The sequence below is a fragment of the Metabacillus sp. Hm71 genome (assembly GCF_051842955.2).
Classification (GTDB): domain Bacteria; phylum Bacillota; class Bacilli; order Bacillales; family Bacillaceae; genus Metabacillus.
Genome location: NZ_CM200278.1, coordinates 127,844 through 358,529, shown reverse-complemented (window position 1 = coordinate 358,529; position 230,686 = coordinate 127,844). Strand labels below are relative to the sequence as shown.

At 38.8% G+C, this 230,686-nt stretch carries 199 protein-coding genes, 23 tRNA genes, 10 rRNA genes, 8 pseudogenes and 2 riboswitches (2 of these 242 cut by a window edge); of the genes and pseudogenes, 38 read left to right on the top strand and 202 right to left on the bottom strand.

What is annotated here, in order from left to right; genetic code table 11:
• The 22 genes and pseudogenes from ACSVDH_RS01870 to ACSVDH_RS01765 form a co-directional block, all read right to left on the bottom strand.
• Positions 1 to 1,302, bottom strand: a 16S ribosomal RNA gene (locus tag ACSVDH_RS01870); it reaches 249 nt to the left of the window's first position.
• A 329-nt stretch (positions 1,303 to 1,631) separates the two neighbouring features.
• Complete coding sequence (locus tag ACSVDH_RS01865) at positions 1,632 to 2,651, bottom strand: glycosyltransferase family 2 protein (RefSeq protein ID WP_439253839.1); 1,020 nt, start codon at positions 2,649 to 2,651, stop codon at positions 1,632 to 1,634.
• Positions 2,652 to 2,667: 16 nt separating this feature from the next.
• Positions 2,668 to 4,323 carry a DUF6044 family protein gene (locus ACSVDH_RS01860; RefSeq protein ID WP_439253840.1) on the bottom strand — a complete coding sequence of 552 codons (1,656 nt, stop codon included), beginning with the start codon at positions 4,321 to 4,323 and terminating at the stop codon, positions 2,668 to 2,670.
• A gap of 1,073 nt (positions 4,324 to 5,396) precedes the next feature.
• Positions 5,397 to 5,512: ribosomal RNA gene (rrf, locus tag ACSVDH_RS01855) — 5S ribosomal RNA — on the bottom strand.
• Between the two features lie 206 nt (positions 5,513 to 5,718).
• A 23S ribosomal RNA gene (locus ACSVDH_RS01850) occupies positions 5,719 to 8,650 on the bottom strand.
• Positions 8,651 to 8,884: 234 nt separating this feature from the next.
• A 16S ribosomal RNA gene (locus tag ACSVDH_RS01845) occupies positions 8,885 to 10,435 on the bottom strand.
• Together the 16S, 23S and 5S rRNA genes form the textbook arrangement of a ribosomal RNA operon.
• Positions 10,436 to 10,964: 529 nt before the next feature.
• Entirely contained in the window at positions 10,965 to 12,287 is a 1,323-nt protein-coding gene (locus ACSVDH_RS01840) for an NCS2 family permease (RefSeq protein WP_299095022.1), read from the bottom strand.
• Between the two features lie 146 nt (positions 12,288 to 12,433).
• Positions 12,434 to 12,535: riboswitch (purine riboswitch) on the bottom strand.
• 82 nt (positions 12,536 to 12,617) lie between these two features.
• The gene (gene guaA, locus ACSVDH_RS01835; RefSeq protein ID WP_439253348.1) at positions 12,618 to 14,165 is read right to left on the bottom strand and encodes a glutamine-hydrolyzing GMP synthase; all 1,548 of its coding nucleotides are present in this window, start codon (positions 14,163 to 14,165) and stop codon (positions 12,618 to 12,620) included.
• Positions 14,166 to 14,371: 206 nt separating this feature from the next.
• A riboswitch (purine riboswitch) is annotated at positions 14,372 to 14,474 on the bottom strand.
• Positions 14,475 to 14,503: 29 nt separating this feature from the next.
• Positions 14,504 to 16,720, bottom strand: a complete 2,217-nt coding sequence (locus tag ACSVDH_RS01830; RefSeq protein ID WP_439253347.1) for a DUF4129 domain-containing transglutaminase family protein — start codon at positions 16,718 to 16,720, stop codon at positions 14,504 to 14,506.
• Positions 16,717 to 17,937 (bottom strand): DUF58 domain-containing protein, encoded by a 1,221-nt coding sequence (locus ACSVDH_RS01825; RefSeq protein ID WP_439253346.1) that lies wholly within the window; start codon positions 17,935 to 17,937, stop codon positions 16,717 to 16,719. Before ACSVDH_RS01825 ends, ACSVDH_RS01830 begins: the two co-directional genes overlap by 4 nt.
• Positions 17,937 to 18,899 carry an AAA family ATPase gene (locus ACSVDH_RS01820; RefSeq protein WP_299095030.1) on the bottom strand — a complete coding sequence of 321 codons (963 nt, stop codon included), beginning with the start codon at positions 18,897 to 18,899 and terminating at the stop codon, positions 17,937 to 17,939. Before ACSVDH_RS01820 ends, ACSVDH_RS01825 begins: the two co-directional genes overlap by 1 nt.
• A 372-nt stretch (positions 18,900 to 19,271) precedes the next feature.
• Positions 19,272 to 19,934 (bottom strand): annotated as a pseudogene (locus ACSVDH_RS01815) (ankyrin repeat domain-containing protein).
• Positions 19,935 to 20,019: 85 nt separating this feature from the next.
• The gene (locus ACSVDH_RS01810) at positions 20,020 to 20,709 is read right to left on the bottom strand and encodes a response regulator transcription factor (RefSeq protein WP_439253345.1); all 690 of its coding nucleotides are present in this window, start codon (positions 20,707 to 20,709) and stop codon (positions 20,020 to 20,022) included.
• A gap of 10 nt (positions 20,710 to 20,719) precedes the next feature.
• Positions 20,720 to 22,180, bottom strand: a complete 1,461-nt coding sequence (locus ACSVDH_RS01805; RefSeq protein ID WP_439253344.1) for a sensor histidine kinase — start codon at positions 22,178 to 22,180, stop codon at positions 20,720 to 20,722.
• A gap of 124 nt (positions 22,181 to 22,304) precedes the next feature.
• Positions 22,305 to 23,279: a DUF4822 domain-containing protein gene (locus tag ACSVDH_RS01800; protein ID WP_439253343.1), complete on the bottom strand. Its 975-nt coding sequence runs from the start codon at positions 23,277 to 23,279 to the stop codon at positions 22,305 to 22,307.
• A gap of 249 nt (positions 23,280 to 23,528) precedes the next feature.
• The gene (locus tag ACSVDH_RS01795) at positions 23,529 to 23,711 is read right to left on the bottom strand and encodes a hypothetical protein (protein ID WP_439253342.1); all 183 of its coding nucleotides are present in this window, start codon (positions 23,709 to 23,711) and stop codon (positions 23,529 to 23,531) included.
• Positions 23,712 to 23,819: 108 nt separating this feature from the next.
• Complete coding sequence (locus ACSVDH_RS01790) at positions 23,820 to 24,053, bottom strand: hypothetical protein (protein WP_439253341.1); 234 nt, start codon at positions 24,051 to 24,053, stop codon at positions 23,820 to 23,822.
• A gap of 318 nt (positions 24,054 to 24,371) precedes the next feature.
• The gene (locus ACSVDH_RS01785) at positions 24,372 to 25,808 is read right to left on the bottom strand and encodes a sugar porter family MFS transporter (RefSeq protein WP_439253339.1); all 1,437 of its coding nucleotides are present in this window, start codon (positions 25,806 to 25,808) and stop codon (positions 24,372 to 24,374) included.
• A gap of 404 nt (positions 25,809 to 26,212) precedes the next feature.
• Positions 26,213 to 27,418: a Gfo/Idh/MocA family protein gene (locus ACSVDH_RS01780; RefSeq protein WP_439253338.1), complete on the bottom strand. Its 1,206-nt coding sequence runs from the start codon at positions 27,416 to 27,418 to the stop codon at positions 26,213 to 26,215.
• Positions 27,419 to 27,496: 78 nt separating this feature from the next.
• Entirely contained in the window at positions 27,497 to 28,438 is a 942-nt protein-coding gene (locus ACSVDH_RS01775) for a sugar phosphate isomerase/epimerase family protein (protein WP_439253337.1), read from the bottom strand.
• A 301-nt stretch (positions 28,439 to 28,739) separates the two neighbouring features.
• On the bottom strand, positions 28,740 to 29,648 hold the full coding sequence (locus ACSVDH_RS01770; RefSeq protein ID WP_439253336.1) for an AraC family transcriptional regulator: 909 nt from the start codon (positions 29,646 to 29,648) through the stop codon (positions 28,740 to 28,742).
• A 46-nt stretch (positions 29,649 to 29,694) separates the two neighbouring features.
• On the bottom strand, positions 29,695 to 30,246 hold the full coding sequence (locus ACSVDH_RS01765) for a PadR family transcriptional regulator (RefSeq protein WP_439253335.1): 552 nt from the start codon (positions 30,244 to 30,246) through the stop codon (positions 29,695 to 29,697).
• A 241-nt stretch (positions 30,247 to 30,487) separates the two neighbouring features.
• On the opposite strand from ACSVDH_RS01765, the gene ACSVDH_RS01760 reads away from it, so the two are divergent.
• Positions 30,488 to 31,717, top strand: a complete 1,230-nt coding sequence (locus ACSVDH_RS01760; protein ID WP_439253334.1) for a cytochrome P450 — start codon at positions 30,488 to 30,490, stop codon at positions 31,715 to 31,717.
• 90 nt (positions 31,718 to 31,807) lie between these two features.
• Here ACSVDH_RS01760 and ACSVDH_RS01755 read toward each other — a convergent pair whose 3' ends face one another.
• The gene (locus tag ACSVDH_RS01755) at positions 31,808 to 33,826 is read right to left on the bottom strand and encodes a beta-galactosidase (RefSeq protein ID WP_439253332.1); all 2,019 of its coding nucleotides are present in this window, start codon (positions 33,824 to 33,826) and stop codon (positions 31,808 to 31,810) included.
• Positions 33,827 to 33,963: 137 nt separating this feature from the next.
• Here ACSVDH_RS01755 and ACSVDH_RS01750 point away from each other — a divergent pair, with 137 nt between their 5' ends.
• From ACSVDH_RS01750 to ACSVDH_RS01740, 3 genes are all read left to right on the top strand, one after another.
• The gene (locus ACSVDH_RS01750) at positions 33,964 to 34,803 is read left to right on the top strand and encodes an AraC family transcriptional regulator (RefSeq protein ID WP_439253331.1); all 840 of its coding nucleotides are present in this window, start codon (positions 33,964 to 33,966) and stop codon (positions 34,801 to 34,803) included.
• Between the two features lie 177 nt (positions 34,804 to 34,980).
• Positions 34,981 to 35,373: a hypothetical protein gene (locus tag ACSVDH_RS01745; protein ID WP_439253330.1), complete on the top strand. Its 393-nt coding sequence runs from the start codon at positions 34,981 to 34,983 to the stop codon at positions 35,371 to 35,373.
• 508 nt (positions 35,374 to 35,881) lie between these two features.
• Positions 35,882 to 37,063 (top strand): DUF4317 domain-containing protein, encoded by a 1,182-nt coding sequence (locus ACSVDH_RS01740; RefSeq protein ID WP_439253329.1) that lies wholly within the window; start codon positions 35,882 to 35,884, stop codon positions 37,061 to 37,063.
• 52 nt (positions 37,064 to 37,115) lie between these two features.
• Here the strand turns inward: ACSVDH_RS01740 and tnpA are convergent.
• Positions 37,116 to 37,367: pseudogene (gene tnpA / locus ACSVDH_RS01735) on the bottom strand (IS200/IS605 family transposase); the annotation flags it as partial.
• Positions 37,368 to 37,762: 395 nt separating this feature from the next.
• Between tnpA and ACSVDH_RS01730 the strand changes: the two are divergent.
• Complete coding sequence (locus tag ACSVDH_RS01730) at positions 37,763 to 38,083, top strand: ArsR/SmtB family transcription factor (RefSeq protein ID WP_439253328.1); 321 nt, start codon at positions 37,763 to 37,765, stop codon at positions 38,081 to 38,083.
• Between the two features lie 12 nt (positions 38,084 to 38,095).
• Positions 38,096 to 40,684: a heavy metal translocating P-type ATPase gene (locus tag ACSVDH_RS01725; protein WP_439253327.1), complete on the top strand. Its 2,589-nt coding sequence runs from the start codon at positions 38,096 to 38,098 to the stop codon at positions 40,682 to 40,684.
• Positions 40,685 to 40,849: 165 nt separating this feature from the next.
• Here ACSVDH_RS01725 and ACSVDH_RS01720 read toward each other — a convergent pair whose 3' ends face one another.
• Both ACSVDH_RS01720 and azlC read right to left on the bottom strand, forming a co-directional pair.
• Positions 40,850 to 41,182 (bottom strand): branched-chain amino acid transport AzlD family protein, encoded by a 333-nt coding sequence (locus ACSVDH_RS01720; protein ID WP_439253325.1) that lies wholly within the window; start codon positions 41,180 to 41,182, stop codon positions 40,850 to 40,852.
• Entirely contained in the window at positions 41,179 to 41,892 is a 714-nt protein-coding gene (azlC, locus tag ACSVDH_RS01715) for an azaleucine resistance protein AzlC (RefSeq protein ID WP_299094245.1), read from the bottom strand. The genes ACSVDH_RS01720 and azlC overlap by 4 nt, the downstream gene beginning before the upstream one ends.
• 258 nt (positions 41,893 to 42,150) lie before the next feature.
• Between azlC and ACSVDH_RS01710 the strand changes: the two genes are divergently transcribed.
• Complete coding sequence (locus ACSVDH_RS01710) at positions 42,151 to 43,542, top strand: aminotransferase-like domain-containing protein (RefSeq protein ID WP_439253323.1); 1,392 nt, start codon at positions 42,151 to 42,153, stop codon at positions 43,540 to 43,542.
• A gap of 220 nt (positions 43,543 to 43,762) precedes the next feature.
• Here ACSVDH_RS01710 and alsE read toward each other — a convergent pair whose 3' ends face one another.
• The 7 genes and pseudogenes from alsE to ACSVDH_RS01675 all read right to left on the bottom strand — a co-directional run bounded on the left by alsE (position 43,763) and on the right by ACSVDH_RS01675 (position 48,455).
• Positions 43,763 to 44,452: a D-allulose 6-phosphate 3-epimerase gene (gene alsE / locus ACSVDH_RS01705; RefSeq protein WP_299094243.1), complete on the bottom strand. Its 690-nt coding sequence runs from the start codon at positions 44,450 to 44,452 to the stop codon at positions 43,763 to 43,765.
• Positions 44,453 to 44,464: 12 nt separating this feature from the next.
• Positions 44,465 to 44,542: pseudogene (locus tag ACSVDH_RS01700) on the bottom strand (fructose-6-phosphate aldolase); the annotation flags it as partial.
• 64 nt (positions 44,543 to 44,606) lie between these two features.
• Positions 44,607 to 45,698: a PTS fructose transporter subunit IIC gene (locus ACSVDH_RS01695; RefSeq protein WP_439253321.1), complete on the bottom strand. Its 1,092-nt coding sequence runs from the start codon at positions 45,696 to 45,698 to the stop codon at positions 44,607 to 44,609.
• Positions 45,699 to 45,728: 30 nt separating this feature from the next.
• On the bottom strand, positions 45,729 to 46,181 hold the full coding sequence (locus ACSVDH_RS01690; RefSeq protein ID WP_439253320.1) for a PTS sugar transporter subunit IIA: 453 nt from the start codon (positions 46,179 to 46,181) through the stop codon (positions 45,729 to 45,731).
• A gap of 21 nt (positions 46,182 to 46,202) precedes the next feature.
• Complete coding sequence (locus ACSVDH_RS01685) at positions 46,203 to 46,520, bottom strand: PTS fructose transporter subunit IIB (protein WP_299095630.1); 318 nt, start codon at positions 46,518 to 46,520, stop codon at positions 46,203 to 46,205.
• An 11-nt stretch (positions 46,521 to 46,531) separates the two neighbouring features.
• The gene (locus ACSVDH_RS01680) at positions 46,532 to 46,969 is read right to left on the bottom strand and encodes a PTS sugar transporter subunit IIA (protein WP_439253318.1); all 438 of its coding nucleotides are present in this window, start codon (positions 46,967 to 46,969) and stop codon (positions 46,532 to 46,534) included.
• A complete protein-coding gene (locus ACSVDH_RS01675; RefSeq protein WP_439253317.1) occupies positions 46,959 to 48,455 on the bottom strand; it encodes a BglG family transcription antiterminator in 1,497 nt (498 codons plus the stop codon). Before ACSVDH_RS01675 ends, ACSVDH_RS01680 begins: the two co-directional genes overlap by 11 nt.
• Before the next feature lie 323 nt (positions 48,456 to 48,778).
• On the opposite strand from ACSVDH_RS01675, the gene ACSVDH_RS01670 reads away from it, so the two are divergent.
• On the top strand, positions 48,779 to 49,033 hold the full coding sequence (locus ACSVDH_RS01670; RefSeq protein WP_439253316.1) for a tyrosine-type recombinase/integrase: 255 nt from the start codon (positions 48,779 to 48,781) through the stop codon (positions 49,031 to 49,033).
• A 299-nt stretch (positions 49,034 to 49,332) separates the two neighbouring features.
• Here the strand turns inward: ACSVDH_RS01670 and ACSVDH_RS01665 are convergent, their stop codons facing one another.
• From ACSVDH_RS01665 to ACSVDH_RS01655, 3 genes and pseudogenes are all read right to left on the bottom strand, one after another.
• Positions 49,333 to 49,878, bottom strand: a complete 546-nt coding sequence (locus ACSVDH_RS01665; protein ID WP_439253315.1) for a DUF1697 domain-containing protein — start codon at positions 49,876 to 49,878, stop codon at positions 49,333 to 49,335.
• Between the two features lie 230 nt (positions 49,879 to 50,108).
• Positions 50,109 to 50,444, bottom strand: a pseudogene (locus ACSVDH_RS01660) (aldo/keto reductase); the annotation flags it as partial.
• 81 nt (positions 50,445 to 50,525) lie between these two features.
• Positions 50,526 to 50,990, bottom strand: a pseudogene (locus ACSVDH_RS01655) (TetR/AcrR family transcriptional regulator).
• 380 nt (positions 50,991 to 51,370) lie between these two features.
• Between ACSVDH_RS01655 and ACSVDH_RS01650 the strand changes: the two are divergent.
• Positions 51,371 to 51,576: pseudogene (locus ACSVDH_RS01650) on the top strand (aldo/keto reductase); the annotation flags it as partial.
• A gap of 136 nt (positions 51,577 to 51,712) precedes the next feature.
• On the opposite strand, the gene ACSVDH_RS01645 reads toward ACSVDH_RS01650, so the two are convergent.
• The 15 genes from ACSVDH_RS01645 to ACSVDH_RS01575 all read right to left on the bottom strand — a co-directional run bounded on the left by ACSVDH_RS01645 (position 51,713) and on the right by ACSVDH_RS01575 (position 69,701).
• Positions 51,713 to 52,747, bottom strand: a complete 1,035-nt coding sequence (locus ACSVDH_RS01645; protein ID WP_439253314.1) for a LacI family DNA-binding transcriptional regulator — start codon at positions 52,745 to 52,747, stop codon at positions 51,713 to 51,715.
• Between the two features lie 209 nt (positions 52,748 to 52,956).
• Positions 52,957 to 54,192 carry an MFS transporter gene (locus ACSVDH_RS01640; RefSeq protein ID WP_439253313.1) on the bottom strand — a complete coding sequence of 412 codons (1,236 nt, stop codon included), beginning with the start codon at positions 54,190 to 54,192 and terminating at the stop codon, positions 52,957 to 52,959.
• A gap of 442 nt (positions 54,193 to 54,634) precedes the next feature.
• Complete coding sequence (gene hisD, locus ACSVDH_RS01635; protein ID WP_439253312.1) at positions 54,635 to 55,888, bottom strand: histidinol dehydrogenase; 1,254 nt, start codon at positions 55,886 to 55,888, stop codon at positions 54,635 to 54,637.
• Positions 55,889 to 55,950: 62 nt separating this feature from the next.
• The gene (locus tag ACSVDH_RS01630; RefSeq protein ID WP_439253311.1) at positions 55,951 to 57,210 is read right to left on the bottom strand and encodes an ester cyclase; all 1,260 of its coding nucleotides are present in this window, start codon (positions 57,208 to 57,210) and stop codon (positions 55,951 to 55,953) included.
• A 283-nt stretch (positions 57,211 to 57,493) separates the two neighbouring features.
• Entirely contained in the window at positions 57,494 to 58,375 is an 882-nt protein-coding gene (locus ACSVDH_RS01625) for a carbohydrate ABC transporter permease (RefSeq protein ID WP_439253310.1), read from the bottom strand.
• On the bottom strand, positions 58,372 to 59,250 hold the full coding sequence (locus ACSVDH_RS01620) for a carbohydrate ABC transporter permease (RefSeq protein ID WP_439253309.1): 879 nt from the start codon (positions 59,248 to 59,250) through the stop codon (positions 58,372 to 58,374). Before ACSVDH_RS01620 ends, ACSVDH_RS01625 begins: the two co-directional genes overlap by 4 nt.
• 177 nt (positions 59,251 to 59,427) lie before the next feature.
• Positions 59,428 to 60,774 carry an ABC transporter substrate-binding protein gene (locus tag ACSVDH_RS01615; RefSeq protein WP_439253308.1) on the bottom strand — a complete coding sequence of 449 codons (1,347 nt, stop codon included), beginning with the start codon at positions 60,772 to 60,774 and terminating at the stop codon, positions 59,428 to 59,430.
• Between the two features lie 499 nt (positions 60,775 to 61,273).
• Positions 61,274 to 62,647, bottom strand: a complete 1,374-nt coding sequence (locus ACSVDH_RS01610; RefSeq protein WP_439253306.1) for an amidase — start codon at positions 62,645 to 62,647, stop codon at positions 61,274 to 61,276.
• Between the two features lie 77 nt (positions 62,648 to 62,724).
• Positions 62,725 to 63,768, bottom strand: coding sequence for a LacI family DNA-binding transcriptional regulator (locus ACSVDH_RS01605; protein ID WP_439253305.1), 1,044 nt, complete (start codon positions 63,766 to 63,768; stop codon positions 62,725 to 62,727).
• A 257-nt stretch (positions 63,769 to 64,025) separates the two neighbouring features.
• Complete coding sequence (locus ACSVDH_RS01600) at positions 64,026 to 64,799, bottom strand: HpcH/HpaI aldolase family protein (RefSeq protein ID WP_439253304.1); 774 nt, start codon at positions 64,797 to 64,799, stop codon at positions 64,026 to 64,028.
• A gap of 33 nt (positions 64,800 to 64,832) precedes the next feature.
• Positions 64,833 to 65,534: an alpha/beta fold hydrolase gene (locus ACSVDH_RS01595; RefSeq protein ID WP_439253303.1), complete on the bottom strand. Its 702-nt coding sequence runs from the start codon at positions 65,532 to 65,534 to the stop codon at positions 64,833 to 64,835.
• A 2-nt stretch (positions 65,535 to 65,536) separates the two neighbouring features.
• Positions 65,537 to 66,160, bottom strand: coding sequence for a cupin domain-containing protein (locus ACSVDH_RS01590; RefSeq protein WP_439253301.1), 624 nt, complete (start codon positions 66,158 to 66,160; stop codon positions 65,537 to 65,539).
• 104 nt (positions 66,161 to 66,264) lie between these two features.
• On the bottom strand, positions 66,265 to 67,698 hold the full coding sequence (locus ACSVDH_RS01585; protein ID WP_439253350.1) for an aldehyde dehydrogenase family protein: 1,434 nt from the start codon (positions 67,696 to 67,698) through the stop codon (positions 66,265 to 66,267).
• Between the two features lie 4 nt (positions 67,699 to 67,702).
• The gene (locus ACSVDH_RS01580) at positions 67,703 to 68,896 is read right to left on the bottom strand and encodes an iron-containing alcohol dehydrogenase (protein ID WP_439253300.1); all 1,194 of its coding nucleotides are present in this window, start codon (positions 68,894 to 68,896) and stop codon (positions 67,703 to 67,705) included.
• Positions 68,897 to 68,930: 34 nt separating this feature from the next.
• A complete protein-coding gene (locus ACSVDH_RS01575) occupies positions 68,931 to 69,701 on the bottom strand; it encodes an SDR family NAD(P)-dependent oxidoreductase (protein ID WP_439253299.1) in 771 nt (256 codons plus the stop codon).
• Positions 69,702 to 70,022: 321 nt separating this feature from the next.
• Between ACSVDH_RS01575 and ACSVDH_RS01570 the strand changes: the two genes are divergently transcribed.
• Complete coding sequence (locus ACSVDH_RS01570) at positions 70,023 to 70,205, top strand: hypothetical protein (protein ID WP_518617455.1); 183 nt, start codon at positions 70,023 to 70,025, stop codon at positions 70,203 to 70,205.
• 239 nt (positions 70,206 to 70,444) lie between these two features.
• Here the strand turns inward: ACSVDH_RS01570 and groL are convergent, their stop codons facing one another.
• Both groL and groES read right to left on the bottom strand, forming a co-directional pair.
• Complete coding sequence (gene groL, locus ACSVDH_RS01565; RefSeq protein WP_439253297.1) at positions 70,445 to 72,076, bottom strand: chaperonin GroEL; 1,632 nt, start codon at positions 72,074 to 72,076, stop codon at positions 70,445 to 70,447.
• A gap of 58 nt (positions 72,077 to 72,134) precedes the next feature.
• Positions 72,135 to 72,419, bottom strand: coding sequence for a co-chaperone GroES (groES, locus tag ACSVDH_RS01560; RefSeq protein ID WP_439253349.1), 285 nt, complete (start codon positions 72,417 to 72,419; stop codon positions 72,135 to 72,137).
• Between the two features lie 419 nt (positions 72,420 to 72,838).
• On the opposite strand from groES, the gene ACSVDH_RS01555 reads away from it, so the two are divergent.
• Both ACSVDH_RS01555 and ACSVDH_RS01550 read left to right on the top strand, forming a co-directional pair.
• On the top strand, positions 72,839 to 73,573 hold the full coding sequence (locus ACSVDH_RS01555; protein WP_439253295.1) for a CPBP family intramembrane glutamic endopeptidase: 735 nt from the start codon (positions 72,839 to 72,841) through the stop codon (positions 73,571 to 73,573).
• Positions 73,570 to 73,773 carry a YdiK family protein gene (locus ACSVDH_RS01550; RefSeq protein ID WP_299094353.1) on the top strand — a complete coding sequence of 68 codons (204 nt, stop codon included), beginning with the start codon at positions 73,570 to 73,572 and terminating at the stop codon, positions 73,771 to 73,773. The genes ACSVDH_RS01555 and ACSVDH_RS01550 overlap by 4 nt, the downstream gene beginning before the upstream one ends.
• Positions 73,774 to 73,779: 6 nt before the next feature.
• On the opposite strand, the gene tatC is transcribed toward ACSVDH_RS01550, so the two are convergent.
• From tatC to moaC, 4 genes are all read right to left on the bottom strand, one after another.
• A complete protein-coding gene (tatC, locus tag ACSVDH_RS01545; protein WP_439253294.1) occupies positions 73,780 to 74,550 on the bottom strand; it encodes a twin-arginine translocase subunit TatC in 771 nt (256 codons plus the stop codon).
• A 6-nt stretch (positions 74,551 to 74,556) separates the two neighbouring features.
• Positions 74,557 to 74,769, bottom strand: coding sequence for a twin-arginine translocase TatA/TatE family subunit (tatA, locus tag ACSVDH_RS01540; protein ID WP_299094351.1), 213 nt, complete (start codon positions 74,767 to 74,769; stop codon positions 74,557 to 74,559).
• A gap of 23 nt (positions 74,770 to 74,792) precedes the next feature.
• Complete coding sequence (locus ACSVDH_RS01535; RefSeq protein ID WP_299094350.1) at positions 74,793 to 75,437, bottom strand: redox-sensing transcriptional repressor Rex; 645 nt, start codon at positions 75,435 to 75,437, stop codon at positions 74,793 to 74,795.
• A gap of 218 nt (positions 75,438 to 75,655) precedes the next feature.
• Positions 75,656 to 76,144 carry a cyclic pyranopterin monophosphate synthase MoaC gene (gene moaC, locus ACSVDH_RS01530; RefSeq protein ID WP_299094349.1) on the bottom strand — a complete coding sequence of 163 codons (489 nt, stop codon included), beginning with the start codon at positions 76,142 to 76,144 and terminating at the stop codon, positions 75,656 to 75,658.
• A 231-nt stretch (positions 76,145 to 76,375) separates the two neighbouring features.
• Here moaC and ACSVDH_RS01525 point away from each other — a divergent pair, with 231 nt between their 5' ends.
• On the top strand, positions 76,376 to 78,313 hold the full coding sequence (locus tag ACSVDH_RS01525; RefSeq protein ID WP_439253292.1) for an ABC-F family ATP-binding cassette domain-containing protein: 1,938 nt from the start codon (positions 76,376 to 76,378) through the stop codon (positions 78,311 to 78,313).
• Between the two features lie 327 nt (positions 78,314 to 78,640).
• Here ACSVDH_RS01525 and tsaD read toward each other — a convergent pair whose 3' ends face one another.
• From tsaD to ACSVDH_RS01415, 22 genes are all read right to left on the bottom strand, one after another.
• Entirely contained in the window at positions 78,641 to 79,663 is a 1,023-nt protein-coding gene (gene tsaD, locus ACSVDH_RS01520; RefSeq protein ID WP_439253290.1) for a tRNA (adenosine(37)-N6)-threonylcarbamoyltransferase complex transferase subunit TsaD, read from the bottom strand.
• Complete coding sequence (gene rimI / locus ACSVDH_RS01515) at positions 79,660 to 80,112, bottom strand: ribosomal protein S18-alanine N-acetyltransferase (RefSeq protein ID WP_439253288.1); 453 nt, start codon at positions 80,110 to 80,112, stop codon at positions 79,660 to 79,662. Before rimI ends, tsaD begins: the two co-directional genes overlap by 4 nt.
• 13 nt (positions 80,113 to 80,125) lie before the next feature.
• On the bottom strand, positions 80,126 to 80,815 hold the full coding sequence (gene tsaB, locus ACSVDH_RS01510; protein ID WP_439253287.1) for a tRNA (adenosine(37)-N6)-threonylcarbamoyltransferase complex dimerization subunit type 1 TsaB: 690 nt from the start codon (positions 80,813 to 80,815) through the stop codon (positions 80,126 to 80,128).
• Entirely contained in the window at positions 80,796 to 81,269 is a 474-nt protein-coding gene (gene tsaE, locus ACSVDH_RS01505; RefSeq protein WP_439253286.1) for a tRNA (adenosine(37)-N6)-threonylcarbamoyltransferase complex ATPase subunit type 1 TsaE, read from the bottom strand. Before tsaE ends, tsaB begins: the two co-directional genes overlap by 20 nt.
• A 15-nt stretch (positions 81,270 to 81,284) precedes the next feature.
• Positions 81,285 to 82,268, bottom strand: coding sequence for a thiamine-phosphate kinase (gene thiL, locus ACSVDH_RS01500; RefSeq protein WP_439253285.1), 984 nt, complete (start codon positions 82,266 to 82,268; stop codon positions 81,285 to 81,287).
• 249 nt (positions 82,269 to 82,517) lie between these two features.
• Positions 82,518 to 82,594 (bottom strand) — tRNA-Asp (locus tag ACSVDH_RS01495).
• 5 nt (positions 82,595 to 82,599) lie between these two features.
• Positions 82,600 to 82,676 (bottom strand) — tRNA-Met (locus tag ACSVDH_RS01490).
• Between the two features lie 30 nt (positions 82,677 to 82,706).
• A 5S ribosomal RNA gene (rrf, locus tag ACSVDH_RS01485) occupies positions 82,707 to 82,822 on the bottom strand.
• 279 nt (positions 82,823 to 83,101) lie between these two features.
• Positions 83,102 to 86,033: ribosomal RNA gene (locus tag ACSVDH_RS01480) — 23S ribosomal RNA — on the bottom strand.
• Positions 86,034 to 86,267: 234 nt separating this feature from the next.
• Positions 86,268 to 87,818: ribosomal RNA gene (locus tag ACSVDH_RS01475) — 16S ribosomal RNA — on the bottom strand.
• Positions 87,819 to 87,922: 104 nt separating this feature from the next.
• Positions 87,923 to 87,996: transfer RNA gene (locus ACSVDH_RS01470), tRNA-Gly, on the bottom strand.
• A gap of 13 nt (positions 87,997 to 88,009) precedes the next feature.
• Positions 88,010 to 88,086: transfer RNA gene (locus ACSVDH_RS01465), tRNA-Pro, on the bottom strand.
• A gap of 5 nt (positions 88,087 to 88,091) precedes the next feature.
• Positions 88,092 to 88,168, bottom strand: a tRNA-Arg gene (locus ACSVDH_RS01460).
• Positions 88,169 to 88,265: 97 nt separating this feature from the next.
• Positions 88,266 to 88,351 (bottom strand) — tRNA-Leu (locus ACSVDH_RS01455).
• A gap of 12 nt (positions 88,352 to 88,363) precedes the next feature.
• Positions 88,364 to 88,449 (bottom strand) — tRNA-Leu (locus ACSVDH_RS01450).
• 13 nt (positions 88,450 to 88,462) lie between these two features.
• A tRNA-Lys gene (locus ACSVDH_RS01445) sits at positions 88,463 to 88,538 on the bottom strand.
• A gap of 155 nt (positions 88,539 to 88,693) precedes the next feature.
• Positions 88,694 to 88,768, bottom strand: a tRNA-Gln gene (locus tag ACSVDH_RS01440).
• Positions 88,769 to 88,880: 112 nt separating this feature from the next.
• Positions 88,881 to 88,957 (bottom strand) — tRNA-Asp (locus ACSVDH_RS01435).
• Positions 88,958 to 89,043: 86 nt separating this feature from the next.
• Positions 89,044 to 89,115 (bottom strand) — tRNA-Glu (locus ACSVDH_RS01430).
• A 10-nt stretch (positions 89,116 to 89,125) separates the two neighbouring features.
• A tRNA-Ser gene (locus ACSVDH_RS01425) sits at positions 89,126 to 89,216 on the bottom strand.
• 3 nt (positions 89,217 to 89,219) lie between these two features.
• A tRNA-Asn gene (locus ACSVDH_RS01420) sits at positions 89,220 to 89,294 on the bottom strand.
• A gap of 151 nt (positions 89,295 to 89,445) precedes the next feature.
• Positions 89,446 to 89,904, bottom strand: a complete 459-nt coding sequence (locus ACSVDH_RS01415; protein WP_439253445.1) for a SprT family protein — start codon at positions 89,902 to 89,904, stop codon at positions 89,446 to 89,448.
• Positions 89,905 to 90,000: 96 nt separating this feature from the next.
• Between ACSVDH_RS01415 and cmpA the strand changes: the two genes are divergently transcribed.
• Entirely contained in the window at positions 90,001 to 90,114 is a 114-nt protein-coding gene (cmpA, locus tag ACSVDH_RS01410; protein WP_156177859.1) for a cortex morphogenetic protein CmpA, read from the top strand.
• Positions 90,115 to 90,130: 16 nt separating this feature from the next.
• On the opposite strand, the gene ACSVDH_RS01405 is transcribed toward cmpA, so the two are convergent.
• From ACSVDH_RS01405 to acpS, 14 genes are all read right to left on the bottom strand, one after another.
• Positions 90,131 to 92,293, bottom strand: coding sequence for a Tex family protein (locus ACSVDH_RS01405; protein WP_439253447.1), 2,163 nt, complete (start codon positions 92,291 to 92,293; stop codon positions 90,131 to 90,133).
• A 153-nt stretch (positions 92,294 to 92,446) separates the two neighbouring features.
• Positions 92,447 to 93,046 carry a PP2C family serine/threonine-protein phosphatase gene (locus ACSVDH_RS01400; protein ID WP_299094585.1) on the bottom strand — a complete coding sequence of 200 codons (600 nt, stop codon included), beginning with the start codon at positions 93,044 to 93,046 and terminating at the stop codon, positions 92,447 to 92,449.
• Positions 93,043 to 93,834 (bottom strand): RNA polymerase sigma factor SigB, encoded by a 792-nt coding sequence (gene sigB / locus ACSVDH_RS01395; protein WP_439253449.1) that lies wholly within the window; start codon positions 93,832 to 93,834, stop codon positions 93,043 to 93,045. Before sigB ends, ACSVDH_RS01400 begins: the two co-directional genes overlap by 4 nt.
• The gene (rsbW, locus tag ACSVDH_RS01390) at positions 93,800 to 94,282 is read right to left on the bottom strand and encodes an anti-sigma B factor RsbW (RefSeq protein WP_299094590.1); all 483 of its coding nucleotides are present in this window, start codon (positions 94,280 to 94,282) and stop codon (positions 93,800 to 93,802) included. Before rsbW ends, sigB begins: the two co-directional genes overlap by 35 nt.
• Entirely contained in the window at positions 94,279 to 94,611 is a 333-nt protein-coding gene (locus ACSVDH_RS01385) for an anti-sigma factor antagonist (protein WP_439253451.1), read from the bottom strand. Before ACSVDH_RS01385 ends, rsbW begins: the two co-directional genes overlap by 4 nt.
• A 54-nt stretch (positions 94,612 to 94,665) precedes the next feature.
• Positions 94,666 to 95,673, bottom strand: coding sequence for a PP2C family protein-serine/threonine phosphatase (locus ACSVDH_RS01380; protein WP_439253453.1), 1,008 nt, complete (start codon positions 95,671 to 95,673; stop codon positions 94,666 to 94,668).
• Between the two features lie 10 nt (positions 95,674 to 95,683).
• On the bottom strand, positions 95,684 to 96,085 hold the full coding sequence (locus ACSVDH_RS01375) for an anti-sigma regulatory factor (protein WP_439253455.1): 402 nt from the start codon (positions 96,083 to 96,085) through the stop codon (positions 95,684 to 95,686).
• Positions 96,086 to 96,088: 3 nt separating this feature from the next.
• A complete protein-coding gene (rsbS, locus tag ACSVDH_RS01370; protein WP_299094598.1) occupies positions 96,089 to 96,451 on the bottom strand; it encodes an RsbT antagonist protein RsbS in 363 nt (120 codons plus the stop codon).
• A 4-nt stretch (positions 96,452 to 96,455) separates the two neighbouring features.
• A complete protein-coding gene (gene rsbRA / locus ACSVDH_RS01365) occupies positions 96,456 to 97,286 on the bottom strand; it encodes an RsbT co-antagonist protein RsbRA (RefSeq protein WP_439253456.1) in 831 nt (276 codons plus the stop codon).
• A 192-nt stretch (positions 97,287 to 97,478) separates the two neighbouring features.
• Entirely contained in the window at positions 97,479 to 97,829 is a 351-nt protein-coding gene (ndoA, locus tag ACSVDH_RS01360) for a type II toxin-antitoxin system endoribonuclease NdoA (protein WP_026562078.1), read from the bottom strand.
• A 4-nt stretch (positions 97,830 to 97,833) separates the two neighbouring features.
• Positions 97,834 to 98,115 carry a CopG family ribbon-helix-helix protein gene (locus tag ACSVDH_RS01355; protein WP_026562079.1) on the bottom strand — a complete coding sequence of 94 codons (282 nt, stop codon included), beginning with the start codon at positions 98,113 to 98,115 and terminating at the stop codon, positions 97,834 to 97,836.
• A gap of 258 nt (positions 98,116 to 98,373) precedes the next feature.
• Positions 98,374 to 99,531: an alanine racemase gene (gene alr / locus ACSVDH_RS01350; protein WP_439253458.1), complete on the bottom strand. Its 1,158-nt coding sequence runs from the start codon at positions 99,529 to 99,531 to the stop codon at positions 98,374 to 98,376.
• A gap of 267 nt (positions 99,532 to 99,798) precedes the next feature.
• Positions 99,799 to 100,818 (bottom strand): LolA family protein, encoded by a 1,020-nt coding sequence (locus ACSVDH_RS01345; RefSeq protein WP_439253459.1) that lies wholly within the window; start codon positions 100,816 to 100,818, stop codon positions 99,799 to 99,801.
• 338 nt (positions 100,819 to 101,156) lie between these two features.
• A complete protein-coding gene (gene acpS, locus ACSVDH_RS01340) occupies positions 101,157 to 101,519 on the bottom strand; it encodes a holo-ACP synthase (RefSeq protein WP_299094619.1) in 363 nt (120 codons plus the stop codon).
• 181 nt (positions 101,520 to 101,700) lie between these two features.
• On the opposite strand from acpS, the pseudogene ACSVDH_RS01335 reads away from it, so the two are divergent.
• Positions 101,701 to 102,285, top strand: a pseudogene (locus tag ACSVDH_RS01335) (rhomboid family intramembrane serine protease); the annotation flags it as partial.
• A gap of 404 nt (positions 102,286 to 102,689) precedes the next feature.
• Here the strand turns inward: ACSVDH_RS01335 and ACSVDH_RS01330 are convergent.
• The 7 genes from ACSVDH_RS01330 to ACSVDH_RS01300 form a co-directional block, all read right to left on the bottom strand.
• Positions 102,690 to 104,120 carry a PH domain-containing protein gene (locus tag ACSVDH_RS01330; protein WP_439253460.1) on the bottom strand — a complete coding sequence of 477 codons (1,431 nt, stop codon included), beginning with the start codon at positions 104,118 to 104,120 and terminating at the stop codon, positions 102,690 to 102,692.
• The gene (locus tag ACSVDH_RS01325; RefSeq protein WP_439253461.1) at positions 104,110 to 104,589 is read right to left on the bottom strand and encodes a PH domain-containing protein; all 480 of its coding nucleotides are present in this window, start codon (positions 104,587 to 104,589) and stop codon (positions 104,110 to 104,112) included. Before ACSVDH_RS01325 ends, ACSVDH_RS01330 begins: the two co-directional genes overlap by 11 nt.
• Before the next feature lie 312 nt (positions 104,590 to 104,901).
• On the bottom strand, positions 104,902 to 106,389 hold the full coding sequence (gene cshA, locus ACSVDH_RS01320) for a degradosome RNA helicase CshA (protein WP_439253463.1): 1,488 nt from the start codon (positions 106,387 to 106,389) through the stop codon (positions 104,902 to 104,904).
• 346 nt (positions 106,390 to 106,735) lie between these two features.
• Positions 106,736 to 107,458 (bottom strand): alpha/beta hydrolase, encoded by a 723-nt coding sequence (locus ACSVDH_RS01315; protein ID WP_439253464.1) that lies wholly within the window; start codon positions 107,456 to 107,458, stop codon positions 106,736 to 106,738.
• 204 nt (positions 107,459 to 107,662) lie between these two features.
• Positions 107,663 to 109,027, bottom strand: a complete 1,365-nt coding sequence (locus ACSVDH_RS01310) for a UDP-N-acetylmuramoyl-tripeptide--D-alanyl-D-alanine ligase (RefSeq protein ID WP_439253465.1) — start codon at positions 109,025 to 109,027, stop codon at positions 107,663 to 107,665.
• A gap of 107 nt (positions 109,028 to 109,134) precedes the next feature.
• Positions 109,135 to 110,217 carry a D-alanine--D-alanine ligase gene (locus ACSVDH_RS01305; RefSeq protein ID WP_299092631.1) on the bottom strand — a complete coding sequence of 361 codons (1,083 nt, stop codon included), beginning with the start codon at positions 110,215 to 110,217 and terminating at the stop codon, positions 109,135 to 109,137.
• A gap of 197 nt (positions 110,218 to 110,414) precedes the next feature.
• Positions 110,415 to 111,137, bottom strand: coding sequence for a hypothetical protein (locus ACSVDH_RS01300; RefSeq protein ID WP_439253467.1), 723 nt, complete (start codon positions 111,135 to 111,137; stop codon positions 110,415 to 110,417).
• A 215-nt stretch (positions 111,138 to 111,352) separates the two neighbouring features.
• Between ACSVDH_RS01300 and ACSVDH_RS01295 the strand changes: the two genes are divergently transcribed.
• Entirely contained in the window at positions 111,353 to 111,874 is a 522-nt protein-coding gene (locus ACSVDH_RS01295) for an RNA polymerase sigma factor (protein ID WP_439253468.1), read from the top strand.
• Positions 111,874 to 112,740, top strand: coding sequence for a hypothetical protein (locus tag ACSVDH_RS01290; protein WP_439253469.1), 867 nt, complete (start codon positions 111,874 to 111,876; stop codon positions 112,738 to 112,740). Before ACSVDH_RS01295 ends, ACSVDH_RS01290 begins: the two co-directional genes overlap by 1 nt.
• Before the next feature lie 121 nt (positions 112,741 to 112,861).
• Here the strand turns inward: ACSVDH_RS01290 and ACSVDH_RS01285 are convergent, their stop codons facing one another.
• Positions 112,862 to 113,416 (bottom strand): peptidoglycan-binding domain-containing protein, encoded by a 555-nt coding sequence (locus tag ACSVDH_RS01285; RefSeq protein ID WP_439253470.1) that lies wholly within the window; start codon positions 113,414 to 113,416, stop codon positions 112,862 to 112,864.
• A 183-nt stretch (positions 113,417 to 113,599) separates the two neighbouring features.
• Between ACSVDH_RS01285 and ACSVDH_RS01280 the strand changes: the two genes are divergently transcribed.
• Together ACSVDH_RS01280 and ACSVDH_RS01275 are read left to right on the top strand one after the other, a co-directional pair.
• Positions 113,600 to 114,181: an LOG family protein gene (locus ACSVDH_RS01280; RefSeq protein WP_439253471.1), complete on the top strand. Its 582-nt coding sequence runs from the start codon at positions 113,600 to 113,602 to the stop codon at positions 114,179 to 114,181.
• A 144-nt stretch (positions 114,182 to 114,325) separates the two neighbouring features.
• Positions 114,326 to 114,787, top strand: a complete 462-nt coding sequence (locus ACSVDH_RS01275; RefSeq protein WP_439253472.1) for a divergent PAP2 family protein — start codon at positions 114,326 to 114,328, stop codon at positions 114,785 to 114,787.
• Positions 114,788 to 114,854: 67 nt separating this feature from the next.
• Here ACSVDH_RS01275 and ACSVDH_RS01270 read toward each other — a convergent pair whose 3' ends face one another.
• Positions 114,855 to 115,481 (bottom strand): LysE family transporter, encoded by a 627-nt coding sequence (locus ACSVDH_RS01270; RefSeq protein ID WP_439253474.1) that lies wholly within the window; start codon positions 115,479 to 115,481, stop codon positions 114,855 to 114,857.
• A 187-nt stretch (positions 115,482 to 115,668) separates the two neighbouring features.
• Positions 115,669 to 116,190, bottom strand: coding sequence for a YfiT family bacillithiol transferase (locus ACSVDH_RS01265; protein ID WP_439253475.1), 522 nt, complete (start codon positions 116,188 to 116,190; stop codon positions 115,669 to 115,671).
• Positions 116,191 to 116,378: 188 nt separating this feature from the next.
• On the opposite strand from ACSVDH_RS01265, the gene ACSVDH_RS01260 reads away from it, so the two are divergent.
• Positions 116,379 to 117,362: a DMT family transporter gene (locus ACSVDH_RS01260; RefSeq protein WP_439253476.1), complete on the top strand. Its 984-nt coding sequence runs from the start codon at positions 116,379 to 116,381 to the stop codon at positions 117,360 to 117,362.
• 229 nt (positions 117,363 to 117,591) lie between these two features.
• Here ACSVDH_RS01260 and ACSVDH_RS01255 read toward each other — a convergent pair whose 3' ends face one another.
• The 4 genes from ACSVDH_RS01255 to ACSVDH_RS01240 all read right to left on the bottom strand — a co-directional run bounded on the left by ACSVDH_RS01255 (position 117,592) and on the right by ACSVDH_RS01240 (position 124,187).
• Positions 117,592 to 119,262 (bottom strand): ABC transporter substrate-binding protein, encoded by a 1,671-nt coding sequence (locus ACSVDH_RS01255; RefSeq protein ID WP_439253477.1) that lies wholly within the window; start codon positions 119,260 to 119,262, stop codon positions 117,592 to 117,594.
• A gap of 430 nt (positions 119,263 to 119,692) precedes the next feature.
• A complete protein-coding gene (locus ACSVDH_RS01250; RefSeq protein ID WP_439253478.1) occupies positions 119,693 to 121,219 on the bottom strand; it encodes a response regulator transcription factor in 1,527 nt (508 codons plus the stop codon).
• Positions 121,212 to 123,014: a sensor histidine kinase gene (locus ACSVDH_RS01245; RefSeq protein ID WP_439253479.1), complete on the bottom strand. Its 1,803-nt coding sequence runs from the start codon at positions 123,012 to 123,014 to the stop codon at positions 121,212 to 121,214. Before ACSVDH_RS01245 ends, ACSVDH_RS01250 begins: the two co-directional genes overlap by 8 nt.
• A 276-nt stretch (positions 123,015 to 123,290) precedes the next feature.
• On the bottom strand, positions 123,291 to 124,187 hold the full coding sequence (locus tag ACSVDH_RS01240) for an AraC family transcriptional regulator (protein ID WP_439253480.1): 897 nt from the start codon (positions 124,185 to 124,187) through the stop codon (positions 123,291 to 123,293).
• A 152-nt stretch (positions 124,188 to 124,339) separates the two neighbouring features.
• Between ACSVDH_RS01240 and yicI the strand changes: the two genes are divergently transcribed.
• Positions 124,340 to 126,652, top strand: a complete 2,313-nt coding sequence (gene yicI, locus ACSVDH_RS01235; protein ID WP_439253481.1) for an alpha-xylosidase — start codon at positions 124,340 to 124,342, stop codon at positions 126,650 to 126,652.
• A 68-nt stretch (positions 126,653 to 126,720) separates the two neighbouring features.
• Here yicI and ACSVDH_RS01230 read toward each other — a convergent pair whose 3' ends face one another.
• Positions 126,721 to 127,476, bottom strand: coding sequence for a ThuA domain-containing protein (locus ACSVDH_RS01230; protein ID WP_439253482.1), 756 nt, complete (start codon positions 127,474 to 127,476; stop codon positions 126,721 to 126,723).
• Positions 127,477 to 127,612: 136 nt separating this feature from the next.
• On the opposite strand from ACSVDH_RS01230, the gene ACSVDH_RS01225 reads away from it, so the two are divergent.
• Positions 127,613 to 129,256, top strand: a complete 1,644-nt coding sequence (locus ACSVDH_RS01225) for a GMC oxidoreductase (protein WP_439253483.1) — start codon at positions 127,613 to 127,615, stop codon at positions 129,254 to 129,256.
• A gap of 100 nt (positions 129,257 to 129,356) precedes the next feature.
• On the opposite strand, the gene ACSVDH_RS01220 is transcribed toward ACSVDH_RS01225, so the two are convergent.
• The 5 genes from ACSVDH_RS01220 to ACSVDH_RS01200 form a co-directional block, all read right to left on the bottom strand.
• The gene (locus ACSVDH_RS01220; RefSeq protein ID WP_439253484.1) at positions 129,357 to 131,015 is read right to left on the bottom strand and encodes an ABC transporter substrate-binding protein; all 1,659 of its coding nucleotides are present in this window, start codon (positions 131,013 to 131,015) and stop codon (positions 129,357 to 129,359) included.
• A gap of 432 nt (positions 131,016 to 131,447) precedes the next feature.
• Positions 131,448 to 134,246, bottom strand: a complete 2,799-nt coding sequence (locus tag ACSVDH_RS01215) for a glycoside hydrolase family 3 protein (protein ID WP_439253485.1) — start codon at positions 134,244 to 134,246, stop codon at positions 131,448 to 131,450.
• Positions 134,247 to 134,723: 477 nt separating this feature from the next.
• Positions 134,724 to 135,509, bottom strand: a complete 786-nt coding sequence (locus tag ACSVDH_RS01210; RefSeq protein ID WP_439253487.1) for an alpha/beta hydrolase — start codon at positions 135,507 to 135,509, stop codon at positions 134,724 to 134,726.
• 167 nt (positions 135,510 to 135,676) lie between these two features.
• Positions 135,677 to 136,768, bottom strand: a complete 1,092-nt coding sequence (gene ribD / locus ACSVDH_RS01205; protein WP_439253488.1) for a bifunctional diaminohydroxyphosphoribosylaminopyrimidine deaminase/5-amino-6-(5-phosphoribosylamino)uracil reductase RibD — start codon at positions 136,766 to 136,768, stop codon at positions 135,677 to 135,679.
• Positions 136,761 to 137,528, bottom strand: a complete 768-nt coding sequence (locus tag ACSVDH_RS01200; RefSeq protein WP_439253489.1) for a GTP cyclohydrolase II — start codon at positions 137,526 to 137,528, stop codon at positions 136,761 to 136,763. Before ACSVDH_RS01200 ends, ribD begins: the two co-directional genes overlap by 8 nt.
• Positions 137,529 to 137,759: 231 nt before the next feature.
• Between ACSVDH_RS01200 and ACSVDH_RS01195 the strand changes: the two genes are divergently transcribed.
• Positions 137,760 to 138,080, top strand: coding sequence for a thioredoxin family protein (locus ACSVDH_RS01195; protein WP_439253490.1), 321 nt, complete (start codon positions 137,760 to 137,762; stop codon positions 138,078 to 138,080).
• Positions 138,081 to 138,216: 136 nt separating this feature from the next.
• Here ACSVDH_RS01195 and glpK read toward each other — a convergent pair whose 3' ends face one another.
• Positions 138,217 to 139,722: a glycerol kinase GlpK gene (gene glpK, locus ACSVDH_RS01190; RefSeq protein WP_439253491.1), complete on the bottom strand. Its 1,506-nt coding sequence runs from the start codon at positions 139,720 to 139,722 to the stop codon at positions 138,217 to 138,219.
• 380 nt (positions 139,723 to 140,102) lie between these two features.
• On the bottom strand, positions 140,103 to 140,699 hold the full coding sequence (locus ACSVDH_RS01185) for an AAA family ATPase (protein WP_439253492.1): 597 nt from the start codon (positions 140,697 to 140,699) through the stop codon (positions 140,103 to 140,105).
• Positions 140,700 to 140,812: 113 nt separating this feature from the next.
• Between ACSVDH_RS01185 and brfA the strand changes: the two genes are divergently transcribed.
• Positions 140,813 to 141,103 carry a ribosome rescue factor BrfA gene (gene brfA, locus ACSVDH_RS01180; RefSeq protein ID WP_439253493.1) on the top strand — a complete coding sequence of 97 codons (291 nt, stop codon included), beginning with the start codon at positions 140,813 to 140,815 and terminating at the stop codon, positions 141,101 to 141,103.
• Here brfA and ACSVDH_RS01175 read toward each other — a convergent pair.
• From ACSVDH_RS01175 to ACSVDH_RS01160, 4 genes are all read right to left on the bottom strand, one after another.
• Positions 141,048 to 142,316 (bottom strand): MFS transporter, encoded by a 1,269-nt coding sequence (locus ACSVDH_RS01175; protein ID WP_439253499.1) that lies wholly within the window; start codon positions 142,314 to 142,316, stop codon positions 141,048 to 141,050. The genes brfA and ACSVDH_RS01175 overlap by 56 nt on opposite strands.
• Before the next feature lie 925 nt (positions 142,317 to 143,241).
• Positions 143,242 to 144,960, bottom strand: a complete 1,719-nt coding sequence (locus tag ACSVDH_RS01170; protein ID WP_439253495.1) for an NAD-dependent malic enzyme — start codon at positions 144,958 to 144,960, stop codon at positions 143,242 to 143,244.
• A gap of 83 nt (positions 144,961 to 145,043) precedes the next feature.
• Entirely contained in the window at positions 145,044 to 146,483 is a 1,440-nt protein-coding gene (gene aspA, locus ACSVDH_RS01165; RefSeq protein ID WP_439253496.1) for an aspartate ammonia-lyase, read from the bottom strand.
• A gap of 54 nt (positions 146,484 to 146,537) precedes the next feature.
• The gene (locus ACSVDH_RS01160; protein WP_439253497.1) at positions 146,538 to 147,809 is read right to left on the bottom strand and encodes a cation:dicarboxylate symporter family transporter; all 1,272 of its coding nucleotides are present in this window, start codon (positions 147,807 to 147,809) and stop codon (positions 146,538 to 146,540) included.
• Positions 147,810 to 148,020: 211 nt separating this feature from the next.
• On the opposite strand from ACSVDH_RS01160, the gene ACSVDH_RS01155 reads away from it, so the two are divergent.
• Positions 148,021 to 149,295: an ATP-binding protein gene (locus ACSVDH_RS01155; RefSeq protein ID WP_518617454.1), complete on the top strand. Its 1,275-nt coding sequence runs from the start codon at positions 148,021 to 148,023 to the stop codon at positions 149,293 to 149,295.
• Complete coding sequence (locus ACSVDH_RS01150; protein WP_439253778.1) at positions 149,292 to 150,215, top strand: response regulator; 924 nt, start codon at positions 149,292 to 149,294, stop codon at positions 150,213 to 150,215. The genes ACSVDH_RS01155 and ACSVDH_RS01150 overlap by 4 nt, the downstream gene beginning before the upstream one ends.
• 16 nt (positions 150,216 to 150,231) lie before the next feature.
• On the opposite strand, the gene ACSVDH_RS01145 is transcribed toward ACSVDH_RS01150, so the two are convergent.
• Positions 150,232 to 151,137: an AraC family transcriptional regulator gene (locus ACSVDH_RS01145; RefSeq protein WP_439253777.1), complete on the bottom strand. Its 906-nt coding sequence runs from the start codon at positions 151,135 to 151,137 to the stop codon at positions 150,232 to 150,234.
• 179 nt (positions 151,138 to 151,316) lie between these two features.
• Here ACSVDH_RS01145 and ACSVDH_RS01140 point away from each other — a divergent pair, with 179 nt between their 5' ends.
• The gene (locus tag ACSVDH_RS01140; RefSeq protein ID WP_439253775.1) at positions 151,317 to 152,642 is read left to right on the top strand and encodes an alpha-glucosidase/alpha-galactosidase; all 1,326 of its coding nucleotides are present in this window, start codon (positions 151,317 to 151,319) and stop codon (positions 152,640 to 152,642) included.
• A gap of 131 nt (positions 152,643 to 152,773) precedes the next feature.
• Here the strand turns inward: ACSVDH_RS01140 and ACSVDH_RS01135 are convergent, their stop codons facing one another.
• Complete coding sequence (locus ACSVDH_RS01135) at positions 152,774 to 152,920, bottom strand: hypothetical protein (RefSeq protein ID WP_439253774.1); 147 nt, start codon at positions 152,918 to 152,920, stop codon at positions 152,774 to 152,776.
• Positions 152,921 to 152,993: 73 nt separating this feature from the next.
• Positions 152,994 to 154,121 (bottom strand): 2-methylaconitate cis-trans isomerase PrpF family protein, encoded by a 1,128-nt coding sequence (locus ACSVDH_RS01130; RefSeq protein ID WP_439253773.1) that lies wholly within the window; start codon positions 154,119 to 154,121, stop codon positions 152,994 to 152,996.
• Between the two features lie 147 nt (positions 154,122 to 154,268).
• Between ACSVDH_RS01130 and ACSVDH_RS01125 the strand changes: the two genes are divergently transcribed.
• Both ACSVDH_RS01125 and ACSVDH_RS01120 read left to right on the top strand, forming a co-directional pair.
• Entirely contained in the window at positions 154,269 to 155,132 is an 864-nt protein-coding gene (locus ACSVDH_RS01125) for a LysR family transcriptional regulator (protein ID WP_439253772.1), read from the top strand.
• A 399-nt stretch (positions 155,133 to 155,531) separates the two neighbouring features.
• A complete protein-coding gene (locus ACSVDH_RS01120; protein ID WP_439253781.1) occupies positions 155,532 to 156,842 on the top strand; it encodes a CitMHS family transporter in 1,311 nt (436 codons plus the stop codon).
• A 292-nt stretch (positions 156,843 to 157,134) separates the two neighbouring features.
• On the opposite strand, the gene yyaC is transcribed toward ACSVDH_RS01120, so the two are convergent.
• Together yyaC and ACSVDH_RS01110 are read right to left on the bottom strand one after the other, a co-directional pair.
• Positions 157,135 to 157,743: a spore protease YyaC gene (yyaC, locus tag ACSVDH_RS01115; RefSeq protein WP_439253771.1), complete on the bottom strand. Its 609-nt coding sequence runs from the start codon at positions 157,741 to 157,743 to the stop codon at positions 157,135 to 157,137.
• A gap of 92 nt (positions 157,744 to 157,835) precedes the next feature.
• The gene (locus tag ACSVDH_RS01110) at positions 157,836 to 158,972 is read right to left on the bottom strand and encodes an AbrB family protein (protein ID WP_439253770.1); all 1,137 of its coding nucleotides are present in this window, start codon (positions 158,970 to 158,972) and stop codon (positions 157,836 to 157,838) included.
• 155 nt (positions 158,973 to 159,127) lie between these two features.
• Here ACSVDH_RS01110 and ACSVDH_RS01105 point away from each other — a divergent pair, with 155 nt between their 5' ends.
• On the top strand, positions 159,128 to 159,991 hold the full coding sequence (locus tag ACSVDH_RS01105; RefSeq protein ID WP_439253769.1) for a LysR family transcriptional regulator: 864 nt from the start codon (positions 159,128 to 159,130) through the stop codon (positions 159,989 to 159,991).
• 286 nt (positions 159,992 to 160,277) lie between these two features.
• On the opposite strand, the gene tcuA is transcribed toward ACSVDH_RS01105, so the two are convergent.
• Both tcuA and ACSVDH_RS01095 read right to left on the bottom strand, forming a co-directional pair.
• Positions 160,278 to 161,789 (bottom strand): FAD-dependent tricarballylate dehydrogenase TcuA, encoded by a 1,512-nt coding sequence (tcuA, locus tag ACSVDH_RS01100; RefSeq protein WP_439253768.1) that lies wholly within the window; start codon positions 161,787 to 161,789, stop codon positions 160,278 to 160,280.
• A gap of 131 nt (positions 161,790 to 161,920) precedes the next feature.
• Positions 161,921 to 162,808: a helix-turn-helix transcriptional regulator gene (locus ACSVDH_RS01095; RefSeq protein ID WP_439253767.1), complete on the bottom strand. Its 888-nt coding sequence runs from the start codon at positions 162,806 to 162,808 to the stop codon at positions 161,921 to 161,923.
• A gap of 400 nt (positions 162,809 to 163,208) precedes the next feature.
• Here ACSVDH_RS01095 and ACSVDH_RS01090 point away from each other — a divergent pair, with 400 nt between their 5' ends.
• On the top strand, positions 163,209 to 164,693 hold the full coding sequence (locus tag ACSVDH_RS01090; protein ID WP_439253766.1) for an aldehyde dehydrogenase family protein: 1,485 nt from the start codon (positions 163,209 to 163,211) through the stop codon (positions 164,691 to 164,693).
• A 332-nt stretch (positions 164,694 to 165,025) separates the two neighbouring features.
• On the opposite strand, the gene ACSVDH_RS01085 is transcribed toward ACSVDH_RS01090, so the two are convergent.
• Both ACSVDH_RS01085 and ACSVDH_RS01080 read right to left on the bottom strand, forming a co-directional pair.
• Positions 165,026 to 165,196: a hypothetical protein gene (locus tag ACSVDH_RS01085; protein ID WP_439253764.1), complete on the bottom strand. Its 171-nt coding sequence runs from the start codon at positions 165,194 to 165,196 to the stop codon at positions 165,026 to 165,028.
• A gap of 227 nt (positions 165,197 to 165,423) precedes the next feature.
• Positions 165,424 to 165,834 (bottom strand): Lrp/AsnC family transcriptional regulator, encoded by a 411-nt coding sequence (locus ACSVDH_RS01080; protein WP_299095550.1) that lies wholly within the window; start codon positions 165,832 to 165,834, stop codon positions 165,424 to 165,426.
• A 106-nt stretch (positions 165,835 to 165,940) separates the two neighbouring features.
• On the opposite strand from ACSVDH_RS01080, the gene ACSVDH_RS01075 reads away from it, so the two are divergent.
• Positions 165,941 to 166,360, top strand: a complete 420-nt coding sequence (locus tag ACSVDH_RS01075) for a carboxymuconolactone decarboxylase family protein (protein ID WP_299095553.1) — start codon at positions 165,941 to 165,943, stop codon at positions 166,358 to 166,360.
• A gap of 233 nt (positions 166,361 to 166,593) precedes the next feature.
• Here ACSVDH_RS01075 and glmS read toward each other — a convergent pair whose 3' ends face one another.
• The 20 genes from glmS to ACSVDH_RS00975 form a co-directional block, all read right to left on the bottom strand.
• Positions 166,594 to 168,399 (bottom strand): glutamine--fructose-6-phosphate transaminase (isomerizing), encoded by a 1,806-nt coding sequence (gene glmS / locus ACSVDH_RS01070; RefSeq protein WP_439253780.1) that lies wholly within the window; start codon positions 168,397 to 168,399, stop codon positions 166,594 to 166,596.
• Between the two features lie 455 nt (positions 168,400 to 168,854).
• Positions 168,855 to 170,201 (bottom strand): phosphoglucosamine mutase, encoded by a 1,347-nt coding sequence (gene glmM, locus ACSVDH_RS01065; RefSeq protein ID WP_439253762.1) that lies wholly within the window; start codon positions 170,199 to 170,201, stop codon positions 168,855 to 168,857.
• Between the two features lie 27 nt (positions 170,202 to 170,228).
• Complete coding sequence (locus ACSVDH_RS01060; protein WP_439253761.1) at positions 170,229 to 171,476, bottom strand: CdaR family protein; 1,248 nt, start codon at positions 171,474 to 171,476, stop codon at positions 170,229 to 170,231.
• Positions 171,469 to 172,290 (bottom strand): diadenylate cyclase CdaA, encoded by an 822-nt coding sequence (cdaA, locus tag ACSVDH_RS01055; protein WP_299095313.1) that lies wholly within the window; start codon positions 172,288 to 172,290, stop codon positions 171,469 to 171,471. Before cdaA ends, ACSVDH_RS01060 begins: the two co-directional genes overlap by 8 nt.
• Before the next feature lie 180 nt (positions 172,291 to 172,470).
• The gene (locus ACSVDH_RS01050) at positions 172,471 to 173,082 is read right to left on the bottom strand and encodes a zf-HC2 domain-containing protein (protein ID WP_439253759.1); all 612 of its coding nucleotides are present in this window, start codon (positions 173,080 to 173,082) and stop codon (positions 172,471 to 172,473) included.
• Between the two features lie 13 nt (positions 173,083 to 173,095).
• Positions 173,096 to 173,659, bottom strand: coding sequence for an RNA polymerase sigma factor SigW (sigW, locus tag ACSVDH_RS01045; RefSeq protein ID WP_299095305.1), 564 nt, complete (start codon positions 173,657 to 173,659; stop codon positions 173,096 to 173,098).
• A gap of 285 nt (positions 173,660 to 173,944) precedes the next feature.
• A tRNA-Ala gene (locus tag ACSVDH_RS01040) sits at positions 173,945 to 174,020 on the bottom strand.
• Positions 174,021 to 174,035: 15 nt separating this feature from the next.
• Positions 174,036 to 174,110, bottom strand: a tRNA-Gly gene (locus tag ACSVDH_RS01035).
• A gap of 6 nt (positions 174,111 to 174,116) precedes the next feature.
• Positions 174,117 to 174,189: transfer RNA gene (locus ACSVDH_RS01030), tRNA-Lys, on the bottom strand.
• A 3-nt stretch (positions 174,190 to 174,192) separates the two neighbouring features.
• Positions 174,193 to 174,267 (bottom strand) — tRNA-Gln (locus ACSVDH_RS01025).
• A 151-nt stretch (positions 174,268 to 174,418) separates the two neighbouring features.
• A tRNA-Tyr gene (locus ACSVDH_RS01020) sits at positions 174,419 to 174,502 on the bottom strand.
• 15 nt (positions 174,503 to 174,517) lie between these two features.
• Positions 174,518 to 174,590 (bottom strand) — tRNA-Thr (locus tag ACSVDH_RS01015).
• 4 nt (positions 174,591 to 174,594) lie between these two features.
• Positions 174,595 to 174,670: transfer RNA gene (locus ACSVDH_RS01010), tRNA-Val, on the bottom strand.
• A 21-nt stretch (positions 174,671 to 174,691) separates the two neighbouring features.
• Positions 174,692 to 174,766, bottom strand: a tRNA-Glu gene (locus tag ACSVDH_RS01005).
• Between the two features lie 29 nt (positions 174,767 to 174,795).
• A tRNA-Thr gene (locus tag ACSVDH_RS01000) sits at positions 174,796 to 174,868 on the bottom strand.
• Positions 174,869 to 174,870: 2 nt separating this feature from the next.
• Positions 174,871 to 174,945: transfer RNA gene (locus tag ACSVDH_RS00995), tRNA-Asn, on the bottom strand.
• A gap of 10 nt (positions 174,946 to 174,955) precedes the next feature.
• A 5S ribosomal RNA gene (gene rrf, locus ACSVDH_RS00990) occupies positions 174,956 to 175,071 on the bottom strand.
• 219 nt (positions 175,072 to 175,290) lie between these two features.
• Positions 175,291 to 178,222, bottom strand: a 23S ribosomal RNA gene (locus ACSVDH_RS00985).
• Between the two features lie 234 nt (positions 178,223 to 178,456).
• Positions 178,457 to 180,007, bottom strand: a 16S ribosomal RNA gene (locus ACSVDH_RS00980).
• Positions 180,008 to 180,285: 278 nt separating this feature from the next.
• On the bottom strand, positions 180,286 to 180,492 hold the full coding sequence (locus ACSVDH_RS00975; RefSeq protein WP_439253757.1) for a hypothetical protein: 207 nt from the start codon (positions 180,490 to 180,492) through the stop codon (positions 180,286 to 180,288).
• An 88-nt stretch (positions 180,493 to 180,580) separates the two neighbouring features.
• On the opposite strand from ACSVDH_RS00975, the gene pdaB reads away from it, so the two are divergent.
• The gene (gene pdaB / locus ACSVDH_RS00970) at positions 180,581 to 181,345 is read left to right on the top strand and encodes a polysaccharide deacetylase family sporulation protein PdaB (RefSeq protein WP_439253755.1); all 765 of its coding nucleotides are present in this window, start codon (positions 180,581 to 180,583) and stop codon (positions 181,343 to 181,345) included.
• 24 nt (positions 181,346 to 181,369) lie between these two features.
• On the opposite strand, the gene ACSVDH_RS00965 is transcribed toward pdaB, so the two are convergent.
• Positions 181,370 to 181,975 carry a KinB-signaling pathway activation protein gene (locus tag ACSVDH_RS00965; RefSeq protein ID WP_439253754.1) on the bottom strand — a complete coding sequence of 202 codons (606 nt, stop codon included), beginning with the start codon at positions 181,973 to 181,975 and terminating at the stop codon, positions 181,370 to 181,372.
• Positions 181,976 to 182,122: 147 nt separating this feature from the next.
• Between ACSVDH_RS00965 and gerD the strand changes: the two genes are divergently transcribed.
• Positions 182,123 to 182,761 carry a spore germination lipoprotein GerD gene (gene gerD, locus ACSVDH_RS00960; RefSeq protein ID WP_439253752.1) on the top strand — a complete coding sequence of 213 codons (639 nt, stop codon included), beginning with the start codon at positions 182,123 to 182,125 and terminating at the stop codon, positions 182,759 to 182,761.
• 59 nt (positions 182,762 to 182,820) lie between these two features.
• Here the strand turns inward: gerD and salA are convergent, their stop codons facing one another.
• From salA to ACSVDH_RS00945, 3 genes are all read right to left on the bottom strand, one after another.
• Positions 182,821 to 183,882, bottom strand: coding sequence for an iron-sulfur carrier protein/transcriptional regulator SalA (gene salA / locus ACSVDH_RS00955; protein WP_439253751.1), 1,062 nt, complete (start codon positions 183,880 to 183,882; stop codon positions 182,821 to 182,823).
• Positions 183,883 to 183,961: 79 nt separating this feature from the next.
• On the bottom strand, positions 183,962 to 184,675 hold the full coding sequence (gene cwlD / locus ACSVDH_RS00950; RefSeq protein ID WP_439253750.1) for an N-acetylmuramoyl-L-alanine amidase CwlD: 714 nt from the start codon (positions 184,673 to 184,675) through the stop codon (positions 183,962 to 183,964).
• Between the two features lie 81 nt (positions 184,676 to 184,756).
• Complete coding sequence (locus ACSVDH_RS00945; protein WP_299094757.1) at positions 184,757 to 185,194, bottom strand: DUF2521 family protein; 438 nt, start codon at positions 185,192 to 185,194, stop codon at positions 184,757 to 184,759.
• A 148-nt stretch (positions 185,195 to 185,342) separates the two neighbouring features.
• Here ACSVDH_RS00945 and ACSVDH_RS00940 point away from each other — a divergent pair, with 148 nt between their 5' ends.
• Entirely contained in the window at positions 185,343 to 186,755 is a 1,413-nt protein-coding gene (locus tag ACSVDH_RS00940; protein WP_439253749.1) for a glycoside hydrolase family 18 protein, read from the top strand.
• A gap of 271 nt (positions 186,756 to 187,026) precedes the next feature.
• On the top strand, positions 187,027 to 187,755 hold the full coding sequence (locus ACSVDH_RS00935) for a YybI family spore inner coat protein (RefSeq protein ID WP_439253758.1): 729 nt from the start codon (positions 187,027 to 187,029) through the stop codon (positions 187,753 to 187,755).
• A 54-nt stretch (positions 187,756 to 187,809) separates the two neighbouring features.
• Here the strand turns inward: ACSVDH_RS00935 and ACSVDH_RS00930 are convergent, their stop codons facing one another.
• The 3 genes from ACSVDH_RS00930 to ACSVDH_RS00920 all read right to left on the bottom strand — a co-directional run bounded on the left by ACSVDH_RS00930 (position 187,810) and on the right by ACSVDH_RS00920 (position 192,646).
• On the bottom strand, positions 187,810 to 190,365 hold the full coding sequence (locus ACSVDH_RS00930) for a LamG-like jellyroll fold domain-containing protein (RefSeq protein ID WP_439253747.1): 2,556 nt from the start codon (positions 190,363 to 190,365) through the stop codon (positions 187,810 to 187,812).
• Positions 190,366 to 190,989: 624 nt separating this feature from the next.
• Positions 190,990 to 191,805: a glycerophosphodiester phosphodiesterase gene (locus ACSVDH_RS00925; RefSeq protein WP_439253746.1), complete on the bottom strand. Its 816-nt coding sequence runs from the start codon at positions 191,803 to 191,805 to the stop codon at positions 190,990 to 190,992.
• Positions 191,806 to 191,935: 130 nt separating this feature from the next.
• Positions 191,936 to 192,646 carry a hypothetical protein gene (locus ACSVDH_RS00920; protein ID WP_299094748.1) on the bottom strand — a complete coding sequence of 237 codons (711 nt, stop codon included), beginning with the start codon at positions 192,644 to 192,646 and terminating at the stop codon, positions 191,936 to 191,938.
• A 495-nt stretch (positions 192,647 to 193,141) separates the two neighbouring features.
• On the opposite strand from ACSVDH_RS00920, the gene ACSVDH_RS00915 reads away from it, so the two are divergent.
• Positions 193,142 to 193,642: a CBO0543 family protein gene (locus tag ACSVDH_RS00915; protein WP_439253745.1), complete on the top strand. Its 501-nt coding sequence runs from the start codon at positions 193,142 to 193,144 to the stop codon at positions 193,640 to 193,642.
• Between the two features lie 275 nt (positions 193,643 to 193,917).
• Here the strand turns inward: ACSVDH_RS00915 and cdiI are convergent, their stop codons facing one another.
• The gene (gene cdiI / locus ACSVDH_RS00910; RefSeq protein ID WP_299095574.1) at positions 193,918 to 194,280 is read right to left on the bottom strand and encodes a ribonuclease toxin immunity protein CdiI; all 363 of its coding nucleotides are present in this window, start codon (positions 194,278 to 194,280) and stop codon (positions 193,918 to 193,920) included.
• A 6-nt stretch (positions 194,281 to 194,286) separates the two neighbouring features.
• Complete coding sequence (locus ACSVDH_RS00905; RefSeq protein WP_439253744.1) at positions 194,287 to 196,449, bottom strand: PrsW family glutamic-type intramembrane protease; 2,163 nt, start codon at positions 196,447 to 196,449, stop codon at positions 194,287 to 194,289.
• 291 nt (positions 196,450 to 196,740) lie between these two features.
• Between ACSVDH_RS00905 and ACSVDH_RS00900 the strand changes: the two genes are divergently transcribed.
• A complete protein-coding gene (locus ACSVDH_RS00900) occupies positions 196,741 to 197,358 on the top strand; it encodes a cell wall hydrolase (RefSeq protein WP_439253743.1) in 618 nt (205 codons plus the stop codon).
• 386 nt (positions 197,359 to 197,744) lie between these two features.
• Here the strand turns inward: ACSVDH_RS00900 and rpsI are convergent, their stop codons facing one another.
• From rpsI to ACSVDH_RS00675, 45 genes and pseudogenes are all read right to left on the bottom strand, one after another.
• Positions 197,745 to 198,137 carry a 30S ribosomal protein S9 gene (rpsI, locus tag ACSVDH_RS00895; protein ID WP_299092069.1) on the bottom strand — a complete coding sequence of 131 codons (393 nt, stop codon included), beginning with the start codon at positions 198,135 to 198,137 and terminating at the stop codon, positions 197,745 to 197,747.
• A 20-nt stretch (positions 198,138 to 198,157) separates the two neighbouring features.
• A complete protein-coding gene (gene rplM / locus ACSVDH_RS00890; protein ID WP_439253742.1) occupies positions 198,158 to 198,595 on the bottom strand; it encodes a 50S ribosomal protein L13 in 438 nt (145 codons plus the stop codon).
• A gap of 143 nt (positions 198,596 to 198,738) precedes the next feature.
• Positions 198,739 to 199,479: a tRNA pseudouridine(38-40) synthase TruA gene (gene truA, locus ACSVDH_RS00885; RefSeq protein WP_439253741.1), complete on the bottom strand. Its 741-nt coding sequence runs from the start codon at positions 199,477 to 199,479 to the stop codon at positions 198,739 to 198,741.
• Between the two features lie 9 nt (positions 199,480 to 199,488).
• A complete protein-coding gene (locus ACSVDH_RS00880; protein WP_439253739.1) occupies positions 199,489 to 200,283 on the bottom strand; it encodes an energy-coupling factor transporter transmembrane component T family protein in 795 nt (264 codons plus the stop codon).
• Positions 200,280 to 201,149, bottom strand: coding sequence for an energy-coupling factor ABC transporter ATP-binding protein (locus tag ACSVDH_RS00875; protein WP_439253738.1), 870 nt, complete (start codon positions 201,147 to 201,149; stop codon positions 200,280 to 200,282). The genes ACSVDH_RS00880 and ACSVDH_RS00875 overlap by 4 nt, the downstream gene beginning before the upstream one ends.
• A complete protein-coding gene (locus tag ACSVDH_RS00870) occupies positions 201,125 to 201,964 on the bottom strand; it encodes an energy-coupling factor ABC transporter ATP-binding protein (protein WP_439253737.1) in 840 nt (279 codons plus the stop codon). Before ACSVDH_RS00870 ends, ACSVDH_RS00875 begins: the two co-directional genes overlap by 25 nt.
• A 125-nt stretch (positions 201,965 to 202,089) precedes the next feature.
• Entirely contained in the window at positions 202,090 to 202,485 is a 396-nt protein-coding gene (gene rplQ / locus ACSVDH_RS00865) for a 50S ribosomal protein L17 (protein WP_299092078.1), read from the bottom strand.
• 95 nt (positions 202,486 to 202,580) lie between these two features.
• Positions 202,581 to 203,525 (bottom strand): DNA-directed RNA polymerase subunit alpha, encoded by a 945-nt coding sequence (locus ACSVDH_RS00860; RefSeq protein WP_299092079.1) that lies wholly within the window; start codon positions 203,523 to 203,525, stop codon positions 202,581 to 202,583.
• A gap of 180 nt (positions 203,526 to 203,705) precedes the next feature.
• Positions 203,706 to 204,095, bottom strand: a complete 390-nt coding sequence (rpsK, locus tag ACSVDH_RS00855) for a 30S ribosomal protein S11 (protein ID WP_046586377.1) — start codon at positions 204,093 to 204,095, stop codon at positions 203,706 to 203,708.
• A 22-nt stretch (positions 204,096 to 204,117) separates the two neighbouring features.
• Complete coding sequence (rpsM, locus tag ACSVDH_RS00850; RefSeq protein ID WP_026561242.1) at positions 204,118 to 204,483, bottom strand: 30S ribosomal protein S13; 366 nt, start codon at positions 204,481 to 204,483, stop codon at positions 204,118 to 204,120.
• A 22-nt stretch (positions 204,484 to 204,505) separates the two neighbouring features.
• Positions 204,506 to 204,619 (bottom strand): 50S ribosomal protein L36, encoded by a 114-nt coding sequence (gene rpmJ, locus ACSVDH_RS00845; protein ID WP_003156543.1) that lies wholly within the window; start codon positions 204,617 to 204,619, stop codon positions 204,506 to 204,508.
• Between the two features lie 35 nt (positions 204,620 to 204,654).
• A complete protein-coding gene (gene infA / locus ACSVDH_RS00840; RefSeq protein ID WP_003348578.1) occupies positions 204,655 to 204,873 on the bottom strand; it encodes a translation initiation factor IF-1 in 219 nt (72 codons plus the stop codon).
• A pseudogene (locus tag ACSVDH_RS00835) lies at positions 204,851 to 205,122 on the bottom strand (KOW domain-containing RNA-binding protein). Before ACSVDH_RS00835 ends, infA begins: the two are co-directional and overlap by 23 nt.
• Before the next feature lie 44 nt (positions 205,123 to 205,166).
• Positions 205,167 to 205,913 carry a type I methionyl aminopeptidase gene (gene map / locus ACSVDH_RS00830; protein WP_299092084.1) on the bottom strand — a complete coding sequence of 249 codons (747 nt, stop codon included), beginning with the start codon at positions 205,911 to 205,913 and terminating at the stop codon, positions 205,167 to 205,169.
• A complete protein-coding gene (locus ACSVDH_RS00825; protein WP_299092085.1) occupies positions 205,900 to 206,562 on the bottom strand; it encodes an adenylate kinase in 663 nt (220 codons plus the stop codon). The genes map and ACSVDH_RS00825 overlap by 14 nt, the downstream gene beginning before the upstream one ends.
• Positions 206,563 to 206,619: 57 nt before the next feature.
• On the bottom strand, positions 206,620 to 207,912 hold the full coding sequence (gene secY, locus ACSVDH_RS00820; RefSeq protein WP_299092086.1) for a preprotein translocase subunit SecY: 1,293 nt from the start codon (positions 207,910 to 207,912) through the stop codon (positions 206,620 to 206,622).
• Positions 207,912 to 208,352 (bottom strand): 50S ribosomal protein L15, encoded by a 441-nt coding sequence (gene rplO / locus ACSVDH_RS00815; protein ID WP_439253613.1) that lies wholly within the window; start codon positions 208,350 to 208,352, stop codon positions 207,912 to 207,914. Before rplO ends, secY begins: the two co-directional genes overlap by 1 nt.
• Before the next feature lie 31 nt (positions 208,353 to 208,383).
• A complete protein-coding gene (gene rpmD, locus ACSVDH_RS00810; protein ID WP_299092088.1) occupies positions 208,384 to 208,566 on the bottom strand; it encodes a 50S ribosomal protein L30 in 183 nt (60 codons plus the stop codon).
• A gap of 13 nt (positions 208,567 to 208,579) precedes the next feature.
• Complete coding sequence (rpsE, locus tag ACSVDH_RS00805) at positions 208,580 to 209,080, bottom strand: 30S ribosomal protein S5 (protein ID WP_299092089.1); 501 nt, start codon at positions 209,078 to 209,080, stop codon at positions 208,580 to 208,582.
• A 23-nt stretch (positions 209,081 to 209,103) separates the two neighbouring features.
• Complete coding sequence (rplR, locus tag ACSVDH_RS00800) at positions 209,104 to 209,466, bottom strand: 50S ribosomal protein L18 (RefSeq protein ID WP_299092090.1); 363 nt, start codon at positions 209,464 to 209,466, stop codon at positions 209,104 to 209,106.
• A 33-nt stretch (positions 209,467 to 209,499) separates the two neighbouring features.
• Positions 209,500 to 210,039, bottom strand: a complete 540-nt coding sequence (gene rplF / locus ACSVDH_RS00795; protein WP_299092092.1) for a 50S ribosomal protein L6 — start codon at positions 210,037 to 210,039, stop codon at positions 209,500 to 209,502.
• A 29-nt stretch (positions 210,040 to 210,068) separates the two neighbouring features.
• Positions 210,069 to 210,467 carry a 30S ribosomal protein S8 gene (gene rpsH / locus ACSVDH_RS00790; protein WP_095301368.1) on the bottom strand — a complete coding sequence of 133 codons (399 nt, stop codon included), beginning with the start codon at positions 210,465 to 210,467 and terminating at the stop codon, positions 210,069 to 210,071.
• 30 nt (positions 210,468 to 210,497) lie between these two features.
• Complete coding sequence (gene rpsN / locus ACSVDH_RS00785; RefSeq protein WP_010285078.1) at positions 210,498 to 210,683, bottom strand: 30S ribosomal protein S14; 186 nt, start codon at positions 210,681 to 210,683, stop codon at positions 210,498 to 210,500.
• A gap of 24 nt (positions 210,684 to 210,707) precedes the next feature.
• On the bottom strand, positions 210,708 to 211,247 hold the full coding sequence (gene rplE / locus ACSVDH_RS00780; protein ID WP_299092097.1) for a 50S ribosomal protein L5: 540 nt from the start codon (positions 211,245 to 211,247) through the stop codon (positions 210,708 to 210,710).
• 25 nt (positions 211,248 to 211,272) lie between these two features.
• Positions 211,273 to 211,584, bottom strand: a complete 312-nt coding sequence (gene rplX, locus ACSVDH_RS00775) for a 50S ribosomal protein L24 (protein ID WP_299092098.1) — start codon at positions 211,582 to 211,584, stop codon at positions 211,273 to 211,275.
• Between the two features lie 36 nt (positions 211,585 to 211,620).
• Entirely contained in the window at positions 211,621 to 211,989 is a 369-nt protein-coding gene (gene rplN / locus ACSVDH_RS00770) for a 50S ribosomal protein L14 (protein ID WP_299092100.1), read from the bottom strand.
• Positions 211,990 to 212,028: 39 nt separating this feature from the next.
• The gene (rpsQ, locus tag ACSVDH_RS00765; RefSeq protein ID WP_299092102.1) at positions 212,029 to 212,292 is read right to left on the bottom strand and encodes a 30S ribosomal protein S17; all 264 of its coding nucleotides are present in this window, start codon (positions 212,290 to 212,292) and stop codon (positions 212,029 to 212,031) included.
• 20 nt (positions 212,293 to 212,312) lie between these two features.
• Positions 212,313 to 212,516 (bottom strand): 50S ribosomal protein L29, encoded by a 204-nt coding sequence (rpmC, locus tag ACSVDH_RS00760; protein ID WP_299092104.1) that lies wholly within the window; start codon positions 212,514 to 212,516, stop codon positions 212,313 to 212,315.
• Entirely contained in the window at positions 212,506 to 212,940 is a 435-nt protein-coding gene (rplP, locus tag ACSVDH_RS00755) for a 50S ribosomal protein L16 (protein WP_026561227.1), read from the bottom strand. Before rplP ends, rpmC begins: the two co-directional genes overlap by 11 nt.
• Before the next feature lies 1 nt (position 212,941).
• Complete coding sequence (gene rpsC, locus ACSVDH_RS00750; protein ID WP_299092108.1) at positions 212,942 to 213,598, bottom strand: 30S ribosomal protein S3; 657 nt, start codon at positions 213,596 to 213,598, stop codon at positions 212,942 to 212,944.
• Positions 213,599 to 213,601: 3 nt separating this feature from the next.
• On the bottom strand, positions 213,602 to 213,946 hold the full coding sequence (gene rplV, locus ACSVDH_RS00745) for a 50S ribosomal protein L22 (RefSeq protein ID WP_072581456.1): 345 nt from the start codon (positions 213,944 to 213,946) through the stop codon (positions 213,602 to 213,604).
• A gap of 18 nt (positions 213,947 to 213,964) precedes the next feature.
• Complete coding sequence (gene rpsS / locus ACSVDH_RS00740; RefSeq protein WP_299092114.1) at positions 213,965 to 214,243, bottom strand: 30S ribosomal protein S19; 279 nt, start codon at positions 214,241 to 214,243, stop codon at positions 213,965 to 213,967.
• A gap of 57 nt (positions 214,244 to 214,300) precedes the next feature.
• On the bottom strand, positions 214,301 to 215,131 hold the full coding sequence (gene rplB / locus ACSVDH_RS00735) for a 50S ribosomal protein L2 (RefSeq protein ID WP_299092116.1): 831 nt from the start codon (positions 215,129 to 215,131) through the stop codon (positions 214,301 to 214,303).
• A 28-nt stretch (positions 215,132 to 215,159) separates the two neighbouring features.
• Entirely contained in the window at positions 215,160 to 215,447 is a 288-nt protein-coding gene (rplW, locus tag ACSVDH_RS00730) for a 50S ribosomal protein L23 (RefSeq protein ID WP_299092118.1), read from the bottom strand.
• Positions 215,447 to 216,070 (bottom strand): 50S ribosomal protein L4, encoded by a 624-nt coding sequence (gene rplD / locus ACSVDH_RS00725; protein ID WP_439253611.1) that lies wholly within the window; start codon positions 216,068 to 216,070, stop codon positions 215,447 to 215,449. Before rplD ends, rplW begins: the two co-directional genes overlap by 1 nt.
• A 27-nt stretch (positions 216,071 to 216,097) precedes the next feature.
• Positions 216,098 to 216,727: a 50S ribosomal protein L3 gene (gene rplC / locus ACSVDH_RS00720; protein WP_299092120.1), complete on the bottom strand. Its 630-nt coding sequence runs from the start codon at positions 216,725 to 216,727 to the stop codon at positions 216,098 to 216,100.
• A 40-nt stretch (positions 216,728 to 216,767) separates the two neighbouring features.
• A complete protein-coding gene (gene rpsJ / locus ACSVDH_RS00715; RefSeq protein WP_066330427.1) occupies positions 216,768 to 217,076 on the bottom strand; it encodes a 30S ribosomal protein S10 in 309 nt (102 codons plus the stop codon).
• Between the two features lie 568 nt (positions 217,077 to 217,644).
• Positions 217,645 to 218,835: an elongation factor Tu gene (gene tuf, locus ACSVDH_RS00710; RefSeq protein ID WP_299092123.1), complete on the bottom strand. Its 1,191-nt coding sequence runs from the start codon at positions 218,833 to 218,835 to the stop codon at positions 217,645 to 217,647.
• 114 nt (positions 218,836 to 218,949) lie between these two features.
• Entirely contained in the window at positions 218,950 to 221,028 is a 2,079-nt protein-coding gene (gene fusA, locus ACSVDH_RS00705) for an elongation factor G (RefSeq protein ID WP_299092124.1), read from the bottom strand.
• Positions 221,029 to 221,080: 52 nt separating this feature from the next.
• Entirely contained in the window at positions 221,081 to 221,551 is a 471-nt protein-coding gene (gene rpsG / locus ACSVDH_RS00700; RefSeq protein ID WP_299092125.1) for a 30S ribosomal protein S7, read from the bottom strand.
• Between the two features lie 47 nt (positions 221,552 to 221,598).
• The gene (gene rpsL / locus ACSVDH_RS00695; RefSeq protein ID WP_299092127.1) at positions 221,599 to 222,021 is read right to left on the bottom strand and encodes a 30S ribosomal protein S12; all 423 of its coding nucleotides are present in this window, start codon (positions 222,019 to 222,021) and stop codon (positions 221,599 to 221,601) included.
• A gap of 106 nt (positions 222,022 to 222,127) precedes the next feature.
• Entirely contained in the window at positions 222,128 to 222,376 is a 249-nt protein-coding gene (locus ACSVDH_RS00690) for a 50S ribosomal protein L7ae-like protein (protein ID WP_439253610.1), read from the bottom strand.
• Positions 222,377 to 222,565: 189 nt separating this feature from the next.
• Positions 222,566 to 226,165: a DNA-directed RNA polymerase subunit beta' gene (gene rpoC / locus ACSVDH_RS00685; protein ID WP_439253609.1), complete on the bottom strand. Its 3,600-nt coding sequence runs from the start codon at positions 226,163 to 226,165 to the stop codon at positions 222,566 to 222,568.
• Positions 226,166 to 226,353: 188 nt separating this feature from the next.
• Positions 226,354 to 229,932, bottom strand: a complete 3,579-nt coding sequence (rpoB, locus tag ACSVDH_RS00680; RefSeq protein WP_439253607.1) for a DNA-directed RNA polymerase subunit beta — start codon at positions 229,930 to 229,932, stop codon at positions 226,354 to 226,356.
• Between the two features lie 357 nt (positions 229,933 to 230,289).
• Positions 230,290 to 230,686 carry the 3' portion of a class I SAM-dependent methyltransferase gene (locus ACSVDH_RS00675; RefSeq protein WP_299092134.1) on the bottom strand. It continues 206 nt past the right edge of the window, so 397 of the gene's 603 nt are visible here — the last part of the coding sequence; its start codon lies off the right edge, out of view; its stop codon occupies positions 230,290 to 230,292.

Below are 230,686 nucleotides of genomic sequence, written 5' to 3'. Positions count from 1 at the left end.
TGGTTTTATGGGATTGGCTTGACCTCGCGGTCTTGCAGCCCTTTGTACCATCCATTGTAGCACGTGTGTAGCCCAGGTCATAAGGGGCATGATGATTTGACGTCATCCCCACCTTCCTCCGGTTTGTCACCGGCAGTCACCTTAGAGTGCCCAACTGAATGCTGGCAACTAAGATCAAGGGTTGCGCTCGTTGCGGGACTTAACCCAACATCTCACGACACGAGCTGACGACAACCATGCACCACCTGTCACTTCGTCCCCCGAAGGGGAACCTTCTATCTCTAGAAGTAGCGAAGGATGTCAAGACCTGGTAAGGTTCTTCGCGTTGCTTCGAATTAAACCACATGCTCCACCGCTTGTGCGGGCCCCCGTCAATTCCTTTGAGTTTCAGTCTTGCGACCGTACTCCCCAGGCGGAGTGCTTAATGCGTTTGCTGCAGCACTAAAGGGCGGAAACCCTCTAACACTTAGCACTCATCGTTTACGGCGTGGACTACCAGGGTATCTAATCCTGTTCGCTCCCCACGCTTTCGCGCCTCAGCGTCAGTTACAGACCAGAGAGTCGCCTTCGCCACTGGTGTTCCTCCACATCTCTACGCATTTCACCGCTACACGTGGAATTCCACTCTCCTCTTCTGCACTCAAGTTCCCCAGTTTCCAATGACCCTCCACGGTTGAGCCGTGGGCTTTCACATCAGACTTAAGAAACCGCCTGCGCGCGCTTTACGCCCAATAATTCCGGACAACGCTTGCCACCTACGTATTACCGCGGCTGCTGGCACGTAGTTAGCCGTGGCTTTCTGGTTAGGTACCGTCAAGGTACCGCCCTATTTGAACGGTACTTGTTCTTCCCTAACAACAGAGCTTTACGACCCGAAGGCCTTCTTCGCTCACGCGGCGTTGCTCCGTCAGACTTTCGTCCATTGCGGAAGATTCCCTACTGCTGCCTCCCGTAGGAGTCTGGGCCGTGTCTCAGTCCCAGTGTGGCCGATCACCCTCTCAGGTCGGCTACGCATCGTTGCCTTGGTGAGCCGTTACCTCACCAACTAGCTAATGCGCCGCGGGTCCATCTGTAAGTGGTAGCAAAAGCCACCTTTCAACTTCGAACCATGCGGTTCGAAATGTTATCCGGTATTAGCTCCGGTTTCCCGGAGTTATCCCAATCTTACAGGCAGGTTACCCACGTGTTACTCACCCGTCCGCCGCTAATCATCGGGAGCAAGCTCCCTCAGATTCGCTCGACTTGCATGTATTAGGCACGCCGCCAGCGTTCGTCCTGAGCCAGGATCAAACTCTCCAATAAAGAGTTGATATAGCTCATAATAATGTACTATTTTAGTACGTTGTTAATCGAAATTAACGTTGGCACGCTTGGTTTTGTTTAGTTTTCAAAGATCATTGTCTCTTGCCCAGCCCCTCATAAGGCCGGAATTTAATAATACTATTTTCTCAATAACATGTCAACAACTTTTTTACAATAAATTATTTCAACTTTAAAAACGACAGATACTAATCTTAACAATAATAAAATAAATTGTCAAACGTTATTGCATAAGTGTTATTGACTGTTAACTATCATAACAATTAATTCATCATTTTACAACTGGTATTTTATAGAAGAAGTTTTAAATGCTAATGCAACTCTCTATTACCTTGAACATCTGAAATAGTTTGCATGTCCCTTTCAATCAACTGTTGGGTAAGACTATACGTATTAATATCTACAGAATATTTGGGGCGACGCTTTGATTCTTTATATATTTTGCCTATATACTCTCCGATCAGGCCGATTGCAATTAATTGTAATCCGCCAATTAACCAGATTGATGTGATTAATGAGGTCCATCCTGTTTCCGTTTCTCCAATAAACTTTAATGTAATAAAATAAGAGCCAAATAATAAACTTGTAAAAAATGATAAGAATCCAAGCAATAAGACAAAACGAATTGGAGTAACCGAAAATGAGGTAATACCTTCAAATGCAAAGGACATCATTTTTTTCAAAGGATATTTTGAATCTCCAGCAAAGCGCTCTTTACGGTCATAATATACTGACGTTGAAGCAAATCCTATTAATGGTACGATTCCTCTTAAAAACAAATTCACTTCTTCAAACCGTTCCAATTCCTCAATTGCTCTCTTGCTCATTAAACGGTAATCAGCATGGTTATAGATTAGATTAACACCCATTTTTTGCATTAGTTTATAAAAAGATTCCGCTGTGGTCCTTTTGAATAGACCATCAGTATCCCGCTTTTTCCGAACCCCATAAACAATATCAAATCCTTCTTTGTACTTTAAAATAAACTCTCTGATACTATTTACATCATCTTGAAGATCAGCATCTATAGAAACTACACAATCAGATGTGTTTTTTGCAGTTACCAGTCCAGCAAATAGGGCATTTTGATGTCCGACATTTCTTGCCAGCTTAAGTCCATGTACTTTCTGATTGTTTAAACTTTCTTTATAAATAATTGACCAAGTTCTATCTTTGCTTCCATCATCAACAAATAAGATTTTACTCTGGGCAGAAATCAACTTTTCATCAATTAAATAGTCTATTTTCTCATTAAGCTGATGTATTGTCTCTGTTAAAACATCCTCTTCGTTATAACACGGAACTACAATTGTAAGAATAGGTTCAACCATTACATAACCTCCAGGATCACAAGACTTTATATAAATAGATTTTCCATACCGATAAATCGGATTGAAACGTTCGTTCTAATAGGAGCTGATTTTCCTTTGCATTTTCGATTGGAACTGCTGAAAAAATGTATATACCGCCCAACTCTTTGAAGGTATCCATATTCAACTCTAGATTTTTTAACGTTTTTTTGGAATTTTTCTTAAACATATAATGCTTTCCCAACTCATCAGTAAAAATATAACAACGTCCTCCCCACTCATCAAAGTAAGTTCTAATCGTTTTGTTTTTAAATAGCTCTTTTTCAATAATTTTTCTAAACTTATACTTGTATGTGAGAGGGTAAAAATTGTTATATGTATCAAGGGTGTAAAATCCATTATATTGAGCAATAGCAGGATGGATCCCAATACTGGCAACACGATAATCCTCTATAGACAAACCAATATATGACTTAATATCCTCAAAAAGCTCTACTGAATAAAATTCAGCTACAGAAGGTTTCTTTCGATAGATGACCTCATCATTAAAACAAAATAATAAAAGAATCTGAGCAATTAATAGACTAATCGCATAATGTTTCCATCCTTTTCGATGATCCCATATAATTTTTAATCCTAATGCAAAACCAACATAAATAACTAACGGACGAAGAAAATGAAACCTTGCAAAATTAAACGTATCCAAAAAATGAAATTTCTGAGTTAGTGGAAGCCAACCTTTATAAAACCAAAATGCATACCACGCAGACAATATAAAGTTAAAAACTAAAAGGAAAGTAAATGCTTTTTCCTGTTTCCATAATTTTTTTGTTATGACCAGATAAAGTCCCAATAAAAGCACCGTCATAATAAAAAGACTGTGAACTGTCATCACATGGTTATGACCTAAAATGAAATTTTTAAATGTTAAACGAATGACCCTCCATAAAGGAAGTCTCGCATGGAAGTATTCATCTCTACTATTAGGTTCATCATCAAACAAAAAAGAATAAAATAATCGATACTCAACAACTACATATAACAGTGACATATAGATAAGAGCTAATAAAAAGTGCCAGTTCCGCTTCCCTCTTAAAAAGTCAACTAACCAAAATACCCCTATAGCAAATAAGAAAAAGAAAAAGCCCAATACAATACTCGAATAAAAAGGCAGTAATGTTAAAACAAGATATTGTTTCCACGTTCTTTGTCCATTTCTAATATGTAAGAATGCCCATAGAGCTAATGGCATCCCTAAAGTACTCAGCATTCCGGATGGCCAAAATGGTGTCAAAGAAAAAGCTAATGCAACTCCAACATTGATGACAATATAATCTTTATTTTGTATAAAATGATCCCTAAGTAGAATGTACATGCCAATAAAGGCAAAAACTCTAGTAATTGTTTGACTTAATGCATAAGCAAACATAGTTGGAAAAATAGCATATAACCAAACAATCAGGCTAAATTCTGTCCCGTATGCATTTCTGGGCAGCCCATTAATTATTTGAGGAACTGTTGAATCAACAGGGGCAAGTAATTTCCCACTTTCACTTAGCACCTTATACCAAGCTATATTTGAATCAAGATTATCATGGACTCTAATGTGAGCATTTTCCCCTAAAATATAAAGTGGTGATAAGTATATACCGATCATGATAAATGCTAAAATAAATAACTTCTTTTCAGTCATAACATATCTAAAAGACACTATTTACACCTCAAAATAAAGAGCATTACATGTAATTTACTATTAACATTTGCATAAACAGGAGAAAAATACCTGAAAGTTCGTTTATTCTAGAAATAAAAAAAGCGCAAGGCGCCTGCCTATCGGCGACAAGCATAAGGTGAACAGGAAGAGAAGGTGTTCTTTACCTTCAATTCCTGTTCACCTTATGACCTCGAGCCGATGGCGCTTGGAGCTAGATTCAGAAACGCAAGCTATGTTAAGAAAATATATAAATTCTGGTATTATAAAAAAGACCAGTATCTTTCTACTGATCTTTTTTGTCCTTTTCCAGATATTATCCATGCTAGTAGTGTTCACTTTGATTTCTGCTTTTTCTAAATAAACCTTACGGTTTTTATTACTCTAAATATCAAAAAAGACCAGTATCTCTACTGTTCTTTTTTCCTCTTACCTGGCAACGTCCTACTCTCACAGGGGGAAACCCCCAACTACCATCGGCGCCGAGAGCTTAACTTCCGTGTTCGGATTCGGCTTGCGATAAGCGGCGAATCTCTTCGTCAGCTTGTTCGTTCAGATCCTCATGTGCCCGAAGAACGCACATTCCGGTCTTCTCTCTCTGCACTTCCTCGACCTTCTTGCTTCTCCCAAGCCTCAGGCTAGAAGGGTTACTTTGATTTCTGCTTTTTCTAATAAATCTTACGGTTTTTATTACTCTAAATATCAAAAAAGACCAGTATCTCTACTGATCTTTTCATCTTCTTACCTGGCAACGTCCTACCCTCACAGGGGGAGACCCCCAACTACCATCGGCGCCGAGAGCTTAACTTCCGTGTTCGGATTCGGCTTGCGATAAGCGGCGAATCTCTTCGTCAGCTTGTTCGTTCAGATCCTCATGTGCCCGAAGAACGCACATTCCGGTCTTCTCTCTCTGCACTTCCTCGACCTTCTTGCTTCTCCCAAGCCTCAGGCTAGAAGGGTTACTTTGATTTCTGCTTTTTCTAATAAACCTTACGGTTTTTATTACTCTAAATATCAAAAAAGACCAGTATCTCTACTGATCTTTTCATCTTCTTACCTGGCAACGTCCTACTCTCACAGGGGGAGACCCCCAACTACCATCGGCGCTGAAGAGCTTAACTTCCGTGTTCGGCATGGGAACGGGTGTGACCTCTTCGCCATCGTCACCAGATAAATATGAAGTTTGAAGGCATGTTCCTTCAAAACTAGATAACGATTATACAATTCATTTACTGAGTTTACGCTTTTCTACGTTGTCCAGCTCCAGAAGCCAAATCCTACGGTAATTTCACTCTCTCGGGCGAAGTCAAAGTACGACTTCTGCTCGATCGCTCCAATTCCCTATGGATTTGAACGGGCTTCTTCCGCTTTTCTAAATAGGTTAAGTCCTCGATCGATTAGTATCAGTCAGCTCCACACGTCACCGCGCTTCCACCTCTGACCTATCAACCTGATCATCTTTCAGGGATCTTACGTTACAAAGTAACAGGGAAATCTCATCTTGAGGGGGGCTTCATGCTTAGATGCTTTCAGCACTTATCCCTTCCGCACATAGCTACCCAGCTATGCCTTTGGCAAGACAACTGGTACACCAGCGGTGCGTCCATCCCGGTCCTCTCGTACTAAGGACAGCTCCTCTCAAATTTCCTGCGCCCACGACGGATAGGGACCGAACTGTCTCACGACGTTCTGAACCCAGCTCGCGTACCGCTTTAATGGGCGAACAGCCCAACCCTTGGGACCGACTACAGCCCCAGGATGCGATGAGCCGACATCGAGGTGCCAAACCTCCCCGTCGATGTGGACTCTTGGGGGAGATAAGCCTGTTATCCCCGGGGTAGCTTTTATCCGTTGAGCGATGGCCCTTCCATGCGGAACCACCGGATCACTAAGCCCGACTTTCGTCCCTGCTCGACTTGTAGGTCTCGCAGTCAAGCTCCCTTGTGCCTTTACACTCTGCGAATGATTTCCAACCATTCTGAGGGAACCTTTGGGCGCCTCCGTTACATTTTAGGAGGCGACCGCCCCAGTCAAACTGCCCACCTGACACTGTCTCCCGGCCCGATAAGGGCCGCGGGTTAGAATTTCAATACAGCCAGGGTAGTATCCCACCGACGCCTCCACCGAAGCTGGCGCTCCGGCTTCTCAGGCTCCTACCTATCCTGTACAAGCTGTACCAAAATTCAATATCAGGCTACAGTAAAGCTCCACGGGGTCTTTCCGTCCTGTCGCGGGTAACCTGCATCTTCACAGGTACTATAATTTCACCGAGTCTCTCGTTGAGACAGTGCCCAGATCGTTACGCCTTTCGTGCGGGTCGGAACTTACCCGACAAGGAATTTCGCTACCTTAGGACCGTTATAGTTACGGCCGCCGTTTACTGGGGCTTCAGTTCAAAGCTTCGCTTGCGCTAACCTCTCCCCTTAACCTTCCAGCACCGGGCAGGCGTCAGCCCCTATACTTCGCCTTGCGGCTTCGCAGAGACCTGTGTTTTTGCTAAACAGTCGCCTGGGCCTATTCACTGCGGCTTTTCCGGGCTATTCACCCTAAAAAGCACCCCTTCTCCCGAAGTTACGGGGTCATTTTGCCGAGTTCCTTAACGAGAGTTCTCTCGCTCACCTTAGGATTCTCTCCTCGCCTACCTGTGTCGGTTTGCGGTACGGGCACCTCACACCTCGCTAGAGGCTTTTCTTGGCAGTGTGGAATCAGGAACTTCGGTACTATAGTTCCCTCGCCATCACAGCTCAGCTTATGTGACAACGGGATTTGCCTCGTTGTCAGCCTAACTGCTTGGACGCGCTAATCCAACAGCGCGCTTACCCTATCCTTCTGCGTCCCCCCATTGCTCAAACGGTGAGGAGGTGGTACAGGAATTTCAACCTGTTGGCCATCGCCTACGCCTTTCGGCCTCGGCTTAGGTCCCGACTAACCCTGAGCGGACGAGCCTTCCTCAGGAAACCTTAGGCATTCGGTGGAGGGGATTCTCACCCCTCTTTCGCTACTCATACCGGCATTCTCACTTCTAAGCGCTCCACTAGTCCTTACGGTCTAGCTTCACAGCCCTTAGAACGCTCTCCTACCACTGTTCTAAAAGAACAGTCCACAGCTTCGGTGATACGTTTAGCCCCGGTACATTTTCGGCGCAGAGTCACTCGACCAGTGAGCTATTACGCACTCTTTAAATGGTGGCTGCTTCTAAGCCAACATCCTGGTTGTCTAAGCAACTCCACATCCTTTTCCACTTAACGTATACTTTGGGACCTTAGCTGGTGGTCTGGGCTGTTTCCCTCTTGACTACGGATCTTATCACTCGCAGTCTGACTCCTGAACATAAGTCTTTGGCATTCGGAGTTTGACTGAATTCGGTAACCCGATGGGGGCCCCTAGTCCAATCAGTGCTCTACCTCCAAGACTCTTAATTCAAGGCTAGCCCTAAAGCTATTTCGGAGAGAACCAGCTATCTCCAAGTTCGATTGGAATTTCTCCGCTACCCACACCTCATCCCCGCACTTTTCAACGTGCGTGGGTTCGGGCCTCCATTCAGTGTTACCTGAACTTCACCCTGGACATGGGTAGATCACCTGGTTTCGGGTCTACGACCACGTACTCATTCGCCCTATTTAAGACTCGCTTTCGCTGCGGCTCCGTCTCTTCAACTTAACCTTGCACGGGATCGTAACTCGCCGGTTCATTCTACAAAAGGCACGCCATTACCCATTAACGGGCTTTGACTACTTGTAGGCACACGGTTTCAGGATCTCTTTCACTCCCCTTCCGGGGTGCTTTTCACCTTTCCCTCACGGTACTGGTTCACTATCGGTCACTAGGGAGTATTTAGCCTTGGGAGATGGTCCTCCCTGCTTCCGACGGGATTTCACGTGTCCCGCCGTACTCAGGATCCACTCTGGAGGGAACGAAGTTTCAACTACAGGGTTGTTACCTTCTATGACGGGCCTTTCCAGACCGCTTCATTTACCCCGTTCCTTTGTAACTCCTAATAGAGTGTCCTACAACCCCAAGAGGCAAGCCTCTTGGTTTGGGCTTCTTCCGTTTCGCTCGCCGCTACTCAGGAAATCGCGTTTGCTTTCTCTTCCTCCGGGTACTTAGATGTTTCAGTTCCCCGGGTCTGCCTTCATTACCCTATGGATTCAGGTAAAGATACTGTTCCATTACGAACAGCGGGTTTCCCCATTCGGAAATCTCCGGATCAAAGCTTACTTACAGCTCCCCGAAGCATATCGGTGTTAGTACCGTCCTTCATCGGCTCCTAGTGCCAAGGCATCCACCGTGCGCCCTTAACAACTTAACCTTTGACATCGAAGATGTCATTTACTAATTATTAAGAGAATCACTAAAAATAAGCGTTTAAACTCAGTGAATTACTTGAATTGTTATCGTTATCTAGTTTTCAAGGAACATAAAGCACAGGATGCACAAATGCTATAAGCATTTAAACTCCTATGTCTTTTTCTTACATATAATGAAAGATCGTAAATGATCTCTCAAAACTAAACAAAAACCAAGCGAGCCTCATTTTCCTTAGAAAGGAGGTGATCCAGCCGCACCTTCCGATACGGCTACCTTGTTACGACTTCACCCCAATCATCTGTCCCACCTTAGGCGGCTGGCTCCTTGCGGTTACCCCACCGACTTCGGGTGTTACAAACTCTCGTGGTGTGACGGGCGGTGTGTACAAGGCCCGGGAACGTATTCACCGCGGCATGCTGATCCGCGATTACTAGCGATTCCGGCTTCATGCAGGCGAGTTGCAGCCTGCAATCCGAACTGAGAATGGTTTTATGGGATTGGCTTGACCTCGCGGTCTTGCAGCCCTTTGTACCATCCATTGTAGCACGTGTGTAGCCCAGGTCATAAGGGGCATGATGATTTGACGTCATCCCCACCTTCCTCCGGTTTGTCACCGGCAGTCACCTTAGAGTGCCCAACTGAATGCTGGCAACTAAGATCAAGGGTTGCGCTCGTTGCGGGACTTAACCCAACATCTCACGACACGAGCTGACGACAACCATGCACCACCTGTCACTTCGTCCCCCGAAGGGGAACCTTCTATCTCTAGAAGTAGCGAAGGATGTCAAGACCTGGTAAGGTTCTTCGCGTTGCTTCGAATTAAACCACATGCTCCACCGCTTGTGCGGGCCCCCGTCAATTCCTTTGAGTTTCAGTCTTGCGACCGTACTCCCCAGGCGGAGTGCTTAATGCGTTTGCTGCAGCACTAAAGGGCGGAAACCCTCTAACACTTAGCACTCATCGTTTACGGCGTGGACTACCAGGGTATCTAATCCTGTTCGCTCCCCACGCTTTCGCGCCTCAGCGTCAGTTACAGACCAGAGAGTCGCCTTCGCCACTGGTGTTCCTCCACATCTCTACGCATTTCACCGCTACACGTGGAATTCCACTCTCCTCTTCTGCACTCAAGTTCCCCAGTTTCCAATGACCCTCCACGGTTGAGCCGTGGGCTTTCACATCAGACTTAAGAAACCGCCTGCGCGCGCTTTACGCCCAATAATTCCGGACAACGCTTGCCACCTACGTATTACCGCGGCTGCTGGCACGTAGTTAGCCGTGGCTTTCTGGTTAGGTACCGTCAAGGTACCGCCCTATTTGAACGGTACTTGTTCTTCCCTAACAACAGAGCTTTACGACCCGAAGGCCTTCTTCGCTCACGCGGCGTTGCTCCGTCAGACTTTCGTCCATTGCGGAAGATTCCCTACTGCTGCCTCCCGTAGGAGTCTGGGCCGTGTCTCAGTCCCAGTGTGGCCGATCACCCTCTCAGGTCGGCTACGCATCGTTGCCTTGGTGAGCCGTTACCTCACCAACTAGCTAATGCGCCGCGGGTCCATCTGTAAGTGGTAGCAAAAGCCACCTTTCAATTTCGAACCATGCGGTTCGAAATATTATCCGGTATTAGCTCCGGTTTCCCGGAGTTATCCCAATCTTACAGGCAGGTTACCCACGTGTTACTCACCCGTCCGCCGCTAATCATCGGGAGCAAGCTCCCTCAGATTCGCTCGACTTGCATGTATTAGGCACGCCGCCAGCGTTCGTCCTGAGCCAGGATCAAACTCTCCAATAAAGAGTTGATATAGCTCATAAAAAATGTACTAGTTAGTACGTTGTTTGTTAATCGAAATTAACGTTGGCACGCTTGGTTTTGTTTAGTTTTCAAAGATCATGTTCAGTTGCATCTCTCAGAAGCAACCTCTTTATAATAACAAACCTCATTAATCGAGTCAAGTTATTTTTTGTTTTTTTATTTCATTTATTACTGCATTGTTTCAGCAGCAACGTTTTATACTATATCACGCCCTTTACCTGTTAGCAAGTGTTTTTTATAAGAAAAGCGCAAGCGCCTTGATCAGCCTAGGGCAAATAAGACGCTCATGAATAGAAGGCGTTCTTTGCCTTCTATTCATGAGCGTCTAGACCCTAGAGGGGCTAGGCGCTAGAGCTAGACACTAAAACTAAGTACAAAATTTTATACTTTCTTACCTTATAAAAAAATAGAAGCTCCTTTTTCATCTATCATTTTTGAAAAAGGAGCTTCTATCATTTATCAAAAAAATGATATTCCCCAATACCTCTATTATTCTTTACTTATTACCTTAAGCGATAAAAATAAAATATAGAACAAATACCACAAACAAAAAGTACATAATAGGATGAATTTCTTTACCCTTTCCTTTTAAAAGCATTGTTATCGGATAGAAAACAAACCCACAAGCAATGCCAGTAGCGATACTATAAGAAAGAGGCATCATGATAATGGTAAAGAATGCTGGAACTGCAATCTCCAAACGATTCCAATCAATATCTTTTAATGTAGAAACCATTAAAATACCTACTATAATTAGTGCAGGTGCTGTTACTGAAGGAGTGATAACTCCTAATAATGGTGAAAAGAAAAGCGCTAGTAAAAATAAAACAGCCGTTACCACAGAAGCAAAGCCAGATCTTGCACCTGCCGCTACACCTGCAGATGACTCTACATACGCGGTCGTTGTTGAAGTACCTAGAATAGAACCAATAGTTGTTGCCGTCGCATCAGCAAATAACGCCCTTCCTGCACGAGGCAATTTATTATCCTTCATTAATCCAGCTTGGTTTGCAACTGCTACAAGTGTTCCAGCAGTATCGAAAAAGTCAACAAATAGGAAAGTTAAAATAACCACCAACATCTGAAGAGTAAAAATTTGATCAAAATTTATAAAAGCTTGGCCAAATGTTGGCGCAATACTCGGTACGGCACCTACTATTTGCTTAGGAACATCAATTAACCCAAAGATCATTCCTGCAATTGCCGTAAGAAGCATCCCATAGAAGATTGCTGCTTTTACTCCGCGAATCATTAGGATAATCGTAATGATTACTCCGAAAATGGCTAATAATGTTGTTCCTTCGTGGAAATCACCTAAACCAACTAATGTTGCATCGTTATTTACAATAATTCCAGCATTTTGAAACCCAATAAACGTGATAAACAAGCCAATACCTGCTCCCACTGCATATTTAAGTTCAGCTGGAATAGAATTTATGATTGTTTCTCTAAGTCCTGTAAAAGTCAATATAATAAAAATCAATCCAGATACAAGCACACCAGAAAGCGCCGTTTGCCACGGTATACCGTATGTAAGTACAACTGTAAAAGCAAAAAATGCATTTAATCCCATTCCTGGAGCCAATGCTATTGGATACTTCCCTACAACGCCCATAATCAGCGAACCGATAGCAGCTGCTATAGCTGTTGCAACAAAGACTGCTCCTTGATCCATTCTCATGGCATCCGGAAGGTCAGGTACAGCTTGTAAGGAAAGTGTAGTAGGATTAACAAATAAAATATAGGCCATAGAAAGAAACGTAGTTAACCCACCGATCATTTCACGACGGTAATTTGTTCCCAATTCGTCAAATTGAAAATACTTTCTCATAATGTTAATATCCTCCTTTTTTTGTAGCTTGCGCTAATGCAGACAAAATAAACGAGTCTAGGCAAAACAAACTCTTATAAACGCACAGAAAAAGCGCTCCATGCCTTGGAGCGCTTAACTTACAAAATAGTTAATTAAGAGAGTTTTCACCTATATTAACACTTCGTAGTCAAGCTATTTACGGCAGCTTGGTAGAGACTTTTGGGCCATATCCCCAATATTATACGACGCATTTCGACTTATTTAATTCTATTTTATTCTATCAGCATCACATCTCTTCGTCAATAAAAAACGAACATTATTTTAAATAATGTTCGTTTTGTTCGTGTTTTATTCCCACTCAATCGTTGCAGGTGGCTTGCTTGTAATATCATACACAACACGATTTATATGTTTTACTTCATTAACAATTCTTGTAGAAATAACTTCTAATACATCCCACGGAATTCTCGCCCAATCAGAAGTCATGCCATCAATCGATGTTACAGCACGGATACCGATTGTATAATCATATGTTCTTGCATCTCCCATTACCCCAACGCTGCGAATGTCAGGAAGTACCGTGAAGTATTGCCAAATATCACGATCCAGACCGGCCTTTTTAATTTCCTCACGTAAAATATAATCAGATTCACGAACAATCTCCAGTTTTTCCTCTGAAATTTCACCAAGTACCCGAATTCCAAGACCTGGACCAGGGAATGGTTGTCTCCACACAATTTCATCTGGAATTCCCAATTCTGTTCCTAATGCACGAACCTCATCTTTAAATAAAGTGTTTAATGGCTCAATTAATTCGAACTCCATATCCTCTGGAAGACCGCCAACATTGTGGTGGGATTTAATTGTTTGAGCTGTTGCAGTACCGCTCTCAATAATGTCTGTATAAAGCGTTCCTTGTGCTAGAAAATCAATGCCTTCCAGCTTAGCAGATTCATCATCAAACACATAAATAAATTCATTACCGATGATTTTACGTTTTTGCTCAGGATCTGAAACACCTTTTAATTTATTTAAGAAACGATCCTTCGCATCAACCTTAATGACGTTCATATTGAAGCCTTCGCTAAATGTCTTCATAACACTTTCAGCTTCATTTTTGCGCAGTAGTCCATGATCGACAAAAATACATGTCAATTGATCGCCAATGGCTTTATGAATTAAGACCGCAACAACGGAAGAGTCAACACCGCCGCTTAATGCACAAAGCACCTTTTTATCGCCGACTTTTTCCTTAATTTTAGCTGATTCCATTTCAATGAAATTCTCCATTGACCAATTACCAGCACATTCACAAATTGAAAATACAAAGTTTTTCAACAAATCATTTCCATATTCACTGTGGCGTACTTCTGGATGGAATTGTACACCATAAAATTTACGTTCTTCATTACTCATTGCTGCGTATGGACATGATGTACTTGTTGCAGCAACTTCAAACCCTTGTGGAATCTCTTTAACTAAGTCGCCATGACTCATCCAGACAACTTGCTGCTCAGGCAGATCAGCAAATAACGCAGATTTTGCTTTAAGATCAATTGTCGCTTTACCATATTCTCGATGATTCGCTGGTTCAACCTTTCCGCCAAGAGTATGTGTCATAAGCTGCATTCCGTAGCAAATACCTAAAACAGGGATACCTAAATCAAAAATTGCTTCATCACATTTGAATGCATTTTCTCCATAAACACTATTCGGACCGCCAGATAAAATGACTCCTTTAGGATTCATTTGTTTAATCTCTTCCGCCGTTAATGTATGTGGATGCAATTCACTATAAACACCAAATTCACGAATGCGTCGAGTAATTAATTGATTGTACTGACTACCAAAGTCTAAAACAACTACCATTTCTTGAATGTTTGCCAATGTCGTCACCTCATACGTATTATCACTGCAAAATAATGCATTTATTCAAAGCTACTTTAGCGTAGGAACAAAAACTCGGGAGGCGCCTTTATTAGCCTAGGGTAAATAAGACATCCCAAGCTACCCCTCCTAGCGTTGCAACAACCGAAACTACACTAAAAAAAACTAGACTCCTGTCCTTCAAATAAAAAGAAGGCAGAATTCTAGTTATACGTACAAACTTATTCTGCCTTCATAGTCAGGTAATTTCGGCTACCCGGTAGAGACTCTCGGGACCATCCCACCCGAGGATATATGAAGGAATAACTATTAATTTTTTCTATTCTATCAATCTTCTTATGCAATGGTCAAGATGATGTCTTTTTTATTAAATTTTCCCACAATTCTGCAGACCTCATCCATTCCTCTTTTGCATTATCACGGCGGTACAATGCCCGTTCATAGTTTTTCGTTAACACAGTCATATGCTCCATTTGGAAGTAATCGTCAATAGACTGAGCATATTCCCGTAAGGTTTGGCTATCCTTCCTTTTCATACCGAAGCGATCAAATTGCTTTAACAAGGAATCATAAGCCAGGAAGAATACTTGATCATCGGTGCGTTTTCTGTATTTGCGAATGATTAGCAATGGCAGCCATTTCATTCTTGTTTTATAAATGGCCAGTCCGATTAAAAGCATAACGGCTATTGTAATATATACAGCAGTACTATCCAAGCGAATGTTTAAAAAGTTTCTGCCGGCTTGTTCATTTTCAGACTCTGAATTCATTTCTTGTTTTTCTTGCTCAGGTTTTTCAGGTGTTTGCGGCTGTTCTTGTTCTTCTTGAACAGTTGGTTCCTCTTGTTCAATTTCCTGCTCTTGTTCCTCTACTGCCTTATAATCAAATGTCAGATCATATGGATTAACAAAGCCTTTAGTCGGTTCAAATGGAACCCAGCCAACACCATCAAAATAAACCTCTACCCAAGAGTGGGCATTGTTATTTGTAACCCGATATTCTTTCTCGGTATTCGTTACATTTTTAACAAATTCTCCTTCAGTGTAACCCTTTACCCATCTAGCAGGAATATCAATTGAACGTAAAAGGACAATCATAGACGTTGAGAAATTATCACAATACCCTCTTAGAGTATCAAAAAGGAATTGATCAACATAATCCTGATTTCCCTCAGGAATGGCAACATCTTCTTTATCATATGAAAATTCATCTGATCCCAGGTAACTCTCAATTGCTTTTACTTTATCAAATTGATTATCTTCATTTGCAGTAATCCTGATAGCAAGCTCTCTTACTCGGCTAGGCAGAGAATCTGGCAGCTGGGTATACCTTTCAATAAAGCCTTCCGGGACACTTGCAAAACTTTGTTCCTTTCTCATTTCATTGAGCGGATAAGAAGGAAGATCATAGCTAATCTCATACGACATAAACTCCTGCCTTGAGCCCTCATTCTCCCTAAACGGAGTAATCAGCTCCGTATTTTGATTGAAATAAAAAGATAATTGATTCTCTGTTTCAATCGCTGATAATCCCAAAGGATACATCACATGAAGGTGGCGATAGCTATTATTTATCATGATCGTCGACTTCAAGCTTTTCGTCTCTACACGTTCATCCGTCCAGTTTAATTCGTTAAAATTCGTTATTTCCTCTAGCTCAGCCTCAGGATCGGATGCTTCCCAACCTTTCCCTGTATAGACATCCTTTGTTTCAATCCGCCAATATTGTGTATCAGATGAAACATGTATAAATACCTCCGTATCATCCTCAACAAATCCGCCGCCCAACTGCTCATCATTTTGGCTATAGCCAATTCTCTGCATCCCGCCTTCCCCACCTTCCCGGCCAATTGCGGTAATATAAGGAACCGGATCTGGCCATTGAGGTGAAGCCTTTGGTGCAAAAATGGCGAGAACAATTGAGAGTGAGATAAACGCAAATAACGGCAAAATCCATCGAAAAGAGGTTAACCGCTTCATGTTTAAGTTTTCGACCTTTTTTAATCGATCAAGATAAAGCATACCAAGCATAAAAAATCCGATTATTACAGTCCTAACGATGGCTAGTGATGCGTCATACGGGGTAAAAGTATCTAACACGGTTATATAAATAAGTGTCAATACAAAAAATAACAAGATCCTCTTTTGATAAAGAATCCAATAATGAATTAAATAAACAAGTAACCATAAAAGAATAAAAAACAACAACGTCCTAAACGATGAAGTCATGTTTACCCAATCTGCATTTGGCATTAAGCGAAAATTAAACATAAGATCCTGGAATAGATCTTTCAACCAAAGGAAGCTAAAAAAAACTCCATCAAAAAAGAGTCCGTGCAGCATAAATAAAATGATTATGATCTTAACCGGGAAGGTCATATACCAGCGAACTCTTAAGAAAGCTAACAAAAAGCTTATTCCAATAAAGAAAACGAATATAAATGTATTTGCCGTATCGGTAAATGCTTGAAGAGGTCTTAACCATTCCCACAGCAACATAAACGTAAACAAAAAATAAACAAAGGCAAATGTTGTTTTGCTATCAGGCGAGATTTGAATTTTCATGATCCGCTCACCTCTTTGAACTCTTTATCCGATTTTTGAATGCTTAGTACTTTAATGACAATATCAAGCTTTTTTAATCTTTCAATAAGTACCGTTTCTTCTTTCGTGATTCTATCATGATTATTCTTTATCACAAACAGCATGAAGGTTTGTTGCTGTCTTAAAAGAGATTCCAGCTTCCGAACCAAATCCACTGATAGATGACTAGTAACAATCATGCTTGTGATATGCTTCAAATCAGCACCTACCAAGTCTTTGCTTATTATCGACGATATAGGCTCTTGACTATCACAGTCAACCTTCGCAAGGTGATAATAGAGACTTCGAACATGCTGCTCATCAGACTGAAGGGAAAAGATCTGTTTGCTGCTTCCAATTGAGACAAGTCCAACACGGGCGCCGCTCTTGATAATCGCCTGTATTAAAGAAGCCGTATACGTAACCATTGCTTCAAACATCGGGGACTTGACCCGATCCAATAAGATGACGACATCATGACTTTGCATTTGCTCAAATTCCTTTGTCATTATGGAGTCGCTTCTAGCTGTAGCCTTCCAATCAATCCAAGCAAATTTATCACCTGGCTGATACTCCCTCACACCAACGGCCATTGTTGAATCCTGCCAATACTTTGCTAAACTTGATGAAGAACCTTGCTCAAATTGTTTCCGTCTTGGATGATAGACTAAATCAACAACTAAAGGATAAACGAGAAAATAATTTTCAACTTCAAAGAATGTTTCTTTTTCAATTAAACCAAAGAGGTCTCCCGTTTTCAGACGAATTGACGTAAAGTGATGTTCACCTCTCGGCATTTGATTTAAAACATAGCTAAAGGAAAGTGTTTTTTTAAACCATGGGAAAAAGAGTTTCTTTGGTTCCTCTATCTTTTCGCTTGCATGAAGCCGTTCAGAAAGAACATCCTCTACTAAGAGATAACATAAAGGAAATGGGAATTTTCGTTTAATCGTTACTGTTGCAACAAGTTTTTGACCTACAGTAAATTGCTCTTGGTTGACCGTTCTAGTAATCTTAAATGAACGAATCGGATAGATCACTAGCATAAGTGAGTAAATAGCAAAAGGAAAAAAGCTATAAAAGAGAAACCAGCTGACAAAGCCGCCTTGAAACATGGCATAACTGAATGACGCTAACGTGAGTATTAAGAGGAAAACCAGCTTCCAACCTACATGAAATCTCTTAAAAAGGTTCTTCATTAACGACTTAGCGACCTTTGCACAGGCACAGGTGTCCTATCTATGATTTCACCAACAAGTTGTTCAGCGCTTTTCCCCTCAAACTTTGCTTCAGACCGTAAGATTAATCGATGTGGAAGTGCATATAAGGCTAAATATTGAATATCATCAGGAATAATATAGTCGCGGCCGGTAATAAAGGCATAGGCTTGAGCCGCTTTCATTAAGGCAATCGAAGCACGCGGACTGGCACCTAAATAAATAGAAGGATGCCTCCTCGTTTTGCTTGTGATATCAATAATGTAGTGTTTAATCGTTTCATCTACATAAACGTTTTGGATTTCGTATTGAAGTTCAACTAACTCCTCTTTCGTGATGACACTGTCAATTTTATGAATCGGCCTTTCTTTTTCTGCAAGGGATAGCACCTCATATTCCTCAGCCTTTGATGGATAACCCATTCTTAGCTTGAATAAAAAGCGATCAAGCTGTGCCTCAGGCAATGGATAGGTACCCTCGTAATCTACTGGATTTTGGGTGGCCATCACAAAGAAAGGCTTAGAAAGTACCCGAGTTACACCATCTACTGTAATGCTCCCCTCTTCCATCCCTTCCAGCAATGCTGATTGTGTTTTTGGAGACGTCCGATTGATTTCATCTGCAAGGATCACATTCCCAAAAATCGGTCCCTCGCGAAATTCAAATCTCAGCTCCTTAGGATTGTATATAGAAACACCTGTTACATCAGAAGGTAGTAAATCAGGTGTAAACTGAATTCGTTTAAATTCGACCCCGACTGATTTTGCCAGAGCACGTACCATCATCGTTTTCCCAACACCCGGGACATCTTCCAGTAAAACATGACCATTTGCTAATAGCGCAACAAGACTTAAGATGCTTACATCTCTTTTCCCTACAATAACATGTTCAATATTTTTAATAACTCGACCGAGTTTTGGATGCATTTCTTCAGTATGGGACATGATTTTCCTCCTAGAATGAGTTTCGACCTTACTTCCTATTATAGTATTCTAAAAAACTTATCAAAACCCTTTTGCATTTACATTTTTTGTTACTTTTCAATGGTATTGTCGATTTTTTGTCATCGAAAATGAGCATAGAAAGGGTACTGCAAACATTATCCGGAAATTTTGTATACTAAGAGGATTTTCAAACTAAAAAAGCCTATTCCCTAAATATCGCTATAAGGAAATGGACTTGCTTCAAATTTTTATTTAAATACCCCTCTGGAAATATAGAAAGTGGTAATTGCTATTGAAATAAATAAGTTTCATAACTAATTCCTAGAAAAAAAGTTCTCAGGTGCTTTTTGAGTCTTGATAACCCTTTTTGTATCATTTCGCCCCAGCACTAGTAAGTATATCTTTTATTTCTGTAAACCCTCTTGATTTTGCATGTTGAAGGGGTGTTATACCCTCTCCGTCAGGAATATTTACATCAGCACCATGTTGAATTAACAGTTTAATCGTTTCCTGTTGCTTTTTCCCGCCATCACTTAGAATGATAGATTCCAATAAAGCAGTCCAACCGAGATTGTTAACATGATTCACGTCAATATCGGTATTCTCTAGAAGCTCTTTGACAACATTGACGTAGCCATGCTCGGATGCCGGGATTAATGCAGTGCCTCCGTATCTGTTTAACAGCTTGGGATTTGCACCATCTTCAATTGTTAGCTTCAAAATTTCCAAATACCCTTCTGCTCCTGCATAAAGGAAAGGATTATTTTTCATGTTATCCTGAATATTGATGTCCGCTCGCTCCATTTTCGATTAGGAATTTGACTGTTTCTGGTTGATTACTGTAAGTCGCAAGCATCGATGCAGTTCTGCCTTCAATGACCAACAACATTGATGTCTATTCCTTCGTCTATGATTTTTTTAAATTTCAGTGATATTCCCATTTTCAGCAGCAATAAATAGTTTTTCCCTCATTTGCTCCTCCTTTGATTCTGCTATTTGATCTACTTTCATTTCATTAACGTTTTGACATCCCATTAAAAATATTGCCGTTAGTTATAAAAAAGAGTAATAGTTTCCTCAATAAAACATTTGTCTCCTCTCCTATTAGCATATTTTAGATTTATACTGAAAATCGATAACCTGCTCCCCATACGGTTTCAATAAATTGCGGATTTGCTGGATCAATTTCGATTTTCCCGCGAATTTTTCGGATATGGACCGTTACAGTTGTGATATCTCCCGCTAAGTCCTGTCCCCATATTATGTCAAATAGCTCCTCCTTACTAAAAACACGATTAGGATGCTTGGCAAGAAAAGTTAGCAGCTCGAACTCTTTCGCAGTTAGATTCACTTCTTTATCATTTACGTAAACCCTGCGTGATGTTTCTGCTATCGTTAATCCTCTGATACTTATTTCTTTTTTATCTACTTGCTTATTTCCACTCAATCGCTCGTAACGAGCTAAATGTGCTTTAACCCTTGCAACAAGCTCACTTGGACTAAAAGGCTTAATGACATAGTCATCTGCTCCAAGTCCAAGACCTCTGATCTTGTCGATATCCTCTTTCTTCGCTGATACGATTAAAATCGGAATGTCTTTTACAGCACGAACCTGGCGACAAATCTCAAATCCATCCACGTGAGGTAACATTAGGTCAACTATTATCAAATCGTATTCAATGGTAAGAGCTTGTTCAAGACCCTCTTTTCCTGATTCAACTAATTCGACGTCAAAGCCGTTTATAACAAGATAGTCCCTTTGTAGTTCACCAATACTGGGATCATCCTCAATAATTAAAATCTTTTTCAATATATACACCTCACTTTTTTGCATATCTTAACGTGAAGAATATACTCGTTCCTTTCCCTATTTCACTCGCTGCCCAAATTTCTCCACCATGCTCACTAATAATTTGTTTGGCAATAGCCAGCCCTAGACCACTCCCGCCTGTTACGGTATTTCTAGCACTATCTGCGCGATAAAAGCGATCAAATATATACGGGAGAGATGCCGGGTCAATTCCATCACCATTATCGTTTATTTCAATCTCGATATTATGTCCTCTCTCGACTACAGAAAATCGAATAATCTTTTCGTCCTTCTTCATATGCTTTAAGGAATTTTGAATAATATTAACTAGTACCCGCTTTAATTTTTCGCGATCAACGATCACCAACTCATTGGTATCAACATCTACCTTACATTGTACTTTAATATCTTGTTCTTCAAAATCCCAGCTTAGCTCATCAATAAAATACTTAATGTAATGGACAATATCGATTGCCTCAAAGTTAAATTGTATTTTTTTTAAATCCAGCTTTGAAAAAAGAAATAAATCATCAATAAGAGAATCCATATCGGTTGCTCTTCGATAAATCGTTGAAAGATATTTATCCATTTTTTCGGGAGTGTCAGCCACTCCATCTCTAATCCCTTCTACATATCCTTTAATAGCTGTAATAGGAGTTCTTAAATCATGAGAAATATTAGAAATAAGTTCTTTTCGATTTTCTTCATATTTTAGCTGCAAATCGATTGATTCCTTTAACCTTTGACGCATTTCTTCATATGCCATGCTTAGTTGTCCAATTTCATCCTTTGTTCTTGCTTTCACTTTAAAATTTAAATTCCCATCCCTGATTTTTTCTGTCGCAAGTTTCAAGGAATGCAAGGGTTTGACAATACTTCTTGTAACTAAGTAATTAAGAATACCATTTGTTGCAATTAATAAAATAATCAACACTCCTATTAAAATAGGAAATAGATTCTTCGATAATGCTGCATATGGACTAACCTTTTTTATAACATAAATACTTCCTATTTCTTGGTCATCAAAATAAAAATCAAACTTCACATATGAGAAATAATATTTTCCATAGCTAACAGTATCCCTAACATGTATATTTGACGGCTCAAAAGATGGGAGGTCGTCTGCACTCTTGATAGAGATTAGAGCGTTAGTTTTATAAATAATTGAGTCCCCTTTTCGGATAACGAGGGCAGAAGGTACATTTTTTAACTTCTCATCAAATAATTTTAGTTTACGCTTATCTAATAATTGATCTTGCTGTTTTTTCGCTAAATATTTCAAATCTAAAAATACATTCTCTTCCTGAGCGGTAATGGGTTTGTGTGAATAATGATTTGCATATAAATGTTTGATACTGCTTATATCTCCTGTAATAGCTAAAATCATTAACAATCCACAAAGAATAAAAAGACCGATTGTAACAACCAACATAGCTGTATAGGATAACAACATTCTCAAACGAATTGACATCACAACACCTCCTATACAGAAAGCAAATTTTCCAGTACATCTTTGTATAGAACAGAACGAGGCTCATCATATACTAAAAAGGGAACGGAGACTCCGTTCCTCTTTGACTTTCTTCACAGTCCTATTATTTGGTAAATTTTAACTTAAAATCACCATTATAAGGTATATGTTCAACGGTTATGATGATTTCTTTTCCATCTTGATCTTTACCCTTTCTTTTATAGGTAAATTTATTTTCATTAAGCTCTGTAAGTTCAAGAACTGCACCATACTTCATTCCTTGTGAAACGTGAGCCCTTATTTTATTCCCATTAACAACATCGAAATATCCATAATCACCGCGGCTTTGACCTGTTTTGGCATCAAAAAATTCATACTTATTTGTTTTATCGTCATATTTTGCCAAACCTAAAAAATTCGAATTATAGCTCGATACATCGTTCCCATTTTCATCAAGCACGACTGTTCCTTGCCATAAGGTGCTAGATAAAATTTTGTCGCCATCAACATCTGTAACGATTTCTCCTGTGCTGGTTTCCAATGTTTTTTCAGGATCAGTAAAGGAAAGTTCTGTTTCATGATAAGGAATATGATCAACGTATACCTCTACATCGTTACCATTAGCATCTTTCCCCATTCTTTTATAGGTAAACATATTTACATTAAGCTCTGTTATTTCGACTATAGCCTGGTATCCTTTTGATTCTGATATTAATACGCGAATTTTCCCATCATTCGTAATAAAGAATGTTCCATAATCCCCACGGCTTTCTTTTGTCGTTTTATCAAAAAATTCATATCTCGCTGTTTCATCGTCATATTTCGCAAGACCAATAAAATTTGCATTTTCTTTGGTTAAATCATTATTATTTTTATCATAAACCTTTGTTCCTTGCCAATTTGTACTGCTAAGAATATTAGCCAATTCCTGCCCTTTCGTTAACTCACCCTCTTTCTTTTCTAACTCTAGAGTTTTATTTTTACTAATTTCCGTTTTTTTCCCGTTTGCATTAATTTCTTTTGCCTGTGATTCTGCTTGACAGGCTGAAATGATTAAAGCCATGCTAGCAATACATAATAACATGATTAGTTTTTTCATCGTATTTCCTCCATATTTTGCATTACTTCTACTGCTATCAATACTTTTAAAATGATCGTCGACGTAATTATATTGTAACTTTAAATGCTTAAATTCCTGTAAACAAACTCTTAACAAAGTCTTAAATGTTAATTAAATAAAAAATACACTTTATAGCGTGAATTTTCCCCTGTGCTGCAAATTTATACCTTCTTAACGTATAAAAAAGCCGCCTGAATGATGTTCCAGGCAGCGAATGTATTTATATGATTAAGGTTTCATTTCCCTCTCAGCGTCTTTTTTATTACGATAGTAAATAAAATCAATTTTTCTCATTGTACGTATCCCCTGATTTACAATAACGGCAGAATAAACAGTGGTTAGAAATAAGCCGAATATGGCAATCCAAAACAGGGTTGTGATTTTTATGTCTCTTTGACGATCAAATTGCACGAACATCCCCCTTCCTAACAACTCTCTATTTATATTTTGCCAGAAGAAAGGAATTATTCATGAAGACACCTTTTATTTTTCTTATATTAGGAAAAAATAATAATGCCCTTACGGTGTCAGAGGCAGATCCGGTGTCTGCACACCAGTAATAAGCGTACTCTGATGTTTCTCGACATTTTCAAAAATATATAATGGAACATTCGGATACCTACCGTAATCACTTTTTACCGTTTCAACCCATCTGAAAAATTTTGCTTTCCTAAAAGCATGGGCTTTGGGATTAGGAGTTGTACACGGATTTCCATATGGGATAACTAACGGAAGCAACAATGTCACAAACATAATGAAAAACACCTCTGGTTATGATTTGCCTTATAGATTGTAAAAAAGAGCCACAAGTTAAATATGGAATGCTCTTTTAGTGTATTTTATGAAAAAGTGTAAAGAAGGTACTTCAATCGTTTCTGTCAGATAGATGGTAAGAAAAGCGCAAGCGCCTTGATCAGCCTAGGGCAAATAAGCCACTCATGAATAGAAGGTGATCTTTGCCTTCAATTCATGAGTGGCTAGAACATAGAGGGGCTAGGCGCTGGAGCTAGACACAAAAACCAGGTAACACATTAAACAAACGTTTAAATAAGCATAGTGTCTATTGCGAAATCAAGATCTAATACTATTGTTCTTAAAAATATCCTCTATCTGCTCTAATGATAATCCTCTTGTCTCTGGTAAGTTTTTTGCTACAAAGATGACCCCAATAATCGCAAAGAAAGCGAATAAGAAAAATGTCCCTGAAATTCCGATCCCATCCATAAGAACAGGGAAGAATAATCCTACTAAAAAATTGCAAAGCCATAAAAACAAAACGGCCATTCCCATCCCAATGCCCTTTAAACGAACAGGGAAGATTTCAGCAAGGATGAGCCATACCATCGGACCAATCGCACCTTGGAAAAAGGCTAAATATAGGACAGTCATTAATAAAACGACATATGGCAATATTGGAGATCCTGCAAGCATCATTGCAGACGTACCAATTGAAATCAACGCAATTGTTACACCTACTAAGCCTGTAAGCAGCATTGTCCTTCTATTCACTTTATTTAAAAGAGACATCCCGACAATGACGGCAATTACGGCAATTAATCCGTTTGCTACGTTTGCGATTAATGCTGTTTTTGTTCCAAATCCAGAAGTTTCAAGTATTTGTGTACCATAGTACATAATTGAGTTTATTCCTACCAATTGCGATATTGACCCAATGACAATACCGAGAATGACTATACGTCGAATCCAAGGTATCCCTAAGTCTCTAAATTTCATTTTTTCTGTTTTCTGCTCTTCTGAAAGATGTGATTTTATTTCCTTCAATTCTTGTTGTGCAATACTTTCACTGCGAATCTGTTGCAGGATGTTCAATGCTTCAGCCATTTTTCCTTTTGATGCTAACCATCTAGGGCTTTCAGGTAAAATGAGGACACCAATCCAAAGCGCCACGGCTGGAAGTGTCGCAATGACTAACATATAACGCCATACATGTCCTGCATCACCAAAAACATTTCCAATAACTGCATTGAATATAAAAGCAAGAAACTGCCCAGTAACAATCATCAATTCATTTTGCGTAACCAATACACCACGCCTGTCTGAAGGAGCTATTTCAGCTAAATACGATGGAATAACGACAGAGGAACCGCCAACCGCTAGACCCAATAGAAAACGGAAAATAGCCATAATCGTTGTATTAGGAGCAATAACGCAGCCAGCTGCAGAAAAGAAAAATAACATCGCAAGATACAAAATAACCTTCCTGCGTCCTTTTGTATCCGATAACCGTCCGCCAAAGATGGAACCAAAAGCAGCACCTAATACTAAAGAACTTGCTACTAACCCCTCTGTGAAAGGATTTAAGTTTAATTGATCAGGTTGAGCCATAAATGGAAGTGCACCATTAATTACCCCTGTATCATATCCGAATAATAGTCCCCCAAAAGTTGATACAATTGTTACTAATTTCAAAAACTTTTGCGGGTTCTTTTTCTTGGCATGTTCTGGTTCAACTGGATTTTCAGAAACCTTTATATTTTCCATGTTCAATTTCCCCCTTTTCAAATGGTGTTTCTCAAATTTCTTAGACTTGTTGACTTAGAAGTGTTGGCCCTAAAGCTTCTTTCCCTAATAAAGATTGACGGAGAAGTGGTTTTTCACTAAATTTAAAGCGCTATCATATTTGCTTTTTTGATTTTTTCCGGAAATTACAGCTAAAACATTTAAGCAAACTGGTGGCTTTAATAGGAGTTAAGAGTCTTTTATAATTCCTAATTGTATTGGTATAAAACGTTTCACTCTGGATGTAATGACTTTTTAGAGGTAAAAACCGGGGATCAGTCTCAGCTAACTGCTCCCACGGTGTTTTATATAAAGTTTGTTAAAGTTATTGTTTTGAACTATTAAAGCTGCATCCCCATACTAGATGGCTACTATTTTGCCATTCTGCAACTTTACAGATTAACCGCAAGTTTTTTATGATGATCAAACTCTACCCAAACAGCTCCATTTTCAGCAGAACGAACACAATTTTCAATCCAGCGAATGCCATCAATGCCTGCATCAATGTCGGGATAAACAAGATTCTTTAATGTTTCCTCATCGTTTCGATTCTTCGCATCGATTGCAACGGCAAATTTAAGATAAATATTTGCCCATGACTCTGACAACCCTTCTTGATGTAATGCTCCTAAGCGCTCATCGGCATTGCAGGATTCGTCTAAGTAAGGCATTGCACGAATAAGCGTTTGAATCGGCTCTCCCTGAACTTCAAACCTGAGTTCATTTGGTTTGCTATCCCACCATTCTAAGCTTGCTTTAGATCCAACAATGCGAATTCGATGCCCGTCCATGCAGCCTGCATTGATCGAGGAAGTCCAAAGTCTTCCTACCGCTCCGTTTTCATATTTCATAAGGACAAAAGCATTGTCCTCTAAAGGGGCACGGCTTCCAACAAAGCTCTGCCGGTCACATAACAATTCTTTAATTTTCATATGCGGCATAATCAGCTGGGACATATAATACGTATGGGTGGACAGATCTCCTAAAACATAGCTTGGTCCCGCAACCTTAGGATCAACACGCCACTTTTGGGCATCATTTGTTTTATCTCCTTGATCAGTTGCATTAAAGCCATGAGTATACTGCAGTTCAACCACACGAATTTCACCGATTTTTCCTTGTTCAATCATGGCGCGCATTTGAAGGAGCATCTGATTTCCGGAGAAACCATACGTCACCCCAACAATTTTCCCTTTTTTCTCTGCAAGAGCTTTTATTTCTTCACCCTCCTCAGAGGTAAAAAACAATGGTTTTTCACAGATAACATGCAAACCGGCTTCTAATGCGGCCTTACATATTTCATAATGAGTCCCGTTAGGAGTGGCAATCGAGACAACCTCAACCCCATCCTCCCTTAACGCTTCTTCTGCAAACATCGTTTTATAATCAGGATAGCAGCGATTTTCAGCTACCCCAATATTCATTCCAAAATCCTTTCCTCTTTCAGGATCGATATCAAATGCTCCTGCTACTAATTGAAAAGCCGTATTATCTCTTAGTGCACCTGTACGGTGTTTATATCCAACCTGTCCAAGCCGGCCGCCCCCGACCATAGCCCAACGTAGTGGTCTTGCAATAATTTTTTCACCATTTAACATGTTCATCGCCTCTTTCTTGAATTATATTCTGAATTTTCAGATACTTAAGAGCGGAAATAGTCAACTTTACATATCAGATTAATAACTAAGTGTTTGTTGTAATGCATCAATAGATGTTCTTATTCCCGCCTCTACTGACATCGTCAAATCTTCCATTTCCAACGAAACTTCTTCATCATATCCCATCATCTTCACGACAGAGAAGAACTCTTTCCACCATTGCAAATCTTGTCCACAGCCTACTGCTACATAATTCCAGGCTCTATTCGCTACATCTGTCACTTCTTTTGTTTCCAATATTCCATTCACAGCGGATAGATGTCTCTCAAGTCGAACATCTTTACCATGAACATGATGAATCGCTCCTCCTAATTTTCTTGCAGCTAAAATTGGATCAGCTCCCATCCAAATCAGGTGGCTTGGATCTAAGTTTAAGCCAACGATTGGTCCAACCGCATTACGTAATCTAAATAGCGTTTCTGGATTATAAACTAATTGGGAGCTGAAATTTTCAAGGGCAATCTTTTCCACTCCACATGCTTCAGCTTTCCTCACTAAGTCTTTCCAATATGGAATCGCTACCTCATTCCACTGGTAATCAAAAATTTCTTTTAGAACCGGCGGCCAACTAACCGTATAAGTAATCCAGTTAGGTATTTTATCTTCAGGGCTTCCTGCAGGCAGCCCGCTCATCATAATGACTTTTTTTACCCCTAACAATTTAGCTAACTCCATTGTTTTCTCTGTTATTTCCCGATGCTGTTTACCAAGCTCACCTGGATCTAAAGGATTTCCCGAACAATTTAACGCACAAAGTTTTATATGGCGTTTATCTAAGCTAGTTAAAAAATCTCTTCTTTTTTGCTCACTTTCTAATAGCTCATCTAACCTTAAATGAGGTGCAGGAGACCAGCCCCCTGTAGTCATTTCAATTGTATCGATACCTAAATCCGCTACAAAATCCAACATCTCTTCAAATGGCAAATGGCCTAAGCTATCTGTTACATAAGATAGTTTCATCGATTGTTCCTCCTTGTCTTAGCAGTAACATTTCAACTTTTGATTTTACATTTAGAGACATCTTGAAATTTTCACCCCCCAAAAGAATACGCTTCCAATTAAAAGTGACGATTCCCCCTAAATGAAATCACCTTCTTGTTACTGTCATTTCCTTGTTTACGTAGTTAATTATATAAAACCCTTTCATAATAGTAATTAAATTTTGAAGACATGTTTTTATACTTTAAGGACATCTTTAAACGCAAAAAAGATCAGGCTCCTTGAACACAATCGTGTTGATTAGGGTTTCCTGATCCTTATCTCAGCTATCAGAATATGTCGTTGTATTTTTGTCTACATACATAGACCGAAACCGCCCAGGTGATGATTGCATCATAGAAGTAAAAACACGGGTAAAATATTGAACATTCATAAATCCCGTTTCCTCAGCAATTTCTTTTATCGATAAATTCGTTTTTTTGAGCAATTTTATTGCCTTTTTGATCCGTTCGTCTTGCACATATTTAGAGAAACTTACTCCTAATTCAGATACAAAAATCCGCGACAAATGCCTGCCGGATATATGCAAGTGCCTTGCGACTTCTGTTAGTTTTAACGAATTTGATAAATTGTCATTTATATACAATTGCGCTTGAGTCAGGAGTGCAGAAAACTGTTCAGGAACATGTTTTTGATGACTCTTATTCAAGGCAGGGACAAAATCTTGAAGGATTGAAAAAATAAGGGAATAGGCAATAGTCGAAAGCATATCTTCAAAAAACTCATTTTTAGGCTTTGTTGCTTGGATAAGAAGCGATTTCCATAATAATGCTGTTTCCATGTCATGCGTATCATGTAAGATGATTTCATTGCATTGCTTTGCATTCTCCATAATTCTAATCCAGTTCTCACTTGACTCTGATTCGATTAGTTGAAAGGCAACATATAAGAGAGATAACCCTTCCTCGCTTTTTATTTGATGGATAACCCCTGGTCTTGATAAAAAGAGTGTGTTTTTCTGAAGCATGTAGGAACAATCACCATCTATATAAGTCCCTTCTCCCTCAACTACATAACATACTTCAAAAAAGGAATGTTTATGTAATAGATTGTCATAATGCTTTGGCATGACTCCCCAATAATGAACTTGAAACGAAGCGCCATTTTGATTGATACGATGTACATAATCATTCAAAGAAGTTTTTCCTGGTAGATATTTCGTTAAATCCAACAAAATCACTCCCTTTCAACCACGTGCATCGCACTCGTTTTCTCTTTCAGTCTTCAATCCGCTGCAAAAAGCTTAAGAGCTTTTCCATCCAGCGAATATTCTCGTCTGATTGGCTAAAGGCATGTTCACTAATAAATTGTACGGCTTTCTGCTGTTTTTCATCCAGTAATTCAAGTTGTCTTTTGAATTCTTCCTTATTTTTAGCCTCTCTATATTTGGCCCAACGTTTCTTTTCTTGTTTTATCGCATCCTCCAGGAAAAAAGCTGCTTTAACTGGATCAATATATTTCAACAGATAGATCGATATATAAAGATCTTCTATCTTTGAAGCCTTTTTGAAATTGTTGTAGACCTCTTGTTCAAGAAATTGTCTTCCAGCCCTAGTAATCGCGTACATCGTTTTGTTTGGGCGATTCTCTTTCTGAATGGTTTCGACAGGCTCAATAAGACCTTTTTTCTGTAATGCTTCAAAATTATAGTAAAATTTCCCTTCACTCATTTTGTCTATAGGAAGTGAATCTAATAATCGTTTCTTTAATTTATAAGGGTGGCTATTTTCTTCAGCTAAACTCCCGAGTATAAATAACGAAAGAGACAAGAGGACTCCTCCTTTCTAAAAATCAGTTATTTAAACCCTTAAATTTTATCATATTAAGTCTCACAACATGACATCGATCTCTGCAAATGTAAACAAAATGTAGGCTTCATGTCCTATACCACTATGTTGGTTTTAGACTTAGACTAAAAAATCTATATTACTTTTTACTCTTTATAAATTACTCTGATTAGAGTAAGGTAAAACTGAAGGTTAGAATACCGAAGGAGGAATATGCAGAATCATGATTAAAGAAGTCATTCCTGTTAACGAAATCACCAATTTCCAATCACGTTCAGAAGAATTTTTCCCTATTGAATGGTATAAAGAAATGCTGCATCATCACCCTGTTTATTATCATGAAAAAACAGATACTTGGAATGTGTTTAAATATGAGGATGTTAAACAGGTGTTAAGCAATTATGAAGTCTTTTCAAGTGAAGGGTCTAGAACAACGATTTTTGTTGGCGCTAATCACAAACAAGAAGGACATTCTCCTATAAACCTTACAAATTTGGACCCTCCTCAACATAGGAAAAGTCGCTCTTTGTTAGCAGCAGCCTTCACTCCCCGCAGTTTAAAAAACTGGGAACCGCGTATTCAACAAATTGCATTCGAACTTGTAGAAGACATCCAGGAAAACTCTACCGTAAATATTGTAGAAGCCTTGGCAGCTCCTTTGCCTAGTCTAGTGATCGCTGATTTATTTGGAGTACCCATACAAGACAGGGATCAGTTCAAAAAATGGGTGGATATCCTTTTCCAACCTTATGACAAAGAAAGACTGGAGGACATTGAACGTCAAAAACAGCTTGCTGCAAAGGAATATTTCCAATATCTCTACCCTATTGTGCTTCAAAAACGTTTAAATCTATCTGATGATATTATTTCCGACTTAATCAGAGCTGAGGTAGATGGTGAACGATTTACAGATGATGAGATTGTGCAGGTGACAATGCTGCTTTTAGGTGCAGGTGTCGAAACAACCAGCCATGCAATCGCCAATACATTCTATTCATTGCTTTATGATGATGAGTCTATATACGGAGAACTAAGAAATAATCTGGAACTCGTGCCAAACGCAGTCGAAGAAATGCTTCGATATCGTTTCCATATGTCAAGAAGAGATCGTACGGTTAAACAAGACAATGATTTATTAGGCATTGAGTTGAAAAAGGGAGCTGTCGTCATTGCGTGGATGAGTGCATGTAATATGGATGGAACGATGTTTGATGATCCTTTCTCTTTAGACATCCATCGTTCAAACAATAAAAAGCATCTGACATTCGGAAATGGTCCGCATTTCTGTTTAGGTGCACCACTTGCACGATTAGAAATGAACATTGCACTGGAAGCATTCTTAAAAAGGTTTTCCCGCATCGAACCAGTTGAAGGTTTTGAATTAGAAAACCATTTAACTGCTTCAGCTACTGGACAGTCTTTAACTGACCTGCCGATGAAGGTTTATAAATAAGATGAATAGAGAAGGACAAAATGGTCACAACGATATGCCGTGACCATTTTGTCCTTTATTTAAAGCCTAAGAGACTAGCTAAAGCCTATTCTATTGTTTTACAATCATGACTCCATAAGCTTCTAATGACGTTTTCCCGTTTAATTCTTTGCCTGTTAACAGGTCTGTGCCTTCACTGATCTCGACTTCTACTGTTGATGCATTGTGGTTCATGACAAACAAGTAAGAGAAGCCATCCTTTCTTCTCTCTGTCACTTCCACCCCTTTTGGAACATCAAGTACCGGTTTAATTTTCTTTTCCTCACAAACCGTTTTGACAAAGTCTGTTAAAAACGCTGTGTCAGGGCATGTTCCTACGTAATACGCTTTTCCTTTCCCATAGGAATTACATGTAATCACCGGGGTACCGGCATAAAAATCAGAGCCATATTCAGCCAGCACTTCTGCACCCTCGGAATGGATAATATCAAACAACAATCTGCACTCATAGCTGCCGGTTAGATTGCCTGTTTCTTTTTTGACAACAATTTGATTCTTTTCTTCAGGCGGCAGGGCATCGATTTCCTCAACCCAAATACCAAGAAGATCCCGCAATTCTCCTGGATAACCGCCAACGGTGACAAGATCATGCTCATTCACGATTCCGCTAAAGAACGTTGTCACAAACGTTCCTCCATTTTGCACAAATTCTTTAATCCTTTTGGCATACCCTGATTTCACCATATATAACACTGGGGCAAACACGATTTCATACTTGCATAAATCCTCATCAACACCAATCATGTCAACCGCGATATTATCTCCAAATAAGGCGGCGTAGTATTTGTGAACTTCATTGACATAATCCAATGCCTTTGATGGACCGCTTGATAATTCCGTTGCCCAGCGGTTTTCCCAGTCAAACACGATCGCTACTTTAGCTTGTACCCGTGAATCAAGCAAAGTATCGGAAAGGTTCGCCAGCTCCTTGCCGAGTGCGGCTGTTTCCCTAAACACTCTTGTATGCTCATGGCCAACATGTTCGATCACGGCTCCATGGTATTTTTCACAGGCACCTACTGATCTTCTTAATTGGAAAAACATGACCGTATCCGCACCACGAGCCACTGCTTGATAGCTCCATAAGCGCATCACACCGGGGCGTTTCAACGAATTATATGGCTGCCAATTTTGCTGGCTCGGCGTCTGCTCCATTAGCATAAAGGGCTGGCCGCTTTTCAAGCCCCTCATAAGATCATGCCTCATCGCCGTAAAGCTCTCAGGCGTGTCATACGCAGGATAGTTATCCCATGAAACAACATCCATTTCTTTGCCCCATTTAAAATAATCGAGCTCTTTATAAGTACCCATTAAATTCGTTGTTATTGGGATATCAGGCGTATGCTTTTTCAAGACATCCCGCTCAAGCTTAAAGCATTCTAGTAAGCTATCAGACTGAAAAATTCGATAATCTAACGAGATTCCTTGAAAACTAGTCGAATCCCCATTCCACTCTTCACTTAATGTATTTGGAGGAACAATTTCATCCCACTCATAAAACGTATGGCCCCAAAAGCACGTGTTCCATGCTTTATTCAAGCTCTCTAAGCTTCCGTATTTCTCTTGAAGCCATTTTCTAAAACTCTCAGCACAGTTCTCACAATAACAGTATCCGCCATATTCATTGGACACATGCCAAATTAATACTCCTGGATGATCCTTATACCTTTCACCTAATCGGTCTGCCATCCGTTCCGCATACTTTCGATAAGTTGGGCTGTTCGGACAGGAATTATGTCTCCCGCCAAACTTACGCTTTCTGCCTTGGTAATCAACTCTCAGTACGTCTGGATATTTTTTGGCCATCCAAGCGGGATGTGCTGCAGTGCTAGTTGCCAGACAAGTATAAATTCCATTTTGATATAAACGGTTAATTTGCTCATCCAGCCATGTAAGATCGTATGTTTCTTCATCAGGCTGATTTAATGCCCAAGAAAAAACATTTAATGTTGCCACATCAATCCCTGCAAGTTTAAACATTCGGACATCCTCATCCCAGTCCTCTTTTTCCCACTGCTCTGGATTATAATCTCCGCCATACCAAATTGTTGGAAGTTTTTCGTTAATCATATCCCATCACCTTTTTCCTTTATATCATTATAATCCCATTGTATACGATTACAAAGTGTGATTATATATAATATAATGGAAACCGATATAAGAAAAAGGAACTCTTTGAATGAAGATTCCTGGAAGGAAGCGAATCAATGAAAAAGCATTTTCTTATCCCGTTAAATGAAAGCAAACTGCCGCTTTTAGCTGAAACAATCGGTTTCAATCCTGCCCAAGAAAATATCACACGCCCAACTGGTTATCCTTATTACCATTGGATTCAAACTGTGAGCGGACAAGGTTCTATCATGTTTCAAAATAAACAGATCAACCTCACGGCCAATAACGGAGTCCTCCTCCTGCCGAACATGGCACATTCATATAAAAATGAACAAAGTGATTCCACTCCATGGAAAACTCTCTATCTAACATTTGGCGGGCTGATGGTAAAAGAGATGTTAATTACACTTGGTCTCTATCAATCGGCTGTTTTTCACTGGGAACAGGAAGCACCGATTTCCACCTTCATTACGAACGTGTTAAAACAAAATGGCGAGGCAACAGATAGCTTTAGTATAAGTGCCTCCTCTAATGTCTATGAATTTCTTCTGCTTTTAAAAAAGTATGGGAAAACCAATAAAAGCAGCTTTAAAGAAACCAATCACTTAGTGACGTTATATTCACTTATTGACTGGATGAAATCCCAACTTTCCAATCCAGATATCGGTCTTGATGAAATGGCTCTCTTTATCCATACATCAAAGCGCCATTTGAATTCATTGTTTCAAAAAAATTTTCATATAACTCCCTATGCCTATTTTGTCAATTTACGAATCCAGCAAGCTAAAAAACTCCTTTTAGAAAACAATTCCGTAACGATCGGCGAAATTGCTCTGCAAGTAGGCTTTCGTTCCACAAGCCATTTTGTCGCGACTTTCAGAAAAATGGTCGGGATTCCTCCTGAAAAGTACCGCCGCCTGAATGGAATATTTTAACAAGAAAAGCTCGTAGCCCATTGAACAATTTACAAGTCTATAAACGATTGGAAGATAACTGTTGTTATGATGACTATTATCATTTAAGGCAAAATGTGTCGTTGACTATGAATATTGTCCATTCTATCAATTGCTCTCTTGAATATAGTGATAGTAAAAAGCAAGGGGGTGAACAGGATGTTTTTTTTGAAAAAAAACAACTCAGAAAATGAAAATGCGAAAGCAAAAGCAGATAGCAAGACAAATGTCGAGAATGATTTAGATAATGAATTAGATAACGATAATGATATTGACGTAAAGGATAAAAACGTTAATAATGCAAAAATCATAAAAAGCGGTAATTCGAAATTGGATCTTAACATTAAAGTAGATAGTGACTCGCGTGCAAGAGTAAAAGCCAAAGCAGATTCAGATCAGGAACAGGACCAAGATCAGGAGCAGGATCAGAATCAGGGAAATCAGGGGATCTTAGGAAATCAGGAAGAGAATTTAGGCCAGCAAAATCAGGGCAGAAACCGTGGTCAAAATCATGGTCAGAAACATGGCAAAGGTAAATTTCGCTGGTTTTAAAAGATAAATAAACTAAGGAATTAAAACTTCTTTTGTTATAAAGGATATTAGCTTTTCGCTAATATCCTTTAAATTAAAATCACTTCATAAGGATAAGAAAAGCGCAAGGCGCTTAGCATTCGGCGACAAGCATAAGGCGAATAGAAATAGAAGGTGTTTTTTACGTTCAATTCCTATTTGACTAGACCCTAGAGCCGATGGCGCCTGGAGCTAGACACTAAAACTAAGTACAAAATTTTATGCTTTCTTAAACATTGAAAAAACGACACCCCAGGTTTATTTACACCTAACAAAAGAAAGAATAATATCTTTCTCTAATCTCTCATAACGCGGCTTATTGCCTTGTCAACTTTTTATTTTATGAACATGTTACATATTCCCGATACACTTAAGTTACTTAATACCTGTAAAACAATTATGTTAAAATAAAGGAATGACTAAAAGTTAAAGAAATACATTATTAGTCTCGTAAAAATGCCATCCAAGTAGTTTAGGAGTGTAATAAATCATGAACAAAAAAGATATTGCACAAATTCGAAAACAATTCAAAATAAATAATGATTTACTCAAAATCACTGACATTTTTAATGTCTATATTATGAAAGAATCTAGTGAGATTTATCATCACCAAAGCCAGCCTTTTGAAATGCTTGACCAGGATCAACAAGAATTATTTATGAATAACTTCAAAAAATTACTTGCCGGCCAATTGGATGAGAAGCTTTTTGAATTAAAGTTTCAACGCGATGTTGCAGGTAGCAGCCAGCTTATTTTGCATCAGGGATTACTTAGCAGTGATGTGGAAGGCTGGAAAGAGCAAATGCTTCAAATTGTAGGTAAAATGCTTAAAGACCGACAATATGAGATGGATATTGTTGTCACATTCATTCGCGGAGAGTATTTAAAGCCAACGAAACGCAAAAATGACGAGGCTGAGGAAAGTGAACGAGATACTGTTTACTCCCATCCCTATATTTTATGTAGTATTAATAATACACAAGAGCCAAAAAAAGAACTGCTTTTTGACTATGTTGAGAAAGAGTTCAAGTATAATTTTGTTGTTGACCCTATCATTAACCTCAATGCTCCAATCGCGGGGTTTCTATTTCCTTGTTTTACGGACAATGCAGCAGATGTTAACCACATTCTCTATTCATCAGGTAAGGTGCATGAGCCTGATCATCAATTTATAGAGGAAGTGTTAAATGGCGAAGAAACGATGACCGCCAAAGATGATAAAATCGTTTTTGAGGAAATTATTAAAGATGTAACAGGAGATCAATTAAATACATCTACTCTCTCCAATGTGTATGAAGAAATTAATCGTATTATCGAAGAAAATGAAGAGGAGGAACAACCAACATTAGACTCCAAGGACGTTGAACGTGTTTTAAAGGTGAGCGGCCTTGAAGAGATAAGTACAGAAAAGATAGAATCAGCCTTCCAAAAAATAATTGATGATGACAAATATGAAATAAAAGCAAGCAGCGTCTTACCAAAATTCACGTCAAAATCGATTAAAATTAACACGAAAATAGCAAACATTTCGATTAGTCCACAGGATTTAAGGTACGTTAAACAAGTTCAATTAAGCGGTAAACGTTACCTAATGATTGAAGTGGAAGAAGATACTGTCATCGAAGGTTTTACGATGATTCCAGAAGCCTTTGGTGTGAACAGAGAGGAATAATTTAAGAAATTTTTACCTACTTTAATGTTTCGATTAACGTTATATAAATATCTTTTAAATATCCTACAAATGAAGAAACGCTTATCTTTGGCGGAATACTTACTAACATATGTACGTAATCTTTACATGCTGTTGCTTCATTTATCTCAATACCTTTTCTTTCACATAAGGTTCGGAGTATTTCTCCGATATCTTTTTTGATTTTTCCATATATGACTTTTCTTCTTTACTTTGGGGCAAATACGATGTGATCCTTACAATTCCAAGTTATGTGTGCTAAACTATTAGTATCTTTATTAGACATAAGAACTCCTCCGTATGCTGATATGTTGGTTGGCGAACCAAAAATATTTTAGCACCACGGGGGAGTTTTTTTAATAGCACACTGTAAGCTTTTTGGAACCCTAGGCCAAGCCTAGGGTTTCTTGACTATAATAAAACAAGCTTCATAACTTGTTAGTATGCTCTACCTATTACAATGTGGAGAAAAAAAACGATGTAAGAACTTTATGAACCTACATTTTCAAAAACCATTGGACCATTATCATGTAGACAATCGTTCCCCATGTTGTTGAAAGGAGCATGTTTTTATCCTATTTATACTCCTAAAACCTTTATTTTTTGACACACATATTAGAAATTGCTAATATGATAACAACAAAAAATATTAGTACTTTCTAATATGTAAGGAGGAAATTTATGAGAAATGCTGATATTGATATGAAAGTTAAACTGATTCATGGGTTTTCTAATAAAACAAGGATTCAAATTCTCGAAAGTATTAAAGAGAAAGAAAAAACTGTTTCCCAAATTGTTGAAGAAATCAATGGGAATCAATCAAATATCTCTCAACACCTTGCATGCTTAAAGGGGTGTGGAATTATTGTGGGAAGAAATGAAGGTAAATACTGCTATTACAGATTACGAAATCAAAATATACGGGATTTATTAGCAATGTTTGATGCCGTTCTTGAAGATGTTCAAAATGAAATAGATTGTTGTGAACGTCACATCGATTAGGAGTTGAGGTCAATGGCAGACAAATGCTGTAGTTCAAAAGAAAAAGAACAAATTCCTGTTCAAGATCATAAAAGCTGTTGTAGTAGGAAGGTAGGAAAAACGGAATGGAAAGATGTTAAAGAAACTGAAGGTTGTTGTAGTACTAAATCTTCAATGGTTCCATTAGATAATAAGTCTACGATATCCTCTTGTTGTAGAAGCAAAAGTGAAGAAAATAATACAAGTACGGATAAATCAAGCTGCTGTAGTAGTGAAGTTGAAACAATACCACTGAAAAATATCCCATCTCCTATAGGAGAAAAGGCAGAATATCGAATCCAAGGAATGGATTGTCCTTCTTGTGCTTTAACTATTGAAAAAGGCTTGAATGGATTAACAGGTATTCAAGATGTAAAAGTAAATTACAATACCGCCAAACTTCAAGTAGTAGGTAAGGATATTTCTTCATTAGACCAAATAGAGAGGGTCGTTCAAAACCTTGGTTATGAAATTGAACCGCTTAAACAAAATAAACATATAAAAACATACACGATCGAAGGAATGGACTGTGGAAGTTGTGCTAAAAGCATTGAAAATCATCTTAGTTCCCATCCATCAGTTAAAAACATTAGTGTTAATTTTTCTACTGGAAAAATGAAAATCGAACATTCCAATAGTGTTGAAGATATTATATCTGAAGTTTCTAAAATCGGTTATAAAGCTTCATTACATTCAAAAAAACAGTCGATACAGTCTCACAAAAGTAAAAACGAAAATGGCTTAATTATTGTTTCGGGTGTGTTAATTGCATTTGGCTTTATCGGTTCTTTTACTGGAATTTCTCCCTTTATGTCCACTTTACTATATTCGATAACAATGGTGATAAGTGGTTATAAGCCTGTAAAAAGTGCTTACTATGCTATCAAAAGTCGTTCACTAGATATGAATGTTTTAATGTCTGCTGCAGCTATTGGTGCTGCATTAATAGGGGAATGGCTTGAAGGAGCTACCGTTGTTTGGTTATTTGCCTTGGGTAATTTATTACAAAATAAGTCCATTGAGAAAACAAGGGATTCTATTCGTAATCTAATGGATTTAGCACCTCAAGAAGCTTGGGTAAAAGTTGATTCGGGGATTATTAAGAGACCAGTTGAAGAAATTTCTGTTGGTGATACCATCATTATTAAAGCAGGAGATAAAATACCATTAGACGGTGAAATCACTCAAGGAGAATCAAGCGTCAATCAAGCACCTATTACTGGAGAATCCATACCTGTGGATAAGGAAATCGGTGATACAGTTTATGCAGGTACAATAAATGAAAGTGGTTCGCTTGAGATAAGGGTTACGAAATTAGTTCAAAATACAACATTATCCAAAATCATTCACTTAGTTGAAGAAGCACAAGAACAAAAAGCACCAACAGAAGCATTCGTTGATAAATTTGCTAGTATTTATACACCAATTGTATTTATTTTAGCCTTAATACTAATGATTCTGCCTCCCTTAATTGGGTTTGGTACTTGGGGAGAGTGGTTTTATAAGGGTCTAGAACTACTTGTAGTAGCTTGTCCCTGTGCTTTAGTTATTTCGACTCCTGTTGCAATAGTATCTGCCATAGGAAATGCTGCGAAAAATGGTGTTTTAATTAAAGGTGGAACGTTCTTAGAAACAGCAGGTGCCATTACTGCCTTAGCATTCGATAAAACAGGTACTTTGACTGAAGGAAAGCCAAAGGTATCAGAAATCACCCCATTAAATGGAACAGAAGAAGAATTACTTTCGATAGCATTAACGTTAGAAGATTACTCAACACATCCTATTGCTAAATCAATTGTTGGATACGCTAACGAAAAAGGAATTCAACCTAAAAATGGTGAGTTATTTAAAAGTATTATAGGAAAAGGTGTTCAAGCAACAATTCAAGGAAATATTTTTTACGCAGGTAATCTTAAGCTATTCGAAGAAATGAATGCCTCTTTAGCGGAAGTGAAAAACCATGTTCAAGAATTACAGAACAAGGGTAAAACAGTAGTTATAATCGGGACACAAAATCAAATTTACGGCATTATTGCTGTTTCGGATACAATACGGGTAAATTCAGCATCAGCTTTAAAAGCCTTAAAGCAAAGTGGAGTTAGTCAAACTATCATGTTGACCGGAGATAATGAAGGTACAGCCAAAATGATTGCTTCAGAAGCAAATGTTAAGCGTTATTACGCAGAGTTATTGCCAGAGGATAAAGTAGATTCCATAAAGAAATTGCAAAATGAAGGTCATAAGGTGGCAATGGTTGGAGACGGTATTAATGATGCTCCTGCACTGGCAACAGCAGATTTAGGAATTGCTATGGGTGGTGTTGGAACAGACACTGCAATGGAGACAGCAGATATTGTTTTAATGGCTGATAATCTTGATAAACTGCCTTATACAATGAAATTAAGCAGAAAAGCATTAACAATTATTAAACAAAATATTTGGTTTTCGATTATCATAAAAATCATTGCACTAGTTTTAATCTTCCCTAACTGGCTTACACTTTGGATGGCTGTATTAAGTGATACAGGTGCAGCATTAATTGTTATCTTAAATGCCATTAGGTTATTAAAGTATAAAGAATAGTTACTGATAAATGGAAGGAGGTAAGCAAGCGTATTGGCTTACCTCCTTGTTGTCACATCATTATTAAAATCACCGTTTTATTCATAAAATTGATGCTCATCAATTTTCTTCTTCATTAATACCTCTTCCCCTTTGATTTATTCATACATTGGCATTGTAATGTAATTAAAAAACCAATTGCACTAAAATCATGTAGACAATCGTTCCCCCTGCTATAGAGAGAAGCATGTTTTTCTTCCAAAAATGAAGCATTGCAACTACAGCCACTGCAATAAATTCTGGTATACCATGACTTCCAGATAGTAAACTCACATCCTTAAAACAATAAATGACCAAAAGTCCAATCACCGCTGATGGCAGTACTTTACCGAGATACTGGACATAATTCGGTGTAGGTTTACCTGATGGGAAAATCATGAATGGAAGAAACCTTGTAAGCATTGTCCCTAATACAACCATAGCAATCGTAATAATTTGCTGCGTTATATTCATTGTCATATGGCGCTAACCTCAACTTTCTCCAATGGCTTTCTTAATAAGGTTAGTAACCCCAAAATTGCAATCATAGCAGGGATAATGAAATTGTTTCCGCCAAAAATCATAAGACTGACAATAGAAAGTCCAAGACCTGCAAGAGCACTATGATGCTTTTTCTCTTTCATCCACTGTTCAATAAAAATAACAACAAAGAGCGCAGTCATAACAAAATCAAGCCCTTCTGTGTTGAACTTAACAAGGGAGCCAAAAATCCCGCCAATTGCTGATCCAATGACCCAATAGGAATGATTAAGCAGTGTCACAAAGAACATAAACCAGCCCTTATCCACATTTTGCGGAATATTAACGGTACAGTTGATGGAAAAAGACTCATCGCAAAGTCCAAATATCAGATACAACTTTTTCTTCCCAACCCCCTTATACTTATCCAGCATAGATATACCGTAAAACAAATGCCGTGCATTCACCATTAAAGTTAGAAATAGAGCGTTTATCGGATTAAAAGCAACAAGCAATAAATTGGCTGCCACAAACTCCATTGATCCTGCAAATATTAATAGACTCATCAGTATTGGGTAAATTGCACCAAAACCTAAGGAATTCATAAAGATCCCATAAGCAATTCCCAAGAAGACAAATCCTGCCAAAATCGGCATTGTATATGGAAAGGCCGAACGAAATGCAATCCATATTTGATTTTTGTTTTTCATATGATTCACATCCTGATGTTTTACTTTATATTATTTTTAACACACAAAATCCATACAATAAACAATATAATTGTATGGATTACAATTATTTCTTTTTAATAAAATACCCCCACAATGTTGAAATGGGGCTGATTGATGTGTTTTTTTCTTTAATAACACGGACTCTATTAAATATATTCTTTCAAATCATACAATTTTCGATTAGAATACATACAATAAGGGACATGATTATATGGAATACAAGATTTGAGGTGAAGTATGCCAGTAAATTCATTTGATCATTATCCAATGTCATGGAAACCTGACAAGAAAGCATTAAAACGTCCTTTTTATCAATCTCTTGCCTCATTACTTGAAAAGGATATAATAAATGGATTTTTAGCCCCTAGAACAAAGTTACCTCCGCAAAGAGAATTAGCGGATTTTCTAGACTTAAATTTTACTACTATTACCCGTGCCTACAAAATATGTGAGGTAAAGGGATTAATTTATGCGATTACGGGAAGTGGAACCTTTGTATCTCCAAATGCCGCCCGTTCTATCACCATTTCCACGGATAAAACGGCAAACCTCATTGAACTTGGATTTGCGGCATCTTTTGAGCAAACCAATACACTTGTAAAAGATAGCATTCAAAAGGTTGTGGACAAACGATATTTGGAACAGCTGCTAAATTACAATGATCCGACTGGTATTCCGCATCAAAAAACAGCTGCTCTTAACTGGATGGAATCTTTCGGGATTCACACAGACCAAGAGCATTTAGCCATTGTTTCTGGTGCCCAAAATGCGTTGGCTATTGCCATGGCTGCTTTGTTTGAGCCTGGTAATAGAATTGCAACTGATTTATACACATATTCAAATTTTATTGAGTTGGCAAAAACGTTCCATATTCAGTTAGTCCCCATTCTCGGAGATCAGTATGGGATGTTGCCGGACGAACTTGAAAAGCAGTGTTGTCAAATAAATATTCACGGCATTTTCCTTATGCCCTCTTGTAACAATCCAACCACAGTTATGATTTCAGATTTTCGAAAGCAAGAATTAGCTGAGGTTATTCGTAAGCATCGTTTAATTTTGATTGAGGATGATATACATGCATTCCTGACGGCAGGTATGATCTCTGATTACAAGCAGCCAATGTTCAATTTACTTCCAGAACAGAGCGTTTATATTTGTGGCACCTCTAAATCAATATGTTCTGGATTAAGAGTTGCCTATATGGTCTATGGGGATGCATTACGCGAGAAAATTTTGCAGGCTATTTTTAATATCAATGTAAAAACCTCTTCTTTTGATGCAGAGGTGATCACTGAGCTTATCTTATCAGGGAAGGCTCATGAAATTGTTTCTAAAAAGAAACAGCTTGCACAATCTGCAAATGATATTTATTCAGATTTTTTCCCTTTAAGCAAGAATGTTGGACATCCTCTTAGTTTTTATCGTTGGCTTCCAATACAAGGGATGATCGATTCATTACAGTTAGAAATGGATTTAAAAAGGCAAGGTGTTCGGGTTTTTCATTCCGATCGTTTTCTAAGCGGACAGACTACCCCTGATAAATATTTGCGTATTGCACTTGCTTCTACAAACTCATTAGATGAGTTAAAAATAGGATTAAACATAGTAAAACAGTATCTTGGCTATTGATTAAAAAACCAGATAAAGAACGAAAAGATGCTCTCAAAAAGGGAAACAACCAAAAAACGCTAAGGAAGCCTTTTTGCTTTTAGTCTTGTTCTTGAAACGTCTGTCATCCTTAATACGCAAATGTTAACAACATAAAAACCACTCCCATTTTTTATAGGAAGTGGTTTTTACTATCGATATAAGTTTTTCACATGACGACTTCACTACTCAAGTGAAATTTTTATGATATTACTTTCCCAGTCATGTCCTCATAATCTTTACACATGATTTCCCATGATTTTTCGATATCTTCATCTAATCCAAATAAACCGCTACGACCTACGATATAAATATCAGGACCGGCTGCATCAATTCTTTTAAATGTTTTCCGACTAGATGATCCATCCATTTCAATGACATATTGGTATCCTTTTTCTTCTCGTAATCCTCTTAATGCTACTATTTTATCTAGGGTGCTTTCGATAAAACGTTGCCCAGCAAACCCTGGATCCACTGTCATAATTGTAATTTTATCTACTAATTCAATATAAGGAAAAATCGTTTCAATAGGCGTTTCTGGATTTAATACTACCCCTGCTTTTAATCCAGCATCATGTATTTGATCAATTAATCGAAAAGCCAACCCATCAAGTACTTCTGCATGCATGCAAATCCATTCGCACTTTATATCAACTAATTGTTGAACCCAGAAACTTGGATTCGTTACCATAAGATGGGCGGACAGAGGTAAATCACTTATTTTTCGCACTTCTTGGATAAACCATGGGGATAATGTAATATTGGGAACATAATGCCCATCCATAATATCAATATGATAAGAATCTACATGATTGTTTAAAAAAGTGATTTGTTCTTTAAACTTATCTAAGTCCATTGTCATCAATGATGGCGAAAATTCTACTTTTTTCATACTCTATAAATCCTCCACAAAATCTCGATTTTCTTTAGAAATAATGGTAGGGTTTATCTTCACCCCATCCACTAGCCCTAAAGTATCTATACGTTTAACACTTTCAACATTTGCTGTCTCTTAATAAACCTTATTTAATGCACTAACATTTTTATTAAAAAATTTGAATATCATCTAAATCAATATCCTCTTCTTCAATTTCTACTTGCTCGTCTTCTTTCACATTTTTCTTAATCAAAGCCAAGGCCAACCCTGTTACAAGAACATTCACTAAAATGGCTACAGCTCCTGTCCATGGCTGCGACATAGTAGGTAACATCAATACGCCGCCAAATGGTACAGTTGCATCTGCTCCTAACACCATCGTTGTTGCTCCACCAGCCGCTCCACCAATAGCTACTGCCGTTACACAACGAACAATATCATTCATAACAATCGGAATGACACCTTCAACAATATTAATAACACCCATTGGAACTGCCGATTTCAAAGTCTCAATTTCTGATCGTGTATAGATATTTTTCCTAAACATTTTTGCAATAAAGTAAGCTAACCCAAATCCAATTGGTGTTGCTGTATTTACTAATTGTAAGGCTGTAATGGGTCCATTAATTCCTTCTGCCTGCATTGTCAATACGAAGGCAAATACAGTCTTGTTAATTGGGCCACCAAAGTCAACTCCACTCAATAAGCCTACAACTCCACCAAATACTAACAATGAAGAAGTCCCTAAACTATTTAATGCATTTGTTAATAATGATGTAAAAGCAGCGATAGGGATACCAATAATGTAAACCATGATGAGCCCGCCAATAATGGAGGTGAAAAATGGAACAATTAAAGTTGGCATTAATCCCCTAGCCCAGTTAGGAACTTTAAGATGTTTAATAATAGCTACGGCAAGATAGCCCGATAAAAATCCTCCTAAAATCCCACCAATGAATCCAGCACCAATTGCATTAGCAGTTAAACCAATAATAAAACCTGGAGCGATCCCTGGTTTTCCTGCAATTGAATAAGAAATCCCTGTAGCAATAACGACAGGTAGTAAACCTAAACCAGCACCGCCCATTGTTGCTAAAGCATCCCATATGGAAAACTCACCTTGTACTAATGTACCTTGACTAGCACCTCCAAAACCCATACCAATTGCGATTAAAAAACCTGCTCCACAAACAATTGGAATCAAATATGAAATTGCCGTCAATAAATGACCTTTAAGATTTAATTTTTTTATTCTATTCATTTTTACCCCCCCTATTACTCTACAACTCTTTTAATTACATAAAGCATTTTTCACATCTGCAGCATCTTTCGACTGTAGTATTTTCTCAACGACTTCATCGTTCCCTAATTTCCTTGCAAATAGTGATAATAATTTTAGATGTTGTTGTGCTCCATCATTTTCTTTTCCAACAGCAAAAAGAATGATTCCCTTTACACCTTTCCCGTCGAGTGTCTCCCATGGGATTTCTTCCTGCGTAATCCCAATCGCTACTCCTATTTTTTTTACAGAATGACTATTACCATGTGGAATCGCAATATAATTTCCGATTCCAGTTTGTCCCACTGCTTCCCTGGCATAAATATCTTTTAAAAACGCTTTAATATCTGTAATGTATTCATTTTGCAGCAACACTTCTGCTAATTCTTGAATGGCTTCTTCTTTACTTTTAGCACTCATGTTGGTTTTGATTGTGTTTAAATCTACAATATCTTTGACTTCCATCATTTTCCTCTCCTTGCTAAATTATTTCTTTTGACTTACAACCTCTGCCGCTTTTTCAATTAATTTATTTGGTGATTTAACAGCTATTTCTGTCGTAACTTGGATGATTCTCTTCCCTTCAAAACGTTCTCTTCCAGCGATTTTAACATCTGCAGCTAAGATAACGATGTCTGCTTCATCGATCTGTTTTTGAGTCAGTTCATTCTCTGTTCCAATCGTTCCTTGTGTTTCAATATGAATTTCATGGCCTGCTTTCTTTCCGGCATTCTCTAATTTCTCCTGTGCGATATATGTGTGCGCGATCCCAACTGTACATGCTGCAACTCCTACTATTTTCATCATTATTCCTCCTAATTTTTTAAAATTTCTTTAATAAAATTTTCTTTTTCACGACTATTCAATAATCGGTTTATATACTCTTCATCTGCTAAAGCTCGGGTGAATAAGGATATTTTCTTTTTCATTTGAACGCTTTCATTTTCCTTTAATAAAATAACAATCAATAAACAAATATCCTTTGTCTGGCAATCCCATGATCGGATTGGATTTGCTAAACGGATAAATAGAATTTGACTCTTCTTTATTTGATTGCTTTCGATATGAGGCAACATCACATGTTCAGCGATTAATGTGCTGCCTACTTTTTCTCTTTCATTTAATTGTTTGATGACTTCCTCTTTTTGCGAAGGATTATCCTGACATACGATTTCAGAAATAAAAGAGTGTACTTCTTCTTTTGTTTTTAACTCACAATTAAAATAAACTTGATAGATTGAATTAATCTCCATGATAAATTTCCTCTATCTTCCCCTGAAGTCTCTTCTGGTCATCAATTGTAAACATCGCACTCACTAATAAATAAGGAATGGGTACTTCTTCCTTAATATGAACAGTACTCAGGATCAATTCAGCATCTGAGTATTTCTCTTTTATCATTTGTGTATTTCGTGATGCTACTACATCAACAATTTCTAACTCGGGAAATTTCTTTGAAACTTTTGCTTTTAAAAGTTCTGAAGTTCCAATTCCTGTCGTACACATGATTAGTGTTTTTATTGGGCGTTGATGTTGGCCCGTTTCAATAGCTTTTGCAAAATAGAGGGTGATAAACCCATTCTCATCGTCATTAATGGCTGGTAAGTTGAATTTTTTACTTACCAATTCAGATACGTTTGTTACGCCCAAAAATACTTCTTCATACGTTACCTTAATCTGACTTAACAAGCTGTTTTTAATTCGAATTTTATGCTCTAATCGATTAAGCATCGGTTTAATATGGTTGGCTAAATCAATAAAAATAGACTGACTGTCTATATCAATTCCTAAGCTAGTACTCATTCCTTCAATATATGCTTTCGTTACTTGGATAACTTCTGATGAAAAAGTGGAAGTTTTAGCAAGAGATCCCTGCATTCTTGATGACACTAAATACTGATAAAGAAAATAAATCTCAATATCTGGCAAAGAACTGTTCAAATATTTTTCAATATTATGGACAATAACTTTCGCAACCGGATACAAAATATCTCTTTTCATGTTTTCCATTTCTTCATTAGAAATCTTATCAGTAAACAGTCTGGTAGGAACTTTTCTTGAGCGACTTAGTAGTATATATAAATGCGAGAAAATGTTTACATTATATGGATAGGGAATCGTTATATCTAAATCTTCTTCGATCTTTCTTAATTGATCCAGTATAAACAAAACATCGTACTGATTGAAATTAAGTTGTTGATTCCTTTTTAAATCATCAATATCAATCATATTAAAGATTTCAATAATATCTTTAATGGCCTTCCGAATATTAGCTTCTTCCCCTAGTATGGCTAGTGTTCTGTTTTTTCGCTCTAGAACTAAATTGTACTTCTTAAGCTCTTCGCTCATTATTTGTTCGTCATTAAAAGTAACGGAGTCTCCTACATAATAGCGACTAAATAAGTGGTAAACATTTATAGGTTTAGGCGAAGACAACAATAATTCTTCCATAATTCGTTTACGTCTCTCGTTAGGAGAAAATTGTATTTCTTTGTATTTAAAATTGCTTTTTTGATAATTAATAAATTTTTCGTAATCTAGTTTATACCCTCTCCCTCTTTCAGATATAATTAAAGGGCCGTCCTCGTCCTCGTACTCATTGTTAATTTTATTTATTAAACGATATACTGTTTTTTGAGAAACATTTAGTACTTCTAGGAGATCCTTCGAAGTAACATAACCTTGATTTTTCGAAAGAAAGAGTAACAGATCTTGTTCATGGTTACTTTTTGAGCTCATCTCCTTGCCTCCCTGATATTATATTAACTGATAATATAATAAACGGTTCGCTAGAAAATGACCGTTGCAACGGTCACTTTTTTTGACATTCTATAAGTTTTTTCTAAGGTTACATCTATTAAAACGTTAATAGAGGCAAGAAACAGTTTTCTTGCCTCTCTAAAAGTGCGTAAGAGCCATAATTAACTTAACATTTATATCAGATAGGAAAATCACGGCTAAAACGATAGCTAAAAAAACAAATCATCATCTATTAAAATATCCCGAGGAATCAAAAGAAATACGCTGGCTATCCAACTTATCCAAAGAAATTTGAAAACAGAATGACCCGCATTTTAATAATGACTGATTTAAATCATGAACTGCAGCCTCACTCACTCCGCCACAGTCATACATCTATATTGGCCGAACTTGGATTTGATTTAATAGAAATTATGGACTGCTTAGGTCATACCAAAAAGGAAACAACTGTGAATGTGTATCTCCATGTAACAAAAGGAAAGAAAAAGAGACCGCCAACAAGTTCAGTGAACTTATTAGAGGTCTCCGTTAAACAAATGTTAAATTTTAAGTTTTAAGGACTAACAGAAACTTAGAGCTTAAGGGGCTGGGGGGCTTATTACATCGTGCCGCCCATCTTTTACTTAATTTCCTCACATTTTCACAAACTTTCATACCTGAGATTTTCTAACGAAATTATATATAGTAAAAAAGGGGTTACTTTCGTAAATCTTCATATCCAAATGTGATTTTTGTGATTTTTGTGTGATTTTTTAAAAAATCACATGTTTGAGGTGGGTAATCTGCTGGATCGCACCACCAGTCTCTTTTAAGACATTCAGCAGCAAAGGCATTATTGAATAAATGTATAGTCCAACTAACTGCTTTGAGCTTGCATCAGTTCATATATCTTACGAGCGGTGTTGACATTTCTTACCGTAACTCTTTTGTATATCTTTGATCCAACGATCCTTGACTTCCCACTTTTGGTTATATTTTTCTTTTCAACCGACCATAGGATCGCACCGGGGACATATTTAACCGTGTCTATATCTGGTTTAATGACCAGATTCTCAAGTACAGATTCATCATCAATTTCATCCCATAAAAACAGGACATCACTTGTCATGTCTTTGTCATTTTTCCATGTGTCAGGAATAGCATGAATGATTCCTCTGACATCATCGACACTACGAACTACTACTTTAATTTTTAATCCGAAATCATTATGTATCGCTTCTTCCAAAATATGTGATAGTTCAGTTTTTGTTAGGCCTTTGTATGAAAAAATAATATTCCCTGTATTGATGTATGTCACCACATCATTCATCCCGACTTGTTCAAACGTTTGTTTAAGGAACTTCATGTCAATTTTATTTTTTCCACCCACATTAATTCCCCGAAGAAGAGCGATATAAACCATAACCATCCTCCTTTCAAATTTTCCATATAAATCCATTATATTCTTATTGACTATCTTTGTCATACTCACCTGCATTTATAGGATGATTTTCCACCCTATTTAACGTAAGGAAAGAATTCGCTCCTGAAATCTTTTCTCATCATTGTTTTTCCTTTTTATCGATAATGCCTTCAAAATGGAAAAAACGAATCTCCTAAATGGAAAAACGGATTTTTAGATGTTGAAAAACATTAAATATCAAATTTAACATGACCGAGCCATCTTACAAATTCGGGGTCTCTATGTGAAAAGAATACGCTCTTTTTCGTATCTAATGTAGCAATCGTCTACATATCTTCTTGACTTAATTCAAATTCAAAGATATTAAAGTTTTCAATAATTCTCTCTTTATGAACTGACTTTGCAATCACAACGATTTCCCTTTGTGTCAACCAACGTAAAATCACCTGGGCAACGGATTTATTATACTTTTTGGCTATTGATACTAATACTTTATTTTGGAACATATTGTTTCTTCCTTCAGCAAACGGACCCCAGGACATGATCTGAACTTTGTTCTCTTTCATAAGGTACAATAAATAACCTATTGTAAAGTAGAGCCCATAGTTAAGCACCATTTAGGGAGTCTCTTTTCCTTCTTCGCTAAATTAAGGTAGTTTTTCAATGGAATCTAGCAATATTCCCGCTTGTTCCTTCATGACTTGAGGGGGGCAAGGCATTTCATTTTTAAACCACCATTCCACTGCCCTAACGTAAGCCGTTCCAAAAAATTGAAGAATAACCTCTTCATTTAAACCACGATACTTTCCTTATGTTATATTCCATCCATTCTTTATATCCTCGATGACAAACTCAAGAAATCGGCTAGAGAAGAAAGGAGCTCCTTTACTGGCTATCATCGCCGAAAAAAATGAATAATTCCTTTCAAAGTATTCGAACCAGTTCAAACTTCCATCTAATTTATCCGTTTCAGATACTGATTCACACATTTCCCGCAGTTCGTTAATATGTTCTTCAATTAGTTTATCAAGCAGATCAAATTTATCCATGTAATGAAGATAGATGGTTCTCCGATTTACATTTGCCCTATCAGCAATATCCTGTATTGTAATCTAATCAAAATTCTTTTTAGACATCAGTTCAATAAAAGGTTTAGTATCTATTTTATTGAGAGGCTATGTGTATAGTTCCAAAACTACAAAACAACATGCTACTTAAAGTATCTTTGGCTTTGATTTAAATTAAAGATATGGAGACCATTACTACGTTAGATACGAAAGAGGAAGCGTGTCCTTTTCACACAGAGACCCTGACTTCGCGAAATGGCAAGGTAACGTTAAATTTGATAGCTAAAAAACTAGTCTTTGTTTCAAGAAGGAGGAGAGTAATAGGCTGAATAACATCGTTTTAAAAAATTCCTTTTTTTAAAAGAATCTTGCTTGAGCTTTTTTAGGAACAACATATAATCCCTTAGAAAGAAGGGGTATTAAGGATGAAATATACAAAACTAGGCAATACTGATTTGGATGTATCTAGGCTTTGTCTAGGATGCATGGGATTCGGTGATGAGTTGGGCTTACCCATGGGTACTTAATGAGGAAAGCTCTCGATTATAAAAAGGTTCTGGAATTAGGTATTAATTTTTTTGATACAGCGAATGTATATTCGCTTGGAACAAGTGAAAAAATTCTAGGAAAATGATCTTCAAATTTTGGGGCTGATGTCAAAATGGGAAAAGTGGTAAATATCTTATCTATTTTGCCTTCAGCCTCTATTTACCTTTCATCTATAGATCTTATAAAGCGTTTTAGTATCTTTTTTCATTATTTTGTTTTTACTCGTTTTTAATTTTTATAGGACCTGTTGTTTTCCGTATCTTTAATATTGGATCGATTGTTAGTTGAATGCGTTGTTCGTCAATCTGTTCTTCAATCATCATTAAAAGTTTATTAAGAGCTAAGGTAGCCATTTCAACCATGTTCTGAGAAACGGTGGACAAATTAATTAGGTGGTTGGATGACAATGAAATATCGTCAAAACCAATAACAGAAATATCCTCTGGTACTTTCAAACCTCTCTTTAAAATCGTATCCATAACAGTTAGAGCAATCTGATCAGAGCCAGCAAAAATAGCTGTTGGACGATTCCTCTTATCAAGAAGCTTCTCAACAAAAGAAACAATATCGGAGAGATTAAGGTTTTCTTGATAAATATTACTTTCATCATAAGGGATTTTATAGTCGCTCAGTGCCTTTTTATAACCAGTATGTCGATTGGATAAATTTAAAAAGGATTGTGGACCAGAAATATAAGAAATTTTTGTATGTCCGAGTTGAATTAGATGTTCCATTGCCATATATGCACCCTTTTCATTATCCACAACAACAAAATTTGATTGCTCCTGATCGTCAATCAAGGCATTATATAAAACTGTGGGAAAACCAGAACGATATAGTTCAGGTATTTTTTTATTAGTACGTTCTGTGGTAGCAATTAAAATGCCATCTACACGCTTTCCAATCATTGTCTGTATTGCTTTATCCAAATTTGTATCCCTATAATCGGTATATCCAATAATAATGTCATATGCTAGTTCATTTGCCTTTTTCATAATGATTTTAGACGATTCAGCATAAAATGGATTCGTAATATCCCCAATTATCAAACCGATCGTTCTTGTTTTTTTCTCTGCAAGACTTCTGGCAATTTCATCGCGTGTAAAATTCAACTCTTCTATAGCTTGAAGTACTTTTCTTCTGGTGGTTTCCTTTATATGTGGATAATTATTAAGCACCCTTGACACGGTTGATTGAGATACACCTGCTTTTTTTGCTACATCATATGCATTTGCATTTGTTCTCTTTTTCATATCTAACCTCACTGTAATATTTTATATATGAATGCGAATTCAATAAATAATATACCAGTCTATTAGAAAAACTGCAAAATTTAGAAATGCTCCCAAAGATATACTTTTAGAAAAAAATAAAGGTGTATCTTCCTTTTTTAAGACATTTAACAAGTAGAAATGAAAAAAACTACCCTGTGAGTTGCTATGGTAGTTCTTTTCCCCTCATTCTATTTATTAACTTTCAACATTTTCCTTTTTGTTAGCATTTCTTTATAATAGCTTGCATCATTAGGAAAATCTTCTTTTAGAGGTTTAACAGACATTTTAATAAGTATAGCAGACATAATTGATAAAACTCCGATCATTAGGAAACCTGTAGTCATTGAAAATGCCTTAATTACAATTCCGATCAAGACTGGTCCAAAGAACATTCCAGCAGAATATATACTTTGGAACAATCCTATTCTCGTTGATTGTTTAATCTCAGAAATATTTTCAACAGCCAAGGAGGTGATAACTGTAAAGTTTAAACCGAATCCGAAACCTGCTATTGCTTGCAAAAGAAAAAGGATCGTTAAACCTTCAGCATACGGAATCAAGATGACAATAATCCCTTGTAAAAGTGCTCCCAAAATTGCTGTATTCACCATTCCAATTTTTTTGTAAAAAAGACTTCCACATAATGCGGCTGCTATACCATATAAGATCAGGTGTGTATTTGCTAACATACCGATCGTTAATGGATTTGCGCCCAAATCTGCTGCAACTAGAGGAGTAAATGTATCCCTTGTCCCAATTATAACCATCATTGAAATTGTTGCTAATATAGAAATAGTCCATATTTTTTTATCTGTCATTTGCTCCACAAGTATTTTCTTGTCGTATTTTACTTTTGCATCTTTAATACTCAGATCTTTAGTAAAAAATGTTAAAACAAATGCAATAAGAGCTGCGAATACAGCTACTAAAAAGCTATAGCGATAACCATAACTATTGGCTATTAATCCACCAATTGTTGTACCAAGAATTGATCCAAATGGCGATGCAACAGATAATATGGCGACAGCTTTGGCAGCTTCTCTAACACCAAAATAGGAGGCAAACATGACATTATAAATAACCCATGTTGAACCAGTTAGCCCGTCTGAAATTTTCCCAAGATACAATGTTGTTGCAGTCGGTAACAGAAAGGCTAACGTCCACATGACAATAGTAATTAGCAACCCAAATTGGATAAACAATCTTCGTTTATGCAACATATCTGAAAATACACCCAATGGAAGTCGAGTAAACAAGGCAACAATTCCTGAAATTCCAATGATGCTGCCAATTACAACTGAATCAAACCCAAGATCTTTAGCATAAGAGGAGATAAATGGATCAAATGCAGTAATTGTGACAAAGAACAACAAGCTAATGATAAAAAATAATATAATCTCTTTTCGATTAGAAGTTTGGCTCACATAACCACCCCTTACATTTTCGCCCCAACTTTAACAGTTACTAAGACGATGTTTGGACGTTTACTAGATGAAAACACTCTCATTTTAATTCTAAATGATTTTTTTCGTTATAAAAGGGGTTGCCATCATTTACTACTAGCTCCTATGATTGGTAACCCAAATGTTCCTTTTTCTTCATGTATGTCTTGTAGTTTCCCACTTACATTACATTGGTTATGAGATATACCTTGACTAATTCTTATTTACAACTAAAAGCAGCGATTTCATTGCTGTTTTTGGTTTTATTTTCTATTGCTGAAAATAAAACCAATAACAAATAGCAAAAACCAATATTTTTTAACATAACGGTGTTTTAAACACATGTGAAACACCAACTATTTTATGCAACTACTTTTACTGAATCCGCATTCAAAAAAGGTTATATAAAAAACAGTTTAATCCTTTAGTTTAATCTAACCGTTGCAGATAGTTTATGACCTTCCAGTCCTTCTATTTCCGACTGGTCTTCAGCATGCGATGCTAAAAATTGAACACCTTTACCTGTAATCTCCTGATGGGTTAAGACTTTTACATAACTGCCGACCCACAATCCTCCCGTATACCTTGCAGCCTTTTGTGTTGGGAGCGTATGATTCGTTCCTGAAACCTTGTCAGAAAAGACAACAGAACTGTCTTCATTAATGAATAATGAACCATAATTGTAGAGTTTATCAAGTAACTCTCTGCTATTTTTAACATGTAAATGAAGATGTTCAATTGCATAATCGTTGCAAATATCCAGTCCTTCTTGTAACGATTCGGTATAAATGACTTCTCCCCAATTTTTCCAAGATTCGTGTGCAGGTGAAGACGGTGAAAAAGTTTCTAATAAACTTTCTACTTCTTGTATCGTTTCCTCGGCAATCTTGCGGGATGTTGTAGCAAGAATGGCTCGTGCGAATGGATCATGTTCTGCTTGAGCAAGTAAATCAGCGGCTATTTTCCTTGGTGATGCAGTGTCATCCGCAAAGACCATGACTTCACTTGGCCCAGCAATAAGGTCAATACCAACTTTTCCAAATACTTGACGTTTTGCTTCTGCTACAAAGCGATTCCCTGGCCCTGATATCACATCTACCTCAGGAACAGATTCAGTACCATATGCCATTGCTGCAATTGCTTGCGCGCCGCCAATTGCAAAAATGTCTGTGGCACCAGAACGAATTAATCCATATAAAACTGCCGGATGAATACCGCCTTTATAATTAGCTGGGCTGCAGGCAACAATTTGCTTTGCCCCTGCCACTTTAGCTGGAGCCACAACCATTGGTCCTGATGACAACAATGGAAACCTTCCTCCAGGTACATAAGCTCCAACCCGTTCAATTGGAACGATTCTGTGTCCCATACGAATTCCTTCTCCAAACTCTTTTTCAAACGGGGTTAGACACTCCAACTGCGCTTGTGCAAACGCTGATACTCGATCTACAACTCGATCGATCAGCACTTTTACCTCTTCAGGCAAGTTTTTCATACAATCTTCAATTTCTTCTTCACTCACTCGTACAGGACGATCAGAATTGCCGAATTTTTTTTCGTATTCCTGTACTGCTGCATCTCCATCTGCTCTAATATTAGCGATAATTGACTTTACAGTTTGTTCTACCTCATTTGAAATTGTCTGTTCTAATACTTCTGCTTCTTTTATATATTCCATATTATTTCCTCCTATTATTTTTAATAGAAAGACGGCTGGATACAGCCGCCTGCGAACTTGAATCATGAAACTCCGGTGAAATTCCCGTCCTCATTTTTAGAAATTCCATCTTGCTCATGTTCATCCTCATCCGGCAAATAAATTTGGCGCAACACTTCCATGCCATCAAACAACAGCCATTCCTCAGCAATTTTTTCATTACGAACTTTGTAATGATTAATTCCGCTGATATCAATTGGCTTTCCGCTAGGGACACCAAAGTAACCTGATCCCTCGTGCATTCCTTGAATTCTCCATCGAACTGCTACATCCCAGTCACTGTTGGATCCTCTTTTATTGCATGTAATACGTTCAATAATAACTTTTGCATTAGGAACCGAAGCAAAAAGACTTATGAACATTCCCTGAATTTCACTTACTCCAATAACATCCTTATTACATACATAATGAACAACAGCATTTTCCTCATAATACTCTCTAACAAAGTTAAAGGAGCGTCGTGCCCAAATTCTATTGAAAACCAGCTGCATAAACTCTCCTATTTCAAACTCATCAGAAGATGGTTCGAAGATTTTAGGAGGAAGTCCAGTTTCTGCTGTCTCACTAAAACCAAATGAAATAGAAGGTGAAAGTTTTTTCGTGCTTTTCGCAATTTTCTTAGCAATCTCGACAGGATCTAATCCCAATTGCTGTACAAGGTGATAAGTATCCATCACAAGCCATTCTTCATAAATTTTATTGTTTAATATCATACAATCCGCGCTTGTTCTGAAAACTACCTTTTTTCCAGTAGCAGGACCGTATAATAGACTGTCCCCAAGATTTGTTGCGACAGATCGGCCGCGGTGGGATGTGAAAAAGCCCTTTTCATCATCGCCCGACCAAATGACACTCCATCCTAGTCCTTTGCGGTCAGGAAAAGCATGTAATGTTTGTAGAGTACCAGAAATTACTTCATTAATCCCATGGCTATTAATCAGCCCTTTATGAATCGAAACACTTGTACTATACGTGTCGTATATTAGTCCAATGTCTTTTTCCTTCCAAATTTGCCTTGTAATCTTCACAATGTAATCAACAATATTGTTATATTCAGGATTAAAACCTCTCATGCTTTGCTTCTTTTGATCAATTTCTTCTATATTAATGTAATCATAATCATCTTTTGTATCGAGCATATTGACGTCGTCTGCATCAGCGTAAAAGATAAAACTCGGTGAATTTTCCGCAGTTTTATTTCGTTTTGAGGGATTTGTTTTTTTTACTTCTGTCTTTTGTTCACTTGAGGTTGTTTTATTAGATTCAGTCTTTGTATCAATCATCTTAACCATCCTTTTCATATAGATTTAATGATTTTTAAGGATAAAAGCTAATTAGCTATCTCTAATCCTAATGTTACTAGAAGTGTTTCTAATCATTAATTCTGGTTCCATGGTGTAACATCTCATTCCTTTTTTCAATCAGCAGCACTAGCTTTTCATGGGCTAGGGTTGCCATCCTCTCTTTAAGCTGTGAAACAGTTGTCAGTTCTATGAATTGATTTGACGCAATATCATTAACTGTTACTCACATCGATCTTGAGCCCTTCCGTCTTAAAAAATTCGTTTACTTTACACCTCCAGATGTCATGCCAAGAATGAACTGTTTACGCACAAGCATCATAAAGATAACGGTTGGAAGAACAAAGATCATTCCAGCTGCAGCCATTTGATTCCATAACACTCCTTCTTCACCGTTAAAGAACGATAAGGCAACAGGGAGAGTAACAGCATTTTGTTGGGTTAACACAAGAGAAAACATGAATTCATTCCAGGTAATAACGAAACAAAAGACTGTAGCTGTGATGATACCAGGTTTTGCAAGCGGTAAAAGAATATGCCATAGTACTTGGAAACGATTGGCACCGTCAATTGTAGCAGCTTCTTCCATATCAATCGGAATTCGATCAATGAATCCTTTTGTTAACCAAATTGCGTAAGGAATTGTATGGCCAAGGTTAACAATAATTAAAGCCAGAGTTGTATCTAGCATTCCCCAGTTACGAAACATGATAAAGAACGGAATAACATTTACAATCAGCGGTATGAACTGAGTAGACAAAATAGCAAACAAAAATAGTTGTTTACCGGGCATTTGAAAACGCGAAAGGCTATATGATGCTAAAATACTAACTGGAATCGTAATTAGTAGTGTCACTACTACAACTACTAGACTATTTGAATAGTATTTCCCTAAGTTAAATGCTGATCCAAAAACAGTTCTAAAATTATCAAAAGTTGCTTGAAAAAAGATGCTGGTGGTATATACTTCACCTTCTGGTTTAAAGGCTGTTAATACAATCCAGAATATAGGAAGAAATAAAAAGATAACGACAAGAATGACACAAAGAAATTCTAAAATGGACATAAACTTTAATGGCTTCGCTTTTTTCTTTTCTGTTAATGTCGTTTTCAATGTTGTTTTTAAGGGTGCTTCCTTACTTATCAATTCCAGTCATCTCCTTTCACCAATCTTCTCATATAAATAATGACAAACACGATTGTTATGAGAGCTAAAATATAGCCTAGTGCTGAGGAATATCCCATATCAAAATAGCGGAATCCAGTTTTATAAATAAAATAATTTAGTACTTCCGTTGAACCTCCGGGACCTCCATGAGTGAGTGTGACAACTGGATCAAATGCTTTAAGTGCAAACATTGTCATTAAAATAGAAGCAATTAAAATAATAGGTTTGAGCATCGGCAGGGTTATTTGGAATAGTGTTTGAAAACGATTCGCACCATCCATTTGCGCTGCTTCAAACACTTCTCTCGGCATCCCCATAAGTCCGCTTATAAACATCAGACTCATAAAAGGTAGCCATATCCAAACCACAACAGAAACTAATGCGATCATAGACGTAGTATTTGTTCCAAGCCAAATAACATTTGAAAGTGGCGGGATTAAGACATCAATGATTTTATCAAACAAACCGTAATCAGAATTTAGCATAAACCTCCAAGAAAACCCCACAAGTGCAGGACTCATAGCAAATGGAATTATAAGGACTGCACGCAGGTAAGAAAGATATTTTTTATCCTTACTTAATAAAAGTGCTGCAATAATACTTAATGTTAAAGTGAAAACAACCGTACTAGTTGCAAAAATAAGGGTAACTGACACACTGTTCCAAAATTGTGAGTCTGATAAGGCTCTTATATAATTTTTAAATCCAATAAAAGACCCCATTTCAGTAGATACTTTCAAATCCCATTCATGTAAACTGATCCAAAATGATCTCATTAAGGGGTAAAAAGTAGTAGCGGCAATTAGAATTAATGCCGGTGCTAATAACAAATATTTAAATAGCCTGGTATTCACTTTAGCTCCCCTCCTATACGATAAGGAACAAACTAAGATCTGTGCGACAGATGAGAAGATGTTTAACATTAGTTTGATAGTCGACATGATCTATTTAGTCTGTTTTTTTTTTGATATTGTTCTACTTCCTAAAGAAAAAGACTAAGCCTCTTCTTTAGGAAGTATCGTCTAATTTCCTTACTGGTAATAACCAGACTCTTCTAAAAGCTTTTCAACTTGTTTAGCCGCTTTATCTAACTCTTGTTCGACTGGCTCACCAGTCGCCATCTTTGAGATCGCTTTACTAATAATATCTGATACACGAGGCCACTCTTTTATTTTCGGAAACGTTCTTGCATTTTCGAAGTTGTCAGCGGCTACGCTATAGAAACCGTTTGTTAATTCATTAACTTCTGCATTTCTTAAATTTTCCGTTTGAGTAAGAACAGTAGACATTTCTGTTGTAGGACTTTCTTCTTTCAACGTTTTAAGAACGATGTCAAGTTCTTCCTCAGGCTCTGCAATCCATTTTAATACTTCCCATGCGGCTTCTTTATTTTTGGACCCTTTCATCATAGCGAGAGGGAATGTAGATACAATTGCTTGACTTGATTTACCTTCCCAGGCAGGTACAGAAGCGAATCCAACATTTCCAGCTACATCTTCTGCAGAAGCTTCTTTATCATTAAACTCTGAATATACCCACCACCATCCGAGCCACATTGCTGCTTTGCCTTGCTTAAAGAAAGTTCTGGAATCCTGTTCTCCAAAAGTGACAGAAGCAGGCGGTGCTACTTTATCGGTTACAAGAAGATCCAAATATCGTTTCGTTGCTTCAATACCTTCCGGACTATTGAAAACCGGTTTGAATTCATCATCTAAAATCTCGCCGCCGTTGCTCCACAAGTAGGAAGACCACATGAATAAATTCTGTCCATTGTTTCCCGCACCGTAATAAGGAACGGCACCGTAAAGATCTGTTTTCTCCGATATTGTTTTACTAACAGTCTCAAATTCTTCCCACGTTTTCGGAACAGCTAGACCTAACTGATCGAAAATATCTTTCCGATAGAAAAGCATTTGCACATGTGCTCGTACAGGAAGGCTATACAGTTTATCATCAAATGTTGACAGGTTGAGTGAAGCTTCTGGCCAGCGATCTAAATTGAAATTATCACGTTTTACATATTCATCAAGCGGCTCTAAAAATTGTGTAATAGAAGAACCCATTGAATCAAGATATACGACTAAATCATAAGCACCGCCTTGTGCAATCCCGTCTGAAGTAATATCTTCTAGTAAATTTTCATATGGTGTTTCAATAAATTCAATTTTAATTCCTGTTTCTTCTGTAAAGGCTTTACTTCTTGCTTTCCAAGCATTGAATTGCCCAACACCTCCAGCAGACAATAGCACTTTTACTGTTTTTCCTTCCAAACTCTCTGGTTCTGAGCTGCTTTTTTTCGAATTAGAACTGCTGCACCCTGCAACTAGCAGCGACAACATCAAGACTAGAATTGTAGCCAAACGGAATGTTTTTCTCATTATCATTTTCCTCTCTTTTGTGGAGTTGGTTAACAATAAGTAATCATTGGTCCTAACTATTGCATAAGGTAATATGATTACGCTTACAAATTAAAAATGACATCTTGAATGCGGATTCAAATATAGTGAAAAAAATTTTCTTTATCTGAAGAACTAGGATGTTATAAAATTAAATCCTCATATTGAATCCGCATTCATAAAATACTATATACTCCTTAGAAAATTAAATTCAAAGGTTGGATCTTATTTTATATGAATAATCCTAAGTTTGACTACATTTGTGATAAGACTTTGAATGCGGATTCAATAGTGAGTGTGATTGAGTACAACTGTTAAACTATGAGAAATAAAAGATTAAGATTTTAGCTAAATACTCGAAATGAAAACGCATTCCTTATATTGATAATCTTAACCTCGAAATTTGTCTATGTCAACACTGATTATCTATAATTCTCAATTTTTATTATTTTTTAAATTATCAGTCCCTTATTCCCTTTTTTTAGATTTGTCCTAGACATAGGGCGTCTCTTTTTAAATAAAAATCGGCTAGAGCAACCTGTTCATAAGAATTGGCTGCACGAAACAAAAGGTCTTCCCTGTAATGCCCTGCAATGAACTGCAATCCTACTGGAATCCCCTCTTTTGTGGTGCCTGCAGGTACTGATAACGCCGGATGGCCGGTGATATTAAACAGGCTCGTATAACGAATCATGCAGTCACCTAGCGGCTCTGCCATACCATTTATCGTTACCTCATTTGTCTGCACATCTGAAGTTGTTATAGGGGTTGTAGGAGTGATCATCACATCTACTGCAGCAAAAATATCAGATAGCTTTCGGATCAATTCCTCCCGGATTTTCAAAGCTGATATATATTCAAACGCTGTTATGCCTCTACTCTTAGTAAACGTATTTTGGGCACCTTCACTATATAAGTGAAGAGAATGTTCAATGCGGTCTTTATGAACGTACCCTACCTCAGATGTACCAAGTATCCTTGCTAGATTAATAATGTCTGTTAAAAAGGAAGTATCGACTTCTATTATAATAGCACCAAGATCAGATAACTGCTGGATAGCATTCTCAAATAGTCTCTTCACTTCACTATCCATGTTTTCATTTAAGTAATGCTTTGGCAAACCTATTTTCATCCCTGCTATATCACCTGAACAAGCTGTTGTGTATGGTTTATTCGTAAGTGCTTCCATAATGATTGCTGCATCCTCAACATTTCTTGTAATAGGCCCTGCATGATCTAACGACCAAGATAACGGAGTCATCCCTTTCATGCTAATTAAATGATAAGTTGGTTTTAAGCCGACAACTCCACAGCATGAAGCAGGCACACGAATTGACCCGGCAGTATCTGTACCGATAGAGCATAGAGAAAAATTAGCTGCAACAGCTGCTGCTGATCCGCCACTTGATCCACCTGCTGTCTTATTTTCATTCCAAGGATTAATGATATCACCAAAAAAAGGATTCTCAGATGTAATCCCAAACGCATATTCATACATATTGTTTTTACCAAGAAGTATACTACCAGATTGCTCTAAAGTCGTGACAACTTCTGCATTTTTATTAGGAATGCGGTCCTTATCAATTATTGACCCGCTTGTTGTCAAGATATCTTTCGTATCGATCGAATCTTTATAAGAGATCGGTACACCAAGCAGCCCTTCTAGATTACCAGAAGTCATTTTTTTTTCTGCCTGTTCAGCCTGATCGAAAGCTGTTTCTTCTGTTATTGTAATATAAGAGTTTATAAACGGATCTAACTTTTTTATTCGGTCTATATACCATTTCGTTATTTCAATTGGTGAATAAAGTTTATTTTTATAACCATTCATTAACTCCTTTATTGTCAATATCACTTCATATTCTCCTCCTTCCTTTCATTCATTTTCGTTTTAGATCTATTTTAAGCTTAGGATTTTTTAGTTTCTTTTATCTATTTAGAGGTGTTAATAACATGTAAAGCGGCGGGGCCTGTCGTTTTACGAATAATGAGTTCTGGTTCTATTTCAATTTGGATAGGAGTGTCTATAGTTTCCTTTCCCTCAATAATTAACAGCAAATGTTCTAAGGCAAGGAATGCCATGGTATCGATACTTTGTGATACAGTTGTGAGACTAATCATGTGATTGGAAGCTAGATTGATATTATCAAATCCAATGATTGATAAATCTTTTGGCACTTCAAGGTTTAGCTTCGTAACTGCATCAATAATGGCCAATGCCATTTGATCAGAGTTCACAAAAATACTGGTTGGCCTGTTTGTACTAGAGAAAAGCTTATCCACAAAATGAATAATCTCATGATAAGAAAGTGCTCCCTGATATACTAAATTTTCATTATATTGTATTCCGTATTTTTTTAATGCTTTTTTATAGCCAATATGCTGACGATCTAAATTCAGAAACGTTTCAGGGCCGGATATATAAGCTATTTCTCGATGTCCCAGCTCAATAAGGTGCTCAGTTGCCATATATGCACCCTTCTCATTATTTAATATAATATAGTTAGCTTGCTCATAATTATCAACAGTACTATTGTATAAAACAGTCGGAAAACCAGATTGAAAAAGCTCCTTAACTCTCTTATTTGATCGATTTACAGTCCCAATAAGAATGCCATCTACACGTTTGCCGATCATTGTTTGAATGGTTTTATCCAAATTTTCACTTCTATAATTGGTATAGCCGATAATGACATCATATTCTTGTTCTTTCGCTTTCCTCATAATGATGTCTGATGACTCTGCATAAAACGGATTGGTAATATCGCCGACAATTAAACCAATTGTTCTTGTCTTTTTCTCGGCTAAGCTTCTGGCTATTTCATCACGTGTGAAATTTAATTCTTTTATAGCTGTTAAAACTTTTCTTCTCGTTTCTTCCTTTATATATGGATAATGATTTAACACCCTTGAAACAGTTGATTGAGATACTTTCGCTTTTCGTGCAACGTCATAAGCATTTATTCTACTATTCATGCTATACCTCACAAGTAAATTCATTACGCATTCAACCTAAAGAATGATCATCTCAAAAAATGGCGGGTCATATAGCTAAATATATTATTATAAATCTATTGACTAGCCAATTTTTGACAACATCCTTTGATGGTTTTACAGAATAAACCTATACTTAGATTTCCTCGAAAAGGGGACTTTGTTTTTTCGTTGAACAGATTTTGATCCTTCTGTATTCTCTTTCACTTCAGATAATTTGACGCCATAATCAACTTCTTTTATTTATAAGGTTGAAAAGGTCTGCTCGCAGAGACAACCTCATTTAATGCAGACGTAATGACATTATTTAACACGATACAAACCAATTGAGCCCCTTTTTCAAAAGCATTTACAGCTGTACCGCCGTTACCAGCAACAGTACCAATAGGTACATTTAAAATTTCCCCTTTCTTATACAGATCATTGATGACCTTTTGCACTTCAGGATGATTTGCACCTTCTAATTGATACCCCATGCTCACAGATAAGTCTGTTGAACCTATAAATGCTAAATCAATCCCATCAACAGAAACGATTTCTTCAAAGTTGTTAACAGCTTCAGGAGTTTCAATGTGAACAATAATCATGATATTTTCATTGCATTCATCTAAATAAGACTTTCCACTATCTTTGCCATAGCGGGCCGGCCTAATCGAATAGGAAACACCTCTATTGCCATGTGGAGAAAATTTTGCCCGTTTTACTACTTCAAGAGCATCTTCCTTCGTATTCACCATTGGTACTTGGATCGCGTTCGCACCACGATCAAGCGCCTTTTGTATACTGGATGGGTCATATGAGACTCTAACAATTGATGCAAGACCAACTGAGTCTGCTGTACGAATCATATTTTCAAGCTCTGAAGAACTAAAAGCCCCATGTTCATCATCAATCAACACATAATCAAATCCCGCATAGCCAAGCATTTCAACTAAAGGTGGTGAATAAATCCCTAAAAATGCACCGAGAACTTGTTCACCACGTTTTAATTTATCTTTAACAGAGTTCTTCAATGTTCACACTCTCTTTCTATTATTCTATTGGAGTTAAAAATTTAACCATTTCCTTAACAGAATACTCACAATTTCCGGCTGCTCTAATGTGCTTAGATGACCGCATTTATCTATGATTTCAAGACAGGAAGTTGCAATGTTTTCTGCGATAAATTCTGACATCTGAATTGGACAGACCCTATCTTCTTTTCCTACAATGACCATTGTCGGACATTTAATTGTAGCAAGAATGGGACGTTGATCTAAACGCCCCATTACTGCTTTTAACTGATTGATATACGCATCTTTACCGATTTTTTTAGCCATATCGAGAATCGTTTCAACTAATGAGTCATCTTTTCTTCGGTCTGGATGGATTAATACTGGTATAAGGTGATCAATTGTAATAGTAAGAAATTGACCGTTATTTGCCATATCGATGAACTTCTCCCAACCAGAAATTTGTTCACTCTTTGGAGGGGTAGGATTTGTATCAAGTAAAGCAAGCTTTTTAACCCGTTCTGGTGCTAGACGCATAATCTCAAGGGAGATAATGCCGCCAAGCGACAAACCAGCAAGTGCAAATTTATCTGGCGCTTCCTCTAATATTGATTTTGCCAATCCAGTTATTGAATCCTGCCTCGTCACATCACAGACTTTCACTTCAGCAAGGTCCGACAAGCTTTCGATTTGGTGCTTCCATAGTCGTTCATCACAGAGCGTACCGGGTACTAGAAGAAGCGGTGTTTTAGACATTCTTATTTTTCACCCATTTTTAATTTGGTTGCAATTTCTTTTTCTAGTTCGGCAAAATTATCAGGTTTAATCATTTTTCCTAATTCATTTGCATGGAAACCGTATTTTGCAGCTTCTTGTATCACTTTTGGTGACCAATAAGGGTCTTTTCCATCAAAAACCTTATGTTGTTCAAGAACAGCAAAGATCCAAGAATCTTCATCACTGATGTTTTCAAACCCCCTCCACAATCCAGGTGGTAATGAAATTAAATCCCATTGATTAATGATTGTTTCACCTTCGATTTCATCCGGCCCATTTCCCCAGTAAAAACGCCATTTCCCTGTTAATGGAAGAAATGATTCAATATAATCATGTGTATGATAAGCGGGACCGTTTCCTTTAGGTGCTTTTACCATCCCGATCTGAAAACCATGCGGCTCAGTAATTTCAGGTGTAAAATTATCATTTTCACTTGCTGTATCACCTATTAGGGTATAATTAATGCGTTGATGCCCTGGAATGACACTATCGATAAACGTTATAGGTATTCCTCGTGGTATCATTTCATCAAAACGAACAATCCAATTCTTTTCCATTTCTTCATTTGTTACAATTTTTTTTACTTTAGGTTCTTGTACAGTCATAATAAAATTCCCCTTCCAATTTATGTTATTAATCGAACTTCATTTATCTATTAAAAGTAAGGAAATAAAAATAAGTTTCGGTTTCCTTACTTAAAATACACACTTTAAAGAGTAAAGACGGCTAGCTTTAATTCTGTCATCTCTTCAACTGAATACTTAACACCTTCTCGACCTGTGCCGCTGTTTTTCACTCCGCCATAAGGCATTTGGTCAACTCTGAACGATGGGATATCATTAACAATTACCCCGCCTACTTCAAGACGTTCAACAGCATCAAATGCTTTCTGGACACAAGTTGTATAAACACCTGCTTGAAGGCCGTATTCAGAATCATTTACAAGGTCTAATGCTTCATCCCAAGTTTGATATGAATTAATGGAAACAATTGGTGCAAAAGCCTCTTGGCAGCTTATTGCTTGTGTTGGCTCTGCATTTTTGATAATCGTTGGCATCAGAACCGCACCATCACGTGAACCGCCACAGACGATTTCAGTTCCTGCTTTTCTTGCCTCGTCAATCCACTTTTCGACACGTTCGGCTTCTTTTTGATTAATTAATGCTGATAGATCAGTGCTTTCAGCTTCCGGGTCTCCAATCTTAAGCTGCTTCGTTTTTTCTACAAACTTTTGAAGGAACTCGTCAAATATGTTTTCATTTACATATATACGTTGAACTGAAATACAGACTTGTCCTGCAAATGCAAACGATCCTTCAACACATCGAGATACAACTGCATCTATGTCATTTACACTATCTACAATGACGGCAGAATTGGAACCTAGCTCTAATGTTACTTTTTTCAAACCAGATTTCGCTTTAATTCCTAAGCCAACCTCAACACTGCCTGTAAACGTAACCATTTTAATCCGCGGGTCAGTGATCAAAATATCACCGATAACACTTCCTTTACCTATAACAACGTTTAATGCGCCTTTAGGCAATCCTGCTTCCTCAAAAATTTCCGCTGTAATCAATGCGCTAAGCGGCGTTTGGGAGGCTGGCTTTAAAATAACTGAATTTCCTGCAGCTATGGCTGGACCAAGTTTATGGGCAACTAAATTAAACGGAAAATTAAACGGTGTTATTGCTGCAATGATACCGAGCGGTTCACGCTTCGTAAATGCAAAACGGCCTTTTCCATTTTTTGCAGCATCCATCGGAATTGTTTCACCGTGTATACGCTTTGCTTCTTCTGCTGCAAATTTATAGGTTTCAATTGTCCGTGCAATTTCTCCCCGTGCTGCTTTTAATGGCTTAGCGTTTTCCTTTGCAAGAATTAACGCACACTCCTCAAGTCTTTTCTCAAAAAGCTCTGCAACACGTTCTAGGATTTTTGAACGTTCGAGTGCTGTTAATTTCTTCATTTCTTTAGCAGCTTGTTCAGCATATTCTATCCCTTTAAGTACTGCTTCCTTTTCAGCTAACGGAACTTGAGCAATTACTTTCCCTGAATATGGTGATTTTAAATCATAATAAGCATTTGCTTCTTGCCACTCACCGCCAATGAACAACTTCTTTTTATCTGCACTTGTGGATATCAAATTAGCTCCCTCCCTTTCCTTTAAATGCGCTTTGATAGATTTTAAGAATCTTTTGTTCATTTAACTTATAAGGAGTATTTGATAGCAAGCGATCAATTTTTGCTGCTTGCTCTGCTAACATCGGTAATGATTCTTCATCTATGCCCAGTTGAGATAAAGATGTTGGTAAATCAAGATCCTCTAAAAGCTGATACAAATAATGAACAACTGCGTTTAATGTTTCATGTGGACGTGATTTGAAATCTCCTAGCTGTAAAAAGGCAGCGACATCGATCATTTCTTCTGTACATGTTTTCCCAATTACTTCGAACACAAATGGCATTAAAAGGGCATTAGCAACACCATGCTCGATATGATATTTGCCGCCAAGTGGATATGCGAGCGCATGGACCGCTCCAACCCCGGCATTTGCAAGTGCAACACCTGCTAGAGAGCTTACCCAGCTCATTCCGACACGTGCCTCAAGATCACGGCCGTTATGAACAGCTCTTGTAATGTTTGAAGTGAATAATTTCATTGCTTGTTCTGAGTAAACCTTCGTAAGTGGCGTAGCCTTAATTGCAATATAAGATTCAATTGCATGAGTAAAAGCGTCTACACCCGATGCAGCGGTAACCCGCGGCGGACAGGAAATTGTCAATTCTGGGTCAATGATTGCCACATCAGGTAGGAAAACTGGGCTTACAATTCCTCGTTTTACTTGCTGTTCTTCATCACCAAAAATAGCATTCATTGTTACTTCTGAACCTGTTCCAGATGTTGTTGGTAAAAGTATGCATTTTACCTCACGCGATTCAATCGTCTTAGCTCCGCTTAAATATGGTGATAAATCATCTTTTCCACATAAAGCAGCTGTTGCTTTTGCTACATCTAACGCACTTCCTCCGCCAATGCCGATGATTAAGTCGCATTCCTCGGCATTGAGCGTTTGAACAGCTTCTTGTAAAAGTTGAAAAGTAGGCTCTCCAGCAATCTTTGTAAAGGTTACTGTTGGTATAGAAAGTGGTTCAATAAGATCTATAACTTTTTGGACGACTCCAACTTGCTCTAATCCTTTGTCACTCACTAAAGCAATTTTTTTAACACCTAGTGCTTTAATTTCAGGTAGTAATGATGTAAACGTACCAATGCCAAATCGAAACACAGTTGGCATCCTGAAATCATGAAAAACAGAGTTTAAATGATTAATAGACATATTTTCTCCTCCATTGAATGCGCATTCAAAATTATTACCAAACAGTCCAACCACCATCGATTATTAGTGTTTGACCTGTCATCATATCGGAACAATTTGATGATAAATATAAAACCCCACCATATAAATCCTCTGTTTTAGCAAGCCTGCCAAGTGGAATTCTATTTAATACATCTTTTTTAAAGACATCATCTTCAAACATTTCATTTGTCATTGGTGTCTCGATAAATGTTGGTGCAACTGCGTTAACATTAATATGATGTGGCGCCCATTCGATTGCAAGCGCTTTCGTCAACTGTGTGAGACCGCCTTTACTAGATGAATATGCTGCACGTTTATAATACCCAACAAATGCCATTTGCGATGATATATTAATAATTTTTCCTTTTTTCTGTTTAATCATATATTTTCCCGCTGCTTGACTGGTAAAAAACACACTTTTCAAATTAATATCTAATACTTTATCCCAATCTTGCTGTGTTAAATCTTCTGCTGGCTTTGGAATGTTCGTTCCAGCATTATTAATTAAAATATCAATCTTTCCGAAGTGATTATGCACTTCCCCCATCATTTTTGGAATATCATCTAACATTGTTAGATCAAAACATACAGGTAAAACCTTTACTCCAGTTTGATTTTTAATTTCATGTGCTGCTTCTTCAAGTTGATCTTTACTTCTAGCAACTAAAGCAATGTTTGCCCCTGCTTGTGCGAGGAGTTTTGCTAAATCTTTTCCAATCCCTTTACTTGCTCCTGTAATTATGGCAACCTGACCATTTAAATTGAATAATTGATTGATATCCACCGAATCAGCTACCTTTACAGTTTTTAGTTGACAGCATTATGAATGCCACCTGCCCAAATTATTAATTTTAGAATACTTGCATTTTTTTTAGATATGAATGCGCATTCAAATATTCCTTATATAAAATATAAATAACTATCTAAGTTTTGTAAATAGGAAATTAGATATTTATCTAAATAATTTAAAACTTTTTACAGGATTATCTATAAAACATATCCTAAATAAATTTCAGCAGGAATAAAGCCGATTATCCTTCACTAAAGAATTATCAGCTTTATGTATTTTTCTATTATTTATGATTTTGTAGTTATATTAGCGGAAATGGCAAATAATATCAGTCAATCTTGGATTACCTCTGCGGCTCCAGAGGCACCAGATTTTGCCAATGAATTATTTTTAACTTCTGGTCAATTAGGGGTAACAATCGGTATAACCGTTAGTGGGATAGTTATAACAAGTCTGGGAATAAACTATTTGGTTTTTGTAGGGATATTAGCGTCTTGATTTAGCTTATAAAATTCATTACACATATAATTCTAAAAAGCTGCAGCTGCGCTCATATGACAGTTAATATGGAAGAAAAGGCCCCCCACCAGTTTAGTAAACTGATGAAAGACCTTCTCTGATAAGATGGTTTTTTGTGAAAAAAGTGAGCTTTTTTGCTTACTATGAGCAAAAGTATGAGCAGCATTTATCTTTATTCCACTTAAAAACCCCTATATTTCAAGGCATCATGATGTTTATTACATCATACCGCCCATTCCACCCATGCCGCCCATGTCAGGCATTCCGCCGCCAGCGTTTTCTTCTGGCTTGTCAGCGATAACAGCTTCAGTTGTTAAGAACATAGCTGCTACAGATGCTGCGTTTTGTAGTGCAGAACGAGTAACTTTTGTTGGGTCAACGATACCAGCTTCGATCATGTTTACCCATTGGCCGTTAGCAGCGTTGAAGCCGACGCCAACTTGTTCGTTTTTCAAGCGCTCAACGATAACAGAACCTTCAAGGCCTGCGTTGTGTGCGATTTGACGAACTGGCTCTTCAAGTGCACGTAGAATGATGTTAACACCTGTTTGAGTGTCGCCTTCTTCTTGAATTGAAGCTACTTTGTTGTATACGTTAACTAGTGCAGTACCACCACCAGCTACGATACCTTCCTCAACTGCTGCACGAGTAGAGTTAAGAGCATCTTCAATACGAAGTTTACGTTCTTTTAGTTCTGTTTCAGTTGCAGCACCAACTTTGATAACTGCTACACCGCCAGCTAATTTAGCTAAACGCTCTTGTAATTTTTCTTTATCAAATTCAGAAGTTGTTTCTTCTAATTGAGCACGGATTTGGCCAACACGTGCTGAAATTTGATCAGATGCACCAGCACCTTCAACAATTGTAGTATTTTCTTTTGTTACAACAATTTTTGAAGCACGGCCTAATTGATCAATTGAAGCAGATTTAAGGTCTAAGCCTAGTTCTTCAGTGATAACTTGACCGCCAGTTAAGATCGCAATATCTTCTAACATTGCTTTACGGCGATCACCGAAGCCAGGTGCTTTAACTGCTACTGCATTGAATGTTCCGCGAAGTTTGTTCACTACTAATGTAGCTAATGCTTCACCTTCTACATCCTCAGCAATCAATAATAGCGGCTTGCCTTGTTGAACAACTTGCTCTAATACAGGTAAGATTTCTTGAATGCTAGTGATTTTTTTGTCAGTGATTAAGACATATGGATTTTCAAGAACTGCTTCCATTTTGTCAGAATCCGTTACCATGTATGGTGATGCATAACCACGGTCAAACTGCATACCTTCAACTACTTCTAGTTCAGTTGAGAAGCCTTTAGATTCTTCGATTGTGATAACACCGTCGTTACCAACGCGTTCCATTGCTTCAGCAATTAATTGACCTACTTCTTCGTCAGCTGAAGAAATTGCAGCAACTTGTGCAATAGACTCTTTGCCTTCGATTGGTTTTGAGATTGCTTGAAGTTCCTCTAATGCAACCGCAACAGCTTTTTCGATTCCTTTACGAACAACCATTGGGTTTGCACCAGCAGTTACGTTCTTTAATCCTTCACGAATCATCGCTTGAGCTAATACAGTTGCAGTAGTTGTACCGTCACCAGCAACATCATTTGTTTTGCTTGCAACTTCTGCAACAAGCTTAGCACCCATGTTTTCGAATGCATCTTCTAATTCGATTTCTTTTGCAATGGTAACACCGTCATTTGTAATTAAAGGAGAACCGTATTTCTTTTCTAATACAACGTTACGTCCTTTAGGTCCTAATGTTACCTTTACAGCATCTGCTAATGCGTCAACACCACGCAGCATTGCACGACGAGCTTCTTCGCTAAATCTAATATCTTTTGCCATTTTCACAAGACCTCCTCAAATTTTTAAATGTTCTATGATATGTGGGTGTTATTAATCATTAACCAATAACAGCTAAAATGTCGCTTTCACGTAAAATTAAGTATTCAGTACCTTCATATTTCACTTCAGTACCTGCATATTTTGAGAAGATAATACGATCGCCTTCTGCTACTTCAAGTGCTACTTTTTCTCCGCTATCTAATACACGACCTGTACCAACAGCAACTACTTTACCTTCTTGCGGTTTTTCTTTCGCACTATCTGGAAGGACGATACCGCTAGCAGTTTTTTCTTCAGATTCTACTAACTCGATAATAACGCGATCACCTAATGGCTTTAACAAGTGAAACAACCTCCTCAAATTCTTTTAAAAATGATTATTTTTCCTTTTTATTAGCACTCGGTTCACTTGAGTGCTAACACAATTAATATATTATATAAGATCTCTTTCAATTTCAAGTATGAAGTTAAAAATTTTTTTAAAAAAACTCACCTATTAAATTTGACCATAAAACGAAATGTTCATACATCTTTTCGTTCATTCAGCATAGTTATCATACATATGATCGCAAGAAGGTATGTTACAATATAATGGGACTTAATAACGTTTAAACCGCTATGACCTTATGTCAAAGTCGGATCTTACCGGTTAAATATCCTTACTACTCTTCTTAGCTTTTCCTATTCTTATAGTAGTGGTTTACTGCCCATTAAGATCAGGATAAGTTTGATCCATTTTAAGACATAATAAAGGAGGCTTCTATGAAAAAGCATTATTGGTTTATTTTATTAACATATATACTCATGCAGCTTTCAGGTGCTATTGGGATCGGCATCTTACAACTCTTACATATAGGTGATACACAAATTGAACAGTTTGCTTATTGGACCATTTTCAGCTTTACGGCTGCATTTATCATTATTCTGCTTTTATTAAGAAAAGAACGGAAAGATGAGAACTTGCTTCGCGGAGAACCATCCTCTGTAGCAGCTTCAGTAGGCTGGGCGATCGGAGGCTTCTTTTTAGCGATCATTGCACAAAGTATTGCAGCAAATATCGAAATAAATCTATTTGATGTTGATCCTGGGTCGGAAAACACACAAATGATTGTTCGTGTCATTGAGTCAGCACCTTTTGTCATCCTTGTTACATCCATTATAGGCCCAATTTTAGAGGAAATCATTTTTAGGAAGATTATCTTTGGCGTGTTATATAAACGGACAAATTTTATTATTGCAGCTTTGATTAGCTCCATTATTTTCTCCCTCTTACATGGCGAACCGGAGCACTTGCTTTTATATGCGTCAATGGGCTTTACCTTTGCTTTCTTATATGTAAAAACAAAACGGATCATTGTCCCTATTTTTGCCCATGTTGCCATGAATACGATGGTTGTCATTGTTCAAACTGTATTCCGAGAGGATATAGAGAACATGATGAAGCAAATGGAGGAACTTCAGAACGTTCAAGCGATTATTGGAGGCTTTTTAACATGAGAACAAACCCGATTTCTATGGGGATCTTTTATTTAACCATGGGACTGCTGTTTACGTATTTAGCAATAAGTAGCGCAGAAAACGGAATTTTTTCCTTCCCAACGATCCTATTAATGCTAATCGCAACCTTTGATATTGGTGTTGCGATTAGAATGTTTATCTTTACTAGTAAAATGAAAAAAATGAGCAAAAAAAAATGAGACGAATTATTCAGTCTCATTTTTTGCGTTCTCCTCTTCAAACCTGACCATTTGCACTTTTCTATACGTAATTCGGGAAATCCAAATACTGATTTCATACAAAATAAACAGCGGTATGGAAACCATTAAATGAGACATAAGCTCCGGGGGTGTGATAAGTGCGGCAATGACAAGCAGAACAAAGTAAGCATATTTTCGAAATTTCGATAAAAACATCGGCGTGACAATTCCCAATCTTGTTAAAAACATAATAACAACAGGCAATTGAAACAAAAGGCCAAACGGAATCGTTAGCTGTAATAAAAAGGTAAAATACTCATGAATTCCGATCACCTGATTAATTTCTAAATCCTGCGAGATTCCTTCCATAAAATCAACGACAAACGGAAACAAGACAAAATAGGAAAAAGAAATTCCCGCTAAAAATAATCCAAGTGACATCGGAATATAGCTTAATGTGACACGTCTCTCCTTCTCATATAACCCCGGGCTTATAAACGACCAAAGCTGATACAAAATAACCGGTGAAGTAAGCACAAACGCTATAATAAACGCAAATTTCATATAGACCATCAAAGGGTCTGTTAAATTAAAAGAATTCAAAGTTAAATTCTTTGCTTCATCTGTATGCTGTAAGTAAACAATAATCGGTCTTGAAAGAAAAAATCCTCCAACAATCGCTATGAAAAAGAAAACGACAACAATAACAAGTCGTTTTCTAAGCTCTGTAATATGTTCAATGACCGACATTTCATTTTGTTTCATATCGGTTTTCATCCTATCTTACTTAACTTCGTCCGTTTTTTCTTTCTTCTTTACATCATCTTCCTCATCATCTGCCAAGCCCTTTGTTGCATTTTTAAATTCACGTAATGAACTGCCGACCGCTTTACCGAGATCAGGTAATTTTTTCGGTCCAAAAATAAGTAATGCAAAAAATGCAATTAGCAATAGGCTCCCAATTCCAATGGAGTTAACGAATCCAACTGTTAGCATCGATCTCTACCTCCTTGTAATGATTATTTATCTTCATTTGGATAATGTTTTAAAAAATAAACAAGCGACTGAAGCTCAACCGCTAAATCAATATGATGAATGCGTATCGTATCCGGAACATTTAATCTAGCAGGGGTAAAATTTAAGATTCCTTTAATCCCTTTGACAATCAGCCTATCTGTAATGGACTGGGCAACGGTTGCTGGTACGGTTAAAATCGCAACAGTGACATCCTCAGGCAAATTTTCTTCAAGACTGTCTAAATGATAAACAGGAACTCCGCCAATTTCCGTCCCAATTTTCTCATCATCCACATCAAATGCAAGAGAAATAACGGTGTTATTATTTTTTGTAAAATTGTAATGTAAAAAGGCTGTGCCTAAGTTTCCAACACCTATGAGACAAACCTTTGTCATTTCATCTTGGTCCAATGTTTTTCTAAAAAAAGATAACAAATAATTTACATTATAACCATACCCTTTTTTTCCTAGTGCCCCGAAATAGGAAAAATCCCTTCGAATCGTGGCAGAATCAACCTTTACAGCATCACTCAGCTCAGCAGATGAAACACGCTGCTTGCCTGATGAGTGTAAATTCTTTAAAAAACGATAGTATAAAGGCAAACGCTTAGCAGTTGCCTGCGGAATTTTAGATTGTTCGATATTCACTCTTTATCCCTCACATTCATACAAAACCCCTATGACGCACAAATGCGTCACCATCAATAAAATGAAGGAAAAATGCCGTTTACCTATAAACGCGATCTTATTAGGGGTGAAACCAGCAAGCTCAAAACATGATGATTGAAACTAGCCTTATACTATAAATTTCCTTTTAACAGAAACTGTACATAACCAATTAGCATTATTTTATTGACCTATTATGATCAAATCTCTTTTCTGAAAAAATCTCCGGTTTTGCCGCCTGTTTTTTCTACTAAATAGGTTGGACCGATAACCATGCCTTTATCCACAGCTTTACACATATCGTAAACAGTAAGTGCTGTAATGCTGGCAGAGGTTAACGCTTCCATCTCAACACCTGTACTCCCTTTTGTTTTAACGGTGGATGTAATCATCAATTCATAAGTATGTTCATTAACATTCCATTGAAATGCAATGTCTACACCTTTTATTGGAATCGGGTGGCACATAGGGATTATAGATGACGTTTGCTTAGCAGCCATAATACCTGCTACTTGTGCAACGGAAAGAACATCACCTTTTCCGATTTCATGATTCGTAATCTTTTGATAAATTTCTTCAGTCAATTTTATGCTCGTCTTAGCTTGTGCAGTTCTGACTGTTGTTTCCTTTGCAGAGATATCAACCATTCTGGCTCTGCCTTGTTCATTAAAATGGGTAAATTCTGACATATACTTTATCCCCTTATATCTAGACTATACACTATTTTTACTAATCTGTCTGTTTTGTATTTGTGACAATTAGCACCAATGCCTCTGTCATTTTAACATGAGTTGCCTTCTATAAACATAATCCGGGAAGGATTTTTTCTTCAGATCGGTGAGTTTTATCCAATATGACATCTTTGTTGCCCAGAAGCCCTTATTTAAGCTACACTTAAAGCATTAGCAGAGGTGAAAACAATGATATTGTTACAAATAAATCAACTTAGTAAATATTTTGGCGCAGATCCTATTTTATCGAATATTAAACTTGAGATACAAACGAGAGATAAGATTGCGATTGTCGGCCGTAATGGTGCTGGAAAATCAACTCTTTTAAAAATAATCGCTGGAAAATTGTCTCATGATACAGGAGATATCATCAAACCGAAGGATGTCACAATCGGCTACCTTGCTCAAGATACCGGATTAGAATCTCAATTATCCATATGGGATGAAATGAATCTTGTCTTTAAAGAGCTTCAAGATATGGAAAAAGAAATGAGAACAGTTGAGCAAAGGATGGCTACTGTTGATCCTCAGACAGATTCGCAAAGGTTTGAACAGTTATTAAAAGAATATGACAGCTTACAGGTAAAATTTAAAGAGAATGGTGGTTATCAATATGAAGCAGATATTCGCGCCGTTCTGCACGGTCTCGGATTTAGCGGATTTGATCCTGCCACCAAAATATCTTCATTGAGCGGCGGTCAAAAAACCCGGTTAGCACTAGGGAAATTATTATTAACCAGCCCTGATCTTTTAATTTTGGACGAACCAACAAATCATTTGGACATCGAAACCTTAACATGGCTTGAACAATATTTACAAAACTATCCAGGCGCCATTTTAATCGTTTCCCATGATCGGTATTTTTTAGACAAAATTGTATCACAGGTTTATGAGATCAGTCGTCATACAAGTACGAAATATATTGGTAATTATAGCAATTATTTAAAGCAAAAGGCCGAAAACTATGAAAAAGACCTTAAAACCTATGAAAGGCAACAAGAGGAAGTTGCAAAGCTAAAAGACTTTATTCAACGAAACATTGCACGGGCTTCGACAACAAAGCTTGCACAAAGCAGACGGAAAAAATTGGACAAAATGAACTTGATGGATCGCCCACTTGCGAACGAAAAGTCTGCCAACTTTCAATTTGATATCGACAGGCAAAGTGGAAATGATGTTTTAAAAGCATCGAATATTTCTGTGTCCTATGATTCGGTTCATCCAGTTATCTCAGACATTTCCTTCTCGATTTCTCGTGGTGACAGCATTGCTTTAGTCGGACCTAACGGAATTGGCAAATCTACTCTATTAAAGTCCATTGTCGAGAAATTAAATCCGGTAACTGGGTCATTTACGCTTGGCTCCCATGTACAAATTGGTTATTATGACCAGCAGCAGGCTGATTTAACCTCAAACAAGCGTGTTTTGGACGAGCTTTGGGATGATTATCCACAGAAGACAGAGAAGGAAATCCGCACCGTTCTAGGAAACTTCCTCTTTTCAGGTGATGATGTCTTAAAGCCGGTTTCAACTCTAAGCGGTGGGGAAAAAGCTCGACTCGCACTTTCCAAGCTTATGCTGCAAAATGCAAATTTCCTCATCCTTGATGAACCGACAAACCATCTTGATCTAGATAGCAAAGAAATTCTTGAAAATGCTTTAATTGATTATCCAGGTACCATTCTCTTTGTTTCACATGATCGCTATTTTATTAACAGAATCGCTACCAAAATATTTGAACTTTCAAGTAATCATTTAAAGGAATATTTAGGGGATTATGACTATTTCCTAACTAAGAAAGAGGAGCAGCTAGAGCTGGAGCGCTTGGAACAAACGCAAAACGATAAACCTGCCGTGCAAAGTGGCGCTAAACCTCATAATGAGGCGAAATTAACCTATCAACAAGAGAAAGAGCTAAAAAAGCAGGAAAGACAGAAGCAGCGAAGAATTGAAGAGATTGAGGAAGAAATCAGTATATTAGAAGAACAGATTGAAAAAAATGAAGCACTACTTTGTGACCCAGAGATTTATCAAGATCATGAAGAAGTACAAAAAATTAATTCGGAAAATGAACTCCTCCAAGCGAAATTAGAAAATTTAATGAATGAGTGGGAAAATTTACATTAAAACAGCAAGATTAGTCTTGCTGTTTTTAATTTATTCTACAAATTTACTTCCACCATTCGACAATCCACAGTGTTCTTTAAAGTTTTTTTGTTTTTTATCCACATAATAATTCCTTTATTTCCAACATATCAACAGACTTATGCACATTATCCACATTTTTAAACTTATTTACCCTAGTTATCCACACCCTGCAAAGGCTTGATTTGACAGGATTTTTTACTATTTTACACAATTCTACAATTATCGTGTATATCCTGTGGATAATCATGTATATAAAATTATCAAAGTAATATATATAATAAAAATAAAAGCTCTCGTATTGAGAGCTTAATAAGAGGTTAATTCAAGTCCGGGATTAGCATTTAATGCAAAGTCGCTTCTTTTCCCTTTTTCATATAAAATGCTGCCTGCAGCGGCGATCATTGCGGCATTATCTGTGCATAAGGATAAAGGCGGGATGATTAATTGCAGCCCTTCTCTTGTGGAAAACTCCTTTTCTAAGGCAGTTCGCAGTCCTTTATTTGCAGCAACACCTCCAGCTAGGAGCAGCTGCTTCACTTTATACTTATCCACAGCTTGGGATGTTTTTGTTACTAATACATCAATGACACTTGCTTGAAAACTTGCAGCGATATCTTTAGCCTCTAACTCGATCCCCTTCTGCTTCGCATTATGAAGCGTATTAATCACTGCTGACTTTAGACCGCTGAAGCTAAAGTCAAACGAACCTTCCTCCAACCATGCTCTTGGTAAATCAATAGTTGGCTCTCCCTCATGTGCTAAACGATCAATATGGGGGCCTCCAGGGTATGGAAGTCCTAATGTTCTGGCTACCTTGTCATACGCTTCACCAGCAGCGTCATCTAATGTTTCACCGATCACTTCAAAACTGCCATGCTCTTTCATATACACCAGCTCGGTATGACCTCCAGATACAACTAAAGCAAGCAACGGAAATTCAAGCTCAGCAATGAGGCGGTTCGCATAAATGTGACCTGCAATATGATGAACACCGATCAATGGGAGGTCATGAGCAAACGCCAACGCTTTTGCAGCATTGACTCCAGTTAATAATGCCCCAACAAGCCCGGGTCCTTCGGTTACCGCAATAGCAGAAAGATCCTCAAAGCCAAGCTTTGCTTGATTCATAGCCTCCTCAAAAACAATCGTTAATTGCTCAACATGATGCCTTGAGGCAATTTCTGGAACGACTCCACCAAAACGCTTATGGCTTTCGATTTGGGAAGCAACGACGTTCGCTACAATTTCACGGCCGTTTTTAACAATGGCAGCTGCCGTTTCATCGCAGCTCGTTTCGATCCCTAAAATATACTGATCTGTTTGATTCATTCTAAATTCACCCACATTACTAAAGCATCTTCTTGATTATCTGTATAATACCTTTTTCTTATACCACCTGATTCAAAACCGACCTTTTTATATAAGGCTTGTGCGATATGATTCGATACCCGTACCTCTAGTGACAAACGTTTTGCATTCATTTCTTTGCTAAGCTGAATCGCAAATTTTATGAGGGCTTCACCAATTTTTTTGCCGCGATAATCAGGGTGAACGGCTATATTAGTAATTTGTGCATCATCCATAATCACCCATAAGCCGCAGTATCCAACTACTTGGCCTTCATATTCCACAACTAAATATTTCGCAAATAAATTTTGCTCGAGCTCATAATATAAAGATTCCTTAGACCACGGTGAGGTAAATGAATTCAGCTCGATTTGATAAACCTGTTCAATATCTTCTATTTGCATCCTTCTAATCGCAAACCTATTATCCACATTGTCCACCATCTTACTTTTGCTGTTCTAACCATTTTGCCTCAGCTTCAGCTAATCGAATATAATTTGGAACAAGGGAATGAACATCTGTTGCTTCCTTCTTTAAGCCAATAAACCCCAGCTCGCTTGGTCTGGGGTTGTTGATTGACACTTGTCCCAATTGGCCACGTTCACCAAGCATATCTACAATGGTCTCTTTATGAAGAGCTACGTCATTTCCTAAAAATAATACTTGTTCCTTTTTACTTTTCAGCATGTTTAACCAATCAACCAATAATAGATTTTGGTCACTTTCTATTGTTGCTAACCCCTGTTGAGTATATTGATACAATCCGGTGTAAACCTGTCCTCTTCTTGCATCAAATAAAGGAGAAATGAACCCATTAAAAAATCTCCCATTTGCAGCTAACACCTCAAGACTGGAAACCCCTGCTATTGGAATTTTGAGAGACCATGCCATCGTTTTAGCAATCGATACACCGATACGAACACCAGTATATGATCCTGGACCAGTAGCAACAACCAGTTTATCTAGCTCTTTTGGACGTACATCACAGTCACTTAATAAACGTTCAATTGCAGGCATGGCACGAACAGAATGATTCTTTTTTAAGTTCGTAATATACTCTCCGATTACTTTATCTTCTTCAATTAATGCTATTCCAAGCACGTTATTCGTCGTATCAATGGCTAATGCTTTCATCACGTAACTCCTTACATAGATTAACATAATGAGAACCGAACGGTGTCATGATGATTTTTCTCGTTGTATCATTTATATAATTGATTTTGATATCGAGCCGCTCATTAGGCAGTTGGTCTTCAATTAAATGTGCCCATTCTACCACCGTAACGCCTTCACCATGAAAATACTCGTCAAAGCCTAAATCCTCATCAGCATCCTCTAAACGGTACACATCCATATGATATAAAGGCAATCTTCCATCCGAATACTCTTTAATAATCGTAAACGTAGGACTGTTTACATTTCGCTTTATTCCTAATCCTGCTGCTAATGCCTTTGTAAATGTCGTTTTTCCTGCCCCTAAATCACCCTCAAGTGTGATGACATCCCGTTTATTCAGCTTTTCAGATAGCCTTTTTGCAAGGATTGATGTCTCATCTGCACTATGTGTCATAAATTCGAATTCTTCCACGTTCTCTCACCTTACTTATTTTTTGAAGTGGTTATAACCTGACTTCTCAAGTTTCATAATATGATCATTTTTCCTTTTTAATAAAACGTCAGAATATGTTGTTGAAACCACGCCAATTTTCGTCATTTTGATCCCTTCCAGATTACAGGCTCTTTTTAACTCATCCCATGACTCTTGTGAGGTTGTCCCAACTAACTCGAAATCCTCGCCGCCGAATAAAACCCAGTTATTGATGTCAGTGGTTTTTTTCACAAAAAGCAATTCTTCACTAATAGGTAAATCAACTTCATTTATCATGATCCCGACTTGGCTTGCCTCAGCGATTTCATGAAGCTCACTCGCTAATCCATCACTTATATCATTTAAAGATGCTCTATGTAATGTTGAAATGAGTCTGCCAGCACGAATTTGCGGAGTTGGTCTTTTATGTCGATGAATTAAGTATTTTTCAAACATCTCATTTTCCAATGTTAGTTGGTTTAACAAAACGGCCAAACCTGCTGCAGAGTCACCAATCGTACCTGTAACAAAAACAATGTCCCCATCTCTTGCCTGTTTCCGAAGAGTCTGGACATGAGATTCTGCTTCCCCAATGACGGTGACGGTTATTACCAGCTTGTCATGAGTGGAAACCGTATCACCACCGAGCAAATCCATTTGATAAGCCTCAGCAAGCTCTTCCATTCCCTTAAAAATGCCTAATAGCTCCTCTTCCCGCCAACTTGAGGGTATAGAAATCGAAACGAGGTAATAGCGAGGAATAGCGCCCATTGCAGCAAGGTCACTAAGATTAACAGCTAAAGCTTTATAACCAATTTCAGTTGGTGTGGATAAAGACTTTAAGAAGTGAACCCCTTCTACCATGGTGTCAACACATACAACTTGATTCATATTGACAGATGGTTCATAAACAGCCGCATCATCACCAATTCCCACTTTTACATGTTTTTGAAAGAGTTGTTTTGGCTTCAATTTATTTATAAAATCAAATTCATCCATTTCTTTCTCCAGTTCAATTGTTTATAGCGTAGATTATGAAAAAACCTTAGGAATCGTCTCCTAAGGAAGCATCATATTTTCATTTAGCGAATAGTAGTAGTTTATCCAAGTTTTACACATTCTATCGTATCATAATTAGCTTTATATTGGCATTATAAATTTTTGACGAGTAATTGCTTGTCATTTTAATAGAAAGTAAAAAAGGTATAAAAAAAACGAAACATCAACGTTTCGTTAAAAATCGAAATATGGCGGTCCGGACGGGACTCGAACCCGCGACCTCCTGCGTGACAGGCAGGCATTCTAACCAACTGAACTACCGGACCATTTTTGGTTGCGGAGGCAGGATTTGAACCTGCGACCTTCGGGTTATGAGCCCGACGAGCTACCAGACTGCTCCACCCCGCGACGATAATAATACTTAAAAATAAAACTATTACCTGGCAACGTCCTACTCTCACAGGGGGAGACCCCCAACTACCATCGGCGCTGAAGAGCTTAACTTCCGTGTTCGGCATGGGAACGGGTGTGGCCTCTTCGCCATCGTCACCAGATAAATGGTTTACGGCTTCCGATGAACTTCACATTTCTGCGTCATCTCTATCGTCAACATCCTCACTCTACATTAAGGTTCTTAGGCTAAATACTCGCACGTCCTGTGCGAAACGCCTAAGTCATCACTTCCTGTGAAAGTCCGGTGTCTCCTCAATCGATTCCTTGAACTGTTCGTTCCTCGAAACCCTCTAACTTTGTATAAAGTTATTAGGAATACTATATTCCTTCAAAACTAGATAACGATGTATAATTCAATTCACTTTGTTTAACGCATTAAATAGGTTAAGTCCTCGATCGATTAGTATCAGTCAGCTCCACACGTCACCGCGCTTCCACCTCTGACCTATCAACCTGATCATCTTTCAGGGATCTTACGTTACAAAGTAACAGGGAAATCTCATCTTGAGGGGGGCTTCATGCTTAGATGCTTTCAGCACTTATCCCTTCCGCACATAGCTACCCAGCTATGCCTTTGGCAAGACAACTGGTACACCAGCGGTGCGTCCATCCCGGTCCTCTCGTACTAAGGACAGCTCCTCTCAAATTTCCTGCGCCCACGACGGATAGGGACCGAACTGTCTCACGACGTTCTGAACCCAGCTCGCGTACCGCTTTAATGGGCGAACAGCCCAACCCTTGGGACCGACTACAGCCCCAGGATGCGATGAGCCGACATCGAGGTGCCAAACCTCCCCGTCGATGTGGACTCTTGGGGGAGATAAGCCTGTTATCCCCGGGGTAGCTTTTATCCGTTGAGCGATGGCCCTTCCATGCGGAACCACCGGATCACTAAGCCCGACTTTCGTCCCTGCTCGACTTGTAGGTCTCGCAGTCAAGCTCCCTTGTGCCTTTACACTCTGCGAATGATTTCCAACCATTCTGAGGGAACCTTTGGGCGCCTCCGTTACATTTTAGGAGGCGACCGCCCCAGTCAAACTGCCCACCTGACACTGTCTCCCGGCCCGATAAGGGCCGCGGGTTAGAATTTCAATACAGCCAGGGTAGTATCCCACCGACGCCTCCACCGAAGCTGGCGCTCCGGCTTCTCAGGCTCCTACCTATCCTGTACAAGCTGTACCAAAATTCAATATCAGGCTACAGTAAAGCTCCACGGGGTCTTTCCGTCCTGTCGCGGGTAACCTGCATCTTCACAGGTACTATAATTTCACCGAGTCTCTCGTTGAGACAGTGCCCAGATCGTTACGCCTTTCGTGCGGGTCGGAACTTACCCGACAAGGAATTTCGCTACCTTAGGACCGTTATAGTTACGGCCGCCGTTTACTGGGGCTTCAGTTCAAAGCTTCGCTTGCGCTAACCTCTCCCCTTAACCTTCCAGCACCGGGCAGGCGTCAGCCCCTATACTTCGCCTTGCGGCTTCGCAGAGACCTGTGTTTTTGCTAAACAGTCGCCTGGGCCTATTCACTGCGGCTTTTCCGGGCTATTCACCCTAAAAAGCACCCCTTCTCCCGAAGTTACGGGGTCATTTTGCCGAGTTCCTTAACGAGAGTTCTCTCGCTCACCTTAGGATTCTCTCCTCGCCTACCTGTGTCGGTTTGCGGTACGGGCACCTCACACCTCGCTAGAGGCTTTTCTTGGCAGTGTGGAATCAGGAACTTCGGTACTATAGTTCCCTCGCCATCACAGCTCAGCTTATGTGACAACGGGATTTGCCTCGTTGTCAGCCTAACTGCTTGGACGCGCTAATCCAACAGCGCGCTTACCCTATCCTTCTGCGTCCCCCCATTGCTCAAACGGTGAGGAGGTGGTACAGGAATTTCAACCTGTTGGCCATCGCCTACGCCTTTCGGCCTCGGCTTAGGTCCCGACTAACCCTGAGCGGACGAGCCTTCCTCAGGAAACCTTAGGCATTCGGTGGAGGGGATTCTCACCCCTCTTTCGCTACTCATACCGGCATTCTCACTTCTAAGCGCTCCACTAGTCCTTACGGTCTAGCTTCACAGCCCTTAGAACGCTCTCCTACCACTGTTCTAAAAGAACAGTCCACAGCTTCGGTGATACGTTTAGCCCCGGTACATTTTCGGCGCAGAGTCACTCGACCAGTGAGCTATTACGCACTCTTTAAATGGTGGCTGCTTCTAAGCCAACATCCTGGTTGTCTAAGCAACTCCACATCCTTTTCCACTTAACGTATACTTTGGGACCTTAGCTGGTGGTCTGGGCTGTTTCCCTCTTGACTACGGATCTTATCACTCGCAGTCTGACTCCTGAACATAAGTCTTTGGCATTCGGAGTTTGACTGAATTCGGTAACCCGATGGGGGCCCCTAGTCCAATCAGTGCTCTACCTCCAAGACTCTTAATTCAAGGCTAGCCCTAAAGCTATTTCGGAGAGAACCAGCTATCTCCAAGTTCGATTGGAATTTCTCCGCTACCCACACCTCATCCCCGCACTTTTCAACGTGCGTGGGTTCGGGCCTCCATTCAGTGTTACCTGAACTTCACCCTGGACATGGGTAGATCACCTGGTTTCGGGTCTACGACCACGTACTCATTCGCCCTATTTAAGACTCGCTTTCGCTGCGGCTCCGTCTCTTCAACTTAACCTTGCACGGGATCGTAACTCGCCGGTTCATTCTACAAAAGGCACGCCATTACCCATTAACGGGCTTTGACTACTTGTAGGCACACGGTTTCAGGATCTCTTTCACTCCCCTTCCGGGGTGCTTTTCACCTTTCCCTCACGGTACTGGTTCACTATCGGTCACTAGGGAGTATTTAGCCTTGGGAGATGGTCCTCCCTGCTTCCGACGGGATTTCACGTGTCCCGCCGTACTCAGGATCCACTCTGGAGGGAACGAAGTTTCAACTACAGGGTTGTTACCTTCTATGACGGGCCTTTCCAGACCGCTTCATTTACCCCGTTCCTTTGTAACTCCTAATAGAGTGTCCTACAACCCCAAGAGGCAAGCCTCTTGGTTTGGGCTTCTTCCGTTTCGCTCGCCGCTACTCAGGAAATCGCGTTTGCTTTCTCTTCCTCCGGGTACTTAGATGTTTCAGTTCCCCGGGTCTGCCTTCATTACCCTATGGATTCAGGTAAAGATACTGTTCCATTACGAACAGCGGGTTTCCCCATTCGGAAATCTCCGGATCAAAGCTTACTTACAGCTCCCCGAAGCATATCGGTGTTAGTACCGTCCTTCATCGGCTCCTAGTGCCAAGGCATCCACCGTGCGCCCTTAACAACTTAACCTTTGACATCGAAGATGTCATTTACTAATTATTAAGAGAATCACTAAAAATAAGCGTTTAAACTCAGTGAATTACTTGAATTGTTATCGTTATCTAGTTTTCAAGGAACATAAAGCACAGGATGCACAAATGCTATAAGCATTTAAACTCCTATGTCTTTTTCTTACATATAATGAAAGATCGTAAATGATCTCTCAAAACTAAACAAAAACCAAGCGAGCCTCATTTTCCTTAGAAAGGAGGTGATCCAGCCGCACCTTCCGATACGGCTACCTTGTTACGACTTCACCCCAATCATCTGTCCCACCTTAGGCGGCTGGCTCCTTGCGGTTACCCCACCGACTTCGGGTGTTACAAACTCTCGTGGTGTGACGGGCGGTGTGTACAAGGCCCGGGAACGTATTCACCGCGGCATGCTGATCCGCGATTACTAGCGATTCCGGCTTCATGCAGGCGAGTTGCAGCCTGCAATCCGAACTGAGAATGGTTTTATGGGATTGGCTTGACCTCGCGGTCTTGCAGCCCTTTGTACCATCCATTGTAGCACGTGTGTAGCCCAGGTCATAAGGGGCATGATGATTTGACGTCATCCCCACCTTCCTCCGGTTTGTCACCGGCAGTCACCTTAGAGTGCCCAACTGAATGCTGGCAACTAAGATCAAGGGTTGCGCTCGTTGCGGGACTTAACCCAACATCTCACGACACGAGCTGACGACAACCATGCACCACCTGTCACTTCGTCCCCCGAAGGGGAACCTTCTATCTCTAGAAGTAGCGAAGGATGTCAAGACCTGGTAAGGTTCTTCGCGTTGCTTCGAATTAAACCACATGCTCCACCGCTTGTGCGGGCCCCCGTCAATTCCTTTGAGTTTCAGTCTTGCGACCGTACTCCCCAGGCGGAGTGCTTAATGCGTTTGCTGCAGCACTAAAGGGCGGAAACCCTCTAACACTTAGCACTCATCGTTTACGGCGTGGACTACCAGGGTATCTAATCCTGTTCGCTCCCCACGCTTTCGCGCCTCAGCGTCAGTTACAGACCAGAGAGTCGCCTTCGCCACTGGTGTTCCTCCACATCTCTACGCATTTCACCGCTACACGTGGAATTCCACTCTCCTCTTCTGCACTCAAGTTCCCCAGTTTCCAATGACCCTCCACGGTTGAGCCGTGGGCTTTCACATCAGACTTAAGAAACCGCCTGCGCGCGCTTTACGCCCAATAATTCCGGACAACGCTTGCCACCTACGTATTACCGCGGCTGCTGGCACGTAGTTAGCCGTGGCTTTCTGGTTAGGTACCGTCAAGGTACCGCCCTATTTGAACGGTACTTGTTCTTCCCTAACAACAGAGCTTTACGACCCGAAGGCCTTCTTCGCTCACGCGGCGTTGCTCCGTCAGACTTTCGTCCATTGCGGAAGATTCCCTACTGCTGCCTCCCGTAGGAGTCTGGGCCGTGTCTCAGTCCCAGTGTGGCCGATCACCCTCTCAGGTCGGCTACGCATCGTTGCCTTGGTGAGCCGTTACCTCACCAACTAGCTAATGCGCCGCGGGTCCATCTGTAAGTGGTAGCAAAAGCCACCTTTCAACTTCGAACCATGCGGTTCGAAATGTTATCCGGTATTAGCTCCGGTTTCCCGGAGTTATCCCAATCTTACAGGCAGGTTACCCACGTGTTACTCACCCGTCCGCCGCTAATCATCGGGAGCAAGCTCCCTCAGATTCGCTCGACTTGCATGTATTAGGCACGCCGCCAGCGTTCGTCCTGAGCCAGGATCAAACTCTCCAATAAAGAGTTGATATAGCTCATAAAAAATGTACTATTTTAGTACGTTGTTTGTTAATCGAAATTAACGTTGGCACGCTTGGTTTTGTTTAGTTTTCAAAGATCATTTTTGGAGCGGGTGAAGGGAATCGAACCCTCATCATCAGCTTGGAAGGCTGAGGTTTTACCACTAAACTACACCCGCAAAGTGACTCCACTGGTCGGGAAGACAGGATTCGAACCTGCGACCCCTTGGTCCCAAACCAAGTGCTCTACCAAGCTGAGCTACTTCCCGTAATATGGCGCGCCCGAGAGGAGTCGAACCCCTAACCTTTTGATCCGTAGTCAAACGCTCTATCCAATTGAGCTACGGGCGCATATTTGTTCAAGAATCTTTCAGAAGCGACTTAAACATTATATCAAATATCAATATTTAAGTCAATAACTTTTTCAAAAAGTTTACTTAGTATTAATTGGTGCGGCCGAGAGGACTTGAACCTCCACGGGGTCGCCCCCACTAGGCCCTCAACCTAGCGCGTCTGCCATTCCGCCACGACCGCGAATGAATACAATGGTGCGGGTGAAGGGACTTGAACCCCCACGTCACAAGGACACTAGATCCTAAGTCTAGCGCGTCTGCCAATTCCGCCACACCCGCATGGTGTGTTAAATGGTGAGCCATGAAGGACTCGAACCTTCGACCCTCTGATTAAAAGTCAGATGCTCTACCAACTGAGCTAATGGCTCTTAGTTTCAAAACACTCTTAGTATTGACGCCCAAATTTCAGAAAGCTTATTCAAGAAGCGGCTCAATTTGTGCGCTGATGTTAATGCTTCGCAGCTTATTCATACGTTCTCTACCAACTGTGCTAATGGCTCATTTTATAATGAGTATTAAAAAATGGCTGGGCTAGCTGGATTCGAACCAACGCATGACGGAGTCAAAGTCCGTTGCCTTACCGCTTGGCTATAGCCCAATGAAATAATGTTTTTTAAAACAATTTATTAAAATAACAACAAGAATTTAATGATAACACTTCATCAAGAATAAATCAAGTTGTATTTTTTACCATGCACTCATTTAACAAATGGCGGTCCGGACGGGACTCGAACCCGCGACCTCCTGCGTGACAGGCAGGCATTCTAACCAACTGAACTACCGGACCAATTATTATATCAGGGAAATAAATAGGAGGTGAGCTTTGCGAATTAACGCAATTAGACCCACATCCTATTCTTCCACATATGGCTATGACCCGTACGGGATTCGAACCCGTGTTACCGCCGTGAAAGGGCGGTGTCTTAACCGCTTGACCAACGGGCCATATAAAATATGGCGGAGAAGGAGGGATTTGAACCCTCGCGCCGCTTACGCGACCTACACCCTTAGCAGGGGCGCCTCTTCAGCCTCTTGAGTACTTCCCCATATGGCTCCGCAGGCAGGATTCGAACCTGCGACCGATCGGTTAACAGCCGATAGCTCTACCACTGAGCTACTGCGGAATATTTTGCAACAGACTTCTTTTATTATATTGAGTAAGGATTGTCCTGTCAATACTCCTTTTCAATATTAACTAAATGAAGTTCTTTTATGATTATTTTTTTGCGCCATCAGCGACGGCTTTTATAATTTATCATAGTACCCTTCATTCCGTCAACCCTTTTTATACAGAGAGATTTTTCCACCGCATTTCCCACATACTAGACGAGTTGTATCAACTCTTCGCTTACGATTATAGATTTGATGACAGTTCTTGCATATATATTGCAGGAGAACACTATTCCCCTTTTTTTCTTGTTTTAAAGGTGTACAATACCTCGGCGCACCTACTTCTTTTAGTAATTCTTTAAAGTCTTTATCACCATGCTTATAGCCTCTTCCTTCTAAATGCAAATGATAGTGGCAGAGCTCATGTTTAATGATGCCAATTACCTCATCAAGACCGTACTCTTGATAATACTTTGGATTAACGTCGATATTATGGCTTCTTAATAAATACCTTCCTCCAGTCGTTCTCAGCCTTTTGTTAAAGGTTGCCTTGTGGTTGAATTTTTTTCGAAAATAGGTCAAAGAAATATCCTCAACGATTTTCTGAAGCTGTGTATCATCCACGATCATTTCCCCCAATTAAATGGTACATCGTACTAGCACTCTGCATACATTATAAACACCCATACTCCATTATAATGGTTAAGGAGGTATGCGCAAATGCCATCATGGTTACAAAATCAAATGCAACGTGCTTTTTATGAAAAAAATCGCTACCAAATCAAATTACTTAATCAGTGCTGGTTTTTCTATAGAGAAAAACACTGCTCATAAAAAGCAGTGTTTCTTTTTAATTATGCACCATAGTTAGGGCTACTCTTCCTTTTTTATGATCAACATCATCCACCCAAACCGTTACAACATCTCCAACCGATACAATATCAAGCGGATGCTTCACAAAGGATTTACTTAATTTCGAAATATGAACAAGGCCATCTTGCTTAACACCAATATCAACGAATGCCCCGAAATCGACGACATTACGTACAGTCCCTTGCAATTCCATACCTTGCTGTAAGTCTTCTAATTTTAATACATCTTTTTTCAATAATGGTTTTGAAACTTCGTCGCGCGGGTCTCTTTCCGGACGAATTAATGCATCACATATATCTTTAAGTGTTAACTCACCAATTCCAAGGACCTCTGCTGTTTCTTTTAGATTTATATTCATGATCTTTTCTTTTAACTCTTCACTTCCTAAATCAGAAACAGAAGCATTTAATTGATCCAAAAGCTTTTGTACCTCTGTATATCTTTCAGGATGAATTCCGGTCCGATCTAAAGGCTGCTCACCTTCTATAATTCTTAAGAAACCGATACATTGCTCAAATGTTTTCGCTCCCAAGCGAGGAATATCCTTTAACTGCTTGCGGTTTGAAAATCTCCCAAGCTCTTCTCTCTTCTTTACAATATTGTTCGCAACAGCCTTACTTAAGCCGGCAACATATTGTAACAGTGAAGATGAAGCGGTATTAACATTGACTCCTACCTGGTTTACAACTGTTTCAACAACAAAGGTTAACGACTCATTTAGCTTTTTTTGTGAAACATCATGTTGATATTGACCAACACCAACTGATTTAGGATCAATTTTCACTAACTCAGCCAATGGGTCTTGCAGTCTTCTTGCAATTGAAACAGCACTTCTCTCCTCAACCTGCAAATCAGGGAATTCCTCTCTTGCCAAATCGGAAGCAGAATACACACTAGCACCAGCTTCATTAACAATTAAGTAAGACACTTCATCATCGATTTCTTTTAAAACATCTGCGATAAATTGTTCTGTTTCCCTTGATGCCGTTCCGTTTCCAATCGCTACGATTTCAATATTGTAGGTTTTTAAAACATCTTTTACAGTCGCAACCGCTTGCTCCTTCTTATTAACTGGCGGATGGGGATAAACGACTCCTATATGTAGCATTTTTCCAGTTTGATCGACGACAGCTAGTTTACAGCCTGTTCTATACGCAGGGTCTACTCCTAATACCATTCTTCCTTTTAAAGGCGGCTGCAAAAGCAGGTTCCGGAGGTTTTCTGAGAAAATATGAATGGCTCGATCCTCTGCTTTTTCTGATAATTCTTTTCTAATTTCCCTTTCGATGGATGGTTGGATTAATCTTTTATAGGCATCATCGATTGTCTCTACCATAATTTCCTGTACAATCGTTGCTTTACCCTTTAACTCTTGTTTTTGAATATAGTTAATAATTTCTTCATATGGCGGAATAATCGCGATACGAATGATATCTTCCTTTTCACCGCGATTTATCGCAAGCACACGGTGAGGAACAATTTTTTGAATAGGTTCTTCGTAGTCGTAGTACATTTCATACACATTTTTTTCATCTTTTTCTTCATCTTTTACAACGGAAGAAATCGCACCTTTTCTAAACGTTATATCACGGATCCATTGACGGTACTTTGGTTCGTCAGATAGCTGCTCCGCAATGATATCCTTGGCACCACTAATAGCTTCCTCAATCGAGTGAACCCCTTTTTCTTCACTTAAAAACTCGTTTGCCTTTTTTGCCATATCTCCTTGACTTGGCAATTCGAGAATCCATTGTGCAAGGGGCTCAAGTCCTTTCTCCTTCGCTACCGTTGCCTTTGTTCTCCGTTTTTGTTTATAAGGTCGATATAAATCTTCAACCTGCTGCAGCTTCATTGACTTTTTAATTTCACCAGCAAGCTGTTCCGTTAATTTCCCTTGTTCGTCGATAAGGCGCAGCACTTCTTCTTTGCGATTTTCAAGGTTTTGTATGTATGTCCACTTTTCGGAGATGTCACGAATTTGCACCTCATCAAGCGCACCTGTTTGTTCCTTACGGTAACGCGCAATAAAAGGTACGGTATTCCCTTCTTCCAGCAGTCCTATCACATTAGCTACTTGCTTCAATTGGATCGAAAGCTCTTTACTAATGTGCTGCATAATTTGATCTTGTTTTTCTATCATCATAGCCTCCAAATAAATAGTCTATCTTCCATACATCGTTGATTGAATTAACAATCACATATGTAACCAGTTTACCAGATATAAATACTTGAATAAAATAGGACAAAAGATAATCCTTATACATAAAATTAGCCGCTCAACTATTCTAAGTAATTAAAATAGCTGACCGACTATATAGGTTAAGTCATCATTTCTTGTTTTTGTATAAGCCTCCAAAGATTGCGATAGATCTTCTACCGACCGTCCATTATAAAGTAGTGCTTTAGCACCTGGAAGCACGAGCCCATCTGTATGAATAATAAATTTTGATCCTTTTTCGTACGAATATGTTTGAGTACGGTATTTTTGTGGCCTCCCGGATAAATAGCCTAAAATCGGCAATGGATAAATAAAGGTGCCAGATGGTGAACAAAGGATAAAGCGGATATTCCCCACTGAACTATATGTGAATTGATTTTCCTTAAAATCAATTTTTAATATCGAGACTGTTGCACCTCGCTTATCCCTCAGCTCTTGATTACAAAGATCGATTAATACGTCAACATCTTCATTATGTTTTTTTTCGACCAGCGCGCTTATTGCAGATGATGAGTCATTTGCACGTTCTCCGCTCCCTAAACCATCAGCTAGTGCACAAATAAAATAATCCTCGGTAGCTTTTATAAAAAAGCTATCTCCACAGCAGGTTTTTCCCTCTTTGGGTAATTGATAAACTAATGTATGTACAAAGCTGTTAGATTCTCGAACAATCATCTATTTATCTCCGAAGGCATGTCTTTTAATAAAGCTTCCTTTAATTTTTGAATCGCTCTTCTCTGTAATCGTGAAACATGCATTTGTGAAATTCCCAGCTGTTCCCCTGTTTCCTTTTGGCTCATATTCAAATTAAACGTACAATCAATGATTTCTTTTTCTCTATCTGTCAAAACATGTAATACACTTTGGATCATGAGCTTTTGATTTACTTTTTCATATCCCTGCTCCTTGGTACCTACTATATCTAGAATAGTAACCGTACTTCCCTCTGCGTCCGCTTCAATGGAATGATCCACAGAAAGTGCCTGATAACTTTTGCTCATTTCCATCGTTTCTAAAACTTCCTCTTCTGTTACGTCTAAATAATCTGCTATTTCTTGAACCTTTGGAGACCGCTGCATTTCATTAGTAAGTGTATCAACAGCCGTTTTAATCTTTGGTCCTAATTCTTTAATACGCCTCGGAACATGGACACTCCACGTTTTGTCCCTTAGAAAACGCTTTATTTCTCCAATAATGGTTGGGATAGCGAATGCTTCAAATGGCTTACCGACAGTAGGGTCATATCTTCTGATCGCCCCTAGCAAACCAATCATCCCAACCTGCCTAAGATCTTCATGGAAGCTCTTTCCCTTGGAGTATTTTTTAGCTAATGTTTCAACTAAGCCTGTAAAGTGTTCTACTAGAGCTAATTGTGCATCGTTGCTTTCCGTTTTCTGAAAGTCGACAATTAGCTCATTCACTTGTTCTTTAGTTAGCTTCATAGTTCGTAATGGTTGTGTCATGATCTATCCGCTCCCCGCTTAAGTACTTAGTCATGAAGACTGTTACACCTGAGTTAACAAGTACACGGACTTCATCCATGAGCGTTTCCATCAAATAGAGACCCAACCCTCCTTCAGAAAGCTGGTCAATCGGACTTGAAGCAGAATAAGGACCAAGTTCATTTTTTGTTTTTTCAAAGTCAAAGCTCTTGCCATTATCAGCTATCATGACATCAAGACGATCTTGATATAGGCCGAATCCAACGACGACCTCTCCGCCCTCTTGTTGTTTATAAGCATGCTGAACAGCATTTGTACAAGCCTCGCTAGTTGCAATCTTTAAATCTTCTATGTCATCATAGGAATATCCCATTCTACTAGCTATTCCAGAAAGAGTTAATCTGATAATTCCTACATACTCCGGTTTAGCTGGAACCTTCATTTCTATATAATCTACTAATTCCTTCATTGTACCCCACCCTCTGATTTTGAAGATATATCAATGATGTCATCTAGTCCCGTTATACTAAATAAGCGTTCTAAGCGATCCGACAGTTCTACAAGATTTAATTGACCATTATTCTTTCTTATTACTTTCAATAAACCAACAAAAACTCCTAAGCCAGTACTGTCCATATAGGATACCTGTTTTAAATTTACGATAAGGTTCGGATTGGGCATTTCAGCATGCGGCATCAAAGCTTCCCTTAATTTCGGAGCTGTGAATGCATCAATTTCCCCTGCTACTGAAACCATTTTTTTATCATCAAGATTCTCTACATCTATCTTAATATTCATTCCTCATCACCCCAAAGATCTAATTATGTAATTACATACCCGAATTTCAAACCATTAAACCATTCTTTTTAAAATAATTAATGTGAAATCATCTCTAAGTTGAAAATCCTGCATTTTTTCAAAATGGCGATAAATTTTTTCAACAATTTGTTGTGAAGGAAGATCCTTATATTTCCGGATCAAATCAGTAATAACAGACCTTTCAACAAACCCTTCATCGGTTCTCGACTCTGTTACACCGTCAGAAAGCAGGACAACCATATCGCCTGGTTTTACGTTTTTTTCGTATTGGTGGTACTTAACATGTTGATCCACACCTAAAACAAGCCCTTTGGTTAAGAGGTCCTCAAACATATCTGTAGAAGAATGATAATAGAAACCTGGTTCATGACCAGCGGAAGCATATGTAAAGATATGATCACAAGTATTATACATCCCATAAAACATGGTAATAAACATACTAGCATCTACATTCCGTTCAACCACTCGATTAAGGTTTTCTAAGATTTGATTAGGATTTTTACGTGATTCCGGAAAGCTATCCATTGCATATTTAATCATCGACATACATAAAGCAGCTGGTATCCCTTTCCCAATAACATCTGCCACTGCTATACTGATTCCTTTATCATCTTGGACAAAATGATGATAGTCTCCATTCATTTGCTTTGCTGGTACGCTAATCGCACCTATATCAAGTGAATCAATAACTGGAATAGATGTTTCCAGCAACGTTTGTTGAACGCTTGCAGCAATCTGAATTTCCGATTTTATTTCCATTTGCTGATCACGCAAGCTCTGATGCTCTTGATAGGCCATTCCATAGCCCATCATTACTTCCAATAGGAAATCAAGTGACGTTAGGATCTCACTTCTTATGTCTGGAAAAAGTTCCTGAAGAACCTTTCGGTGTATACTAATGATCTCTTCAGGTGGTATTTGATGTTCGATTGTTTTCCTGCTTAGTTTTTGACCTTGATATAATGCCGTTTCAGTTTGATCATGCAAGTAATTTCTTAAAAGCTCTCGATATTTTGTCTTTAAAAAATCACGATAATCCATTTATGTCCTCCTACCGAAGCCATTTCACCGCCTGTATATTCGTGCCTTCTCCAACAGAGGAAGTTATATCAAATTCATCCATTAAGCGTTTGACTCCCGGTAATCCAGCACCTAACCCTCCTGATGTTGAAAACCCATCTTCCATTACTTTTCGGATATCCGGTATTCCAGGCCCCTTATCAATGGCTATTATTTTTAAACCTTTTTTACCAAGGTCATGGATGCGCTCAATTCGCATTTCACCTTGTCCTGCATATAAATATATATTTCGAGCAAGCTCAGATATGGCAGTTGTAATTCTTGCTTGATCAACTGTACCAAATCCCAGCTCTTTTGCAACATTTCGACCTAGCTGCCGTGCTGCAACAATGTCCCATTCGGTGACTATTTTGACACAGGATTGGTTTTCCATCCTTTACTCCTCCAACTCCCGCTGTAATGTTTCTAGCCCTTTTTCTAAATCTAAAGCAGTCGCTACATCCTCCAAATGGATGCCTAGTTCAATTAATGTAATGGCCACCGCAGGCTGAATTCCTGTTAAGACAACTTTTGCTCCCATTAGCTTTGACATGCTGATAACGTCTCCAAGAACCTTGGCGATAAAAGAGTCAATAACATCAACTGAAGTTAGATCGATCACCACTCCATTTGCCCCTGTTTCATGGATCTTATTAAGAAGATCTTCTTGAAATTGCAGCGCTGTCTGATCATCTATCTCCCATTGAATGGAAACTAGTAAACAATTACGCAGCTTTAAAATCGGTATTCTAGCATTCATTTTGCTATTCCCCCAAAGATACAATTTGACGATTTGTCATTTCTAATGCAGATTCAATTCCCTTTTGTAAAGAATTTTTAGTAATAACCTGACTTAAATCAATTCCTAGATTTACGATCGTTTGAGCAATTTCTGGACGTATTCCAACAATTAAGCACTTTGCTCCTACAAGCCTAACAGCTTCCGATGCTTGAATAATATGATGAGCAACCATCGTATCCACAACTGGTACACCGGTAATATCAATTAATACAACCTCAGCGCGATGTTTAACAACCCCTTCAAGGAGGTTTTCCATGATCCGCTTTGCTCTTTCAGTATCAATCGTTCCTACTAAAGGCATGACCGTGATATTATCAAAAACGGGAATCAATGGCGCAGACAATTCCTGCAGGGCAATTTTTTGAAGCGAAACCGTTCTCTCCCAAGATGAAGCATAGTGGTGAAGGATATCATTATTAACAGGAGAAATCCACTTATCAAACGCCCAAACCAGATTCATTTTCTCCTCTACTGTTTTATCGACCGACATCATTTCAAAAAGGATTTTATTTAACTCCGCTAAACTGGTCGAGATATATTTCAATGACCATCCTAACTGAACAATCTTTTGAGAGAAATCATTGATTTTGCTCACAAATTCCTCATCTATATTTCTGAGATTGAGCAATACTATATTCATATATTCATTGCAAACATTTGAATAGACTTGATCAGAAATAACATTTGACACCTTCTGATCATCGAGTTCTTTCATTTTCTCTGTCCACTTATTTGACAATTCTTCACGATTTAATTGTATAAATTCCAAGAATGGATTAGATTGAACGTTCATTTTTTCAGTAAATCCTCCTTCTTTAATTACGAGACCTATCCTTATTTTATTATACCGATTTATAACATCAAAAAAAAGCAATACCCGATATTACCCTTTTAGATGTATTTAAGTCCTTAAAATAGCGAAAGAGGCTGCTCACATTGGCAGCCTCTTTCCATTTCATATTTAACATGTCTATTTTAAATTACACTAAAAATCAATAAGTCCTAAGCTTATTTGCAAGGCTTCATCTACCTTATCCATCATTTCATCATCAAGATGGGTAATTTTATCAGTAAGCCTTTGCTTATCAATCGTTCGAATCTGTTCAAGCAGGATAACCGAATCCCTTTCAAACCCGTAACGCTTTGCATCAATCTCAACATGAGTTGGCAATTTTGCTTTTTGAATTTGGGCCGTAATTGCCGCTATAATAACTGTAGGACTAAAGCGGTTCCCAATATCATTTTGGATAATCAATACAGGGCGTACGCCACCTTGCTCCGAGCCGACAACAGGTGAAAGATCAGCAAAATATACGTCGCCGCGTTTAACAATCAAATGATTAACCCCCGCTTACTAAGCGTTCAACGGTATGATCAGCCTCAGATTCTGCCAGAAATGCTTCAGATGCAATGTTTAAATTAATTTTGGCCATTTCCATGTAGCCGCGTCTCATCGATTCGCGAATTTGGCGCTTTTTTCGTTCACGAATATACATCTTCGTTGCTTGATAAATAAGCTCGTTTCTGTTCCCGTTCTCCTGTTTCACAAGTCCATCCAATTCTGATACTAATGCTTGAGGTAACTGAATTAAGATTTCTGTCGTTGCGCTGGATTCAGACACAAACATACACCTCCACCAAACTTACCATCCTAAATTCCATTCCAAACTTAATAATACCATTTACTGCCCGAGATGCAAAGTGTTTTATTAAGAAAAGCTCAATGCGCCTTGCTCAGCCAGCTGAAAAGATCCTTTGGTTATGATGGTATCAAACGAAACCAAAGGATAACAAAATTTACTTATTTAACTTATGCCATCCTCTATTATCGTCATGTACAGGTAATTTATTCACTTTTTATCATGATAACTTTAATTATTTTACATATTTGTTAAAAGAGGATTACTCACTTCAATTATACTCCTGTTTCTCAAAAACATACGGGGAACACGCGAAGTTACCGTACAGGTTACTTCATAATTTATTGTATCAAGCCGTTTTGCCACTTCATCAACCGGAATGTATTCATGATTTTGCCTGCCGATTAGGGTTACTTTTGTGCCTACAGGCAGCTCATATGGAAGCTTGACCATGCATTGATCCATACAAATTCTCCCTACTAATGGCGCTCGTTTCCCATCAACAAGTACGTCTGAATTTTTTAAACTTCTGATCCACCCATCCGCATAGCCAATGGGCAATGTTCCGATCCATTCATCTTCCTCTGCCTCATAAGTTGCTCCATAACTGACTTTTGTACCTTTAGGAATCTTTTTCACATGAACTAGTTTTGTGTGCAAGGAAAAAGCCTCTTGCAGGGGATATGGTAATTCAGCCTTTATTTCTACAGATGGCGATAAGCCGTACATGGAAATGCCCAGCCGAACTGCATTATATAATTTGGTTGGAAAACGAAGTCCTGTTGCACTATTGCCACAGTGGACAAGTAGTTTGTCATGTTCAACTCTTTCGATAAGCTCCTGAAATTTTTCGTACTGAAATTGAAAATAACGAAGATCACGTTCATCAGCCGTTGCAAAATGTGTATAAATACCTGTTATGGCAAATTGGGAAGAATCCTCGACAACTTTAAATAGAGAAGTAAGATCATTCACATTTGTCACACCTAAGCGACTCATTCCTGTATCAAGCTTTACATGAAGATGAAGGACATTCGTTCCGGCATATTGTTTTGCTTTCTCAAGCCAATCAATCGAGAAGACTGTTAACGTTATGTTGTTTTCAATTGCTAGTCCAACATTTTCAGCTCTTGTTGCTCCTAAAACTAATATTGGCACATCCAGACCTGAATTTCTTAAAGCTAATGCTTCATCTAAAAAGGCCACAGCAAGCATAGATGCTCCTGCCTCCAAAGCAGTTTTTGCAATCTGGACTGCTCCATGACCATAACCATTTGCTTTTACAACTGCAATAATTTCTACATTTTCTCCAATATGATGTTTCATTGATTTTACATTATGCATAATAGCATCTAAATCAACTTCCACCCATGTATCACGATAAAATTCCTGCTGCATCTTACTCCACTTCCTCATCCAAACATTCTACTAGAATGATTATCGCGACTATGGTACAGAAATGTCAAATGGTGAGACATAAAAACTTGGCTTTTCGCCAAATCCTAATGACAAAAGCCTTAGTTGTTCTTATACGATCATCCATAAAAACCTTATACTTTCTGGGTACAAAAAAGGAGACATTAAAAACGGGGTATAATCTTTGTAAAAAATAAATAAGGCTGTCTAACCAAAGGGTTAGACCCTTCCTGAGACAGCCTCACCTTTTTATTTTGCTGCTTGACCTTGAACAGACTTGGCAACCATAAGCATTTCTTCTTCCGTTAGATCTTCAGAAGCTAGCATATAGTCTACGCCATCATATGTCCAAGTAAGAGTTGATTCTGACATAGCCCCGATTGTAAATCCTAAATCTGCCGGATGACCATTCACATATGTTGAAGTAGATGCAGAAGCTGGAGCGGCAATCTCTGCACTTTCCTGAATAAGCGTAAACGATTTTTCTCCACCAAATGTCAGGATGACACGTTTTCCATTTTCAGTTTCCATTTCTGTCTTCTCTACTAATTCAACCCCTTTAGGCTGCTCAAGAGGATACTTAACTGCAAATGTCTCATTCTCACCTGAAGCCATTGTCGGAACCTCTATTTGTGCGCTTGACATGTTTTTCTCAACATCAAATGAATTTTCATCAAATGAAGCATTGAATTCAAAGTCAGAAAACTCTACTGTCACAAGCGGATTTCTGTCTGTATCCATCACCTTAACCATAGAAGGGGATAAGTCCTTTTTATTGAAGGTAATTTCTTGAGTTGGCAGCATTCTATTGTTTTGATAATTTGTTTTTGTTTCAAAAACATAATTATTTTCTGCTGCACTGAATTTAGCCTCTGGGTCGTTTACAATATCCTTTACCAATGATTCAAATAGGTAGGCTTGACTGCTATTTGTCGGCCATTCACTCTGGAAACGGAAGCTCTTGTTTAATGCCGGTGTTAATACAAACACTCCCTCATCATTGCGCAATATCATCTGGCTTTGCTCTTTCTTCGAATTTTTAAGATTCACTCTGTAATACGAAGGTCCCTTATGCCAGATTTCAATTTCGTACTCTTGTGGCTCGCTGCCGGTTTGAAGTGTCATCTTTCCTTTGGCTTTATAACCGGACATTTCTTCAATCTTCTTTTCTAACGCTTGAACGACATCTGTTTGTGATTTCTCACCGCATCCCGCAAGTACGAGTACTGTTAAAAGCCCTACTAACAGTAACACTAAGCTTTTTTTCAACATATTCAACCCCTTTGCCTCATATAACGTTAAAAAGGAAGAAATCGTTTGCTAGACCTCATCTTACTATAAGACTAGGCTCTAAAACTTATTGAATTTTAAGCCAAAGATCACAAGATGAACTCCAAAAACAACTTGTCTTCCCTATCGCATTACCAAATATATGAGACAAACTTTCCGAATATGCAGAAATAATTTAAAAGCGGAAGCGCCTCGAACAGCCTCGGGCAATAAGCCACTTAGGAATAGAAGGTGTTCTTTACCTTCAATTCCTAAGTGGCTAGGCGCTGCAGCTAGACACCAAAACTAATTTCAACCCCTTATTATGTATCCAACCTCTACCTTTCCAATAGAACCTGTGCTGCAGCATACTGGCGTGTATGGGTGATCGAAACATGAATGGTATCTGCTTGCGGTAGCTTTTTTAGTAGTTTAATAATCGGCTTCCCTCTTTCATCATTGATCACCTCAATATCTTGAAAGCTTATTTCTTCACCGATCCCTGTTCCTAATGCTTTTGAATAGGCCTCTTTTACGGCGAAGCGCCCAGCCAGAAATTCCACCTTACGTTCCTTTGAAAGAGTTGCATATGTTTCAATTTCATTTATGGTTAAAATTCGCTTAATAAAACCTGGCTGACGTTCAACTATCCTCCTGATCCGGTCGAGCTCAATGATATCTAAACCAATACCCGCTATCATCTGAAAACAACACCTTTCAAATGTCTATAATCGTACTATTTTTATGAACTTGTACATATTCGTGTAGTATAAATCAATTTCTACAGACTATTCATTATGATGCTATTTCATTGTATCTTATTGTCCTTTAAGAATAAAATGGAAGTCAGAACTATAAATATAGTAGAAAAGAGGCTAAACAATGTTTACCAGAACAGAAAACTTTCAAACCTTCCTTAAACTATATCCGGTTGTTTCGTTTCTTGTCGGCATTCACATCTTCTTTTGGTTGCTATTTCAATTACCAATTCCTACTCTGCAAATTTTGTTAAGCTTATTGGACGGATATAATGCCGGAATTGCAAATGGTGAGTATTGGCGCCTTGTTACACCAATCTTCCTTCATATTAGCTTTGGTCACCTTTTCTTCAATACAATTTCCCTCATCTTATTTGCTCCTGCATTAGAACAATTGCTGGGAAAAGGAAAATTCATCCCCTTCTATTTAGGCGCAGGAATGATTGCAAATATCGCTACCTTTCTGTTAGAGCCCCAGCAATATTCACATATCGGAGCTTCAGGTGCTATTTTCGGATTATTTGGCGCCTATCTATTTATGGTTTTCTTTCGAAAAGGAATGATAGATCAAGCGAACTCCCAAGTCATCATAAGTATTTTAGTCATCGGATTAATCATGACATTTTTTAATGCAAATATTAACATTGTTGCCCATATTTTTGGCTTTATCGGCGGTTTTGCCTTAGCTCCCTTGTTTATTAAAAAACGAGGGCAGTTCGTCCATCAAACCTTCTACAGTCCACGCAACGTAAAAAAAATCTCCCTTCGTAAAATAGGGATAAAACATATACTTTGGATGCTGTTCGGCTTTTTAATCGTGATTGGGATTCTTTTTCGGCTAACATAAGAAAAGCGAAAGCGTCTTGCTTAGCCTAGGGCAAATAAGATGATTTAGAATAGAAGACGTTTTTTGCCTTCAATTCTAAATTGGCTAGATCCTAGAGGGGCTGGTGCTGAACAGTCAAAAAACGCGACATCCTGTCGCACTGACTGCACTTGCACGTCATGTGCTTCAGAGCTAGACACAAAAACTATGTTAAAAATTTATACTTTCATATCTTTTAAAAAAGCTGTCTAATAAGAGGTTGAATCCTCTTAGACAGCTTTTTTGTTTTATTTCTTAGAATGAGAATACCAGTCAACCATTTTTTCAACATCACTTTGTTCTAAATCCTTAATCGAGAAGTTTTTTCCAATAATCCCTGATTTGATTGAAGCCTCAAACGTTTGTAAGGATTGTTTTTTTTGAAAATAAGACGTTTTGCTCTTTATCGACTGCAGCCGATTGCGCTTGATAAGAACAGTTGTTTTTGAGATAAAGCGAAAGCTTAATTGCATTTGGTTCCCATCTAAACTCCAGCTGGCATCTTTATATGAGCAATAGCCCCAAAAGATGAATAAGGGAATTAAAATCACTGAAAAAATCCCCCAAGGTGCCAGAAAATAAGAGAGCGGAATACAGATGATGGCAGCAGGGATGCCTTTTCTTATCATATACCGTTTTCTTGATCTTTTAGGCAATCGATGTTTGTGATTACTCTTTTCAAATGATGGAACAAATTGCTGCAAAAGCGGAAATACTTCTTTTTTAGGAACGACAGGAAATAGCATGGTAGATGCTCCCTCGTCACCGCCATTCCCACCTGCACTTTCAATATAGACAGTTGCATACCCTAATAACTGTCTAACCGGATTTTGGACAATTCTAATCGCCTGGATCCTTGAAATAGGGATGGAAACTTGCTGTTTCTCGAAAATTCCTCTAGAAATTTTTATGTCATCATCAGCCTTTAACACAGTAAAATAAGCATACTTTAGCAAGACACCAATAATACTTAACAACCACGCAATAAATAAGACAATAAAAACCAATCCCGCATAGAACGCAAAGCTTGCCTTTGTCAGAAATTCAAAACGATCGATAAGCTCCTCGTAAGGAATAAATTCTTCAAATTGTGAAACAAACGCTACAATAGCGGAGATAATGACGCCGATTCCACTAGAGGTTGAGGCTGCAATAAATAGGTCCTTAGACTGCATTTTAAACATAGGCAGCTCTGACTGGCCCTCATCTTGAACCTCAACATTCTTTAAACCATCCTGTTTATAATTTGAGATCACCTGTTGTATATGATCTGCTTCATGTTTTTTTATGGCAGTTAAAACCGCTTCTGCTTCCAATCCGCTGCCAGCTGTTTCAATTTGCACTTTTACGAGTCGAAAGAGCTGTTGAACAATGCCAGCACTAATATTGATTGATTGAATCCTTTCAATCGGAATGTAGCGTTTTTTCTTAATGAAAATTCCATGCTCAATTCTAAGTTCGCCATCTTCAAGCCAATAGGTAAACTTCCACCAATCCAAAATGCTTGTAACAATGATAATGATAAATAAGCAAGCACCGCCAATGCTTATATAAACATTAAAACCTTCATTATTGCCGAAAAAGAAGAAAACAATGACAGGAATAATATATGACTTAATAATCTTAATGAAGCTTAAAAGCATTCCTACCGGATGAATACGCTTTGGTTCAAACATCATCATCCGTCACCCTTGCCAGCTTGGAAATATGATCCCTAAGTAAATCAGCCTCTTGCAGATCTAAGGCTGGAATTTCATGTTTTGTTGCTGCAGTTGAAATTTCAATTGAAGCCAGTTTATATTTTCGAAGCAATGGTCCTTGATGTGTATCAACATGCTGCACTCTTACCATTGGTATAAGTACTCGTTTAATCACAAAAAGGCCAAACTGGAGGTCGATCTCATGCTCATGTACCTCATAACGCCATACACGGTGCCTGATTTTCGGAATAATGAAAATGGATAATAGTGAAGAAATTAGCCAAATGATAGCAGCACCTACTGTGATCCAGTAAGTGAAATGTAGAAAATACACCCCTACTCCCACGCCAACTACCACTAATAAAAAAATGATTGAGCTAATAAGAGCACTCAGTCGCCAAACAGTTAACGCCTTCAAGCTTATTTTATTTTTCGGTAAATCCCTCAACCTTCTCTCTCCTTCAGTTAGAAAATAATCCCATTTGATTATAGCATCAATTGAAAGGTTGCAGAGCTTGTTTTATCTCTATTTGAAAATTAATTTATTGTAAAGGATGCTTGATCCACCTATTCAAACTCTTTATATCTGAAAAAAAGCATTGTCCTTTTGTATTGCCTAAAATCATACAGTACAGCCTATCTAAACTGCCTTACTGATCGCCTCAATTGCGGCGCTATCCGCCTTTTCGAACCACTCTCCCCTTTTTCCAAGTACAAAAAAGGTCGAATCTATAAAAACATAGATCCGACCTTTTTCATTTTATTTTGAATTAGAGTAGCGGCGCTTCGCTGAGTTACTATAGCTGCCTTTGCCTCTGTCACGATCACCGTAAGAGCGGTTGTTGTTTTTCTTTTGTCCGCCGCTTCGGTTATAGTCGCCCCTTCTTTTGTTGTTAGAACGACCTTTGTTTTTAGAGGATTTAATAAATAACGGCGCTTCCTCTGTTAATTTTACTTCTACATCATTTGGCTCTTTCGTCATGAACTTAATAGCAGCAGCTACTACTAACTGTGCATCAAATTCTTCTAGAAGCTCCTCAGCAGTACGCTTGTAGAAAGAAAGGTTGTCATTTTCAACGATTGAACGAATTTTCTCAACTGTCATCTGTTGTTGACTTTCAATAGCCTCATCAACTGTTGGCGGCTTCATGCGGTCCATCTTGCGTTTTGTTGTACGCTCAATGTTTTTAACGATATCCATTTCTCTTGGTGTTACAAACGTCATCGCCATACCTGTTTTCCCCGCACGACCAGTACGGCCAATTCGGTGAACGTAGCTTTCAGGATCTTGAGGAACGTCGAAATTATATACATGTGTGACACCTGAAATGTCCAGTCCACGTGCTGCAACATCCGTTGCCACTAATACTTCAATCGCACCCTCTTTAAATTTACGTAAAGTTGACATACGCTTCGCTTGAGTGAGATCCCCATGAATGCCTTCTGCTGTATATCCTCTTAATGTTAACGCCTCAGCTAATTCATCTACACGGCGTTTTGTACGGCCGAAGACGATGGCAAGCTCTGGAGATTGAATATCGAGCAATCTTGTGAGAACGTCAAATTTCTTTCTTTCTTGAGTTTCTAGGTAGTACTGGGTAATGTTAGGCACAGTCATTTCTTTCGCCTTTACTTTGACCAGTTCAGGATCCTTCATGAACTTTTCTGCAATACGGCGAATTGGATCTGGCATTGTGGCAGAGAACAATAAAGTTTGGCGATCTTCTGGAACATTTGAAAGAATTGCCTCAATATCCTCGATAAAGCCCATGTTTAGCATTTCATCTGCTTCATCTAGGACGATTGTGTGAACAGTATTTAAACGGATTGTTTTACGGTTGATGTGATCAATAAGACGACCAGGTGTTCCAACAATAATATGAGGATTCTTTTTCAATGAACGGATCTGTCTATTAATATCCTGACCACCATAGATCGGAAGAACACGTGAGCGTTTATGATAACCAATTTTATAAAGTTCTTCAGAAACTTGAATGGCTAGTTCACGTGTAGGAGCAACAACAACAGCTTGAATATTATTATTCTTTACGTCAATTTTTTCAATAAGCGGGATTCCAAATGCAGCTGTTTTTCCTGTCCCAGTTTGCGCCTGCCCGATAACATCTTTATTTTGCAGACCCAACGGAATCGTTTGTGCCTGAATCGGAGACGGCTCTTCAAAACCCATTTTACTTATTGATTGCACCAGTGACGAACTTAAACCTAAATCTTGAAACGTTAATGTCAATGTATTCATACTCCTTCTATATCGTTTGCTGTAAATATTTACAGACCTTATAGGTAACAGGTTTTTAATCAAATTTATCTATCTAATTCAATAAGCTGAAAACAATTTGGTCAGCCTATCAAATGATGTATCATCAATAAAACGTTCGAATAAATTGCCAACAAAAAATGCCCTTTTTCACCAAGGGCAGCAGTTTACCTTATTTAAAGCCCGCAAACACTTTAAAAGTAATCATACCACTACCAGTTTTTTATTTCAACTTGAACTAAAACGAACTGAACCAAAACATGCATGATTTCCCATTCTTTTCTTGGATAAATATCGGAATTTTTTTTTTGTAAATTGTTTAGCTGACTGAGTTTTGATGTGAAAATTCCCTATTACCTGCAAAAAGGAAATTCTCAACATATTCCTTTAAGTCCTCATAATCTTCACCATGGCATACATGGTGCTTAGAGCATGGGAGCAAACGGAGTTCCTTCTCTTTTGAAGGGATGGTTTTGTATAAATAATGTGCGCTTTTTACAGGCACAATCCCGTCACATTCACCTTGTATTATAAGAACTGGCAAGGTTAATTTTGTTAAATAAGGCTTTACCCTCTTCACTAATTTCTGAAATTCAATCGTTGCAAGCAGCGGAGTTTCAAATATTTTTTTCTTATAACGTTTAAATAACTCGTTTTCTTTAATTTTTCCGGTCATCATATCTTTCAACATATCTTTGCAATCAATCAACAATTGTTTTGGATTTACATAATAAACCGCTGCACTTAAGAGCACCAACTTCTTTACTTCATATTTTGCTGCTAAATAGGAAGCAATGACACCTCCCATTGAAAAACCGACTACATATACCTCGTCAGCTTCTTTCATCAGGGCTTTTAGCTCTTTTTCTGCATGTGCAATCCAATCATGATAGGTATACCCTTTTAGCGAAAGTGTTTCTCCATGACCCGGAAGAGTTGGCACTTTAACAATCCAATCTGTCTTTTCCTTCATATAGGTCGCCAAAGGCTCTACCTCATATGGCGCACCTGTAAAACCATGAATAAAGAGACATCCGATCATGCGTAGGTACCCCTCCTTAAAGAGCAAAAACGGTTTTTACGTAAGCAAAACCTTTTCTGCACCACATGAGCTTATTTTTAACGTTTTATGATTTATTCATTCCTGTTTTTAAAAACTTTATCAGTTTTGGGATAGCCGACTAGTCTTGTGGCCTAGTCGGCACTTGTGCTTCCTCTACTTCGAGAACCTCCTCTAATGGAATTTTCACATTATTAATTCATTTACGACCTCTTCAAGTCTCATTCCTCGAGAAGCCTTTACAAGCACAACATCGTTTTTGTTTACCATTGATTTTAGCTTGGTGATTAATGCCTGTTTATCCTCAAAATGATAGATACATTCCTCCGGCAGGTTTTGTTTAGCCCCATTTGCAATTTCAGCCCCTAGTTTTCCGTAGGTGAATAGATGAGAAATTTCAGCTTTTTTTATCGCTGCCCCTACCTGACGGTGAAATTCCACTTCATTTTCCCCTAGTTCAAGCATATCTCCAAGGACAACGTATTTTTGTTTAAAGCCGGTTAAATCTTCAAGTAAACGAATGGCTGCAAGCATTGAGGTAGGACTTGCATTATAAGCATCATTAATAATGGATACCCCGTTTTTTGACTCAATTAACTCTAAGCGCATCCCTGTTATTTTTATTGCTTTGAATCCTTCGATAATGTCTTCTTCTTTTACATCAAAGAAACGGGCGGCTGCATAGGCTGCCAGCGCATTGCTGACATTATGCTTTCCAAGCACTGGAATGAAGAATTCAGTATCATTGATGTTAAAAGACGTTCCATTTACCTGCTGATGAATCGATGTCGGGAAATAATCGTTTTTCGAAGTCTCTCCGAAAGTTACAGAGGATATTGATAAAGATGGGACCCGCTCTTGCAGCAACGGTTCATCTCCGTGATAAATCAATAAACCATCCTGTTTTACACCTTTAACAATTTCAAGCTTAGCTTCGGCAATTCCCTCTCTTGATCCTAAATCCAGTAAATGAGCTTCACCAATATTGGTAATAATCGCTGCATCAGGCTTCGCAATCTTTGATAAAAGTTCAATTTCACCTTTCCCGCTCATTCCCATTTCTAAAACAGCAATTTCTGTATCTTCAGCCATGCTTAAAACGGTTAAAGGCAAACCGATATGATTATTAAAGTTACCTTTTGTTTTATGTACCTTATAGGTTGTTTCGAGAACGCTTGATACCATATCCTTTGTCGTTGTTTTCCCATTGCTGCCTGTAATCCCGACAACCTTTGGTTTCACCTGCTGCAAGTAGGCTTCAGCAAGATCTTGCAACGCCTTTAATGTATCGTTAACAAAAATAACCGGTATCGTTTCCGGCGGATTCGGCTCCTTTTCATCCCAAATGACGGCTGCTGCGCCATTCTCAATGGCCTTGTCGACAAATTTATGTCCGTTGAACGTTTCTCCTATTAAAGGAAAAAATAAATTCCCCTTCTTTACCTGACGGGAATCAGTTGTGACTCCGTTTATCTTTTCATGCTTAAATGCTTGATCTAATCCCGAACCCTTTACCATTCCTTCAATTTCGGTTAGTGTACGCTGAATCATAGTTTAAGCTCCTTTTCTATGAATATAGTCTACCCAAACAAAGAGGAACTGATCATCAACTATTCAGCCCCTCTATTATAAACGCTATATTCAAGTTCTTAGTTCTATTAAAAAGTATGCTTGATTTGCTGTTTTTGTTCAAATCGTTCTAGCGCCAGTGAAACGAGCTTTTCAATTAATTGCGGATATTCAACACCCGTATGCTTCCAAAGCAATGGGAACATGCTATATGGAGTAAATCCAGGCATTGTATTAACTTCATTAATTAACGCCTTTCCATCCTCAGTTAGGAAGAAATCAGCACGCACTAATCCAGAACCGTCAATTGCCTTAAATGACTTGATCGCCATTTCTTTAATTGTTTCATATTCTTCATCGGTAATGTTTGCTGGAATAATGAGATCTGTATCTCCATCTTCATACTTCGCTTTATAATCATAGAATTCTTTTTTAGGCGCAATTTCACCAACAACAGAGCATACAGGATGATCGTTTCCGATGACGGCAATTTCAATTTCGCGGCCAACAATCCCCTCTTCGATAATAATCTTGCGGTCATATTCAAAAGCTTCTTTAAAAGCTTTTTCTAGTGACTCGCGATCCTTACATTTATTAATACCTACACTTGAACCTAAGTTAGCAGGCTTTACAAAGCAAGGGTAGCCTAATGTTTCTTCCACATTGTCGTAAGCTGCTTCTGGAGCCGTTTCAAAATCACTTTTAATAAAGGATACGTATTTTGCTTGCGCTAAACCTGCTTGAGCGAATAAATTCTTCATAACTACTTTATCCATGCCGGCTGCCGAAGCTAAAACACCATTTCCTACATATGGGAGATTTAAAAGTTCAAGCAATCCTTGTATTGTGCCATCTTCCCCATTAGGCCCATGCAACAGCGGGAATATAACATCAATTTTTTCCTGATCAGCTGCCTTTGCAGGGAATAATTCAGTATTTAAGGTAACAGGAGAAACTGTGTTGCCTCCATCCTCAAGTTTGAGGGAGCTTACTTGCTCTACAGGTGCATCTAACGCATTTCCTCTTACCCATTCACCATTTTGATTAATATAAATTGGATGTATTTCAAATTTATTCATATCTAATGCATTTATAACTGCAAGGGCTGTTTGCAAGGAAACATTATGCTCTGCAGACTTCCCTCCATATACAAGGCCTAATTTAATTTTCATGTAAATTTCCTCCTCAAGTATCATCATTCCTATTTTATCACTTTAAGCAAAAATTGTTATTAGAGATTCCTTTATTTCTTTTATAAGTTTTCGTAACAGCTTGTCTTTTTGTAATGATACTGTTAGATTTTCCATTTTTATTTATAAACAGATGAATTTTCCTTGAGGATATAGTATGTATATTGGATGCATTCTTTTTACTTTCCCTTTTTTGCTTCAAATGTATAAATTTTATGGTTTGATCTTTCTCCATTCACTTGCTGATAATCCCCTGATATTGTCACATTGGTAAAGCCAATTTTTTCAAGGACTAACTTAAATTCCTTTACACCAAACCACAGAAAAGTTTGCAGCCGTCGTTCACTTTGAAGGCACTCCCCTCCTGCCCATTGTTCATAGGTCAAAAAATAAGTGGCTTTTTGTTCATAGTAATCCACATCCACAATTTGTGATTCGAATACTAATAGGTTGTCTTTATCGTATATTATTTCCGATTTCTTTGGATTTGAGCGAGATTGTTCTTCCTGCAAAATCAAGTCGATGATGACCCTTCCATTCGGCTTTACATGATCATAACAGGATTTTAATGCCTTAATCGCCATAACTCTTTCCGGTATCGTTAAAAATTGCCCAAACGGTATAAAAATAGCATCATACAAATATGACGGCTTAATAGAAAGGGGCTCAATAGTTTGGCTTTCCGCAAATTCCTGTTTGGAAAAAACGACCCCTTCTACTTGCAAACCATTGCTATTTAATGACGACTGCAAAAGCGCCTTTCGTAAACCTATCTCAAGAATTTTACCCTTATGCTCTGAAAGCTGTTCACTATAGAAGCTAAAAGCCTTTGAAAACACTGTTTTCATTTCATTCCGTCCATCTATCTTGTCCATGACAAACCAACGTAAAGCAGCGTCCATTTTCACATCACTCCTAAACATAACTTTATAGGGGAGCTTCTTACATTACCCTTTATTATTCCCTTTTGTTACTAACAATTATGTAAAATAACAACCTCTAAAGACAATGTTTTTCCATTTTTTCTTTATAATGGAAGAAAGGAACTTTTTATTAGATAAGCGAAACATCTTTTCTTTCTAGTCGTCTTTCATTATGAGGCAAGGGGGAGCAAATCGTGGACAAACAAAGCATTTCACAAATTCTTGAAGCCAACAGAGCAAAAATTATTAAGACAACGAAAAATATTATTAAAAACCCCTCTTTGGTGGACGACATTGTTCAAGATGCCAGTCTAAAAATCTATACATACTTTCAAAAAAAGGATTATGTGTTACCTAAAAATCTGGAAGCATGGGTTACCATTATTACTAAAAATACTGCTTATGACCATCTAAGGAAACTGAAGCGGCAGCAAGATCTTCAGCAAAATATGAATGAAACATTTCAATCTCAACGTCCTTTAGGATCAGAGATTCCTGAAAATACACTGTTATCTAAGGAAAAGATTCAGCATATAAATGAAGTCTTCCACCTGCTCGATGAGGAAACGAAAGAAATATTCATTCTTCGAAATAATGGCTATTCCTATCAAGAAATTTCAAAAATGAAGAAACTTTCATTAGGTAAAGTAAAAACGAAGATTTTTCGCGGCCGAAAAAAAATGATGGATCACCTTATCGAAAAGGGGGTGCTGTAATGACCTGCAAAAAGTTCCAGCTAACTATCCTAAATTTCGACCAACTGTCTGAGAAAGACCAGAATCAGTTGTTAGAGCATATTGAACACTGCTCAGATTGTCAAACCTACTTTAATCGCTACTTAACATTAGAAGAAGGACTTGACTACATTCTTGAAACAGAAGAAGTTCATGTCGCTTCCATCAAGAAAAAAGCGTACCAGCGGATCTTGAAAACGGCATTACTCACCTGTGCTTCTCTTTTTCTTTTGATTATCGGTGCATGGAACACTCCGCCAGTAAAGGCTGCAATTAAGAAAGCATTAAACGAAGTAATTATGGACCATTTCCTAAAGGGCCAACAGCCATTAAACAATGTTGAGAATAGCGTATTAAAGGAGAACATTATTTATATTGAACAGGTCCTTCAAGATGGAGAAACGGTCTATGTGTATATTTCAGGACAAAAAGTGAGGAAAGAGTATAAAAATGGCAACTACTCGATATCAGATGGAAAATATTTAGCTTCCTATTCAAAAAAGGATAACTTGTTTGTACTACAAGAGCTTGATTATGAAGGCATTCCTTATGAAGTCGAATTCTTCCGAAACATCAATCCAATCAATATTTCCTTTTTAGGAGAAAAGCTGTATCTAGATCGAAAGGCTAATGTTTACTTAGTAAAAGAAGGGCATCATGTGAAAAGAGAATATTGGTTTGATAAAGATACTAGCTTATTTATTAAAGAAGTGGAAATTACCAATGGTCAGCGTCAGGAATGGGAAAGCTTAAAGAAGTTTGAAATTTTGACAGTTAAAAAAAATCATCGCTTATTCGATTTTATCGCGCCTGAAGGAGCAAGAATTATTGATGAGTCAATTAGGTAGGACAGCAGCGATGGCAAGGGTTTGCCCCCTCCCACAACATCAGTATATAGAAATTAATCTGTTAGATCCTATATAGGATGTTAGAGGGGGACTACCCATTGTTTTTAAGTTTAAATCATCATTATCCGGTTGCAAAAGATAAATAATGATAGGTTTGTTTCCCCACTACTCCATCAACAGTCAGCCCCTTTCGATGCTGAAACGCTTTTACCGCAGCTTCTGTCTTTGTTCCAAAAATTCCATCTATTGCTCCTGGCTCATATCCTAAACATCTCAATGCAGACTGTATCCCCTTTACATATGTACGATTATTCCCTGCAAAACCCTTTTTTGCTAGATAGGGATAATCAAAATCTATTTTCGTATTATTTAACACAACACCTATTGTTCGTCCACCAGAGGATCCCGCCTGGATATACCCCTTCCATCCCTGTCCAACAATCCAAGTAAAACCTGTGGATTCTGAATGTAGTTCTTTTGTCCAGGAACTCCTTCCATTACAGCTAAATGCTCTTACATAATAAGTTGCTGTACTACTTAATTGGGAGATCGTTGCTTGATCTTTATCGGTATAGTCTCTAGAGGGGAGGTCCAAAGACTCCTTTGCAAATGCTTGTCCAATGTAGCAGTTCCATACCAATACCAAGCTTACCATACATGTGATTATTTTCCCCATTCCATCTCCTCCTTTTTACTTAATACGGAGCCGAATGGAATAATGTTTCAAGTTTTTTACATTCTAGATGAAATACTAAAACAGTCTCTTTATTAATTGGGAGACACCTTGTACACTGGAGTTGTATATCATTCACTTTATTTTATCTCTTAGCTGCTTAAACTATTAAAGGAAGTGAAAATCTTGAAACGAATCAGTGTTTTTTGTGGTTCAAGTTCTGGGGCATCGCAAATGTATACAGATGATGCAAAACGACTTGGCACCCAGTTAGCAAAAGAAGGAATTACCTTGGTATATGGCGGTTCAAAGGTTGGTCTAATGGGTACTGTTGCAAATGCTGCATTACAAGCAGGCGGCGAAGTAATAGGCGTTATCCCAAGAATGTTAATGGAACGGGAAATCGCACATACTGGTTTAACAGATCTAATCATTGTAAATACAATGCATGAGCGAAAAGCGAAAATGGAGGAATTATCTGATGGCTTTATCGCTTTGCCTGGCGGTCCTGGAACGATGGAAGAGTTTTTTGAGGTTTACACTTGGGCTCAATTAGGTGAACACAAAAAGCCAATTGGCATGCTAAATAGCCATCATTATTATGATAAGCTTCTCTCCTTTTTTGACCATATGATCGAACAGCAATTTTTAAGATCTGAATATCACTCCATGATAATTGTCGAAACAGATCCTCATCAGCTCATTGAAAAATTCAGGCAATATGAGCCGCCAATACTTACAAAATGGATAAATCGCGAACAAACATAAGAATTATTTTTCGGGAAATAATTTGTCTAAACTTGACGGAAAAGAAGACTTATTCTGATAAGATTGAACCTCATAATTTATTTTTATTCATCTGGAATATCATCAATGATTTGTTAAACACTACATACATAGAGGTGAGGTTTAATGAATCGAGGGATATGGACAGCCCTTTCAGGGATTGGAATTGCTCAAGGATTAAAAATTTTTACCAATAAAAGAGTAAATGGTGTGTGGGATTGGCGGCCGATCTTCTCAACAGGTGGAATGCCCAGCTCCCATTCTGCAGGAGTATCTGCGTTAGCAACCTATGTAGCAACTAAAAAAGGCTGGGATTCTACTGATGCTGCTTTAGCTGTCATATTTGGAATTATTGTCATGTATGATGCACAAGGAATTAGAAGACATACTGGTGAAATTGCAAAAATAGTTAATGACCTTGATGCTGATATTGAAGTGCTTTCAGGTCATATGCCAGGTTTATTTCATGTAAAGCAAGAGAAGGAATTGAATGAGCTTTTAGGTCATCAGCCCGCTGAGGTTGCCGGTGGAGCCATATTAGGTGTTTTAATTGGACTCGTTAGTTCCATGTTAGAAATAAGAAAGTAAGAGAGAATGACTTAGAAGGATCGGGCGCTCTTTGTCCGTTCCTTCTGAGTCATCCTTATTCTATAAGTTAGTGTGTCAGCAATATGAATGCCTGGTAACCAAAATATAAGCCAAAGCCTATTAACGATATACCCGATATGATCGAGATAACAATAAGCAGTTGATTTGTTAAAAACCTACGGAAAGTGCTCGCTACACATGCCATCGTAAAATCCCAGAGCAACAGACCTGATATAATGGCTGAACTATAAATAATCAGTTGATTTGTGCTGTAGGATGCAGCTGCATTTGCTAAAACTGAGCCATATATTCCAAGCCAAAACATAATGGTAAGCGGATTTGCCAAAGACATGAAAAAACCAGAGAAAAATGATTTTGAATACGTAACATTTGTTCTTTGGTTATGTATCGTTATTTTACTTGCCCCAAACAGGCTTTCTATCCCTGTATAAACTAAGACAAAAAAGCCAAAAAGCCATAAAAAGGCCTTCATGATTGGAATATCTAAAAAATGCACTAACCCTAAATACACGACTAACATATAAGCTAGGTCAGCCATTGTAGCCCCTAATCCTACTAGCCATGCATTGATAAAACCGCCTTTAATTCCCTTATCAATCTGGGCTGCATTAACGGGACCGATCGGTGCTGCCAAAGATAATCCCAAAAAAATGTAGCTAATAATAACGTTCATTCACTTTCCCCCAGAATTACCAACAATTTGTGATGCTTGTACATTTTATTCATGAACAAGGAGATTATCACTAATTTTTCTAGGGGAAATCATCAATCCGTTATGAGATTCATATTTAAAGCTATTACGGAATAACACGTACATTAACCATAAAAAAACAGCCCAAAAGCTTATTTTTTATATTTGCTTAATGTACATTTACTAACTTAATATGTTCAATATGATGTCTTCCATGCCAGGAGTATAATGCTAGAGTTGTAGCTAATGAGATAAAACTACCCATTCCCGGATGATAAAAGCGTTTATCATAGTCAGCTTTGGTCATCGACCTTAGCAGATGTGACCACCGAATATGGAGGGATTCTAGTAATTGAACGGAGACATCTACAGGCAGCTCCGTAGCATCAGGTAAGAGAGCCCATGAATTTTCATCATACGCTTTGATCGCAGGTTTATCTTCAGTAAGGGCCAGCTTAAAGCGAATATAACTGTTCATATGGCTATCGGCAAGATGATGCACGACTTGCTTTACAGTCCAGCCGCCATGGCGGTACGGCGTATCCATTAATTGCGGTGAAAGGCCTGTTAATGCCATTTTTAATCGTTCTGGAGTTTCTTCAATGTCTAAAATCCATCGTGCAATGTCATCATTTGTTACGCGTTCTGGGGCTTTGAACTCTCCGATTGGATATTGAAGGCTTTTTCTCATCAGCACACTCTCCCTATCTAATTACTTCTTACATTTTGATTATATTTCCAATTCCTATTTTAAACAAGGAAAGTTCAAATTTTATGAAGCACTTGAAACATTTACGTGTTCAGATAGGTAGGTTTATAGTATGATAACCGTAATAACCAAAATCTGTATGGAATTAACAAGTAAACTGAGGTGATCTTTTGAGAGCTATTTTACTCGGGGTTTGTTCCTCTTTCTTTTTTGCCTTTACATTTGTCTTAAATCGTTCAATGGAACTCTCAGGAGGCAGCTGGTTATGGAGTGCTTCACTGCGTTATTTTTTCATGGTTCCTTTTTTGTTTCTGCTCGTGTTTTGGCGAAAAAATTGGATAGCCCTTTGGGGAGAAATGAAAAAAAATCCAAGTCAATGGTTCTTATGGGGAACCGTAGGATTTGGCCTATTTTACGCGCCGATTTGCTTTGCGGGTGCATATGGCCCCGGATGGCTTGTCGCTGCAACATGGCAAATCACTATTCTCTCAGGCTCGCTCCTTGTTCCTTTGTTCTATGAAGAAAGGCAGACAGCCAATGGACCGATTAAAGTAAAAGGACAAATTCCATTGAAAGGCCTTTGCATGTCGTTCATTATTATTGCCGGCGTTGCCGTCATGCAGTATGAACATGCATCACATTTATCATTAAAGCCAATGCTTTTAACCATAATCCCAGTGTTGATTGCTTCTTTCGCATACCCTCTTGGAAACCGAAAAATGATGGTGATTTGTGAAGGTAGATTAGATGTTTTTCAACGTGTTCTTGGAATGACTTTAGGAAGCCTGCCTTTTTGGATTGTTTTGGCTATGATCGGAATCATCACAGACGGCCCACCAACGAAAACACAAACCTTTCAATCCTTTTTAGTGGCAATCTGCTCAGGGCTTATTGCAACATTATTATTTTTCCAAGCAACAAATTTAGTGCAACATAATATGGCAAAGCTTGCAGCTGTAGAAGCTACACAATCAGTTCAAGTACTCTTTGTCCTGATTGGAGAGATTCTCTTCCTAAAGGCACCGCTTCCAGCTCCGATTTCTTTAGCGGGAATCCTTTTAGTCATTGGCGGGATGGTGCTGCATAGCTTTGTGTCTCGGACAGATCAATTAAAGGTGTCACCAAGTAATAATGCTTCAAAGCAATTTTCATAAGTAGACACCATAAGAAAAGCGCAAGCGCCTTGATCAGCCTAGGGCAAATAAGCCACTCATGAATAGAAGGCGTTCTTTGCCTTCAATTCATGAATGGCTAGACCCTAGAGGGGCTAGGCGATGGAGCTAGACACTAAAACTAAGTACAAAATTTTATACTTTCTTAAACCATTAAAAAGCTCGCATCATGCGAGCTTTTTAACTTGGCGGAACTTAAATTCTCATTTGCTTACTCTTCCCAAAGCTCTACTCGTTTCTTGACAAGTTTGGTGTATTCCTTTTCCGCTTCTCCTACACCTGCTTTTTCTAAATCCTCCATAAATGTCTTCCACACTTTATCAAAATCTTCCGGTTTGGCAAGAATGGCTTCTGGGATCCGTTTTTTCACAATATCTAAACTTTTTTGCATAATAACCTCTAAATCCGAGCCTGCTTCAACAGGAATATTGTAGGCTGCTCCCCATGGCTTCACTGGGAATTCTTCTTTTTGCGGATAAAGATCCTTCCACATTTCTACCCCATAATTACTTAATACTTCTTTTTCAACATCTGTATAGGAATCTTTTATTTGATCAGGACTTGCGATTGTATATGTTTGTCCTGTTGAATCTGTAACACCATCACCATAATAAGGGGCAAAACCTTTTAAGACGCCAATTCCAGTTTCCTTTGCATAGTTTGCGTTATTGTTGCGTTCATTCATCTCTTCCTCAGGAATCACGCGCTTACCGTCAACAATATCGTAATGCTCGCCTTCAATTCCCCATTGCTGAAGAATTTGTCCTTCTTCTGATGCTAAGTAATCAAGAAACTTGATGGCACGAACAGGATCTTCGCAATCAACAGAAATTCCTATTCCCCATCCGCCTAGATAACCTGTATCTTGAAAGTTATGATGCTTATATTCCTCAGTCAATGTTACAGGATACATACCGTGCATTCTTTCATGCTTTCCTGCTTCCCTTAGTGCCCGCTGCGCGTCTGCCACTTCCCAATCAGTGTCAATTAGCCCAATTACACGGCCAGATGAGATTTTGGCTAAATATTGATCATATTTTTGCACAAAGCTTTCTGGATCTAATAACCCTTCGGCATTCATATGATTCAGCCAACGGAAGTACTCCTTTTCCTCTGGGCGGCGGTAGTGCATCGTTGCCTCATATGTTTCCGGGTCAATATAAAATTCACCATCATCTGAAGCACCCGTAGCGAAAAATGCCGGATTGGTTGTTGAAATCATAATTCTCCATTCATCGGCCAATAAAGATAACCCAAGTGTTGGCTGCCCATCGATTGTTGGGTACTTTTCTTTGTATTCTCTTATCGCATTTTCAAAATCCTTCACCGTTCTGATTTTGGGATATCCTAATTCCTTTACAACTTCATGCTGGAGCATAAAACCCGTTCCAGGAGTCCAATACGTATGATCAACTGGTGACGTTGGCAAGATATAGATTGATTCGTCCTCATTACTCCACTTTAAACGATTAAAATAATCACCATATATTTTTTTCAAGTTTGGCGCATGCTCTTCTATCAGATCTGTTAAATCGATTAAAGCTCCTGCGTCAACTAATGTCCCTGCAGAACCCTTCGGCAAGATTAAGTCTGGATATTCCCCGCTTGCAGCCATTAACGGAATTTTTTGTTCGCCACCGCCAACATCAAATTCAGCATTTAATGTTACCCCTGTTTCTTCAATGACTTTTTTACTTACTGGGCTCTCCATATTATCCCACTGTGAATGTGGATCGGCACTGAATAAAGTGAAGGTAACCGGTCCATCTGAACTACTGCTGTCTGTATTATTTTTTGACGTACTTTCATTGCTGCAGCCTGCAATCGCTAGAACACATGCCAGCAGAAGACTTATAATTATTTTTTGTGTTTTTCCACCCATGTTTGTTTTCTCCCCTATTCTCCACATAATATAAGTGATAGTACATTCGAAATAATTATGACTTACACACTCTGTGATGCTTTATGAATTCACAATTATGAATACGCTTTCTTTTTGCCTTTCAACTCATCCCCCCCGTTTCTACGCTTTTATCATAACGGAAATTTCAACTGATCAATACCTGCTAGATTTAGAGAAAAATCAGGTCAATATTATAGGTGAAGATGATATTTTGGGGACTGTCCACCAGAGTGTCGAGAAAATCTTGACAGCTTTTCTACAAAATTACTCTACAACATAGAGTGGATATGATCACACCGAAATGCTGGGGGCAAAAAGAAAAATGAAGCATCAAAAACCCCCTATTTTCAAAATCTTTTTTTAAAATAGGAGGTTTTTTCCACAAGTTTGGGACCATCCCCCTGCTTTTCTATTCTTCCTTACGAAAGGAGGATGGGGAGAGGCCAACGTATTTTTTGAATTTGCGATGAAAATAGTCGACATTTGCGTAACCTATTTTTTCAGCAACTTCATAGACTTTGTAGCCTTGCAGTAACAGTTGCTTGCCATTTTCGATTCTTACTTTATCGAGATACGTATTAAAGTATTCACCTGTATGGTTTTTAAAGAGCTTTCCTAAATAAGCACTGTTGTAGTTAAATACTTCTGCTAAGGTTTCTAAGCGTAAGTTTTGATTAAACTCCTTATGGATTAAATCGATCATTTTTTTGAGCGTGACATCTGTTTGTCCATTATCAAAGCACTTGATCATATTTTTAAACTGCTTCAAGATAAATTCCTTGATCGTTACAATACTATCCATCTCAAAGATGTCACCTGCGTTTGTCCCAAGCGGGTAAAGAACGGAATGCATTTTTGGGTTTGCTAGCAGAAGTTTATTTAATATCGCTGTGTATAAGTGAAATACATGCTTTTTTACTTCCTGTTCTGACTCATTTCGGCCAATTAGTTCTTCGACAAGCTCATTAACGATTTTTTCACATGCTCCTATATTGGCAATGTCAATTGAATAATACAGCCTTTCAACATATGATTCGGTCGGAAAGCTGCTTCCAGATACTTCTTCATAGGCCGAATCGAAGACATCATTCGCCTCCTTGCTTGTGATCAATGGTCCGCCCATATGAAAAAATTTCCTTTCAAGCAGGCGAGCAGCCGTTTTATATGAATGGTGAATATCCTTTGGTTTATAGACTTTTTCACCAATTGAAGGCAGCAGCTGAAACTCTTCCATTACATGAAGTAACTGAAGATATTGTTTATCACATCGATATTTAGAGAGAAAATCATCCTTAAATAGAATGATGAGCCTCCCTTTGTTCACTAGAACATATCCGCGATTTTCTTTCTCGATGAGTGTTTTCACCTTATCTATTACGTCATGATGGTCTTTTATTGAACCCATGAATACTTGATAAGCAGAGGATGTGAACCCATATCGCTGACAAAGCATATCAAATTCCTGCTTAGTAAATTTCCCATTACCCATTAAAAGGTTGGTCAAGAACTCTTCCTTCTTCTTTTCATGATCATCTTCCATCAAATGATGAAGCTTCTGTTTATCTTGCAGTTTTTTATGAACCAACCCTAAGGAATCGATTAATTCATCCTCATCAAGCGGCTTTAATAGGTAGCCATCACACTGACATCCAAGCGCTTTTTTGGCATAGTCAAAATCCGCATACCCGCTTAATATAATAAAATGGACGTATTTATTTTCTTCTCTTATCTTTTCAATTAGCCGCAGTCCATCCATTTCCGGCATGCGAATATCAACAATCATTAAATCAGGTGAATAGTGCTTATATTTTTCTAAAGCGTCACGTCCATTTTTGGCTATGTCAATAACTTGAAATCCTGATTCTTCCCAAGGTATTAGCGTTCTTAACCCTTCTCTGATCATTGGTTCATCATCTACAATGATCACTTTATACATCTTCATCCCCCCGCGTCATACTAAACTGAATTTTCGTTCCTTTCCCCTCTTGACTATCAATCATTAGCCCGCTTTGTTTACCGTAAGTGAGCTGCAGTCGATTATGAACATTCAGCAATCCAATTCGATTGCCATTTCCTTCATTGTGTTCAGCTAACATATGCTGAATATCATTTAATCGTTCTTTTTTCATCCCGCTCCCGTTATCTTCCACGATGACCGTTAAACAATCCCCATTTACGTTTGTTTTAATCAGGATCGTTCCGCCATCCTCTTTGTCTTCTAATCCATGGATAACGGCATTTTCTACTAATGGTTGAATAATAAGCGGCAAGATTTTCATATTTTCAGAGAGCGGATCAATGCTAAGCTCATAGTTTAGACGATTTTCATAACGGAATTTCTGAATTTCCAAATAACAGCTAACCATTTCGATTTCGCTGCTTAACGGAATCTTGCTGCCGCCCACTTCAAGGCTTTTTCTCATTAACTTCCCTAACTGTTTTACCACCTTTGCAATTTCCTTTTCGCCTTTCATATGGGACTTCATTCGAATCGATTCCAGGGTATTAAATAAAAAATGCGGATTGATTTGACTCGCCATCATTTTTAGTTTGATTTCTTTTTGACTCATTTCTAGAGCATTTTTTTGTTTCGTTGCTTCCTCTACTTGATCGATCAACCCGCGGATATTTTCCACCATATGATTGAATTGCTTTGATAGTTGACCAATCTCATCATCGCCATCGACAACAATTCTGGTAGTTAAATCTCCTGCTGAAAGGCGATTAATATTCTGACTTAAATTTGAAAGTCGTTTTGATAAGAGCCATGAAACAGAGGTGATTAAAATAACAGCAATGATCACCCCGATTAATGTTACTCCAGCTCCAAGCAGACTTAATTTATTAGCATCCTTCACGATATGCTTGTCCGTAACGATGGAAATAATTCTAAGCTGGTTTTGGCTCATCTCAGGCAAAAGATTATCAACAATAATTTGCGATGATTCACCATTTATCTCCCCATTAAAGACAGCTGGTTGATTCTTAATCTCATGCTTTGGATCAATGATTTCGTATAACCCTTTTCCAACGATGTTTGATTGATTGGCAGAAATAATATAATTGCTTTCATCTACGATCATCGTCAAAAAAGGCTCCTGCTGCAAAATCTTTTTTAATTGGCTAGGATCGATTGTAATAACTAGAATGCCATGTGTTTTTTGCTCTAAGAAATTAATTCTTTTTACTAGACTTAGATAATAATGGTTATCCTTTGTTTCATCTGCAAGGTAGTACCACCGATTAAACCCTGGCTCGCTTACTGAATGGCCGAACCAAAAAAAGTTCCTTTCTTCTTCACCTACCGGGATAAACTCCCAATTGTTGATCAAAGTAGGATTGTCCATATAAAACTTAATATTGTAAATTTCCGGGTAGTATTGTAAAAAATAATCAAACGTACGGTACTCGCGATAGGCATTTACAACTTCATAGGTTGATCCATAGGATGTATTGACTACCTCACTCAACCTCTGGTCAAATTGCAGATTATTTGAGATATAAATAGGTACATTTAAGATTTCTGCTGTCCTCTTTTTCACCCTCTCCACATTTACTTGTGATTGTTCGATTGCATCCTTCACAGCATTATTTCTAAGTTCATAGGTTAGAAATAGACCAACAACCATGATCGGGATAAAGACGACAACAATAAATGTAAAAATTAATTTGTCTCGTAATTTCATATTATTTAACGTTTTAATAAGTAAACATTCTATCTTTTTTCTCACAGTGAGGTCTCCTTAACCAGTAAGCGCTTACAGCACTAGCATATAAATTTAATTATACCTTATAGGCAAAAATCCGAATGAAAAAGAATCCGTACCATTTTTCACTACTTTTCATGTGAAAATTAGTGAACGGGAGAAATATCGAAAGCCCATTTGAATAAACGGTACGGATTGTTCCTGATTTTATATGATGGCGAGTATTCGTAACAAGCGGAAAAAAATGGCTGTTTGTCACAACGACCTGGAATAATAGTTACTAATCTAAATAAAAATACCTCATATATCATCACCATGTTTAAATCTATACTCCCTCGGCGTACATCCTTTCTGCTTTTTAAACAGCCGAATAAAATAACTCTGGTTTTGAAAACCTACATCCATTCCTATATCAAGCAATTTCCGGTCTGTTTTCTGCAATAACATACAAGCTTTATTTATCCGCGTTGTATTAATGTACTCCATGGGTGTCATACGGACTAATGATTTGAAAAAGCGGCTAAAGTGACCTTCACTCATTTGGATTTGGGAGGCAAGTTCCATAACAGTCAGTTTTTGTTTATAGTTTTGATCAATATATTGAAGAACCTTTTTTAATAAATCTGTTTTTGTTAAATCCTTTTGAGTCACTTCCTCATTATGAATCCATGCTTGTTTTTTAAGGATGTCGGCAAAAAGCAGGTACAAATAACCTTTTACTTTAAGCTCATAGCTTGGTTCTTTTGATGAATAAGCCTCTATAATGTTGACGATTGTTTTTAGCATGTTTTTTTCTTCAAGAGTATTACCTGTTATAAGCAATGAATGAGCTAAAGAGAAGTTTTGAATCACTTGTAAGTAATTATTTTGAATTAAATCAAAGCCAAAGCTTCGTAAGAAATCAATATTAAAGACAATGGCGTGAAGTTTAAAAGGTGTGTTCTTAAAAGGATAAGCACCGTGTAATTGTTCGCTTGGAATGAAACAGCCTGTCCCTTCAAGTAAACGATATTTTTTTGTCCCGATTTGTAAGTTAATCGCCCCTTTTTCAACATAAATAAACTCCAGTTCAGGATGCCAATGCATATTAAAGATCACTTGCCCATCGAGGTAGTCAACCATGTAGATACGAAACGGAAACATCGAATCTCCGTGTACTCGATCTTCAAGTAATTTGTCTTTATTAATAATTTTCACCACCCTAAAAGATTTATCAGAATTATACTATTACATGTTCTAATTGTACAAGATTCACCGTTTTTTTATCACTATACTGTTAATTATGAGCAACTTAAAAAAATTATTATGTTTAGCAAATTAAATAATTTAAAGGATAAGGGGTGTTCCTTATGAAATTTACAGATGGCTTTTGGCTAACAAAAGAAGGCTTTACTATTCAACATCCGCGAAATGTTCGTGATATTGCTATAAATGAAGATTTAGTGACATTGTATGCACCGTGTAAAGATATTCAAAGCAGAGGTGATACATTAAACCTGCCGTCACTTACAATTCAATTAGCTTCTCCATTGGAAAATGTTATTAAAGTAAAAGCTTGGCATCACAAAGGAGGAGTAAATCAATCTCCGAACTTTGATGTTAAGGAAGGTATGATTCCGCTAGAGTATAAGCATGATGGAGATACTACAATTTTTAATAGTGGTGATGTAAGCGTAACCATCCAACACAGTCCATTTAAAATTACCTTTTCTCAAGGCAATCAAGAATTAACATCTATTGACCCTAAAGGTGTAGCCTGGATAAAAGGTCCTCATAAAGAGAGTTATATGCGGAGCCAGTTAAATCTTGGTGTTGGGGAATATATTTACGGACTTGGTGAACGGTTTACTCCGTTTGTTAAAAATGGACAAGTTGTCGACATTTGGAATGAAGATGGAGGTACGAGCTCAGAGCAATCATATAAAAATATCCCGTTTTACTTAAGTAACCGCGGATATGGTGTATTGGTCAATCATCCAGAAAAAGTAAGCTTTGAGGTTGGATCAGAGGCAGTATCGAAAACCCAGTTTAGTGTAGAAGGCGAGTATATTGAATATTTCATTATCGGCGGGGGCACTCCGAAAGATGTATTAAGCAATTATGCCGAATTAACTGGTAAACCAGCACTGCCGCCAGCTTGGTCCTATGGTTTATGGCTGACAACATCTTTTACTACAGATTATAACGAGGAAACGGTCAATCATTTCGTTGACGGAATGGCTGAACGTGATATTCCTTTAAGTGTTTTCCATTTTGATTGTTTTTGGATGAAAGAGTTTGAGTGGTGCAATTTTGAATGGGATAAAGACGCTTTTCCTGAGCCTGAAGCGATGTTAAAAAGATTAAAAGAAAAAGGCTTGAAAATCTGTGTTTGGATTAATCCTTATATCGCTGAAAAATCTAAACTCTTTGACGAAGCTGCTGAAAAAGGCTATTTGTTGAAAAAACCAAACAATGATGTTTGGCAATGGGATCTATGGCAGGCAGGAATGGGTATTGTTGACTTTACGAATCCAGCTGCTGCAGAGTGGTATCGCGATAAATTAAAAGCACTGTTAGATATGGGTATCGATTGTTTTAAAACTGATTTTGGTGAAAGAATTCCAACAGATGTTGTCTATTATGACGGTTCAGATCCATATCGCATGCACAACTACTATGCTTATCTCTATAATCAAGTCGTTTTTGATTTACTGGAGCAAGAAAAAGGCAAGCAAGAGGCCGTTGTTTTTGCTAGATCAGCTGCAGTTGGCAGTCAGAAATTCCCGGTCCATTGGGGAGGAGATTGTAGTGCAACATACGAGTCAATGGCAGAAAGCTTACGTGGAGGATTATCATTATCATTATCAGGCTTCGGATATTGGAGTCATGATATTGGCGGCTTTGAAAATACATCTAGCCCTGATTTATTTAAACGCTGGACTGCATTTGGACTATTATCGAGCCATAGTCGCTTACACGGAAGCTCATCCTATCGCGTTCCATGGTTATTTGATGAAGAAGCGGTAGAAGTGACAAAGCATTTTTCAAAGCTAAAAAACCGTTTAATGCCATATCTTTTTAGCATATCTGTTGAAAATCACAATACAGGTGTTCCGGTTATGCGTCCAATGCTCCTGGAATTTGCCGATGACCCAAATTCTCATGTACTTGATCGCCAATACATGTTGGGAAGCAGCCTGCTAGTAGCGCCAATTATGAATGAAGATGGAGTTGGTTCATGCTACTTACCACATGGCAAATGGACTCATTATTTAACAAATGAAGTGATCGAAGGCGGAACATGGATAACAGAAAACTACGATTATTTGAGTCTACCGTTATTTATACGGGAAAATACTATTTTAGCTATTGGTCATGAAGACAATCGTCCAGATTATGATTTTGCCGAAAATGTCACTTATGAAATTTATCAATTGAAAAATGACAAACCTGCAACTGCCTTTGTTACTGATATAGACGGTAACAGTAGAGGTGAGATTAAAGCGGTAAGACAGAATAACAAAATCTTCATTGAAACAAATATGGAGAACCTAGCGTATTCAATTCTGCTTACGGGTTATAAGAGCATTTCTTCTGCTTCTATTGGTGAAGTTGAAGAACATGCAAATGGAGTAAAGATCAATCTGCAAGGATCACAAAAAATAGAAGTTAATTTATAACACAATACTGAGAGGGTGTCTTTGTTCGCACTCTCTCACTATTATTTTTTGACAGCTATAGCTATTCGTTAAGGTTCAAGAGCCTTAAAATGGCCAAAGGTTGGAGCAGTACCATGCGGAGATGCTGCCCATTTTACAGCGTTTGCGATGACATGCAAAATATCTTTATTATAGTAGGTTGGATATGTTTCATGTCCCGGTTGAAAGTAAAAGATCTTCCCTAAACTTCGATAAAATACACATCCGCTGCGAAATACTTCTCCACCTTCAAACCAACTTACAAATACAAGTTCATCTGGAGCAGGAATATCAAAATACTCTCCATATGTCTCTTCAGGCTCCAGCTCAAAATACTCACCAAGACCTTGTGTGATCGGATGGGAAGGGCTGACAACCCAAAATCTTTGCTTTTCACTTGATTCTCTCCATTTTAAATTACAGGTGGTACCCATCAGCCTCTTGAATAGTTTAGAATAATGACCTGAATGAAGGACGATTAATCCCATGCCTTGGAGCACTCTATTATAAACTCTTTCCACTATTTCATCCTTTACCTTTTCATGAGCGACATGCCCCCACCAGATCAGTACGTCTGTTTGTTTCAGTACTTTTTCTGTTAAGCCATGCTCAGGCTGTTCTAATGTAGCTGTTTGAATGTGGAAACCATAGGGCTCTAACCCCTTTGCGAGCGCATTATGGATTCCTTGAGGATAAATGCCTGACACCTCCGGGTTTTCCTTTTCATCAACATATTCATTCCAGATTGTCACTTTAATCGGGTTTATCTCAGCCAGTATTTTATCTCCAATCTTTACTCGTATCATTTTTATTCGCTCCTTCATTGACGGTGATGTCTCATTATATGCCTTAAACAATTCACAAAATGACTGGGTAACTGTCATAAGCATGGGGCCCTCAATATATGATTAAAAGAAGGAAGGAATGGAAAGGAGCATAGCGATGAAAATCTATATTGCGGATGTTGGAGAAACGCTCAGATCCATTGCATATAAAATGAATGTCAAAATAGATATGATCCAATTACTTAACCCACATATAATGGGTCTAGACTTGAATATTACCGGTAAACCAATCAACCTTCCCCAGGAAGACCAGGTAAACATTCCTATTTGTCCTCCTATCAAACCGTTAGAATACTTAGATCATTGGATCCCCCTTACACCATTAGAACAAATGGCTGAGACTGAATACGATGTCATTATCGTTGGTACCGGGGCAGGAGGAGGGGCCGTTCTCTGGAGACTATGCGAACAATGGAGAAGAAATGGAAAGCGAGTTGCAGTGGTGGAAAGAGGAGATCTTCTATTACCTACTCATTCATGGAATATTCCTACATTTAATAGCGAACGTTTAGTTCAATATTTTGAAAATCCAAACATAACGTATCAGTTTGGCCAGCTCCTCCCTGATTTTCCTGGTGCAAGGCTAGTATTTGCTCTTGGTGGAAGAACCTTATTTTGGGGAACTGCTTCTCCTCGCATGCACAGTTCGGAATTTTCAGAATGGCCTGTGACGGAAGAAGAGATGGAGTTATACTACAATATTGCTGAAGAGGCTATGAATGTTACGAGTGACTTTACGAAGGATTCATCGTTTACGGAAGTACTTCTTGATCGGTTACGAAAAAATGGCTTTCCAGAAGCAGACTATCTTCCCAGAGCCGTCGATTTACAACAGACTAAATATGGAGAGCTACATTCCAATGTTGCTTTCAGTTCTATTTTATTTCTTGCCAAAGCCTTAAATCAAAGGCCATTTGACTTAGCCGTAAAGGCACGTGCTGTTCAGGTGCTGACGGAAAAAGGTCAAGTTGTCGGTGTGAAAGTTATGAATCCGGAAAAGAAATCTTTTATCCTTAAAGGGAAAAACGTTGTTTTGTCAGCAAGTTCACTTGAAACCCCGCGCCTCTTACTTCATTCAGGAATATCTGGAAGGGCGATTGGCCATTATCTAACAAATCATTCATTTCTATTAGCCAGAGGAACCATTAACACGGAAAAATTCCCTGAAGTACTAGGAGCGGTTGCTATATTGGTTCCATACTCAAAGGACCGTCCCTATCAGTTGCAACTTGGCGGACCATTAGGATACGATTGGTACCACTATAAAGAAAAGCCTAGATTGAACATATGGGATATCGGTTTTTACGGTGCATTTGGCAAGGTAGAATCCCGGTTTGAAAATCAAGTCACACTTGATCCAATCAGAAGAGATGAATATGGGGTGCCAATCATTCAGGTTCATTTTTCATATAGTGATAAAGATAAAGCTGTTATTCGCCAAATGGAGCTTGCAATGAGGCAAGCATCTAATGCAATGGGAATTTATTTGGCAGCTCCAGACGGTCTGCCCGAAATATGCTTAATGCCGCCTGGTGCAGATTTCCATGAATCTGGTACTTGCCGGATGGGTGAAGACCCAGCAACATCTGCAACAAATCGGTATGGTCAAATTCATGGGATTTCCGGACTTTTTGTCGCCGATAACAGTGTTCTTCCTTCAAACGGGGCAGCTAACGTAACACTGACGACGGTGGCGTTGGCGATTCGTACAGCAGATTATATTGTATCTCAATTAAAATGAAGAAAATTCACGTAATAATACAAGAAGCATCTGCAAAGACAGATGCTTTCTTCATTTTTAAACGTAACATCCTAAATAAGAATGGCAACTTTTATTAATCTTACTCTTCCCAAAGCTCAACACGGTCTTTAATAAGTTTCGTGTATTCCTTTTCCGCCTCTTCCACACCAGCTTTTTCTAAGTCCTTCATAAAGTTTTTCCATACTTTATCAAAATCTTCCGGTTTAGCGAGAATTGCTTCTGGAATTCGCTTTTTCACGATATCTAAACATTTTTGCATAATAAGCTCTAAGTCTGATCCTGCTTTAACAGGAATGTTATAGGCTGCTCCCCATGGCTTCACTGGGAATTCTTCTTTTTGCGGATAAAGGTCCTTCCACATTTCCACTCCGTAGTTACTTAACACTTCTTTTTCAACGTCAGTATAGGAATCTTTGATTTGATCAGGATTTGCAATGGTATACGTTTGTCCGGTTGAATCTGTAACACCATCACCATAACTTGGTGCAAAGCCTTTTAAGACGCCAATTCCAGTTTCTTTTACATAGTTTGCATTATTGTTCCGTTCATTCATCTCTTCCTCAGGGATCACACGCTTACCGTCAACAATATCGTAATGCTCACCTTCAATTCCCCATTGCTGAAGAATTTGCCCTTCTTCTGATGCTAAATAATCAAGGAATTTAATCGCCCGGACAGGATCTTCGCAATCAACAGAAATTCCTATTCCCCATCCGCCTAGATAACCGGTATCCTGGAAGTTATGATGTTTATATTCTTCAGTTAATGTAACGGGATACATACCATGCATTCTTTCATGCTTTCCTGCTTCCTTTAAAGCACGTTGCGCATCAGCCACTTCCCAATCCGCATCAATTAAACCTAAAACACGTCCAGATGAGATTTTAGCTAAATATTGATCATATTTTTGCACAAAGCTTTCCGGGTCTAATAATCCTTCCGCATTCATATGATTCAACCAACGGAAGTACTCCTTTTCTTCTGCACGACGATAGTGCATCGTTGCCTCATATGTTTCCGGGTTAATATAAAACTCTCCATCATCAGATGCACCCGTAGCATAAAATGCCGGATTGGTTGTTGAAATCATAATTCTCCAGTCATCGGCAAGTAGAGACAAGCCAAGTGTTGGCTGCCCATCGATTGTTGGGTGTTTTTCTTTGTATTTTCTTATCGCATTTTCAAAATCCTTCACCGTTCTGATTTCAGGATAGCCTAATTCCTTTACAACTTCATGCTGGAGCATAAATCCATTTCCAGGAGTCCAATATGTATGATCAACTGGTGAAGTTGGCAGGATATAGATTGATTGATCCTCATTACTCCACTTTAAACGATTAAAATAATCACCATATATCTTTTTCAAGTTAGGTGCATGCTTTTCAATCAGATCTGTTAAATCAATTAAAGCTCCTGCATCAACTAATGTCCCTGCAGAACCCTTCGGCAGGATTAAGTCCGGATATTCTCCGCTCGCAGCCATTAACGGAATTTTCTGTTCTCCTCCGCCAACATCAAATTCAGCACTCAGTGTTACCCCTGTTTCTTTCATAACTTTTTTACTTACAGGGCTCTCCATATTATCCCATTGTGAGTGAGGGTCGGCACTGTATAAAGTGAACGTTACTGGTCCATCACCGTTATCATTTTTATTGACTTTATCATTACTGCAGCCTGCAATAACCACTACAAACGCAAAAAGAATGCTTAATAAAATGTTTTTAGCTTTTCCCCTCATGATTGATTCCTCCCTATTTCTATATTTGTTTATTCAAAACTCCCAAGCTGCAAAGGCAGAGACATAAGGTAAAAGTATTCTTGTTATTTAAAACCTCTCCAAGAATTGCGCTTTCTCTTTTGAAGCCTCCACGATCTCCCCTTCATTTTCATACTATTAATCTTATCGGAGTTTTCGGATCATCAATACCCGATAGATTTATATAGAAATCAGGTCAAAATTATAGGTAGAAAATAAAATTTTAAGCTCTTTAGCTAGATTTTACTGTTTATGAAAAGTTGCTTTCACTCTTTTACTTCATTTTTATTAAATAACTAGCTCTCTCCAAAGGATATCTTTATTCTTCCTCAATATAAGTAAATCTGCCACAATATATAATAGAAAAAAGAACCTGATTAATAAACAACAATCAGGTTCTTTAAAAGTTTGAGTTTACGAGACATAAAACCAGCTTAGTTGCACATCTCCCTTAAAGATTATATAGAGATCCTTTACGTCTGTTGAATGAGCGTTTAAAGGAGCTTGAACAGTTGTCCATGCTTGAAAGCCTCCCGTTTGCGGCACTTCACACTCACATAAAATAGGACCTTCATAAGAGTTGGCTCGAATCTCAATTAAAGCTTTTTTCCCGCCATTTGCAACCCTTGCTGTTAACATCTTTATCTCTTTCTCCCACTTTATCTGATGGAAAGAAACCCAGCCCGCAGCCGACTTGTTCCGAATGCTGTATCCACCTTCTGTACACTCATCTATATAGATAGATTGATAGTTATCATAATCAATTGCCATCACTCTATCTGTTAAACTACGAGGGGGAATCACTTCACCATCTATATATAGCTGACCTGACAAATGAATATGATCAGATGAGCTTCCAACCATGATGTTGTAGTAACCTGCTTCTCTACAATACCTTCCCCTTGTAACATCCCAAAAGGCTAGGTCATCCTTATTTAAGGTAAATGTAATAACTTTACTTTGTCCCTTTTCAATAAAGTGCCTTTTAAAGCCTTTTAATGTTTTTAAGGGGCGTTTAACTCTTGAGTTCTCACAACTTACATACAATTGAACAACCTCATCGCCATCAAAATCACCAATATTGGTAACTGTTATTGAAATGTTTATTTGATCAGCTTTTTGTTCAGATTCCTTAATAACAAGATCTCGATAAGCAAAGGTCGTATACGATAATCCATGACCAAAAGGATATAGAGGATCCGTATCAAAATATTGATAGGTTCGTTTTCCCTTAATGATATCATAATCCATTAAATCAGGAAGTTGATCCACAGACTGATACCAAGTCATATTCAGTCTGCCTGCCGGATTATAGTCTCCAAACAATACATCAGAAATAGCTCTGCCAAGCTCCTGTCCTCCATGTGAAGAGTAAAGAACAGCCGGAACATGCTCGTCTACCCAATTTATTGCAAAGGGATAGCTCCCGACTATCACAACGACAGTATTTGGATTAACGTTTAAAACCTCTTGAATTAATTTCTCATGTTCTGGCGGCAAGGTTATATCTGGTCGGTCTATACATTCCTTCCCATTAATAAATGGCTGATTCCCAACAAATATAACAGCTGTTTCAGCTTGTTTGGCTGCTTCTACTGCCTTTTCTATACCATTTTCTACTATTTCTTTCTCGAAGTAGTCTTTTTCTTCCTTCGTAACGGAAAGGACACCGCTCTGATCGACACCAATTGATTGATTGTCCCAAGAGGATAGATATAATTGACTGTTTTCCTCTTCCGTCATGCTTAAGACTTCTTTTACGAACCAGCCCTTTGCCTCCAAGGCACTGGCAGACAATCGACTATGATCATCAACGGTTACGTATTTTCCATTCGTTAAAGACTTTAAGGTTTCACTTCCCCAGCCCCAATTCGTATGAATGAATGTTTCTGCCAAAGGTTCTTTTTCTGCTCCAACTGTTAGAAAACCTGCGCAGTCAACTTGAATATACTCATTTGTTTTGGCAGACCGCAGTCTGATTCGATCACAGCCGTCTGCATAGATAAGATTTCCGTTCAATTTTTCAGATATCCCTTGTAAAGGTGAGATTGTATATGGCGGTGTTCCACTATACCAATCCGTATACACTTCATTTGCAAGCGGCCCAATTACCGCAACCTTTTTCTTTTTCAATGGCAGCATATTATTATTTTTTAATAAAACAATCGATTCTTTTGCAGCTTGTAACGATAGCTCGCTATGCTCAGCTGAACAAAGCTTTTCTTCCGAAACGAAAGAATATGGATTTTGATCAGCAGGGTCAAATTCCCCGAAACGAAAACGGACACGAAAGGTATTTTTTAAAGCTCTATCCAAGTCTTCTTCTGATATCAGCCCTTGATCTAAGGCATCCCTAATCGCACGTAAGGAGATTTCCTGATCGTCTGTGATACTATCAATGCCATTTTTAATCGATAAAGCTACAGCCTCCGCATATGAATCTACATACTTATGATCGTTTACCGTTCCTAAAACATCTCCTGCATCACTTACGACAAAACCGTCCATTCCCCATTCTTTTTTAAGAATATTCATCACATCTGGATTCATATTACATGGTTTTCCATTAACGGCATTGTAAGCAGTCATAATCGACTGGGCTTTTCCCTCTTTAATCTGCATTTCAAATGCTTTTAAATAGTACTCACGCATGTTCCTGGGATCTATGCTTACTGAACATTCCCCTCGATCTATTTCATTATTATTTCCAAGAAAGTGTTTTAGCGTAGCAGCTGTTTTTAAATAAAAAGGATGATCTCCCTGCATGCCTTTAATAAGCTCTGTTGTCAATTTCCCGGTTAGATACGGATCCTCACCATAGGCTTCTTCTGTCCTTCCCCATCGCGGGTCTCTTTCCATGTCTACAGTTGGTGCCCAAATGGTTAGTCCGTTCTTTTCAGGGTCTTTTTGGTAATAAATCCGTGCTTCATCTGCTATCACACGACCAATTTCTTTCATTAACTCCTCATTCCACGTACAACCAAGTCCAATATTTTGCGGAAACACTGTTGCCTTTCCTAGCCAAGCAACACCATGTGCTCCCTCAGTTCCATGCTTATATTTTTTGATTCCCAGTCTAGGAATTTCACCTTGATACTGGCACATTAAGTTGATTTTTTCTTCTAAAGTTAAATGGGATAGCAAATCATTTACTCTCTCATTTAGCTTTGCGTTCGGATTTTGAAATAAGTAGGCCTCTGTTGTTGAATTCATGTTTCTACCTCTTTTCATCTTGAAGAATAACTTCATTGTAAGATAGATAAAAACGTTTTCAAACCACATAAATTAGCCATAAAATCAGGTCAATTCTTAAGATTGGGGATTACAAAGCTTAACTATCAGGCATTGACGTTTAGCTGGATTCAAAGATTAAAAGGACTATGCGCATTTACACATAGTCCTTAAAGATCATTTACTGTTTGATATTTACCTTCACTTGTACATTTACGTTCTTTTCTCTTGGACAAAAATTCAAATGTAAAGGTAGCCTCTAATTGATCAATTGCATTTAGGATTCTTCTGAATGTCGTGGAAAAGAAATGAGAGTAGGATGTCTCCTCAAAGTCACTCTGTATGAAGGAAAGGGATAATTAATCCTATTCCCATGTTAAGTGTTTACATTTCTGTGGATAAAACAGTTAATATGTGAATATATTGTGGATAACCTATACAGTTATCCACTTTCCATCTTTATGCAAGTCTCGCCACTGCTGAATTAACTGTTTGACCAGCAGTTAGATTCTTGATCTGGTGATCAATGTTATCCACAATTAACTGCGCATCATAATCCATTGATGCAACATGATATGAATTTTCAAGTACAATCATTTTTTTCTCAGATGTACTGACATGCTGAAAAATAAACTCAGAGTTTGCAGGAGGAACAACATGGTCGGCAGCTGACTTAAATATGATTGTTGGGCAAGTTACTTTTGAAACATTCAATTTTGTATCGTCCATTAAATCTAAAAGCTGATGAATCGCTTTTACTGGCACTTTCTCATAGGTAATCTCAAAAACGCTAGGTTTTTTTATATCTGGAGAACCCTCTTCAATAAATCGCGGCTCAAATTTGTTGCGAAATTCCTTATAGCTAACATCTGTTACAGCTGCATTGATGAGGAAGATTCCATCTACATCTGGATTATTTGCTGCCACCTGTAAGGTTAAAGCGCCTCCCATCGATTGACCCACAATAAATACTTTGTCACATTCCTTTTTTAGGCCGCGGTAAGCTCTTTGTAAATCCGTTATCCACGTTTCATATGAGCTTTTTTCCATATCTAAATAATGTGTACCATGTCCGCTTAAGCGAGGAATTGAAACTGTATAGCCACACTTGGAAAGCTGCTCTCCGATATATTGCATGCTTTGTGGTGTGCCATTAAACCCGTGACAAAGTACTACACCTATTTTATTTCCTGGAATAAATAAACTTTCTGCACCATTTATAACTGGGTGTAATTCAATGCTCATTTCTTTTCCTCCTTAAACAAACGTTTATTTATATTTTATAAACCATTAATTTTATAATTCTTATGTGTTTACTTGGTTTTTATTTTACTCTATCTTTTGGGATATATCAAGTCTTCTACCATAAGAAAAAACACTATCTAAGAACCAAAGGCTCTTTTGGATAGTGTTCATTTATAGACTGGGTACCCTGTAAATTTAAAGTCCTTCCCAATCTTTTGTACGTCCAAGTCAGAAAGGTCAATCGCTTCGGCCATTTTTTCTATCCCTGTACCGGCAAAAAATCCGGGAGCTTGCTTTCCCCCAATTAATTTCGGCGCCATATAGAGAACAAGTTTATCAACCAATTGCTCCTTCAGGAAAGAGGCATTCACTTCACCGCCGCCTTCAATTAGCACAGATGAAACGGAATGCTCTCCTAAAATTGTAAGCGTTTCATGGATATTAACACGTTTTTCTCCGCTAGTGACAAAGACTTGATGACCTAGCTGTTCTAGCTTTTTCTTTACCTCTTTATTATGGTTCATAGATGTAAATATCCATGTAGGTGCCTTTTGATCCTGAACCACTTTTGCATCTAATGGTATGCGCAGCGTACTATCTAAAATTATTCGAATTGGGTTGCGGCCATTTGGGATTCTTGTTGTTAATTCAGGATCGTCTTTTATAACTGTGTGCACACCTACTAATATGCCAACATGTTCATGACGCAGCTGATGAACATCCTTCCGTGCTTCCTCAGAGGTGATCCATTTACTATCCCAGGATGAGCTCGAGATTTTCCCATCAAGCGTAGTAGCCGATTTTAAAGTAATAAACGGCTGCTTTTTCACAATGAACTTATTAAAGACCTCATTCATTTTGATTGATTCTTCTTCACAAATGCCAACAATAACCTCGATGCCTGCATTTTTTAAAATGGCAATCCCATTTCCAGCAACGATTGGATTCGGATCAAGTGTTGCTACAACGACCTTTTTTATCCCTGCTTTTACAATCGCCTCTGCGCATGGACCGGTGCGTCCATGATGAGAGCATGGCTCAAGCGTAACATAAATCGTTCCGCCGCTTGCTTGGTCTCCAGCCATTCGTAAGGCATGTATTTCAGCATGAGGCTCACCGACTTTTAAGTGGGCACCGACACCAACGATTCGGTTATGATTTACGATCACAGCCCCAACCAGAGGGTTTGGGTCTGTCTGTCCTTTCATTGCCTTTGCATTATTGATGGCTAAATTCATATAAAACTCGTGTTCACTCAATTGGATAGCCTCCTCTAAAATGACCAGCCTTTTTCATTTTTGTTTCTAGATAATGTTTATTATATCCTGAAATATCTCCCCATAAAGAGATTCTGTTAGTAACATTTGCTCCAGAATGTTGAAGGGCTTCAAGCTTCTTAGGATTATTTGTTATCAACGTTACAGGCAGTTGACGCAATGCTTTTAATACACTAATGGCTTCATCATAGCTTCTTGAATCATCCGCAAAGCCTAATTTCTCATTTGCTTCCACCGTGTCAAGGCCCTCTTCCTGAAGGAGATATGCAAGTGCTTTGCTAAATAATCCAATTCCTCTGCCTTCATGATTGGCCAGATAGAAGAGCGCTCCTGTTCCGTGCTCAACAATCATCTTCATCGACTGTTTTAATTGAAAGCCGCAATCACACCGTTTACTTCCAAAAATATCTCCGGTATGACAAATACTATGCATGCGAATCAATGCCTCTTCATTTTTCTCAAAATCTCCGTATACTAACACACTTGATTGCTGACTGTCTGCCAATTGAGCTTTTGGAAGATTTTTTAGCAATTCATCGATCTTGCTGTCTGATTGGCTCATATCATCATCATCTTCTACCGTTAACCAGCTATACCATTTAAATAACACCGTTTCTCCGTCTAGCTGAACAGGTAAATGAATGGGTCCTACTAGAAACATCGATCCGTTACCATGAGGCATGATTTGGATTTTTTCCTTTATTTTTATTAACGGATTATTAGTTATTGCTTCGATGATCATGAAGCATCCTCCTCATTGTAAAATTCAACTTTATATAAACGATATGAAGTATTTTAAAAACTTACTTATTGTAAGTAAGTGTATAATTACAAGTTTAAAGCGTCAAGCATTTCGCACTTGCTTCTGCTTCACAAAACCAACAATCTTGCTAAGACATTATAGCAAAACTTACAAGCAGGATTACTGTTTTTTCTTTCCTTATTGGTTACAATAGGTTAGGAGGTGAAAACAGTGGAACTAGTAAAAAGTGAAGATCAATTTCAAGAATTAATTTCCAGCAAGGAGCCTGTTGTCTTAAAATTTGTTACAGACTGGTGTCCCGACTGTAAACGAATGGACATGTTCTTACCGACAGTATTTGAGGAAATCGGAAATGTGACAATGTATCAAATTGACAAGGATGAATTCCCAGAGCTTGCTGAAAAATATACTGTCATGGGCATTCCAAGCCTATTGGTGTTTAAAGATGGAGAAAAGCAAGCACATCTACATAGTGCAAACGCCAAAACACCTGATCAAGTCATTGAATTCCTATCAGATAACTTAAAATAAATTTAAAGAGCCTGACTTATCCAATGCTGTAGATAAGTCAGGCTCTTTTTTAAAAAGGGAGTAAAAATATTTTACCAATGTGAAAAGTTATCCTTCCCTTTTCTAGTTATTTGTTTTGAACGTGACAGACATCACATTATTTTCTGTTTGGCTTAAAGCCCATCGTAGCTTCGACTGCCTGTTTCCAGCCGTCATACAATGAGTTTCTATGCTCATCACTCATCGTTGGTTCAAACGATTTTTCCATTTGCCACTGTTTCGCGATTTCATCTCTGTCCTTCCAGAAGCCCACTGCAAGTCCGGCTAAATAAGCAGCTCCTAATGCTGTAGTTTCATTCACGACAGGACGTTCAACTGCAACATTTAAAAGGTCGCTTTGGAAATTCATTAAGAAATTATTTTTAACAGCTCCTCCGTCAACACGTAATTTCTTTAATTCAATTCCAGAATCCGCTTCCATCGCCTTAAGCACATCCTTTGTTTGATAAGCAAGCGATTCAAGAGTAGCACGGATAAAGTGTTCCTTAGTGGTTCCTCGGGTTAGCCCAAAAATGGCACCACGTGCATCGCTATCCCAATATGGTGTGCCTAAGCCAACAAAAGCCGGAACGACATACACACCATCTGCTGATTCGACCCTTGAAGCATACCCTTCGCTTGCAGGTGCATTGTCAATCATTCGCAGGCCGTCACGAAGCCATTGAATCGCTGATCCTGCGACAAAGATACTGCCTTCTAGGGCATACTCTACCTTTCCATTAATTCCCCATGCAATAGTCGTTAACAGCCCGTTTTCTGAAGGAACCGCTTTTTCTCCTGTATTCATTAACATAAAACAGCCTGTACCATACGTATTTTTAGCCATCCCTTTTTCAAAGCATGCTTGTCCAAATAAGGCTGCATGCTGATCACCTGCCACACCCGCAATCGGAACAACTTCACCAAAAAAATGATAATCAACTGTTTTGGCATAAACTTCTGAAGATGAGCGAACTTCAGGCAACATGGACTTTGGGATATCTAAAATCTCAAGCAACTCATCATCCCACGCTAAATCATAAATATTGTACATAAGTGTTCTTGAAGCGTTTGTATAATCTGTGACATGCTCTTTGCCGCCGGAAAGCTTCCATATTAACCATGTATCAATCGTTCCAAATATTAGTTTACCTTGTTCTGCTTTTTCTCTGGCACCTTCAACATGATCAAGGATCCATTTCACCTTAGTGCCTGAAAAATAGGCATCGATTAACAAACCTGTTTTTTTACGAAATAAATCATTATATCCCTTTTCTTTTAACTCCTCGCAAATATCAGCCGTTTGTCTTGATTGCCAAACAATCGCATTGTAAACAGGACGCCCTGTTTCCTTGTCCCATACAACAGCTGTTTCACGTTGATTAGTAATCCCGATACTGGCAATCTCCTTTGCTGAAACATTTGAATTTGTAAGTACTTCTGCAATTACCGCTAAAATAGAACTCCAAATTTCTTGCGGATTATGTTCAACCCAGCCTGGCTTAGGGAAATATTGTTTAAATTCCCTTTGTGCTATATCAACAATTTCTCCATTTTTATTAAAAAGAATCGCTCTTGAACTCGTTGTGCCTTGATCTAATGACAAGATATATTTTTTTTCCATCTGTCCTTCCTCCTGCCTCTCATTCTTTTTTATATTACTTCCCTTTTCTTATCCTTTTTCCTTCATTATATTTTGAATGAAATCATTAAGCTCTTTTTCAAGCTAACATGGATTTTACTTATTCATATTCCATTCTCGTTTTAATCAGCACGGAACAACATGCTGACATTAGGATCTCTTCATCATGTTAATAAACAAGTTTTCTTCTCTTTATTAGCTGAAAAAAAGACAGCCTATCGCGATTAAAAAGAAAAAAGTCCTTTTTAACACAATAAGCTGTCTCTTCATAACTCTTCAGCACGATTCTTAACTTGTTAGTGTCATTATAATGTACAAGATTATGTTTGTAAACGCTTCTCTTAAAAATTCTTGACGCAAGATTATTTGAATCGCTGTATTTCTCTCACTGTTACCGCGAATCGATCAATGATCTTTCTAACCTTCGTACGGTGATCAGGCTGAAGCTGAATTTCTGATAATGTAGCAATGGTTTCAACAACTTCTTCTATCGTCATTTGATCTGTTTTGATATGTTCTTTAAAAACATCCTTTTCCAAGCAACTAATTCGGTGATCGATCTGGTTATAAGCCCAGGAATGCTTGCCTTCAAATCTTTTCTGTAATCGTTGTTGAATCGTTTTTTTAGAGGCTGCTAATGTAAAATGCCTTACCTCGATTCCGTCTTTCTTTAATCTCCCAATCATCTCATCAAAATAGAATTCATTTGTTACTGTCATCGGGACGATTATCGTTCCTTGATAATCGTTCGCTATTTGCTTTAACAGTTTATAATTTGCTTCACGCCATAACGGATAATCTTGAAAATCGCCCTTTGCCATCTCCTTAGGAATATTCGCCTTTAACACATAACCGAATCTTTCCGGGTCATACACAAATGAATGGGGCAATCTTTTTTGTAACTCATAAGCTGTTGTCGTCTTACCTGACCCAAAGGTTCCGTTTATCCATATAATCAAGTTATCACCCTCATCACTATTGGGAATACCATAATTATACAAAATCCTTTTTCATACGTGTTATACTATTTATGATGAGGGATTACCAAAATGTTATTAGGAGAGTGAAAATGATGGCTAAATCAAAAGCAAGAAAAAACCGGGAAAAGCAGATTCGCGAAGGAAAACTGGATGTAACAATAAAACGTGGCAGCTGGGGGGAATTCAAGCCGTATAACAGACAAACGAAAACAAAAAAAGAGGCATTACATCACATGGAAACAAAACATCGAAAAAAGAACCATTCTCACATAAATTATGACGAGAACGGTTCTTTTCAGTTGTTAAGTAATTTTATGTCTCTATATCTTACTCTCTTGCATGCACCACATTCTGAACGATCGTATCTTCATCCTTTAGCTTAAAGAGTGGAACGATTAATAAAACCCCAATGAAAAATAAGATCCCTGACAGGATATAAACACCTAATAAAGACATTGGGACTTTTAATACCCCCGAAGCAGACATCCCAATCACCATCATTCCCATAAATAACGGATTCAGAACTCCGTTTACACGCCCAACAAAGGATTCTTCTGTATTTTTCAAGATTAAGGTATTGATCCCGATATGAATGCATGGGAAAAATAAACCGTTAAATACTTGGAAAATGATCGTGATGACATTACTGGTCGACCAGCCAATTCCAATAGTGCTAATCATGCTTGCTAGAATACCAATGGCGAGAAGCTTCTGCGGGGAAATCTTTTTAGAAATAGCCATCACCACTCCTCCTCCAATTAACATCCCAGCACCATTTGCCATAAGAAGCCATTGAAGAAAGTCCTTCGTCATTCCAAGGTTTTCAATTGTGACAAAGATCATTAAAGGCTGAATAAGACCTACTGCTAATCCGCATACAGCAAAAATCGACCCCATTGATTTAAGAACCTTTTTTGAAAGAACATAGCGAAACCCATCAGCAAGCTCCTTCTTGAAATTGCTGTCTTCGTCAGCTTTTTCCTTCTCGATATCTTTAGGAAGAAACATAAGCACAATTGCCGAAAGGAAAAACATCGCCCCCATCACACCGATAGAGGTCATGATTCCATACTTCTGATAAACAAAAGTTCCAATCATCGGACCGACTACCATAAAAATCGCCATCAATGACTGGAACATCGCCATTACAGTTTGCAACTGATCGCCGGGCACATGCTGCTTGAATAGTCTCATAGCTGAAGGCATTGAAAACTGAGATAAGATAGCTGACACTAATGTAGCAAAAAAGATCGCCTGCCATGAGCCGTAAATAAGCGTCAATAAGACAATTAAAATCGATACCGCAGAAAGTAAATCACACCACACCATGGTCAGCTTTGGCTTCCAGCGATCGGCGAACGTACCTCCAATAAAGGAGAAAATAAAGATCGGCGCAAACTCTGCAACAGAAATCAATGACACATACAACGGATCATTGTTCGTAATATCTGTTACATATAAAAGAATAGCAAAATTCCTAATCCAAATCCCTAACTGCAGCAAGAAGTTTGAGGCCATAATTGCCAGTACAATTCGATTAGCAAATATGTTTCCAACAGGCTGTTTAGGTAAAGCAGCACCTTCATTTCTTTGCATGTCCATTAAACCTACCCTTCAAATTTAATTTCCGTCATTTAGTATTAACTCCAAATGATACGTTAAAGCATAACGTTACGTAAGAGTCAATAGAAATTAGTGCAATGATCTGATTGGGATCATGTATATGAATAAATAGTTTAAAATTTTTCCCTTATCTACATAAACACCAGCAACAGTATACTGTAAAAAACATCCATATGCAAGAACATTTGTTCTTGGCGACAAAAATTTTTTAAACCTTTCTTTATTCGTTGATTTTAAGGTTTTGCCGACATTATATTTGTTACTTCTCTCTGTTTCCATATTGCGATCATGACAACACAATGTTTTTCATAAAGCTAATGATCTATCGCTGAATTATAGCTTGACCCTACCTATAAAAAGTGAGTTACTAAATAAAAAGCCCTTTTCATCGATGATAGACTTTTAACATAATGGAAGTCTCATTCCTTATTCGATTTTATTCAAACGTTTGTTTAAATAGATTTTTAGAGTTTAAAAAACAAAAGCGCAAGCGCCTCGTTCAGCCTAGGGCAAAAAAGACGATCTTTGTTTTCAATTCATTTGTGGCTAGACCCTAGAGGGGCTAAGCGCTGGAGCTGGATGTCGCAGTGCTTATTTTCAGTTCAATGAATTTTATAATTTCTTAAACGACAAAAAAAATCGGAAAACGATCATACAAGTACGTTTCCCGATCCATTTGATATTAAATAAGTTAATGATTACAATTTGACAATTTATTTTTAAACAACTTCCATATTTATGAGCAATTTCCCAGCGACTTCAAGCATTTTTTCAGCGACTCACACAAGTTTTCACCGCTCTCACAAGTTATTTGAGCACTACACCCAATTCTATCCATCCCGATACCTGACCCATAACTCCATCTTTACATAATCAAGACCATGAACATTAATACAACTTAAATAAAGCAGCCTTCCCTCATTGCCTTCACTGGACGATACCTTGGTTCCCACATGGCATCACGGACAGCTTGTTCAATATTTGTTGGCTTTATGCGAGCGACACCTTCACGTATAGCGGCTTTTGCGACTTCTATTGCCACTTTTTCCGAGATCGCTCGAAGCTCTTCAACCTTTGGTAATAGAGATGCACCTGGTTGGCTTACATCCATACTGTTTGCGATAGCCTCAGCAGCTGCGATGAACATGCTGTCTGTGATCAGTTGTGCTTGGGTTACCATCGTTCCAAGACCAAGGCCTGGGAATATAAACGCGTTGTTGGATTGTCCAATTGTATAGATTGTATTATTGTACGTGACAGGTACAAATGGACTTCCCGTTGCTACAAGTGCTCGCCCCTCTGTCCAACGAATTAAATCAATCGGTTTTGCCTCAGACAATGAGGTTGGATTTGACATCGGCAAAATGACAGGTCTTCTGACGTGAGATGCCATCTCTTTAACAATCTCTTCGGTAAATGCTCCAGCGACTGTTGAAGTACCAATCAAAATGGTTGGACGAACTTGTCTCACGACCTCCATAAGTCCAATTTCACCATTCGTGCTGTCACGCTTCCAATTCTTCACCTCTTGGATTTGTCGTGCATATGGCTTTTGAGAATGATGCAATGTGATCATATCGTCCGTAAGCAAGCCAAATCGATCGATACACCAAAACCTGCTGTTTGCCTCTTCAGGAGATAAACCGTCGCGCACCATCGCGTCACGGATTTGGTCAGCGATTCCAATTCCAGCAGTGCCGGCACCAAAAACAACAATTCGGTGTTCATGTAAAGGAATATGTGAGGCACGTACAGCCGCTAATACGGCAGCCAGTGTAACAGCTCCTGTTCCTTGGATATCATCATTAAAAGTGCAGACTTTATCACGATATTTGGCTAAAATGCTTCTTGCGTTACTAGTGCTGAAGTCTTCCCAGTGCAATAAGGCGTTTGGAAATAACTTAACTGCTGTTGAAACCACTCTATCAATAAAATCATCATACTGCTCTCCTTGAATTCGCGGATGTCGATTCCCAATATAGAATGGATTATTAAGCAGATCTTCATTATTTGTTCCAACATCCAAGATAACCGGCATGACACAGCTAGGATCAATGCCTGCTGCAGCCGTATAGACCGCAAGCTTGCCGATGGCAATGTTGATGCCTCCCACACCCCAGTCACCAATTCCTAATATGCCCTCTCCATCAGTGATAACGACTAACTTAATATCACTTGCATTAGCCCCAAAGTTTACAAGTGCTTCTTCAATACTATATGGGTCATGAATAGATAAATAAACCCCGTGAGGACGGCGATATTCATGGCTGTAACGCTGAATGGCCTCTCCAACTGTCGGCGTATAGACGACAGGCATCATTTCACTTAAATGATCGGTGAAAAGTCGATAAAACAAAACAGCATTACGGTCATGCAAAGCAGTCAAATAAATATTCTTGCTCAAGTCGGTTGGCTGTGAACGGTATTGCTCATATGCACGTTGTGCCTGTTCCTCCAAAGTTAATACAGCTGGCGGCAAGAGACCAATTAATCCTAATTGTTTTCGCTCCTCCAGCGTGAATGCAACTCCTTTGTTCAACACAGGTGTTGACAATATCTCTGCACCCCGCATAACTGTTTCAAATTCCCCGTTAGGAGTAGAGATAAATTTACACATAAAATACCTTCCTTTTACATCATACTTCTGTTTTTATTGTTGTTATCAAATTAAGGGGATGGCAAAATGCCTCCCCCATGAATTTACTCTCGATCAAACAATGCAGCTCCGGAAATTCCCGGTTTTGTCATCTCATAAGGATTTAAAATTAGATCAAGTTCTTCTTCCGTTAATACATCGTACAGCAGGCATAGCTCGCGTACAGATTTCCCTTCTACAATCGCTTCCCTTGCAATACGGGCTGCCACTTCATAGCCAATATGCGGATTAACAGCTGTAATAATCCCCACGCTTTTATCCACATATTGTTTTAGAAGCTCTTCGTTTGCTTCAATATTTATTAGACAATAATCTGTAAAAGAGCGGAACGCATTGTTCATAATGCTGATCGATTGAAGCAGGTTAAAAACAAGCACAGGCTCCATAACATTTAGCTCAAGCTGGCCAGCCTCAGATGCCAGGCAGATGGTATGGTCATTGCCGATGACTTGAAAGGCTACCTGGTTAATCATTTCAGCCATCACCGGATTTACTTTTCCCGGCATGATCGATGAGCCAGGCTGGCGTGCTGGTAATGTGATTTCACTTAAACCAGCACGTGGACCGGATGCCATTAATCGTAAGTCATTTGCAATTTTAGACATATTCATCATACATACCTTCAACGCGGCAGAGACTTCTGTATAGGCATCTGTGTTTTGTGTTGCATCAACAAGATGCTCTGCTCCAACAAGCGGAAGACCGCTAATATCAGCCAAATGCTTGACAACACGTTCAATATAGCGTGGATCAGCATTTAATCCTGTACCCACCGCTGTTGCTCCCATATTTACTTCATATAAATGCTGACGTGATTGTTTGATTCGTTTCATATCACGTTCTAACACCCGGCTATATGCTTCAAACTCCTGACCAAGACGAATCGGCACCGCATCTTGTAGATGTGTCCGGCCCATTTTAATGACATGATCAAATTGTTTCGCCTTTTTCTTAAAGACAACAAGCATATCCTCCATCGTCTTTAACAATTTTTCAAGTAAGTTAAGGGTCGCGATATGAATCGCCGTCGGAAATACATCGTTTGTAGATTGTGACATGTTTACATGAGTGTTAGGACTTAATTGAAGAACATAGTCCCCCTTCTCTTTTCCAAGCAATTCAAGTGCACGGTTGGCAATGACTTCATTCGCATTCATATTCATCGATGTACCTGCACCGCCCTGGATTGGATCAACGATAAATTGATCATGCCATTTTCCTTCGATCACTTCATCAGCCGCTTGAACAATCACGTGACCAAGTCCCTCGTACAAGCGTTTCGTATCCATATTGGCTAAAGCAGCTGCTTTTTTTACGATGGCCAACGCTTTTATTAATTCTTCATGAATACGATAACCTGTTATCGGAAAGTTCTCGACTGCACGCAATGTTTGGATCCCATAATATGCATCCGCAGGTACTTCTTTTGATCCTAAGAAGTCCTTTTCAATCCGAACATGTTGCTTACTATTGATTATTGACATGGTGTTCCCTCCATCAAGATTCTTTGACTTGCGATCAGCCACGTTTTCTTAGGTTTAGGCTGCATTTGACTGTTTTATTGAATGAACGTATTTATTCGCTTGCTCTTGGTCAAATTCACCTTCCCACTTGGACATAACAATCGCTGCTAATGAGTTCCCCATTACATTAACCGCTGTTCTCACCATATCTAAAATACGGTCGATACCGGCAATAAACGCCAGCCCTTCTAATGGCAGTCCCATTGAACCAAGTGTGGTTAAGATAACAACAAATGACGCACCCGGAACGCCGGCCATTCCTTTGGACGTTAACATTAAGACAAGTAATAAAGTTACTTGCTGTGCTATAGACAAATCGATGCCATATATTTGTGCCACGAAAAGGGCAGCAAGTGCCTGATAGATCGATGAACCATCTAAATTAAACGTATAGCCTGTTGGAATAACAAAAGAAGTAATCGATTTAGGACACCCGAATTTCTCCATTTTTTCCATAATTCTTGGTAAAACAGATTCTGAACTTGCCGTTGAAAATGCTAAAATTAGTTCGTCTTTTAACACTTTGATAAGCACGAAAATGCTTGTTCCAGACATTTTTGCGATAATGCCAAGAACAACGAACACAAAAAAGAACATCGTTACATAAACAGCTAGCACTAATTTTCCTAAAGGGATTAATGTGGCGAGACCAAATTTAGCTACGGTAACCCCAATTAACGCAAACACACCAAACGGCGCAAATTTCATCACTTGGTTCGTCACCCAAAACATCGCTTCTAATACACCTTCAAAAAAGCTTAGAACAGGCTTTCCTTTGTCTCCTATTGCCGCTATCCCCAAGCCAAAAAGGACTGAGAAAAAGATAATTGGCAATAGGTCACCTTGGGCCATAGATTCAAAAACGTTTTTCGGAACAATATGGACAATTGTTTCAGCAAAGCCCTTGCTTTCAGCTTCTTTCGTCGTTTCTTCATATTGGGAGATATCACTTTTTTCAAGATTGCTTGTATCTAATCCAGTCCCAGGGTGAAACAAGTTTGCTGCCAGCAAGCCAATCGCAATGGCGATCGTGGTGACAATCTCAAAATAAAGAAGCGTCTTCCCGCCAAGTTTTCCTAGCTTTTTAATATCGCCAACTCCTGCTATTGAAACGACTAATGCAGCAATGACGATCGGTACTACAATCATCTTAATTAAATGAATAAAAATGTCGCCAATCGGTACCATAATGGCCATAGCTGTTTCATTACCATGAAAGACAGCCCCGACTGCAATACCTAGTATAAGTGCAACAAATATTTGTGTGGCTAACCCAAACTTTTTCAATAAAATTCCTCCTCGTAACTTTATTTGTTAACGCTTTCAATCCCGTGATTATTCTTAGTTTATATTCCGGCCTACGGAAACCTACTGAAACCTACGAAAACCTACAAGAACAAATAGGAAAATAAAATATCTCTATGAAAACCCTTTTAACTTTTTAGCTATTTCAGTACAATGTGTAATGTTTTTATCTAGTCATTCGGGAGGGACCGTCTTGAGAGAACGCACATGGTTTTTATTAATAATGATGATTGCGGTGCCTTTAGCTGGCGAATTTAAGTTTTATCCATTTGATGATACCTTTAGAGTTAGTTTGGGGACGCCAGTCTTTTTCTTATTTTTGTTATGGGGAAAAAGAGTGCACGCGATTCTTGCTGGCATTTTAACAGGAACGAGCGTGTTTGCTCTTCGATTTTTTCTAGCCGTTGGTTTTAGAGACATATCACTTGACGAAGCGTTGTATCTTCATCTCCCCGCCTTTTCCTATTACGTCATTTACGCGGTCCTTTTTCATTGGTGGAAGATGAATGAACGGCATGATCAACCATTTATGATTGGAATCTTAGGGGTAGCCATTGAGATAATGGCAAGCTTATCGGAAATGTTGCTCCGTTCCTCCCTGGTCTACAATCAGGACATATCTTTACTTGAGACCCGGCAACTCGTGATCATTGCCTTTATTCGAAGCTTTTTTGTTCTCGGTTTTTTTAATATTTTCAAACTTAGGGAAGCAAAATTAGCAGAGGAAGAGCAGCGCCGTCAAACGGAAAAAATGCTGCTTTTTATTTCAAATTTGTATGAAGAATCCGTTCAGCTGAAGAAAACGATGCAAAACGCGGAAGAAATCACTGGGATGTGTTATGATTTTTATCGCAGGTTAAAATCACAGGAAGCAAACGGAAAAGAGGCGCAAACAGCGCTGCAGATTGCCGGTCTTGTGCATGAGATTAAAAAAGATAATCAGCGGATTTATGCAGGATTATCAGAACTGATGTCATCTGAAAGCCTCCAGGATTATATGGAAATCGAACAACTAGGCAACATCATGATTGTGTCCAATAGACGCTATGCAGAGTCCCTTGGCAAAGATGTTTCTTTTTCCTTGCATATAGATGGCGATCACTCTCCTTATCATGTATTTATGGTTTTATCATTAATCAATAATTTATTGGCCAATTCTGTGGAAGCCATTAAAGAAGAGGGTTACGTATCATTGGTTGTGAAAAGAAAGGATCAATATGTGGAATTTTCCGTCAGTGACAATGGCCCTGGCATTGCACCTAAGCTTAAGGAAGTCATTTTTACAGAAGGATTTACAACAAAGTTTGATTCAATTGGAAACTCTTCAACAGGGATTGGTTTATCCTATGTGAAACAAACAGTCGAAAAATGGGGTGGCCAAATTAGGCTTATGCTAAGCGAAAAAGAAACCACCTTTATCATTGAGCTTCCAATATGTGCGTTGATAGAGAAAGGATGTATAAGATGAATTACTTTATTATCGATGACGATCCCGCCATTCGAGCGATGCTGACAGAAATCATTGAAGACGAAGATTTAGGGACTGTGGTAGGTGAAGCTGAGGACGGATCATTAGTAGACAATGGCTTGCTAACATTAAAAAAAGTGAATGTAGTTTTAATTGATTTGCTTATGCCAATACGAGATGGAATTGAAACAATCCAAGCTCTTGCTGATGGGTTTCAAGGGAAATTTGTGATGATTTCGCAAATCGAAGCAAAGGAATTGATTGGCGAAGCTTATAGTTTGGGGGCGGAATATTACATTACAAAACCTCTAAACCATCGTGAAATTACAAGCATATTAAAAAAAGTAAACGAGCGGGTGCTGTTAGAACAATCGATACGAGGTATACAAGAGTCGTTAAGCTTATTTACAGGCCACCCTCAGTCCGCGTTCATCCCCTTCTCTCATTCAAAAAGTATCATGGAAGCGGGACGTTCCTTAATTACCGATCTAGGGATGATTGGCGAAGGCGGCAGCGAGGATTTGCTTAAAATCATTACATTTCTCCAAAAGGAGAAAGAAAGACTCGGTTCTGCCTATGCCTTTCCATCTTTAAAGGACATTTTTGCTAGTATTGCTGCGGAAAAGCTGGGAGCTCAAGCGAAAGAAGCTGAAATCCTGAAAGAAATGAAAGCCTCTGAGCAGCGTGTCCGCCGTGCTCTTTACCAGGCGCTTATCCATATTGCTTCATTGGGATTAACAGACTATACGAATCCTAAATTTGAAGCCTATGCTTCTACCTTTTTTGATTTCTCAGAAGTGCGAAAAAAAATGCTCGAACTAGAAGACAAAAGTAAAACAGCAAACAGCCAGAGCCGCATTAATATGAAAAAGTTTATCCAAGCATTGTTCATGGAAGCAACAAAGCTGACCGATTCATGATGCCATCTTCACAAACTTAATCAATAATCAAATGATCGATCTCGACAAAGTCCTTGCTGTCTCGAAATGTGCCGGCAGAGACACCGACTGCTTTGCGGAACACTTTGTTGAAATAGTTGGCATTTGCATAGCCAACTTGGGCAGCAATGTCTGTAACCGTGAGGCTTGTTGAGCGAAGCAGCTCCGCAGCCTTTTGAATTCTGACTTTTGTCAGGTATTGAACAGGTGTCATATTCAGCTGCTGTTGAAACTGCTTGATAAAGTAATACCTTGAATAGCCGGATATAGCAGCGATTTCATCAAGCGTAATCGGTTCATGATAATGTGTTTGGATAAAGGATAAAGCTTTCGTAATCTGAAGCGAAAACTCTTGTGCTGTTTTTTCAATATTCCTTGTAAAACGGTAACACTCCATAATAAACTCATATGCTTTTGCTGAAGCAACGTATGCGTCTGTAATCTTTTGCTCATATGTGTCATGATAGTTTCTCAGCAACAGCTGAATCAGCTTGGAATCTGGAGGAATTTTCAAAACCGGGCCGCTCTGTTCGTTTATAAACCGCCAACAAGCGGCAGCTTCGTTTCCCACAAGTGTGATAAAGACAAATTCCCACTCTTCACTATCCGTTGGCAAATAATAGCGATGATCACTAGGAATCTCGACGATGAATGCTTCCCCAGCTTCTAACGAATAGCTTTTCCCATTTTTATCGAGCCTGCCTACTCCTGACAGCGTATATTGAAACACATATGTACCAATATCTTTGCGTTTTAATCCGTGCCAATCATAAACCTCACCAAACATTCTCTTTTCCCGGCCGATTACCGAAATATTTGCCACATCATTAGGAAGTGCTTCATGAAAGCGAAAACCGTATGTTCCATAATCCTTCCCTGTTGTTTCACGATTAGAAAAAGACAATATTCTACCCCCAAATCACACTAACTTACCATTGAAGTTAGATTGTAAACGTTTTACCATAATTATAACAATAAAAAATACAAAGTTGAATAAGAGATGTCACTCTATTTTTCAAAGCAATTTTTTATCCTTTGTTTAAAATCGACAGTCTCTGTTTCACTTTATTGGGAGGTACTTTTATGTCAAAAATTACGTTTATCGGAGCTGGAAGCACAGTTTTTGCCAAAAATGTTCTAGGTGATTGTATGTTTGTCCCAGCTTTAGCCGGGTTCGAATTCGCTTTATTTGATATTGATGAGCAACGCTTAAGGGATTCCGAAAGCATGCTAAATAACTTAAAGCAAAGCTTAAAGGCAAATGTAGTTGTTAAAGCCTATACAGATCGTAAGGAAGCCTTAAGAGAAGCAAAATATGTGATTAATGCCATTCAAGTCGGAGGCTATAAACCAAGTACAGTAATCGACTTTGAAATCCCTAAAAAATACGGGCTCCGCCAAACAATTGCCGACACAATCGGAATCGGCGGCATTTTCCGTTCACTTCGCACCATTCCGGTTATGTGGGATTTTGCCAAAGATATCGAAGAGGTTTGTCCAGATGCTCTGTTATTAAACTATACAAATCCAATGGCCACATTAACAGGAGCAATGCTGCGCTATACAAACGTCAAAACAGTTGGATTATGCCACAGTGTACAGGTTTGCAGCGAGCACCTGCTCAAGTCTTTAGGCATGGATCATGAAGGTATCGAAGAAAAAATCGCTGGTATTAATCATATGGCCTGGCTCCTTGAAATCAAGCGTGACGGTAAAGATTTATATCCGGAAATTAAACGTCGTGCAAGAGAAAAACAACTAACTAAGCATGATGATATGGTCCGCTTTGAACTAATGGATAAGTTCGGTTATTATGTAACCGAGTCATCTGAGCATAATGCGGAATATCATCCATACTTCATTAAACGTCATTATCCGGAGCTCATTGAGAAATACAATATCCCTCTTGATGAGTACCCGCGCCGTTGCGTTGATCAAATTGATCGCTGGGAAAAAATGCGTGACGAGATTGTTAACAATGCACAGCTTACTCATCAACGTTCACATGAATATGGATCCCGAATCATTGAAGCGATTGAGACAAATGTTCCATTTAAATTTGGCGGAAATATTCTTAATACAGGACGATTAATTAGCAACTTACCGGAAAAAGCAGTTGTGGAAGTGTCCTGTGTTGCTGATCGCAGCGGCATCACACCATGCTATGTAGGAGATCTGCCAGAGCAATTAGCAGCACTTAACAGAACAAATATTAATACACAGCTTCTAACTATTGAAGCAGCGGTAACAAAAAAGAGGGAACACATCTATCAAGCAGCGATGCTTGACCCTCATACAGCGGCTGAATTATCGCTCGACGACATCGTTGCATTGTGCGATGAATTAATTGAAGCACACGGTGACTGGATTCCAAAATTCGAAGAACGTAAAACCGTTTCTTTTACGTAATAAAAAGTAGTAAGGGGCTGTCCGAAAAGTAAATTTTCAACCCAATCTTGAAAAAAGAAAACCCAAGAATGCTGTTATATCAACATTCTTGGGTTTTAAATCTTGAGTTATATTACATTAAAATGGACTTTTTAGACAGCCCCATAATCATTAAAATATACAATCTCCGAAAGAAATTTATCACCTTTTATCTTACCAAAAGCCTCCTTGGCTTCTTTTTCCGTATCAAATTCGTACATTGTCATCTTTTTATTGAAAAAGGTTGTAATGACCCACATGAAAGCTCCTCCCAACTTATCCTCACCTTAGTTTTATTCTAAATGTTTATCTTTCTTTCTAGAAAAATATGACTCAAGCTAACTTTGAAGTAAAATCGTAATTTTTCTTCGTATAGACATAGCCTTCTAAAATCATCCGTGCTGTACGCACGACCTTGATTGCGCTAATATTTCCTGCGATTAAATCAACCTTAGTTTCCATGATCCCAGCAGGATGTGCTAAACGGACCACTTCTTTCTTTACACTGATTATGTCAGATACGATTGTCTCTTTTAAAAATGCTCCTGCTGTTGTACAAATGGCGCCGGTTATCGCTAATGCTTGATGAGGTTTTTGCATAGATATCATTCTGATCGTACAGTCCATATCTGCAGCCTTTCTTTCAACACCTGTCACATCGATAAAATCTTGAGGAGGAGCGATAATGGTCATCTTCGGGACAGCGGGTGATTTTTGTGTTGCCTCATCCTTGGTAGAAAATTGACACATCTCGGCTGCTATAGACCTGATTTCCTCCAGTTCATTTAGCTTCTCTGTTGTCAGTTCATGGGGCTGCTCAGTACCTATTAAACCAACATTATGAGCATGAACAAAAACGAGCGGGTTAGCCACGTCAATAATCGAAATATTGATAGGTCCTTTAGGAGATTGAATGATATCAATAGGATTACCAGTAGGAAATAGTTTTCCCGTTACTGCCCCTTCTGCTCTTGTGAATGAAAGATAAATAGGGGAACCAGTACCAGGAACACCAGGTATTGAACACATACCCTCCGTTTTCACTTGGCCATTTTCTACCTCTACCTCAGCAATAATCACCTTTTGTGTATTGGTATTAAATATTCTCACTCTTGTAATAGGCTCAATCGCGGGAACCATGCCCTGTTCAATAGCATAAGGGCCAACAGCAGAGGAAATATTTCCACAGTTTCCTTTAAAATCTACTAATTGATTTTCGATGCTTACTTGGGCAAATGTATATTCTACATCGATCTCTTCCAGATCAGATTTTTTGATAATGGCTGCTTTACTTGTTAATGAATTTGCTCCACCAAGCCCGTCAATTTGTCTTTGATCAGGACTTCCCATAATATCCAACAAAAATTCTTCCCAAAGTAGACGGTCTGATGGCATATCACCAAAATTAAGAAACACAGCCTTGCTCGTTCCACCACGCATAACAACAACAGGCACTCTCATCTTCTTAACCACCTTTTCTGATTCACTTTTTAAAAGTACCGGTGCTTTTAAAAATATAGTATGATAGGTATGATCATAAGTAAAATAGATATTTTATTAGAAAAACACAAAAAAATATTTATAATCAGTAGACAGGAGCTGAGCCTGATGGATGAGAAAGACTGGAATGCAATCCGAATTTTATATCAAGAGAAAAATATTAGCCGTGCGTCAGAGCGATTATATATTTCTCAGCCGGCATTAACGTACCGTCTAAAAAATTTAGAAAAGGAGTTTGGCACAAAACTGTTTTTTAAAATTAAAGGGGGCATTGAATTTACTTCAGAAGGCTTACATTTAGTTGAGTATTCAGAAGAAATGATCAAAAAATTGCAAAAAACAAAAGATTTTATGGTTAATATGCAAAATGAGGTTAGAGGAACATTAAGGTTAGGCGTTTCAAGTAACTTTGCACAATATAAGCTGCCAAAGATCTTGAAAAGTTTTTCAACGAAGTTTCCAAATGTACAGTTTAATATAAATACAGGCTGGAGTACGGATATTTTAAACCTTCTTACCACCGATACGGTACAATTAGGCATCCTGCGCGGAAATTACGAATGGTATGGAAAAAGAACGTTATTGCACAAGGAAAAACTATGTTTAATTTCAAAAAAAGAAATTGATATAGGAAATTTACCTGCCCTCCCATTTATTAATTACAAAACAGATAACACGTTAAAAGCGCTTATTAACGGATGGTGGCATGACAGATTTTCTGAGCCTCCCTTCATCATGATGGAAACAGATCGATTAGAAACCTGTAAAGAAATGGTGAAAAATGATTTAGGGATCGCCATTGTGCCTCAAATTTGTTTACAACCTTCAGATAACCTGCAAATCAAAGAATTATTTTATAACAATGGGGAACCAGTATTTAGATCTACATGGTTAATGTATAATCAAGATTCATTAAAACTATCAACGGTTAAAAACTTCATCGATTTTTTAAATGAACATCCCAATATATAAAGGAGCGCTAAGCTGACAGCGATACTATAAGAAAAGCACAAGAGCCTCTCAGCCTAGGGAGAATAAGACGTCATGAATAGAAGGCGTACTTTGCCTTCAATTCATGAGTAACTAGACCCTAGAGGGGCTAGGAGCTGGAGCTAAACACTAAAACTAAGTAAAAATTTATACTTTTTAAAAGAGAGGAATCATCACAATTCCTCTTAACTTCTAGATTATAAATTTTTTTTTATAAATCCCTTAAAAAATATATATTTTACTTATCTTATCGTTTGTAATATTCTAAAAACACGAAATATTAAATCTGGAACTGATCGATTAGGTAACTCCGGACTCTATTTTTATTAAAATACCATTTCATTGTTTTTGAAAGCGATTTCTTTACTAGGAGGGATTCTTATTCTTACTTTTTTAGGAATTTCAATGGTTGTCGTTTTTACGTATTTGATTATGGCCAAAAAATTATCGCCTGTTACAGCGCTTGTTATTGTGCCAATCGTCTTTGCCATTATTGGCGGGTTTGGCTTAGAGCTGGGGAAAATGATGCTAGATGGACTAAAGGAAGTTGCTCCTTCAGCCGCCTTACTATTATTCGCTATTTTGTTTTTTGGCATTTTAATTGATGCAGGCTTATTCGATCCATTAATTAATCAAATGATGAAGTTTGTAAAAGGTGATCCTCTTAAAATTGCAATTGGAACAGCGCTCATCGCCATGACTGTTGCCCTAGATGGTGATGGAACGACAACTCATATGATCACAATTTCAGCCATGCTTGCCCTTTATCTTCGAATTGGGATGAATCCGCTTATTCTCGCAACGATTTCTTTGCTGTCAGTCAGCATTATGAGCGGGATGACACCTTGGGGAGGGCCGTCAACTAGAGCAATTGCCTCTTTAGGTCTTGATGCGAATGAATTTTTCCTCCCACTATTACCAACAATGCTATCAGGGATGGGATGTATTTTATTTATTGCCTTTGTTCTTGGAAAGAAAGAAAGAGCACGAATTGGTGTGATTAATGTTGAAGAAATTTCACCTGAATCGCTGGATCTAAGCGAAGCAGCTGCAGCTTATTCCCTGCAAGAAGATACGAAACGTCCAAAACTAAGATGGATAAATCTCTTATTAACATTAGCCGTTATGGCCGTGTTAGTTATGGGGTTAATATCCGCCCCAGTCTTATTTCTAATCGGATTTGTAATCGCTGCCATGATTAACTATCCAAACTTAGAAGAACAAAAAGAACGAATTTTAGCTCATGCACCAAATGCATTAACGGTTGTTATCCTAGTGTTTGCTGCAGGTATCTTCTCAGGAATTTTTTCAGGAACAAAAATGGTCGACGCTATTTCAAATGCCTTAGTCTCGATCATCCCAGAGTCTGTAGGTTCCTTCTTCCCTTTAGTTGTTGCCTTAACAAGCATGCCATTTACGTTCGTTTTATCCAATGATGCTTATTACTTTGGTGTGCTGCCTATTCTAGCTGAAGCAGGAGCAGCATATGGGGTAAGCCCCTTAGAAATTGCCAGAGCATCTGTATTAGGGCAGCCTGTGCATTTTTTAAGTCCGCTTGTTGCTTCCACTCTTTTACTAGTAGGAATGGTTAAAACAGATATCGGCGAATTCCAACGATATGCGTTTAAATGGACTCTTCTCTGTTCGTTAGTCATCATTGCTGTTGCTTTTATAACAAGTGCTATAAGTTAGGATCTGATAAAAAAAGCGCAAGGCGCTAAGCATTCGGCGACAAGCATAAGACGAACAGGAATAGAAGGTGTTCTTTACCTTCAATTCCTGTTTGGCTAGACCCTAGAGGCAGTTAAAAACGCGACGTCCTTATCTCTTAACTGCACTTGCACGTCCAGTGCTTCGCCGATGGCGCCTGGAGCTAGATTCAGAAACTCAAGTTATGTTAAGAAAATATATAAATTTTGATATGATAAAATAAGACAGGGGCTGTCTAAAACCTCTAGTTTTTAGACAGCCCTTTATAAATAGTTTAGCTCTCTTTATCCTTTGATAAATGGTCACTAACCTCTACAATGACCTTCACAATTGTTTTTGCGAGATTCATGACGGTGAACAAACGGGTATCATTTAAAAATTGAGAAGTTGGTAAAGGATCTATATAATTAACAATCCCTACGAAATGATAATCCCCTACCTCAGGAAGCATCTTTTCGACTGCTTTTCCTGGAAGTAATGGCCCTTCTTTAAATAGGACATAACCTACATGATTTTCCTTGCCAATCGCGGCATCAATGCTAAAAATAAGCGACTTTTTAAATTGCTTCTTAATCTCTTTTACGATCCCTTTTAAATTAAATGCATGTACGGGTTCTTCTAGCGTTCCGTAAACACGAAAAGGAACTTTGTTTTCTTTAAGCATTGTCCCTACTAAGGGACCTAAAGAGTCGCCCACATAACGATCAGATCCTATGCATAAAAAAACTACATCTTTTTCATCACATGAGGAATCTTCGATAATTTCTTTGATTTTAAGTGCTAATCTTTCAATATCTTTTTCCTCTGCCCTATCATTTGATTTTATCTGATAGGAATATGTTTCTTGCGTCTTTTTTTCTTTATCATGGTTAAAAGCACACACGGTGATCACCCTTAGTTTTATTTTCCCGCCAACTATAAAAATTAATATTTAAATCATTATAATTTTTTTATGAAGAATTGAAAACCACAAAACTATGCTGATTGATATGAATGTTCCTTCTTTTTCAACTCCATGTAGTATAAAAATCTGAAGAAAGGAGGGAGAATTAAACAAACGGCAACTATTCTAAGCACTTGTACGGTTACGACAAATGTGAAGTCACCCTTCATAACAAAAGCAGTAGTTGTCATCTCCGCAATGCCACCAGGTGCAAATGCCAATCCTGCAGTAAGGAATGATAGATTAGTTACCAGCGAAACAAAATAGGCACATAGAAACATAGACATAATTAAACCTATTGTACTTAATGTTGAAATAAACAATGTTCTATTTATTCCGATAAACATTTTTTTATGAAAACGAGACCCGATGCTAGCTCCGATAAATATTTGTGATAAGATAATGAGGCTTTGTGGCCACCAGGCTACTAAATTACTATTTGTCAATAAAGTGATAATGGAATTGACCGCAGCAACACCAATCATACTTCCAATTAGCCAAGGAGCCGGAAATTTTAGAAGCTTTCCTATATAATGACCAATCCAAGCTGCAAACACAAACAAGCTTGTAATAGCAAGCTGGTTAAATTCAAATTTTGTTAGTTCAGCAGCAGCCGTATCGGTAAATACATGAATCTCAGAATGGTCATACAAAAAGGACATCATAACAGGGACCGTTATAATTACCAGGAATACACGCATGGCCTGAATAATACTCACAATGCCTGTGTTAGCTCCAACATCTTCTGCAATCCCAGGTATGGAAGAAAGACCTCCAGGTGCAGTAGCAAAAAAGCTAGTTAACATATCTAACTTGCTCCACTTCCATAAAATAAGTCCCGAGAGTAAAGAAAAAACGACAGATAGTATAAGCATAATCGTTATAATTGACCAATTCTCATAAAAAATGCTTACAACTGAACGATTTACTTTCTGACCTAACTCGATTCCTAACATACACTGCCCAATATATAACCATTGTTTTTGAATACCTTTCTCATTAGCAGGTACACGTAAAACCCTCGGATGCAAAATAGATAGAAAAGCTGCTGTAAGGAGTGTCCCAATCATCCATCCAATCGGGAGACCTGTTAAAGAGAGCAAAAATCCCCCTGCTCCACTTAGTATTACAAACCATACATATGGAAGAAACCCCATTGTTTTTTTCATCTTAGATCCTTCTTTCTATTTACTTATCAACAGCTCATTCAATAAGAATCTTTATTCGTTATCTCAAATATAGTATAATTTCAGAGATAAATAAAATATTAAATAATTATCGTTATCCATAAATAATCTTAATAGCTAAAGGGGAGGTTTTTCTGTTGGATGAACGAGACTGGCTGGTTTTACAAACCCTCTATAACGAAAAAAACATTACAAAGGCTGCTCAGCATTTGTATATTTCTCAGCCGGCATTGACAAATCGTTTACAACAATTAGAAAAGGAATTTGGTGTAAAAATCGTAAATAGAGGAAGACGTGGAGTACAATTTACACCCCAAGGGGAGTATTTAGCAAAAAGTGCACATGAAATGCTATTAAACATCCAAAAAATAAAAGAAAACGTCCTAAATATGGAAAATAATATAACTGGCACATTACGATTGGGCGTATCTAACTTTTTTACTGATTACATGCTTCCCAACCTTTTAAAGCTTTTTAAAGAAAAGTACCCTGATATTGAATTTAAAGTCACAACAGGCTTTAGCAGTGATATTGCTCATTTAATTCACAATCAAGATGTTCATATTGGCATTATTAAAGGGGACTTCAGTTGGAAGGATCAACGGCATTTATTATTTGAAGAGACCATTTGCATCGCTTCGAAGCATAAGATCGATATACAAAACCTTCCAAATCTGCCGCGAATCGTTTACCATACTGACCCATTGTTAAAGAATTTGATTGATCATTGGTGGTCTGAGCATTTTACCCAGCCACCCCTTATCAGCATCGAAGTCGATAAAGCAGACACCTGCAAAAAGATGGTGATAAACGGACTAGGCTATGGCATCCTCCCAAGCATGATTTTAAATGATCGCCAGGATGTTTTCCGCACCGATATTAAAACGGTTGACGGAAAACCGATCTCCCGTAAAACATGGATGTATTACCATCAGGATTCATTGAAATTAAACATCGTTAAGGCATTTGTTGATTTTGTTGAACATGAATTTAAAGGATAGAAACAAAAGCGCAAGCGCCTTGTTCAGCCTAGGGCAAATAAGACAATTTAGAATAGAAGGCGCTCTTTGCCTTCAATTCTAAATTGGCTAGACCCTAGAGGGGCTAGGCGCTGGAGCTGGATGTCGAAGCGCTTATCCACAGTTCAAGAATTTTATAAGCAGTAATATAAGGCTAAAAGGGGCTCCCCTTTCCAACAAACACTAATATATAGAACTTCTAACAATCAAGATCCTATATTATGTCAGAATGGGTCGTACCTATTGCTTTGAAACTGCCTCTTTCGTTTTAGAGTTTTGAAGTCCCCATTTTCTCTAGTGTGTATTGTACCGCAGCTGTTCCTGCTAATTTACCAAAAACAGCTCCTGACATTAACCCAGAACCGCCTGGATAATTTTTGTAGAAGATCCCTCCAACCATTTCACCTGCAGCATAAAGCCCTGCAATCGAATTTCCTTCTTTGTTTAAAACGGCTCCTTCTGTATTAACCTGTAACCCGCCAAAAGCAAAGGTAATACCACAGGTTACCGGGTAGGCATAATAAGGAGCTTGGTGGATTCGTAATGCCCAGTTTGTCTTAGGAGGAGTAATACCAACTGTACCCTTTCCGTCCTTCACTGTTGGGTTATACTCACCTTCTTGAACAGCAGCATTATATTCTGATATCGTTTTTAAAAATTGAGCTTTATCTACTGCCATCAATTCGGCTAACTCTTCAAGGCTTTTCGCTTTATAATAAGTAGCTTCCTCAAGATTATATTCTTTTCGCAGCATAGGGCGTACTTGAGCGTCAAAGAGCTGAAAAGCAACCTGACCCGGCTGTTTTAAAACTTCGCGACCATATTTGGCATAGGTGTAATTCCGAAAGTCAGCCCCTTCATCAACAAACCGGTTTCCATCCTTGTTAATCAAAAGACCAAGTGGAAATGAGGATTTTTTAAAGATATCACCAGGCTTGTTAAAGTCACCAAACTTAGGAGCGTTATAATCTGTACCGATGGAGTGGCAACCAGTCCATCCAAACTCACCATATTTTTGTGCGCCGACTGCTATAGCCATTGTAATTCCATCTCCAGTATTGAATTCTGTCCCCCTTACAATCGCCGCTTCCCATTCTTCTCCAAGATGCTCACTTCGCATTTTCTTGTTCGCTTCAAAGCTTCCGCATGCTAAAATGACACTTGTAGTATGGATCGTTATTAATTTTTGATCCTTTTCCACTTTAATGCCGTTAATATAATCCTGATTCATAACTAACTCAATGGCACGTGAATCATACCAGATGTCGACACCGATATCTTCCGCTCTTTTAAAAAGACTTTTTATCAAACCAACACCCTTGTCTTTTGTTTTAATTGGGAGTCCGCCCCAAAAATGACGTTTACCAGCCTGCTCAAAGGATTGATTTTCAACATTCAATTCAAATTCAATACCTTGATCACGCATCCATATAATCGTTTCATACGATTTTGCAATCAGCTGATTCGCTAATTTAGAATCACTTTTTCCTTCCGTTACCCGCATGAGGTCATCATAAAAATCAGCTTGTGTATATTCAGGCATCACAATTCTCTCTGCTTCTTCTTCTGTGATGTCAGGGATGATCTTTCGAATTTCATCCAAATTATTGTAGGCGACCCGAATCGCTCCGTCTGTAAAAAATGAATTTCCCCCACGTTTTTCAATAGGCCCCCGCTCTAAAACAAGAACCTTAGCACCCTTTTCCCTTGCCGCAATCGCCGCACATAAAGCAGCATTTCCTGCCCCAACCACTACAACATCATAATTTTGTCCAAACATGTTACCCCTCCTATGAAATTTTTGTTTCATTACATTCATGGTAAGGGAACAAGAGGAATTAATAAAATATTGATCTTTTATTATATTTCATAACCATACTTTATGGCTAAAGTGTACTCAATATGGAAGTACTACTCCCACTCTTCAAAAGATAAATTTGTAGGCTCATCTAATAAATCTCCCGAGATATCAATATTCGTTGTTGGTGTTTGCTTATCTACTTCCTCAAATTTTAGTTCATCAATCCATACTTGCCCATTACCTGATAGCAAAACGCCAAACGCAATGACCGCACTATTTTCGGGTACATCTAAAACAATGTGATAATGATTCCACTCTGTACTTCCTACAATCGGGCGGTCACCCATATTATCAAATTGCAGCACATCATGAAGGGCGTCATCTACCCGCATCCAAAATCCACAAAAACCATCCACATTTTCCGATTTCAAAAATCCAGAAAGCTTTAATCTTTTGCCCAGGTACTTATCTGCTTTAAACTCCTGCATCATTGTTGCAAATTCGCCATGAGATTGGACAGTAACAGAAGTTAAGAATCCAGATGCTTTTCCTTTATGGAAAATTTCGCGATCAATACCCATCTGATAGTTAAATGGATGACTTCCACTTAGTTTCCACCCTTTTAATAACTGTTCATTTTTCATTATGATTTCCTCCCTTTGGAATGTTAATCTCCCCATGATTTTGCGGTATTTTCCTGGCGGTAATTGATAATATTTTTTAAATGAGCGAGTAAATGATTCTTGTGTTTCAAAGCGATAATAGATGGCAATATCAATTATCTTTTCATCTGTATAAAGGAGCATGTTAGCTGAATTCGCAATTCTTCTGTATCGGATATATTCAGAAGCTGTGACGCCAACCTCTTTTTGAAAAATCCGATGATAATGATACTTTGAAAAGCCGGCAAACTGAGCAATGCTTTCTAAAGATAGCTCTTCATGTAAATTCTCTTCTATATACTCAATCGTCTTTTGAATAATGGGACTGTAGCTCATTTCTTGTACCTCCTTATAAGTAAGATATCAAAAGTTTACATTGCCTTTTTTGACATATATTGCTTTTTTACCTTTTAGCGAAAATAAGTAACAGCAAAAGAGAGATGGCTCAATTTTGTTTACAGTTGATGTCATTTAGAAGCTTTTAATAATTTGCTAGAAATGTCTCTAAAGAATGCACTGATAAACAATGTTTCTCCTAATCATTTTATAATTACTTTCTATCTGCTTTAAAACGGTTAGATAAAGATAATGAAGATTTATGTCTTATTTTGTCAGAAGATTATTTAGGTTTCTATTTGATTTTCCATTTTTTATAATGTTAATATATTTATGTAAGCGCATTAATCATTTTCAAACATCACGAAATACATAGATTACTATTTTTGAGGAGGGTTTTATGAGTCAAATAACAGCAGGTCTAAATGAAAAGGTAGATAGGTTTTTGAGCGGAAAGAAAAAGCTTTATATTAATGGTGAATTTGTAGAAAGCAAATCGCAAAAAACTTTTGATACTTACAATCCGGCTACTGGAGAAGTATTAGCCAGTGTGTATGAAGCAGGTGTAGAAGATATTGATCTGGCTGTAAAAGCTGCCCGTAAAGCCTTTGATGAAGGACCATGGTCCAAAATGAGTGCTTCTGATCGAAGCCGTCTTATGTATAAGCTTGCTGATCTAATGGAAGAAAACAGTCAGGAACTTGCTCAGTTAGAAACGTTAGATAATGGTAAGCCAATTCGTGAAACGACCAATGCAGACATTCCTTTGGCAATTGAACATATGCGTTATTATGCAGGCTGGTCTACCAAGATTGTTGGACAAACTATACCTGTTAATGGACCATTCTTTAACTATACACGCCATGAGGCTGTAGGAGTAGTTGGACAAATTATCCCTTGGAACTTCCCTTTACTTATGGCAATGTGGAAGCTTGGAGCTGCTCTGGCAACTGGCTGTACAGTTGTACTAAAACCAGCTGAACAAACACCTTTATCAGCTTTATATTTAGCTGAATTACTAGAAGAAGCAGGTTTCCCGCCTGGTGTGGTAAATATTGTGCCTGGGTTTGGAGAAACAGCAGGTCAGCCGCTAGTTGACCACCCATTAGTTGATAAGATTGCTTTCACTGGTTCCACTGAAGTAGGGAAGCAAATCATGTCTAATGCTTCCAAAACACTGAAGCGGGTTACACTTGAACTTGGCGGCAAGTCACCGAACATCATTCTGCCTGATGCCGATTTAACTAAAGCGATCCCAGGTGCACTTAACGGTGTTATGTTCAATCAAGGTCAGGTTTGTTGTGCAGGTTCCCGTGTATTTATTCAGAAGAAGCAATTTGATAATGTAGTAGCTGATATGGCTTCCCATGCAAATAAAATTAAACAAGGTGCCGGAATCCATGCTGATACAGAAATTGGTCCACTTGTTTCTGCTGAACAGCAAAATCGTGTGCTTGGCTATATTGAGAAAGGATTAAATGAAGGTGCCCAACTTGTAGCAGGAGGAAATAAGCCGCAAGAACAAGGTTACTTCGTCTCCCCTACGATCTTCGCAGATGTGAGAGATGAAATGACCATTGCAAAGGAAGAAATCTTTGGACCGGTAATATCAGCTATGCCATATGAGGATTTAGATGAATTAATTGATCGTGCTAACAATAGTGAATATGGACTTGCAGCTGGTGTGTGGACACAGGATGTGGCCAAAGCACACTATATCGCCAACAAGCTGCGTGCAGGAACTGTTTGGGTTAACTGCTACAATGCTTTTGATGCTGCATCTCCGTTCGGCGGATATAAACAATCGGGTATCGGTCGTGAAATGGGCTCCTATGCACTTAATAACTATACAGAAGTGAAGAGTGTCTGGATCTCAATGAATTAAAATTAATTTCCCGGTATCTAAAATAGATTGTAATTTTAAAAAGCTTCCTATTAGCCAAACCCCTATGATTATAAAGGGTTTGGCTTTTTGTTTTGTATTTTATCGATTATAAACTCAGTCAACGTCTGATTAGGCAAAATTCACCTTACATACATTGCCGCTCCCGATTATCTACAGTAATAAGAAATGCGCAAGCGCCTTGCTCAGCCTAGGGCTAGGCGCTGGAGCTAGACACTAAAACTAGGTTAAAATTAATACTTTCCTTTTAAAAAAAGCCGATTTCCCCGCTCCTTACCGACTCTCATCGCTTTAAGAAGGGGTACTCTCGGCAATTAACTTGCATTGCTCATAACTTGTGATTCCCATGTTTTATACTCTTTTGTGCTAGCATTCCAACTTAACCAAGATACCATAATTAGTATGTTATCGTCATATACAACCCAGTACTCCCACCGTTTTTTTTGTATATTTTCATATACCCCAGTTTGCCTAATGAATCGCATATCTTCTCCCCCTAATCCAATAACATAATAAAACGAAGTAAAGATTAGAATACAGAATCTTGGAATCTACTATAGAAATTAAACTTATTATAATATTCTATATTTTTTGTAAATTTCCTTCCTTTTTTTAAAAGTTACTCCTAACATTTTTTCACCAATTTCAAACGTTAATCTGGTATTCGATTCCGTAGTTTTTTCTCTTGAAACAACATTTAAGCGCTCTTGTTTTAAATAATTTTTGAAAAAATAAAATTTGTTTTTGTATGTGCTAACGACTGTAATCCATCAATAAATTGCTCGGCATGGTCAAATGATTGGAAATGAACTTTTAACATAAAGCATGCATTACCAGCAATTCTATAACAAAATTCAACATTTGAGTTGTGACATATTTTCTTTTTAAAATCCTCATACAGATTATTTTTGATTGTTGCCTCGATTATTGCTTCAATTGGAAATCCTAGTTTTTTCACATTGAGTTCAATCGAATAACGTTTGATAATTCCTTGATCTTCTAATTGTCGAACACGTTCTCTTGTAGCTGGTGCAGATAAATGAATACGTCTCCCCAATTCACTCATCGATAAGCGACTATCTTCTATCAATTCTTTTACAATCATTTCATCAATGAAGTCCATTTACTAAAATCCCTTTCTAATCTGAAATTAATTCACTATAAATACCTTTCATCCGATATGTAAAACATTTTTTCTTTATTTTACAATATTCGTGGGAGGGATGATAATGACACTGATTCCATTTCATGAAAGAGGAGACACACCATTTCAACAATTACTAGGATATAATGAGTTAATTCTAAAATACTGGAATAATCTTGGTGATGAGCTGGAAAAAGATGGACAACTATCAGCGAAGCTAAAAGAAGAAGTTCGACGTACACTTGCACAAAAAAATGGCTGCCTTTATTGCAAAGCAAAAGGAAAACCAAATCCGATTGATTACGATGAAAAAACGGCAATATGTACCGGGTTTGCTGAAGCCTTTCTCATAAGCAAAGGACAAACTTCTCCAAATGTAACAGAAGTTTTAAAAGAGTATTTAACAGATGCAGAAATAAGTGAGCTGATTGCTTTTATTTGTTTCACAACAGCATCACAATATTTTGGTGCATTAATGCAATTAGCAGAGAAACAAAATACGTAGAGCGACCTTTTGAGGATACTTCTAGAATCTTTAGCCATGATTTATAAGCTACACCAATTCCTGAGTCTCGCCCTGCTTGAATCCACTTCTCAATTTTTGAATTTCTTTTTCTTTTAGACACAAAAAACACCCCTTTAGATAATCATATCCAAAGGGGTAAAGCTTCGTAACTTTTTTACAAACGTCGCGACTTTATTTTAAACTCACACTTTTTATAAAACTCCCTAAAATTCTTACTCCACCGTCACACTCTTTGCAAGATTTCTTGGCTTATCAACATCACAACCGCGATGTAGGGCAGCGTAATAAGAAATTAATTGTAACGGAACGACTGCAACTAATGCTGAAAGCTGTTCATGAACGCTTGGAAGGACGAAACGGTCGTCTTCTTCTTCAAGGCCTTTCATGGAGATGATGCATGGGTTTGCTCCGCGTGCTACAACTTCTTTTACATTACCGCGAATGCTTAGGTTTACATGCTCTTGAGTAGCTAATGCAATGATCGGTGTACCATCTTCGATTAAGGCGATTGTACCGTGCTTAAGCTCTCCGCCTGCAAAGCCTTCTGCTTGAATGTATGAGATTTCTTTTAGTTTTAATGCACCTTCAAGGCCAACATAGTAGTCGACAGAACGGCCAATAAAGAAGGCGTTGCGTGTTGTTGATAAATATTCGCGTGCGATTGCTTCCATTTCTTCTTTTTGATCACAAAGAACTTCCATCGCGTTTGCAATAATACCAAGCTCTTTTGTTAAATCAAATTCTAAAGAATATCCTTTTGCATTTGCTGCAACAGCGGCAAGAATAGATAGTACCGCTAATTGTGCTGTATATGCTTTTGTAGAAGCAACTGCAATTTCAGGACCAGCGTGTAATAACAGAGTATAATCTGCTTCACGAGATAATGTTGATCCTGGAACATTTGTGATTGTTAATGCTTTATGTCCAAGCTCTTTAATTTGAACAAGAACGGCACGGCTATCTGCTGTTTCACCACTTTGTGAAATAAAGATAAATAATGGGTTAGCCGAAAGCAATGGCATATTGTATGAGAATTCACTTGCGATGTGAACTTCAACAGGCGTTTTCGCCCACTTTTCAATAAATTGCTTGCCGATTAATCCAGCATGATAGCTTGTTCCTGCAGCAATGATGTAAATACGATCTGCAGCATTCACAGCATTAACAATATCCTTGTCGATTGTTAAGCTGCCATCTTCATTGCGGTATTTTTCGATAATTCTTCTTGTTACTAAAGGCTGTTCATCAATTTCTTTTAACATGTAGTGAGGATATGTGCCCTTTTCAATATCGCTAGCATCAAGCTCAGCTTTATAAGGTGCACGTTCAATCACGTTTCCTTGTAAGTCTTGAATCGTTACAGATTCACGTTCAACAAGAACCATTTCTTTATCCATAATCTCTACGTACTGATCAGTAACCTGCAGCATTGCCATTGCATCTGATGCAACAACGTTAAAGCTGCCATCACCTAATCCAACTAGAAGCGGGCTTTTGTTTTTTGCAACATAAATTAAATTTGGATTTTGCTCATCTAATAATGCGATTGCATATGAACCTTTTAAGATTGATAACGTTTGACGGAACGCTTGTTCAACCTCTAATCCTTCTGCTACAAATTTTTCGATTACTTGAACGATTACTTCTGTATCTGTATCACTTTTTAATTGAACATCTTGTAAATATTCACGTTTTAAAATTGCATAGTTTTCGATAACGCCATTATGCACAAGTGTAAATCTGCTTGTTGTGCTTTGATGTGGATGTGCATTCACACGGCTTGGTACACCATGTGTTGCCCATCTTGTATGACCAATCCCTGTTGATGCTTGTACCTTTTCATCAACACTTTCACGCAGCTCGGCAATACGGCCTTTTTCTTTAAAGATATGCACACCATCTTCGTTCATGGCTGCAATACCAGCAGAGTCATATCCACGGTATTCTAGTTTTTCTAATCCCTTTAATAAAATTTCCTTTGCATCTTGCTGTCCAATATAACCTACGATTCCGCACATATTATTTGTTTCCTCCCATAGTGTGTAACCAGGGACAGGAAGCCGTTTTTTCGGAGACATTCACTGTCCCCTCACACATGTTTTATATATTTTTGGAAGGCTACGTTTTTCCCTTTGTACAAAAAGTTGCCTCTTTGTTTTAAAGAAAAACTTTCGGCTGTAACCTAAAACAACCGGGAGGCATCCGCCGAATTTTCGATAACCTCCATCCTCGTCAACTAAGCTCTTTTCGTCCAGCTTAGTTCAGGCGCTTTAAAAAATAAATAATTCTCTTTAATGCTCCTTTCTATCAAAATAAAAATACAAAACCAATCATACAACACATGAAAAAAACCGTCAATCAAAAACTTGTTGCAACCTAACCATTCTGCATCAAATGGTATAAATTATACTATGTATGAAAATGCCTTCATGTTATTAAAAAAGGCAGGTTTCCCTGCCTCTGTTTTGTCATATTACTCCATACCCATTTCTTGTTTTACAACCTCTACAATCCGCTCAACATATTCACGGCATAGCTCTTCTGTCGGTGCTTCAGCCATTACACGGACTAAAGGTTCTGTACCTGATGGTCGAACAAGGATGCGGCCATTTCCATTCATTTCTGACTCCACTGCAGAAATAACTTCTTTTACTTTTTCATTTTCTGTTACATGATGTTTATCTGTTACTTTTACATTGATTAGCAATTGAGGATACTTTGTCATTTCACTCGCAAGCTCTGAAAGCTTCTTGCCTGTTAGCTTCATGATGTTGACTATTTGCAAGCCTGTAAGCAATCCGTCACCAGTTGTATTGTAATCAAGGAAAATAATATGTCCTGATTGCTCTCCACCAAGGTTATAGTCATTTTTCTTCATTTCCTCTACAACATAGCGGTCACCAACAGCAGTTGGGATACTGTTAATTTCATGCTCCTCAAGCCCTTTGTAAAAGCCGAGGTTACTCATAACGGTAGAAACAACTGTATTTTTCTTAAGTCTTCCTTCACTTTTAAGGAATTTAGCACAAATATACATAATTTGATCACCATCAACGATGTCCCCATTTTCATCAACAGCAATCAAACGATCACCATCACCATCAAATGCAAGGCCGATATCCGCATTTTTCTCCTTAACAAAAGCTGCTAATGCTTCTGGATGTGTCGAACCTACACCGTCATTGATATTTAATCCATTTGGAGAGGTACCCATCGTTGAAACGTCTGCATCCAAGTCAGCGAACAGATGTGTAGCAAGTGACGACGTTGCCCCATGTGCACAATCCAATGCAACATGAATTCCCGTAAAGTCTTCATCAACTGTTTGTTTCAGGAATTGAAGGTATTTTTGTCCACCTTCGAAATAATCATTAACTTGTCCTAGGTGTTGTCCTACTGGTCTTGGCAGTGTATCAACCTCTTGGTCCATTAAGTTTTCAATTTCATACTCCTGCTCATCTGATAGCTTAAATCCATCTGGGCCAAAATACTTAATGCCATTATCTTGAACAGGATTATGTGAAGCAGAAATCATGACTCCTGCTTGAGCTCCCAGTGCCTTTGTTAAATAAGCGACACCTGGAGTTGAGATTACTCCTAAGCGCATAACTTCAGCACCAATTGATAGGAGACCTGCTACAAGAGCACCTTCCAGCATATGACCTGAAATACGAGTGTCACGACCAATTAATACTTTTGGTCTTTCTGTATCCTTTGTTAAAACATACCCGCCGCATCTCCCGATTTTAAAGGCCAGCTCAGGTGTTAATTCACTATTTGCTACTCCTCGTACTCCGTCTGTACCAAAATACTTTCCCATTGGTTTCGCTCCTTTATTTATTCCGCCTTAAGAGGCTGAAGAAATTTTCACTTTTACTTTTGCTTGTTCTAATGACCATGTTATATTTTGTGGGCCATTCACCTCAACAGGTACTTCATGTTCACCTTCACTTAGATCTGAAAGGTTTATATATAATTCTATATCAGAAGAATTAACGTCTTTAATCACATCCGGTGCTCCGAATATCTTAACATCAAGTGTTCCTGACTCTGGATCAACCATCTCAACGTCCATGCCTTCAGATAAACCAACTGCTTTCACTGATTGATTTTCAAAGGTTTTTTCCTCTTGCTCAGCGACGTCTATATTGATTTTGATTTTTTCAGGATTTACTTTATTAATCCCTTCTGGTATTGGAATAGGTACTTCTAAAACAGTATCCTTTTTAATTTTGCTAAGATCGACTGTAACCCCATCTATGAATTCCAGTTCCTCTAATACATCATTAGGGCCAAAAACGGTAACTTCCTTAGGTTCCGGTTCGATGCTTGAAATACTTAAGCCTTTTTCAAGCTCACCTTCCCTGACAATTTTAAATGGCAATACTTTACTTGGGCTTTTAATAGGAACTGTTACATCAACAACGGTCGGTTCTACTTCTACAGGTATGACATTTCCATCACTGTCATAGATCGTAATTCGTGATTCCTCATTAACGGTTTCTTCTGCATCTTCTAAGTTTACGACTGCTTTTACACTTGAAATTTGCTCAATGACTTCTTTTGATGCTGTCACCCGAACGCTGTTTGGATTGACAATTGGCTGGTCGGGTGTATAGCCTTCTTCAAGCTTATCTTCATTCAAAAAATCGACTTCTACTTGAAAATCCTTCGTCACCTTCTCTTCAATTGATACATCAATAACAGAAGGGTCAATTTTTGCCTCCAGGTCCTCAGAAAGATTTTTTATGCCTAGCTTCACTTTATGAGTTCCAATTGATAACTTCGATAAGTCTGCATATACTTCAAAATCCCTAAGCTTACTCGCCTTCGTTAAGGTGCCTGTTGCTCCTTCTAAATTCACTTCAACTGATTCAGGAACACCTGTAACAACAAGGTTTTCTTGATCAAAATATGTTGTAACAGGGACATCTGTGACAGTCGTCTTGTCTGCATCAGGCGAAAAGGACAAAGGAGATGATGAATTATTATTAACTGTATTGCCTGATTCAATATTGACTGAAGCATATAACATTAAGGCCATGAATAAAGCAATAACCCTCATTACCCAATGGTTATTCATTAGCTTATCCATTATTTTTTCCCCTCCATTGCCAGCGGTTTGAGGAAGCAGGTTTTGATGCAACCATTAACTCTTTTTGAAGAATCTCTCTTAGTTCATCTTGAGTCAAGTTTCGATAAAGCTCACTATTTCGTGCTACAGAGACACTTCCAGTCTCTTCAGACACGATAATGGTTAAACTGTCTGTAACCTCACTTATCCCTAATGCTGCCCTATGCCGCGTCCCGAGCTCCTTAGAAATAAACGGGCTTTCTGAGAGAGGCAGATAGCAAGCGGCTGCAGCAATTTGATTCTTTTGGATAATAACCGCTCCATCATGAAGCGGTGTATTCGGGATAAAGATATTGATTAATAATTCAGAAGAAATCATCGAATTTAAGGCTATTCCCGTTTCTATGTAATCACTCATGCCTGTTTCTTTTTCTATGGACATTAACGCACCAATGCGACGCTTTGCCATATAGTCTGTTGCCTTTACAATTGCCTCAACGGTTATTTCAGGATCGTCCTCTCCAGGCAGACTGCCTCTAGAAAATAAACGTCCTCTTCCTAGCTGTTCTAAGGCTCTGCGCAGCTCTGGCTGGAAAATGATAATAATGGCTAAAAACCCCCATGTTAAGGCTTGGTCCATTAACCACTGCAAGGTGTTTAAACCTAGATATTGGCTTAACATGCGGACTACAATTATCACTGTAATTCCTTTTAATAGCTGTACTGCCTTTGTTCCCCTTATGACCATAATCAATTTATAGATAACATACCAAACAAGGAGAATATCAACAGCTATGCCGAGGTAATGCAATATTGGTATATCCTCATATCCCATTCACTCGTCCTCCATGTATTTCACTCTTTTATAGGTAAAATCTCGTTTATTTAATTTTTATCATCAGCGAAGTTTTTCCCCTTACTAAACTAAACTGAAATAAAGGATTCTAATAACGATAGTATTATATCATTTCTTGAATAGAAATGTAAAAAGGCCACCATAATGATGACCTTATGTTTAATCAAAAACACTGACAACATCCTGAGAGAGGTTTTTTATATGGTACCATAACCACTCAAACATCTGATCCACTTCCTCTATCTCGCCGGTCACTTGGCCTGCAGATGCGAGGTATTTCTCTCCATTAATGACAGTGACATTTCCTTCAATTGTACCCTCAATCACTAATGTTCCGTTTTTAACAGTGACATCTCCTTTTATAACTTCTCCCTTCGGTACAGTGACCTTACTGTTCTCTACAACTAAGTCTGAGTGCTTTGAGACACTAAATTGCTGATCTTCATTCCATGCAGAAAATAAACTTCCTGCCATAAGAAGAACAAATAAAGATGCCGCTGCTAATAGTGGGTGACCCTTCATCCAACGATTCCAAGAAACAGTTCGCTTTTCTTTTGGAAGTCTATTCATAACGGCTTGTGTGAAATCTTTAGGAGCTTCAATATGGGATGTACTTTGGACTAGTGCGATAGCTTTTTCTAGTTCATGAAAATGTTGAAAGCACTCCTTGCATGTATGAAGATGGTCTTTCACCTGTTTTTCTTCATCACTTGTTAGTTCATGATCCAAATATTTATGCAAAAGCTGCACAATTTCAGAAGAACAGCTCATATTTCTCACCTCATTATAAATGCCTTAATTGCTTTCGGAGGGCTTCTCTCCCCCTGTGAATCCTGGTTTTAACAGTACCTATCGGAATATCAAGGATTTCACTTATTTCTATTAATGATAGCTCATCTATATACTTTAAGACAATAACCGTTCGATATTTATCGGGCAGCTTTAAAATTTCAGCTTGAATTGTCTGCTGAAGCTCCATGGTTTCCAGCTCTTCCTCAGGCAAAGCTGCCTCTGCAGCAATTTGAGAATACATGGTTAATCCATCTGTTCCCGAAACCTCTGCATCAAGGTAATAATCCGGCTTCTTTTTCCGTATACGGTCAATCGAAAGATTCGTTGCGATTCGATATAACCATGTTGAAAACTTTTTATTCATATCATACGTATGGATATTAACATACGCCCGTATGAAGGCTTCCTGTGCGATATCTTCTGCTTCATGTGCGTTTCCCAGCATACGATAACATAATTGATAGATCTTATCCTTATACAAATCCACGATTTCAGCAAATGCATTTTGATCGCCCTTTTTAACCTGTTTTATCCGCTTCTTTACTATTGTTTCCATTTTCACATACCTCCGCACTCTGCGGGTCTCTTTATATACGTATTAGCATTTCATAAGGTTTCATTTATTGCACATAAAAATATTTTAACAAATTTTGGAGATGAGTAGGGAATTTTTATTAATTTGTTTTTAAATAGAAAATGAAAAGAAAGATTTATCTTCATATTAGTCAAAAAGTAACAAACGAAAGGGCTAATTTTAAGTGAATTGTACTAAAAATAAAGAAAATAAAAAAAAACCATAAACAATCGTCCATGGTTGTGTCATTTTATTGATATATTGTATTGGTGGAGCCTAGCGGGATCGAACCGCTGACCTCCTGCGTGCAAAGCAGGCGCTCTCCCAGCTGAGCTAAGGCCCCAATTATAAAAATCTATGGAGCGGAAGACGGGATTCGAACCCGCGACCCCCACCTTGGCAAGGTGGTGTTCTACCACTGAACTACTTCCGCAAATGATGAGCCATGAAGGACTCGAACCTTCGACCCTCTGATTAAAAGTCAGATGCTCTACCAACTGAGCTAATGGCTCTAATGGCTGGGCTAGCTGGATTCGAACCAACGCATGACGGAGTCAAAGTCCGTTGCCTTACCGCTTGGCTATAGCCCAATAGAAATTTACTTGTTAGTTCATTAGATACTTTATTATTAACATTATTTAGTGAAATATTCACACTAAACTCTCTAAACAAAATCAAAGATAAACAAATGATGAAATGGAGTTCCATTTTCCCTTCGTTTATCTGCATTTTATATGTAAATGGTGGAGGGGGGCAGATTCGAACTGCCGAACCCTAAGGAGCGGATTTACAGTCCGCCGCGTTTAGCCACTTCGCTACCCCTCCATATTTATAAAACAGTGCCGGCGAGAGGACTTGAACCCCCAACCTACTGATTACAAGTCAGTTGCTCTACCAATTGAGCTACACCGGCGTAATGGTGGAGGATGACGGGATCGAACCGCCGACCCCCTGCTTGTAAGGCAGGTGCTCTCCCAGCTGAGCTAATCCTCCAAGATTATGTATAAAAATAAATGGTGACCCGTACGGGATTCGAACCCGTGTTACCGCCGTGAAAGGGCGGTGTCTTAACCGCTTGACCAACGGGCCATTAAGGCATTTTTCTTTTTTGAATATTAAGCTTCCAACCGGGCTCGAACCGGTGACCTCTTCCTTACCATGGAAGTGCTCTACCAACTGAGCTATGGAAGCATTGGCTCCGCAGGCAGGATTCGAACCTGCGACCGATCGGTTAACAGCCGATAGCTCTACCACTGAGCTACTGCGGATTAACAACAAGCCTGGCAACGTCCTACTCTCACAGGGGGAGTCCCCCAACTACCATCGGCGCTGAAGAGCTTAACTTCCGTGTTCGGCATGGGAACGGGTGTGACCTCTTCGCTATCGCCACCAGACAAATGGTTTACGGCTTCCGATGAACTTCACATTTCTGCGTCATCTCAATCGTCAACATCCTCACGTACGGCTGTACGCTCCGGTGTCTCCTCAATCGATTCCTTGAACTGTTTGTTCCTCGAAACCCTCTAACTTTGTATAAAGTTATTAGGAATACTATATTCCTTCAAAACTAGATAACGATGTATAATTCAATTCACTTTGTTTAACGCATTAAATAGGTTAAGTCCTCGATCGATTAGTATCAGTCAGCTCCACACGTCACCGCGCTTCCACCTCTGACCTATCAACCTGATCATCTTTCAGGGATCTTACGTTACAAAGTAACAGGGAAATCTCATCTTGAGGGGGGCTTCATGCTTAGATGCTTTCAGCACTTATCCCTTCCGCACATAGCTACCCAGCTATGCCTTTGGCAAGACAACTGGTACACCAGCGGTGCGTCCATCCCGGTCCTCTCGTACTAAGGACAGCTCCTCTCAAATTTCCTGCGCCCACGACGGATAGGGACCGAACTGTCTCACGACGTTCTGAACCCAGCTCGCGTACCGCTTTAATGGGCGAACAGCCCAACCCTTGGGACCGACTACAGCCCCAGGATGCGATGAGCCGACATCGAGGTGCCAAACCTCCCCGTCGATGTGGACTCTTGGGGGAGATAAGCCTGTTATCCCCGGGGTAGCTTTTATCCGTTGAGCGATGGCCCTTCCATGCGGAACCACCGGATCACTAAGCCCGACTTTCGTCCCTGCTCGACTTGTAGGTCTCGCAGTCAAGCTCCCTTGTGCCTTTACACTCTGCGAATGATTTCCAACCATTCTGAGGGAACCTTTGGGCGCCTCCGTTACATTTTAGGAGGCGACCGCCCCAGTCAAACTGCCCACCTGACACTGTCTCCCGGCCCGATAAGGGCCGCGGGTTAGAATTTCAATACAGCCAGGGTAGTATCCCACCGACGCCTCCACCGAAGCTGGCGCTCCGGCTTCTCAGGCTCCTACCTATCCTGTACAAGCTGTACCAAAATTCAATATCAGGCTACAGTAAAGCTCCACGGGGTCTTTCCGTCCTGTCGCGGGTAACCTGCATCTTCACAGGTACTATAATTTCACCGAGTCTCTCGTTGAGACAGTGCCCAGATCGTTACGCCTTTCGTGCGGGTCGGAACTTACCCGACAAGGAATTTCGCTACCTTAGGACCGTTATAGTTACGGCCGCCGTTTACTGGGGCTTCAGTTCAAAGCTTCGCTTGCGCTAACCTCTCCCCTTAACCTTCCAGCACCGGGCAGGCGTCAGCCCCTATACTTCGCCTTGCGGCTTCGCAGAGACCTGTGTTTTTGCTAAACAGTCGCCTGGGCCTATTCACTGCGGCTTTTCCGGGCTATTCACCCTAAAAAGCACCCCTTCTCCCGAAGTTACGGGGTCATTTTGCCGAGTTCCTTAACGAGAGTTCTCTCGCTCACCTTAGGATTCTCTCCTCGCCTACCTGTGTCGGTTTGCGGTACGGGCACCTCACACCTCGCTAGAGGCTTTTCTTGGCAGTGTGGAATCAGGAACTTCGGTACTATAGTTCCCTCGCCATCACAGCTCAGCTTATGTGACAACGGGATTTGCCTCGTTGTCAGCCTAACTGCTTGGACGCGCTAATCCAACAGCGCGCTTACCCTATCCTTCTGCGTCCCCCCATTGCTCAAACGGTGAGGAGGTGGTACAGGAATTTCAACCTGTTGGCCATCGCCTACGCCTTTCGGCCTCGGCTTAGGTCCCGACTAACCCTGAGCGGACGAGCCTTCCTCAGGAAACCTTAGGCATTCGGTGGAGGGGATTCTCACCCCTCTTTCGCTACTCATACCGGCATTCTCACTTCTAAGCGCTCCACTAGTCCTTACGGTCTAGCTTCACAGCCCTTAGAACGCTCTCCTACCACTGTTCTAAAAGAACAGTCCACAGCTTCGGTGATACGTTTAGCCCCGGTACATTTTCGGCGCAGAGTCACTCGACCAGTGAGCTATTACGCACTCTTTAAATGGTGGCTGCTTCTAAGCCAACATCCTGGTTGTCTAAGCAACTCCACATCCTTTTCCACTTAACGTATACTTTGGGACCTTAGCTGGTGGTCTGGGCTGTTTCCCTCTTGACTACGGATCTTATCACTCGCAGTCTGACTCCTGAACATAAGTCTTTGGCATTCGGAGTTTGACTGAATTCGGTAACCCGATGGGGGCCCCTAGTCCAATCAGTGCTCTACCTCCAAGACTCTTAATTCAAGGCTAGCCCTAAAGCTATTTCGGAGAGAACCAGCTATCTCCAAGTTCGATTGGAATTTCTCCGCTACCCACACCTCATCCCCGCACTTTTCAACGTGCGTGGGTTCGGGCCTCCATTCAGTGTTACCTGAACTTCACCCTGGACATGGGTAGATCACCTGGTTTCGGGTCTACGACCACGTACTCATTCGCCCTATTTAAGACTCGCTTTCGCTGCGGCTCCGTCTCTTCAACTTAACCTTGCACGGGATCGTAACTCGCCGGTTCATTCTACAAAAGGCACGCCATTACCCATTAACGGGCTTTGACTACTTGTAGGCACACGGTTTCAGGATCTCTTTCACTCCCCTTCCGGGGTGCTTTTCACCTTTCCCTCACGGTACTGGTTCACTATCGGTCACTAGGGAGTATTTAGCCTTGGGAGATGGTCCTCCCTGCTTCCGACGGGATTTCACGTGTCCCGCCGTACTCAGGATCCACTCTGGAGGGAACGAAGTTTCAACTACAGGGTTGTTACCTTCTATGACGGGCCTTTCCAGACCGCTTCATTTACCCCGTTCCTTTGTAACTCCTAATAGAGTGTCCTACAACCCCAAGAGGCAAGCCTCTTGGTTTGGGCTTCTTCCGTTTCGCTCGCCGCTACTCAGGAAATCGCGTTTGCTTTCTCTTCCTCCGGGTACTTAGATGTTTCAGTTCCCCGGGTCTGCCTTCATTACCCTATGGATTCAGGTAAAGATACTGTTCCATTACGAACAGTGGGTTTCCCCATTCGGAAATCTCCGGATCAAAGCTTACTTACAGCTCCCCGAAGCATATCGGTGTTAGTACCGTCCTTCATCGGCTCCTAGTGCCAAGGCATCCACCGTGCGCCCTTAACAACTTAACCTTTGACATCGAAGATGTCATTTACTAATTATTAAGAGAATCACTAAAAATAAGCGTTTAAACTCAGTGAATTACTTGAATTGTTATCGTTATCTAGTTTTCAAGGAACATAAAGCACAGGATGCACAAATGCTATAAGCATTTAAACTCCTATGTCTTTTTCTTACATATAATGAAAGATCGTAAATGATCTCTCAAAACTAAACAAAAACCAAGCGAGCCTCATTTTCCTTAGAAAGGAGGTGATCCAGCCGCACCTTCCGATACGGCTACCTTGTTACGACTTCACCCCAATCATCTGTCCCACCTTAGGCGGCTGGCTCCTTGCGGTTACCCCACCGACTTCGGGTGTTACAAACTCTCGTGGTGTGACGGGCGGTGTGTACAAGGCCCGGGAACGTATTCACCGCGGCATGCTGATCCGCGATTACTAGCGATTCCGGCTTCATGCAGGCGAGTTGCAGCCTGCAATCCGAACTGAGAATGGTTTTATGGGATTGGCTTGACCTCGCGGTCTTGCAGCCCTTTGTACCATCCATTGTAGCACGTGTGTAGCCCAGGTCATAAGGGGCATGATGATTTGACGTCATCCCCACCTTCCTCCGGTTTGTCACCGGCAGTCACCTTAGAGTGCCCAACTGAATGCTGGCAACTAAGATCAAGGGTTGCGCTCGTTGCGGGACTTAACCCAACATCTCACGACACGAGCTGACGACAACCATGCACCACCTGTCACTTCGTCCCCCGAAGGGGAACCTTCTATCTCTAGAAGTAGCGAAGGATGTCAAGACCTGGTAAGGTTCTTCGCGTTGCTTCGAATTAAACCACATGCTCCACCGCTTGTGCGGGCCCCCGTCAATTCCTTTGAGTTTCAGTCTTGCGACCGTACTCCCCAGGCGGAGTGCTTAATGCGTTTGCTGCAGCACTAAAGGGCGGAAACCCTCTAACACTTAGCACTCATCGTTTACGGCGTGGACTACCAGGGTATCTAATCCTGTTCGCTCCCCACGCTTTCGCGCCTCAGCGTCAGTTACAGACCAGAGAGTCGCCTTCGCCACTGGTGTTCCTCCACATCTCTACGCATTTCACCGCTACACGTGGAATTCCACTCTCCTCTTCTGCACTCAAGTTCCCCAGTTTCCAATGACCCTCCACGGTTGAGCCGTGGGCTTTCACATCAGACTTAAGAAACCGCCTGCGCGCGCTTTACGCCCAATAATTCCGGACAACGCTTGCCACCTACGTATTACCGCGGCTGCTGGCACGTAGTTAGCCGTGGCTTTCTGGTTAGGTACCGTCAAGGTACCGCCCTATTTGAACGGTACTTGTTCTTCCCTAACAACAGAGCTTTACGACCCGAAGGCCTTCTTCGCTCACGCGGCGTTGCTCCGTCAGACTTTCGTCCATTGCGGAAGATTCCCTACTGCTGCCTCCCGTAGGAGTCTGGGCCGTGTCTCAGTCCCAGTGTGGCCGATCACCCTCTCAGGTCGGCTACGCATCGTTGCCTTGGTGAGCCGTTACCTCACCAACTAGCTAATGCGCCGCGGGTCCATCTGTAAGTGGTAGCAAAAGCCACCTTTCAATTTCGAACCATGCGGTTCGAAATGTTATCCGGTATTAGCTCCGGTTTCCCGGAGTTATCCCAATCTTACAGGCAGGTTACCCACGTGTTACTCACCCGTCCGCCGCTAATCATTGGGAGCAAGCTCCCTCAGATTCGCTCGACTTGCATGTATTAGGCACGCCGCCAGCGTTCGTCCTGAGCCAGGATCAAACTCTCCAATAAAGAGTTGATATAGCTCATAATAAATGTACTATTTTAGTACGTTGTTTGTTAATCGAAATTAACGTTGGCACGCTTGGTTTTGTTTAGTTTTCAAAGATCATTATCATGTCGTTTCGTCTAGAAGCGACTTTCTTAATATACCATTTAACAACTCGATCGTCAACATCTTTTTTATAATATTTTTTCATTGTTGTTAATAATGGGATCGCTCGTAAGCGACGAAAATTAATATAACATGTAAATTTAATATGGTCAATAATAAATCTCAATTTTATTAATCAATTTGAAATCTTATTAAGTAATCTTAACAAAAGTTCGTTTCTTTCCTTTAATGCCCTTATCTTTATCTCGCTCGCTTCATCTTTACCCAATAACTCTTTTACAACATTGATTTCATTTATAAGAAGATCCTCTAGTTGCATCCTTTCTTTATCATTAAATAAATAATACAGCATTTCCTTCCTCCAAAAGTATTTGTTTTTCATTATTTCTAATTTCCTTCATTTCTAATCATTTTCATCTGGGACTAAGCATAAACTTGTCTCAAGAGTAAGTAGGACGAGGAGGACCATTATGAATCAATTTCATATCATTCATATGAAAAAAATTAAACAACTAGCTTTGATTATTATGGCAGCTTTCTTTACAGCAGGGATTTTATATGTAGAAAATATATTGAATTTCCCTGTTTTCTCCACTTCAGATGGACCGAAAGCTATTTACCGGGGAGAAACGAAAAATAACGAAATTGCTTTAACCTTTGATATTAGCTGGGGAGATGTAAAAGCAGAACCAATTCTTGATACGTTAAAGAAGCATAATATTAATAATGCCACCTTTTTCCTCTCTGCTTCCTGGGCTGAGAGACACCCAGATATTGTAAAACGAATTGTTGAAGACGGACATCAAATTGGCAGCATGGGGTATAATTATGAAAATTATCGGGATCTTGAGCCAAATGAAGTAAGAAAAGATCTATCACTGGCACAGGAAGTTTTCACAGAACTAGGTGTCAAGAATGTTACGTTACTTAGACCGCCAAGCGGAGGCTTTAATAAGGAAGTACTATCAATCGCACAAAAACACGGTTATACCGTAGTTCATTATAGTATAGATTCTGATGACTGGACAAATCCTGGAGTAGATGAAATCGTTAAAAATACGACATCTTCTATAAAAGGTGGAGACATTGTTCTCTTACACGCCTCTGACTCGGCAAAACAAACAAATAAAGCTTTGCCTGTCATAATAGGAGCGATTAAAGAAAAGGGACTAAAAAATGTTTCTGTTGGAGAGCTTATTGCCAATGCCGAGACGAAATCAAAAGAAATTAAATAAAACTGTAAAAAGAGCTAGCACATCCTAGCTCTTTTTCTTTTGGATAAATTTAGGAAGCACCAATAATTGATATGCATTACAGACCTGTAATGGGATCAGCATAAGTAATAGCCAATCCTTTTCATTTACTCTCAATGCCGGAAACCATTCAATTGTTGTAACTACGACCATAAAGAACAGCGCAGGGATAAACGCCTCTTTATTCGTATTTGATTTTTTGATAAAAGCGACAATAATGGCAACAATAAAAATATAAACGGCCATTAACAAATATGGGAATATTGTTTCATTTTCCTCTGCAAATAGCTGAAAACGGAAATAAACTAAATCAAATAGAACAAATGCGATTAATACAATCTGCGCTAAGTTCCACATAGACACCGAGCGGAAAATCCCTAATCCAAACCTATGTACTGTTAAATAGGCGAAAAAGCCCATCTGACTAATGACACTGAAGATTAGCCCAACTCCAAAAAGCCAAAATAAGATTGAAATGATCTCTTTAAAATCAAACCGAAGAAACAGTTCATTATATTCTGACCACTTTAACGCAAATCCAATAATACTTGTAGCGATTCCGCCAACAAGTAAAGTACTTAGAAACAAACGAACCCAATTTCGACTATTCACTCCACTATCCTCCATCATGTTACTCCTATTGATTTTACCAATCCTTTATTAAAATTGCCACATGATAAGCATTTTCCTCGTATAAATTCTCCTTTCTAAATCAAAATATAAATAGTAAGTTGAGAAAAGAAAGGAGCTTGGATTAACATGAAGAGATACTCGCTCCTCATGATTATAGCAATGTTGATTTTTACCGTCATATCCGGATGTGCTCCAAGGGAAGAATCCGTCGGACAGGTAGATTACGAAGAAACAAAGAAAATGGTTGTAGATATATTAAAAACAGATGATGGAAAAAAAGCCCTTCAAGAGGTTATGAAGGATGAGGAAATGAAACAAGTCCTCATAATGGATCAAAAGGTTGTTACCGACACAATTGAAAAAACCTTAACATCTGATAAAGGGGCAGAATTTTGGAAGAAGGTCTTTGAGGATCCTAAGTTTGTTGAAACATTTGCAAAAAGCTTGCAGGAAGAGCATGAAAAAGTGATTAAAGGGTTAATGACTGACCCTGAGTATCAAAAGCTTCTTATCGATGTTTTCCAGGATCCTGAATTGGAAAAAAGCGTACTAACTACTCTTAAAGGCCAAGAATTCAGAAAGCATCTTCAGGATGTCATTATGGAAACCTTGAATAGTCCTTTATATAAAGTAAAAATTCAAGAAACTTTATTAAAGGCGGCCGAAGAAGCTGGAGCAGGACAGCAAAGCGGAGGCGGACAAGAAGATCAAGCCAACCAAAGTGAAGAAAATGCAGGTGGCGGAGGACAGGAAGGCGGAAGCTAAAAAAGATTATCTCACAAAAGGGTCTGACCCCTCCAAATATTGGAGGGGTCCTTTGTTTTTTATGCTTTTACTGGTATGATTTCTGTTATTTGTTCAGCAATCGATTGATAAATTTGTCCTGTCGGATGGGCCTCTCCATACACGGATGGAGCAAAATCCTCATCATTCCAATCAGGCTGTTGCAAAGGAATCTTCCCAATCAGCGGTACTCTAAGCTCCTCTGCCAGCTTTTCCCCACCGCCGCGGCCAAACACATATTCTTTTTCTCCTGTTTTGGCACTTTCAAAATAAGCCATATTTTCGATGACTCCGACAATTTCATGGTCGGTTTGAAGAGCCATTGCCCCGGCTCTTGCTGCAACAAACGCCGCCGTTGGATGCGGAGTTGAGACAATAATTTCTTTACAAGACGGGAGCATGGAATGTACATCTAATGCTACATCACCTGTGCCTGGAGGTAAATCTAATAATAAATAGTCGAGCTCTCCCCATTCCACTTCATTGAAAAAGTTAGTAAGCATCTTTCCTAACATAGGGCCTCTCCAGATAACCGGTGCATTATCTTCCACAAAAAAGCCCATAGAAATGACCTTTACGCCGAATCGTTCAACAGGGATTATTTTTTCGCCCCGCACAACTGGTCTTTTCGTAATTCCCATCATATCAGGAACACTGAACCCATAAATATCAGCATCAATTAACCCCACCTTTTTCCCTAAACGGGCGAGGGCAACAGCTAAGTTGACGGAGACCGTTGATTTCCCAACTCCTCCCTTTCCACTTGCAATTGCTAAAAAAACGGTTTTCCTTCCAGGTGTCAATAAGGAATCAGATTGAGCGGAAGACTGATCATAAAAAGCAGCGATTGTTTCTTGTGGAAGCTCATGGAAACGAAGCCCTACAGATTCTGCCCCTGCTTCCTTTACTTTTGCAACGATTTGCTGTTGTAATTGCAGCTGTTCTGCCGTATTTGTTTTTGAAATTCCTACTTTTACGCTAACATGAGATTTTTCTTGTTTTATTGTGATTTCTTCTATTGCATTAAGCTCTTCTAACGATCTATGTAAAAAAGGATCTTGTAGTTGTCCGATTATTTTTCGTAGTTCTTCTTCATGCAGCATGTTTACCACCCTTTTTGATTTCGTTTACATTAGTATAACATACTTACCAAGAAGGGAAGATTGATAAGCACTGAATTGTTTATTCAGGCGGGTTTTTTTCATTTGAGAAATATCTTAATATACCAGTGTATATCGATGCTGCAATTTTTTCTTGATACTTATCTGAAGCAAGCATTCTTTCCTCCTGGGGGTTTGATAAAAATCCTACTTCAACGAGAGCTCCTGGTTTTTCCACATTTTTAAGCAAATAGATCCCGTCAATAGGCTTTGCTACACGTTCTGTATTTTCAAGATTTCTTCGAAGCTCATCTTGGATAAATTTTGCCACATGTTCATTTTCGATAAATTTCCCATGATAAAAGGTTTGTGCACCGCTCCATCTTGATGAGGGAATGGCATTTAAATGGATACTTAAAAATAAATCGGCATCAGACTCATTGATGAGTTTTACCCGCTTCTTTAAATCCTCCGCTTTTCTTCTGCTGTACCCTTTTGTGTCTTTATCTGCAAGGTCGACATCCTTTTCTCGTGTTAATAAAACGAGCGCACCTTGTTCTTGCAAATATTCTCTAAGCTTTAGAGAAATACTTAAGGAAATGTCCTTCTCTAAAGATGAACTGCCAACAGCTCCTCCATCCGGTCCTCCATGTCCTGGATCAAGGTATATAATCTTTCCAGTTAAGGGTAAATTCCATGATTCCCAAGAATTATTATTGTTAAATTGCCATTGAAATAAAATTAGCAACAAGACAAACCCTGCTATAAAGCCAAATAACTTTATTTTTTTATTCATATTATTCCCTCCTGCTCGTCCTCTTTTCAATATATGGGACAATTAGGAGGAATATGATAAGGAAGTACAAGACAGTATCTGTTAATGAAGCCTTAATTTATAACGCTTTTCACCTTTAATAAAGCCTTGTTTCCACCATGACTGGATAAAATATTCACAAGCAAAGTAAATTTCATCAAAGGAAATGTCCTTTTCATTCATTTTTCCCCAGTTTGTTAAGTAATCAAACAAATCATCGATTAACCGTTTTTCCTCTGATTGGCATCTGCGATTTGCCGATTGCATGGATTCCCCATAATAACCAAATCGGCTATATTTTGCTCCAAGTAAAAATGCTTCTATCGCAAAATCAATACAGCCGTCCTCAATGACCGTCTTTTTAACTTTTTCAGCAAAGCTTCCAAAGCAACCTTCAATACCACTCTTTATTTCTGATAAAGAAAGCTCTCTTAGCATTTTCTTCTCATATTTTAACTCTTTTTGGTGTCTTTTCTGCTTTAAAGAGATAATATCATTCATCTTAGAAGCCTCCCTTTATATGTATTGTTTAACCCGACTTCTTTATCATTCGTGTGATCTCTTGCCAATTTACCTTTCTTGGTAATAACTTATATCTCCATGAAAACAGGAATATAAATAAATAAAGCGGATTTCGAGGAGGGATAGAATGCTCATTCATGTGATCCAATTTGGGGAAACACTGCGGGCGATCGCCAGGAGGTATGGTGTTACCATTCAGCAAATAGCTGCTGCAAATCAATTGGAGAATCCGAATCAACTAGTTGCTGGATTAGCGCTTGTTATACCAACCCCTTATCAAACCCATACTGTCCGGTATGGAGAAACATTGTGGATGATCGCCAGACGTTATGGAATAACTGTTCAAGAAATCGTTCAGGCAAATCAACTAAATGACCCTTCACTCATTTATCCAGGAACCATTTTAAGAATTCCGGCAAAAAGCCATACGGTCCGAACTGGGGAATCTTTATGGCAAATTGCTCAAAATTACGGTACTTCCGTTCAGGAGATACTTAGAATCAACCAAATCGAACAACCGAATCTGATTTATCCAGGGACGGTTTTAACCATTCCTGTTACTAAGCCTGTTATTGATGTGAATGCCTATACAATAAACACAGGAGAGACTGGGGCAAGTGAAGTTCGGGAAGCAGGAGAATTCTTAACCTATTCGTCTCCCTTCGCCTATATCATGAGAGAAGACGGAGGATTAACGTCCATTAACGATGATGCCATTATCCAAGCTTCCTTTGATGAGAGAGTAGTCCCTATGATGTGCATAACAAACTTTACCTATCGGGATCCCGGTTCCAGGCTTGCACGAACAATCCTTTCCAGTACACAAATCCAGGACAGATTGCTAACAAATATTCTAGCCACCATGAGAGAGAAAGGTTATCTCGGATTAAATGTTGATTTTGAAAATGTTTATATAGAGGATCGTACATTATACAATCAATTTTTACAGCGTACGGTTGACCGTCTTCACCCTGCAGGATTTTTTGTGTCAACAGCCCTTGCGCCAAAAACGAGCGCTGAGCAAAAAGGATTATTATATGAAGCACATGATTATCCTGCACATGGCAGAATTGTCGACTTTGTCATTTTAATGACCTATGAATGGGGATACAGATTAGGTCCTCCCCAGGCGATTTCGCCACTTAACCAAATTAGGCGGGTATTAGACTATGCCGTTTCCGTTATTCCACGGAGCAAGATCTTCATGGGCTTTCAGATCTATGCCCGTGACTGGCTGCTTCCCCATGTACAAGGACAGGAGGCAGAAACATTTAGTGAACAGGAAGCGGTACGCAGAGCACTTCAATATGGGGCTGTCATTCAATATGATGCTGTTTCACAAACGCCATTTTTCCGTTATATTGACGAACAGGGACGCAGCCACGAAGTTTGGTTTGAAGATGCCCGCAGCGCCCAGGCAAAATTTGATACAGTAAAGGAATACGGACTTCGCGGTATCAGTTATTGGGTACTTGGTTATCCATACCCACAAAACTGGCAGCTGCTTAAAGACAATTTTTCCATTCGAAAAATACTTTAGTTGTTTTTTGAGTGCATTTTACTATCCAGACCTACCCCTGCATATATTTTTTAAAGGAAAAAAGTGACAGGTGGGATGAATGAAAATGAATACTTATGACGTCAGAAACGCGATTCATTATTTTCACACGAAAATTCATGAAACGAACCACCCTTATTATTGGTACTATTTAGCTGATACACAAGCAAGAGCCGGATTGACAAACGATGCTTTGCAAACGATTGATCAAGCCTTGGCATTCCCAACTCCTTACGAACAGCATCTCAAAGAAATGAGGGCAAGCCTTAAACGCTTCGTAAATCCTAATAAACCTTCTGTTGTAGCTGCAAAACGAGGAGATATTGATGGTGACAGGATGAAAGACCTTGTCATGCTTAGCGCTAATAAAACCCCTGATAGTCCATTTTGGAAAAATATTACGTTGGTCGTCCAAAACGGAAGAACTCAGCAATATGAACAAATCTCCTTGAAAAATAACAGCGGGTACAATCCTACCCTTTTTCTAGGGGATGTTACAGGGGACAAAGCAGATGATATTTTAGTGGTTATTGATACTGGAGGAAGCGGAGGTATGATTTATGCCTATGTATTTTCCTCTCTCAATGGAAAGATTACGGAAATTTTCAATTCTGATGCTTTTAATGAAACATATAAGTACGATGTGAAGTATGAAAATCAATATAAAGCAGCAGTGACAAGCTATCATCTTCAGGAAAGGTATATTCTTGACCTTACTTATAAGGGAAAGGAATATTTATCTGAGATTTATACGAAAAATGGCTTATTAAAGGCACCGATCGAAGGATGGGTAAATCCGTTATCCGGTTTATATCCTATTGATTTTAACAGGGACGGTACATACGAACTTGTAGCATATCAGAGAATTGCCGGTAGATACAATGCTGATTCACTCGGGTTTGTACAGACTGTTTTAAAATGGACCGGCCGTACTTTTGTTCCCGACCGGCAAAGCGTGTCTATTTTTGGCGGACAGATATAGATGAAAAGGGCTGACTCTTGTTGAGAAAGCCCTTTTCATCATTATATAATGTTTTTACTTTGCTAAATTTGCCACTTCTCCAGGAGATAATGCACCTTCATAAATTCGTACTTCATCCATTAACCCCTTAAATGGTGTATCCCACCAGTTAACACCTAAGCTAAAGTTTGCGTCAGTTGTTGTAAAGATATTCGGGAAGTTCGTTCCTGTAAAACTTTGTTCCCCATTAACATAAACCGTGATTGTACCGTTGTCTACTGTGAATGCCAAATGTGACCATTCCCCTTGCTTGATTGTCATGCCTGCTGCAGCATCATACCATCTAGCACTACCAGACCAAACCATTGTATTTCCGTTTGTTGGTCCATTTGGTACAAGGCTTACCCAGTTATTACTGTCTCGCGCCCCAAAGAAGGTTGTCGTAAAGGTCGTTAATTGTTCAGGCTTTAACCAAAGCGAGACGGAATATGTGTTACTGGAAATTAACCCATTCGGCAAGCGAATACCTGATTCTTTGTTAAACACCGCAGCCTGACCGTTTTTTCCTTCAGCATATGTTATCGTACCGCCGGTATTATCGATTCGATTACCCGTAATCATACCTTCTCCAAATGTTTTAGTACTATCAATAATGTTATTTTCAAATGCATAATGTGCCGTTAATCCAGCCTCTTGATATGGCAGTACTGTAATTGTAAAGGTTTTTGTTTTTGTTACTTCACCTTTTGTGATGGTTGCAGTCAGTTCAGCCGTTAATGGACTTTCTCCAGCCTCTGGTCGAGTAATTTCTCCTGTCTCTGTGATAACGTTAGGATCAGAAGTTTTCCATGAAATAGTTGTATGACGAGTACCTTCTGTTGGAAGTGTTAAATTGGCGATAACCTTATCAGTATCACCGAGATCTAAATCTTCATAAACAGCCGCTGCAATCTCTTGATCTGTTTGATCTTGAAGCTTGCTTCCCCATACAGAAACACCTTCTTTTGATATCGCTGTAAATGTCATCACTTGACGCTCAGATGTCGGATCCCATTGACGTACGAATACTCCGTTATACGTCATTCCGTCAATTGTAAGCTCCGCTTGGTTGTGGCTTGTTTTTTTCCAAGTACCTTGAAGATCACCAGAAACTGTATTGTCTTTATTCAAACGGATTAAAACGGATTTATGGATTGTTGATGATGTATCCTTTTCGTGGTTAATAAATTTATATTCACCAATGGCATCCTGTCTGTTCACTTTATCAATGGTTTCACCTGTATAGCGGTATGGTGCGGCAACCGGCCAGCCATCTTCGTTCATAAACAATTGATGGATACGAAGCTCATGCATCTCCCCTGTTTCTGGGAAACGTGTATGGAAAACTAAAAACTTCTGACCTGTTTCCTGGTCGTAAAAAACGGAATTATGTCCTGGCGCAAGATAACCGTATCCTATTCCAGTACCTGGGTCTCCTACTTTTCTTTCAAACAGGAAATTCCCCATAAGCTTTAATCCATATGGTGAATGATCAACATTCCCTGGTAACACTGCATTTTGTCCTTTTGGATCTAAGTACGGACCATCCGGGTTTTTTGATCTGAATACCCTTATATTATAGCCACCGTCTGCACCGAGCCAGCCGTAAGATACATAAAGATAATAATAGTCAGTATTCTTGTCATAAATGACATAAGGCCCTTCTCCAGATTTTGTATATCCCCCTGAAATTTTCGTTCCAAAATAGCGGTCGATGAGTCTGCCATCCTTAGTCTCTCCATCCTTACCTGGATGGATAACTTGTCCAGTCGCTTTATCTACTTCAAGCGCAAATATCCCGCCAGACCACGAGCCATATGTCATCCACAGCTTCCCGTTCTCATCGTAAAACAAGTTAGCATCAATGGCATTTGGGTAGGTAGCATTTTCATAAGAACCATCACTGTTAAACCATGCTTCATTCGAGCCGGCTAATGTCCCGTTATCAATCAGTTTTTTAATATTTGTATTTGTCCATTTCTTATTTACTTTACTATTGTTATCATATGCCTCTTCTTCCGTAAATCCTGAATAGATAATGGTATCAACATACTTATACGGTCCCTCGATATCCTTTGCAACGGCATAACCAATAGCAGAACGGATATAAGTAGAGGAAGCACTATAATAAATCATGTAAGCACCCTTCGTGCCATCTTCATTCACATAGTCTTTGTTCCAAAACACATCAGGAGCCCAAACAGCAAAGCCGCCTTTACTATCAGAATCATTTTCACCCGCCCAAGCAAAGGAGCCCGCTAGATTTTTTGATAAGTCTCCATAAAGTGCATTTCCAGGCGTTGTATAGCCATTAGTAAATCTTGACCAGCTAATTAAATCCTTTGACTTTGCTGCCTCAATATGAGATCCAAACACATAATAAGTATCTCCATCTTTTACAATAGATGGGTCATGTACAGACACATTTTGAAAGTTCGGTGCTTCGCCTTGAGGATCAAGGTTTGGTTTATTACTATTATCGCTTGGCTTACTAGCAGCCTTGTCCGCCCCTATCCCTATAACAGCACTTGGTATGATTAACACAAGCATTAACAAGCCAAATGCCAATCTCCGTTTCCAGCTCTTTAGCATATAAAAATTCCCCTCTCGTATAAACAAAATGTAAACGCATCCAATTTAAGATGATAGAAATTGCAATATTATCACATCTCAAGCCAAGGTATGGAGTGATCTACTCTTTACTAGAAAGAGTTTGGTGAAAGGATGATGGAGTAATAATATGAAGCATTTATTGTGTATTCTAAGTTGACGAGCTTTGAAGATAGTAGTTGTAAGCAGTTTAAATTAATGACGTAATTCCCCTCCTTCTGAAAATGTCTCTTCTGGTATTGGTTAACGCTTACAAAAACCACTAGTTAATATATTTATTAATAACTTAATAATAATATGAAATATAACATTCATCAAGCGTGACCTTTTTACTATTTTATTTATTTCGTTCACCTTTTTGTTACCCTGTTAAAATTCCCACTGTAATATAGCTTAATAAAAATGCGCAAGGCGACAAGCATAAGGCGAACAGGAATAGAGGGTGTATTTACCTTCAATTCCTGTTTGACTAGATGGCGCCTGGAGCTAGACACAAAAAATAAGTTATACTTTCCTAACGATAAAAAACCCCCAACCACATCGGGTTGAGAGTCTTTGTTTACTTATTCAAAATAAGATAGAAGTCCTTAAGTTCATTCTATTGCATTAAGGCACAATCACATCAGTTTCAATCAAGCGCGGATGGATCTTTTTCGCTTTCGCATAGGTTTCATCTGTGTTTACTTTATATACATGCAGTTTTAACCCGGCATTTTTGATTTTTTTGGCCGTTTCTTCATTGATATTATGAATGGATGTTGTATAAATAGCGTTATTGTATTTCTTTAACTCTTGAATATCGGCCTCTACATTCGTCAATGCATTTCCCAGGAATGTCACGGTTGCTTCTGGGTACCATTTATTAAATTGATCTCGGATACTTTGATTACTTAGGACAAAGAATGAATGATTTAATACATTAGCATTTTTAGCTTCTTTCATGATGCCATCTACAAATGCCTTGTCCTCCCATTTTCCTTTTGAACCGTCAAAATTGATACCTAGACCGTATTTATATGCTTCTTCTAACACTTCATTAAGTGTTGGAACCTTATGATCTGTCACATTGCCATCTTTATCTTCAATCGAAAAGCTTTGAATTTCCTCTAATGTTAACTCTTCAACCATTCCAGAGCCGGTTGTTGTACGGTCGACCGTTTGGTCATGCATTAACACATATTGACCGTCTTTCGTCTTTTGAACATCGATTTCAACAAAACCATATCCTAATAAACCGGCTTGAGTAATGGACTCCAATGTATTTTCTGGAGCTGCCACCTGTGCTCCGCGATGGGCACTTAACTCCATTTTATTACTTTGCAGCCAGTTATTATTCGGCTCTGCACTTACAGCATGCCCGAAAAGTCCAGATGTGACAAACATACACAATGTAGCAAGCAACATGAATCGCCTCTTTTTCACTTTTTCTCCACTCCTATTGTATGATTATGTACACCTTTACATTACCTAGCTGTTGTAAACTGCAGATTAATTTTCTATTACATTTTTGATAATTTAACTGTTTTATATAAAATCACTAGTGTACTTGATCTTATGTTTTACGAAATATGGAGAAAAGCCAATCAAGATTTCCTTTAGGCTTTTGAATTGCCTTTTCCAATCGTTTATTAAATTCATTTTGTGAACGCCATTCTTCTTGCTGTTCTTTGCGCAAATTTTGAATTTCTCTTTGGAGAAATTCATTTTTTTCTTTTTCTTGTTGGAGCAATTCTTCGTAATAGATCTTTTGTTGTTCAGTTAGTTTTTCAATTTTCGCATGGGTTTTTTGTGATGAATTCCCGATGCTAGAGCTTATTACATGGTGATCTTGCTGGAGGCGGGCAACTGTTGTTTTAAGCTGAGTCATATCGTTTGTCAGTTGAACATTCAATTCACGTGTTGCAGCGAGTTCATTCCCTAAATATAACAAGAATTCTTTTAATTGATTGGGATCGTATGGTAAGTTTTCATATGTATCGGGTACCGCTATTTCTGTATCACTGGATCCTGTTAATTTTTCTTTTTGCTGATCCACTAAGTCCTTTGCTGTTTCATCAAGAGGTTTGTCCGTATCGCGTAACGCTATAAGTGCTTCAATATCGGATTGAACAAAGATACGCCGATCACCATCTTTTAAAAACTCATATCCATTCCGCTCTAAAATTTGACCATACTTCCGGACCGTAGGAGTTGCAATTCCTACTTCTTCTGCCACTTCCTTAGAAGAGTAGGCTCGTTCATTTGATTGAATATCATTTCGCATAGTAAATCTCCTTTTCTTTTGAGATAAAGGTTTTTATTAAATTTCAACGTTATATCGCCCTGCGATACATAGCACAAAAAGCCGCTCAACCTCTTACTTATGAATTTTACCAAAAGATGAAGTGTTTTTGGTCTAGTTTATCTCACTGTCTTTTGTTTTGACTTAAATCGCTTGATTAGATCGCCCAATATATCGGGCTCTTTCTATATATTTCGTAGTCAATCTCATTTATTGTAGTTAGGACTGTAAAAAATTCTCTTTAATTTATTCATTGGAACGTAAAATCATCTTAGAAAGAAATTCTTAGTGAGAACTAGAAAAATTTCTTTCTAATTTGTATGGTCAAAATGGCGCAAAAACAATCAATTCCTTTGTTTAACTCAACAAACGCTTGCTGCAACCCGAAATGATTGAACTCTTGCACCAGTTAATGTTTATCCCAGCTCATAATATTTTCTAAATTGCACATCTTAATATCATCGAGAGGTGAGTATTATGAAAGATAGAACTATATTAAATACATTGACTGCAGTTGGAATAGGTGGAAGCATATTCTTTTTATTAAGAAAAAAAGGTGATCTAAAGGACTGGTTTCTTATTTATTTTATTAAAACTTTAGTTTCTACTATATTTGATGGACCCGTCATAAAGCAGAAATACTTAAAATATCCACAGCGTTATTTTCCTAAATTATTTGACTCGAATATTGTATTTCTTTATGTGATATTTCCTTTATCATGTGTGATGTATAATCAATTTACTTATAAAATGAAGCCACTTAAAACATTTTTAAGTGTTTTTCTTTTTAGCGGTCCAATGACACTTATTGAGAATTGGCTTGAGAAAAATACCAATTTGGTAAGATATAATAAGGGCTGGAATAGCTATATTACTTTTGCAGTTCTCTCATTTACTTTTGTGCTTGTTAAGGGATGCATTGAGGGTATTCGTTTTTTAGATAGAAAAATAACCATTCAACGCTTTAAGACAGTATGATTAGCGGAGGAAGTGGATGATGGAGGATGGACACAACTATGGTAATTTGTGAACTAAAATATATTATGGCAACCGGAAAATTAAATAAATCTATTCTGTATTAGAATACACATGACAATTATTTTTGTCTATAAAAAATAACTCATAATTCTACAAGGGTATGTTGTTTACTGACATATCTTGAATCCCTCTAAATATTGGAGATTTGGTTGAATTTAGCAAATAAAAAAGGCCCCAACCAAATCGGTTCAGGGCCTCAAAGGCATAAAAGCAAATCAAGCTTCTTGTATACTAAATCTTTCTTTAATCCTTTCTAAATGTGCTTCTACTTCCGATTTATCTTGGGGATACTTTTCGAGATATCTAGCACAATCTTCTTTTAAATATCTAAAGAAGGTCGAGTAATCTAAAATAATTTCTTCGTCTTCTTCTACTGCGGGGCGATCAATGTAATAGGCTATTCCTTCTTTGCCAAAGTAATCCTCTTCCCACTCTTCATAGTAATCAGCAAACACGAACCTCGCATATTCTGTACCATATCCTTCACCATTCGCATAACTTTCTAAGATCCTTAAAAATTTACTGTCACCCATATGGTGATAGAAGTATCTTATTAACTCTCTCTCCTTATCTTTCACGATGGTTCAACTCCTTTTCTCCAAGATAGGGAAGAAATTCGTTATTTCTCCTGATTCATCAATAAAACCTTTAAAATGAAGCCCGTTAGAGGAAACTCCTGTAATCTCTCTTCCATCAACCGTACCATTTTTCATTGCTTCTTCTCCCCATTTTATCATTTGTTCGTCTGAAATGATGTTTGGATCGTAAACGGTTTTTGGTTGGGAAACGTTCTTTAGCTCACCAGGTATGATCTTTCCTTCCATGTCTTGTTTTGGGATTCCATATTCGATTTCATACACTCCCTCAATAGTTGGGTGCTCCCTTTTTGAAATGATACATTCGTCTATATCCCAACCTTGGTCTTTAAATGCCTTTTCAAAATGTTTGAGATTATGCCCCCCAACTATACCCTTTCCTTTTTTCCTAACAACATCTATGACTTCCACTAAATGTTTTTTATATCCTGGTTTGAACGTAATATTAGTATCCGGTTCCTCAGTTTCATTAGAATCATCATCCTTACTATTATCGTTGTCATTCTGAGTATCCTCTTCCTTGTTTTCTTTCTTTCCAGTAGAATTCTGATCATCGTTTTTGTTATGACCATTTTTCTTTCCAGTGAACATTTCCAAGATCTTATTTAAATAAGGTTTTAGTTTCGATGAAACAGAGTCACCTAGTTTTACAAGGGCTTTCCCAAAAGGAATTCGACTTAATAATGCACCAATTCCCATTGCAAGAAACGTTTCTGGCGTAAGGTATTTCTTAGGATTACGGATCGCGTCTGCAATCTGACTACCACCTGCTGCTATTCCGATTCCAGTCGATACAGCACCTATTGCCGACCAGAACCCTAATAACGGGAACATTAAAGCAAATGCTCCAAGTACAATCAAAGTTTTTTCCAATCCGGACAAACCATTCCACCAATTTTGCAGATTGTCAAATAAACAGGCAAAACAAGCCTCTGGGCCATTAGCTGTCATTCCCCATTCAAATAGAAACATAGCTGAGAATAATGCTACAAAGACGATGATTAATGCCTTGTAGTATTTCTGAATATTTGCTTCTATGCCTGATAAAAGTTCCCTGGATTCTGTTTTACCGTGTAACAATGTAAATCCAAGTTCTCTCCGTTCCCGATAAAATAGCAGCAAGTATCCAAAACGCTTTCTTTCATCAAAAGCAGATCTGAATAGATTCCACAATTCAGAAATGGGATTGATTATAATTTCCCTATCCAACATGGGAATCTTGTCTCTTACTCGGTTTAATTCCCAATAATCGATGAATAACGCAGCAGCGAGCATTATTAAAAATAACGGTTTTGCGGCATAACCGCTTCCTAATAAATCATGAATCCACGTTAACCAATCCGGAGCATTATAACCGGCATTCCATATGGCATGATCAAAAATAGCCCAAACTAATAGGATAACTGGAAAAATAGATGTAGATCGTTTTAATTTACTTTTATACCTCACTGCTAACCCGATTCCTAACGTTACCATAGCTGTTAACACCGCGTGTCCAGCAGACATTTTGTCAGGCAAAATCCCCTCTTCAAAGTATCCTGGAAATAGAGTGAATAAATCCCAATGAAGCACTTTCCCTGAAAGTAGTGTGACGCCATAACTACCTCCTGAAATCAATCGACGAGTAGCTTCCTCCATAAATTGAAAACCTGCCCCTGTGGCCGCACCAATAAGGGCATAATCACTTAAACTTAATGTAGAAGCACGTCGTGATAAAAATAGATAAACTCCAAGTGGGATCAGTTTTAATAATTCTTCAGCAATAGGGGTTAAAAATGCTTGACTCCATACATCTTGTTCCCTCCCACCGAAAATAGCCGTAATGGAACTGACGATAATAGAATTTAACAGTGTAATTATCCATGCCCCTGCCAAAAAGAAATAGGTGTACTTCTTCCAAGATAACGTTTTGCTGCGGCAGAGCAGCCAAAATTGTAAAATAACATAAAATGACCATAAAAACTGAACAAACATTTTTCGGGAATCTTCCATAAAAATTAAGCTTAGAACGAACGCACATATCGATATCCAAGAAAAAATTGTATAGATTCGTAAAATGAATGGGTGGTTCTGTATCCATTCATTCCAAAAGTGAAAGATAGACTCTAGCTTCTCCCTTAAACTCACTCTAAATTTTTCAACATGACTCATCATATTGCACCACTCCGATGCACTATTATTTTCATTCCAGCATGATTTTATTATTTACAATTCCATACTATACTCCAACACTTCCATAATTAGAATAGGTCGAATTTTTCAAATATTTTCAAGAACAGTATCATTATTCCTATATAAAAGGTCAAGAACCAATAATGCGAATGGCAACTAATTTTTTAGGGAGAATTTGACTAGTAAAAAATAGAACTATTATATGAAAAATATCCTTTACTTGTATGATAAAGTAAAATATTAGAAAAATAACTCGAAGGATGTGGTATCTTGAAGTTACATGTAAAAATTTCGTTTGTTGTTGTTATTTGCTTCATGTTTTTATTACCAAATTCAATCTTTGGCCAAGAATTATTACACAAAGGAAGTCAAGGACAAGCAGTTTATGACTTGCAAGAGGAATTAAAGAAAATGGGTTATTTTCCTAGTCAGCCGACTGGGTATTATGGTTCTATTACAGATCATGCGGTTAGACAATTTCAGCTAGATACAAGTCTATCACCAGATGGAGTCGTTGGATTTCAAACCAAGCAAAAATTAAATAGTATCGAAATGATGGCAAGAGTTGTTCATGGGGAAGCACGCGGTGAGTCTTATGAAGGAAAAGTAGCCGTAGCAGCTGTTATTATGAACCGATTGTCAACGCCAGGCTTTCCTAAAAATACATACGATGTTATTTTTCAGACGAATGCTTTTACAGCAGTACATGATGGTCAATATAATTTGACCCCTAATAGCTATTCTTATCAAGCAGTAATTGATGCTTTAAAAGGCTGGGATCCTACATACGGTTCGGTATATTATTATAATCCAACGATAGCAACAGATGATTGGATCTTCACAAGGGATACTGTACTTAGAATAGGAAACCATTTATTTGCAAAGTAAAGCTAACCTACAAAACAGGTCAGGCAACTACAGTCTGGTTCCTATGCTGATTAAAAAGAGAATGTAGTTACCTGCAGGAGAAAAGGCTTTTGTTCCACTTGTTTTAAATTCGAATAGTAAAACTGGTAAAGAAATGTCTGCTCAAAATCAGAAAATAAGATTAAATAAAGACCGAAGAAACGTTTATTAAAAATGCCTTCGGTCTTTTTATGTTGTTTTTTGCTTTCCCTTTAAGAATAAGACGTTTCCGGTTAATAAAAACCTATGCATTTTTCTTTCTTCTAAGTACCATTCCGTAATATACAGTATTCAAACAAATATTTTTCAAATTAAAAACCCTCCCTCGGATTGCCGAGAAAGGGCTGTAAACGTTGATATAAAAAATATTAACGTTTTGAGAACTGAGGTGCACGACGAGCGCCTTTAAGACCGTATTTTTTACGTTCTTTCATACGAGCGTCACGAGTTAATAAGCCTGCACGCTTAAGTGATGGACGGTATTCTGGATCTGCTTCTAATAAAGCACGAGAGATACCGTGACGGATAGCGCCAGCTTGACCTGCATATCCACCACCTGAAACATTTACAAGTACATCGTAGCTTCCTGCAGTTTCAGTTAAGTTTAATGGTTGTTTAATATCTTCGATTAAAGCAGCTGATGGGATGTAATCTTTAATATCACGATTATTTACAACGATACGGCCTTCGCCTGGAACTAGACGTACACGCGCTACAGAGCTTTTACGACGGCCAGTACCGTAATATTGAACCTGTGCCAAAATAATAACCTCCTTTTTAATTATCCGCGAAGTTCGTAAACTTCAGGTTGTTGTGCTTGGTGTGGATGTTCGCTACCAGCATATACATGTAATTTTTTAGCCATTTGACGACCTAGAGAACCTTTTGGAAGCATTCCTTTGATTGCTAATTCAAGCATTTTCTCAGAATAGTTCGTACGCATTTCCAAAGCAGTTCTTGATTTTAAACCGCCAGGGAATTGGCTGTGACGGTAATAAATTTTGTCTGTTAATTTTTTGCCTGTTAATTCGATTTTCTCAGCGTTGATGATGATTACGTGATCTCCAGTGTCAACGTGTGGAGTGTAAGTTGGTTTATGCTTGCCACGTAGGATTGATGCAACTTCACTTGAAAGGCGACCTAAAGTCTTGCCTGCAGCATCAACTACGTACCATTTGCGTTGGATATTTGCAGCGTTTGCCATAAACGTTGTACGCATGATTTTCCCTCCTGAATTGATTAAATAAAATGTCTATTTCATAACACGATAAGTTTCCGGGGCTTATTCGTGGGGTTGAAATACATACCATCAAATATAATATAACTTATAGTACCTAATGTCAAGAAAATGTTACACCTGGTTTAGTTGTCATAATAAACTTTCCATAAATAGAGGCCATGACCTGGTACGGTTTTGCCGCTCAAATTCCTGTTTTTCCCTTCTAAAATGGCGGGAATTTGATCTGGGGAAATTTCCCCTTGGCCTACGTCCAATAACGTTCCAACTAGAATTCTGACCATATTATACAAAAACCCGCTTCCTTTAAAGCAAAAAATGAGTTCTGAATCCTCTTCAAGAAGTTCAATGGAATAAATCGTTCTGACTTTATCTTCAACCTCTGTTTTCGCTACACAGAAGCTCGTAAAGTCATGTGTCCCGCATAAATGCTTGCAAGCCTCTCTAATCGCGCTCAGATCAAGCTTATAAGGGTAATGATAGCTATAATTACGCTTAAATACATCGACGATTTTTTGCCGGCTAATTCGATAGCGATATTCCTTCGCTATCGCATGAAACCTTGCGTGAAAATCGGCCAGAACATAGCTGGCTTCCAATAGAACCACATCATCCGGCAGCAGACTATTTAATGCATATGGCCATTTTTCTTCAGGAATGGTTAGATGGGTGTCGAAATGCAGAACTTGTCCAACAGCATGAACCCCTGCATCCGTCCTTCCTGATGCATGAACCTTAATAGCCTGTCCTTTATGAAGCTTCTTCAAAGCCGCTTCGATTTCACCTTGAACCGTTCTTTTATTTGGTTGCACCTGATAACCGCTAAATTGTGATCCATCATAAGAAACAATACATTTTACCCTCATCATTTGCTCCTATGTCCTTAAAAAAATTAAAAGCAGCCCTAAAACAACAAGCAGGGATAAAACGGACGTATCGAGTCCCCTCCACTTTAACTGCCTTAGCTTGGTTCTGCCTTCTCCGCCGCGATACCCTCTTGCCTCCATCGCCGTAGCAAGCTCCTCCGCCCTTTTAAAGGCACTTATAAAGAGGGGGACTAGTAAGGGTACTACCGCCTTAAAACGGTCCTTTACAGGGCCGCTGGCGAAGTCTACGCCCCTTGCCATTTGAGCTTTTAAAATTTTATCAGTTTCTTCCATTAACGTCGGAATAAACCTTAAGGAAATCGACATCATTAAAGCAAGCTCATGGACAGGCAACTTTATCTTCTTAAACGGTCCCAATAGACTTTCCATGCCATCGGTAATTTCGATCGGCGTAGTTGTTAAGGTTAAGATTGTTGTCATTAGGATTAAATAAAGAAAACGCAGTGATAGATAGATTCCTTGCTTCAGACCTACTTCATAAATTCTGAGAAATCCTAAATCTACTAGAACTTCCCCTTCTTTCGTGACCAGAATATGAAGAAGAAACGTAAAGAGAATGATCCATAAAACAGGCTTAAGCCCTTTTAGCAAAAAGTGTACAGGAAGCGTTGTTAATACAACAATGATCAATGTAAACAAACCTAGCATCAGATAGGTAATAAAGTTATTTGCCAAAAATACGATAAAAACAAAGACAAAAATCATCAGTAATTTTGCACGTGGATCCATTCTATGAATAAGAGATTCACCAGGAACATATTTCCCTATAATCATACTATTCATCCTCTAAGCTCCACCTCACCTACTAAAGCTTTTAGCTGATCAACTGCTTCATCGATCGTTAACGGAATTTCTTCAAAAGATAACCCTTTTTCTACTAATAGCTGCTGTAGTTTAACTGTTTCAGGCAAATCCAGGCCTAACGAGGAAAGCTTATCAGACTGACTAAATATCTCTCTTGGCGTACCATGCATCTCGATTGTTCCTTTATTCATGACAATAATCTTATCAGAATACTTAGCTGCATCCTCCATACTGTGTGTAACAAGAATAATCGTTAACTTTTGTTCTTGATTTAAACGATAGAATAACTCCATCATCGCTTTTCTTCCCCTAGGATCAAGACCTGCAGTTGGCTCATCTAACACAAGAACCTCAGGACCCATAGCCAAGATTCCCGCAATTGCGACTCTTCGCATTTGACCGCCGCTTAAATCAAAGGGGGATTTTTGCAGGATCGATTCTGGCAAGCCGACAAGCTCTAAGCTTTGTCTTGCTTTTCTTAAGGCCTCTTCCTCGCTTGCGCCAAAGTTCATCGGACCAAACGCAATATCCTTCTCAACGGTCTCTTCAAAAAGCTGATGCTCAGGAAATTGAAAAACGATGCCAACTAGGCTTCTGACAACCTTCAGATTCTTTTGCTTCTTACCAGCCTCAATTTTGTGCTCACCGATATGAATAGAGCCCTTAGTAGGCTTTAAAAGCCCATTTAAATGCTGTAGTATAGTCGATTTCCCTGAACCGGTATGCCCTATAATAGAGACATAGGAACCCGATTTCACCGTAAGATTGATGTCATAAAGAGCAAGTCTTTCAAATGGTGTACGGGCCTGATAACGATGCTCTACATTTTTGATTGTAATGTCCATAGCTCATTCACCAGGCCTTCCTCAGTCAAATGATTATGTTGAATGGGTACTCCAGCTTTACGAAGCTTTTTACTTAGTAGAAAAGGAAACGGTAAGTCAAGACCGATTTCCACCAGTTTATCATCAAGCTTAAACACCTCTTCAGGCGTTCCCTCAGCGAACTTCTTCCCGCCATTCATCACGATAATTCTGTCCGCTTTTGACGCTTCCTCCAGGTCATGCGTGATTGAAATAACCGTTAACAGCCCTTGATTTTTCAGCTCACGAACGGTTTGAATGACTTCGTTTCGCCCTACTGGATCAAGCATTGATGTTGCTTCATCTAAGATGATAATATCTGGTTGAACAGCTATGACACCCGCAATGGCTACACGCTGTTTTTGGCCTCCTGAAAGATGGTGTGGCTCATGAGTGTGAAAGGCATCCATTTTGACCTTTTTCGTTGCCCATTCAATTCTTTTGATCATCTCTTCTCTCTGTATACCATTATTCTCAAGACCAAAGGCAACGTCATCCTTCACCGTTGCACCTACAAATTGATTATCGGGGTTTTGAAAGACCATACCGACATGCTTGCGTATATCCCATATCGAATCTTCTGATAATTCGATCCCGCAGACTTTGACCTTCCCTTTTTCTGGAATGTACAATCCGTTTAAAATTCTTGCTAATGTCGATTTGCCAGATCCGTTATGACCTACAATCGCAAGCCACTCACCTTGTTTAACTTGGATGGAAACATTGTCTAATGCAGGAGCAGCTTCCTGATGATAATGAAACGTTATGTTTTCAACATCTATGATTGTTTGACTCATCACTCGTTTCTCCTCTTAAGAAAAGCGTAAGAACATAAACTATGGCAAAAAATCTGTTTACCTTATCCTATAAAAAAAGGGCATTGATCCAGTTTTACAACTGTCACGCCCTTGTAGTAAATGTATTAAACTAATTCAATGATAACCATTGGAGCACCGTCACCGCGACGTGGTCCAAGCTTCATGATGCGAGTGTAACCGCCTTGGCGATCTTCGTAACGTGGAGCGATATCACTGAAAAGCTTTTCTAAAGCATATTTCGGCTTATCTTTTTCCTTACCTTCCTCAGTTGTAACTGTTACAACTTCAGCAACTTCGTTACGTACATAAGAAGCAGCTTGACGGCGAGCATGAAGATCTCCGCGCTTTCCTAAAGTAATCATCTTTTCAACAACTGAGCGTAATTCTTTAGCACGTGCTTCAGTAGTTTCAATGCGTTCTGAGATGATTAAATCAGTAGTTAAATCACGTAGCATCGCTTTACGCTGAGCACTTGTACGACCTAATTTTCTGTATGACATCAGATGTCCCCTCCTTCGTTGTATAATGTATGTTTTTGTATATCTAAAAACAAATGTTTTATTGAAACATACGAAAACGCTAGTTAACTTTCTAACTAGTCGTCTTTTCGAAGACCTAAACCTAGTTCTTCTAGCTTAGCCTTAACTTCTTCTAGAGATTTGCGACCTAGATTACGAACCTTCATCATATCCTCTTCTGTTTTATGAGCAAGCTCTTGCACTGTGTTGATTCCAGCACGTTTTAAACAGTTGTAAGAACGAACAGATAAATCTAGTTCTTCAATCGTCATCTCTAAAACTTTCTCTTTTTGATCCTCTTCTTTTTCAACCATAATTTCTGCATTTTGAGCTTCATCAGTAAGCCCTACAAAAATATTAAGGTGTTCAGTAAGGATCTTTGAACCTAAAGCAATCGCTTCTTTCGGTCCTGTACTACCATCAGTCCAAACGTCAAGCGTCAGTTTATCATAGTTGGCAACTTGGCCAACGCGTGTTTTCTCTACTTGGTAGGAGACACGTGCAACTGGTGTGTAGATCGAATCAATTGGAATCACTCCAATAGGCTGATCCTCTCTCTTGTTTGAATCAGCTGGCGTGTAGCCACGGCCGCGCTTAGCTGTTAGTCTCATTCTAAAGCTAGCATCTGATGCAAGAGTTGCAATATGAAGATCTGGATTTAGAATTTCGACGTCACTATCATGAGTAATATCAGATGCAGTTACACTGCCTTCGCCTTGAACATCAATCTCAAGCGTCTTTTCCTCATCAGAGTAGATTTTAAGAGCAAGTTTTTTAATGTTTAAGATAATCGAAGTAACATCCTCTACAACACCCTCGATTGTTGAAAACTCATGAAGTACGCCATCTATCTGGATCGATGTTACAGCGGCACCAGGGAGAGAGGATAAAAGAATACGACGTAAGGAGTTACCCAAAGTTGTACCATATCCACGCTCAAGTGGCTCGACGACGAACTTGCCGTATTTGGCATCATCGCTGATTTCAACCGTTTCGATTTTTGGTTTTTCAATTTCTATCATCTATAAACCCTCCTTCAAAACGTCGAAACCCCGGCTAGACTGGAAAATTTATAAAACGTCTAACCGAAATTCCCCATTCAAAAGTTCCCGAATGTGCACAACAACTAAGTGATTCTGCTAGAACTTATATACTGTATCATAACCCATTATAGACAGAGATACAAAATCTATACAGAAAATTTACACACGACGACGTTTTGGTGGACGGCATCCATTATGTGGAACTGGAGTAACGTCTCTAATTGCTGTTACTTCTAACCCTGCAGCTTGAAGTGAGCGAATAGCCGCTTCACGTCCTGCACCAGGTCCTTTTACAGTAACTTCAAGAGTTTTTAGACCATGTTCCATAGATGCTTTTGCTGCTGTTTCAGCAGCCATTTGTGCAGCGAAAGGAGTAGATTTACGAGAACCTCTGAAACCTAACGCACCAGCACTTGACCATGAAAGTGCATTACCATGAGTGTCTGTAATAGTAACAATCGTGTTGTTGAAAGTTGAACGAATGTGAGCAACACCACTCTCAATATTCTTTTTCACACGACGTTTACGAGTGTTCGTTTTACGTGCCATTATTGGTTACCCTCCTTTTATCTTATTTTTTCTTGTTTGCTACAGTACGACGTGGACCTTTACGTGTACGAGCGTTATTTTTTGTGTTTTGTCCGCGAACTGGTAAACCGCGACGGTGACGAATACCGCGGAATGAACCGATCTCGATTAGACGCTTAATGTTTAAAGATACCTCACGGCGAAGGTCACCTTCTACTTTAAGCTTATCGATTACATCACGAATTTTTCCTAACTCTTCTTCAGTTAGGTCACGTACACGAGTATCTTCTGAAACCCCAGCCTCAGCTAGAACTTTCTGAGCAGTTGAGCGTCCGATCCCAAAGATATATGTTAATGAAATGACAACACGTTTGTCACGAGGAATATCAACACCTGCAATACGAGCCATTAAGCTTGCACCTCCTTAAAAATTAACCTTGTTTTTGCTTATGCTTAGGATTCTCACAAATAACCATGACTTTGCCTTTTCTGCGAATGACTTTACATTTTTCACAAATCGGTTTAACAGATGGTCTGACTTTCATGATTTTAATACCTCCTTAGTAGTACGGAGTGCTAATTATTTAAAACGGTACGTAATTCTGCCACGAGTTAAATCATATGGAGATAATTCTACCGTAACTTTGTCTCCAGGTAAAATACGAATGAAATGCATGCGAATTTTTCCAGATACATGCGCTAAAACCGTATGACCGTTCTCAAGTTCTACCTTGAACATTGCATTTGGCAATGTTTCAACGACAGTTCCTTCAACTTCAATTACATCGTCTTTCGCCATCGAACTGTTCTCCCTTCTCAAAATCAGTAACTTGCTCATTGACAAACTTCCATTTGTCACACGACCTGTTTCCACTATACTGTTCTGAACTTCCGGAGATACTCAGGTAAAGAATTCTAGATGATGAACATTCTTTTACTTGGAGATTCAAACTTCGCTTTCTCCATCAGTATTAAAACGAAATGACATCCGAAATTTCCAATCAATATGGCATATCGTACTTGCTCAAGATTAAGCAAGTTGACACATGCCTGGAATCGAATTAGGTTCGTTCAAGCAATGTCACCTTCAGGTTAGGCTTTTGTTAGAATTTCATAGCCTGTTTCAGTGATCGCAATCGTGTGCTCAAAATGGGCACACACTTTACCATCTACTGTAACTACTGTCCATTCATCTGCCAATGTTTTCACATAACGGGTACCCGCATTAACCATTGGTTCAATTGCTAACACCATTCCCGGCTTTAGCCTTGGGCCTTTGTTAGGTGGACCATAATGAGGTATTTGCGGATCTTCATGTAAATCTTGCCCGACACCGTGACCAACATACTCTCTTACAACAGAAAAACCATGTCCTTCAACATACGTTTGAATGGCATGAGAAATGTTTGAAAGTCGATCTCCTGGTTTTGCTTCTTCCAGCCCTTTATATAAGGACTCCTCAGTAACAGTTAAAAGTTTCTGAGTCGCTTCAGAAATTTCACCAACCGGATATGTCCAAGCAGAATCACCATGATATCCGTTATATTTAGCACCGATATCAATGCTAATAATATCTCCCTCACGCAATACGCGATCACCAGGTATTCCGTGAACGAGTTCTTCATTTACAGAAGCACAAATGCTCCCGCGGAAACCATTATACCCTTTAAAAGATGGAATTGCATCATAACCTCGAATAAACTTTTCGGCAATTGCATCCAATTCTTTTGTCGTGATACCAGGCTTGATATATTTTTGCAATTCTTGATGTGTTAAAGCAACAATTCGACCAGCTTCTCGCATAATCTCAAGCTCTCGCTGAGTCTTACAAATGATCATGCACTAGTCCTCCAAGCAGCTGATTAACGTCATCAAAAACTTGATCAATATCCTGTTCCCCATTAATGTTTCTTAAATAGCCTTTATCGCTATAGAAGTTCAGTAATGGTTCAGTCTGCTTAAGGTTAACTTCTAAACGGTTAGCTACCGTTTCTTCGTTATCGTCTGCACGCTGATAGAGTTCTCCACCACATTTATCACATTCGCCTTGTTTAGCAGGCGGATTAAATACTAAGTGATAGGTTGCGCCACAGTTTTTGCAAATACGACGTCCTGTTAAGCGTTCCATTAGAATATCTTTATTTACTTCAATGTTGATTACGTAATCAATCTGTTTGTTTAGATCTGCCAGAATTCCTTCAAGCGCTTCAGCTTGAGCAACAGTTCTAGGAAAACCATCTAAAAGAAAACCTTTTTGGCAATCATTCTTTCCTAAACGTTCACGAACAATACCTATGGTTACTTCATCAGGCACAAGTTCACCTTTATCAATAAAAGACTTTGCTTGCAACCCTAGTTCTGTCTCTTCTTTCATAGCAGCTCTGAACATATCTCCTGTTGAGATATGAGGGATGTCGTACTTTTCGACAATACGTTCAGCCTGAGTGCCTTTACCCGCACCCGGAAGGCCCATCAATACTAAATTCATTTGTATTTCCCCCTCAGTCTCTATTTAGAGGGAATGGGAACATATCCCATATCCTCCCTATTTAATAAAGCCTTTATAATGACGTTTCACCAGCTGACTTTCAAGCTGTTTCATTGTTTCAAGGGCAACCCCGACAACGATTAACAAGCTTGTTCCGCCAATCTGTGCAGATTGCGGTAGATCAGCAAATTGAATGAAGAAAACAGGAAGAACAGCTATAACTGCTAAGAAAAGAGAACCGACAAAAGTTAGACGATATAATACCTTTGTAACATATTCCTGCGTATTCTTACCTGGTCTGATACCAGGTATATAGCCGCCTTGCTTCTTCAAATTTTCTGCCATCTGCTCAGGGTTCACTTGAACAAATGTATAGAAGTATGTGAAAGCAATAATTAATGCGATATAGATGATCATCCCTATAGGCTGAGTGTAATCAAATGTTTTCTGGATCCAATCCGTCACATCATTCGGACCAAAAAAGGCTGCTATCGTCGGTGGAGTAATAATAAATGACACCGCAAAGATAACAGGAATAACGCCAGCAGGGTTCACTTTTAAAGGCAGATGAGTTGTTTGACCTCCGCCCATATTGTTGTTCCCGGAACGCTTAGCGTACTGAATTGGAATCTTACGAAGTGCTTGTTGGATGAAGATGACCCCAACGATAACGGCTAAAATAGCCAATACCAGAATGGCAACTGTTACAATTCGGATGAAAAGCTGATCGCCGGCATCTTGGAATTGTTGTGCATATATTTGGTTAATCGTTGAGGGAATGCCTGCTGCGATCCCTGCAAAGATAATAATGGAAATTCCGTTTCCAACACCTTTGGAGGTGATCTGTTCTCCTAACCACATTAAAAATGCTGTACCAGCTGTTAAGACAATCGCAATTAATAAGTACGTCCATATGCCAGGATTTTCGATTAACAATCCGCCTGACTGGGTATTGAACCCGTAGGACATACCTAACGCCTGGATGAAACCTAATATGATCGTAAAGTATCTTGTAAATTGTGCGAGCTTGCGCCGCCCAACTTCACCTTGCTTTGACCATTCAGTGAATTTTGGCACAACGTCCATCTGCAAGAGCTGGACGATGATCGATGCTGTAATATAAGGCATAATCCCCATCGCTAAGATCGAGAAGTTATATAAAGCACCTCCGCCAAATGTGTTTAAGATTCCGAAAACATTCAGTTCATCTTGTGCTTGCAACACATCAGCATTGACATTCGGCACAGGAATGAATGTACCAATACGAAATACAATTAACATTAAAAGGGTGAATATGATCTTATTTCGAATATCACCCACGCGCATAAAATTGGAGATTGTTTTAAACATTAGATCACCTCAGCTGTACCGCCAGCAGATTCAATAGCTTCTTTAGCAGAAGCAGAGAATTTGTTAGCTTTTACAGTAAGTTTTTTCTCTAACTGTCCATCACCAAGAATTTTAACACCAGATTTAACATTGCTTACAACGCCTGTTTCAAGCAATAGTTCTGGAGTAACCTCAGTACCTTCTTCGAAACGGTTAAGCTTATCAAGGTTAACAACTGCATAGTCCTTACGGTTAATATTTGTAAAACCGCGTTTAGGCAAGCGTTGGAACAAAGGAGTTTGACCACCTTCGAATCCAGGACGAACTCCACCACCTGAACGAGCGTTTTGTCCTTTGTGACCTTTACCAGCTGTTTTACCGTTGCCAGAACCAATACCACGACCTACACGATTACGTGTTTTACGTGAACCTTCTGCTGGTTTCAACTCATGAAGTTTCATCGGGACACCTCCTTATAGATTTTTATTTCAATTATTGTTCTTTAACTGTAACTAAGTGTGCAACTTTATTAATCATACCGCGAATCGCAGGATTATCTTCTTGAACTACAGTTTGGTGTAACTTTTTAAGTCCAAGTGTTCTTACAGTAATACGTTGGTCTTCAGGACGACCAATTACACTGCGAGTGAGGGTAATTTCTAACTTATTCGCCATTTTAGTTCCCTCCTTATCCTAACAGTTCTTCTACCGTTTTTCCACGTAACTTAGCAACATCTTCAGCACTCTTAAGTTCTTTCAATCCAGAAATTGTAGCACGGATCATGTTAATTGGAGTGTTAGAACCTAAAGATTTAGAAAGAATATCAGCTACACCTGCTAATTCTAGTACCGCACGAACAGGTCCTCCAGCGATAACTCCAGTACCTTCAGATGCTGGTTTTAGTAAGATGTTTCCTGCTCCAAATTGACCGATAACTTGGTGAGGAATTGTAGTACCTACCATAGGTACTTCGATTAGGTTTTTCTTTGCATCTTCAATTGCTTTACGAATCGCATCTGGCACCTCTTGTGCTTTACCAGTACCGAAACCTACGTGACCGTTCTTATCACCAACAACTACAAGTGCTGCGAAACGGAAACGACGACCACCTTTAACAACTTTCGCTACGCGGTTAACGGTAACTACGCGTTCTTCAAGCTCTAATTTGTTTGGATCAATACGACGCATTCTTTATGTCCCTCCTTTTGCGATTAAAATTCTAGTCCAGCTTCGCGTGCTGCATCAGCTAGAGCTTTAATACGACCATGATATAAGTATCCGCCGCGATCGAATACGACAGATTTAACACCTTTTTCAATAGCACGTTTTGCAACTAATTCGCCAACCTTTTGAGCAGCTTCAACATTGCTTTTTGAATCAAGATCAAAATCTTTATCTAAAGTAGATGCACTCACTAAAGTAACAGCATTAGTATCATCAATTACTTGTGCATAAATGTGTTGGTTTGAACGATATACGTTTAGACGTGGACGAGCCTGAGTACCAGATAACTTAGCACGAACACGTGCATGTCTTTTTTTACGTACAGCATTTTTATCAGCCTTAGTAATCATTTAGGTCACTCCTTTCTTATCATCTAGGCAATATTACTTCGCAGTTTTACCTTCTTTACGACGTACATGTTCGCCTTCGTAGCGAATACCTTTACCTTTGTAAGGCTCTGGTGGACGAACGTCACGAATGTTAGCTGCAATAGCACCTACACGCTCTTTATCAGTACCTTTAACAAGAACCTTAGTTTGAGATGGAACCTCAATTTCAATACCTTGTTCAGGTGTGATCTCAACAGGGTGAGAGTAACCAACATTAAGAACTAATTTATTACCAGATTTAGAAGCACGGTATCCGACACCGATTAGCTCCAATCCTCTTTCAAATCCTTTTGATACGCCTTCCACCATGTTTCCAAGGAGACTGCGAGTTGTACCGTGAAGGGCACGGTGTTCTTTTGCGTCAGATGGACGGCTTACAGTTAAAACGTTGTCTTCAATTGTGATTTTAATATCAGGGTTGAATGTGCGAGTTAACTCACCTTTTGGTCCTTTAACTGTTACAGTGTTATCTTCAGCGACAGTAACTGTAACACCAGCAGGGATTTCAAGTGGTTTCTTACCAATACGAGACATTCATTGCACCTCCATTCATTTTAAGCTTATTACCAAACGTATGCTAATACTTCTCCACCAGTTTGTTTTGCACGAGCTTCTTTGTCAGTTAAAACACCTTGAGAAGTAGAAACAATTGCAATACCTAATCCGTTAAGTACACGTGGTACTTCATCAGCTTTAGCATAAACACGTAAACCAGGTTTGCTGATTCTTTTCAAACCAGTGATTACACGCTCATTGTTTGAACCGTATTTTAAGAAAATACGAATAATGCCTTGTTTGTTATCTTCTACATATTCTACATCACGTACGAAACCTTCACGCTTAAGGATTTCTGCGATTTCCTTTTTGATTTTAGATGCAGGGAACTCAAGCTTTTCGTGACGTACCATGTTCGCATTACGAATGCGAGTAAGCATATCTGCAATAGGATCTGTCATAACCATTACTAAATAACCTCCTTCCGTTTTACGGTATTACCAGCTAGCTTTTTTCACGCCTGGAATTTGACCTTTGTAAGCAAGTTCACGGAAACAAATACGGCAAAGCTTAAATTTGCGTAGTACTGAGTGTGGACGACCGCAACGTTCGCAGCGTGTGTACTCTTGTACTTTAAATTTTTGCGTGCGCTTTTGCTTAGCAATCATTGATTTTTTAGCCACAATTTCGCCTCCCTTTACTAGCGATTATTTTTGAAACGGCATACCGAACTGTGTTAATAGTTCGCGAGCTTCTTCGTCAGTATTCGCAGTAGTTACGATAACGATATCCATACCACGAACTTTGTTTACTTTATCATAATCAATCTCAGGGAAGATTAATTGCTCTTTCACACCTAAAGTGTAGTTACCGCGACCGTCAAATGATTTTTTTGAAACCCCACGGAAGTCACGTACACGTGGTAGTGATACAGAGATTAACTTATCTAAGAATTGGTACATACGCTCACCGCGTAGTGTAACTTTTGCACCGATAGGCATACCTTCACGTAAGCGGAAGCCTGCGATTGATTTTTTTGCTTTCGTTACAACTGGTTTTTGACCAGTGATTTGCGCTAATTCATCAACAGCAACATCTAATGCTTTTGAATTTGATACAGCGTCACCAACACCCATGTTGATTACGATTTTTTCAATTTTTGGAGCTTGCATTACTGATTTATATGAAAACTTGCTCATTAATGCAGGTGTAATTTCTTTTTGATATTTTTCTTTAAGGCGGTTCATGAAATATACCTCCCTTCTTTATTTACTATTTATCTAAAGTTTCACCAGATTTTTTTGCAACACGTACCTTTTTACCGTCAACCACTTTATAACCAACACGAGTTGGTTCACCTGATTTAGGATCAAGCGGCATAACATTTGATACATGGATAGGTGCTTCTTGATTGATGATTCCACCTTGTGGATTAGCTTGAGAAGGTTTAGAGTGTTTTTTCACAACATTTACACCTTCAACAAGTACACGATCTTTTTTAGGATAAGAAGCAAGTACTACGCCTTGTTTACCTTTATCCTTACCAGAGATAACCATTACTTTGTCACCTTTTTTAACATGCATGCTAGTTGCACCTCCTTAGTAAGGCAATCAGATTTATTATAGAACTTCCGGAGCTAAAGAAACGATTTTCATGAAGTTGTTTTCACGTAATTCACGTGCAACAGGTCCGAAAATACGTGTACCGCGTGGGCTTTTGTCATCACGGATGATAACACATGCATTTTCGTCAAACTTGATGTAAGAACCGTCTGAACGACGTGAGCCGCTTTTCGTACGAACGATTACAGCTTTTACAACATCACCTTTTTTGACAACGCCACCTGGTGTTGCTTGTTTTACCGTACAAACAATAACATCACCGATATTAGCAGTTTTACGTCCAGAACCACCTAATACTTTGATTGTTAGTACTTCACGAGCACCAGAGTTGTCAGCAACTTTTAAACGAGATTCTTGTTGGATCACTTATGTTACCTCCCTTCGGAATTAACTATCCGAACAATATTAAATGATAATAGCTTCCTCAACGATTTCAACTAAGCGGAAACGTTTAGTAGCCGATAATGGACGAGTTTCCATTATTCTTACGATGTCACCAGTTTTAGCTTGGTTGTTTTCATCATGTGCTTTGAATTTCTTAGAGTATTTAACTCGTTTGCCGTATAACGGGTGTGTTTTATATGTTTCAACAAGAACAGTAATTGTCTTATCCATTTTGTCAGAAACAACACGGCCAGTATATACTTTGCGTTGGTTGCGTTCACTCATTCAGTAAACCTCCTCTCTTATTAACGGTTTGTAGCAGCGAGCTCTCTTTCACGAATAACAGTTTTCATGCGAGCGATCGATTTACGAACTTCACGGATGCGAGCAGTATTTTCCAATTGTCCTGTCGCTAATTGAAAGCGAAGGTTAAATAACTCTTCTTTAAGAGACTTTACTTTTTGTTCTATTTCAGCAGTGGTAAGGTCACGAATTTCATTAGCTTTCATTAGATTCACCACCAATTTCTTCACGTTTTACGAATTTCGTTTTGATCGGTAATTTGTGAGAAGCTAAACGTAAAGCTTCACGTGCTACCTCTTCAGAAACACCAGAAATTTCGAACATTACTTTTCCAGGTTTAACAACTGCTACCCAACCTTCTGGAGCACCTTTACCAGATCCCATACGTACCTCTAGAGGCTTAGCTGTATAAGGCTTAGAAGGGAAGATTTTGATCCAAACTTTACCGCCACGTTTCATATAACGTGTCATCGCGATACGTGCTGCTTCAATTTGACGGTTAGTGATCCATGAAGCTTCTAGAGCTTGGATACCGAATTCACCGAAATGTACTTCAGTACCGCCTTTCGCACGACCACGCATTTTCCCACGATGTTCTCTGCGGTATTTAACGCGTTTTGGCAATAACATATTATTTTCCTCCTTCCTCAGTTTTCTTCTTAGTAGGAAGAACCTCTCCACGATAGATCCAAACTTTTACGCCTAATTTACCGTAAGTTGTATCAGCTTCAGCTGTTCCATAATCGATATCAGCACGAAGTGTGTGTAGTGGAACTGTCCCTTCACTGTAATGCTCAGCACGTGCGATATCTGCTCCGCCTAAACGGCCTGAAACTTGAGTTTTGATACCTTGAGCACCAGCGCGCATAGCACGTTGAATTGTTTGTTTTTGAGCACGACGGAAAGAAATACGGTTTTCTAATTGACGCGCGATATTTTCAGCAACTAATTTAGCATCTAAATCAGCTTTTTTGATTTCTAAAATGTTGATGTGTACACGTTTGCCAGTTAATTGGTTAAGTGCTTTACGCAATGCTTCAACTTCCGTACCACCTTTACCAATAACCATACCTGGTTTAGCAGTGTGGATAGTGATGTTTACACGGTTAGCAGCACGCTCGATCTCAATTTTAGAAACAGATGCATCGTTAAGACGCTTAGTAATGTATTCACGAATTTTAATATCTTCATGTAAAAGAGTTGAGTAGTCTTTACCAGCGAACCATTTTGACTCCCAATCACGAATAACTCCAATACGAAGACCGACTGGATTTACCTTTTGACCCACGGATTATCCCTCCTTCTTTTCTGTTAAAATGATTGTGATGTGGCTTGTGCGTTTGTTAATAGCACTTGCACGACCCATAGCACGTGGACGGAAACGTTTAAGAGTTGGACCTTCATTTGCATAAGCTTCAGAAACAACTAAGCTATTGATGTCCATTTCATAGTTATGTTCAGCGTTTGCCACTGCAGATTTTAAAACTTTCTCGATGATTGGAGAAGCAGCCTTTGGCGTGTGATTTAAAATCGCTACTGCTTCGCCCACTTGCTTACCTCGAATAAGATCTAGAACTAAACGAGCTTTACGAGGAGCAATGCGAACTGTTCTTGCGACAGCTTTAGATTGTTGCATGTAAAATGCCTCCTCTCATTAACGTCTTGTTTTTTTGTCATCACTTGCATGACCTTTGTACGTACGTGTAGGTGCAAACTCACCAAGTTTGTGACCTACCATGTCCTCAGTTACATATACAGGAACATGTTTACGTCCATCATAAACAGCAATAGTGTGACCAATGAATTGCGGGAAAATTGTAGAACGACGTGACCAAGTTTTAATTACTTGCTTCTTGTCAGTTTCATTTAACTTTTCAACCTTGCTCATTAAATGTTCATCCACGAATGGTCCTTTTTTCAAGCTACGGCCCATGATTGTACCTCCCTTCGCGATCGTGCTACGGTTCGATTGAACCGTAGTTCAACCACGTTATTTTTTACGACGACGCACGATAAACTTATCTGATTTGTTTTTCTTCTTACGAGTTTTAGCACCAAGAGTTGGTTTACCCCATGGTGACATTGGTGATTTACGTCCGATAGGAGCGCGACCTTCACCACCACCGTGTGGATGGTCATTAGGGTTCATAACAGATCCACGAACAGTTGGGCGTTTGCCTAACCAGCGAGAACGACCTGCTTTACCGATGTTGATAAGTTCATGTTGCTCATTACCAACTTGACCTACAGTTGCACGGCAAGTTGCAAGAATCATACGAACTTCACCAGAGTTTAAACGTACTAATACATATTTTCCTTCTTTACCTAATACTTGAGCAGATGTTCCTGCTGAACGAACTAATTGTCCGCCTTTACCAGGTTTTAATTCGATGTTGTGTACCACAGTACCAACAGGAATGTTTTGTAATGGCAGAGCATTACCTACTTTAATATCTGCTTCAGGACCAGACATGATTTCTAATCCTACAGTAAGGTTTTTCGGAGCAAGAATATATCTTTTCTCACCATCAACATAGTTGATAAGTGCGATGTTTGCAGAACGATTTGGATCGTACTCGATTGTAGCAACGCGTCCTGGTATACCATCTTTGTCGCGTTTAAAATCGATCACACGATATTGGCGTTTGTGTCCGCCCCCTTGGTGACGAACTGTTAATTTACCTTGGTTATTACGTCCACCCTTCTTATGAAGTGGTGCAAGTAACGACTTTTCCGGTTGATCTGTCGTAATTTCAGCAAAATCAGAAACTGTCATGTTACGACGACCGTTTGTGGTTGGTTTATACTTTTTAATCGCCATATCGATATCCCTCCTTTTCTATTAAAAATTATACTTCGAACAATTCGATTGTGTTGCTATCTTCAGTAAGCTTAATAATCGCTTTACGACGACGGTTTGTGTATCCGCCATAACGGCCAACACGTTTGAATTTACCTTTATAGTTCATGATGTTTACTTTTTCAACTTTTACGTCAAAGATTGCTTCGATTGCATCCTTCACTTCAGTTTTATTAGCCTTAACATCAACTTCAAACGTATATTTTTTCTCAGTCATTAGATCTGTTGAACGTTCAGTGATTACGGGGCGCTTAATAATATCACGAGGATCTTTCATTATGCAAGCACCTCCTCTACTTTTTGCACCGCAGCTTTCGTCATGATTAGCTTTTCATGGTTAAGTACATCAAGTACGTTTACTCCGTCTGCTGTAACAACTGTTACACCAGGGATGTTACGAGCTGATAATGCAACATTTTCATTGCTGTCTGCTGTAACGATCAACGCTTTTTTATCAACAGAAAGACCTTTAAGTACTGCAGTCATTTCTTTTGTTTTTGGAGCGTTTAACGCTAAGTCCTCTAAAACAACGATGTTGTTGTCAACTACTTTAGATGATAAAGCTGATTTGATTGCTAAACGGCGAACTTTTTTAGGTAATTTATATGCATAAGAACGTGGAGTTGGTCCAAATACGATACCACCACCGCGCCATTGTGGCGAACGGATAGATCCTTGACGAGCACGTCCTGTACCCTTTTGACGCCAAGGTTTGCGACCTCCGCCTGCAACTTCTGAACGATTTTTTACTTTGTGAGTTCCTTGACGTAAGGAAGCTCTTTGCATGATAACCGCTTCAAATAATACGTGCTGATTAGGTTCGATACCAAATACAGAATCATTTAGTTCGATCTCTCCAACGTTAGATCCAGATTGGTTTAATAATGCTACTTTCGGCATTATCCAATTCCTCCTTTCCTAAAGAAATTATTTAGATTTAACTGCGCTTTTCACAGTGATAAGTGCTTTTTTAGGTCCTGGAACGTTACCTTTAATTAATAATAGATTGCGTTCTGCATCTACTTTAACAATTTCTAAGTTTTGAACAGTAATACGTTCTCCACCCATACGACCAGGTAAAAGTTTGTTTTTGAATACACGGTTTGGCGCTACAGGTCCCATTGAACCAGGGCGACGATGGTAACGAGAACCGTGAGACATAGGTCCGCGAGATTGTCCGTGGCGTTTGATTGAGCCTTGGAAACCTTTCCCTTTAGAAATTCCTGTTACATCTACTGTTTCACCAGCAGCAAAAATATCAACTTTGACTTCTTGACCAACTTCGTATTGCTCTAAGCTAGCTTCACGAAGTTCTTTAACGAAGCGCTTAGGTGCAGTATTAGCTTTTGCAACGTGACCTTTTTCTGGTTTGTTAGATAACTTCTCACGTTTGTCTTCAAATCCTAATTGAACAGCTGTATAACCGTCTGTTTCAACAGTTTTCTTTTGAAGAACAACGTTTGGAGTAGCTTCGATTACAGTTACCGGAATTAAATCACCGTTTTCTGCAAATACTTGCGTCATACCAATTTTTCTTCCTAAGATTCCTTTGGTCATGAGTCACACCTCCTATTAGTTTCAATATTTATTTTAATGATTAAAGTTTGATTTCAATGTCAACACCAGATGGTAAATCTAAACGCATTAATGCATCAACTGTTTGTGGTGTTGGGTTGATGATATCAATTAAACGCTTATGAGTACGCATTTCGAACTGCTCACGAGAATCTTTATACTTATGAACCGCACGAAGGATTGTGTATACTGATCTTTCAGTTGGTAATGGAATCGGACCAGATACATTTGCACCAGAACGTTTTGCAGTTTCTACAATTTTCTCAGCAGATTGATCAAGAATTCTATGATCATAAGCTTTTAAACGAATACGAATCTTTTGTTTTGCCATTATTTTCCCTCCTTTTCGCCTATTTTCAAAATAGACATTTTCTCCGCAAGAATTTTCCCTACACACGCCATGGCAAAGCGGCCGTGTGTATCGGCAACCTCCTGCTTCATCGCAGTCAAAGACCAACATTGTCTATTATATAAAAAAATCGTGACAGATGCAAGATATATTTAAAAATATCGCTAGTAATCTTGCGCACTTTCACTATTATACATAGATTGAATATGAATATCAAGATTGTCCGCAGTGGTTTAATTTTCTAATCACGTAGTTTGTCTTGAAAAAATAATATCAAACTCATCTGCTTTGTAAAATCATATGATCTTTGTCTCTTATAGAAAAAAAGCGCAAGCGCCTTGATCAGCCTAGGGCAAATAAGACGATTTAGAATAGAAAGCGTTCTTTGCCTTCAATTCTAAATCGTCTAGACCCTAGAGGGGCTAGGCGCTGGAGCTAGACACTAAAACTAAGTACAAAAAGTTTTCTTAAATTTTTAAAAACTTTATTGTATAGAAAAAGACGAGCAATGAATGCTCGCCTTTTTTATATCTTCTATTATATAGAAAGATTATTCTTGGATAGAAGCAACAACGCCTGCGCCTACAGTACGTCCACCTTCACGGATTGAGAACTTAGTTCCTTCTTCAATCGCGATTGGAGCGATAAGTTCAACAGACATTTCAACGTTATCCCCAGGCATAACCATTTCTACGCCTTCAGGAAGTTGGCAGATACCAGTTACGTCAGTTGTACGGAAGTAGAACTGAGGACGGTAGTTAGAGAAGAATGGAGTGTGACGTCCACCTTCTTCTTTTGATAAAACGTAAACTTCTGCTTTAAATTTAGTGTGTGGAGTGATTGTACCTGGTTTAGCAAGTACTTGTCCACGTTGTACTTCATCACGAGAAACCCCACGAAGAAGTGCACCGATGTTATCTCCAGCTTCAGCATAATCAAGAAGTTTACGGAACATTTCAACACCTGTTACAGTAGTTGATTTTGGCTCTTCAGTTAAACCGATGATGTCGATTACGTCACCAACTTTAACTTGTCCACGCTCAACACGACCAGTAGCAACTGTTCCACGACCAGTGATTGAGAATACGTCCTCAACAGGCATCATGAATGGTTTGTCAGTGTCACGTTCTGGAGTTGGGATGTACTCATCAACAGCATTCATAAGTTCAACGATTTTTTCTTCCCACTCAGCATCTCCTTCAAGAGCTTTAAGAGCAGAACCTTTGATTACTGGTACATCATCACCAGGGAATTCATATTCAGAAAGAAGGTCACGAACTTCCATTTCAACTAGTTCTAATAACTCTTCGTCATCAACCATGTCACATTTGTTTAAGAATACAACTAGGTATGGAACACCTACTTGACGAGATAAAAGGATGTGCTCACGAGTTTGAGGCATTGGGCCGTCAGCTGCAGATACAACTAGGATACCGCCATCCATTTGAGCAGCACCAGTGATCATGTTTTTAACATAGTCAGCGTGTCCTGGGCAGTCAACGTGTGCATAGTGACGAGTTTCAGTTTCATACTCAACGTGTGCAGTTGAGATTGTGATTCCACGCTCGCGCTCTTCTGGAGCAGCGTCGATTTGATCGTAAGCCATAGCCGCACCTTTACCACTGCGTTTAGCAAGAACAGTAGTGATAGCAGCTGTTAATGTAGTTTTACCATGGTCAACGTGACCAATTGTACCGATATTAGCATGCGTTTTGGAACGGTCGAATTTTTCTTTAGCCATTCTAAAAATCCTCCTTAGAGTTTTATTATTTTAGGATATATGTAACAGAAAGTGATAACATCACTCTCTGTTCTCACATAAGTAGTTATACTTCATTAAAGGGGTAAAAATCAATTACTCACCTTTATTTTTTTTGATAATTTCTTCAGATACTGATTTTGGCACTTCTTCATAATGGTCAAAGTGCATTGTAAACACACCGCGACCTTGAGTGCTTGAACGTAATGCAGTAGCATAACCGAACATTTCAGAAAGTGGAATCATTGCACGAACAACTTGTGCATTACCACGAGCTTCCATACCTTCAACACGTCCACGACGAGCTGTTACTTGGCCCATGATATCACCCATGTATTCTTCTGGAACAACAACTTCAACTTTCATAACAGGTTCTAGAATAACTGGATTACATTTTGATACCGCATTTTTAAGAGCTAATGAAGCAGCTACTTTAAATGCCATTTCACTTGAGTCAACATCGTGGTAAGAACCATCTACTAATGCAGCTTTTACATCAACTAATGGATATCCAGCTAGTACACCGTTTTGCATTGCATCTTCAAGACCAGCTTGAACTGCAGGTACATATTCACGAGGTACTACTCCACCAACGATTTTATTTTCAAACTCAAAGCCTTTACCTTCTTCATTTGGTTCGAACTCGATCCAAACGTGTCCGAATTGTCCGCGGCCACCTGATTGACGTGCAAATTTACCTTCAACTTTTGCACCTGAACGGAATGTTTCACGGTAAGCAACTTGAGGAGCACCAACATTTGCTTCAACTTTGAATTCGCGTTTCATACGATCTACAAGAATATCTAAGTGAAGTTCACCCATACCTGCAATAATTGTTTGACCAGTTTCTGGATCAGTATGAGCTCTGAATGTAGGATCTTCTTCTTGAAGCTTTTGTAAAGCAGTTGTCATTTTATCTTGGTCTGCTTTTGATTTTGGTTCAACTGAAAGCTGAATAACTGGCTCTGGGAATTCCATAGACTCAAGGATTACAAGGTTTTTGTCATCACATAGAGTATCACCAGTTGTCGTATCTTTCAAACCTACAGCAGCTGCGATATCACCAGCATAAACTTGTGAAATTTCTTCACGGCTGTTTGCGTGCATTTGCAGGATACGACCAACACGCTCACGTTTACCTTTTGTTGAGTTTTGAACGTATGATCCAGAACTCAATGTACCAGAGTAAACACGGAAGAATGTTAATTTACCAACGTAAGGATCAGTCATTACTTTAAATGCTAAAGCAGCGAATGGGCCCTCATCGCTAGATTCGCGAGTTACTTCTTCATCTGTATCAGGAACAGTACCTTTGATTGCAGGTACATCCAATGGAGATGGAAGATAATCAATAACAGCATCTAGCATTTTTTGAACACCTTTGTTTTTGAAGGCAGATCCACAAATAACTGGATAGAATTCAACGTTTACTGTACCTTTACGAATAGCTGCTCTTAGCTCTTCGTTTGTGATTTCTTCACCGCCAAGGTACTTTTCCATTAATTCTTCATCAAGTTCAGCTACTGCTTCTACTAAACTTTCACGGTATTCATTTGCTTGATCTTGGTATTCCTCAGGAATTTCTTTCACTTGGATATCAGTTCCTAAGTCATTACCGTAGAATGTTGCATTCATTTCTACTAAGTCAATAATTCCTTCAAATTGATCCTCAGCACCAATTGGTAATTGAATTGGGTGAGCATTCGCTTGAAGACGGTCGTGAAGAGTTTTAACAGAATATAAGAAGTCCGCGCCGATTTTGTCCATTTTGTTTACGAACACAACACGTGGTACTCCATAAGTTGTAGCTTGACGCCAAACTGTTTCTGTTTGTGGCTCAACACCTGATTGCGCATCAAGAACTGCAACAGCACCATCAAGTACACGTAAAGAACGTTCAACTTCAACAGTGAAGTCTACGTGTCCTGGTGTATCAATGATGTTTACACGATGACCTTTCCATTGTGCAGTTGTTGCAGCAGATGTAATCGTAATACCGCGCTCTTGCTCTTGCTCCATCCAGTCCATCTGTGATGCACCTTCGTGAGTTTCACCAATCTTATGAATACGACCAGTGTAATAAAGAACACGCTCAGTTGTCGTAGTTTTACCGGCATCAATGTGTGCCATGATACCGATATTACGAGTGTTTTCTAAGGAGAACTCTCTTGCCATTTAGTAATTTCTCCTTCCTCATGGGAATTTTAGTATAATTAAATTGTATTGATTACCAACGATAGTGTGCAAATGCTTTATTTGCTTCAGCCATTTTGTGAGTATCTTCACGTTTCTTAACAGCTGCACCAGTGTTGTTAGCAGCGTCAAGAATTTCGTTAGCTAAACGCTCTTCCATCGTTTTTTCTCCACGAAGACGTGCGTAGTTTACTAACCAACGAAGACCTAAAGTAGTACGACGATCAGGACGTACTTCTACAGGTACTTGGTAGTTAGCACCACCAACACGGCGAGCTTTAACTTCAAGTACTGGCATGATGTTTTTAAGTGCTTGTTCAAACACTTCCATCGGATCGTTGCCAGTACGTTCTTTGATTAGATCAAACGCATTGTAAAGTACAGATTGTGCTTTACCTCTTTTTCCGTCGATCATAATTCTGTTTACTAAACGTGTAACAAGCTTTGAATTGTAAAGTGGATCTGGTAATACATCTCTTTTTGCTACAGGACCTTTACGTGGCATGTTATGTCCTCCCTTCATTTGTTGATTTTATTTTAATTGTTTTTTGATTATTTTTTTGGAGCTTTTGGACGTTTTGTACCGTATTTAGAACGGCCTTGCATACGGCCATCAACACCAGCTGTATCAAGTGCTCCACGCACGATGTGGTAACGTACCCCCGGTAAGTCTTTAACACGTCCTCCACGGATTAGAACAACACTGTGCTCTTGTAGATTGTGACCGATACCAGGAATATAAGCTGTTACTTCAATTCCGTTTGTTAAACGAACACGAGCATATTTACGAAGCGCTGAGTTTGGTTTCTTCGGCGTCATCGTACCTACACGAGTACAAACACCGCGTTTTTGTGGTGATGATACATTCGTTTGCTCTTTTTTGAAGCTATTGTAGCCTTTGTTTAAAGCAGGTGATTTTGATTTCTCAATCTTGCTCACACGGCCTTTACGAACTAATTGGTTAATAGTAGGCATTATCGTTTTCCTCCCCTCACTGTTTAATACCACACATCCAGGTGGTTCATATTTGGGCAAAAACAAAGTTTCTGCAAAATGACTTATCATATCGCAAAAACAGTTTTTACTGGATTATAGCTACAGCAGCAGCTCCAACCTCTATTCCACAAGCTTTACCCAGCTTTTTCATAGATGGCACTTTTGTTAAAGGAACTTTCTGTTGCTCTGATGCCTGAATAATCTTTTGGATAATTCGAGGATCAGCATCATCAGCAATTACGATCTCTTTAACTTCATGATTTTGTAGAGCTTTAACTGATTGCTTCGTACCAACAATTATTTTTTGTGCCTGTGATACTTTTTCATAAGACATATCCGAATATCCTCCAAAGTAACAGGTTTTAACCCGCGCACCTTGAATATATTATCACTGGAAAGGATGGATGTCAATATCCATTACAAAAAACTTTATACATCTATCTCTAACCAATATTTGTAACGAAGTAATTCTTGATAACAAATAAATAACCAGAGGGGAGAACCCCCCTGATTGAACTTATTATTAGTCGATTGTAACTACTTCTTCTGTTTGGTTAACCTTTGAAATTGGTTCTGCCTGACGATATCTTGGCATACCAGTACCAGCAGGTACTAACTTACCAATAATAACATTTTCTTTCAGACCCAATAATTCATCTCGTTTACCTTTAATTGCTGCATCAGTTAGAACACGAGTTGTTTCTTGGAATGATGCTGCAGATAAGAAGGAATCTGTTTCAAGTGATGCTTTTGTAATTCCGAGTAATACCGGTCTTCCTGTTGCAGGGCGTTTACCCTCAAGCAACACTTGTTTGTTTGCATCAGTAAATTGATGAACATCAAGCAGTGTTCCTGGTAAAACATCGGTATCTCCAGCATCCATTACTCTTACCTTGCGAAGCATTTGACGAACCATAACCTCTACGTGCTTATCACCAATTTCTACCCCTTGCATACGGTATACTTTTTGAACTTCGCGTAATAAGTATTGTTGTACAGCTTGAAGGTCCTTCACTTTTAACAATTCTTTCGGATCAATAGAACCTTCTGTTAATACTTGGCCGCTCTCGATTTTATCACCTTGAGTCACTTTTAAACGTGCATTATATGGAGCCGTATAGGATCTTGTTTCAACTTCACCTTGAATCACAATTTCCTGCTGTTTATCACGAACTTCGTTAATTTCAGCTACAACACCATCGATTTCTGAGATAAGTGCCTGACCTTTAGGATTTCTCGCTTCAAATAGCTCTTGAATACGAGGCAAACCTTGAGTGATATCATCTCCGGCAACCCCTCCTGTATGGAAGGTACGCATTGTTAACTGGGTACCAGGCTCACCGATTGATTGAGCAGCGATAATTCCGACTGCTTCACCCACTTCAACTTCGCTTCCAGTTGCAAGATTTCGTCCATAACATTTTTTACATACACCATGTCTAGTGTTACATGTAAACGCGGAACGAATCCAAACTGCCTCAATACCAGCTTCAATAATCTCAACGGCAATATCTTCAGTAATTAATTCATTTTCATCTACGATCACTTTGCCTGTTTCAGGATGCTTAACTGCTTTGCGGCAATAGCGGCCGATTAAACGTTCATCTAATTTTTCAATGACTTCTGTACCTTCTTTGATTGCCTCAGCACGGATGCCTCGATCTGTTCCACAGTCATCATCACGAATGATAACATCCTGTGCCACATCAACAAGTCGGCGTGTTAAATAACCAGAGTCAGCTGTTTTTAAGGCCGTATCAGCAAGACCTTTACGAGCACCATGTGTTGAAATGAAGTACTCTAATACTGTTAAACCTTCACGGAAACTTGATTTAATTGGTAATTCGATAATACGTCCAGCCGGGTTGGCCATTAGTCCACGCATACCAGCAAGCTGTGTAAAGTTAGATGCGTTACCACGGGCACCAGAGTCACTCATCATAAAGATTGGGTTGCGTTTATCAAGGGATGCCATTAATTTTCCTTGAATTGTATCCTTTGCCGCACTCCAAATCGAAATAACGCGCTCATAACGCTCGTCTTCGGTAATTAAACCTCTTCTGAATTGTTTTAAAACATTATCAACTTTAGTTTGTGCTTCGCCGATAATCTCTTGTTTTTCTTTTAATACGATAATGTCAGATACACCTACAGTAATACCTGCTTTTGTTGAGTATCTAAAGCCAAGATTTTTAAGGCGATCGAGCATTTTTGATGTTTCAGTAATATGGAATTTCTTGAAAATCTCCGCAATGATCTTTCCAAGAATACCTTTTTTGAATGGTGCTATTTCTTCTTGTGCAGCAATATGCTCTTTCACATTGACATTTGTATCAACAAAATACTTTTCAGGTGTTCTTTCCTCAATGTTTGTTTTTGTCGGTTCATTCATGTATGGGAATGATTCCGGCAAAATTTCATTGAAGATCAACTTACCAACAGTCGTGATAAGGAGCTTTTTGTTTTCTTCCTCAGTGAAAGTTTGATTGTTTAACGCTCTTGCATTTACAGCTATACGTGTATGTAGATGTACATAACCATTTTGATATGCAAGAAGCGCTTCGTTTGTATCTTTAAAGATCATACCTTCACCGATTGCTCCCGCACGCTCCAATGTTAAATAATAGTTTCCTAAAACCATGTCTTGAGATGGAGTAACAACTGGTTTACCATCCTTAGGGTTAAGGATATTTTGAGCTGCAAGCATTAAAATACGTGCTTCCGCTTGTGCTTCCGCTGATAACGGTACGTGTACCGCCATTTGGTCACCGTCAAAGTCTGCATTATACGCTGTACATACTAGCGGGTGCAAACGGATGGCGCGACCTTCCACTAGAGTAGGTTCAAAAGCTTGAATTCCTAGTCTATGAAGAGTTGGGGCACGGTTAAGCAATACTGGGTGTTCTTTAATAACCGATTCTAGAACATCCCATACTTCAGGCTGAACGCGTTCGATTTTACGCTTTGCACTTTTAATGTTATGAGCTAACCCTTTTTCAACAAGCTCTTTCATAACAAAAGGCTTAAATAATTCTAAGGCCATTTCCTTTGGTAGACCGCATTGATACATTTTCAGGTTTGGACCTACTACGATAACAGAACGGCCTGAGTAGTCAACACGTTTACCTAATAGGTTTTGACGGAAACGTCCTTGCTTCCCTTTTAACATATGGGAAAGGGATTTTAATGGGCGGTTACCCGGTCCAGTTACTGGTCGTCCGCGGCGTCCATTATCGATCAACGCATCAACAGCTTCTTGAAGCATACGTTTTTCGTTTTGAACAATGATGCTAGGTGCACCTAAATCTAATAAACGTTTTAGACGGTTGTTACGATTAATTACACGTCTATACAAGTCGTTTAGGTCAGATGTTGCAAAACGTCCACCGTCAAGCTGTACCATTGGACGAAGCTCAGGCGGTATAACAGGCAGTACGTCAAGAATCATCCATGATGGATCATTTCCAGAGTTACGGAATGCTTCAAGAACTTCTAAACGTTTAATAGCACGTGTTCTGCGTTGTCCTTGAGCTGTTTTTAATTCTTCTTTTAAAGCGTCAACCTCTTTATCTAAATCAATATCTGATAAGAGCTTTTTAATCGCTTCAGCACCCATGGATGCTTGGAACGTATTTCCGTATTTTTCGCGATATGCACGATATTCCTTTTCAGATAAAAGCTGTTTCTTTTCTAATGGGGTATCTCCTGTATCTGTTGTTACATAAGAAGCAAAATAGATCACCTCTTCTAACGCACGAGGAGACATATCTAAAACTAAGCCCATACGGCTAGGGATTCCTTTGAAATACCAAATGTGTGAGACAGGTGCAGCTAATTCGATATGCCCCATTCTCTCACGACGTACTTTTGCGCGAGTGACTTCTACGCCACAACGATCACAAACGACACCTTTATAACGCACTCTTTTGTATTTACCACAATGACATTCCCAGTCCTTGGTCGGACCAAAAATACGTTCACAGAACAGGCCGTCTTTTTCAGGTTTTAATGTACGATAGTTAATTGTTTCAGGCTTCTTAACCTCACCAAAAGACCATGAGCGGATTTTGTCTGGTGAAGCTAAACCGATGCTCATATATTCAAAATTATTTACATCTAACAAGGGGCCTACCTCCCTTTTCGTCTTCAGGTTCTACCCTTTTTTAAAAACAAGAAAGAATATGTTTATCTGAGTAAATGCGCCTTTCAGCCCCAGACCGCAAAGTGCGTACAGTCGAGTTCAGTATTTTAACGATCTTAACCACACTCGTCTAGTCTGAGGCTTTAGCACTGTCACTTGTGTTTTCCTTACTACTCTTTTGCCACTGTGTCTTTTTCTAACTCAACAGCTTCAACTTCTGTATCTATTTGATCATTAATGGAAAGACCATCTGCTTGTTGTGTATCATCTTCATCATCAAGGTCTCTCATTTCGATCTCTTGCTCATCACTTGAAAGCATTTTGACATCCATACCTAAACTTTGAAGCTCTTTAATTAAAACTTTAAATGATTCTGGAACACCTGGTTCTGGAACATTTTCACCTTTAACGATCGCTTCGTATGTTTTCACACGGCCGACAACATCATCTGATTTAACAGTCAGGATTTCTTGAAGCGTATAGGCAGCACCGTATGCTTCAAGTGCCCAAACCTCCATCTCTCCAAAACGCTGACCGCCAAATTGCGCTTTACCGCCAAGCGGCTGTTGTGTAACAAGTGAGTATGGACCAGTAGAACGTGCATGCAGCTTATCATCAACCATGTGAGCAAGCTTGATCATGTACATGATCCCAACTGATACACGGTTATCGAATGGTTCACCTGTACGGCCATCGTATAAGACGGTTTTAGCGTCACGAGCCATACCTGCTTCTTCTAGTGTATTCCATACATCTTCTTCCCTCGCACCGTCAAATACAGGTGAAGCAACATGGATTCCTAGTTTTCTTGCAGCCATTCCTAAGTGAAGCTCCAATACCTGACCGATATTCATACGTGAAGGTACACCAAGCGGGTTTAACATGATGTCCACTGGTGTGCCATCAGGTAAGTATGGCATATCTTCCTCTGGAAGAATACGTGAGATAACACCCTTGTTACCATGTCGTCCAGCCATTTTATCTCCTTCAGAGATTTTACGTTTCTGAACGATATAAACACGCACTAATTGGTTAACACCTGGTGGTAATTCATCGCCATCTTCACGATTAAATACTTTTACATCAAGGATAATTCCTTCTCCACCATGTGGTACACGTAATGATGTATCACGAACTTCACGCGCTTTTTCTCCAAAGATTGCATGTAAGAGACGTTCTTCTGCAGTTAGTTCTGTTACCCCTTTAGGCGTTACTTTACCTACAAGAAGGTCTCCGTCTTTTACTTCCGCACCAATTCGGATAATTCCGCGTTCATCTAAGTTTCTTAACGCATCTTCACCGACGTTCGGGATGTCACGTGTAATTTCTTCAGGTCCAAGTTTCGTATCACGAGATTCAGACTCATATTCTTCAATATGAATAGACGTATAAACATCATCTTTTACAAGTCTTTCACTCATGATAATCGCATCTTCATAGTTGTAACCATCCCATGTCATGAAGGCAACCATTACGTTTCTACCTAACGCAAGTTCACCTTTTTCCATTGATGGACCATCCGCTAAAATTTCGCCTTTAACAACTTCATCACCTTCGCGTACAATCGGGCGTTGGTTGTAGCAAGTTCCTTGGTTTGAACGGATGAATTTTAATAAGCTGTATTTATCTAAATTACCTTTTACCTTTTGTCCATTAACTTCCTCGTAGCGGCGAACCCAAACATTCTTCGCTTCTACACGCTCAACGATACCAGGATATTTACAGATAACTGCGGCACCTGAGTCTTTACCAGACACATACTCCATTCCTGTACCTACGATTGGAGCTTCCGGATTCATTAATGGTACTGCTTGACGCTGCATGTTCGCACCCATTAAGGCACGGTTAGAGTCATCATTTTCCAAGAAAGGTATGCACGCAGTTGCAGCAGATACAACCTGCTTAGGAGATACATCCATATAATCAATACGGTCTCTGTTTACAACCGTGTTTTCACCACGGAAACGAGCAACGATGTCCGCATCGATAAATGAACCATCATCAGCAAGTCTTGCATTCGCTTGAGCGACAACGTAATTATCTTCCTCGTCAGCAGTCAGATAATCAATACGCGATGTAACCTTACCAGTTTCTGGATCAACTCGGCGATATGGTGTTTCAATAAAGCCGAATCTATTTACCTTCGCATAAGAAGATAATGAGTTAATCAAACCGATGTTCGGACCCTCTGGAGTTTCAATCGGACACATACGGCCATAGTGTGAATAGTGAACGTCACGTACCTCAAAGCCTGCGCGTTCACGAGTTAAACCACCAGGTCCAAGTGCTGATAAACGGCGTTTATGAGTTAACTCAGCAAGCGGATTCGTTTGATCCATGAACTGAGATAATTGTGAACTTCCAAAGAACTCTTTAATAGAAGCGATAACAGGACGAATATTGATTAATTGTTGCGGAGTGATCGTATTCGTATCCTGAATAGACATTCTCTCGCGAACAACACGTTCCATTCTTGATAAACCAATTCTAAATTGGTTCTGTAATAACTCACCAACAGAACGCAATCTACGGTTTCCTAGATGATCGATATCGTCTGTGTCTCCTACACCATGTAACAGATTAAAGAAATAGCTGATTGAAGATAAAATATCAGCAACTGTAATATTTTTTACAGCTTCTTCTACATAAGCATTTCCTATTACATTAATAACCTTTTCGCCTTCAGGATCATTTGGAGCATAGATTTTTATCGATTGAAGTGTTACTTCCTCTTCAATGACTCCGCCAGAAGGGCGTTCTGTTTTAAAACCAACACCACTTTCAAGATTCGGAAGAATGCGGTCTAATGTTCTTCTATCAATCATTACACCTTTTTCAGCAATGATCTCGCCTGTTTCAGGATCTACTAATGTTTCTGCTAGTCGTTGGTTAAAAAGACGATTCTTAATATGAAGCTTCTTATTAATCTTGTAACGACCAACACTTGCCAAATCATAGCGTTTAGGATCAAAAAATCTAGAGTCTAATAAACTCTTTGCATTTTCAACTGTTGGCGGTTCACCCGGGCGAAGACGCTCATAGATTTCGAGCAAGGCTTTTTCAGTACTTTCCGTATTATCTTTATCAAGAGTATTACGCAGGTACTCATTTTCACCCAATAAGTCGATGATTTCTTGATCAGAGCCAAACCCAAGAGCACGTAATAAAACCGTTACTGGTAATTTACGCGTACGATCAATACGTACATAAACAACATCTTTCGCATCTGTTTCGTACTCTAACCAAGCTCCACGGTTTGGGATAACTGTTGCTGTAAAGCCTTTTTTACCATTTTTATCGACTTTACCGCTGTAATATACACTTGGTGAACGGACTAACTGAGACACGATAACGCGCTCTGCTCCGTTAATGACAAATGTACCTGTCTCTGTCATGAGAGGGAAATCTCCCATAAAGACATCCTGATCCTTTACTTCACCAGTTTCCTTGTTAATCAACCGCACCTTCACTCGTAATGGCGCAGAATAGGTAACATCGCGCTCCTTTGATTCCTCAACGGAGTACTTAGGGTCTCCTAAGCTATAATCAATAAATTCTAGCGAGAGGTTACCAGTGAAATCCTCAATAGGAGAAATATCTTGGAACATTTCTCTCAAGCCCTCATCAAGAAACCACTGATAGGAAGAGGTTTGAATTTCAATAAGATTTGGTAATTCTAACACTTCACTAATGCGTGCATAACTTCTGCGTTGGCGGTGTCGTCCATACTGAACTAGTTGACCTGTCAACTCATTCACCCCTCAAATCTAGCGTAATAGATCTTGCGTTGTACTGTTATGTATACCTTAAATTTTTTAGACAGACGAATAAGAGAACTCACATAAGATCATTCTCTTAAAAATCAATATCTTAATATACAACCTATAAAATCTGAAAAAACAAAGGAAATTTTTAAGTACAAAACGCAAGGAAAAAACAAAAAATAAAAAGGGTTTCTTCTTAGAAAAACCACAATTTGAATCGTACTATTGATTTTATAAGTATCCCCAAAAATCTAACTTTTATACATTTATTTGCTAAAAATTAGACAGTTATGGAAATTATATATTGGCATTTTATAATGTTAACACAACAGAAAATTTGAGTCAACATTTTTTCGCTTTAATGATATAATAGCCTTTTTTCTTTTCAACAACTTCCACCTCAGAAAACAACTCATTCAGTTTATCAATCGCTGAAGGCGCTCCTTGCTTTTTTTGAATGACAATCCATAACTCACCGCCATCTACCAGGTGCCGGGAGCTTTCTTCAAAAATAGAATGAACAACTTTTTTCCCTGCTCTTATCGGAGGATTCGTTAAAATAGCAATATATTTACGATCTTTATCTATTTTTTCAAACAGATCACTTTGGAATATATTCACGTTTGTTATAGAATTTCGCGCAGCATTATCAATAGCTAGTTCGATCGCTCGTTCATTTACATCAATCATATCTACATGTCGATCATAATGTTTTGCAATCGAAAGTCCGACAGGCCCA

Excerpts from the sequence above, each read along its gene's own strand:
- ACSVDH_RS01865 (WP_439253839.1), bottom strand. The coding sequence starts at position 2,651 with ATGGTTGAACCTATTCTTACAATTGTAGTTCCGTGTTATAACGAAGAG.
- ACSVDH_RS01860 (WP_439253840.1), bottom strand. The coding sequence starts at position 4,323 with ATGACTGAAAAGAAGTTATTTATTTTAGCATTTATCATGATCGGTATA.
- ACSVDH_RS01840 (WP_299095022.1), bottom strand. The coding sequence starts at position 12,287 with ATGAGAAAGTATTTTCAATTTGACGAATTGGGAACAAATTACCGTCGT.
- ACSVDH_RS01830 (WP_439253347.1), bottom strand. The coding sequence starts at position 16,720 with ATGAAAATTCAAATCTCGCCTGATAGCAAAACAACATTTGCCTTTGTT.
- ACSVDH_RS01825 (WP_439253346.1), bottom strand. The coding sequence starts at position 17,937 with ATGAAGAACCTTTTTAAGAGATTTCATGTAGGTTGGAAGCTGGTTTTC.
- ACSVDH_RS01820 (WP_299095030.1), bottom strand. The coding sequence starts at position 18,899 with ATGTCCCATACTGAAGAAATGCATCCAAAACTCGGTCGAGTTATTAAA.
- ACSVDH_RS01805 (WP_439253344.1), bottom strand. The coding sequence starts at position 22,180 with ATGTCAATTCGTTTGAGAATGTTGTTATCCTATACAGCTATGTTGGTT.
- ACSVDH_RS01800 (WP_439253343.1), bottom strand. The coding sequence starts at position 23,279 with ATGAAAAAACTAATCATGTTATTATGTATTGCTAGCATGGCTTTAATC.
- ACSVDH_RS01790 (WP_439253341.1), bottom strand. The coding sequence starts at position 24,053 with ATGTTTGTGACATTGTTGCTTCCGTTAGTTATCCCATATGGAAATCCG.
- ACSVDH_RS01780 (WP_439253338.1), bottom strand. The coding sequence starts at position 27,418 with ATGTTAAATGGTGAAAAAATTATTGCAAGACCACTACGTTGGGCTATG.
- ACSVDH_RS01775 (WP_439253337.1), bottom strand. The coding sequence starts at position 28,438 with ATGAAACTATCTTATGTAACAGATAGCTTAGGCCATTTGCCATTTGAA.
- ACSVDH_RS01760 (WP_439253334.1), top strand. The coding sequence starts at position 30,488 with ATGATTAAAGAAGTCATTCCTGTTAACGAAATCACCAATTTCCAATCA.
- ACSVDH_RS01755 (WP_439253332.1), bottom strand. The coding sequence starts at position 33,826 with ATGATTAACGAAAAACTTCCAACAATTTGGTATGGCGGAGATTATAAT.
- ACSVDH_RS01750 (WP_439253331.1), top strand. The coding sequence starts at position 33,964 with ATGAAAAAGCATTTTCTTATCCCGTTAAATGAAAGCAAACTGCCGCTT.
- ACSVDH_RS01745 (WP_439253330.1), top strand. The coding sequence starts at position 34,981 with ATGTTTTTTTTGAAAAAAAACAACTCAGAAAATGAAAATGCGAAAGCA.
- ACSVDH_RS01740 (WP_439253329.1), top strand. The coding sequence starts at position 35,882 with ATGAACAAAAAAGATATTGCACAAATTCGAAAACAATTCAAAATAAAT.
- ACSVDH_RS01730 (WP_439253328.1), top strand. The coding sequence starts at position 37,763 with ATGAGAAATGCTGATATTGATATGAAAGTTAAACTGATTCATGGGTTT.
- ACSVDH_RS01725 (WP_439253327.1), top strand. The coding sequence starts at position 38,096 with ATGGCAGACAAATGCTGTAGTTCAAAAGAAAAAGAACAAATTCCTGTT.
- ACSVDH_RS01720 (WP_439253325.1), bottom strand. The coding sequence starts at position 41,182 with ATGACAATGAATATAACGCAGCAAATTATTACGATTGCTATGGTTGTA.
- azlC (WP_299094245.1), bottom strand. The coding sequence starts at position 41,892 with ATGAAAAACAAAAATCAAATATGGATTGCATTTCGTTCGGCCTTTCCA.
- ACSVDH_RS01710 (WP_439253323.1), top strand. The coding sequence starts at position 42,151 with ATGCCAGTAAATTCATTTGATCATTATCCAATGTCATGGAAACCTGAC.
- alsE (WP_299094243.1), bottom strand. The coding sequence starts at position 44,452 with ATGAAAAAAGTAGAATTTTCGCCATCATTGATGACAATGGACTTAGAT.
- ACSVDH_RS01695 (WP_439253321.1), bottom strand. The coding sequence starts at position 45,698 with ATGAATAGAATAAAAAAATTAAATCTTAAAGGTCATTTATTGACGGCA.
- ACSVDH_RS01690 (WP_439253320.1), bottom strand. The coding sequence starts at position 46,181 with ATGGAAGTCAAAGATATTGTAGATTTAAACACAATCAAAACCAACATG.
- ACSVDH_RS01685 (WP_299095630.1), bottom strand. The coding sequence starts at position 46,520 with ATGAAAATAGTAGGAGTTGCAGCATGTACAGTTGGGATCGCGCACACA.
- ACSVDH_RS01680 (WP_439253318.1), bottom strand. The coding sequence starts at position 46,969 with ATGGAGATTAATTCAATCTATCAAGTTTATTTTAATTGTGAGTTAAAA.
- ACSVDH_RS01675 (WP_439253317.1), bottom strand. The coding sequence starts at position 48,455 with ATGAGCTCAAAAAGTAACCATGAACAAGATCTGTTACTCTTTCTTTCG.
- ACSVDH_RS01670 (WP_439253316.1), top strand. The coding sequence starts at position 48,779 with ATGACCCGCATTTTAATAATGACTGATTTAAATCATGAACTGCAGCCT.
- ACSVDH_RS01665 (WP_439253315.1), bottom strand. The coding sequence starts at position 49,878 with ATGGTTTATATCGCTCTTCTTCGGGGAATTAATGTGGGTGGAAAAAAT.
- ACSVDH_RS01645 (WP_439253314.1), bottom strand. The coding sequence starts at position 52,747 with ATGAAAAAGAGAACAAATGCAAATGCATATGATGTAGCAAAAAAAGCA.
- hisD (WP_439253312.1), bottom strand. The coding sequence starts at position 55,888 with ATGGAATATATAAAAGAAGCAGAAGTATTAGAACAGACAATTTCAAAT.
- ACSVDH_RS01630 (WP_439253311.1), bottom strand. The coding sequence starts at position 57,210 with ATGATTGATACAAAGACTGAATCTAATAAAACAACCTCAAGTGAACAA.
- ACSVDH_RS01615 (WP_439253308.1), bottom strand. The coding sequence starts at position 60,774 with ATGAGAAAAACATTCCGTTTGGCTACAATTCTAGTCTTGATGTTGTCG.
- ACSVDH_RS01605 (WP_439253305.1), bottom strand. The coding sequence starts at position 63,768 with ATGAATAGTAGAATAAATGCTTATGACGTTGCACGAAAAGCGAAAGTA.
- ACSVDH_RS01595 (WP_439253303.1), bottom strand. The coding sequence starts at position 65,534 with ATGTCTAAAACACCGCTTCTTCTAGTACCCGGTACGCTCTGTGATGAA.
- ACSVDH_RS01590 (WP_439253301.1), bottom strand. The coding sequence starts at position 66,160 with ATGACTGTACAAGAACCTAAAGTAAAAAAAATTGTAACAAATGAAGAA.
- ACSVDH_RS01580 (WP_439253300.1), bottom strand. The coding sequence starts at position 68,896 with ATGTCTATTAATCATTTAAACTCTGTTTTTCATGATTTCAGGATGCCA.
- ACSVDH_RS01570 (WP_518617455.1), top strand. The coding sequence starts at position 70,023 with ATGGCAAATAATATCAGTCAATCTTGGATTACCTCTGCGGCTCCAGAG.
- groL (WP_439253297.1), bottom strand. The coding sequence starts at position 72,076 with ATGGCAAAAGATATTAGATTTAGCGAAGAAGCTCGTCGTGCAATGCTG.
- ACSVDH_RS01555 (WP_439253295.1), top strand. The coding sequence starts at position 72,839 with ATGAAAAAGCATTATTGGTTTATTTTATTAACATATATACTCATGCAG.
- ACSVDH_RS01550 (WP_299094353.1), top strand. The coding sequence starts at position 73,570 with ATGAGAACAAACCCGATTTCTATGGGGATCTTTTATTTAACCATGGGA.
- tatC (WP_439253294.1), bottom strand. The coding sequence starts at position 74,550 with ATGAAAACCGATATGAAACAAAATGAAATGTCGGTCATTGAACATATT.
- tatA (WP_299094351.1), bottom strand. The coding sequence starts at position 74,769 with ATGCTAACAGTTGGATTCGTTAACTCCATTGGAATTGGGAGCCTATTG.
- moaC (WP_299094349.1), bottom strand. The coding sequence starts at position 76,144 with ATGTCAGAATTTACCCATTTTAATGAACAAGGCAGAGCCAGAATGGTT.
- ACSVDH_RS01525 (WP_439253292.1), top strand. The coding sequence starts at position 76,376 with ATGATATTGTTACAAATAAATCAACTTAGTAAATATTTTGGCGCAGAT.
- tsaD (WP_439253290.1), bottom strand. The coding sequence starts at position 79,663 with ATGAATCAAACAGATCAGTATATTTTAGGGATCGAAACGAGCTGCGAT.
- tsaB (WP_439253287.1), bottom strand. The coding sequence starts at position 80,815 with ATGAAAGCATTAGCCATTGATACGACGAATAACGTGCTTGGAATAGCA.
- thiL (WP_439253285.1), bottom strand. The coding sequence starts at position 82,268 with ATGGATGAATTTGATTTTATAAATAAATTGAAGCCAAAACAACTCTTT.
- cmpA (WP_156177859.1), top strand. The coding sequence starts at position 90,001 with ATGCCATCATGGTTACAAAATCAAATGCAACGTGCTTTTTATGAAAAA.
- ACSVDH_RS01405 (WP_439253447.1), bottom strand. The coding sequence starts at position 92,293 with ATGATAGAAAAACAAGATCAAATTATGCAGCACATTAGTAAAGAGCTT.
- ACSVDH_RS01400 (WP_299094585.1), bottom strand. The coding sequence starts at position 93,046 with ATGATTGTTCGAGAATCTAACAGCTTTGTACATACATTAGTTTATCAA.
- sigB (WP_439253449.1), bottom strand. The coding sequence starts at position 93,834 with ATGACACAACCATTACGAACTATGAAGCTAACTAAAGAACAAGTGAAT.
- rsbW (WP_299094590.1), bottom strand. The coding sequence starts at position 94,282 with ATGAAGGAATTAGTAGATTATATAGAAATGAAGGTTCCAGCTAAACCG.
- ACSVDH_RS01385 (WP_439253451.1), bottom strand. The coding sequence starts at position 94,611 with ATGAATATTAAGATAGATGTAGAGAATCTTGATGATAAAAAAATGGTT.
- ACSVDH_RS01380 (WP_439253453.1), bottom strand. The coding sequence starts at position 95,673 with ATGGATTATCGTGATTTTTTAAAGACAAAATATCGAGAGCTTTTAAGA.
- ACSVDH_RS01375 (WP_439253455.1), bottom strand. The coding sequence starts at position 96,085 with ATGGAAAACCAATCCTGTGTCAAAATAGTCACCGAATGGGACATTGTT.
- rsbS (WP_299094598.1), bottom strand. The coding sequence starts at position 96,451 with ATGAATGCTAGAATACCGATTTTAAAGCTGCGTAATTGTTTACTAGTT.
- rsbRA (WP_439253456.1), bottom strand. The coding sequence starts at position 97,286 with ATGAACGTTCAATCTAATCCATTCTTGGAATTTATACAATTAAATCGT.
- alr (WP_439253458.1), bottom strand. The coding sequence starts at position 99,531 with ATGCAGCAGGAATTTTATCGTGATACATGGGTGGAAGTTGATTTAGAT.
- acpS (WP_299094619.1), bottom strand. The coding sequence starts at position 101,519 with ATGATAGCGGGTATTGGTTTAGATATCATTGAGCTCGACCGGATCAGG.
- ACSVDH_RS01330 (WP_439253460.1), bottom strand. The coding sequence starts at position 104,120 with ATGATGTTTGAACCAAAGCGTATTCATCCGGTAGGAATGCTTTTAAGC.
- ACSVDH_RS01315 (WP_439253464.1), bottom strand. The coding sequence starts at position 107,458 with ATGATCGGATGTCTCTTTATTCATGGTTTTACAGGTGCGCCATATGAG.
- ACSVDH_RS01310 (WP_439253465.1), bottom strand. The coding sequence starts at position 109,027 with ATGATTCAGCGTACACTAACCGAAATTGAAGGAATGGTAAAGGGTTCG.
- ACSVDH_RS01305 (WP_299092631.1), bottom strand. The coding sequence starts at position 110,217 with ATGAAAATTAAATTAGGCCTTGTATATGGAGGGAAGTCTGCAGAGCAT.
- ACSVDH_RS01300 (WP_439253467.1), bottom strand. The coding sequence starts at position 111,137 with ATGGACGCTGCTTTACGTTGGTTTGTCATGGACAAGATAGATGGACGG.
- ACSVDH_RS01290 (WP_439253469.1), top strand. The coding sequence starts at position 111,874 with ATGACCTGCAAAAAGTTCCAGCTAACTATCCTAAATTTCGACCAACTG.
- ACSVDH_RS01285 (WP_439253470.1), bottom strand. The coding sequence starts at position 113,416 with ATGGGGAAAATAATCACATGTATGGTAAGCTTGGTATTGGTATGGAAC.
- ACSVDH_RS01275 (WP_439253472.1), top strand. The coding sequence starts at position 114,326 with ATGAATCGAGGGATATGGACAGCCCTTTCAGGGATTGGAATTGCTCAA.
- ACSVDH_RS01270 (WP_439253474.1), bottom strand. The coding sequence starts at position 115,481 with ATGAACGTTATTATTAGCTACATTTTTTTGGGATTATCTTTGGCAGCA.
- ACSVDH_RS01265 (WP_439253475.1), bottom strand. The coding sequence starts at position 116,190 with ATGAGAAAAAGCCTTCAATATCCAATCGGAGAGTTCAAAGCCCCAGAA.
- ACSVDH_RS01255 (WP_439253477.1), bottom strand. The coding sequence starts at position 119,262 with ATGGGTGGAAAAACACAAAAAATAATTATAAGTCTTCTGCTGGCATGT.
- ACSVDH_RS01250 (WP_439253478.1), bottom strand. The coding sequence starts at position 121,219 with ATGTATAAAGTGATCATTGTAGATGATGAACCAATGATCAGAGAAGGG.
- yicI (WP_439253481.1), top strand. The coding sequence starts at position 124,340 with ATGAAATTTACAGATGGCTTTTGGCTAACAAAAGAAGGCTTTACTATT.
- ACSVDH_RS01230 (WP_439253482.1), bottom strand. The coding sequence starts at position 127,476 with ATGATACGAGTAAAGATTGGAGATAAAATACTGGCTGAGATAAACCCG.
- ACSVDH_RS01225 (WP_439253483.1), top strand. The coding sequence starts at position 127,613 with ATGAAAATCTATATTGCGGATGTTGGAGAAACGCTCAGATCCATTGCA.
- ACSVDH_RS01220 (WP_439253484.1), bottom strand. The coding sequence starts at position 131,015 with ATGAGGGGAAAAGCTAAAAACATTTTATTAAGCATTCTTTTTGCGTTT.
- ACSVDH_RS01215 (WP_439253485.1), bottom strand. The coding sequence starts at position 134,246 with ATGAATTCAACAACAGAGGCCTACTTATTTCAAAATCCGAACGCAAAG.
- ACSVDH_RS01210 (WP_439253487.1), bottom strand. The coding sequence starts at position 135,509 with ATGAGCATTGAATTACACCCAGTTATAAATGGTGCAGAAAGTTTATTT.
- ACSVDH_RS01200 (WP_439253489.1), bottom strand. The coding sequence starts at position 137,528 with ATGATCATCGAAGCAATAACTAATAATCCGTTAATAAAAATAAAGGAA.
- glpK (WP_439253491.1), bottom strand. The coding sequence starts at position 139,722 with ATGGAAAAAAAATATATCTTGTCATTAGATCAAGGCACAACGAGTTCA.
- brfA (WP_439253493.1), top strand. The coding sequence starts at position 140,813 with ATGGCTAAATCAAAAGCAAGAAAAAACCGGGAAAAGCAGATTCGCGAA.
- ACSVDH_RS01175 (WP_439253499.1), bottom strand. The coding sequence starts at position 142,316 with ATGCAAAGAAATGAAGGTGCTGCTTTACCTAAACAGCCTGTTGGAAAC.
- ACSVDH_RS01170 (WP_439253495.1), bottom strand. The coding sequence starts at position 144,960 with ATGTGTAAATTTATCTCTACTCCTAACGGGGAATTTGAAACAGTTATG.
- aspA (WP_439253496.1), bottom strand. The coding sequence starts at position 146,483 with ATGTCAATAATCAATAGTAAGCAACATGTTCGGATTGAAAAGGACTTC.
- ACSVDH_RS01150 (WP_439253778.1), top strand. The coding sequence starts at position 149,292 with ATGAATTACTTTATTATCGATGACGATCCCGCCATTCGAGCGATGCTG.
- ACSVDH_RS01140 (WP_439253775.1), top strand. The coding sequence starts at position 151,317 with ATGTCAAAAATTACGTTTATCGGAGCTGGAAGCACAGTTTTTGCCAAA.
- ACSVDH_RS01135 (WP_439253774.1), bottom strand. The coding sequence starts at position 152,920 with ATGTGGGTCATTACAACCTTTTTCAATAAAAAGATGACAATGTACGAA.
- ACSVDH_RS01130 (WP_439253773.1), bottom strand. The coding sequence starts at position 154,121 with ATGAGAGTGCCTGTTGTTGTTATGCGTGGTGGAACGAGCAAGGCTGTG.
- ACSVDH_RS01125 (WP_439253772.1), top strand. The coding sequence starts at position 154,269 with ATGGATGAGAAAGACTGGAATGCAATCCGAATTTTATATCAAGAGAAA.
- ACSVDH_RS01110 (WP_439253770.1), bottom strand. The coding sequence starts at position 158,972 with ATGAAAAAAACAATGGGGTTTCTTCCATATGTATGGTTTGTAATACTA.
- tcuA (WP_439253768.1), bottom strand. The coding sequence starts at position 161,789 with ATGTTTGGACAAAATTATGATGTTGTAGTGGTTGGGGCAGGAAATGCT.
- ACSVDH_RS01095 (WP_439253767.1), bottom strand. The coding sequence starts at position 162,808 with ATGAGCTACAGTCCCATTATTCAAAAGACGATTGAGTATATAGAAGAG.
- ACSVDH_RS01090 (WP_439253766.1), top strand. The coding sequence starts at position 163,209 with ATGAGTCAAATAACAGCAGGTCTAAATGAAAAGGTAGATAGGTTTTTG.
- ACSVDH_RS01085 (WP_439253764.1), bottom strand. The coding sequence starts at position 165,196 with ATGCGATTCATTAGGCAAACTGGGGTATATGAAAATATACAAAAAAAA.
- ACSVDH_RS01080 (WP_299095550.1), bottom strand. The coding sequence starts at position 165,834 with ATGGACTTCATTGATGAAATGATTGTAAAAGAATTGATAGAAGATAGT.
- ACSVDH_RS01075 (WP_299095553.1), top strand. The coding sequence starts at position 165,941 with ATGACACTGATTCCATTTCATGAAAGAGGAGACACACCATTTCAACAA.
- glmS (WP_439253780.1), bottom strand. The coding sequence starts at position 168,399 with ATGTGCGGAATCGTAGGTTATATTGGACAGCAAGATGCAAAGGAAATT.
- glmM (WP_439253762.1), bottom strand. The coding sequence starts at position 170,201 with ATGGGAAAGTATTTTGGTACAGACGGAGTACGAGGAGTAGCAAATAGT.
- ACSVDH_RS01060 (WP_439253761.1), bottom strand. The coding sequence starts at position 171,476 with ATGGATAAGCTAATGAATAACCATTGGGTAATGAGGGTTATTGCTTTA.
- cdaA (WP_299095313.1), bottom strand. The coding sequence starts at position 172,290 with ATGGGATATGAGGATATACCAATATTGCATTACCTCGGCATAGCTGTT.
- ACSVDH_RS01050 (WP_439253759.1), bottom strand. The coding sequence starts at position 173,082 with ATGAGCTGTTCTTCTGAAATTGTGCAGCTTTTGCATAAATATTTGGAT.
- sigW (WP_299095305.1), bottom strand. The coding sequence starts at position 173,659 with ATGGAAACAATAGTAAAGAAGCGGATAAAACAGGTTAAAAAGGGCGAT.
- ACSVDH_RS00975 (WP_439253757.1), bottom strand. The coding sequence starts at position 180,492 with ATGAAAAACAAATACTTTTGGAGGAAGGAAATGCTGTATTATTTATTT.
- pdaB (WP_439253755.1), top strand. The coding sequence starts at position 180,581 with ATGAATCAATTTCATATCATTCATATGAAAAAAATTAAACAACTAGCT.
- gerD (WP_439253752.1), top strand. The coding sequence starts at position 182,123 with ATGAAGAGATACTCGCTCCTCATGATTATAGCAATGTTGATTTTTACC.
- salA (WP_439253751.1), bottom strand. The coding sequence starts at position 183,882 with ATGCTGCATGAAGAAGAACTACGAAAAATAATCGGACAACTACAAGAT.
- cwlD (WP_439253750.1), bottom strand. The coding sequence starts at position 184,675 with ATGAATAAAAAAATAAAGTTATTTGGCTTTATAGCAGGGTTTGTCTTG.
- ACSVDH_RS00945 (WP_299094757.1), bottom strand. The coding sequence starts at position 185,194 with ATGAATGATATTATCTCTTTAAAGCAGAAAAGACACCAAAAAGAGTTA.
- ACSVDH_RS00940 (WP_439253749.1), top strand. The coding sequence starts at position 185,343 with ATGCTCATTCATGTGATCCAATTTGGGGAAACACTGCGGGCGATCGCC.
- ACSVDH_RS00935 (WP_439253758.1), top strand. The coding sequence starts at position 187,027 with ATGAGGGCAAGCCTTAAACGCTTCGTAAATCCTAATAAACCTTCTGTT.
- ACSVDH_RS00930 (WP_439253747.1), bottom strand. The coding sequence starts at position 190,365 with ATGCTAAAGAGCTGGAAACGGAGATTGGCATTTGGCTTGTTAATGCTT.
- ACSVDH_RS00920 (WP_299094748.1), bottom strand. The coding sequence starts at position 192,646 with ATGCGAAATGATATTCAATCAAATGAACGAGCCTACTCTTCTAAGGAA.
- ACSVDH_RS00915 (WP_439253745.1), top strand. The coding sequence starts at position 193,142 with ATGAAAGATAGAACTATATTAAATACATTGACTGCAGTTGGAATAGGT.
- ACSVDH_RS00905 (WP_439253744.1), bottom strand. The coding sequence starts at position 196,449 with ATGAGTCATGTTGAAAAATTTAGAGTGAGTTTAAGGGAGAAGCTAGAG.
- rplM (WP_439253742.1), bottom strand. The coding sequence starts at position 198,595 with ATGCGTACAACGTTTATGGCAAACGCTGCAAATATCCAACGCAAATGG.
- truA (WP_439253741.1), bottom strand. The coding sequence starts at position 199,479 with ATGAGGGTAAAATGTATTGTTTCTTATGATGGATCACAATTTAGCGGT.
- ACSVDH_RS00880 (WP_439253739.1), bottom strand. The coding sequence starts at position 200,283 with ATGAATAGTATGATTATAGGGAAATATGTTCCTGGTGAATCTCTTATT.
- ACSVDH_RS00875 (WP_439253738.1), bottom strand. The coding sequence starts at position 201,149 with ATGGACATTACAATCAAAAATGTAGAGCATCGTTATCAGGCCCGTACA.
- ACSVDH_RS00870 (WP_439253737.1), bottom strand. The coding sequence starts at position 201,964 with ATGAGTCAAACAATCATAGATGTTGAAAACATAACGTTTCATTATCAT.
- rplQ (WP_299092078.1), bottom strand. The coding sequence starts at position 202,485 with ATGTCATACAGAAAATTAGGTCGTACAAGTGCTCAGCGTAAAGCGATG.
- ACSVDH_RS00860 (WP_299092079.1), bottom strand. The coding sequence starts at position 203,525 with ATGATAGAAATTGAAAAACCAAAAATCGAAACGGTTGAAATCAGCGAT.
- rpsK (WP_046586377.1), bottom strand. The coding sequence starts at position 204,095 with ATGGCACGTAAAACGAACACTCGTAAACGTCGTGTGAAAAAGAATATT.
- rpsM (WP_026561242.1), bottom strand. The coding sequence starts at position 204,483 with ATGGCTCGTATTGCAGGTGTTGATATTCCTCGTGACAAACGTGTTGTC.
- rpmJ (WP_003156543.1), bottom strand. The coding sequence starts at position 204,619 with ATGAAAGTCAGACCATCTGTTAAACCGATTTGTGAAAAATGTAAAGTC.
- infA (WP_003348578.1), bottom strand. The coding sequence starts at position 204,873 with ATGGCGAAAGACGATGTAATTGAAGTTGAAGGAACTGTCGTTGAAACA.
- map (WP_299092084.1), bottom strand. The coding sequence starts at position 205,913 with ATGATCATTTGTAAGACTCAGCGAGAGCTTGAGATTATGCGAGAAGCT.
- ACSVDH_RS00825 (WP_299092085.1), bottom strand. The coding sequence starts at position 206,562 with ATGAATTTAGTATTGATGGGCCTTCCGGGTGCGGGTAAAGGCACTCAG.
- secY (WP_299092086.1), bottom strand. The coding sequence starts at position 207,912 with ATGTTTAAAACAATCTCCAATTTTATGCGCGTGGGTGATATTCGAAAT.
- rplO (WP_439253613.1), bottom strand. The coding sequence starts at position 208,352 with ATGAAACTTCATGAGTTGAAACCAGCAGAAGGTTCACGTAAAACACGT.
- rpmD (WP_299092088.1), bottom strand. The coding sequence starts at position 208,566 with ATGGCGAATAAGTTAGAAATTACCCTCACTCGCAGTGTAATTGGTCGT.
- rpsE (WP_299092089.1), bottom strand. The coding sequence starts at position 209,080 with ATGCGTCGTATTGATCCAAACAAATTAGAGCTTGAAGAACGCGTAGTT.
- rplR (WP_299092090.1), bottom strand. The coding sequence starts at position 209,466 with ATGATTACTAAGGCTGATAAAAATGCTGTACGTAAAAAAAGACATGCA.
- rplF (WP_299092092.1), bottom strand. The coding sequence starts at position 210,039 with ATGTCTCGTATTGGTAAGAAACCACTTGAAATCCCTGCTGGTGTTACA.
- rpsH (WP_095301368.1), bottom strand. The coding sequence starts at position 210,467 with ATGGTTATGACAGATCCTATTGCAGATATGCTTACTCGCATTCGTAAT.
- rplE (WP_299092097.1), bottom strand. The coding sequence starts at position 211,247 with ATGAACCGCCTTAAAGAAAAATATCAAAAAGAAATTACACCTGCATTA.
- rplX (WP_299092098.1), bottom strand. The coding sequence starts at position 211,584 with ATGCATGTTAAAAAAGGTGACAAAGTAATGGTTATCTCTGGTAAGGAT.
- rpsQ (WP_299092102.1), bottom strand. The coding sequence starts at position 212,292 with ATGAGTGAACGCAACCAACGCAAAGTATATACTGGCCGTGTTGTTTCT.
- rpmC (WP_299092104.1), bottom strand. The coding sequence starts at position 212,516 with ATGAAAGCTAATGAAATTCGTGACCTTACCACTGCTGAAATAGAACAA.
- rplP (WP_026561227.1), bottom strand. The coding sequence starts at position 212,940 with ATGTTATTGCCAAAACGCGTTAAATACCGCAGAGAACATCGTGGGAAA.
- rplV (WP_072581456.1), bottom strand. The coding sequence starts at position 213,946 with ATGCAACAATCTAAAGCTGTCGCAAGAACAGTTCGCATTGCTCCTCGT.
- rpsS (WP_299092114.1), bottom strand. The coding sequence starts at position 214,243 with ATGGGCCGTAGCTTGAAAAAAGGACCATTCGTGGATGAACATTTAATG.
- rplB (WP_299092116.1), bottom strand. The coding sequence starts at position 215,131 with ATGGCGATTAAAAAGTATAAACCAACCACAAACGGTCGTCGTAACATG.
- rplW (WP_299092118.1), bottom strand. The coding sequence starts at position 215,447 with ATGAAAGATCCTCGTGATATTATTAAGCGCCCCGTAATCACTGAACGT.
- rplD (WP_439253611.1), bottom strand. The coding sequence starts at position 216,070 with ATGCCGAAAGTAGCATTATTAAACCAATCTGGATCTAACGTTGGAGAG.
- rplC (WP_299092120.1), bottom strand. The coding sequence starts at position 216,727 with ATGACCAAAGGAATCTTAGGAAGAAAAATTGGTATGACGCAAGTATTT.
- rpsJ (WP_066330427.1), bottom strand. The coding sequence starts at position 217,076 with ATGGCAAAACAAAAGATTCGTATTCGTTTAAAAGCTTATGATCATAGA.
- tuf (WP_299092123.1), bottom strand. The coding sequence starts at position 218,835 with ATGGCTAAAGAAAAATTCGACCGTTCCAAAACGCATGCTAATATCGGT.
- fusA (WP_299092124.1), bottom strand. The coding sequence starts at position 221,028 with ATGGCAAGAGAGTTCTCCTTAGAAAACACTCGTAATATCGGTATCATG.
- rpsG (WP_299092125.1), bottom strand. The coding sequence starts at position 221,551 with ATGCCACGTAAAGGTCCTGTAGCAAAAAGAGATGTATTACCAGATCCA.
- rpsL (WP_299092127.1), bottom strand. The coding sequence starts at position 222,021 with ATGCCTACTATTAACCAATTAGTTCGTAAAGGCCGTGTGAGCAAGATT.
- ACSVDH_RS00690 (WP_439253610.1), bottom strand. The coding sequence starts at position 222,376 with ATGTCTTATGAAAAAGTATCACAGGCACAAAAAATAATTGTTGGTACG.